This window comes from Streptomyces sp. col6, from assembly GCF_008042035.1.
Classification (GTDB): Bacteria; Actinomycetota; Actinomycetes; order Streptomycetales; family Streptomycetaceae; genus Streptomyces.
The window spans coordinates 78186-307467 of sequence record NZ_RDBL01000002.1; the positions used below are offsets into that span (position 1 = coordinate 78186).

Below are 229282 nucleotides of genomic sequence, written 5' to 3' on the forward strand. Positions count from 1 at the left end.
GCCGCCGAGGCGGTTGAGGTCGGTGAGGTAGATGGCGCGGTTGTCGTAGACCCAGTCGTGGATCAGGGTCTGGCCGTGGGCCGAGGCGGCGATGGCCGCGAAGAAGGGCACGTTGTCGATATTGAGGCCGGGGAACGGCATCGGGTGGATCTTGTCGATCGGCGCCTCCAGTTTGGAGGGGCGGACCGTCAGGTCGACCAGGCGGGTGCGGCCGTTGTCCGCCGCGTACTCCGCCGTGCGGTCGCAGTCGACGCCCATCTCCTCCAGGACCGCGAGCTCGATCTCCAGGAACTCGATGGGCACCCGGCGGATCGTCAGCTCGGACTCCGTGACGACGGCGGCGGCGAGCAGGCTCATCGCCTCGACCGGGTCCTCGGAGGGGGAGTAGTCGACGTCCACGTCGATGTCGGGCACGCCGTGGACGGTGAGCGTCGTCGTGCCGACGCCGTCCACGCGTACGCCCAGCGCCTCCAGGAAGAAGCACAGGTCCTGGACCATGTAGTTGGAGGAGGCGTTGCGGATGACCGTGGTGCCGTCGTGGCGGGCGGCGGCCAGCAGGGCGTTCTCGGTCACGGTGTCGCCGCGCTCGGTCAGCACGATGGGGCGGCCGGGCGTGACGGAGTGGTCGACGCGGGCGTGGTAGATGCCCTCGGTCGCGGCGATGTCCAGGCCGAAGCGGCGCAGCGCGATCATGTGCGGCTCGATCGTCCGCGTACCGAGGTCGCAGCCACCGGCGTACGGCAGCTTGAACGCGTCCATGCGGTGCAGCAGCGGGCCGAGGAACATGATGATGGAACGCGTGCGGCGGGCGGCGTCCGCGTCGATGGCGTCCATGTCCAGCCGGGCCGGCGGCACGATCTCCAGGTCGGTGCCGTCGTTGATCCAGCGGGCGCGCACACCGATGGAGTTGAGCACTTCGAGGAGGCGGTAGACCTCCTCGATACGGGCCACGCGGCGCAGCACCGTACGGCCCTTGTTGAGCAGCGACGCGCAGAGCAGCGCCACGCAGGCGTTCTTGCTCGTCTTGACGTCGATGGCGCCGGAGAGGCGGCGCCCGCCGACCACGCGCAGATGCATGGGACCGGCGTAGCCGAGGGAGACGATTTCGCTGTCGAGTGCTTCACCGATGCGGGCGATCATCTCAAGGCTGATGTTTTGATTGCCGCGCTCGATGCGGTTCACGGCGCTCTGGCTGGTGCCGAGCGCTTCGGCCAGCTGGCTCTGCGTCCAGCCCCGGTGCTGACGGGCGTCACGGATGAGCTTGCCGATACGTACGAGGTAGTCATCTGACATGCCGAAAGGCTATCTCAGATATGAGATGGCACTCGCTTGGGGGTGTGCCGTTCGGGTGAGAGTGGCGTGCCGGAAGGGGCGGGGCGGGTGAAGAGGGGCGGCCAAAACCCTTCGCGCCCGCACCGCGTGGCTCGTAGGGTCCCGCCCCATGGATTCCCACGGCATGAGCGTGCTCTCCGTCAACATCGGCCGTCCCCGCCCCAACCCGTGGAAGGGGCTGAGCGCGACCGGCATCGACAAGCGGCCCGTCGAGGGGCCGGTGGCGGTGACCGCACCCGGGCCCAAGGGCACGGGCGCCGTCGGCCTCGCCGGTGACCGCGTCTACGACGTCAAGCACCACGGCGGCACCGACCAGGCCGTGTACGCCTACGCGCGCGAGGATCTCGACGGCTGGGAGGGCGAACTGGGCCGGCCGCTCGCGGGCGGGGTGTTCGGCGAGAACCTGACCACCCTCGGCGTGGACGTCAACGGTGCCCTGATCGGGGAGCGGTGGCGGATCGGGCCGGACGTCGTCCTGGAGGTGTCGTGCGCGCGGATACCGTGCGGGACGTTTCAGGGCTGGCTGGAGCGGGACGGCTGGATCAAGCGGTTCACCCGGGCGGCCCTGCCCGGCGCGTATCTGCGCGTGATCGAGCCCGGCGAGATCCGCTCGGGCGACCCGCTGGAGATCGTGCACCGTCCCGCGCACGACGTGACCGTCGCGATGGAGTTCCGGGCCACCACCCTGGAGCCGGAACTGCTGCCGCGCCTCCTCGTCGCCGACGCGCTGCCCGACGAGACCAAGGACGCGGTCCGCCGCCGTACGGGCGCCACACACCCCGAACGGGGCGCCCGGACATGACCCGTCCGCGGTCATGTACTAGAGTTATCTCGACATCGAGATATATGCCGAAGGCGCACAGCGAGCCGCCCCGCGGTAAGGGTTACCTAACTAATCCTTACCTTAGCGGATGGCCCGGTGGTCCGAGGCGGCACCACGCGGCGCCCGCCGAAGTGAGGCGCGGCGCGGAGTTACGCGCACATTGATGAAGGAGACTGTCGTGTCGGCGAACAGCTTCGACGCCCGCAGCACGCTGCGCGTGGGCGACGAGTCGTACGAGATCTTCAAGCTGGACAAGGTCGAGGGCTCCGCGCGCCTCCCTTACAGCCTGAAGGTGCTGCTGGAGAACCTGCTCCGCACCGAGGACGGCGCGAACATCACCGCCGACCACATCCGGGCGCTCGGCGGCTGGGACTCCCAGGCGCAGCCCAGCCAGGAGATCCAGTTCACGCCGGCCCGTGTGATCATGCAGGACTTCACCGGTGTGCCCTGCGTCGTGGACCTCGCCACCATGCGTGAGGCCGTCAAGGAGCTCGGCGGCGACCCGGAGCGGATCAACCCGCTCGCCCCGGCCGAGCTGGTCATCGACCACTCCGTCATCGCCGACAAGTTCGGAACGAAGGACGCCTTCGGCCAGAACGTCGAGCTGGAGTACGGCCGCAACAAGGAGCGCTACCAGTTCCTGCGCTGGGGCCAGACCGCGTTCGACGAGTTCAAGGTCGTCCCGCCGGGCACCGGCATCGTCCACCAGGTCAACATCGAGCACCTGGCGCGTACGGTCATGGTCCGCAACGGCCAGGCGTACCCCGACACCCTCGTCGGCACCGACTCGCACACCACCATGGTCAACGGCCTCGGTGTGCTGGGCTGGGGCGTCGGCGGCATCGAGGCCGAGGCCGCGATGCTCGGCCAGCCGGTCTCCATGCTCATCCCGCGCGTCGTCGGCTTCAAGCTGACCGGCGAGCTGCCGGCCGGCACCACCGCCACCGACCTCGTGCTGACCATCACCGAGATGCTGCGCAAGCACGGCGTCGTCGGCAAGTTCGTCGAGTTCTACGGTGAGGGTGTCGCCGCCACCTCGCTCGCGAACCGCGCCACCATCGGCAACATGTCGCCCGAGTTCGGCTCCACCGCCGCGATCTTCCCGATCGACGACGAGACGCTGAACTACCTGCGCCTGACCGGCCGCGACGCCCAGCAGGTCGCCCTCGTCGAGGCGTACGCCAAGGAGCAGGGCCTCTGGCTCGACCCGGCCGCCGAGCCCGACTTCTCCGAGAAGCTGGAGCTCGACCTCTCCACGGTCGTCCCCTCCATCGCCGGCCCGAAGCGCCCGCAGGACCGCATCGTCCTCGCCAACGCCAAGGCGCAGTTCGCCCAGGACGTACGCAACTACGTCGACGACGACGAGGAGGCGGGCAAGGAGTCCTTCCCGGCCTCCGACTCCCCGGCCGCCACCAACGGCGTCCCGTCGAACCCGGTCACCGTGACCGCCCCCGACGGCACCACGTACGAGCTGGACCACGGCGCCGTCACCGTCGCCGCGATCACCTCCTGCACCAACACCTCGAACCCGTACGTCATGGTCGCCGCGGCGCTCGTGGCGAAGAAGGCCGTCGAGAAGGGCCTGACCCGCAAGCCGTGGGTCAAGACCACCCTCGCCCCGGGCTCGAAGGTTGTCACCGACTACTTCGACAAGGCGGGCCTGACCCCGTACCTCGACAAGGTCGGCTTCAACCTCGTCGGCTACGGCTGCACCACCTGCATCGGCAACTCCGGCCCCCTGCCGGAGGAGGTCTCCAAGGCGGTCAACGAGCACGACCTGGCCGTCACCTCGGTGCTCTCCGGCAACCGCAACTTCGAGGGCCGGATCAACCCCGACGTCAAGATGAACTACCTGGCGTCCCCGCCGCTGGTCGTCGCGTACGCCATCGCCGGTTCGATGAAGGTCGACATCACCAAGGACGCCCTCGGCGTCGACCAGGACGGCAAGCCGGTCCACCTCGAGGACATCTGGCCCTCCGAGGCCGAGGTCAACGACGTCGTGGCGAACGCCATCGGCGAGGACATGTTCAACAAGTCCTACCAGGACGTCTTCGCGGGCGACGCCCAGTGGCAGGCGCTGTCCATCCCGACCGGCAACACCTTCGAGTGGGACTCCGAGTCCACTTACGTGCGCAAGCCCCCGTACTTCGACGGCATGACCATGGAGACCTCGCCGGTCGAGGACATCACCGGCGCCCGTGTCCTGGCCAAGCTGGGCGACTCGGTCACCACCGACCACATCTCCCCGGCCGGTGCGATCAAGGCCGACACCCCGGCCGGCAAGTACCTCACGGAGCACGGCATCGAGCGCCGTGACTTCAACTCCTACGGCTCGCGCCGTGGCAACCACGAGGTCATGATCCGCGGCACGTTCGCCAACATCCGCCTGCGCAACCAGATCGCGCCGGGCACCGAGGGCGGCTTCACCCGCGACTTCACCCAGGACGGCGGTCCGGTGTCGTTCATCTACGACGCCTCGCAGAACTACCAGGCCGCCGGCACCCCGCTGGTCATCCTGGCCGGCAAGGAGTACGGCTCCGGCTCGTCCCGCGACTGGGCGGCCAAGGGCACCGCGCTCCTCGGCGTCAAGGCCGTCGTCGCCGAGTCCTACGAGCGCATCCACCGCTCGAACCTCATCGGCATGGGCGTCCTGCCGCTCCAGTTCCCCGAGGGCCAGACCGCCGAGTCCCTCGGTCTCACCGGTGAGGAGACCTTCTCCGTCACCGGCGTCACCGAGCTGAACGACGGCACGACCCCGCGCACGGTCAAGGTCACCACCGACACCGGTGTGGAGTTCGACGGCGTCGTCCGCATCGACACCCCCGGTGAGGCGGACTACTACCGCAACGGCGGCATCCTGCAGTACGTGCTCCGCAGCCTGATCCGCAAGTAAGGGCCACGGCGGTACGACGAGAGGGCCGCATCCCCGGCGACGGGGATGCGGCCCTCTCTCATGTCCCGGAAGGAACTACCCGGTCACGGCCGAGTGGCTCAGAACAGGAACTTGTAGCTGTTCCAGCCGCTGGTGCCGATCAGGGCCTTGGCCTTGTACGGGGCCGCGGCGTTGCCGGTGCCCTTGTACAGGTAGAGCTCGCCGCCCTTGCGGGCGATGAGGTCGGTCTTGCCGTCCAGGTCGACGTCACCGGTGGAGACCAGCAGGTTGTACTGGTTCCAGCCGCTGCCGATCTTGGTGCGCTTGGCGAACGGCGCGTTCTGGTTGCCGGTGCCCTTGTAGAGCCACAGGACGCCGGACTTGTCGCGGGCGACGACGTCGTTCTTGCCGTCACCGTTGAGGTCGCCGTTGCCGGCGATCTCGTTGTAGATGTCCCAGCCGTAGCCCACCTTGATGCGCTTGGTGACCTTGCCGTTGCCGTACCCGAGGTACACGTACAGGTCGCCGTTGGTGGCGCGGGCGAGCATGTCGCCGGCGGCGGCTCCGCCGATCTGGCCGGGGGAGATGATCTTGTTGTAGATGTTCCAGCCGGTGCCGATCTGAATGGCCGACGAGTCGAACTTCAGGTAGCCCATGTTGCCGTTGGTCTCGCGGAACCAGAGACCGTCGCTCTTGCCGTCGGCCTGGTGGCCGACCTGCATCATCGCGGAGACGCCGACCCAGCCCGAACCCGAGTTCTCGCGGGCGCTGAGGCCGCCCTTGCCGTTCGGGGCGTACGAGTAGGCGGTGCCCGCGGAGTTCACGCCGTACAGCGCGAACGACGGGGTGGCCGCGACGGCCGAGGTGGCCGCCGCCGGCTGGTCTGCCGCGGCACCGAGCGAGGGCTGCGGGGCGTCGGCGGCCACGGCGGAGGTGCCGGTGGCGACGAGGGCGGCGGTGAGCGCCGCGGCTGCCGCACGAGCGGCGATACGCATGTGCTGCCGGCCAGTGGTTTTGGCCACAAGTACTCCATGGATCGTGAAGTGGGACGTGGCCCGCCGCACAGGGCGACGGGCCACTGATTCAGCCGAATCGTGTCACGATTTCCGGCGCGAAACCTTCACGTTTCGTCATGAGTGTGTAACCACTGGGCCGGGATCAGAAGAACAGACGGTACGTGTTCCAGCCCGAGGTCCCGATGAGGGCCTTCGCCTTGTACGGGGCGGCCGCGTTGCCGGTGCCCGCGTACAGGTACAGCTCACCCTTCTCGTTGCGCGCGACCAGGTCGGTCCGGCCGTCCATGTTCAGGTCACCGGCGGCGAAGAGGTTGTTGTACTGGTTCCAGCCGCTGCCGATCTTGGAGCGCTTGGCATACGGGGCCTTCTGGTCGCCGGTGCCCTTGTAGAGCCACAGCACGCCGGACTTGTCGCGGGCGACGAGGTCGTTCCTGCCGTCGCCGTCCAGGTCGCCGTTGCCCGCGATCTGGGTGTAGATGTCCCAGCCGTAGCCGACCTTCAGGCGCTTGGTGACCGTACCGTCGCCGTAGCCCAGGTACAGGTAGACGTCGCCCTTGTCGTCACGGGTGAGCAGGTCACCGCCCTCGCCGCCGCCGAACTGGCCGACCGAGACGACGGTGTTGTAGGTGTCCCAGCCGTAGCCGATCTTCTTCGCGGGGGAGTTGCCCTCGTAGTAGTAGATGTTGCCCGCGGTGCCGAGCTGCCAGCGGCCGTCCGCGATGTTGTCCGCGTTGTTGTCGACCTGGCCGACGAACGCGAGGCCCGTCCAGCCGCTGTCGATCTTGACGCGCGCCGAGAGAGTGCCGTCACCCTGCGGCGCGTAGGTGTAGGCGTTGCCGGAGGCATCGACGCCCGAGAGGCCGAACAGAGGTGCGTCGCCCGGCTCGGCGGCGAAGGCTGCGGAAGCGCCGGTGGCGACCAGGGCCGCGGTTATCGCGGCGGCGGCGAGACGGGTGGCAGCCCGTCCGGGCCGACGGCCAGAGATCTTGGCCACGTGTGTTCTCCATGGATGGTGGGACGAGGCGTGACGCGCCGCGGGATACGGGGACACGCCACGGAATTGAGGGTGATCCTTTCACGAGTCCCTCACGCGTCCAAGGGTTTGGCGAAATGAGGCCAACACCGCGATTTCGCCCCGTTATGCGGACGTTGACGGGCCCCGGCGGCAGGCGTTCCGGAGGGCCATGCGTACACCGGCGTTTGCCGGGCAGGCGGAAGTCAGCTTCCCGAAACGGATCGGACAGCGGTAGAAGAGGAGTTGTCGTGTCATTTCTGTGGGCCATCATCGCGGGACTCGTCATCGGCCTGCTGGCCAAGCTGGTCGTTCCCGGCCGTCAGCCCATCCCCCTGTGGCTGACCGTCCTGCTCGGTATCGTGGGTGCCCTCGTCGGCAACGCCCTCGCCACCGCCTTCGGTGTGCGTGACACCGGGGGCATCGACTGGATCCGGCACATCTTCCAGATCGGTGTCGCCGCCGTGCTCATCGCCTTCATCAGCCCCATGTGGGCCCGACGACGCGCCTGACCCGTCGTTCGTCGTGTCCGGGCTCAGGCCCGGTGTGCCGCGATCAGGCCCTGATACCAGCGGTAGCTGTCCTTCGGTGTGCGCTCCAGGGTGTTGTAGTCGACCCGGATGACGCCGAACCGCTTCGCGTACCCGAGCGCCCACTCGAAGTTGTCGAGCAGCGACCACACGTAGTAGCCCCGCACATCGACCCCCGCGTCCATCGCCGCCCGGAGCGCCGTGAGGTGGGTACGCAGGTACTCCACCCGGTCCGCGTCCCGCACCGACCCTTCCGCCTCCACGGTGTCGTGCTCCGCCGAGCCGTTCTCCGTGATGTGTACCGGCGGCAGCGCGTCCCCGTAGGTCTCCTTCAGCGCGGTCAGCAGATCGGTGAAGGACTCCGGGACGACCGGCCAGCCCATCGCCGTCCTCCGCACACCCGGGTACTCCGTCTCGGCGTACCGGTTGTCGGTGGCCACCCGGAGCGCGGGATCCGGCTCGCGGTGCGGGGCGTCGGCCACCACGATCGGGCGGTAGTAGTTGATGCCCAGGAAGTCCAGGGGCTGGGAGATCAGTTCCAGGTCGCCGTCGCGGCGGAAGTCCTGGCCGGTGATCAGCTCGCCCCAGGTGTCCTCCTCGGTGGCCGGGTAGCGGCCCGCGAGGACCGGCTCCGTCCACACCAGGTTGTGCTGGGTGTCCGCGCGGACGACGGCGGCCCGGTCGGCGTCCGTCGGGGTGGCCGGCACATTGCGGTCCAGGTTCAGCGTGATGCCGGCCTCCCGCACCCCCGCCGCCCGCAGCGCCTTCATCGCCAGGCCGTGGCCGACGAGCAGGTGGTGCGCGGCGGCCAGGGCACCGCGCCCCTCCTTCGCGCCCGGCGCGTGCCGGCCCACGGAGTAGCCGAGGAAGGCGCTGCACCACGGCTCGTTGAGGGTGATCCAGCGCGGCACCCGGTCGGCCAGGTGCTCCGCCACGATCGCGGTGTACTCACCGAAGCGCTCGGCCGTCTCCCGTACCCGCCAGCCGCCCCGGTCCTCCAGGGCCTGCGGCAGGTCCCAGTGGTAGAGGGTGGCGGCGGGCTCGATGCCCGCCTCCAGGAGCTCGTCGACGAGCCGGGAGTAGAAGTCCAGGCCCTTCGGGTTCACCGCGCCGGAGCCCTCGGGCAGGATGCGCGACCAGGCGATCGAGAAGCGGTACGAACCGACGCCCAGCTCGCGCAGCAGCGCCACGTCCTCCCGGTAGCGGTGGTAGTGGTCGCAGGCCACGTCACCCGTGTCGCCGCCGTTGGTCTTCCCGGGCGTGTGGCTGTAGGTGTCCCAGATGGACGGACCTCGGCCGTCCTCCCGCGCGGCGCCCTCGATCTGGTACGAGGCCGTGGCCGCGCCGAAGACGAAGCCGGGCGGGAAGGTCGGGAACTCACTCATGCATACCCCTACTTGACGGAGCCGCCGGTGATCCCGGCGGCGATGTACTTCTGCGAGAGGACGAGCAGGACCGCCGCGGGGATCGCGGAGAGCACGGACGCGGCCATCACCGAGCCCCAGTCGCCGACATGGGCGCCGATGTACTGGTAGATCCCGAGCGTGATCGGCTTGACGTCGTCCGTGGTGTTCAGCGTCAGCGCGAACATGAAGTCGCTCCACGCGTACAGGAACGAGAACAGCCCGGCCGTGATCAGCGAGTTGCGGCTCATCGGCAGCACGACCCGCACGAACGTACGGAAGCGCCCGGCCCCGTCGACCTCGGCGGCCTCGATGACCTCGCGCGGGATGGCGACCATGAACGAGCGCATCAGGACGATCGCGAACGGGATACCGAGCGAGGCGTCGGCCAGCATCAGACCGGCGTACGAGTTGACCAGGCCGAGGTCCACGTACGCGCTGTACAGAGCGTTGGCGATGACGATGCCCGGCACCATCTGGGTGATCAGCGTGCCGAACACGATCGTCCGGGTGCCGCGCAGCTTGAACTGCGCCAGCCCGTACGCGGCGGGCGCCGAGATCGCCAGACAGATCGCGACCGCGCCGAGCGCCACGGCGAGCGAGGTCAGCAGATTGCCGCCCTGGTCCGTGAGCGCCGAGCGGAAGCCCGACAGGTCCAGGCCGTGCGGGACGGGGTCGACCTCCAGCAGCCCGGACTCGGGCTGGAGCGCGGTGTTCACCATCCAGTACAGCGGGAACAGCATCACGCACAGCACCAGGATGCCGAAGGCCATGGCGCCCCAGCGCCGCTTCGGCCGGCCGGTGGTGCGCGTGGGGGCGGCGGGGGTACGCACGGTGCTCGCCATGCCGGTCACTTCCCCTCGTTGCGGTTGGCCCGCAGGTAGAACACCGCGAAGACGGCGGAGATCAGGATCAGGATGTTGCCGACCACGGCACCCGCTCCGAAGTCCAGCTGGACGAAGGAGTTCTGGTAGGTGAGGGTGCCGAGGGTCTGGGTGGAGTCGGCGGGTCCGCCGTCGGTGAGCGCCAGGATCAGGTCGAGGATCTTGACCGTCGACATGAAGCCGAGCACCAGCACCACGGTGATCACCGGCCGCAGCATGGGCAGCGTGATCGAGCGGAACGTCCGCCAGGCGGAGGCGCCGTCCAGTGAGGCGGCCTCGTACAGCTCCTTCGGGACCTCCTGGAGGCCGCCGTAGAGGATCACCATGTTGAACGGGATGCCGATCCAGATGTTCACCAGGATCACCGAGATCAGCGCCATGCTCGTACTGGTCAGCCACGGGGTGTCGCCGCCGAGGCCGATCGTGCCGAGGAAGGAGTTGAGGACGCCTGTGTCCTGGTCGAGGATGCGCCGCCAGACGACACCCGAGACCACCATCGGCACCAGCCACGGCAGCAGGATCAGCGACCGCAGCACGCCGTTGAGCGGGAAGCGGCGGGTGAAGAAGACCGCCAGGCCCAGGCCGATGCAGAACTGTCCGATCAGGGAGCCGATCGTGAACAGGATGGTGTGCCACAGGGCCTTGCCGAAGAGCTCGTCGTTGAAGACGTTGCTCCAGTTGTCGGTCCCGTTGAACGGGGACTCGCCCGTGAAGAAGGTGGACGGAGAGTAGTCCTGGAAGCTCATCACGATGTTGCGGACGAGCGGGTAGCCGAAGAACAGTGCCATGAAGATCACGGCGGGGGCGATGAAGCCCCACTGGGCGAGCCGCCGGCGGCGCCGGATGCGGGCCGGGTTCGGTGGCTTCGCGGCCCTCTTCGTCACGGGCGAGGGGCCCGCGGTCGCGGCAGCGGTGGTGGTCGACATGGTTCGGATACCTCAGTTCCCGCTCGTCGCGCGCTTCTGGGCGCGGGTGAGGGCGGCCTCGCTCGACTCGCCGGTCAGGGCGGACTGGAACGCGCTCTGCAGCGCGAGGGACACGGACGACCACCGCGCGCCGAGCTTGGCGGTACGTGAACGGGCCGTGGCGACCTGGTCGGCCAGGGCGGCCAGCTCCGGTGCCTTCGTGCGCCAGATGGCCGCGGCCTTCTTGTTGGCCGGGACCATCCAGCTGTTGATGGCGTAGGTGATCTGCTCCTGCTCGCCGGACATGCAGCCGATGATCTTCGCGGACATCTTCTCCCGCTCCTCGTCACCGGTGTTGGGCACGGTCAGCACACCGCCGCCCAGCGGGCCCACGGAGTCGTCGCCGGCCTCCGGGACGGGGATCTGTGCGATGCCCCAGTTCAGCCCCTTCCTGGCGTTCAGGGTCTCCACCTGCCAGGGGCCGTTGATCATCATCGCGGCGTTGCCGGCCATGAACTGGTCGTTCACGTCGGCCTGGGTCCAGTTGACCGTCGACTTGGACAGCGAGCCGTCCTTGAGGAGGCTCTTCCAGTAGTCCAGCGCGCCGGCGACCTCGGGGCTGTCGAGCTTCGTCTCGTCGCCGCCGTTGGACCACATGAAGGGGGTGAACTGGAAGACGCCGTCCTCCGCGCCGCCCGCGCTGAGCGCCAGCCCGTACTGCCTGCCGTGGGTGAGCTTCTTCGCGGTCTCGCGCATCTCGGCCCAGGTGGTGGGGACCTTCAGCCCGGCCTTGGCGAGCGTGTCCTTGTTGTAGAAGAGCGCCAGTGTGTTCACCGTCCGCGCGGCCCCGTAGTAGGTGCCCTCGTACGAGCCGAAGTTCACAATCCCCTCGGGGATGTCCTTCGTGGTCAGCCCGAGGTCCTTCAGCGGGATCAGCCCGCCGGCCTCGGCGAACGTCGGCATCTCGGAGGCGTCCAGCTGGAGCACGTCCGGCAGCGACTTGGACGAGGCCATCCGCAGCGCCTTCGTCATCACCTGCGCGGCCGGGACGCTCTGCTGCTCGATGGTCACACCGAGCCGCTTGCCGCACCGGGCCAGCGTCTGGGCGTCCCAGCGGTGGTAGGACTCGTCGGTCGACGAGTTCAGGACGGTGTACACGTCCGGGTCCCGCTGCTGGCCGCAGCCCGACAGGACCGCACCGCCGATCAGCGCGGACACGACGGTGAGCGGGACGGCGACCCGTGGGGTGAAGCGGTTCGACATTCAGCTGCCTCTTGTCGGCAAGGGCCCGGATGGCTGCGCTGCCGTCCGACCGATTTGTTTGCTGTCAGTACTAATACGTCATGCGGCCTTCCGTTTCCAGACCCTCCTGGTGACGCGCACGTCACACAGGGGCAACATGCCCGCTCAGTGGGGGTTCCTGGGCCCCGGCTCTGCCGGATCCACAGGTTCCGGGCCGTAAATCGAAGCGCTTCGAAAACCATTTGTTTTGTGTACGATCAAATCAGGACCCACAGGAACGGACCCCCCATGAAGTTCACCGACGGCTTCTGGCAGATGCGAGACGGTGTCCACGCCTCGTACGCCACCGAGCTCCGCGACCTCCGCATCGACGAGGACCGCCTCACCGCGTACGCCGCCGTCCAGCGCGTGACGCGGCGCGGGGACACCCTGAACGCGCCCCTGATCACCGTGGAGGCGTACGCCCCCGCCGAGGGCGTCATCGGTGTCCGCGTCACCCACCTCGCGGGCAGGCGCCACCCGGGCCCGGACTTCGCCCTGCCCGGCGCCACCGGCGACGCCCGTGCCACCGCCCGCGAGGACGGCGCCGCCGCCGAGCTGACCAGCGGGCCGCTCACCCTCCGGCTCCCCACCGCCGGTGGCTTCGGCCTGGAGTTCCTCGACGCGGACGGCCGGCTCCTGACCGCCGCCGGACGCAAGGGGACCGCCTTCGCCACCACCGGCGACGGCGCCCACCACATGGTCGCGCAGCTCGCGCTCGGCGTCGGCGAGAACGTCTACGGCCTCGGCGAGCGCTTCACCCCGTACGTCAAGAACGGCCAGGCCGTCGACATGTGGCAGGCGGACGGCGGAACCAGCAGCGAGCAGGCGTACAAGAACGTCCCGTTCTACCTCTCCTCGCGCGGGTACGGCGTCTTCGTCAACCACCCCGGCAAGGTGTCCTTCGAGGTCGGCTCCGAGGCGGTCGGCCAGGTGCAGTTCAGCGTCGACGACCAGACGCTGGAGTACTTCGTCGTCGCCGGGCCCACCCCCAAGGACGTGCTGACCCGCTACACCGCGCTCACCGGCCGCCCGGCCCTGCCCCCGGCCTGGTCCTTCGGGCTCTGGCTCACCACCTCGTTCACCACCTCCTACGACGAGGCGACCGTCACCTCGTTCGTCGACGGCATGGCCGAGCGCGGCATCCCGCTCTCCGTCTTCCACTTCGACTGCTTCTGGATGCGCGAGTACCAGTGGTGCGACTTCGCGTGGGACCCGGCCGTCTTCCCCGACCCGGAGGGCATGCTCGCCCGGCTCAAGGACAAGGGCCTGCGGATCTGCGTCTGGATCAACCCGTACATCGCGCAGAAGAGCCCCCTGTACGCGGAGGGCGCGGCCAGGGGCTACTTCGTCCGCACCCCCGACGGCGATGTCTGGCAGTGGGACAAGTGGCAGGCCGGCATGGCCCTGGTGGACTTCACCAATCCCGAGGCCACCGCCTGGTTCCAGGGCAAGCTGCGCACGCTCCTCGGCCAGGGCGTCGACGGCTTCAAGACGGACTTCGGCGAGCGCATCCCCACCGACGTCGTCTGGCACGACGGCTCCGACCCGGAGCGCATGCACAACTACTACACGCACCTGTACAACAAGGCCGTCTTCGAGCTCCTGGAGAAGGAGCGCGGCCAGGGCGAGGCGGTCCTCTTCGCCCGGTCCGCCACGGCCGGCGGCCAGCAGTTCCCCGTGCACTGGGGCGGCGACTGCTGGTCCTCCTTCGAGGCGATGGCGGAGTCCCTGCGCGGCGGCCTGTCGCTGAGCCTGTCCGGGTTCGGCTTCTGGAGCCACGACATCGGCGGCTTCGAGGGCACCCCGGACCCGGCGGTCTTCAAGCGCTGGCTCGCCTTCGGCCTGCTCTCCTCGCACAGCCGGCTGCACGGCTCCTCGTCCTACCGCGTCCCGTGGGAGTTCGGCAACGAGGCCGTCGAGGTCGCCCGGCGCTTCACGGAGCTGAAGCACCGCCTGATGCCCTACCTGTACGGGGCGGCCGTCGAGGCCCACCGCACCGGCGTGCCCATGATGCGTCCGATGCTCCTGGAGTTCCCGGACGACCCGTCCGCCCGCACCGCCGACCGGCAGTACATGCTCGGCCCGGACCTCCTGGTCGCCCCGGTCTTCAGCGAGGACGGGCAGGCCGAGTACTACGTCCCCGAGGGCACCTGGACCCATCTCCTCACCGGTGAGACGGTCACCGGCCCCGCCTGGCACCGGGACACCTACGGCTTCGACAGCCTCCCGCTGCTGGTCCGCCCCGGCGCGGTCCTCCCGCTCGGCGCGGACACCTCCCGCCCCGACGCCGACTGGACGGAGAACCTCGAACTGCGCGTGTACGCCCCCGAGGGCACCGGCGACCTCACCCGCACGGTCACCGTCCCCGGCCTCACGGGTGAACCCGCCGCCACGTACGAGGTGGTCCACGAGGGCGGCACCCTCCGCGTCACCGCCGACACGGACCGGCCGTACGAGGCGGTGGTGGTGGCCGGCCCGTCCGTGTAGCCGCATCAGGCCACTCACGGGCGCGCCCGTCCGCACCGCCCCCGCCGGAATGCGATCGTGGACCGGCGGGTTGGCGCCTGTACAGAACGTGAACAGCACTGAGAGCGGATGGCCTTCACATGGGCGAGCTGATCCTGATCCGGCACGGCGAGACCGAGTGGTCCCGCAACGGGCGGCACACGAGCCACACCGATCTGCCCCTGACCCCCCTCGGCGAACGCCAGGCCCGCGCCCTGGCCCCCCTGCTCGCCGAACGCGCCGTCGCGCTCACCCTGGTCAGCCCCCTGGTCCGGGCCCGGCGCACCGCCGAACTCGCCGGGCTCGCCGCGCCCCGCATCACGCCTGAGCTGCGCGAGTGGGACTACGGCGGTTACGAGGGCATCACCACGGACGAGATCCGCCGCACCCGGCCCGACTGGAACCTGTGGACCGACGGCGTCGGCGCCGGACCGGCGGCCCACCCCGGCGAGACCCCGGCGGAGGTCGGCGAGCGGGCCGACCGGGTGCTGGCCGAGGTCGCGGAGGCGGCCGGGCGGGCCGGCGAGGAGGACATCGCCCTCGTCGCCCACTCGCACTTCCTGCGCGTCCTGACCGCCCGCTACCTCGGCCTGACCCCGGCCGAGGGCACGCTGTTCCAGCTGGCCACGGGCGCGGTGTCGCGGCTGGGCCGGGAACACGGGAACCCGGTCATCACCGCGTGGAACGTCACCCTGCCGGAGAGCCTGTTCCCGGCGGCGGTCCCTCAGACGCCCGGACGCACCTGAGAAACGCGGACGGCCGGCAGCCTCCGAAGGGGCTGCCGGCCGTCCGCGTACGCGGGGCGGGTCAGGCGATCAGTTCCACCTCCGCGAGCGAGGCCTCACCGTCGAACACCAGCCGGTAGTGCGCGTAGCTGCCGGGGGACTTCACCGAGAAGGCCCTCGTCTGCTTGTCCCAGGTGAAGGTCTGGCCGGACCGCTTGTCGAGGTCCTTCCAGCTCTTGCCGTCCGAGGAGCCCTGGAGCACCCATCCGGCCGGGGCCGTCGCCCTGGCCGCCGAGGTCAGCGTGTACTGGACGCCCTTCGTGGCGGACGGGACGGGCAGCTCGACCGTGGCGGCGGTGCCGGTGGTGGCCGAGGTGTCGTCGAACAGCGGACCCTCGCCCTTCAGCACGTCCCGCTTCGGCGACGGCACCTGGTCGTCCTGGGTGATGGAGACCGGGGCGTCGTTCTTTCCGGTGCCCCAGGCGGACGGCCTGGAGCCCATGTCGAAGTCCAGCGTCCCGCCCTTGGCCAGCAGGTCGTGCGGCAGCGAGGTGGAGGTCCACTTCTTGCCGTTGACCTTCAGGCCCTGGACGTAGATGTTCTTCGCGCTGTTCTTCGGTGCCTTTACGACCAGCGTGCGGCCGTTCTCCAGGTGCACCGTCGCCTTGGTGAACAGGGGCGAGCCGATGGCGTACTCGCCGCTGCCCATCACCAGCGGGTAGAAGCCGAGCGAGGAGAAGAGGAACCAGGCCGACTGCTCGCCGTTGTCCTCGTCGCCGTGGTAGCCCTGGCCGATCTCGCTGCCCGTGTACAGGCGGCCCAGGACCTCGCGGACCTTCTCCTGCGTCTTGTACGGCTGCGAGGCCGCGTCGTACATGTACGTCACGTGGTGGGCGACCTGGTTGCTGTGTCCGTACTGGCCCATCCGTACGTCACGGGCCTCCGTCATCTCGTGGATGACGCCGCCGTAGCTGCCCGCGAACTCCGGGGTGCCGGTCTCCGGGGTGGCGAAGTACGTGTCCAGCTTCTTGGCGAGCCCGTCCCGGCCGCCGTACAGGTTGGCCAGGCCCTTGCTGTCCTGCGGAGCGGTGAAGGCGTAGCCCCAGCCGTTGGTCTCCGTGTAGTCGTAGCCCCAGACCCGGGGGTCGTAGAGGTCCGACGGCAGGCGCCAGTCGCCCTTGGCGTCCTTGCCCTGGAAGAAGCCGGCCTTGTCGTCGAACAGCTCGACGTAGTCGCGGGCCCGGTTCATGAAGTACGCGGACTCGTCCTTGTAGCGCTGCTCGTGCGTCTTCTCGTACAGCGCCTCGCCCATCTTCGCGATGCCGTAGTCGTTGACGTAGCCCTCCATCGACCAGGACATGCCCTCGTGGGTCGTGGTGTCGGCGTACCCCTTGAACGGGGACGTCTCCATGCCCTTGCGGCCCACACCGGAGCTCGGCGGGACGACCGTGGCGTTCTTCACGGCCGCGTCGTACGCCGCCTTCGCGTCGAACTTCACGCCCTTGACGTACGCGTCGGCGAAGGCCACGTCCGAGGAGGTACCGGTCATCAGGTCCGCGTAGCCGGGGGAGGACCAGCGGGAGATCCAGCCGCCGTCCTTGTACTGCTGGACGAAGCCGTCGACCATCTCACCGGCCTTCTTGGGCGTCAGCAGCGAGTACGCCGGCCAGGTCGTCCGGTAGGTGTCCCAGAAACCGTTGTTGACGTACACCTTGCCGTCGACGATCTTCGCGCCGGTGTGCGTCGGGGTGTCCGAGCCGGTCTGCGGGGAGAACGGGGAGGCGTACTTGTCCTTCCCGTCGACCTTCTCGAAGCCCGAGTTCGGGTAGAGGTAGAGGCGGTACATGCTGGAGTACAGCGTGGTCAGCTGGTCGGCGGTGGCGCCCTCGACCTCCACCTTGCCCAGCAGGTCGTCCCAGGCGTCCTGCGCCCTGTCCTCGACCCGCGCGAAGGAGCGCGAGGCGGGGATCTCGGCGGCCAGGTTCTTCTTCGCCTGGTCGATGCTGATCAACGAGGTCGCCAGGCGCAGGTTCACCGTGCGGTCCTTGCCCGCGTCGAAGCGCAGGTAGCCGGTGACATCGGCACCGCCGCCGCCGGAGAGCTTGCCGCTCGCGGTGACCGGCGCGTCGAAGACGCCGTACACGAACAGGCGCGTCGCCCCGGTCGAGAGGCCGCTCTTGACGTCCGAGAAGCCGGTGAACGAGCTGGTCGCCGGGTCCAGGGTGAGCCCGCCGTCGTTGGAGACGGTGTCGAAGACGATGCTCGCGTCCTTGCCGGGATACGTGAACCGCATCCGCGCCGCGTGGTCGGTCGGCGTCATCTCGGCCTTGAGGCCGTTCTCGAACGTCACCCCGTAGTAGTGCGGCCGCGCGGTCTCGTTCTCGTGCTTGAACGGCAGCGCGCGGGCCGTGCGGGAGGCGTCCGGGGTGCCGGAGGCCACCGAGGGCATCATCTGGAAGGTCTGCCGGTCACCCATCCAGGGGCTCGGCTCATGGCTCGCGCTGAACGCCTGCAGGGTGGGCAGGTTGTCCTCGTTGTTGCCGCGCGCGTAGTCGTAGAGCCAGCTGGTCGAGCCGGCGTTGGTGACCGGGGTCCAGAAGTTGAACCCGTTGGGCACGGCGGTCGCGGGGAAGTTGTTGCCGCGCGAGAAGGAACCGCTTGAGTTGGTGCCGCGCACGGTCGACGCGTAGTCCGAGAGGTGCGCCCTGCGCTTCTCCGGCTTCTTCGGCGCGATCTTCAGGTCGTCGATCCAGCCCTGGAACTTCGCCGGGCCCTTGGGGGAGTCGTAGGCGACCAGGATGCGGTCCACGGTCTTGCCCGCCGCGACGGTGCCGATGCCGGCCTCGACCTTGTTCCACTGGTTGACGTAGAGCCGCTTGGCGTCGGCCTGGCCCTGCGGGGTGAGCAGCCCGCCGTTGGTGTCGGTGGCGCGCAGGTCGCTCAGGTAGGTGCCGTCCGTGAACGCCAGGTCCACCGCGACGTGCGTGGCCGGGTAGGACAGATCCGTCTCGCCCATCTGGGGATAGACCAGGTACGACAGCTCGGTGTCCCGGTCGATCCGCGTGTTGACGTCGAAGATCTTGTTGTACGAGTACGCGTGGCCGTCCGCCTTGTGGGTGCCCGCGTACCGCAGCGCCTTCTTGCCGGTGAAGCCCGCGCCTGCCTTGGCGGTGGGGGAGCCGCTGGGGCCGTTGCCGGTCTGGCTGCGCATGTCGTCGGGGGCGGGGGCCGAGGTGTCGCCGTCGGAGAACTGGACGTCGGCGAGCTGGGTGGCGTCGGTGGCGCCGTTGTTCTTGGTGATGTTCAGGCGGAAGTGCTGGTAGGCCTTGTCCGCCTCGAAGTCGTACGACTTGGTCTGGAAGCGCTCGCTGAAGGTCTGGCCGGTCCGGGTGTCCAGGTCCGTCCAGGTCTTGCCGTCCTCGGAGCCCTGGAGCGTCCAGTCCTTCGGGTCGCGCTCGTCGTGGTCGTCGGCCGAGGTCAGCGCGTACGTCACGACCTTCACCGGCTCGGTGAGGTCGAACTCCAGCCAGGCGGTGGACTCGAACGACAGCCACTTGGTGGCGGACTCGCCGTCGACGAGGTTCTCCTTCACCTCGCCGCCGCCGGTGTTCTCGTCACTGGCGCGGACCTCGGTGACCTTGTCGGTCACATTGCCCGGTATTCCGGAGGAGAATCCGCCATCGACACCCGATGACCGCTTCTTTCCGTCAGGGCCCTCTTCTACGGTATTGCGCCAGTCCGGTTGCTTTTCGTCCTCCTCGAAGGAGGTGCTGAATGTCCGGTCGCCCGAAGGCCCTTGACCTTTTCCACCTGACCCGGCCGATTGAGCGGCGGCCGCCGTGGGGGCTGTCACGACCAGGACCAGTGAGGCCGCGATCAGCGCTGCCGTGCTGCTTTTTCTCGTGCGAGAACGGTGTCGGGGGTGCATGCCGAGCGATTCCTCCCGGGGAAGTGTGCGCTTGGACAACGTTGTCAGAAGATGCGCAGGAACAAGTAGGGAGTGAAGTGCCGGGTGGTGTCAAGGGAGTTGGATCAGAGCCCGTCGGTGAATCGACCGGAATGCGGAAAACGTTACATCCGAAGGGGGGTCCGGAGTGTCGAGGTATCCGCGAGGTCTCAACTCGGGAAAGACTGCCGTGCAACCTTGCTTTCGATCTTGCTCACTTGGCGGCAAGTGGACTATACCTGTCGGCGTCTGCACAGCTGGTTCACCGGTTGTGCGGCTGGGGGACACGGGGGCAGGGCAGCGCGACGCCGCAGGTGCGTCGGCCGTTCGGTCCCCCGACGCCCCCCACGGCAATGGTTAGCCTGAAATCTGTACCACCCAAGCGCAACCGACCGCGGTGGCGGGGCCCTTCGCTGAGGCGAATTACGACGGGGCGACCGGTACACACCGCCTGAGTCCTGGAGAAGGCGAGGACTTGAGCATGGGATCCACCTCCGCCCACAAGAATGAGGGCCTTGGCCGTCGCGATGTGATCAAGCGTTCTGCCGCACTCGGTCTGATCGCCGTCCCGACGATGAGCTTCCTGTCGGCGTGTGCGAGCAGCGACAGCAGCAGCGACGACACGGTCAAGAAGGGCAAGACCAGCGCGAAGAACCCGCTGGGCGTCAACGAGACGGCCGCGCTCGACGTGGTCATCTTCAACGGCGGCTTCGGCGACCAGTACGCCAAGGACGCTGAGAAGAAGTACGGCGAGGCCTACCCCAAGGCCAAGGTCAAGCACACCTCGACGCAGAAGATCCAGTCGCAGCTGCAGCCGCGCTTCAACGGCGGCACCCCGCCGGACCTGATCGACAACTCCGGCGCCGAGCAGATGGACATGGGTGTCCTCGTCGGCAAGAAGCAGCTGCTCGACCTGACGCCGCTGATGGACGCCCCGTCCATCGACGACCCGAGCAAGAAGGTCCGCGACACCCTGCGTCCCGGCGTTCTGGAGATGGGCCAGTTCGACGGCGAGCAGGTCTGGATCATGAACTACGCCTACACCGTGTACGGCGTCTGGTACTCGCAGACGGCGCTGGACGGCCTGGACGCCCAGTACCCCGAGAACTGGGACGACATGCTCGCGCTCTGCGCGAAGGCGAAGAAGAAGGGCATCGCCGGCTGGACGTACGCCGGTAAGTACCCCTACTACCTGCCGTTCTCGCTCTACCCGTTCATCGGCAAGATCGGTGGCCGCGAGGTCCTCGACAAGATCGACAACCTGGAGCCGAACGCCTGGAAGGACCCGGCCGTCAAGTCGGCGTTCGAGGCGTACTACGAGCTGTACAAGAAGGGGTACATCCTCAAGGGCACCCCGGGCCTGACCCACATCCAGTCGCAGACCGAGTGGACGAAGGGCAAGGCGCTCTTCATCCCGAACGGCTCCTGGGTGGAGAACGAGGCGGCGCCGACCACGCCCAAGGACTTCAAGATGATGGTCGGGGCGCCGTCCAGCCTGGACTCGTCCGACAAGCTGCCGTTCGGCACCATCTGGGCCGCCGGCGGCGAGCCCTTCATCGTCCCGGCGAAGGCGAAGAACCCGCAGGGCGGCATGGAGCAGCTGCGCATCATGCTCTCCGAGGAGTCCTCGAAGAACTTCACCACGCAGGTCAAGTCCCTGAGCGCCTTCAACGGCGGCACCGACGGCCTGACCCTGTCCACGGCCCTGCAGTCCGGCGTCGACGCGCTGAAGAAGGCCGGCGACAACGTGGTGAACCCGCGGCTGCAGGACTGGTACGGCAAGCTCCAGAAGGAGCAGATCGGTACCGCCTGCCTCGGCGAGATGATGGCCGGGCGTCTGACGCCCGCCGAGGCCATCAAGAAGATCCAGGACTACGCGGACGCCGCGGCCAAGGATCAGTCCATCAAGCACTACAAGCACCAGTGAGCAACCGTCACCAGCGGCGGCACCCGCGGAAAGATCGGGGTCGGTAAACGATGCAGCACGGCAAGTACCGCTTCATTGTGGGGTTCTTGGTGGTCCCACTGGTGTTGTACGCGGTCTTCGTCATCTGGCCGTTCATCCAGGCCATCTACTATTCGTTCACGGACTGGACAGGTCTGAGCCCGGATTTCAAGATGGTCGGCTTCGACAACTACACGAGGATGCTGAAGGACGACATCTTCTGGAAGTCGTTGCAGCACAGCCTCCTGCTCGTGCTGGTGCTGCCGCTGGTGACGTTGGGCCTCGCACTCTTCTTCGCCTTCATGCTCAATGTCGGCGGCCGTCGGCGGAAGAACGCCACGGTCTCCGGGGTGCGGGGCTCGGGCTTCTACAAGATCGCCTACTTCTTCCCGCAGGTGCTCTCGATCGTCATCGTGGCCCTGCTGTTCCAGTTCGCGTTCAACCCGCGCAGCGGAATGGTGAACTCGGCGCTCAAGGGCGTCGGGCTCGACTCCTTCCAGCCGGACTGGCTCGGCGACCCCAGCCTGGCGCTCATCTGCGTCATGTCGGTGCTGGTCTGGTCGACGGTCGGATTCTTCGTCGTCCTCTTCTCCGCCGGTATGGCGTCCATCCCGAAGGACTTCTACGAGGCGGCGCTCCTGGACGGGGCCAGCCGCATCACGACGTTCTTCAAGATCACCGTGCCGCTGCTGTGGGACACCATCCAGTCGGGCTGGGTCTACATGGGCATCCTGGCGCTCGGCGTCGAGGCGTTCACGGCCGTCCAGGTCATGACCGTGGGCCCCGGCGGCCCCGACTACTCGACCACCGTCCTGCCGTTGTACGTCTACCAGACGGCCTTCCGCGACGGTCAGGCCGGATACGCGACGACGATCGGTGTGGGGCTGCTCATCATCACCATGGCGTTCGCCGCCGTCGTGATGCGACTGGGCCGGCGCGAGCGGCTGGAGTTCTGATGCCGCGCCTTCCGGGTCGCGGCGCCCGGACCTCCAGCAGGCAAGACAACCCGGCCCCGGCGGCCGGCTCGACAGCAGTACGAGGTGATCACACGTGAAGGCCACTGACACCCCTCCCGTGGTAGCGGTGACGGAACCGGCCCCCGTGTCCAAGTCGTCCGCACCGGGCGGCAAGCAGGAGAAGGGCAGCGAGGGCCAGGTCCTCAACGTCTTCTCGCACGGCGTGCTGATCATCTGGGCGATCCTGGTGGTCCTGCCGCTGCTCTGGGCCATCGTGGCCTCGTTCAAGACCGACGACTCGATCCTGTCGACGCCCTGGGCGCTGCCGGACAAGCTTCACTTCGAGAACTGGTCGCGCGCCTGGAGCCAGGCGCACATGAGCGACTACTTCTTCAACACGATCGTCGTGGTGGGCGGTTCGCTCATCGGCACGCTGCTGCTCGGCTCGATGGCGGCCTATGTGCTCGCCCGGTTCGACTTCCCGGGCAACCGCTTCATCTACTACCTGTTCATCGGCGGGATGAGCTTCCCGATCATCCTGGCGCTGGTCCCGCTGTTCTTCGTGATGAACAACATGGGGATGCTCAACACGCGGCACGGGCTGATCCTGGTCTACATCGCGTACTCGCTGCCCTTCACCGTCTTCTTCCTCACCTCGTTCTTCCGGACGCTACCGGGGTCCGTGGCGGAAGCGGCGATGATCGACGGGGCCTCGCACACACGGACCTTCTTCCAGGTCATGCTGCCGATGGCCAAGCCCGGCCTGATCAGCGTGGGCATCTTCAACTTCCTCGGCCAGTGGAACCAGTACCTGCTGCCGACGGTGCTGAACACCGATCCGAAATACCGGGTGCTCTCCCAGGGCCTGGTCGAACTGGCCAACGGCCAGGGGTACAAGGGCGACTGGTCCGGGCTCTTCGCCGGCCTGGTGATGGCGATGCTGCCGGTTCTCGCGGCCTACATCATCTTCCAGCGCCAGGTGGTGGCCGGGCTGACCGCGGGTGCGGTGAAGTAACGCCCCGTATCCCCTGAACTCACCTTACGAACGAAGCGAACCGCCCGCCGGCTTCCCAGCCGGCGGGCGGTTCGTCTGTGTACGGGGGAGTTCGCCGCGGTCGCGGGGTGTGGGCCCGGTGCTCATCGGTGGCTCGGACTGCTCAAGGTCTTGACGGGGAGGACCCCAAAACGGTCAGCTTAGAGTTCACATGTTGGAGAATATGGCAGGAGTGAGTGAGTCGATGGAGACTCCGGGGTCGCAGACGTCTCTGCATCGCGCCAACCTTGAGCGGGTCGTGCGCGCCGTACGTATGGCTGGTTCGCTCACCCAGGCGGAGATCGCCAGGAGCACGGGCCTGTCCGCGGCCACCGTCTCCAACATCGTTCGCGAACTGAAGGACAGCGGCACGGTCGAGGTGACCCCCACCTCGGCGGGCGGCCGCCGGGCCCGCAGCGTCTCGCTCAGCGGGGACGCGGGCATCGTGATCGGCGTCGACTTCGGCCATACCCATCTGCGCGTGGCCGTCGGCAACCTGGCCCACCAGGTGCTCGCCGAGGAGTCCGAGCCGCTGGACGTCGACGCCTCCTCCGCCGAGGGCTTCGGACGGGCCGAGCAGCTGGTCAACCGCCTGATCGAGACCACCGGGATCAGCCCCGGCAAGGTCATCGGGGTGGGGCTCGGTGTACCCGGCCCGATCGACGTCGAGTCCGGCACGCTGGGCTCGACGTCGATCCTGCCGGGCTGGACGGGCATCAACCCCAGCGAGGAGCTCGCCGCACGCCTCGGAGTGCCGGTCTACGTCGACAACGACGCCAACCTCGGCGCGCTCGGCGAGCTGGTGTGGGGGAGCGGCCGCGGGGTCAGGGACCTGGCATACATCAAGGTCGCGAGCGGTGTCGGCGCCGGTCTGGTGATCGACGGGCACATCTACCGGGGACCCGGCGGCACGGCCGGCGAGATCGGCCACATCACCCTCGACGAATCGGGCCCGGTCTGCCGCTGCGGCAACCGCGGCTGCCTGGAGACCTTCACGGCCGCGCGGTACGTCCTGCCCCTGCTCCAGCCCAGCCACGGCCCCGATCTCACCATGGAGCGGGTGGTCCAGCTGGCCCGCGAGGGCGATCCCGGGTGCCGGCGGGTGATCGGCGACGTCGGGCGGCACATCGGCAGCGGCGTGGCCAACCTCTGCAATCTGCTCAACCCGAGCCGCGTGGTGCTCGGCGGCTCGCTGGCGGAGGCCGGGGAGCTGGTCCTGGGGCCCATCAGGGACTCCGTGTCCCGTTACGCCATCCCCAGCGCCGCACGGCAGCTCTCCGTGCTCCCGGGGGCCCTGGGGGGCCGCGCCGAGGTGCTGGGCGCCCTGGCGCTCGTCCTCAGCGAGATGGGGGATTCAACCCTTTTGGAGAGCACCCTGCCCGCGGCCACTCCTGCCTTCACTTAGATAACGAATGGCACCGTTGTCATCTCGTTAAGGATTTACTCCTTGACGCCGCCCCTGCGGCCGAGTTGACTTCCAGCCACCTCGGCCGCGACGTTGCGGCCTCGTCAGGGAGGCAAACCCCCAATGAACGCAATGACGCGACGCATCGTCATAGGCACGGCCGCGGCCTCGATGGCCCTCTCCCTCGCCGCTTGCGGCAAGGCGGGCGACGACAAGAAGGACTCGGCGGACTCGGGCAGCAAGACCAAGATCGGTCTGCTCCTCCCGGAGAACAAGACCGCCCGCTACGAGACGCTCGACAAGCCGCTGTTCATCGAAGCCGTCAAGAAGGACTGCGCGGACTGCGAGGTCGTCTACAACAACGCGGCCGGTGACGTCGGCCAGCAGAAGCAGCAGTTCGAGCAGCAGATCGCCGACGGCATCAAGGTCATCGCGATCTCCTCGGTCGACGCCGAGAAGTCCGCCGCCTGGGTCGCCACCGCGCACAAGAAGGGCGTCAAGGTCGTCGCGTACGACCGCGCCATCGCCGGTGCCGACGCCTACGTCAGCCACGACAACGAGAAGATCGGCAAGCTCCAGGGCCAGGCCATCCTCGACGCCCTCGGCTCCAAGGCCGCCGGTGCCAACCTCGTCATGATCAACGGTGACGAGAAGGACCCGAACGCCGGTCTGTTCAAGAAGGGCGCCCACGCGTCCCTCGACGGCAAGATCAAGGTCGCCTACGAGGCGTCCGGCGAGTGGGACCCGAAGATCGCCGGCGAGAAGATGACCGCCGCCATCTCCTCGGTCGGCAAGGGCAAGATCGACGCCGTCTACTCCGCCAACGACGGCATGGCCGGCGGCATCATCACGTCGCTGGGCAACGCCGGCATCAAGGACATCCCGGTGGGCGGCCAGGACGCCGAGCTCCCCGGCATCCAGCGCATCATCGCCGGTACGCAGACCTTCACGATCTACAAGTCGCCGAAGCAGCTCGCCCCGGCGGCCGCCCAGTTCGCGGTCAACCTGCTCCAGGGCAAGGACATCGGCGCCCAGGGCGAGACGGACGGCGTTCCGTCCACGCTGCTGGAGCCGACCGTCGTGAACAAGGACAACATCGAGTCCACCGTGGTCAAGGACGGCATCTACCAGGCCTCCGCGATCTGCGTCAAGGACATCGCCGCCAAGTGCACCGCGCTGGGCATCAAGTAGTCCCTTCGCGCGCCGGGGCCGGTGAGCCCCGGCGCGTACGGGCGTGATCCGCTCCGCACGGCGGAGTCCGCCCACCCCATGACTGTCCGGCCCCGGCCGGCTCACACCCCGCTTCCGGCCGGGTGCCGGACACTCTTCCCCCCCAGTACTTCCGTACGTCGACGCTGCCCCCGTGGCGCGGCGTCTCCGCCGGTCAGGCGGCACATCCCCGCCGGTCAGGCGGCGAAGGAGATGGTTCACGTGTCACAGACGCCCGTGCTGGCGTTGCGTGGGGTCTTCAAGCGATTCGGAGCGGTCCAGGTCCTCTCCGGTGTCGATCTCGAAGTCCACGCCGGAGAAGTGGTCGCCCTGGTCGGCGACAACGGTGCAGGAAAGTCCACGCTCGTCAAGACGATCGCCGGCGTGCACCCCATCGATGAGGGCGTCATCGAGTGGGAGGGCGCGAAGGTGGACATCAACCGTCCGCACGACGCCCAGAACCTCGGCGTCGCGACCGTCTACCAGGACCTCGCGCTCTGCGACAACCTGGACGTTGTCGCCAACCTCTTCCTCGGTCGCGAGATCAAGAAGGGCGGCGTCCTCGACGAGGTCGCCATGGAGAAGCGGGCCCAGGACCTCCTGTCCACGCTCTCCATCCGCATCCCCAGCGTCCGTATCCCGGTCGCCGCGCTCTCCGGCGGCCAGCGCCAGGTCGTGGCCATCGCCCGTGCCCTGGTCGGCAACCCCAAGATCGTGATCCTGGACGAGCCCACCGCGGCCCTCGGCGTCGAGCAGACCGCCCAGGTGCTCGACCTGGTGGAGCGGCTGCGCGAGCAGAACCTCGGCGTCATCCTCATCAGCCACAACATGGCCGATGTGAAGGCCGTCGCCGACAAGGTCGCCGTGCTGCGGCTCGGCCACAACAACGGCATCTTCCCCGTGGCGACGACCAGCCACGAAGAAATCATCGCCGCGATCACGGGCGCCACCGACAACGCCGTGACCCGCCGCAAGTCCCGCAGCGCGGAGGCATCCAAGTGAGCAACATCAACGAGACCCCGGCCAAGGTCCCGGCCCAGGCGGACGCCACCACCGAGGCCCCCGAGGCCGCGGCCGGCGCGGTCCCGGTCGTCGACCCCCGTCTGCTCGTCCGCGAGCAGGGCTTCAAGGGCTACTGGACCGAGTTCAAGCGCAAGGTGCGCTCGGGCGAGATCGGCTCGCTGCCCGTCGTGGTGGGCCTGATCATCATCGGGATCGTCTTCCAGCTCGAGACCGGCAACTTCCTCACCTCGTACAACCTCGACCAGATCACGCTGTACGCGGCCGGCCCCGGCATCATGGCCGTCGGCATCGTCTTCGTCCTGCTGCTCGGCGAGATCGACCTCGCGGTCGGCTCCGTCGCCGGTCTCGCGGGTGCGGTGTGGGCCGTGGTCGGCACGGACATCCCCGACTCCCTCGCCATCGTGGTCGGCATCCTGTCCGGCACGGTCATCGGCGCCTTCCACGGCATCGTCTTCGCCAAGATCGGCGTGCCCGCGTTCGTCGTGACCCTGGCGGGCTTCCTGGGCTGGGCCGGCATGCAGACCTGGGTGATGGGCGAGAAGTCCACCATCACCACCCCGCTCGGCAGCTTCGTCCGCGACCTGACCAGCTACTACTTCGAGGACGTCGCGGCCGCCTACGGTCTCGCCGTGTTCGTGATCGTCGCCTTCTACCTCGCGCAACTGCGCGACTCGAAGCGCCGCAAGTCCGCGGAGCTGCCGCACCGCCCGCAGAGCGAGATCATCCTGCGCACCGCGCTGCTCGCGGTCCTGTGCCTTCTCGCCGCGTACGCGTTCAACCAGGAGCAGGGCCTCCCGCTCTCCCTGGTGATCTTCCTCGCGATCCTGGTCATCACCGACTTCGTGCTGCGCCGCACCACCTACGGCCGGCAGATCTTCGCGGTCGGCGGTGGCATCGAGGCCGCGCGCCGTGCCGGTATCAACGTGTCCTGGATCCGTATCTCGGTGTTCATGATCTCCGGCACGCTCGGTGCGGTCGGCGGTCTCTTCCTGGCCTCCGCGACCGGTGGCGCCGACCGCTCGCTCGGTGGCGGCAACCAGCTCATGATGTGCATCGCCGCGGCGGTCATCGGCGGTACGTCCCTGTTCGGCGGACGCGGCAAGGTCTGGTCCGCGCTGCTGGGCATCCTGGTCATCCAGTCGATCGTCCAGGGCCTCAACCAGATGAACCTGTCGTCGAACGCGATCCAGTACATGATCACCGGTGCGGTCCTCCTCATCGCCGTGATCATCGACTCGGTCTCGCGCAAGACGCAGAAGACCGCGGGCCGCGCCTGACCGCGGTTCCGCAGGATTGCCCGGCACCCGCCACGGGTGCCGGGCACCTGCGTGCCCGCGCTCGGGCATACTCGTGTTTTCGGCACCGGGGGTGGCTCGCGTCCACGCCCCAGGCGTACGCGGACGTTGCCGAACATTTAGACTCTGCGGATCGGCAAGAAGTTCGACCGGCTCAAATGCAAGGAGGCACGGGTGCCGTTGCTGACCCAGATCCAGGGACCGCGTGACCTTGACCGGCTCACTTCCGAGCAGCTGGTGCAGCTCGCCGAAGAGATCCGGACCTTCCTCGTCGACGCCGTCTCCAAGACCGGCGGCCACCTCGGACCCAACCTCGGCGTGGTCGAGCTCACCATCGCCCTGCACCGGGTCTTCGACTCGCCGAAGGACAAGGTCCTCTTCGACACCGGCCACCAGAGCTACGTGCACAAGCTCCTCACCGGCCGCCAGGACTTCAGCAGGCTCAAGAGCAAGGGCGGCCTCTCCGGCTACCCCTCGCGCGCCGAGTCCGACCACGACGTCATCGAGAACTCGCACGCCTCCACCGTCCTCGGCTGGGCCGACGGCCTCGCCAAGGCCAACGAGGTCCGCGGCAAGGACGACCACGTCGTCGCGGTCATCGGCGACGGCGCCCTCACCGGCGGCATGGCCTGGGAGGCGCTGAACAACATCGCCGCCGCCAAGGACCGCCCCCTGGTCATCGTCGTCAACGACAACGAGCGCTCCTACGCCCCCACCATCGGCGGCCTCGCCAACCACCTGGCCACCCTGCGCACCACCGACGGCTACGAACGCTTCCTGGCCCGCGGCAAGGACCTCCTTGAGCGCACCCCCGTCGTCGGCAAGCCGCTGTACGAGACGCTGCACGGCGCCAAGAAGGGCCTGAAGGACTTCATCGCCCCCCAGGGCATGTTCGAGGACCTCGGCCTGAAGTACGTCGGCCCCATCGACGGCCACGACATCGAGGCCCTGGAATCCGCGCTCCAGCGCGCCAAGCGCTTCGGCGGCCCCGTGATCGTGCACTGCCTCACCGAGAAGGGCCGCGGCTACACCCCCGCCCTGCTCGACGAGGCCGACCGCTTCCACGCCGTCGGCAAGATCCACCCCGACACGGGCCTGCCCGTCGCCACCTCCGGCCTCGACTGGACCTCGGTGTTCGGCGAGGAGATGGTCAAGCTCGGCCGCGAGCGCGAGGACATCGTCGCGATCACCGCCGCCATGCTCCAGCCGGTCGGCCTGACCCGGTTCGAGACGGAGTTCCCGGACCGGATCTACGACGTCGGCATCGCCGAGCAGCACGGCGCGGTCTCCGCGGCCGGCCTGGCCACCGGCGGCCTGCACCCCGTCTTCGCGGTCTACGCCACGTTCCTGAACCGGGCCTTCGACCAGGTCCTGATGGACGTCGCCCTGCACAAGTGCGGGGTCACCTTCGTCCTGGACCGCGCCGGGATCACCGGCACCGACGGCGCCTCGCACAACGGCATGTGGGACATGTCGATCCTCCAGGTCGTACCCGGCCTGCGGATCGCCGCCCCGCGCGACGCCGACCAGGTCCGCGCCCAGCTGCGCGAGGCCGTCGACGTCGACGACGCCCCCACGGTCGTCCGTTTCTCCAAGGGCGCGGTCGGCCCCTCGGTCCAGGCCGTCGGCACGGTGGGCGGCATGGACGTGCTGCGCGAGCCCGGCACCGACCGGCCCGACGTCCTGCTCGTCTCCGTCGGCGCGCTCGCCCCGATGTGCCTGGAGATCGCCGACCTGCTCGACGCCCAGGGCATCTCGACGACCGTCGTCGACCCCCGCTGGGTCAAGCCCGTCGACGAGGCCATGGCCCCGCTCGCCGCGCGGCACCGCGTCGTCGTCACCGTCGAGGACAACAGCAGGGCCGGCGGCGTCGGCTCCGCGGTCTCCCAGGCGCTGCGCGACGCGGACGTCGACGTCCCGCTGCGCGACTTCGGCATCCCGTCGGTCTTCCTCGACCACGCCTCCCGCAAGGAGGTCATGGCCGAGATCGGGCTGACCGCCCCGGACATCGCCCGCCAGGTCACCGGCCTGGTCGCCAAGCTCGACGGGCGCTACTCGACGGGCGCGGAGGACCGCGCCGCGGAGCGCGTCCGGGACTGACCCGTACCGCACATCGGCCGAACGGGCCGGTCGGACCACCCGTAACGAGTGGTCCGACCGGCCCGTTCGCGTGAAATCCCGCCGAGGCAGGCGTGCCGCCCACCGGTGGTCGCTCGGGGTCCGAATCATGGCGTGCACGACGAGTGCGTGGAGGTACGCCGGTGAGCACGCAGCAGGACCTGCCCCCCAGCGGAGACGGGCTGTTCAGGACCAAGACGGTCGAGCAGTCCATCCGCGACACCGAGGAGCCGGAGCACGCCCTCAGGAAGTCCCTCTCCGCCCTCGACCTCACGGTCTTCGGGGTCGGCGTCATCATCGGCACCGGCATCTTCGTCCTCACCGGGAAGGTCGCCAAGGAGACGGCGGGACCGGCCACCGCCATCGCCTTCGTGGTCGCCGGCGTCGTCTGCGGGCTGGCCGCCCTGTGCTACGCGGAGTTCGCCTCCACCGTGCCGGTGGCCGGCTCGGCGTACACCTTCTCGTACGCCTCGCTCGGCGAACTGGTCGCCTGGATCATCGGCTGGGACCTGGTGCTGGAGTTCGCGCTGGGCACGGCGGTGGTGGCGGTCGGCTGGTCGGGCTATGTCCGCTCGCTGCTGGACAACGCCGGCTGGCACCTGCCGGACGTGCTGTCCGGGCCGGACGTGGCGAGCGGCTTCGGCTTCGACATCCTCGCCTTCGCCCTGGTGCTGGTCCTGACCGTGATCCTGGTGCTGGGCATGAAGCTCTCCGCCCGGGTCACCACGGTGGTGGTCGCCGTGAAGATCGCCGTGGTGCTGATCGTCATCATCGCCGGCCTGTTCTTCATCGACACCGGCAACTACTCGCCGTTCGTCCCCGAGGCCCAGCCCCAGCCCTCCGGATCGGGGCTTGACGCCCCGCTGGTCCAGCTGATCTTCGGCTACGCCCCGACGAACTTCGGCGTCATGGGCATCTTCACCGCCGCCTCCATCGTCTTCTTCGCCTTCATCGGCTTCGACGTCGTCGCCACGGCGGCGGAGGAGACCAAGCTGCCGCAGCGCGACATGCCGCGCGGCATCCTGGCCTCCCTGTTCATCTGCACCGCGCTCTACGTCGCCGTCTCGATCGTCGTCACCGGCATGCAGCCCTACACGGAACTGTCGGTCAGTGCCCCCCTCGCCGACGCCTTCAAGGCCGTCGGGCACCCCTTCTACGCGGGCGTCATCAGCTTCGGCGCCGCCGTCGGCCTCACCACGGTCTGCATGATCCTGCTGCTCGGCCAGACCCGGGTGTTCTTCGCGATGAGCCGAGACGGGCTCCTGCCGAGGTTCTTCTCCAAGACGCACCCGCGCTTCCGCACCCCGTACCGCCCGACCATCCTGCTCGGTGTGATCATCGCCGTCGTCGCCGGGCTGACGAGCATCAACGAGCTCGCGACCCTGGTGAACATCGGCACGCTCTTCGCGTTCGTGGTCGTCGCGCTCGGCGTCATCGTGCTGCGCCGCACCCGCCCGGACCTGCACCGGGCCTTCCGCACCCCCTGGGTGCCGCTGATCCCGGTCCTGTCGGTGGCCGCCTCGGTCTGGCTGATGCTCAACCTGCCGGCCGAGACCTGGCTCCGCTTCGCGATCTGGATGGCGATCGGCGTGGTCATCTACTTCGCGTACGGCCGCTCGCACAGCCGGGTGCACCGCGCCCGGAAGTGACCGCCCCCGTTCACGCCCCGGGGCGCACCGTGCGCGGGCCCGTGCACCGCGCCCCGTGCGCCTCGACCCGGCGCCGCAGCTCCCGGTCCGCGGTGACGACGACACAGGGCCGCGGCGAGGGCTCCGCCGCCGCGCCCGCCGCCAGCTCCGCGATCAGGTCGTCACCGCTGTCCGGGGCCGCCTCCACGCGCACCCCCGGCACCGGAGCGACGTCCCGGGCCCGCCCCTCGACCACCAGGACCAGGTCGACGGGGCCCGGCAGACCGGGCAGGCCGTCAAAGGCGTAGGGCGCCAGTGAGTCCCGCAGCCGTTCGGCGGCGCCCCGCCGGTCCCGCCACCAGCCGTCCGGGACGGACCCGACGACATTGGCGGCGTCGACGATCACCAGGGGCAGCGGGCTCGGCATGGGGCCAGGGTGCCACGCCCCGGCGGCGTACGCGGTTCCCGGACCCCGCGGATGTGGGCCGGACGTGGTGATTCCATGGGTTCGAACGGTGATTCTATGATGGGTGCTCCCCGACTTCCGGGTGCCGGTGGTGACACAAAGCCGCAGATCGGGAGCGGACCATCACGGAAGGAAGACGCCACGACATGCGAGTCAGGTCGAGACGTGCCCAGGGGAGCGCCTCGGGCAAGGGCGACGATGCCCCGCGGGACGCCGTGAGCGCGCCGGGGACCGACGAGACCCCGGTCGACGGACGCTGGCTCGTGCGTGGCAAGGACGGCCGGCTCACCGCGTACGCCCGCAACGGGGACGGCATCCTGCGCTGGACCGAGGAGTGTCCGGGCGGACCCGGCTGGGAGGGCCCGGAGTTCTTCCCCGCCCCGGATCTGAACCACCTCGGCCTCGCCCAGGGCGCGGACGGTTACGTGCACTTCATCGGGCGCCGGACGGTCCGGGGCGACGAGGGCCCGCCGCAGGTCGACCTCGTGCACGCCATCCAGTACCAGACGGGCCGCCCGGTCACCGCGTGGCGGACCCTGGGCAACCCGTACAAGGACGGGGACGAGAGGGCCGCCCGTATCGGCCCGCCGGCCGCCGCCGTCGCCCCGTCCGGCACGGTCCACGTCTTCGTCCGCAACGCCAACGGCGGGATGATGCTGCGCCGCGAGGCGAAGAACGGCAAGTGGGAGGCGTGGAAGGACCTCAGGGGCACCCTGGGCAAGGAGACGATGGCCCTCGCGGTCGCCGAGTCGGGGCGCATCGAGCTCCTGGTCCCCGGCACCAACAAGGCCATGCGATGGGCCCAGAGCGAGCCCGGCGGCGCCTTCCAGAAGGGCGACAACCTGAACGTCAAGATCGCCGGTGGCGCCGTCAGCGCCCTGGAGACCGCCCCCGACCGCACCACCTACTACTGGACCGACGCCACCGCGGGCACCCTGGTCGCCCACCGCCCGGACACCCCGTCCATCACGATCGGGGACACCCCGGCCGAGGGCCCGGTGGCCGTGCTCCGTGCCGAACTGGACGACTACGACTGCACCGTGCTCGCCCACCGCGCCCGTGACGGCCGTGTGCTGCTCGCGGCCTGCGGTACGGAGAACGAGGCCGGCGGCCTGTGGTGGGCGGCGACGGGCGAACGCACCTCGGCGCCCCCGGCACTGGCGCTCGACGGGCAGGGACGCGTGGTGCTCGCGGTGATCGGCGAGCGCGGCGGGCTCTACGTGGCCCGGCAGAACGACGAACCGGGCCTCGCGCTGGGGCCCGCCCGGCGGGTGTGAAACCGGTACGGCCCCGGGGTGTTCCCGGGGCCGTGCGTGTGACGTTCCGTCAGCCCTGGCCGAGGGCCGGGGACTTCCGGGCCGACTCGGGGATGGGCGTGTCCTCGCGGATCGCCTTCCACAGGGCCTTGGCCCGCGACTCGACGGCGACGACGCGGTTGTGGTCGATCTTGTCGTACTCGACGGGGAGCATGATCGTCTCCATCGACTCCGGGTCGACCCCGTTCATCGACCGGCCGAACTTCGCGAGCGAGGTGAGCGAGGCCAGCTCGTCGTCGGTGGTCAGCGCCTCGGTCGCGGAGTTGGCGATCTTGTAGGCGCTGGTCGGACTGCCCAGCAGGTCCTGCTTCTTGACCTCGCTGAGCAGGGCGACGAGGAACTGCTGCTGGAGCCCGATGCGGCTCAGGTCGGTGCCGTCGCTGAGGCTGTAACGGGTACGGACGAACTTCAGGGACTCGGTGCCGTCGAACTTGTGCGGTCCGGCGTCGACGTTCAGCCCGGTCTTCTTGTCGTGGATGGGCTCCTTGACGTCGATGTTCACCCCGCCGATGGCGTCCACGAGCCCCTTGAACCCGGCGAAGTTGATCTCCAGGTAGTGGTCGATGCGCACGCCGGACATCTTCTCGACGGTCTTGACCACACAGGCCGGACCGACCTGGGAGTAGACGGAGTTGAACATCACACGGTCCTTGCCCGCCACCGTCGAACCGTCGGCCTTGGAGCACTCGGGCCGGGTCACCAGTGTGTCGCGGGGTATGGACACCGCGACAGCCTTGTCGCGGCCCTCCGGAATGTGCACGACCAGCGCCGTGTCGGACCGCGCCCCACTGACCCCGGCACCGCCGCCCAGCTTCTTGTTCTCCGAACCGGCCCGCGAGTCCGAGCCGAGGACCAGCAGGTTCTGCCCGCTGGTGGGGAGCTTCTCGGGCCGGTCGTCGCCGAGCGCCTTGTTGATGTCGACGCCCTTGATGTTGCCGTCGAGGCGGCTCCAGAGCCACCACGCGGTGCCGCCCGCGGCGACGACGAGCACGAGGGCCGATATCAGGATCACTCGCCGGATGCGCTGGCCCCGCGTCCGAACGCGCTTGCGCCCGCGGCGGGAGGTCTCCGGGGAGCTCCCCTGGCCGGGGGTGGTGGCGTCTTGGCTCATCCTGAGTGAGTCCTCACAGCTTATGGCCTGGTCAGGGCGCAGGTGATGGGGCTGGGACTCGGGTGGGGGGTGGAGCCGGTCCTCGTTTTCCCGGGATGAGCACTATAAACACTCGATCAGGTGTGCGTACGAAGGCTGTGGCGCAACTGTGACAGACCGGGCAGTCCGGGGCAGGTGTGGCGGTGACCGGTCGAGGGAGAAATTGATCATGTCTGTCCGAACCCACCGGACATCGCCGCGCTATGGGTGGATTTCCTGACCGAAGCGAGAGTGCATATCTTCTTCGGAGCCGGGATGTCCACCAACCCGGTTCCACACACGAGGGGGGCGGGGCGCATGGCACGCAGAGGGGAGCGCCGGTCCGAGCGCGGCAGGCCGGGGCGGGAACGCGTGCGTACGGCGCGGGAGGGCGACGCCGGCGGCGTGGCGATCGTGGTCGCGACGCCGGGGGACGCCCTGGAACCGCTGGCGTTGCAGGGGAGCGGTCCGTCGGTCGACATCGTCTGCGCCCAGCCCGGTACGCCGGACGAACGGGCCGCGCTCGGGCGTGCCGTGGCCGACGCGGCGGCCCGAGGCGTCCGGGTGGCGGACGAGCCCTGGGTCATCGACGCCGAGCCGGGGAAGACCACCGCCCGCGTGCTCGACGCCCTGCGCGAGCTGCGGCCGCTGCTGGTGACCACGCTCGACCCGGACCCCGAGCACACGTCCATCGACCTGGAGGCCAACCGCCCGGTCGTGACCGAGCCGCCGCTGCGCGGCAGTGTGGCGCGCGCCACGATCGCCGCCGCCCGCACCTATCAGCGGGAGTGCGGATCGCCGGTGTTCGTGCGGTGCCACCGCGCGGGGGCACCGGCGACGCTGGGCGACCGTGCGTGCGCCCGTCATCCGCTGCCGCTCCGCTGGCTCGTCAGGGGGGTGGACGGGCGGCTCTCCGCCTATCTGCCGTCGGCGGCCGGGGTGTTGCGCTGGACCGAGCGGCGCGTGGGCGGGGACGAGTGGAGCGGACCGGAGCTCCTCGAAGGGCCGGACCTGCTGCCCGGCCTGGAAGTGGTCCAGGACGCCCAGGGCTATGTGCACCTCTTCGGGCTGCGCCGCAGGAAGCGGCCGGACGGCGAGAAGTACGTCGATGTGGTCCACACGACCCAGTACCAGAGCGGGCGCCCGCCCGGCCCCTGGCACTCGGCGGGCAATCCGCACGGCAACGACCCGGCCAAGAGCCGCGAGGTCGGCTTCCCCGCCGCGGCCTTCGACGCCGGGGGCGGCCTCCATGTCTTCGCGCGCAACATCGGCCACGGCATCAGTACCCGCCGACAGGGGGCGGACGGACGGTGGAGCGCCTGGCAGCACCTGCGGGGCGTCATGGTCGCCGACGAGCTGACCGCGCAGTCCGGCGGCTCGGGCGATCCCGAGGTCTGGGCCAGGGCCCGGGACACGGCGGCCGCCATCCGCTGGCACCGGGGGACGCCGCCGGGCGAGTGGACGCTGGACGCCACCGGCTCGGTCGGCCCCGTCCCCGGCAGCCTGTCGGCGGCTCCCGATGCGGGGTCGGTGCGCTACCGGTACGCGGGGAGCAACGAGGTCTGTGTGCAGGTGCCCGGGGCCGGAGCGGTGAGCCTGGGAGGCCCGGACGGTACGGGGCCGGTGGCCGCGGTCGCCGGCGTCGGCATCCAGGGCTGGGGCTGCACGGTGCTGGTGCGGTCGGGGGAGTCCGGCGCGTGCCTCGTGGGCGCGCACGCGGACGGGCGGCCGGAGGGCGGTGTGTGGTGGTTCGACGCGGGGGAGGCCTCGGTGGTGCCTCCCGCCGTGGCGGTGGACGGCCTGGGCCGGGCGGTCGTGGCGCTGCTGGGCGCCGACGGCCGGCTGCGGGTCGCACGGCAGGAGCCGGGGGCGAGCGGCCTCGCCTTCGCTTCCTGGACCGTGGTGCGCCCCACGGTCTGACCTGGGGCCCGGCCGTGGTCGGGCGAGCGCGCGTGACCACCTTTGACAGTTTCGGGTTTGACCTTGGCCTTGATAAGGTTTGATTCTGTCTTTATGTGGATCACAGATGAAGCTCCTGTGTCCATTGTGTGAACGCCCCTTGATTGCGACTTCTTGCAGGCCGATGGGGCCGCGTTGACCGCGTGAGTCGTGTTGTCTGAGGGGTTATGGGGAAGCTGTCGCTGCGCGCCGTTCAGAAACTGACATGCAAGAAGCGCGATGCCTGGTGGACCGTGCTGCTGGTCGACCCCGTCGCCACGCGCATGCTCATCGGGATGGCGAAGTTCAGATTCATCACGCCGAACCGGGTCACCTGGTCCGCGCTCTTCGTCGGCCTCGGCTCCGCGTACTTCTTCCTCAAGGGTGACACCGGCTCCCTCGTGATCGGGGCCGCGCTCTACCACCTGAGCTTCATCCTCGACTGCATCGACGGCAAACTCGCCCGCCTCAAGGGCAACGGCACCGTCTTCGGCGGCTGGCTCGACTACGTCTTCGACCGCATCAGGGTCCTCTTCTGCGCGCTCGCCCTCATGGGCGGCCAGTACCTGCGCACCCACAACGAGCTCTACCTCCTCGCCGCCCTGGCCGTCGTCTTCCTCGACATGCTCCGGTACGTCGACGCCCTGCAGATCTACAAGATGCGCATGTCCATGCGTATGAAGATCGAGAAGGTCACGCTGGAGCGCAAGGCGCTGGAGGACGAGCAGGCCCGCCACGACGCCACCGACACGGCGGCCGACCAGCCCAAGGTCGTCTTCATCGAGGACCTGCTCCGGGAGAACCCCGGCGTCGAGGCCGAGGTGCTCAAGCAGCAGAGCGGCGACGTCGTCGACCTGCACGCCCAGTTCCGCAACCGCTTCCCCTGGTACACGCGCTTCCGCCAGGCCCTGCTGCGCAGCCGCATCCGGCCGCACCTGATCAGCGGCATCGAGTTCCAGATGTTCATCTTCATCGTGGCCCCGCTGATCGGCCAGATCTTGTGGACGACCGCGATATCCGCGGCGGCGCTCGGCCTCTTCGAGCTCGTGATCATGTACAAGTTCTGGCTGTCCACCCGTGACTTCACCCGGCTCATGGAGAAGCTCGCCACCGAGCCCTCGAAGGCCGGCGTGATCGCCGAACACCTCCACCGGGGACGCCACCGCCGCGCCGGTGACGCCGACGACCAGCCGCAGGCCCTGGCCGAGAAGTTCCCGCTTCCCGAGCAGGACGACGATCTCGGCTTCCAGCCGTACCCCCGGCCCTACACCCCCCACGCGGCCGACATCGAGACGCAGCAGCTCCGCGCGGTGCCCTACTGGGCCGAGAGCGAAGGGTCCGTACGATGACCCCGCCAGCCGACCCGTCGCTGTACACCGTGACGGTCGTGGTGCCGGCGTACAACGCGAGTGCCACGCTCGGCCGGGCCCTCCAGTCCGCGCTGGCCCAGACGCACCGCGCCGTCGAGGTGATCGTTGTGGACGACGCGTCGGCCGACGGGACGCTCCAGGTGGCACGCGAGTTCGCGGCCGGCGACCGGCGCGTCCGGATCGTCGAACGCCCGCAGAACAGCGGCGGCGTGGGCGCGCCGCGCAACAACGGCATCATGGCCGCCACCGGTCAGTACGTGATGTTCCTCGACGCCGACGACGAACTGCCGCTCAAGGCGTGCGAGACCCTCCTGCAGTCAGCGCTCACCACCGGGGCGGACATCACCGCGGGGCGCGCGCTGCGGGTGAACCTCGCCAAGGACGAGATCACCGTCTGGCAGTCCCAGCTCTACGGCACCGACCGCACCGTCGAGGGCGGCCTGCGCGCCATGCCCGAACTCCTCCAGGACCCGATCGCGGCGGCCAAGCTCTACCGGCTGGACTTTCTGCTCAACCACGGCATCCGCTTCCCCGAGGAACTCTTCTTCGAGGACACCTACTTCTCGACCGTCGCCTGGTACTCCGCGCGTTCGGTCACCCTGCTCGCCGCCCCCGTCTACCGGTGGATCTGGGAGCGGGAGACCGACACCCCCTCCATCACCAACCGGCGCGGCGAACTGCGCAGCATCCGCGACCGGGTCCTGGTGCACCAGTACGCGGACGCGTTCCTCGTCCAGCAGGGCGAGCAGGAACTCCTCGCCCACAAGGCGGCCAAGTTCCTCTCGCACGACCTGCGGCTCTACACGCCCGAACTGCGGGCGGGCGACCCGCAGTTCCGGGCCGGATTCGCCGGCTTCGTGGCGCCGTACCTCCGGTCCCTGCCGCCCGAGGTCTACGACCTGTGCGGCCCGCTGGAGCGCGTACGGGCCTTCAGCCTGATGCACGACCGGGTGGACCTCGCGCTCACCGTCTCCGACTACACCCAGCGCCGGAGCGTGCTCAGCTCCGACCTCGTGCGCCGTGACGACAAGGTCTACTGGTCCGCCTCGCTGCTCGGCCGGCCGGAGGCCGAACGGTTCCTGGACGTCACCGACCTCGATCTGACCGGCAACAGCCTCTCCGACGCGCGGCTGTTCAACCAGGCCACCCTGGTGGAGATCCGCAACGGCACGCTCCACGTCACCGGCTACATTCGCAACCAGTTCGGCAGGGTCGGGCCGAAGGACAAGCTGGAACTCACCGCGGTGCTCCGCCGCCGCAGCACCAAGGCCGACCACTCCTTCGACGTGACCGGTGTGGACGTCGACGAGGAGTTCATCCGGTACCACACCACGGTGGACCTGGCCTCCACCCTGGGCGCGGCCGACCGGGCCGGCAACTGGAACCTGTTCATACAGATACGGCACGGCGGGGAACGGGCCACCACCACCGTCGCGGTCTCGGGCCTCGACATCGGGCGCGAGCGCTACCAGGGCCCCCAGGACACGTACGAGATCTACGAGACGGTCAGCGGCAATCTCGCCCTGCGTCCGGAGACCACCGAGCAGCAGACCGTCGACCACCCGCGCGGCACCCCGTGGCTCTGGTGGCAGAACGACCCCGCCCGGGCCCCCGCGGCACCCCCGCCGGAGTCGTACGAGGCCGCGATCGTGGTGCACTGCCACAACGACGAGTACAACCTCTACGAGTTCCTGAGCTCCCTGCTCGCCCAGCGTGAATTCGCCGCGACCCAGGTGATCCTCGTCGACGACGGCTCCACCGACGCCACCTCCGCGCAGCTGGCCGACTTCGCCGCGTACCACGGCAACGTCGAGGTCGTCCCGCAGATCAGTCTCGGCGCACGCTCCAGCTACGACAACGGCCTGCGTTACGTGCACGCGCCCTACGTCATGTTCGCCCGCGCGCAGGACATCCTCGGCGAGAACTGCGTGGGCCGGCTCGTGGCCGCCGCCCGCCGGTGCGAGGCCGACGTGGTGGTCGGCGACCAGGACAACTTCCCCGGGCCGCGCAGCAGTGCCGACGCGCCCTGGAGGCGCTACTTCGGAACGGACGCCCCCCGTATCAGCCGGCTGGACAAGGCGCCCTACCTGATCTTCTCCGCGGAGCTGGGCACCAAGCTGTTCCGTACCGCCCTGCTGCGCCGGCACGGCCTGCGCACGGGCCACGGCCCCGGCTTCGAGGAGGCCTGGCTCACGGTGCCCGCCCTCCTGCACGCCCGTACGGTCACGACCGCGCCCACCGCCACCTCGTACACGCGGGACCCGGAACGACGGGACTCGCTGTTCGACCTCGCCTGGAACGACCCGGTCAAGACCCAGGAACTGATCCGCCTCTGCCGCCACATCATCCGGATGACGGAGCGGCTGAACGCCCGCGACGCCCGGCTGGCCATGCGCTTCGTGGTCCGCTCCATGCAGCCGCATCTGCGCAACATCCACCGGATCATGAGCCGGGCGGAGATCGCCGGCGTCTTCCCCGCCCTGGTCGACGTCTACCGGCCGATACCCGACGAACTGATCCTCCAGTACGCCGGCGTGCCGATGGCACGTCTCCAGCACCACGCCGTACGGACCGGCAACTACGAGCTGTTCTGCGACCCGTACGCCAAGCCCGCCTACCTGCCGCGGCTGCTCGTCGACGAGGAGGGGCTGCACCGCCGCCTCGAAGCGGACCGCACGGAGACCACGCTGCTGCGGGTGGACCGGCAGAAGGCCGTGCTGGAGACCTTCGTCCCCGACGGCGACCAGCTGCACTTCGAAGGACTGCTGGTGCTGTCCGGCGTCGACATCGCGCGGCTCTTCACCAACCGCCTCGAACTGGTCCTCAGCGACGGACGCCGGGAGGCCGGTCTCGCGATCGAGCAGGTCTACCGCCGCGACCGGTGGCGCACGCGCAAGGAACAGGACTGGTACGCGGGCTGGCGCGCCACCGCACGCCCCGGCGACCTCGCCGGGCTCTCCCACCGCGATCTGACCCTCCGCGTCCGCGTCCACGACGGCGAACGCAGCCACGACATCGCCGTCGAGGCCCGTCAGATGCTGCACCGCTTCAAGGGCGTGCACCGTTCGGGCCGGGCCCGGGTCCGGCTGACCGTCGCCGACGACGAGTCCGTGACCCTGCGCCGGATCAGCGGACCGGTCAACAGGGCGCGTCACAAGCTGCGCCGCCTGGCCGAGGAGATACGCAACTCGCTGCCCGGCCGGTCCGGCTGGCGCACCCGGCTCCTGTACTGGCTCACGTATCCGAGGCTGCACCGCAGGAACATCTGGATCATCGGCGAGCGCGAGGACACGGCCCAGGACAACTCGTACCACCTGTTCAAGTGGATCAGGGAGAACGAGCCGAAGCGCAAGGTCTTCTACGCGATCAACGGCGACGCCCAGGACCGCGCGAAGATCGACCACCTGGGCCAGGTCGTCGACCGGCTCTCCTGGAAGTACCGCGCCTACCTGCTGCACGCCACCCGGCTGATCAACGCCTACGATCTGGAGGCCTACCTCGGCTTCCCCGGCCTGTCCAAGCGGGCCTTCCTGCGGGGATACGGCGACCTGCTGCGCTACAAGCGCGTCTTCCTCCAGCACGGTGTCGTCTACAACGACGTCGTCGGGTCCATCCACGCACAGGTCACCAACGTCGACATGGTCCTCACCACGGGCCGCAGCGAACGCGCCTACTACGCCGAGCACTGCGGGTACGGATACGACAGGGTCGCCGCCACGGGGCTGCCGCGCTACGACGCGCTCAAGCCGCTCGACGGCCCGCGCAAGGTCCTGGTCATGCCCACCTGGCGACGCGACATCGTGGCCCCCTCGTACAACAGGGCGGCCAAGCCCGAGATCCCGTTCGCCGCCTCGGAGTACTACCGGTTCTTCTCCGCGCTGCTGCGCGACGAGAGGCTGCTCAAGGCGCTCCAGTACTACGGCGTGGAGCTGGAGTTCATGCCGCACTACGAGATCCGCCCGTACCTGAAGCACTTCCGGATCGATCACCCGTCCATCACCGTCTCCTCGACGGGCCGGGACGTGCAGCTGGCGATGCGCGAGTGCTCCATGCTGGTCACCGACTACTCCTCGGTGTTCTTCGACGTCGCGTACATGGGCAAGCCGATCGTCTACACGAACTTCGACGACGAGGCGTTCTACAGCAAGCACTACAAGCGGGGCTACTTCGACCTGGCACGCGACGGCTTCGGCCCCGCCTGCGGAACGGTCGACCGCGCGGTGGACGAGATCATCGCCTCCATCGCCCGCGGCTTCGAGGTCGAACCCGAGTACCGCCGCCGCGCCGAGGAGTTCTTCGTCCTGCGGGACACCAACAACTGCCGGCGCGCCTTCGACGTCATCGACACGATGGACGCCACGGCGGGTGGCGACCCGGGCCGGATGTCGGCACCGCTCGTGATGGGGCGGCCGGAGGAGCAGGAGAGCGAGCGGGCGTGAATGCGGGCGGGGGCTCCAGGGCTCTCCGCCCCGAATTCCCCCGCCCGTTCTCCCGGTCCCGCTGTCAGTCCAGCGTGATGCTTCCGGCGGCGGCCGAGAACAGCGACCCGCCGGTGCTCAGCGAGATATAGACCTCGTACACACCCGGTGCGGCCTTCTGCAGGTCGACCCCGTTGTATCCCGAAGTGGCGAAATAGGCGAAGTCGTAGTTCCCGAAATCGCCCCGCCGTACGTGCTTGCGGATCACCGCTGTTTTGCGTGACATTCCGAGCCGGAACGAGTGCGTGGTGCCCTGGCCCTGCAGCACCAGATAGTACTGACCGTGCCCCCGGTCGCCCGCCTCGATTCCATGGACGAACAGCGCACCCTCCACATGCAGGGTCCGTTCCTTCAGCCAGGACGATTCCAGGGAGAAGACCGTCTCCGCCGAGAACTGGCCGACAATGGGCCTGCGTATCAGCCGGACCCGCTTTCCGTCGCCGATCAGAACCGCTTCGTTCCCGCCGACGGGCCGCCTGATGTCGAAGGGGCGGCGAGCCACCAGAGCGGTACGCCTGTCTATTCCCTCGGCCGGGCTCGCCACGCGAACGGAGAGGTTGTACGTGCCGACCGGAAGGCCCTTCATGGAGATACCCGAGGGCGATTCGGGTTCGAATCCGCCGTGGGGATAGTCGCAGGAGAACCGGTCGAAGTACTGGCTGTAGAGGTACTTGGCGTCCGTCGTGGCCAAGGGGTATTCGAAGTGGCGGCTCCCGCTCTCCATGATCAGGCTCTTGGTCGTCATGGACTGCGCATAGGGGGATTCGCCGGGTATGAACGCGTCCCCGGACAGGATGATGCTCGCCCCGCGGATGTCCTGCTTCTTCACCACGGCCGTCAGGGCGTCCGACGCCCGCAGCTCGTACAGGTAGGACTGCCGCTCCGCCTCGTTGACCTGCTGCTTTCCGTTCTCCACGAAGCCGATCCGGGGGTCGGCCCCCTCGGTGAGCGCGGACAGCACACCGGCGATGAGCGGCATGTTGTACCCGGACACCTCGCCGTGCTGACGCACCATCGGGGAATCGGTGCGGATGAGGTTGAAGTTCTCGCAGGCCCAGAAGAGCTGGAGATGCGGGTTGATCTCCGTTTCGTACTGCTCGTCCGCCTCGGAGGTGAACAGGTAGATGTTGTGCCCCTGTCCGCCACGCGCCTTGAGCATGTCGGGCACCGCGCCGTCGAGCACATCCACATTCTGCTGCGGCATCGTCTCGCCCAGCATGTACTGACCGGTCACCGGCCTGTCGCGGACATAGCTGCCGATCAGGAACTGCGGCACCACGGTGACGATGTTCCGGTACCCGTACCGCAGGCCGTAATAGAGGGCCGCGCTGCCGCCCTTCGAGACACCGAGAAGGCTCACCCGGTCCCGGCCGAGACCGAGCCGGGCGAGCGTACGCTCGATGAGCCCGGACACCGACGCCTCGATACCGAAATCCATGTTCCGGCACATGTAATAGCTGTAATGGCCGTCGAAATCGTCCCGGATCCACAGGATATTGGCGCGCAGATCCATGAGGGATTTACCGGCGAAGTGATAACCGTTCGGCGCCCCGAGCCCGGAGAACACCACGATCAGATGCTGTGCGTCTCCGTCGGCGGGCCGAAAGCGGTACTCGACGGGGAAAGGGCCCGTGGTGTCCGTCTCGGTGACCACCCGGCGCCGGTCGGCGGCCGCGCGATTCGGCACGAGAGGAGGGAGTGCTGTGGTCATCGAGATACGCTGCCTGCTCTTGTGTGATTCCTGACACGGCCCCGGACGGAAGCCGTCCGAGTCTATCCGGCCCTCGCGCCGTCAGTCGAGCCCGAATTCGGCACGAATGATCCGACCGGGCACGGGCGCGTTGTTGATAGCATCCGAACCGTCATATGGCTGGTATCCGAGGCGAATCCCCGCGCGGTACCCGGACAGATCCTGTTCGTTGTCCGGGGGCAGGGGAGTGGGACATGAACGGACGACGGGCCGCGCGCACACCGGCGCTCCTGCTCGCCCTCCTGACCGCCGCGTGCACCGCACAGCCCGTCACGGGCCCGGACGACGGCGACGCGCCAGATCCCCGGCCTTCCACGGGCAGTTCACAGCCGGCGGAGGACCTTCCCCACGGCATCACGTTCCGGCAGTCCGTGCGCAGGCTGGCGGACGGCGGCCCGGTCCGGGTCAGCGTGCTGGCCGTGGCGCCGGACGCCCCGGCCGACATCCGGACCGGCCACGGCGGCACGGTGGCCAGGACCGACACCGTCCTCGACCTCGCCCGCGCGGCCGACGCGATCGCCGCGGTCAACGGCACCTACTTCGACTCGGACTCCGCGCGCTACAAGGGCGACCCCCTGGGCCTCTACGTCTCCGACGGCACTCTCCTCAGCGAGGCCACCAACGGGCGCACCGCGCTGATCCTGCCGGGGCGCGGCGAGCGGCCCCGGATCACCGAGCTGCGGTCCGCCACCTACGTCACCTCGTCCGACGGCGCCCGCGCGGTCGTGGACGGCACCGACCGGGTCCCGGGGCGGATCGTCGGCTGCGGGGGCGTCGGCGGGGACCGGCGCACCGACACCGGGGCACGGACCGGGGACCCGCTGCCGGGGCGCGTCTGCTTCGACCCGGACGAACTCGTCGACTTCCCCGACCAGTGGGGGGCGCCGACCCCGGGCGCCGACCGGCACAGCGTCGAGGCGGTGCTCGACGCGCACGGCACGGTGACGGCGGTGCGCACCCCCGCGGGCGGCCCGGTTCCGGCGGGCGGTCGCACCCTCGTGGGCATCGGCACCGCGGCCGGCTGGCTCCGTGCGCACGCGACGCCGGGCCGCACCCTCACCGTGGAGTCCCATGTCACGGACCCGGACGGCTCGGCGGTGGACACCGAGGGCGCCTCGATCGTCGGAGCCGGACCCGCGCTCGTGCGCCACGGCCGGGCCTGGATCAACGCGGCGGCCAACGGGGTCTCCCAGGCAGCCGTCAGCAGCCGCTCACCCCGCACGGTCGCCGGCATCCGGCCGGACGGCACCCTCCTGCTCGTCGTGTTCGACGGCCGCCGGCCGGGCGTCAGCGAGGGCGTCAGCCTGACCGAGGCGGCCGGCGTCCTGGTGTCCCTCGGCGCCGAGGACGCCATCAACCTCGACGGTGGCGGTTCGAGCACCATGGTGGTCCGGGACAAGGTCCGCAACAGCCCCTCGGACCCCGGGGACACGGACGAGGAACGCCAGCGCAAGGTCTCCAACGCGCTCCTCGTCGTCCCGCGACGCCTCGCACCCTGACGGCCCGGCCCCGAACAGCACGACGGGCCGCACGGGAAGAATCCCGTACGGCCCGTCCCACCGGACGAACGCCCTGCGCCGGAACGTTCGCCGGGCGGATCGCTACGCCGGAACGCTGGCCACGCCCTGCGCCAGGAACTTCTTTCCGTTCACACGCTCGGAGACGCCCTCGCGGTCCAGGTACGGCGTGATGCCGCCCAGGTGGAAGGGCCAGCCCGCGCCGGTGATCAGGCAGAGGTCGATGTCCTGGGCCTCGGCGACGACGCCCTCGTCCAGCATCAGGCCGATCTCCTGCGCCACCGCGTCCAGGACGCGGTCGCGGACCTGCTCCTCGGACAGGACGGTGTCGCCCTGCTTGAGGAGGGCGGCGACCTCCGGGTCCAGCTCCGGCTTGCCGGAGTCGTAGACGTAGAAGCCGCGCTTGCCGGCCTTGACCACGGCGGCCAGGTTCTCGGAGACCGTGAAGCGCTCCGGGAAGGCGCGGTTCAGGGTCTCGGAGACGTGCAGGCCGATCGCCGGGCCGACGAGCTCCAGCAGCACCAGCGGGGACATCGGCAGGCCGAGCGGCTCGATGGCCTTCTCCGCGACCTCGACCGGGGTGCCCTCGTCGATGACGTTCTGGATCTCGCCCATGAAGCGGGTGAGGATGCGGTTGACGACGAACGCCGGGGCGTCCTTCACCAGCACCGCGGTCTTCTTCAGCTTGCGGGCGACACCGAAGGCCGTCGCCAGCGAGGCGTCGTCCGTCTGCTCGCCGCGCACGATCTCCAGGAGCGGGAGGACCGCGACCGGGTTGAAGAAGTGGAAGCCGACCACGCGCTCGGGGTGCTTCAGCTTCGAGGCCATCTCGGTGACCGAGAGGGACGAGGTGTTGGTGGCGAGGATCGCGTGCGCCGGGGCGACCGCCTCGACCTCCGCGAACACCTGCTGCTTGACGCCGATCTCCTCGAAGACCGCCTCGATGATGAAGTCGGCGTCGGAGAAGCCCTCAGCCTTGTCCAGCACACCGGTGACCAGGGCCTTCAGGCGGTTGGCCTTGTCCTGGTTGATGCGGCCCTTGCCGAGCAGCTTCTCGATCTCGGCGTGGACGTAGCCCACACCCTTGTCGACGCGCTCCTGGTCGATGTCGGTCAGCACGACCGGCACCTCCAGGCGGCGCAGGAAGAGCAGGGCGAGCTGGCTGGCCATCAGGCCCGCGCCCACCACGCCGACCTTGGTGACCGGGCGGGCCAGGTTCTTGTCCGGGGCACCGGCCGGGCGCTTGGCGCGCTTCTGGACCAGGTTGAAGGAGTAGATCCCGGAGCGCAGCTCGCCGCCCATGATCAGGTCCGCGAGGGCCTGGTCCTCGGCGTCGAAGCCGGCGGACAGGTCGCCGTCCTTGGCCGCGGCGATGATCTCCAGCGCGCGGTACGCGGCCGGGGCGGCGCCGTGCACCTTGGAGTCGGCGATGGCGCGGCCGCGGGCGACGGCCTGGTCCCAGGCCTCACCGCGGTCGACCTCGGTGCGCTCCACCGCGACCGTGCCGTTGAGCACGTCGGCGGTCCACACCAGCGAGCGCTCCAGGAAGTCCGCGCCCTCGAAGATCGCGTCGGCGATGCCGAGCTCGAAGACCTGCTTGCCCTTGAGCTGGCGGTTCTGGTTCAGCGAGTTCTCGATGATCACCGAGACCGCGCGGTCGGCGCCGATCAGGTTCGGCAGCAGTGCGCAGCCGCCCCAGCCGGGGACCAGACCGAGGAAGACCTCGGGCAGCGAGAACGCGGGCAGCGCCTTGGAGACGGTGCGGTACGAGCAGTGCAGCCCGACCTCGACACCGCCGCCCATCGCCGCGCCGTTGTAGTACGCGAACGTCGGGACCGCGAGGCCGGAGAGGCGGCGGAAGACGTCGTGGCCGCCCTTGCCGATGGCCAGCGCGTCCTTGTGCTCCTTGAGCAGCTCGACGCCCTTGAGGTCGGCGCCTACCGCGAAGATGAACGGCTTGCCGGTGATGCCGATGCCGGTGATGGCGCCGTCGGCGGCCTCCTTCTCGACCTGGTCGATCGCGGCGTTCAGGTTCGCCAGCGACTGCGGTCCGAAGGTGGTCGGCTTGGTGTGGTCGAAGCCGTTGTCCAGTGTGATGAGGGCGAAGCGCCCCGCACCGGCCGGCAGGTCCAGGTGGCGTACGTGCGCCTGGGTGACGACCTCGTCCGGGAACAGCTCGGCCGCACCCTTCAGAAGCTCGGTGGTGGTGGTGCTCACTTGTCGCCTCCGGCGTTCTCGAAGTGCGGGTTCTCCCAGACGACCGTCGCGCCCATGCCGAAGCCGACGCACATGGTCGTGAGGCCGTAACGGACCTCGGGCTGCTCCTCGAACTGGCGGGCCAGCTGGGTCATCAGCCGGACGCCGGAGGAGGCCAGCGGGTGACCGTAGGCGATCGCGCCGCCGTACTGGTTGACGCGGGCGTCGTCGTCGGCGATGCCGTAGTGCTCCAGGAACGCCAGCACCTGTACGGCGAACGCCTCGTTGATCTCGAAGAGACCGATGTCCGAGATGGACAGGCCGGCCTGGGCGAGGGCCTTCTCCGTGGCCGGGATCGGGCCGTAGCCCATGACCTCGGGCTCGACGCCCGCGAAGGCGTAGGAGACCAGGCGCATCTTGACCGGGAGGCCCAGCTCGCGCGCGACGTCCTCGGCGGCGAGCAGGGAGGCGGTGGCGCCGTCGTTGAGCCCCGCGGCATTACCGGCCGTCACGCGGCCGTGGGCGCGGAAGGGGGTCTTCAGGTTGGCCAGGGACTCCATGGTGGTGCCCGGACGCATCGGCTCGTCGGCGGTGACCAGGCCCCAGCCCGTCTCACCGGCCTCCGCGTTGGTGCGGCGCACCGAGACCGGCACCAGGTCCTGCTGGATCTTGCCGTTGGCGTACGCCTTGGCGGCCTTCTCCTGCGAGCGGACCGCGTACTCGTCGGCGCGCTGCTTGGTGATCGTGGGGTACCGGTCGTGCAGGTTCTCCGCGGTCATGCCCATGAACAGGGCGGACTCGTCGACCAGCTTCTCCGACACGAACCGCGGGTTCGGGTCGACGCCCTCGCCCATCGGGTGGCGGCCCATGTGCTCGACGCCACCGGCGACGACGACGTCGTACGCGCCGAAGGCGATGGAGCCGGCCGTCGAGGTGACGGCGGTCAGGGCGCCCGCGCACATGCGGTCGATGGAGTAGCCCGGGACGGACTGCGGCAGACCGGCCAGGATGCCGGCGGTACGGCCGAGCGTGAGGCCCTGGTCCCCGATCTGCGTGGTCGCGGCGATGGCGACCTCGTCGATCTTCTTGGGGTCCAGGTCCGGGTTGCGGCGCAGCAGCTCCCGGATGGCCTTCACGACGAGATCGTCGGCGCGGGTCTCGTGGTAGATGCCCTTCGGGCCCGCCTTGCCGAACGGGGTGCGGACGCCGTCGACGAAGACGACGTCCCGGATGGTACGAGGCACGATGGCTCTCCTCCAGGGTGCGGGATGGCACTGCTGCGGGGCGCGCCCGGAGGCACGCCACTGCGCTCATGCTACTTGCGGGTAACCAGACTGCCCACCCCCTGTGGCCGGAGCGGCGAAGGTCACATGCGGAAATTGTCCGCGGAAGGGCGCCCCACACACCGCGAATGGCCCGGACGGACTCGAAAACGAGTCCGTCCGGGCCATTCGCGATACCTGCGCGGCCGCGTGGAAGCTGGCGTGAATACGCCCCTCCGATGCGCCTCTGTCCTATGCCCTACGCGGTCTGCGAGAGCGCGCGGAGCAGCAGCGGGGCCACCTGCTCGATCTGCCAGTGCCGCGCGCCGTACCCGGCGAGCGCGGACTCGACCGTCTCCGGCGTCGGGTTCTTCGGTGGTTCCCAGCAGATCCGGCGCACCGTGTCCGGCGTCATCAGGTTCTCCTGCGGCAGGTGCAGCCGCTCCGCGAGCGCGGACACGGCGGCGCGGGCGGCCGAGAGCCGGGCCGCGGCGGCCGGGTCCTTGTCCGCCCAGGCGCGCGGCGGGGGAGGGCCCGCGACGGCCTGGCCGGGCTGCGGCAGCTCCGTGTCGGGCAGCGCCTTGGCCCGGTCGACGGCGGCCTGCCACTGCTCCAGCTGGCGTCGCCCCATGCGCGGTCCGAAGCCGGGCAGGGCCGTCAGGGCCTGGGTGTTGGTCGGCAGTGCGAGCGCGGCCTCGATGATCGCCCCGTCGCCGAGCACCTTGCCGGGCGAGACGTCCCGCCGCCGGGCGATCTGGTCGCGGGTGTTCCACAGCTCGCGTACGACCGCCATCTGCCGGCGGCGGCGGACCTTGTGCATCCCGGAGGTGCGGCGCCACGGGTCCTGGCGCGGGGGAGCGGGCGGCGCCGAGGCGATGGCGGCGAACTCCTCCTGGGCCCATTCCAGCTTGTTCTGCCGGTCGAGCTCGTCCTCCAGCGCGTTGCGCAGGTCGATCAGGAGCTCGACGTCGAGCGCCGCGTAGCGCAGCCAGGGCTCGGGCAGCGGGCGGGTGGACCAGTCGACGGCGGAGTGGCCCTTCTCCAGCGAGTAGCCGAGGACGTTCTCGACCATGGCGCCGAGGCCGACGCGCGGGAAGCCCGCCAGCCGTCCGGCCAGCTCGGTGTCGAAGAGTCCGGTCGGTGTCATCCCTATCTCGCGCAGACAGGGCAGGTCCTGCGTCGCCGCGTGCAGGATCCATTCGGTGCCGTGCAGCGCCTCGCCGAGTCCGGACAGGTCGGGGCAGCCGACGGGGTCGACGAGCGCGCTGCCCGCCCCGTCACGCCGCAGCTGTACGAGGTAGGCGCGCTGGCCGTAGCGGTAGCCGGACGCCCGCTCGGCGTCGACGGCCACCGGGCCCGAGCCCGCGGCGAAGGCGGCGATCACCCCGGCCAGGGCGTCGTCGGACGCCACCACCGGCGGAATGCCCTCGCGCGGTTCCAGCAAGGGGATCGGCGCCGGGGCGACGTCGTCCGGGGGAGCGCCCCCGGTGGTTCGCAGTGATGTGTCTGCTGCGGTCTCTTGGGCGTCGGTCACGTGTCAAGGGTATCTGTGTGTGCGCGGCGGCGGCCGACGGAACGTTCCGTCGGCCGCCGCCCATGCGCGTAATCCAGCCGGTTCCGCGTTCCCGCGCACCGGCCGGGTGCGGAGGATCAGTGGATGATGCCCGTCCGCAGGGCCACGGCGACCATTCCTGCGCGGTCTCCGGTGCCGAGCTTGCGGGCGATGCGGGCGAGGTGACTCTTGACGGTCAGGGCGGACAGGCCCATGGAGACGCCGATGGCCTTGTTGGACTGGCCCTCGGCGACGAGCCGCAGAACCTCCACCTCGCGGCCGGAGAGTTCGCGGTAGCCGCCCGGGTGGCTCGGGGTGCCGGGGGGCCGGCGGTGCATACGGGCGGCGGTGGCGCCGATGGGGGCGACGCCGGGACGGGCCGGGTGGCCGATGTTGGTACGGGTGCCGGTGACGACGTAGCCCTTGACTCCGCCCGCGAGGGCGTTGCGCACGGCGCCGATGTCGTCGGCGGCGGACAGGGCGAGACCGTTGGGCCAGCCGGCGGCTCGGGTTTCGGACAGCAGGGTCAGCCCGGAACCGTCGGGCAGGTGGACGTCGGCTACGCAGATGTCGCGCGGGTTGCCGACGCGGGGACGGGCCTCCGCGATGGACGACGCCTCGATGACGTCACGTACTCCGAGTGCCCACAGATGGCGGGTGACGGTGGAACGGACGCGCGGGTCGGCCACGACGACCATGGCCGTCGGCTTGTTCGGGCGGTAGGCGACCAGGCTTGCGGGCTGCTCTAGGAGAACGGACACCAGGCCTCCTGGGGAGTGGCGGGACGGGCCGGCTCGGGGATGAAGCCGGGGCGAACCGTGCTTGAAGGGTCATTGACTCCTTCGGCAGCAGACCCCTGCTCCTTTAGGGGAAGATCACGATTTGTTGAGTAACAATTCGGGCAAATGGGGTGTTCGGTCGATTCAGGAGGGCGATTCGCGCTGGCTGAAAGTGATCGCATGACGTGGCGTCACGGAAAAAAAGGGGCGGCCCGGAGGCCGCCCCGCTCGTACCGGTCCAGCCAGGGGCTACGAGACCTGCGGGCCCCGTCGCTGGGGCAGCGTCACCACGGCCGCGTCGACCGGGCCCGAGGGCGGCAGGCCCGCGATCTGGCACAGCAGGTCCCCCCACGCGACCAGGTGCGCCGCCGTGTCCGGCACCCCGCCGCGGCCCTCGCGCGGCGTCCAGGACGCCCGGATCTCGATCTGGGTCGCGGGACGCCGGGTCTCCAGCGCACCGAAGTAGTGCGAGCCCGCCATGGTGACCGTGCCGCCGGCCTCCCCGTAGAACAGGCCGCGGGCCTCCAGCGCGCCGGTCAGCCAGGACCAGCAGACCTCGGGCAGCAGCGGATCGGCGGCCATCTCGGGCTCCAGCTCGGCGCGCACCAGGGTCACGAGCCGGAAATTGCCCTGCCAGGCCTCGTGCCCGGCCGGGTCGTGGAGCAGGACGAGCCGGCCGTCGGCGAGATCGTCGTCGCCGTCGACGACCGCGGCCTCCAGCGCGTACGCGTACGGGGCGAGCCGCTTCGGCGGCCGGGTCGGCTCCACCTCCAGCTCGGGACGCAGCCGCGCCGCGCGCAGCGCGTCCACCGCCGAACGGAACGCGGACGGGACGGCACCACCCTCCCCGCCGTCCTCGCCGTCAGCGCCATCGGATTGACCGGAGATGTGTCCCTGAGCCGCAGCCATGCGGGGAAGAGTAGGCGGAATGGAAGCTCCGCGCGCGGAAGGACACCCGTGCGGGGCCGGGCTCGTTGCCCGCGCGTGCGAAGATTCTGTGCGTGAGTGCCAACGACCGCCCCTCCGGGCAGCAGACGAAGACTTCCGCCACCTACGACTCGGCGTTCCTGAAGGCCTGCCGGCGCGAGCCGGTGCCGCACACGCCGGTCTGGTTCATGCGTCAGGCGGGGCGCTCGCTGCCCGAGTACCTGAAGGTGCGCGAAGGCATCCCGATGCTCGACTCCTGCACGATGCCGGAGCTGGTCGCCGAGATCACGATGCAGCCGGTCCGCCGCCACAAGGTCGACGCGGCCGTCTACTACAGCGACATCGTCGTGCCCCTCAAGGCGATCGGCATCGACCTCGACATCAAGCCCGGCGTCGGCCCGGTCATCGCCGAGCCGGTCCGCACCCGCGCCGACCTGGCCCGGCTGCGCGACCTCACGCCCGAGGACGTCCCGTACGTCACCGAGGCCATCGGCCTGCTCACCGCCGAGCTGGGGCAGACCCCGCTGATCGGCTTCGCGGGTGCGCCCTTCACGCTCGCGAGCTACCTCGTGGAGGGCGGGCCCTCCCGCAACCACGAGCACACCAAGGCCATGATGTACGGCGACCCGGAGCTGTGGGCCGACCTGCTCGACCGTCTCGCCGAGATCACCGGCGCCTTCCTCGAGGTCCAGATCGAGGCCGGCGCCTCGGCCGTCCAGCTCTTCGACTCCTGGGTCGGCGCCCTCGCCCCCGCCGATTACCGGCGCTCGGTGCTGCCGGCCTCCGCGAAGGTCTTCGACACCATCGCCCGGTACGACGTCCCGCGCATCCACTTCGGCGTCGGCACCGGCGAACTGCTCGGCCTCATGGGCGAGGCCGGCGCGGACGTCGTCGGCGTCGACTGGCGCGTCCCGCTGGACGAGGCCGCCCGCCGCGTCGGCCCCGGCAAGGCGCTCCAGGGCAACCTCGACCCGGCGGTGCTCTTCGCGCCGACCTCCGCGGTGGAGGCCAAGACCCAGGAGGTGCTGGACGCGGCCGCCGGCCTGGAGGGCCACATCTTCAACCTGGGCCACGGCGTGATGCCGAACATGGACCCCGACGCGCTCTCCCGGCTCGTCGAGTACGTCCACACCCGCACCGCCCGCTAGAAGCAGGCCCGGAGGCGGGCGCCGCTCAGTCGGCGCCCGCCTTCCGCAGTGCCGCGACCGTCTTGCGGGCCGCCACCAGGACGGGGTCCCAGACCGGCGAGAACGGCGGCGCGTACCCCAGGTCCAGCGCGGTCAGCTGCTCGACGGTCATCCGGGCGGTGAGCGCCACCGCCGCCACGTCGACGCGCTTGCCGGCGCCCTCGCGGCCCACGATCTGCACGCCGAGGAGCCGGCCCGTGCGGTACTCCGCGATCATCTTCACCGTCATGGGCCGTGCGTCCGGGTAGTAGCCCGCCCGGCTCGTCGACTCGATGGTCGCCGTGACGTACCGCAGGCCCACCGCGCGGGCGTCCTTCTCGCGCAGCCCGGTCCGGGCGATCTCCAGGTCGCAGACCTTGCTCACCGCCGTACCCACCACACCGGGGAACGTGCCGTAGCCGCCGCCGATGTTGGAGCCGATGACCTGGCCGTGCTTGTTGGCGTGGGTGCCGAGCGCGATGTGCCGGGTGTGGCCGGCCACCAGGTCCAGGACCTCCACGCAGTCGCCGCCGGCCCAGATGTTCCGGTGGCCCGCCACCCGCATCGCCAGATCGGTGAGCAGACCGCCGTGCGGGCCGAGCGGCAGCCCGGCCTCCCGGGCGAGCGTCGTCTCCGGCTCGACGCCGATGCCGAGCACCACGATGTCCGCCGGGTAGCCGGCGTCGTCCGTGACGACCTCCGTGACGCGGCCGTCCGGCCCGGTACGGATGGCGGTGACCGCAGCCCCGTTCACCGTGGTGATGCCGAGTCCGTCCATGGCGTCGTGGACCATGCGCCCCATGTCCGGGTCGAGTGTCGCCATCGGCTGCTCGCCGCGGTTGAGGACGGTCACCTCGAAGCCGCGCTTCAGCATCGCCTCGGCCATCTCGACGCCGATGTACCCCGCCCCGACGACGACCGCGCGCCTGCCCTCCGTACGGTCCAGGCTGTCCAGCAACGCCTGCCCGTCGTCCAGGGTCTGCACCCCGTGCACCCCCGGCGCGTCCATGCCGGGCAGCTCCGGGCGCACCGGCCGTGCCCCGGTGGCGATCACCAGTTTGTCGAACCCGGTCCAGTACGTCTCGCCGGACTCCCGGTCCAGGGCGCGCACCCGCTGCCCCGCCACGTCGATCTCCGTCACCTCGGTGCGGGTGCGCAGATCGATGTCCCGGGCCCGGTGCTCCTCGGGCGTACGGGCGATGAGCTCGTCCCGGTCCGCCACGTCGCCGCCGACCCAGTACGGGATGCCGCACGCGGAGTACGAGGTGAAGTGGCCCCGTTCGAAAGCGGTGATGCTCAGCTCGTCCGGGCCCTTGAGCCGCCGGGCCTGGGACGCGGCGGACATGCCCGCCGCGTCCCCGCCGATGACCACCAGTCGTTCCGCCGTCATGCCGGTCCCTCCGAAGCGCGTCGATACGCGCCCACGCTACGGGGCGGGCCGCGCCGCCGGCGTACTCACTCGCCCTTCGCGCCCCGGCGGCGGCGCAGCAGCCGCCACAGCAGGGCCAGGACGGCCGCCACGGCGAGGAACGGGGCCGCCGCGCCGACCGCCATCGCCAGCCACCGCAGCATCGTCACGAAGGCGTGCCAGCCCCCGGCGAGGGCGTCCGTGAAGCCCGGGTCGTCGTCGTCGGCCGCCGCGGCCGCCGTCTCCGGCTCCACCAGGTCGAGCGTGATGGTCGCCAGTGTCGTACGGTCCTTGAGCGAGGCCTGCTCGGCGAGCAGCGACTCCAGGTTCGCCTGACGGCTGCTCAGTTCCCCTTCCAGCGTGACCACATCGGCCAGCTTCTCGGCCCGCTCCATCAGCTTGCGCACCCGCGCCACGCTCGCCCGCTGGGTGGCGATCCGGCTGTCGGTGTCGACGACCTGGTCGGTGACGTCCTTGGCCGCCGACGTACGCGAGACCAGCTTCCCCGCGCCCGACAGGTCCCGCAGCACCTCGTCGTACGCGTCCTGCGGTACGCGCAGCACGAGGTGCGAGGTGTCCCGCGTGCCGTCGACCCGTTCGGTGGTCTCCTTCTCGACCAGCCCGCCCGCGTCCTGCGCCGTCGCACGGGCGTGCGCGGCCGCCTTCGACGCGTCCTTCACCTCCACCGAGAGCGAGGCGGTGCGGATGACATGGACCGCTGCCGGCTTCGGGGTCTTCTGCCGCTCCGTGCGGGCCGAACCGGCCGCCGGTTCCTCGGCCTTGCCGGCCGCCGCGTCCGCCTGTCGCTGGGGCGCGGCCGCGCTGCCCCGGTCGGCCTTGCTGTCCGACGCGTCGCTCGCCGCGCCGCAGCCGCTCAGCGCGAGCACGGCGGCCAGCAGCACGGCGGCCGGCACGGTGCGCCGGCCTCTGCCGGTACGGATGAAGGATGTTCCCTGCATAACTGTCCCCCCAGGACGGGTGATTGATGACGGCAGTGGGACGTACCGGGGCGCGCGGACGGACCCGCGAATCCGGTTGCGAACCGGTCACGGTCGGGACTCGGAACCGGTTTGAGAGAGTGGAGCCATGCAGTCATCCACACACCGCGCGGACCGGGCCCCCCGCCACGTCGTCGTCATCGGCGGCGGCATCGCCGGACTCGCGGCCGCCCACCGGCTCGTCGGCGCCGGGCTGAGGGTCACCCTCCTGGAGGGGACCGACCGGCTCGGCGGCAAGCTCATGACCGGCGAGATCGCGGGCGTCCGGGTCGACCTCGGCGCCGAGTCCATGCTCGCCCGCCGCCCGGAGGCCGTCGGCCTGGCACGCGCCGTGGGCCTCGGCGACCGCCTCCGGCCGCCCGCCACGGCCACCGCCGCCCTGTGGACGCGCGACGCGCTGCGCCCCATGCCCAAGGGCCATGTGATGGGCGTCCCGGGCGACCCGTCCGTCCTCGGCGAGGTGCTGTCGCCCGAGGGCCTGGCCCGTATCGCCCAGGACCGCGAACTGCCCCCGACCGCCGTCGGCGAGGACGTCTCCGTCGGCACGTACGTCGCGGACCGGCTGGGCCGCGAGGTCGTCGACCGGCTCGTGGAACCACTGCTCGGCGGGGTGTACGCGGGCGACGCCTACCGGATCTCGATGCGCGCCGCCGTCCCGCAGCTGTTCGAGGCCGCCCGGCAGGGCGGCTCGCTGCTCGACGGCGTCACCCGCCTCCAGGAGCGGGCGGCGTCCCGGCAGCAGACGGGGCCGGTCTTCCAGGGCATCGAGGGCGGCATCGGCACCCTGCCGGGGGCCGTCGCCGACGCCGTACGCGCCGGGGGCGGCGAGATCCTCATGGAGACCCCCGTGCTGGGCCTTGCCCGTACCGCCGACGGCTGGGACGTACGCACCGACACCCGGGTCGTCTCCGCCGACGGCATCGTCCTCGCCGTGCCCGCCTGGTCCGCCGCCACGCTGCTCGCGTCCGAGTCACCGGGCGCCTCGGCCGAACTGGGGGGCGTCGAGTACGCGTCGATGGCCCTGGTCACCCTGGCGTTCCGGCGTTCCGACGTGACCGGTACGGCCTTCGACGGGCGCTCCGGCTTCCTCGTACCGCCGGTCGACGGGCACACCATCAAGGCCGCCACCTTCTCCACCCACAAGTGGCAGTGGGTCGCCGACGCGGCCCCGGACCTCTTCGTGCTGCGGACCTCGGTGGGCCGGTACGGCGAGGAGGAGCACCTGCACCGCGAGGACGGCGAGCTGGTCGGCGTATCGCTGCGCGACCTCGCCGCCGCGACCGGGCTCAGCGCCTGGCCCGTGGCGACCGAGGTCACCCGGTGGATCGGCGGGCTGCCGCAGTACCCGGTGGGGCACCTCGCGCGGGTCGCCCGCATCCGCGACGCGGTCGCGAAGCTGCCCGCGCTGCGGGTGTGCGGCGCGGTCTACGACGGGGTCGGCATCCCCGCCTGCGTGGCGAGCGCACACCGGGCCGCGGACGAGATCGCCGGGGATCTCACCGGGGAGATCATCGCCACGCCGACCCTGGTTCAGGGCACTCGGAGCGAGGCGGGACAATAGCCGTATGAGTGCTCCTGAGACTGAGACATCAAGCAAGGCTCCGAACGCCGGCAAGAAGGCCAAGGACCTCAACGAGGTCATCCGCTACACGCTGTGGTCCGTCTTCAAGCTGCGCGACGTCCTGCCCGCCGACACGGACCGCGCGGCCGTCGCCGGCGAGGTCCAGGAACTGTTCGACCAGCTCGCCGCGAAGGACATCACCATCCGCGGCACGTACGACGTCTCGGGCCTGCGCGCCGACGCGGACCTCCTGATCTGGTGGCACGCGGAGACCGCGGACGAGCTCCAGGAGGCGTACAACCTCTTCCGCCGCACCCGGCTCGGCAGGCACCTGGAGCCGGTCTGGTCGAACATGGCGCTGCACCGCCCCGCCGAGTTCAACAAGTCGCACATCCCGGCGTTCCTCGCCGACGAGACGCCGCGCAACTACGTCAGCGTGTACCCCTTCGTGCGCTCGTACGACTGGTACCTGCTGCCCGACGAGGACCGCCGCCGCATGCTCGCGGACCACGGCAAGATGGCCCGCGGCTACCCCGACGTGCGCGCCAACACCGTCGCCTCGTTCTCGCTCGGCGACTACGAGTGGATGCTGGCGTTCGAGGCCGACGAGCTGTACCGCATCGTCGACCTCATGCGTCACCTCAGGGCCTCCGAGGCGCGGATGCACGTCCGCGAGGAGGTCCCCTTCTTCACCGGCCGGCGCAAGTCGGTCGCGGACCTGGTGGCCGGGCTCGCCTAGCGAACGGGCTTGTAACCACCCCAACCCGGAAGATCAGACGGCGGGCACACGGCACCTCGTGCCGCTCGCCGGTCCAGCGACACCGGGTTCGGCTCAGCGGTGCGGCGCGCTTCGGCGCGCCGCACCGTTCGTCATTCGCGGCCCAGCCGCATCCGGATGCCCGCCCGGCCGGTCAGCGCCGCCCGCAGCGCCGGATCGTCCACCGCGTCCACCCCGCGCACCGCGACCGTCACCAGCGTGTCGCCCGTCGCGCCGTCCCCCGGCACCGCGCACGTCTCCAGCAGCCGCTGCCCGGCCGGGGAGGCCCACGAACCGTAGGGGTGCGCCTCGACGCGCGCTATGGCCAGGCACCCCAGGGTCAGGGCGAGCGGCAGCGCGAACCACACCAGCAGCCGGCTGTCCGGGCCGTCCGGGGTGACGACCAGGACGGCGGTGCCCAGCGCGGCCACCAGCAGGGCCGCCCCGCGCACCGCCCGCACCGCCGGGGCGACGCCGGCCCCGTGCGGGAGCGCCAGGCCGGCGGCGACGAGCCGGTCGGACACGGCACGCACGGCGTCGGCCGCCGCTGCCGCCGCGCGCACCGGCGCTATCGGTGACTGGCCCTCCGGCCCGATGGCACGGATCACCGTGCGCTCCACCTCGTCGCGGCCCTCCGGGTCGACGACCGTCGCCCAGCCGGTGTGGGCCAGCAGCAGCCGCCGCCGCAGATGCATGGAGACGAGAGCCAGGTCGGCGACCCGGCGCGGACCGCCCGCCAGGAACGCCGCCTCGTACAGGGTGAGTTGCCGTCCGCGTCCGCCGGACGTGCCCTCCGGCCGACGGGCCGCGCGGGCTCCCGCGAGACAGAGCCGGGCGCAGGACAGCCCCGCCGCACCCCACGCGACCAGCAGCAACAGAAACGGCACCATGCCGGATTTCTATGCGAGCGCGGGCCGTGGCGCCATAGCTCGTCCAACAGGTGGACGCGGCGTCTCAGGAACTGCTGCCGCAGCTCGACCCGCCGCCACAGCTGGAGCCCCCTCCGCAGCTCGAACCGCCTCCGCAACTCGATCCGCCTCCGCAGCTGGAACCCCCGCCGCAACTGGAGCCGCCCCCGCAGCCGGAACCCGAGGAGCCTCCGCAGCTGCTTCCCGACGAGCTGCCGCAGCCACCCCCGGGGCTCGACCCGGCACACCACACCGTCGGCGCGAGCAGCAGCGCCGAGTCCGTGGAGCTGGACGGGGTGTAGGCAGGGCCGGCGGGCCGGGTCCGGGCCGCCGTGATCATGTGCGTCCGCAGCCCGGGGTCCGCGACGCCGCGCAACCCCCGGGTCGCCACCAGGAACGCGGGGTCGGTCCGGTAGGCGTGGGCGGCTCCGAACTCCGCCGCCGCCCTGCGCCCCGCCCGGGTGATCCGGGACCGGGCCACCGCCGCGCAGATCAGCCCGGTCATCGCCCCGCCGATCAGGGCCGGGAAGGCGAGCAGGAAGAACGGCAGGTCGGTACCGGTGCCGTCGTTGTCCGTCATGAAACGGCTGATGGCCAGGAACAGGGCCACCGGCAGCCCCAGCAGGCAGAGCACGCCCTGAAGCGTCCCCCACCGGCGCCACCGCGCGTCCACGTCGGGCGGCGCCAGCAGCCCGCGCGCGGCCAGACCGTCACCGGTCTCCTGCACCGCCGCGTGCCGCATCACCGCCACCCGCAGCGTGGCCAGCGCCCCGCTCGGCGCGGCGGCCAGCTCCTGGAGCACCGCACGCTCCACCGGATCGTGGGCGACCGGCCGCAGGACCGCGACGATGCCGGGGCCGCCGACGGCCAGTCGGCCGTCCGCGTGCATGGCGGCCAGCGCGGTGTCGACGACCCGGCCGGGCCCGCCGTTGAGGAACGCCACCTCGGACAGGTCGTGCACCGTGCCGGACCGCTCCCGGCGGCGGGCACGGGCGAGACCGCTGATGAGCAGGACGGACGAGCAGACCACGGCGAGGATCAGGAGTACGGGCAGCACGGTCATCCCCGTCACCGCCCCACCAGCACGGAGCGGGCCGCGCGGGCCAGCCGGATGGCGCGTCCGGGCGGTCGCGGCGCCGCCCGGTCCCGCCACCAGTACGTCAGCCGGCGCCGGGCCGCGTCGTCCTCGGGGCGGCCCGCGACGAGCAGGTGCTCGGCGAAGTCCAGAGCGTCGCGCCGGTACCCCGCCGTCATCGGCCGCGCTCCGGCGTACGCGAGGAACGCGGCCCGGTAGCCGTCGCCCAGGATCTCGGGCAGCTCGGGCGCCACCTTGCCCACGACGTCCGCGCGCTTGGCGGCGAGGGCGCGGCTCTGCACCCCGAGCCGGCGCCGGTCGAACCCCTTCGGCGCGGGCGTCCCGGCGACGAGGGCGGACAGCAGGGCGGTCTGGGCGACGGCGACACCGTCCCGTACGGACTCGGCGACGGGCGGGGCGGGCGGGACTTCCGGGGTCGCCCAGGCGGCCGAGGTGCCCGCGCCCTTCTCCAGCACCCCCCGGATCGCGTCCAGCTCGCCCGCCAGCTCACCGGCCGGCGGGAACGCCTCGTCGCGCTCCAGCAGCACACCCGGCGGGTCGACCCGGGAGCGCAGTTCGGCGAGGACATCGAGCACCGGGGCGGTCACCGGGTGGGCGTGCGTGTCGTGCCACACCCCGTCCTTCTCGACCCCGCCCGCCACATGCACGTACGCGATGGCCTCCACCGGCAGCTCGTCCAGAGCGGTCGCCGGGTCCTCGCCCCGGTTCACGTGGTTGGTGTGCAGATTGGCCACGTCGATCAGCAGCCGCACCCCGGTCCGCCCGACCAGCTCGGCCAGGAACTGCCCCTCGGTCAGCTCCTCGTCCGGCCAGGAGATCAGCGCCGCGATGTTCTCCAGCGCCAGCGGCACCGGCAGCGCCTCCTGCGCGATGCGCACGTTCTCGCACAGCACCTCCAGCGCCGCCCGGGTGCGCGGCACGGGCAGCAGGTGGCCCGCCTCCAGCACCGGCGACCCGGAGCGCGCCCCGCCCGCCCGGACGAACGCGATGTGCTCGGTCACCAGCGGCGCGCCCAGCAGCGTGGCGCGGGCGGCGAGGTCCGCGAGCCTGCCCGGGTCGGGGCGGTCGGCGCCGCCGAGGCCCAGCGAGACCCCATGCGGGATCACGGTGACCCCGCGCTCCCGCAGCCGTACCAGCGAGTCCGGGAGGTGGTCGGCACAGAGGTTCTCCGCGACCGCCTCCACCCAGTCGATCCCCGGCAGCGCCTCCACCTCGGCGGCGATCTCCGGCCGCCAGCCGATTCCGATACCCAGCTTCATACCGTCCCCCACGCTGTTCCCCCTCGGTTCGTGCAGGGGTGATGACCCCGGAGTGCGGCGATGAATCCGGGAGGGCCGACGTTCAGAGCTTCATTTGAGGTTGAACGGCGCCCGCCGCCCGGACCGTGGTCCTCAGCGGCGGCGCAGCGCCGGATGATCGGCCACCACCGTGCACGAGCCCGGTGCGATCTCGGTGAAGCCCGCGTCCTGCACGACCGGCAGTCCGCTCACCGTCAGCTCCTGCCAGCGGCCCGGCTCCGCCGTGGCGACGGAGAGCGGGAAGCCGGCCTCGCGCCATGCCTTGCGCTCGGTCTCCGACAGCTCCCACCAGGCGAGCTGCGCCCCGTGCCCGACCTGTGCCATCTCCTTGCCGGCCGACATGCCGAGGTCCGGGTTGAGCCAGAGCACCGGGTGGTCCGGGCCGGGCGCGGGCGGCGGCTCCGGATCGTCCAGGTCCGTCCCGGAGACCTGGAGCTTGGCCAGTTCCTTCGGCCAGCCGTCCAGCGGCACCGGCGGGAAGACCCGCACCTCGGCCTCCTCGCCCGTCACCGTGATCCCCGGCAGCGCGGACGCCTTGCGCCACTCAGCGCCCCGGGCCCGCCGGACCACCTTGCGGATACGGGCGTCCTGCCAGTCCCGCATCACCTCCGCCCACTCGCCCTCGCCCACCGACCGCTCGTCGGAGAGCATCACCAGGACCGCGCGGGCGGCCGTGCGCAGGGCATCGGTGCGGGCCGGCGGCGCGGTCTTCTCGATGTGCACCACCAATGGCAGTACGTATTGCGGGGCTTCGTCCCGGTTCGTCCGCTCCGACCGGAAGGGGCTGTCCACGGGCGCGGCCGGTTCGGAGGACGGGGGCGCGGGGATGTCGTCACTGCTCACCCGACCAGTCTGCCAGTCGCCCCGGACACCGTTCTTGGCGGAATGAACGGCTCCGGGCGAGGATGCCGCGTATGAAGAGCGATCTCTTTTCCACTGAGCACATGGTCGAGCAGGCAACCGCCCCCGGGATGACGTTGCAGAACGCCAAATCCATCAAGTACGCGGTCAACGGGGAGATGCACGCCCGCCAGGGATCGATGGTCGCCTTCCGCGGTGATCTCCAGTTCGAGCACAAGAGCCAGGGCATAGGCGGCCTGCTCAAGCGCGCGGTCACCGGCGAGGGGCTGCCGCTGATGGCCGTACGCGGCCTGGGCGAGGCGTGGTTCGCCCACGAGGCGGCCAACTGCTTCATCGTGGAGCTGGAGCAGGGCGACTCCCTCACCATCAACGGACGCAACGTCCTGTGCTTCGACCCCACACTCGCGTACGAGATCAAGACCGTGAAGGGCGCCGGGATGACCGGCGGCGGCCTCTTCAACAGCGTCTTCACGGGCTACGGCAAGCTGGGCCTGATGTGCGACGGCCATCCGATCGTCATCCCCGTCACGCCGCAGCAGCCGGTCTTCGTCGACACGGACGCCGTCGTCGGCTGGAGCGCCCAGCTGAACACCTCGCTGCACCGCTCGCAGAGCGTCGGCTCGATGATCCGGGGCGGCTCGGGGGAGGCCGTCCAACTGCGTCTGGACGGCGAGGGGTTCGTGATCGTACGGCCCAGCGAGCTGAAGCCCGAGAAGGCGTCCTCCCACTGAACCCCGGCACGGAGGCCCTGCGGCTGCGGGGGGTCGGCCGCAGGTACGGCCTCACGGGGTCCTGGGTCCTGCGCGGGGTCGACCTCGCGCTGCCCACGCGCGCCCTCGTTCGCGTCGAGGGGGCCAACGGCACCGGGAAGTCGACCCTGTTGCGGCTCCTGGCCGGGATCGACGCGCCCTCCGAGGGCCGGATCACGGGCCGCCGGCCGCGCACGGCGTACGTCCCCGAGCGGTTCCCGGCGGCCCTGCCCTTCACGGCCGCCGGGTACCTCGTCCACCTCGGCCGCATCCACGGACTGCGGGCGGCCGAGGCGGCGGACCGTGCGCACGTGTGGCTGACCCGGTTCGGCGCCGCCGCGCATGCCGGGACACCTCTCGCCGAACTCTCCAAGGGCACCAGCCAGAAGGTCGCCGTGGCCCAGGCGCTCCTCGCCGACCCGGAACTGCTGGTGCTCGACGAGGCGTGGACCGGCCTCGACACCGAGGCGCGCGGCGAACTGGACCGGGCCGTGGCCGAGCGCGTCGCGGCCGGGGCGACGGTCGTCTTCGTCGACCACGATCCGCGCCGGCTGGCGGACGCGGTCGACGCGGAGTACCGCGTCGAGGGGTCGGCCCTGACGGCCGTCCCGCTCGCCACGCCCGACCCCCGCGTACGCATCGAGGCGACGGCCCCGGCGGGCACTCCGCTGCCGGCCGGACTGCCCGGCGCTCCCGCGTACACCCGCACCGCCGGCGGAACGGCGCGCCTCACGGTCCCGGCGGCGCACTCCGACGCCGTGCTCGCCGCGCTGCTGGGGGCCCGGCCGCCGTGGCACATCGACCGCGTGGCGCCGGTGCGCGGGCACGGGAGCGGTACGCGACCGGAGCCCGCGCCGCACCGCCCGACCACCCGGGACGGGGATCACACACCATGACCGCGCTCATCCGCTACCAGACCGACCTGCTCGTACGGTCGCAGCGCTGGCTGGCCCCCGTGCTGCTGTACCTGGCCTTCCTCGGCGTGGGTGTCCGCTCCGGGCAGCCCGTGCTCGACTCGCTCGGCTACACCGCGGCCGGGATGCTGCCGGTCACCGCCTGGCTGGTGCGCGTCTGCGTCACCCAGGAGCCGGCCGCCGCCCGGACGGTCGTCGCGGCGGCGGCCGGCGGGCAGCCGAGGGCCCATCTGGCGGCACTGCTCACCGCGCTGGGGTGCGCCGGGCTGCTGGGCGGCGCCGCCACCGCCGTGGTGCTGGCGATCAGCGACCCGTCCAGCACCGACCACGCGGTGCGGGTGCCCCTGCCGCCCGCGGGGGCCGCCGGACTCCTCGCCACCGCGTGCTGCGTACTCCTGGGCGCGGCGGTGGGCGCGCTGTGCGGCCGGCCGCTGCTGCACGGACGCGGCTGGTCGATCGCGGCGACCGCGCTCGTGACGCTGCTGGCGCTGGTCACCACCGGCTCGCCCGCCAAGTACGCCGTGACGGGCCTGGTCACCGGCTCGCTGACCGGCACGGTCCACGTCCCCGTGTTCCCGCTGCTCGGGGCCGCCGCGCTCGCCACCGCCGCGCTCGCGCTCGCCTGCCGGCTCACTTCGGTACGCGGCTGAGTAGGCTCGTACGTATGAGTGAGGACGGGAACCAGCGGGCGGAGACCGAATCCGGGTCCTACTGCGAGACGGCCCCGCCCGGCGCCCCGGAACGGGCCGAGGGCCCGCCGTACGCCGAGTGCGTGCTGTGCCGGAAGCCGACCGAGTACGCCGAGTCCGTCAAGGGCATCACGCTGTGCCCGGTGTGCGAGTGGCAGGAGGCCCAGCGCACGGCCTGCTCGGGCTGAGGCGGGTCCGGCCGCTACCCGGCCATCAGCTCGGACACCTTGACGAAGCGGTAGCCGCGCTTCCGCAGCTCCGGCACGACCCGGCGGACCGCTTCGGCGGTCACCGGGGCCGCGCTGCGGGTGCAGTGCATGACGACGAGCGAACCGGACCGCACCCCGTCCAGCACCTGCTCGGCCACCGCGTCCGCGTCCGTCGCGAAGGCGTCGCCGCTGACGACGTCCCACTGCACGGCCGTCACCTTCTCCGGCCCGAGGGCGCGCAGCGTGTCGTCGTCGTAGCAGCCGCCGGGGAACCGGAAGTACGGCACCACATTGCGGGCACCGGTCCCGCGGATCGCCCCGAAGGCCCGCTGGACCTCCTTGCGCACGCCGCCCTCCTCCACCGTCGGCAGCCCGTAGCAGGGTGTCGTGAAGGCGTAGTGGCTGTAGGAGTGGTTGCCGATCTCGAAGAGCGGGTCGGTGCCGATGGAGCGGGCCTGGTCCGGGTACTCCTCGGCCCACCGCCCCGTCATGAACACCGTCGCGGGCACCTTCAGCCGGCGCAGCAGGGCGATCAGTTCCGGGTTGTCGAAGTGCTCACCGGCCGCCGCGCGCGGTCCCTCGTCGGCCGTCATGTCGGCGTCGAAGCTGAGCGCGACGACCTGGGCCGCGTGCTGCGACCCCCGCGTGAAGACGGGGGTCAGCCCGCCGGGGCCGGGCGCCATGACGGCGGGCCGCTCGATGGAGGCCGAAGGCGAGGGGGAGGCGGAGGCCGGGGGCCGTTCCGCGGCTGTACGAGGCCCGGCCCGGCCGCATCCGACGAGCACCGCACCCAGCACACCCAGAGCAGCCATTTTGTACGCATATCTGACCATTTCCGGAAGCTAGCCGATCGACCGGCGGTTTGCGCGGGGCGGGCCCGCCGACCGGGCTCCGCCCCACGCAGATGGCGCACGAGGTCTCAGCCCGTCAGCGCCATGGTCCCGTCACCGCGAACGTGGTGCCCGGCGTGTAGACGTTCACGTACATCGTCCCGTAGTCCGGTGCGAACGTGACGCCCGCGAACTCGCCCCACTCCGGCTCTTCCGGCGTCCCGGTGTTCTGCCGGCCGCGCGCCATCGGGTACACCTCGCCGCGCCGGGTCAGGCCGAACACGTGCTGGGCGCCGCCGCCGTCCTCGCAGACCATCAGGCCGCCGTCGGGGGCGAGGGTGATGTTGTCGGGGGACTCGCCGGGCAGCTGGAGGTCGGTGTCCGGACCGAAGACGATGACCAGGGTCAGCCGGCGCCGTGCGGGGTCGTAGCGCCAGACCTGGCCGTAGTGGTCCGCCGCCGAACCCTCGTCGCGGTGCGCGAAGCTGGAGACGAAGTAGACGCACGAGCCGCCCCAGTAGCAGCCCTCCAGCTTCTGGCCGTGGGTGATGCCCCGGGGGCCGAAGTCCTGGAACCTGATGGGCGTTTCGGCGGCCTGCGGATCCGGTACGGGGACCCACTCGACGCCCTCGAACACCGTCCCGGTCTCCTGGACGGCCGAGAGGTCCGCCAGCCCCGGCACCCGCATGGCCTCCAGCCGGCCGCCCGCCCGCAGCGAACCCGTACCGCCCAGCGGCTTCTTCGGCAGGAAACGGTAGAAGAGGCCGAACGGCTTCTCGAAGGCGTCCTCCGTCTCGTACACGGTCCCGTCGCGCGGATCGACCGCGATCGCCTCGTGCTGGAAGCGGCCCATCGCGGTCAGCGGCACGGCGCCGGTGCGGTGCGGGTCGGCGCCGTCCACCTCGAAGATGTAGCCGTGGTCCTTGGTGTACCCGTTGGTGCCGGCCTTGTCCTCCGTCTCCTCACAGGTCAGCCAGGTGTCCCAAGGGGTGCGCCCGCCCGCGCAGTTCACCGCCGTACCGGCGATGGCGACGCGCTCGGACAGCACCCGGTTGTGGCCGTCGAGCTCCAGGGCCGTACAGCCGCCCTTGCCCATCGGGTCGTACGTGAGCCCTTCGGCCGTGGGTACGGGGATCGCGGCGTCCACCCGGTTCTCGTGGTTGCGCACCAGTCGGACGTGCCCGCCCCGGCCCCGGAACGCGGCCATCCCGTCGCAGTGGCTGGGGACCTGGCCCTCGCCCGAGCGCAGGGGGTCGCCCTCCCGGGACAGCACCCGGTAGCGGAAGCCCTTCGGCAGGTCCAGCAGGCCGTCCGGGTCCGGCGCGAGCGGGCCGTAACCCTCGTGACCGCGGGCGGCGGAGCTGCCCGCGAAGAGTTCGGTGAACGCTCCGGTGAAGGCGAGGGAGACGGCGGCGGCGCCGCTCGCGGCCAGAACGTTCCGCCGGGTGGCGGTGGGGCGGGGTGCGACTGACATGAGCAACTCCCTGTGTGGGGGACAGGTGACATGGCTTCGTCAAGAGCAGGCCTGCCCGGTGGAGGCCGTCGCTGAACGTTGTCACGCCGGGCCGTGCGGACCGGCGCCGACGCTCCGGGGCAGCAGCAGACGGAAGACGCAGCCGTGGCCCGGCCGGGTGTCGAGTTCGAGCCGCCCGCCGTGCGCCTCGGCGATGGTGGCGGCGATCGACAGGCCGAGCCCCGACCCGGGTTCGACGTTCTCCCCGGCCGACGGCCCCCGGTAGAACCGTTCGAACACCTGCTGGGCCGCGTCCGGTGTCAGCCCGGGGCCGTCGTCGGCGACCTCGACCACGCAGGCCGGCACCCCGGCGGGCAGGGCGACCGTGGCGCTGCTGCGGCCGGGCCGGTCGGTCCCCCCGGTCTCCGCACCCGTGCGCACCGCGCCGACCCGGACCTCCACGCGGGCACCGGGCGGGGTGTGGCGGCAGGCGTTGGCCAGCAGATTCGCGATCACCTGGGACAGCTGATGCGCGTCGCCCAGCGCATCCACCACGTCCAGCGTGGCCCCCGGACCGTCGCCGCCCCCGCCGCCCAGCGGGGCCAGCCGCACCTCACGCCCCGGATGCGCGACGACGGCCGCGCCGACCCCGTCCGCCGCGAGCGACAGCAGGTCCACCGTCTCCCGGTGCGCCACGGGCGCGTACCCCAGCTTGGCGAGCAGGAAGAGGTCGTCGACGAGCCGGCTCATCCGCTCGGCGTTCCGGGCGATCAGCTCATGGGCCTCGCGGCGGCGCGCGGCGGGCAGGCGCGGCTGCTCCACGAGGAGTTCGGCGAAGCCCTGGATCGAGGTGAGCGGGGTGCGCAGTTCGTGGCCCGCGTCGGCCATGAAGCGCCGCAGCCGCCGCTCGGACGCGTCCTTGCGCAGCAGGGCGGCCCGGACCTGGCCGAGCATCGTGTTGAAGGCGATCCCGAGCCTCCCGGTCTCTGTACGCGGATCGGTGTCCGCCACGGTCAGGGCCGACTCGCCGCCGGTGATGCGCAGGGCCGTCCGCTCCATCCGGGCCAGCGGGCGCAGCCCCAGGCGCACGGCGGCGCTGCCCAGCAGCCCGACCCCGGCGGCGACCACGGCACCGATCGCGAGGCTGAACCACAACAGCTTGGACGTCGCCCCCTCCACGGTGTCGAGGGGCAGCGCGACGACGACGGGCCGTCCGTCCGGGCCCCGGTCCGCGACCACCCGCCAGCCCCCGCCCCCGCCGGCGTCCGGCACGGTGGCGGGCCGCCCGTCCTCCAGGGCGAGACGGGAGGCGGAGGCGGGCAGCCGGGGCCGGCCGGTGCCGCTGCCGAGCGAATCGGACCTGAGCCGGCCGTCGGGGGCGTAGAAGAAGACCCGGAAGTCGGAGGGCAGGACGTCCTCCGGCGCGAGGCCGTGGGGCGGCTTCCCGTACGCGGCCGGGGGCGGCGGGCGGAACTGGGTCAGCCGCTGGTCGATCTGGCCGGTCAGCCAGGATCGCATGACCGCGAGGCCGGCCGCCTGGGAGACCAGCACGGCCACGGTGGCCAGCACGGTGGAGATCAGCACCAGCCGGGTCCGCACCGAGCGGGGCCGGCGCGGCAGGAGCCTCACGGCGCGTCCTCGCGGGGCAGCCGCAGGCAGTAGCCCACGCCCCGCACGGTGTGGATCAGCGGCGGACCCACACGGTCGATCTTGCGGCGCAGGTTCTTGATGTACGTGTCGACGATGCGGGTGTCCCCGGCGAAGCCGTAACTCCACACGTCCAGCAGGATGTCCTGCTTCTCCAGCACCTTCTCCGGCCGGGACACCAGGCACACCAGCAGCCGGAACTCGGTGGGCGACAACTGCATGGGCTCTCCGGCCCGGTGCACGGTGTGCCGTTCGCGGTCGACGCTCAGATCCGCGTACCGCAGCGGAGGCCGCTCGGCGGCCGGGCGGGGAGCACCCCCGGTGCGGCGCAGGATCGCCCGTATCCGCAGCAGGATCTCCTGAATGTGGAACGGCTTGGTGACGTAGTCGTCGCCGCCCGAACTGAGCCCGATGATGCGGTCCTCGATATCGGTGCGCGCGGTCAGGAACAGCACCGGGGTGTAATCGCCCCGAGCCCGCAGCTCCCGCGTCACGGCGAAGCCGTCCGTGTCCGGGAGCATCACGTCCAGCACGACCAGGTCCGGCCGGCAGCGGTCCACCTCGCCGACCCCGTCCCGCCCGTTCGCCGCCGAGGCGACGCGGTACCCGGCCGCGGTCAGCGCGGAGGTGAGCAGGGTGCGGATGCTCGGGTCGTCCTCGACGACCAGGACGGTGTGCCGGGCCGGCCGGTCGCCCATCGGAAGGATCACCTCACGGCGTTGCGGACACGGGCCTGTCGGCACCGCGCCGCGCGATGCTAACGGCCGAACTTGTGCGCGATGCACAGGAACGGCGGCGCCCCGGGGAGCCCCCGGGACGCCGCGGGCCGTCAGCCCGTCACCTCCTTGTTCTTCGCCAGCGCGGCGGTCCGCTCGGTGACCGTGGTGCGCAGGGTGCCCACCGCGCTCTCGACGTCCTTCGCGGGGACGCCGGCCCGGGTGACCTGCGCCGCGAGGTCCTTGAGCGCCTTCGTGGCCTTGCCGGAGCCGTAGAACTTCTCGTACAGGTCCTGGTAGGCCTTCTTGTAGACGGCGTCGAAGGCGTCGAGCTCCAGGAAGCGCTCCTTGAGCGCGTGGCCGGACCGCATGCCGCCGCCTCCGCCGCCCTTGCCCGCGTCACCGTCCGGCGCCCCGGGCATGTCGCCGACGTCGGGCATCTGCGCGCCCTCGGGCAGCTCGGGCATCCCTTCCGGCATGCCTTCGGGCATCTGGCCGCCGGTGGCGCCGTCCTTGCCGCCGGTGCCGCCGGGACGGCCGCCCATGCCGCCGCCCATGCTCATCCGGTCGTCCGGCCCGGCCGTCGCGTCCCCGCTGAAGGTGAGGTTGTAGTCCCACCCCAGCACCGAGAACTTCTTGCTGTTCAGGTCGTATCCGAGGAGGTAGTTCTTCCCCGGGCCCGCCATGTCGTCGAAGTTCATCAGCAGATTCTGCGTGGCGACGTAGTGGGCGAACGAGTCGACGTCGACGTGCTTGTCGAGGTCGGCGGCGAACTCCTTGTCGGAGGCCTTCTCCACCCACTTGGCCAGCTTCATCACGGGTTCGAGGTCCTGGCTGCCGACCTTGTTGAGCTGCCGGAACGACGTCTCGTACTTCGAGGGGTCGTCGCCCTGGTAGTCGAACGTGCCGCCCGCTCTGGCCTTGTAGACCACCGACTCGCCCTCGACCGCCTCGGCGTACTCGGTGTCGGGGTTCTCGACCATCAGCCGTACGGCCGTCGGACGGTTGTTGACCTTCAGGGTCGTGAAGCCGAACCGCTCGGCCGGCTCCCCGGTCCCGTCGATCAGCGAGAGCGCCAGCGCCTCGTTGACGGGGACCTGGGGGTTGCTGCCCGGACGCAGTGAGATCTCCCGCTCGCCCTGGTAGGCGCGGCCCTCCACGTACTCGTCGATCTTGATGAGCCAGGGGAGTTCCTCGGGCTTGTCGGCGGACAGGTTGTACTGCGTCATCCCGCCGCCGCGTCCGCCACCGGCCCCGCCCGCTGCGGCACCGCCACCGTCGGCCGCCTTGTCGCCGCCGTCCTGGCCTCCACCGGCAGCCGTGTCACCGGCCGCCTGACCGCCGGCCGCCTGACCGCCACCCGTCGGCGGCTCCGGCATCTCGCCGTTTCCGCCCGATGCCTTCCCGCCGCGCTGATCCGCGCCGCCGGCGGGCATCTGGCCGCCGCCCGGCATCCCGCCCCGGTTCCCCCGCAGGGACATCAGGGTCGAGTTGCCCTTGAGCCGGATGCCGACGTCCGTCAGGTAGACCCCGTCGATCGTGAGGTCCGCCGGGATGGAGTCCTTCGTGCCGTCCTTCTTGAACTCCTTCATCATCTTGTCGAAGTCGGTCTGCTTGTACTCCAGTTGCACGGAGTGCTTCACCGACGTGTCGTACAGCCCGACCGTGCCCTTCACGTCCTCCGTGATCGTGTCGGCCTCCACCCGCGAGGCGGAGGTGACGTACGGGGAGATACGGGCGTCGCCGAACGCGTACAGCATCACCGCGAGCCCCGCGCACAGTGCCCCGGCGGGCTTCCAGTGGTGCCGCAGGCGTACGGGCACGCGGTCGCGCAGCCGTCGCCCGCGGGGCGTGCCGTCGACGGGGCTCACAGGTCGGTGGTGTCGTAACCGGTAAGAACAGTTACACGCTGGCCGGAGGTGCGCTCCTGGAGCGCGGTGACCAGGTCGCCGGGCTCGGTGCCCTTCTTCATGCGGACCGTGTAGAACACTTCGTTCAGCGCCCCGCCCCGGATCGTCTCCGTACTCACCAGCTCGAATTCGGTCGTGTACTTGATCAGGACGTCACGGATGCCCGGCGTGTAGTCCTCGCCCGCCGGGACCTGGACCTTGACCACCTGGCGCTGGACGTTCAGGGCGAACCAGTCGAACTTGTGCATGATGACGACGACCACGCAGATCACGACCGCGCCGACAGCGGCCAGCGTGTAGAAGCGGGCGCCGCAGGCCATGCCTATGGCCATCGCCAGGAAGATGAAGCCGACGTCCCGGGTCTCCTTGACCGCGTTCCGGAACCGGACCACGGACAACGCGCCGACCAGGGAGAACGCCCGTGCCAGGTTGGAGCCGACGACCAGCATGATCAGCGCGACGATCATGCCGACGATGACGAGGGTCTGCACGTAGGACTGGCTGTAGGACACGTTCCGGTGGGTGTACCGGTAGACGTAACCGATGACCGTGCTCAGGACGAAGGACAGCACCATCGCCGCGACGACGTCGGTGACGCTGAACGTCCCGCTGAGTTCCTGCAGATCGAAATTCACTGTGCTCCTGCTTTCACCGGCGACTCCTGCGCCGGCAGCCGCGTGTCGAGGGGGGAGGTGGCGGGCGGCGGACAGTCCGCCTCGTGGAGATGGAAGGCGGAGCGGGGTGCCAGCCCGAACGCCTCGATGGACTGGACGTACTTGGAGACCCGGATCAGGCTCAGGTTCCGGCGGGCCGCCAGGTCGGTGATCCAGTGCGGGGTGCGCTCGTTGACCTTGATCTCCATCACCGACATGTGCGGCGGGACGGTGAACCGGTTCTCCGGATCGGCCTGCCCGAAGTGGAAGTCGCGGTCGCGGCCCCGGATGCGCCGGTCGAAGGTGACCCGCAGCCCGGTGTCGGCGGCGCGCCCGACCAGCGCCTCGCGCTGGTAGCCGGTCATCGCGGTGGGCCTGAGGTTCAGCCGTACGACCAGGTCGAGCACCTCGTGGACGAACGCGCGCTCCTTAGGGGAGTGCTCCACCAGCTCGCGCCCGTCGCAGAGCCGGCGGGCCGTGCCGTACGGCAGGGTGATGCGGCGTTTCTGGGTGACCCGGTTGACGCGCTGTTTGATCTCGACGCAGACGGGGGAGTCGTCCGTGACCCCGACCGGTTCGCCGTAGTGCCTGATGCGCAGCTTGCGGCGGAACTTCAGGCCCTCGATCTTCTCCCAGTAGAACCGCAGTTCGGGGGAGTCGTAGTACAGGCTCCACACCCCGTACCCGCCGACCGGGCTGTTGAGGTCGCGGTCCATCCGCTCCCCGAGCTCGTCGCGCAGTTCGGCGGCCTGCTTTACCGGGACCAGGTACTTCAGCTCGTATCTGTTGAAGGCGTGCAGCCTGCTCGCCACATGCAGCGGTGGGGGGTCCTCGGTAGCCGTGTCGGGTTGCGACACCGTGCGCCTCCTTCGTCGTCCGTGCCGGACCGGCCGGCCCGCGACACGCAACCAACGACGGATGAGGAAGCGATGAGAAACCCGGGTGTATTGCAGGAGGATTCAAGATGGCCGGAAGGTGAACACGGCCGGTGGCAATACGACTGTGTCCCCGGGCCGACGGCCCGGGGACACAGCGGGGGAGCGATCAGGCGAGCGACGCGCTCAGAGTGATCGTGGTGCCGGAAAGCGCCTGGCTGACCGGGCAGTTGGCCTTGGCGTCCTCGGCGGCCTTGACGAAGTCGGCCTCGTCGAGACCCGGCACGGTACCCACCACGGTGAGGTGGATGCCCGTGATGCCGGTGCCGGGCTGGAAGGTGACATCGGCCTTCGTCTCCAGCCGGGCCGGCGGGGTGCCGGCGCCGCTGAGGCCGTGCGAGAGCGCCATCGAGAAGCAGCTGGAGTGGGCCGCTGCGATCAGCTCCTCCGGGCTGGTCTTCCCGTTCGCCGCCTCCGCACGGGACGGCCAGGAGACCGGGTACTCGCCGATCCCGGACGAGTCGAGGGTGACGACCCCCTTGCCCTCCAGGAGGTTGCCTTCCCACTCCGTGTGGGCGGTACGCGTGGTAGCCATGCTGGTCCCTTCGAACGGTGCGCGGTGGTACGGGCCGGCGGGGCACGTCGTCGTGTCCCGCCGCTGGTACGTCCTTACGCCCCCGAACCTACTGCGCCACCAGCCCCTTCGCGTCACGCGCCAGCGCCGTGAGCCGGGAGATCGCCCGGAAGTACTTCTTCCGGTACCCGCCGTTCAGCATCTCCTCACTGAACAGCTTGTCGAAGGGCAGCCCGGACGCGAGGACCGGCACCTCCCGGTCGTACAGCCGGTCCGCGAGCACCACGAGCCGCAGAGCGGTCGACTGGTCGGGCACCGGCCGCACCTCGGTGAGGCACACCGCCTTCATTCCGTCCGTCAGTGCCCCGTACCGGCTGGGGTGGACGCGGGCCAGGTGGTCGAGGAGCGAGGGGAAGTCGTCCAGGCTGGCACCCGGCGTGGCGTACGCGGCCTTGGTGACCTCTTCGTCCGAGTACGGCGGCGGGGCCTCGGGCAGACCCCGGTGACGGTAGTCCTCGCCGTCGATGCGCAGCGGGCGGAAGTGCGCCGAGAGCCCCTGGATCTCGCGCAGGAAGTCGGCGGCGGCGAACCGTCCCTCGCCGAGCTTGCCGGGCAGCGTGTTGGAGGTCGCGGCCAGCGCGACGCCCTCCTCGACCAGCCGGCTCAGCAGCGAGGACACCAGCACGGTGTCGCCCGGGTCGTCCAGCTCGAACTCGTCGATGCACAGCAGCCGGTGCCCGCTCAGCGTCCGTACGGTCTGCTGGAAGCCGAGCGCCCCCACCAGGTTCGTCAGCTCGACGAACGTGCCGAACGCCTTCAGCTCGGGCGCGGCCGGCGTGGCGTGCCAGAGGGAGGCGAGCAGGTGGGTCTTGCCGACCCCGTAGCCGCCGTCGAGGTAGACACCGCGCGGCCCGGACGGCTTGGCCTCCGCCTTCCGGCCGAACCACTTGCGCTTCCCGGACCCCGACGCGTGCGCCCCGCCGAGCCCGGCGGCGAAGTCGCTCAGGACCCGGACCGCCTCGGTCTGGCTCGGCTGGTTCGGGTCGGGTACGTACGTATCGAAACGCACCGAGTCGAAGCGCGGCGGCGGCACCATCTCGGCGACCAGACGGTCGGCGGGGACGTGCGGCTCGCGGGCGCACAGGGACAGCGGGGCCGTTTCGGCTATGGGGCTGGACCCCGGCACGGCGTGGGAGGACGACACAACCGTCAAGCTTACGACCCGTGCCAGACTGCCGGACATGCGACGCCTGTTCCCTGTGACCGACCTGACAGCGGCCGAAGCCCCGGGCGAATGGAGCCTGGACCGGCTCGCCGACGCCTACGCCTACCCCGAGACGGACGGGCCCTGGCTGCGCGCCAACATGGTCTCGACCCTCGACGGGGCCGCCCAGCACGACGGCCGCTCGCAGCCGATCTCCTGCGAGAGCGACATGCGGATCTTCGGCACCCTGCGCGGCCTGGCCGACGTGGTGATCGCCGGCGCCCAGACCGTACGCCAGGAGGGCTACCGGCCGGCCCGTGCGCGGGAAGCCTTCGCGGCGCGGCGGGCGGCGGCCGGCCAGACCGTCGCGCCGGCCGTCGCCGTGGTCAGCGGCAGCCTGGACCTGGACTTCTCGCTTCCGCTCTTCGTCTCGCCGCTGGTCCCGACGCTCGTCCTGACCGGGGCGGGCGCACCCCCGGACCGGATCGAGACGGCCCGCAAGGCGGGCGCCGAGGTGGTGATCGCGGGGGAGGGCTCGCGCGTCGACCCGGCCCGCGCGGTGCGGGAGCTGGCCGGCCGGGGGCACCGGCGGCTGCTGACGGAGGGCGGGCCCCGGCTGCTGGGCCAGTTCGTGGCCGGGGAGGTGCTGGACGAGCTGTGCCTGACCGTCGCGCCCATGCTCACGGCCGGGGACGCCCAGCGGATCGCCGGTGGGCCCGCGGTCGCCGTGCCGAAACGATTCGTCCTGGGCTCGCTGCTGGAGGAGGACGGATTCCTCTTCTCCCGGTACCGCCGGCCCTGAGCCCCGGCCGTTCCCGTACGCCCAGAGGTCTCCCGTACCGCCACCCCGGGCGACAAACAGCGGAATATCACGTTCCGCTTAGCGTTCCGTGGGCAGAATGGATCTCGCAGACCCCGTGCGAGCGCGGGGAAGGATGGTTTCAGCAGCGACCGGCGACGGCCGCTGAAGAGAAGGGCTCTGTGGTGTTCACCAGCGTTTTGATGATCGAGAAGGCCCTCACGGCGGGGGACGTCGAGTTCGTCACCACCCTGCACGGGGAGGAGCGGACCTCCTTCGTCGTCCTCATGCAGCCGCGCGGCGACCAGGCGGACGTCCTGCTGCGGGCCATCGACGACCTGGCGATGGGCGAACTGAAGGAAGCGGCCCGCGAGAACGAGGAGCCCGAGGGCAGGAGCGCCAGGGAGTCGGCCGGACTCGCCCTGGAGGTGTCCCTGGAGGCCCTGCGCCAGGCGGGCTCCGAGGCCGTCGGACAGGTGATCGAGGACCACCCCCTGGACAAGCTCACCTCGGTGGTCGAGGAGTCGGAGGCCGACGAGGTCATCGTGCTCACCGCGCCCCACTACGTCGAGGAGTTCTTCCACCGCGACTGGGCCTCCCGCGCCCGGCACAAGGTCGGCGTCCCGGTGCTCAAGCTCTTCGCGCACAGCGAATAGGCTGGGCCCGTGGCCCGGGAGTGGCACCCGGGGCCGCACCCGAACCCACTCGAAACCCGCAGGAGCACAGATGGCACCCGGCATTCCCGCCGCCATGGAACGACCGCACTTCATCGGCATCGGCGGCGCCGGAATGTCGGGCATCGCCAAGATCCTCGCCCAGCGCGGCGCAAAGGTCGCCGGCAGCGACGCCAAGGAGTCCCCGACGGCCGAGGCGCTCCGCGCGCTGGGGGCGACCGTCCACATCGGGCACGCCGCCGGGCACCTGGCGGACGACGCCAGCTGTGTGGTCGTCTCCAGCGCCATCCGCGCCGACAACCCGGAGCTGGTGCGCGCCGGGGAGCTGTCGATCCCCGTCGTGCACCGCTCCGACGCCCTGGCCTCGCTGATGGGCGGGCTGCGCTCCATCGCGGTGGCGGGCACCCACGGCAAGACCACCACCACCTCGATGCTGGCCGTCGCCCTGAGCGAGCTGGACCTCGACCCCTCGTACGCCATCGGCGGCGACCTGGCCGGGCCCGGCACCAACGCCACGCACGGCGAGGGCGAGATCTTCGTCGCCGAGGCCGACGAGAGCGACCGCAGCTTCCAGAAGTACGACCCCGACGTCGCGATCGTCCTCAACGTCGAACTGGACCACCACGCGAACTACGCGTCGATGGACGAGATCTACGAGTCCTTCGAGACCTTCGCCGGCAAGATCGTCCCCGGCGGCACCCTCGTCGTCTCCGCCGACCAGTCCGGCGCAGCCGAGCTGACCCGCCGGGTCCGCGAGGCGCTGCCCGCGCTCACCGTCGTCACCTACGGCGAGTCCGACACCGCCGACGTACGCGTCCACAAGATCACCCCGCGCGGCCTGACCAGCGAGGTCACGGTGATCCTGGGCGGGAAGTTCCTCACCTTCACCGTCTCCGTCCCCGGCCGCCACTACGCGCTCAACGCGGTGGCCGCCCTCGCCTCGGGCATCGCCCTCGGCATCCCCGCCCACAACCTCGCCTCGGCCCTCGGCAAGTACACCGGGGTCAAGCGCCGCCTCCAGCTCAAGGGCGAGGCGGCCGGCGTCCAGGTCATCGACAGCTACGCCCACCACCCCACCGAGATGACCGCCGACCTGGAGGCCATGCGCGGCGCCGCCACCGACGCCCGCCTCCTCGTCGTCTTCCAGCCCCACCTGTTCTCCCGCACCCAGGAGCTCGGCACCGAGATGGGCCAGGCCCTCGCGCTCGCCGACGCCTCCGTGGTCCTGGACATCTACCCGGCCCGCGAGGACCCGGTCCCCGGCGTCACCAGCGCCCTGATCATCGACGCCGCGACCGCCGCCGGCGCCGACGTCACGGCGGTCCACGACAAGGAGCGGGTCCCCGAGGTCATCGCGGGAATGGCGAAGCCCGGCGACCTCGTTCTCACCATGGGAGCGGGCGACGTCACCGACCTCGGCCCGCAGATCCTGGACCACCTGTCGAGCTGAAGGAGCCACCGTGCCGTACGACGTCGAGAAGCCGGACGAACAGTGGCGGGAGGAGCTCACCCCCGCCGAGTACGCGGTGCTGCGCAAGGCCGGCACCGAGCCCGCGTTCGTCGGTGAGTACACGGACACCAAGACCGAGGGCGTCTACTCCTGCCGGGCCTGCGGCGCGGAGCTGTTCCGCTCCGACACCAAGTTCGAGTCGCACTGCGGCTGGCCGTCCTTCTACGACCCGAAGGACACCGACGCGGTCGAACTGATCCAGGACCGCAGCCACGGCATGGTCCGCACCGAGGTCCGCTGCGCCCGCTGCGGCTCCCACCTGGGCCATGTCTTCGAGGGCGAGGGCTACCCGACCCCGACGGACCAGCGGTACTGCATCAACTCGATCTCGCTGCGGCTGAGCCCGGACGCCTGATCCCTCCGGCCCCCGGTACGAGGACCGGCGCCCAGCGTCAGTCCTCGGCCGGGTCCTCCTGGCGCAGCAGCGGGTGCGCCACCCCGGGGAACACCCGGGCCCGCACGACCTCCTCCGCCGCGCCGCCCCTGACCACCGTCTCCGCGACACCCCAGGGGCGGCCCGGCAGGGTCACGGTCAGGGTGTACGAGGCCGGGCAGCCCAGGCACTCGTAGCGGTCCACCCAGGTCTCCACCTCGGTGGTGCTGCCCGGGTAGCGCGCCACATGGCGGTGGAGCGCGTGGCAGCGCCCGCACCGCTCACCCGGCTCGCAGGTGCCGCCGCAGGGGCAGGGCACGTCGAGCGAGTCCGCCGGCTGCCAGCGCTGGGTGAGGACGGCCTCGCGAGTGGCGCCCATGTCCTTCATCGCCTTGAGGTTGCGGGCCGCCACGTTGTACGACTCGCCGGTCGCCGCCATCCGGTCGCGGATGACGTCCTTGCGGCCGCGGTTCGTCGTCATGTGCTGATCCTCCTGGGGTCCACGCAGCCCGCCAGGAGGGCGCACGAGATCGGTGCCCTCAACGGTACCCGCAGCCGGGAGCGGCCCGCGCCCCGCTCAGGCCCGCCGGACCCGCCCCGCGATACGGCGGCCCAGGCTGCCCAGGGTGCGGCGCTCCCGGCGGTTCCAGTCGCGGAAGGCCTCCGCCCGCCCGATGCTCCCCGAGCGCCCGACGGCCTCCTCGACGGCGGCGACCCGGTCGGCGGGAAGCCTGCGCACCACGGGGCGCAGCACCTCCTCCAGGAGCCCGGTGGCGGCCGCGCTCCAGGCGGGGCCGGCGTGCGGGTGGGCCGTCCAGACCGTGAAGCAGTCCGCGGCGTACGAGGGGTCCGCCGCCAGCCGGGCCCGGACGGCGTCACCGCGCGCCGTCCGCTCGTAGGCGGCGATCAGGTCCTCGTCCCCACTGTGCACGACGGCGTACAGCTCCGCATCGGGCCGCTCCGGCGCCAGCAGCCGGGCCGCCACCGCATCGCACGCCTGCCCGAGCACGCCGGGCTCCACGGGCTCGGCCTCCGCGCGCAGCGCCCGCACCCGTTCGGCCCACTCCGGCTCCGCAGCCCCCGAGCGCACCTCGCGGGCGAACCGGAGCAGCTGGAGCGCCGCGCGCACCCGGCCCCCGGTCTCCTGCGGGAACCCGCGCAGCAGGTCGTGGGCCAGCTCCGGGGCCTCGCCGTCGTCGCCGGGGGCCGAGAGCGCGGCGGCCACCAGGTGCGACCAGGTGCCGGCCGCCCGGTGCGCGTCGGAGGTCGCCGCCTCCAGCAGCAGCCGGGCCTCGGCGGCCGTGGGGGCCTCGTCGTCCCACACCAGGCCCACGGCCGTCCGCAGCACCAGCGGCTCCGCGAACGGGGACACCCCGCCGGCCCGCAGGATCCGCTGCAGCGCCGCCACCCGGTCGTCCCCGCAGCCGGCCTCGGCCTCCGGAGCCCCGGCGCACATCCGCAGATGCGGCAGCGCCTGTGTGCCGGTGAAGGGCAGCGGGACCCGGCTCAGCAGCAGTTCCACCCCGGCCGGGCTGTCCGGCGCGATCCGGTCGAGCGCGCCGAGCAGGGCGGTACGGACGTCGAACTGCTCGTCCATCAGCTCCAGCAGCGCCGGCGCCCAGCCCGGGGCGCCCGCCTCGCCGCCCGTCAGCAGCGCGGGGGCCAGCCGGTCCACGACCGAGGGCAGCAGCCCGGAGCAGTCCACCCCGAGCAGCCGGGCCACCCGCAGGAGCTGCACCGTACGGGCGACGTCCAGGCCGACGCCCGCACCGCCCAGCTCGGCCAGGATCTCCGGCGCCAGCACCTCGGCCACGGCGGCCCCCTCGGGGCCACTGAAGGCGGTACGGCCCGGGAGCTCCAGGGAGCCGTTGCCGCCGCGCACCGCCTCCGTCACCAGCATCGCGGCCAGCGGGGCGGTGGTGGCCGCGGGGGAGCGGCCGTCGAGCGCGGCGAACAGCCTTCCGGCGGCGTCGAATTCGGGACCGGAGCGGTCGTCGACCCCGGGTGCGGTCAGCGCCTCGACCAGCTGCCGGGTCCGCTTCCCGTCCAGCGCGTACGGCCGCTCGGCGGCCCAGCCGGCCGCCGCCGCGCGCTCCTCGGTGCCGAGGGGTATGCCGGCGCACAGGGCCGTCACCGCCAGCGGCCCCGCCGCGAACGGCTCCCCGGGCAGCGCGGCGGCCTCCCGGAACAGTTCCGGCGCCCGGCCGCGCCAGACGCGGGCCGCCGTCTCCGCCCAGGCGTCGCCCACCGGCCCCTCGGGGCGCGGCCCGCTGCACACATGCACGCTGAGTGCCGGGTCCGCCAGCTCCCCGGCGTCCTCGGGCAGCACCCCGACGACCCGCTGCGCGGCGTCGCGCGGGCGGCGGGTGTAGGTGGTGAAGGTCAGCCGCTCGGCGAGACCGTCAGGCAGTGTGAGCCCGGCCAGCGCGATCCAGCGGGCGACATCCGCGCTCTGCCGCTCGACGAGCACGATCCGCTCCGGGGCGTCCGGTCCGTGAAGGCGGCGCAGTCCGCGGAGCACTCCGGCCAGCCAGGGGCCGCGCGAGACGGCGAAGTCGTTGAGCGCCTCGCGCTCGCGCGCCTCGTGACCGGTCGCGGCGGGCAGTGCGGCGAGCGGGTCGGGCAGCGGGCGGTCCGGTGTGACGGCGGCCCAGCGGGCGGACCGGCAGGCGGTGAGCGGCAGCGTCCCCTCCGGCAGCCGGGTCCCGGTGGGCAGATGGACCGCGTGGGTGTGGAAGCGTACGGCGGAGGACCGGGCGGAACGGACCGCGACGGTCCGGGCCAGCAGCCGGCTGCCGTCGGACAGCAGACTGAAGTGGAGCGCTTCGGGCAGGGCCCGCAGGGCGGTGTCCGTGAGCCGCTCCGGCGTGTCGTGCGGCGCCTCGTACGTCAGGAGCGGCTCCGCCTCGGTCAGCACGGAGGCGGGTATCGAGGCGTCAACCATCGTGAAACGGGCGGCTGTCGGCCCGTCCTCGCCGGTCCCGTCCCCGTCCGCCGCGGAGGTGTAGTGCAACTGCGCGAGGCTCATGCGTCGGCTCTCTTCGTCCCTGCCGTGAAGATCCCCTGCCACCCGCACGCGCTCGCGCGGTGGCAGCGCCGGCCCGGCAGAGCGGCGACCCCGGCGGGGAGTGCTCCGCAGTCGCTGGGGCGACGCTATCAAGGAGGCGCGTCGGCTTGGCCCCACGGCGGAATATGCGGGCCGCACTCCGCGATGTAACGGGGGTCAGCACCGGAGGGACGGGCCCGGTCCGCGGTCCACCGGGGAGAGGAGCGGGAGCCGATGAGTCTCCGTCAGTTCGAGTACGCCCTGGCAGTCGCCGAGGAGGGCTCGGTGACGGCGGCGGCGGAGCGGCTGCGCGTCGCACAGCCGTCGGTGTCCCAGCAGATCCGCGGACTGGAGCGGGAGCTCGGTGTGGAACTGTTCGCCCGCACGCCGACCGGGCTTGTGCCCACCGTCGTCGGCCGGGCCTTCCTGCGGGAGGCGGAGGTCGCCGTGGGGGCGGCGCGCCGGGCCAGGGCGACGGCGCGGGCCGGTGCGGACGAGCTGGTGGGGGAGCTGGTGGTCGCGGCGCAGATGGGCTTCGGTACGCGGCAGATGCCGGGCGCGCTGGACGCGCTGCGGCGCCGCTTCCCCCGGCTGGCGGTGACCGTCTTCGAGGAGCCGAGCTCCGCGGAGCTGGAGCGACTGTGCCGTCGGGGGGTGCTCGACCTGGCGCTGATGGCCTCGTGCGAGCGGACCCCCGCCGACGCCCACCGGCTCGGTGACGAGGAGTTCGTCGTGGTGCTCGGCGCCGGGCATCCGCAACTCGCCCTGGACCGGGTCGATCTGCGTGAGCTGGCGGGGGAGGCGTGGATCAGGTTCGACCGGGACAGCGCGCTCGACGGCGTGCTGCTGAGCGTGCTGAAGGACAACGGTTGTGCCCCGGTCACGGCCGCCCGCGTCTCCCAGACCGCGACGGCCGTGCGCTGGGCCGCCCGCGGGCTGGGCGTGACACTGGTTCCGTCCTCCGCCGTTCCGCCCGGCCACGAGCACCTGGTCCGTCCCGTGTTCCCGGCCGTGACCCAGCCGGTCATCGCGGTGCTCAGGCAGGACGCGGGTCCGGGCGAGACGGCCCTGCTCGACCTCCTCGGGCGGGAGACATGGACCGATTCCACGTCTCTCAATGCCGGGGGAATTCACCGCCGTCCACGGTGAGGATGTTTCCCGTCACCCAGCTCGCCCGGTCGGATGCGAGGAACAGCACCGCCTCGGCGATGTCCTCGGGCCTGCCGACGCGTCCCAGCGGCACCCCGGAGTCGTCCGCACCCGAGCCCGGGACCAGGCGGCCCCACTCCTCCCGCGTCGCCTCGCCGCCGGGCGTCTCGGTCCGGCCGGGGCTGACGACGTTGACCCGGATCCCGAACGGGGCCAACTCCAGGGCCAGCCCCCGGCTGTAGTTCTCCAGTGCCGCCTTCGCCGCGGTGTAGTGCAGGAACGGCGGCGCCGTGAACGGGGTCGCGGCCGAGGAGACGTGCACGATCGCCCCCGAGCGCCGCTCCCGCATCCCCGGTGCCAGCAGGGCGTCCAGCCGGACCGACGCCAGGTAGTTCAGCTCCAGCTGGTCCTGCCACTCCTCGTCGGGGATGTCCCCGGTGTGCCGGAACGGCCGTGCCCCGCCCGCGTTGTTGACCAGGATGTCGATCCCGCCCAGCAGCTTCTGCGCAGCCGCCGCGACCGTCTCCGCGCCGGCCCGCGTCCGTACGTCGGCCGCCACGAAGGTGACGCCCTCCGGCGTCTCGTCCGGCTCCGACCTGGCGGTCGTCAGGACCTCGGCGCCGGCGTCGCGCAGCCGGCGCACCAGCGCCGCCCCGATTCCGCGGGAGCCGCCCGTAACCAGGGCCCGCTTTCCGGCGAGTTCCCGTGTGTGTGATGCGTCGTGTGTGGTGGTCATGTGCCTTGCCCTCCCGGAATCGGCGCACATCTCCGCTCGACGAAAAGAATGGTTTCGTCGAGCAGTTGCGACGCTACGTCCGGGAAAGAGGGCGCGGCAAAGACGAAATATCAGCAGGGGGTATAGGGAACTCCTATGGCAGGTCGACGGGGCGGGGCCGGACGCCCGGACACCGGTCGTCCGGCCGGCCGGGCCGCCTACTCGAACCGTGACGTGTCGCCGGCACCCCGGCGTACGATCTCCAGCTCGCCGTTGGAGAAGTCGATGACCGTCGTGGGCTCCGTGCCGCAGTCGCCCGAGTCGATCACGATGTCCACCTCGTGGTCGAGGCGCTCCTTGATCTCCCAGCCCTGGGTCAGGGGCTCGGCCTCGTCGGGCAGGAGCAGCGTGCTGGAGAGCAGCGGTTCGCCCAGTTCCGCCAGCAGGGCCTGGACGACCGGGTGGTCCGGGATGCGGACGCCGACGGTCTTCTTCTTCGGGTGCAGCAGCTGGCGCGGCACCTCCTTCGTCGCCGGCAGGATGAACGTGTACTGGCCGGGCGTCGACGCCTTGACCGTACGGAACACGTCGTTGTCGATGTGCACGAACTGCCCGAGCTGGGCGAAGTTCTGGCACATCAGCGTGAAGTGGTGGCGGTCGTCGAGGTCGCGGATCGCCCGGATGCGGGACAGGCCGTCCCGGTTGCCGAGCTGGCACCCGAGCGCGTAGCAGGAGTCCGTCGGATACGCGACGAGCGACCCGGAGCGGATGTTCTCGGCCACGTTGGTGATGGTGCGCTGCTGGGGATTTTCGGGGTGTACGTCGAAATACTTCGCCATCCGGCGAGTCTACGGCCGGGGGTGCGGACCGTTCCCGGCGCGGCGGATTCTCCGGCTCCCGGGGAGGCAGGACAACCGGTTCGAGTGGCGCTCGCCGCTCAAACCTCGCCCGCCGCCCGGTGCGGGGCCGCGTGCGGGTTGTGCACGATACACGTTACATGCATCATGCACGCATTCCGTGGTATATCTGTACAGAGAGGTCGCCGTCCCGGCGGGGCGGGCGCACAGTCGTCGTAGGGAGCCGCGCGTGGACATGCCTGTGGACCGGATCGAGTTCGAGACGATGCTGCTCGGCCGGCACATGAGTCTGATCACCTCGCGGGGCGACGGGCGGCTCGACCGGAGCGCGTACATCCTTCTCAGTCGTATCCGGGCCCAGGGGCCGATGTCCATCGGCCAGCTGCGCGACGCCTTCGGTCTGGACACCTCCACCCTGAACCGCCAGACCGCCGCGATGCTCCGGGCCGGTGTCGTCGACCGCATCCCGGACCCGGAGGGCGGGATCGCCCGGAAGTTCGCCATCACGGACGAGGGTGAACGCCGGCTCGACAAGGACCGGGCCGAGAACCGGGAGGGGCTCCGGCGGGTCCTGGCCGACTGGACCCCGGAGGAGGCCGCCCGCTTCGCGGACGGCCTCGCCCGGCTCAACCGGGACATCGAGCGCCTGGACGGGCGGCCCTGGCCGCGCGACTGAGTCGTACGGCGCACACCGCCCGCGGCGTGAAGCCAAGCTGCGGCCCCGTTTAAGAAAAGCTCGATGGACCTGGGGCGCGGGGTACGGCAGATTTCTCCGTGACGGCGGAGGATGGTGCGCGGCAGCCGGTGCGAGCGCGCTGCCATGCCGTCCCTCTCATCCTTCCCCGGGCCGCAGGCTTCCTCTGGCATGCCCCCGGCCCGGGGAGATCAACGCCGTACAGGGAGCCGCAGCCGTGAAGGCACTCGTGAAGCAGAAGGCCGAGCCCGGACTCTGGCTGATGGACGTCCCCGAGCCCGAGACGGGCCCCGGTGACGTACTGATCAAGGTCCTGCGCACCGGCATCTGCGGGACCGACCTGCACATCCGCAACTACGACGGCTGGGCGCAGCAGGCCATCAGCACCCCGCTCGTCCTCGGCCACGAGTTCGTCGGCGAGGTCGCCGCGATCGGCGCGGACGTCGTCGACATCGCCGTGGGCGACCTGGTCAGCGGCGAGGGCCACCTCGTGTGCGGCAAGTGCCGCAACTGTCTGGCCGGCCGCCGCCACCTCTGCCGCTCCACGCTGGGCCTCGGCGTCGGCCGCGACGGCGCGTTCGCCGAGTACGTCGCGCTGCCCGCCTCCAACGTGTGGGTGCACCGGGTCCCCGTCGACCTCGACGTCGCCGCGATCTTCGACCCGTTCGGCAACGCCGTGCACACCGCGCTGTCGTTCCCGCTGGTCGGCGAGGACGTCCTGATCACCGGCGCCGGCCCCATCGGCATCATGGCCGCCGCCGTCGCCAAGCACGCCGGCGCCCGCAACGTGGTCATCACCGACGTCAGCGAGGCCCGTCTCGACCTGGCCCGCAAGGTCGGCGTCAGCCTGGCGCTCAACGTCGCCGAGCAGACCATCGCCGACGGCCAGAAGGAACTGGGCCTGCGGGAGGGCTTCGACATCGGCCTGGAGATGTCCGGCCGTCCCGAGGCGATGCGCGACATGATCGCCAACATGACGCACGGCGGCCGGATCGCCATGCTCGGGCTGCCGGCCGAGGAGTTCGCCGTCGACTGGGCCCGGATCGTCACCTCGATGATCACGGTCAAGGGCATCTACGGCCGCGAGATGTACGAGACCTGGTACGCCATGTCCGTCCTGCTGGAGGGCGGCCTCGACCTCGCCCCCGTGATCACCGGCCGGTACGGCTACCGCGACTTCGAGGCGGCCTTCGACGACGCGGCGAGCGGACGCGGCGGCAAGGTCATCCTCGACTGGACCGTCTGACCTCCTCACCTCTTTAAGGAATCCGGCATGTTCGACTCCGTACGCGACGACCTGCGCACCACCCTCGAAGAGATCGAGGCCGCCGGGCTGCACAAGCCCGAACGCGTCATCGGCACCCCGCAGTCCGCGACCGTGGCCGTCACCGCCGGGGGCCGCCCCGGCGAGGTGCTCAACTTCTGCGCCAACAACTACCTGGGCCTCGCCGACCACCCCGAGGTGATCGCCGCCGCGCACGAGGCGCTGGACCGCTGGGGCTACGGCATGGCCTCGGTCCGCTTCATCTGCGGCACCCAGGAGGTCCACAAGGAGCTGGAGCAGCGGCTCTCCTCCTTCCTGGGCCAGGAGGACACGATCCTCTACTCCTCCTGCTTCGACGCCAACGGCGGCGTGTTCGAGACGATCCTCGGCGCCGAGGACGCGGTCATCTCCGACGCCCTCAACCACGCCTCGATCATCGACGGCATCCGCCTGTGCAAGGCCAAGCGCTTCCGCTACGCCAATCGCGAGATGGCCGACCTGGAGACCCAGCTCAAGGACGCGTCCGGGGCCCGGCGCCGCCTGATCGTCACCGACGGCGTCTTCTCCATGGACGGCTACGTCGCGCCGCTGCGCGAGATCTGCGACCTCGCCGAGCGCTACGACGCCATGGTCATGGTCGACGACTCGCACGCCGTCGGCTTCGTCGGCGCCGGCGGCCGCGGTACGCCCGAGCTGCACGGGGTCATGGACCGCGTCGACATCATCACCGGCACCCTCGGCAAGGCGCTCGGCGGTGCCTCCGGCGGTTACGTCGCCGCCCGCGCCGAGATCGTCGCCCTGCTGCGCCAGCGCTCGCGCCCGTATCTCTTCTCGAACTCGCTCGCCCCGGTCATCGCCGCCGCCTCCCTCAAGGTCATCGACCTGCTGGAGTCCGCCGGCGACCTGCGCGAGCGGCTCAACGCCAACACCGCGCTCTTCCGCACCCGGATGACCGAGGAGGGCTTCGACATCCTGCCCGGCGACCACGCCATCGCCCCCGTCATGATCGGGGACGCGGCGAAGGCAGGCCGGATGGCGGAGCTGCTCCTGGAGCGCGGTGTGTACGTGATCGGGTTCTCGTACCCGGTCGTCCCGCAGGGCGCGGCCCGCATCCGCGTCCAGCTCTCCGCGGCGCACTCCATGGACGACGTGAACCGCGCGGTGGACGCGTTCGTCGACGCGCGCGCCGTACTGGAGAGCTGAGCGGAGGTCCCGGAACGGTCGCGGGGACTGGTCAGCCACCCCCTGGGACAATGGGTCACATGATCGATGCACGGCGGCTGCGCGTCCTGCGTGCCGTGGCGGACCACGGCACGGTGACCGCCGCTGCCGCCGCCCTGTACCTGACCCCCTCCGCCGTCTCCCAGCAGCTCGCCGCCCTGGAGCAGGAGACCGGCCACCGGCTCGTCGAACGCGGCGCGCGCGGGGCCAGGCTCACCCCGGCCGGCGAGATCCTGCTCACCCACACCAACGTGGTGCTGGCCCAGCTGGAGCGGGCCGAGGCCGAGCTGGCCGCGTACGGCTCGGGCGAGGCCGGTACGGTCACGGTCGCCGCGTTCGCCACCGGCATCGGGCTCGTCCTCGCCCCCGCCATCGCCGCGCTGAGCCGGAGCGCGCCCGGCATCAAGGTCCGGGTGCAGGACGCCGAGGGCGACGCGAGCGTCCCGATGGTGCTGGACCGCCAGGTCGACGTCGCCGTCGCCGTCGAGTACCGGGGCGCACCGGGCGAGGACGACCGCCGCCTCACCCGCGTCCCCCTCTACTCGGAGCCGTTCGACGCGGTGCTCCCGGTCGGGCACCGGCTGGCCGGCCACGAGCAGGTGGCCGTCGCCGAACTGGCCAAGGACGCCTGGATCGGGCCCTACCCGGGCAACCCCTGCCACGACGTGGTGGTCCTGGCCTGCGAGTACGCCGGTTTCGCGCCGAACCTCGAACACTCCTCGGACGACTTCCACGCGGTGGTCGCCCTCGCCGGCGCGGACGCCGGCGTCGCCCTGGTGCCGCGCACCGCGCTCCGGGGCATGGCCCTGACCGGTGTGGTGGTCCGCCCGGTACGGGGGACCGCCCCGACCCGCCGCGTCTTCGCCGCCGTACGCCGGGGCGCCGAGGCCCACCCGCTGATCGCGCCGGTGCTGGACGCGCTGGCGGGCGCGGCGGGCGGCGACGTGCTCGCGGCGGGCTGAGCGGCGCGGGCCCCGGAAGGGCGTCGTCAGGACGCCGGCTGGAGCAGGTCCCAGCGGTTGCCGTACAGGTCCTCGAAGACCGCGACCGAGCCGTAGACCTCGTGGCGCGGCTCCTCCAGGAACCGCACCCCGGCCGCCGTCATCCGGGCGTGGTCGCCGGCGAAGTCCTCGGTGTGCAGGAAGAAGCCGACCCGGCCGCCGGTCTGCGCGCCGACACTCGCCGCCTGCGCCTCGTCCTTGGCGCGGGCCAGCAGGAGCCCGGTGCCCTGGGTTCCCCGGGGCCGCACCACCACCCAGCGCGAGCCGTCGCCCCGGTCGGTGTCCTCGACCAGCTCGAAGCCGAGGGCACCGGTGTAGAAGGACAGGGCCTCGTCGTAGTCGCGTACGACCAGGGTGACCAGGGCGATGTGGGGCATGGAACTCCTCGCGGCGGGGAAGGGAGGCGGGGGCAGCAACCCCTGGACGGGACACTATCCGGCATGGACATCAGCGACCTCACCGCCCGCGCGCGCCGCCTCGCACGGCCCGGCGAACGCCGCGTCCTCGGTATCGCCGGGCCGCCCGGCGCCGGCAAGTCCACGCTGGCCGGGCGGATCACCGACGCGCTCGGGCCGCTCGCCGTGCTGGTGCCCATGGACGGCTTCCACCTCGCGCAGGCCGAACTCGCACGCCTCGGCCGGGCCGGCCGCAAGGGCGCGCCCGACACCTTCGACGCCGCCGGATACGCCGCCCTGCTGCGGCGGCTGCGCGTCCCGGAGCCCGGGACCGTCGTGTACGCCCCCGCCTTCGACCGGTCCCTGGAGGAGCCGGTCGCGGGGGCGGTCCCGGTCCCGCCCGAGGTCCCGCTCGTCGTCACCGAGGGCAACTACCTGCTGCACGGGGAAGGGCCCTGGGCGCCGGTGCGCGGGCTGCTCGACGAGGCGTGGTACCTGGAGGCCGACGACGCGGCGCGCGTGACCGGGCTCGTCGAGCGGCATGTGCGGTACGGGAAGGCACGGGCCGACGCCGAGCGCTGGGTGGCCCGGTCCGACGAGGCCAACGCCCGGCTCGTCGCCCGGGGCCGAGACCGTGCCGATCTCGTCGTCCGGCGGGGCCCGGACCCCCGGCCCTGATCGCTCGCGCCCGCACCGCCGGAGGGGCAGGATGGGAGGGCCGTTCCGCGCCGTCAGGAGGACCCGCATGTCCAGCCCCGCCCAGCCCCTGCCGTTCACCGCCGAGGACTACCGGGCCCGGATGGCGCGGGCCGCCGAGAGCGCCGCCGCTGCCGGGCTCGCCGGGGTGCTGGTCGCGCCGGGGCCCGACATGGTCCACCTGACCGGCTACGCGCCGCCCGCCGACACCGAACGCCTCACCCTCCTCGTCCTCGCGGCGGGCCGGGACCCGGTGCTGGTCGTGCCGACGCTGGAGGCCCCGGACGCGGCGAAGGCCGTGGGCGCCCCCGCCATGACCCTGCGGGACTGGACGGACGGCAAGGACCCGTACGCCGTCACCGCCCCGCTGCTCGACGCGCGGGGCCGGTTCGCGATCAGCGACAACGCCTGGGCGATGCATCTGCTCGGCCTCCAGCAGCGGCTGCCCGACACCTCGTACGCCTCGCTCACCCAGGTGCTGCCGATGCTGCGCGCGGTGAAGGACGCCCACGAGCTGGAACGGCTCGCCGCCGCCGGGGCCGCCGCCGACGCCGCCTACGAGGAGATCCTCAAGGTCCGCTTCTCCGGCCGCAGGGAGACCGAGGTCGCCGCCGACCTCGCCCGGCTGCTCACCGAACACGGCCACTCCCAGGTGGACTTCACCGTCGTCGGCTCGGGCCCCAACGGAGCGAATCCGCATCACGAGGCGGGGGAACGCACCATCGGGCACGGCGACATGGTCGTCCTCGACTTCGGCGGCCTCAAGCACGGCTACGGCTCCGACACCTCCCGCACCGTCCATGTCGGTGAACCCACCGCCGAGGAGCGGCGGGTCCACGACATCGTGCGCGAGGCGCAGCAGGCGGGCTGTGCGGCGGTGCGCCCCGGCGTCGCCTGCCAGGAGATCGACCGCGCCGCACGCGCCGTCATCACGGAGTTCGGCTACGGCGAGCGCTTCATCCACCGCACCGGTCACGGCATCGGCGTCACCACCCATGAACCCCCGTACATGATCGAGGGCGAGGAACAGCCGCTGGTGCCCGGCATGTGCTTCTCGGTGGAGCCCGGCATCTATCTGCCGGGCCGGTTCGGCGTGCGCATCGAGGACATCGTGACCGTCACCGAGGACGGCGGGCGCCGGCTCAACGCCACCGCCCGCGAACTCGCGATCGTGGAGTAGGAGGGCCGGTCGTCAGTCGTCGGCCAGTACCACGCAGGACTCCGGCGGCAGGTGCAGCATCCCGTCCGGGCCCGGCGGGTCCACCGGCAGCCACGCGGCCAGCACCCGCCCGGGGCCGGCCCGGTGGCGCCCGTTGCCCAGCGGGATCGCGGCCGGCTTCGCGTCGAGGTTGACCGCGATCCGCAGATCGCCCCGGCGCACCGCGATCCAGCGCGCCCCGTCGTCGTACGCGGCCTTCACGCTCGCCAGGTCCGGGTCGCGCAGGTCCGGCAGGGTGCGGCGCAGCGCGATCAGCTCGCGGTACCAGGCGTACAGCCGGGCGTGCGGCTCGCGGTGGAGCTCGTCCCAGTCCAGGCAGGAGCGGGCCCGGGTGGCGGGGTCCTGCGGGTCCGGGATGTCCTCCTCCGCCCAGCCGTGCGCCCCGAACTCCCGCCGCCTGCCGGTGCGTACGGCCTCCGCCAGCTCGGGATCGGTGTGGTCGGTGAAGAACTGCCATGGGGTGCGGGCGCCCCATTCCTCGCCCATGAACAGCATCGGCGTGAAGGGTCCCGTCAGTACGAGCGCCGCCGCGCAGGCCAGCAGCCCGGGGGAGAGGGAGGCGGCGAGCCGGTCGCCCAGGGCCCGGTTGCCGATCTGGTCGTGGGTCTGGGCGTAGCCGACGAAGCGGTGCGCGGCGCTGCGGCTGACGTCGACGGGGCGGCCGTGCGTACGGCCCCGGAAGCTGGAGTACGTGCCGTTGTGGAAGAAGGCGCTCGTCATCGTCTTGGCGAGCCCGGCCAGCGGGGCGGCCGCGAAGTCCGCGTAGTAGCCCTGCGCCTCACCGGTGAGCGCGGTGTGCAGACAGTGGTGGAAGTCGTCGTTCCACTGGGCGTGCAGCCCGAGCCCGCCCTCCTCACGCGGCGTCGTCGTCCGCGGGTCGCACAGGTCGGACTCGGCGATCAGCGGCAGCGGGCGCCCCAGCTCCGCAGCGAGCGCGTCGGCCGAGGCCGACAGCTCCTCCAGGTACGTCAGCGCCCGGGTGTCGGCCAGCGCGTGCACCGCGTCGAGCCGCAGCCCGTCCAGCCGGTAGTCCCGCAGCCAGGCCAGCGCGCTGCCCAGCAGGTACGCCCGCACCTCGTCGGAGCCCGGCGCGTCCAGATTGACCGCCGCGCCCCACGGGGTGTGGTGCGTCTCGGTGAAGTACGGACCGAACGCGGGGAGGTAGTTGCCGGACGGGCCCAGGTGGTTGTGGACCACGTCCAGGAGGACGGCGAGCCCCAGCCCGTGCGCGATGTCGACAAAGCGCTTAAGTCCCTCGGGGCCGCCGTACGGCTCGTGCACGGCCCACAGCGACACCCCCTCGTACCCCCAGCCGTTGACGCCGGGGAAGGGGCAGACCGGCATCAGCGAGACATGGGTGATGCCCAGCTCCGCGAGGTGGCCGAGCCGGGCCGCCGCCGCGTCGAAGGTGCCCTCCTCGGTGAAGGTGCCGATGTGCAGCTCGTACAGGACCGCGCCCGGCAGCTCCCGCCCCGCCCACTCCGAGCGCCAGACGTACGCGTCGTGGTCGACGACCGCGGACTCGCCGTCGGGGCCGTCCGGCTGGCGGCGCGAGCGGGGGTCGGGGCGCACCGGACCGCCGTCGAGCGCGAAGCCGTACCGGTCGCCGTCCGCCGCCTCAGCCTCGGCGGTCCACCAGCCGGACCGGTCCGGATCGGGTTCCATCGGCAGCGACTCGTCCCTCAGCCGCAGGACGGCCGATCCCGCGTCCGGTGCCCATACCTCGAACAACATGCGGCGCTCCCTCGCTTCCGGGGCCGGGCGCCCCGGCCCATGGTCGGCACACGGTGCGATCTCCGGCCGATGACACTCTGGATCGAGTCCGACACCGGCCATTAAGGTCTGGAACTGATCACTGCCCTGTCGGGTTCTGTCCTACGCACTTCCTACGTACGGCTGTGGAGGCCGAGATGACCGTGCCGCCCTTCCCACCCGGATTCCTCTGGGGAGCCTCCTCCTCCGCCTTCCAGACCGAGGGCGCCGCCGACACCGACGGCAAGGGCCCCTCCGGCTGGGACGCCTTCGCCGCACAGCCCGGACGCATCAAGGACGGCACCGACACCAGCAGGGGCACCGGCTTCCACCGGCACTACCGCGAGGACGTCGCCCTGCTCGCCGGACTGGGCGCCGACGCCTTCCGCTTCTCGGTGAGCTGGCCGCGCGTCGTCCCCGGCGGCAGCGGACCGGTCAACCCGCAGGGGCTCGACTTCTACGACCGGCTCGTCGACGAACTCTGCGCCCACGGCATCACGCCCGCGCCCACCCTGTACCACTGGGACACCCCGCTCCCGCTGGACGAGGCCGGGGGCTGGCTCAACCGGGACACCGCCTACCGCTTCGCCGAGTACGCCGGCATCGTCGCCGAACGCCTCGCCGACCGCGTCCCCATGTGGATCACCGTCAACGAGCCCGCCGAGGTCACCCTGCTGGGCTACGCGCTCGGCGAGCACGCCCCCGGCCGCACCCTTCTCTTCGACGCGCTGCCCGCCGCCCACCACCAGCTCCTCGCCCACGGCCTGGCCGTACGGGCGCTGCGCGCGGCGGGCGCCGACAACATCGGCATCGCCGTATCGCACTCGCCGGTCTGGACGGCCGGCGAGTCCGACGAGGACCGCTTCGCCGCCGAGCTGTACGACGTCCTCACCAACCGGCTGTTCGCGGACCCGCTCCTGACCGGCCGCTACCCCGACGAGAACGTCGCCGCGCTGATGCCGGGCCCCGTCGAGGACGACCTGCGGACGATCTCCACCCGGCTCGACTGGTACGGCGTCAACTACTACAACCCGACCCTCGTCGGCGCCCCCACCCCCGACGCCCTCGACAGCTTCGCCGGCTTCGGCATGCCCGAGGGCCTGCCCTTCGGCATCCGCGAGATCGAGGGGTACGAGACGACCGACTTCGGCTGGCCCGTCGTCCCGGACGGCCTGCGCGAGACCCTCGTACAGCTGCGCGAGCGCTACGGCGAGCTGCTGCCGCCCGTCTACATCACGGAGAACGGCTGCGCGGTCGACGAGCCCGCCGAGGACACCCGCCGGATCGCCTTCCTCGACGGACACCTGGGGGCGCTGCGGGAGGCGATCGACGCGGGTGTCGACGTACGCGGCTACTTCACCTGGTCGCTCACCGACAACATCGAGTGGACCGAGGGGGCCAGCAAGCGCTTCGGTCTCGTCCACATCGACTACGAGACCCTGCGCCGCACCCCGAAGGACTCCTACGCCTGGTACCGGGACGTCATCAAGGCGCAGCGCACGAACGGTAACTGATGGACTGTCAGTCGTCCCACACCATGTCGAAGGAGCGCTCGAAGTTGATGTAGCCCAGCCGCGCGAACGCCTTCGCCATCGGTACGTTGCCGAGGTCCGTCGAGGCCCGGATGCGCGCCACGTCCTCCTGCACGGCCAGCACCCGGGTGCCCTCGGCGAGGATGTCGTCGATGTAGCCGTGGCCGCGGTGGGCGGGCAGCACACCGATGTACGCGACGATCGGGTTGTAGCTGTTGCGGGCCGGGACGACGAAGCCGACGGGCTCCCCGTCCGGGAGTTCGGCCACGCGCCACCACTCCCGGGGCGTCGAGTAGCCGGCCAGTTCCTCGTCGTAGTGCTTCTCGGCCGCCTCGCGCGGGGACAGCCCGGACGCCAGGTCCTGCTGCCCGTGGGCGTCGAGGGTGCCCTCCATCACCGGTGTCATCAGCGCGAGCAGGTCCTCGCGCCCGTCGGCCGGGCGGAACCGCAGCCGGCCGCTGTCGGCGGGCACGGGCGTGCCCGCGCGCCACTCCAGGCGCAGCCGCTCCACGAGCAGCCGGGCGCCGGTGCGCTCCATGACCCGGACGCGGGCCTCGACGGCCTCGCGGACGGCCGGGTCCTCGCGCCAGTCGGCCGGCACGTAGCGCCCGTACTCGGGGCGCGGCGCCCCGGCCGGTACGACGGCGGCGGTCGCCGTCTCGACGAGCCGCAGGCCCGCCTCCTCGCGCTCGGCGAGGGGCAGGGTGTCGTCGAGGTCGAAGAAGTCGAGCAGCAGCGGTGCCTCGCCGTCCCTGCTCCACCAGGCGATCCGCGCCACGACCCGGTCGCCGCGCAGTGCCACCCACATCCACTCGGGGCGCCGGCGGCCCGTGGCGAGGTCGTCCGCCAGTTCGTGGTCGAGGACGTAGGGAAGTTCGAGGAAGAGGTTCAGCTCCTCGGGGCCGCTGAGCGGACGGATGGACAGATCGAGCGGTGCGTCGGGCACTGAACTCCAAGGCCGTACGAGCACGCCACGGCGGTCACCGGGCGGCAGCGGCAGACCCTAGCAACGTTGCGGACGGACCGCTTCTGGTTATCCGGAGCGGTTCCGCGCAGGTCAGGAGGGGCGGAAAGCAGGGTTGTTCTGGACACTTCGGGGCGGTGGACCCGACAATTGGCGCGTGACGTCCCCGTTCGAGTTCCACACGCCCACCGCGCGCCTGTCCGACGCGCAGCGCGACCGTGTTCTCGGTGTGCTCAGGGAGGGCGCGGCCCAGGGCAAGCTCTCCCAGGACACCTTCATGCAGCGCATGGAAGTGGCGCTGACGACCAGCCGTCCCGAGGAGCTGGAAGCCCTCACCAGGGACCTGGAGCGCGAAGGCCGTTGGTCGCGGGGGCTGTTGCGCGTCGTGGGCGGTGTCTCCGGCTTCCCCGAGCGGGTCCGCCGGGCCTGGCGGGCGGAGCGGCTGCCGAAGCTGCTGCTGCCGGCCCCCAGCCCGAACCCCCTGCGCATCGGCCGTGACCCGGGCAACGGACTGCGGCTCAGCCACGAGACCGTCTCCCGGATGCACGCGGAGCTGACCGCGCACGGCGACCGCTGGCTGCTGCGCGACCTCGGCTCGACCAACGGCACCTGTGTCAACGGGCAGCGCGTCACCGGCACGGTCCCGGTGCGCGAGGGGGACCAGGTGAGCTTCGGCCGCATGATGTTCCGGCTGTCGGCGCCGGGCCCCGCGCTCCCGCCGCCGGCCTGACGTTCCGGTCACGCCTGCTGGTGGAGCCCTCGGCCCGCCAGCGTGAGGAAGGATTCGCCGACCGCCTCGGAGAGCGTCGGGTGCGGGTGGATGTGCTGGGCCACGTCGAAGGGTTCCGCGTCCCAGCCGACGATCAGCTGGGACTCGGCGATCATCTCCGAGACGTGCGGCCCGACCAGGTGCACCCCCAGCACGCGGCCGTCCCGTTCCGCGACCACCTTCACCATGCCGCCCTGCCCGTGCACCATCCCCTTGGCGACGGCGGTCAGCGGCATCGTGTTGACCACCACGTCGAACCCGGCGTCGCGCGCGGCGGCCTCCGAGAGCCCCACCGCCGCCGTCTGCGGCGCCGAGTACGTGACCCGGGGCACCGCGTCGTAGTCCACCGGCGCGGACCGCCGCCCCGCCAGGGTCTCCGCCACCAACAGCCCCTCCGCGAACGAGGCGTGGGCCAGCCCGAGGGACGGTGGCGGCAGCAGATCGCCCACCACGTGGATGCCGGGCACCGGCGTCTCCAGCCGCGACCAGTCGGCCGGTGCGACGAACCCCCGCTCGTCGGTGGCCAGTCCGGCGGCGGCCAGACCGAGCCCGTCCGTCACCGGGACCCGGCCCACGGCCACCAGCAGCCGCTGGGCCTCCACCGTCCGGGTCTCGCCGCGCGAGGTGCGGAGCGTCGCCCGGACCCCGTCGTCGAGCACCACCGCCTCCAGCAGCCGGGTCCCCGCCCGCACGTCGATGCCGCGCTTCTTCAGGCCCCGGGTCAGATGGCGCGACACGTCCGCGTCCTCCAGCGGCACCAGCCGGTCCGCCGCCTCCACCAAGGTCACCCGCGCCCCCATCGACCGATGCAGCGAGGCGTACTCCACCCCGATCGCCCCGCCGCCCAGCACCAGCACCGAATCCGGCAGACCGGGCGCGAACAGGGCGTCGTCACTGGTCACCACCCGCCGCCCGTCCGCCGTCAGGCCCGGCAGCATCCGGGGCCGCGACCCCGTCGCCAGCACGATCCCGCGCCGCGCGGTCACCTCCCCGTACCCCTCGACGCGCACGCCGCGCGGACCGGTCAACTCGGCGCTCCCCGCCACCACGTGCACGTTCGCATGCGCCAAGTGCGCCTCGACGCCACGGTGGTTGCGGGTGACGATGTCGTCGCGGGTGGCCACCAGCGCCGGCCAGTCCACCGACTCCAGGACCGCCTTCACGCCCCACCGCTCACGGGCCTCCGCGATGCCGTCGACGAGTTCGGCCGCGTGCAGCATCGCCTTGCTGGGGATGCAGCCCCGGTGCAGACAGGTCCCGCCGACCTTGTCGCGCTCCGCGAGGACCACGCTCAACCCCACCCCGGCCGCCCGCAGCGCCGTCGAGTAACCCCCGGTCCCGCCGCCGATGACGACGACATCCGCTTCCCCCACACGCTGTTCCTGTGTCATGGCTCCCACCCTCCGCCCCGTCCTTGCCATGAGTCCAAGGCAATGTTTGTGTGGGATCCATGCACGGAGCTCATGACAGGGGGATGCGATGAGCCTGCGGCAGATGGAGTACTTCCTCACGGTGGTCGAGGAGTCCTCCTTCACCCGGGCCGCCGAACACCTCCACGTCACCCAGCCCGCGCTCTCCCACCAGATCAAGGCCCTGGAACGAGCCGTCGGCGGCCCCCTGCTCGAACGGCTGCCGCGCGGCGTGCGGCTCACCGCCATGGGCCGCGCCTTCCTGCCCCACGCCGAACGCTCCGTACGCAGCGCCGCCCAGGCCCGCCGCGCCGCGCGCGCCGCCGCCGGAGCGCAGGGCGGCGAGCTGCACATCGCCACCGTCCACGCCATCGCCGTCGGCATCCTCCCCGAGGTCTTCGCCCGCTGGCGGACCGCCCACCCCGGCGTCGCCCTCGTCCTCCACGAGTACGCCACCACCGAGGCGCTGGAGGAACAGATCGAACGGGGCACCGCCGACCTCGCCGTCGGACCGCCGCCCGCCCACCGGCACGGCCCGGTCGTCCCCGTCGGCACGGAGGACATCGTCCTCGTCGTCCCCTTCGACGACCCCCTCGCGGGCCGGTCCTCGGTCCGGCTCCAGGAACTCGCCGACCGCTTCTGGGTCCGCTGCGCCATGGAACCGCTCGTGGACGGCGTCCCGTTCCTCGACCGCGCCTGCGCCCGCGCCGGCTTCGTGCCGCGTACGGCTGTACGCACCGAGCACACCTCGACGGCGGTACGGATGGCGGCGGCCGGGGTCGGCGTCGCCACCGCCCCCGCCCACGTCGTACGGGGAGCGGTCGGCGAGGACTGCGCCCTGCTCACGGTGGACCCGCCCTGGCGCCGCGAGCTCGCCGTCTTCTCCCGGGTCGCGCTGACCGGCGCCGCCGCCGCGTTCACGGAGCTGCTGGCCGACGTCCGGCGCACCGGCGGGACGCCCCCGGTGTCACCCGGACGGCCGCGCGCCGACTGCGACGAGTCCGTTCAGGTGATGCCCTGAGGGAGACCGCGCCGCGCACCGGCGCACCGACGCGACCCGGGGGAACGCCATGCAGTCCGACGCGCCCCGCGACATACCGGCCCCGACCACCTCGCCCGAACCCCGCGCCCTCGCCACCCGGTCCGCGCGCTCCCGCCGGACCGGCCCCAGCCTGCTGGCACGCGGCGCCGCCCGGGACCCGTACCGCTTCTACCGGATGCTGCGCGAGCAGTACCCGCTCAGCTACGACGCGCCCCTCGGCGCCTGGCTGATCAGCCGGTACGACGATGTGACCGCCGCCCTCGCCGACCCCCGGTTCACCGGCTTCCCGCACGACGGCGCGCCCCGGGGCGGGCCCGCGCCGCTCGGCCTCTGCCACGGCAGTCCGCGCTGCCTGCCCGCCGACCGGTACACCGTGGTGACCGGCACGGTCCCCGGCGGGCTCGCCGAGCGCGTGGAGCGCACCGCCTACGTGCTGGCCCGGCGCATCGCCCGCCGCCCCCGGGCCGACCTCGTCGAGGAGTTCTGCCGCTGGCTGCCCGCCGCGTCCGGCGCGGACCCGGACGACGGGGAGGGCGTGGGCGCCCCCGCCGTCACGGACAGCCCCTGCCTCCGGGACACCGCCCTGCGCCGGACCGCGCTCGCCTCGCTCCTCGCCAACCTGCTGGACGAACCCGACCTGCTGGCCGCCCTGCGCGTCGAACCCGCGCTCACCGGCCGGGCCTGGACGGAGTCGCTGCGCCGCGACCCGCCGGTCCAGGTCGTCCTGCGCCGCACGGTCGCCGAGGTCACCCTCAGCGGCGGCACCCTGCCCGCGCGGGCGCCCGTCGCGTGCCTCGTCGGGGCCGCCGCCCGCGACCCCGGGCGTTTCGCCGCCCCCGACGCGTTCGACCCATTCCGCCCCGACCAGGACCGCGCCCTCACCGGGCCGCCCGGCTGCCCCGCTGTGGCGCTCAGCCGCCTGGAGGCCGAACGAGGGCTGCGGGCCCTGCTCGACGCGATGCCCCGCCTCCGCTGGGACGAGGGCTTCCGCCCGGCCGCCACGGGCCTGCTGACGAGGGGCCCGCGCTCCCTCCTCGTCCGGCCGGGCTGAGCCCTCAGCCCCGTACCAGCAACGCCACCGGACGGTCCGCGAACAGGTCCGCCACTGCCGCCGTGCCGCCCGTGAACTCGCGGCCCGGCGTGAGGAGATCCCGCCACACCCCGTCGTCCGGCAGGGCCAGCCGGGTCCCGCGCCAGCCGCCCGACTCCGCGAGCCGCAGCGACAGCCGGGTCACCGCCGTGACGACCTCCCCGGACCGGCAGAACGCCACACAGTGCGCCGCCGCCGGGCCCGATGCGCGCAGCGGGGCGTACGTCCCCGACTCGCCGAACACCGCGGGCCGCTCCCGCCGCAGCCGCAGCGCCGCCGCCGTCAGCTCCGCCTTCTCGTCGGCGGGCGCGTCCGGCGACGGCTCCCGGAACGGCCGCCGGTTGTCCGGGTCGACCAGCGCCGGATACGCGCGCTCGGTGCCCTGGTAGAGGTCCGGCACCCCGGGCATCGTCAGGTGCACCAGCGCCGCACCCAGGGACTGCGCCCGCACATGGGTGGCGAGCGTGGCGGCGAACTCCTCGACGAGCGACCGGACGGGCCCGGTGTCCGCGGCCGGCCCGGCGGCGACGAAGTCCGACGCCACCCGCTCGTACACCGGGTCGGGCTCCGTCCAGCTCGTGAACAGGCCCGACTCGCGCACCGCCTTCAGCAGCGCGGGCTCCAGCCGCGCCGCTCGCTCCTCCGCCGGAATCCCGGCGCAGCCGACCGCCGTCTGCCATGCCTGCCAGGCCAGCTGCGGATCGGGCGCCGGCTGGGCGGACCGGGCGAGCCCCGCCACCAGACCCGCCCACCGGCCGGGGCACTGCGACAGCACCGCGATGCCCGCCCGCACATCGGCGCTGCGCTTGGTGTCATGCGTCGTCAGGGCGGTACCGGTGGCGGGCCAGTCCCGGGCGAGCCGGGTGCAGAAGGCGTGGAAGTCCTCCGGCTCGACCGCGGGGTGCCCCGGGTCGCCGCCCACCTCGTTGGCCGAGATCAGCGGCAGATAGCGGTAGTACGCGGTGTCCTCGACGGCCTTCGCCCGCAGCGCGGACGACGTCTGGGCGAACCGGGCGCAGAACGCCGCCCGGTCCGTGCCGCCACCGAGCCGCCCCAGCGCCAGGTCCCGCACCACGTCGACGGCCGCGGCCTCCTCCCGTACCGCGAAGACCGCCTTGGCGTCGCTCACCGTCGTCGCGTCGAGCGTCGCCTCGGCCGCCTCGGAGCAGGGGCCGCCCGCCGTCACGTACGGACGGTAGACGGGGACGCGGACCAGCAGCTCGCGCACGGCGGTGCGCAGCGCCCAGGGGGCGTGGTCGCGCAGGGCGGGGTCCCCGGCGCAGATCCGGGAGGCCAGCCGGGTCAGCAGCGCGGTCTCCGCCGCCAGTTCATGGGTGACGACGCGGTACGCGGCCCGGCGCACGGTCGCCGTCCAGTAGCCGCCCCGGTCGCCGGCCGGGGACGCGGCCTCGCGGTAGTGGCCCAGCAGCTCGGCTGCGCCCTGCGGGTCGGTGAAGAGGCCGTCGACGCGGTACAGCGCGTCGTACCCCGTGGTCCCGGCCACCGCCCAGCCGGCCGGCAGCTGCTCGGAGCCGGTGAGGATCTTCTCCACCACCGTCCACACCCCGCCGCTCTCCTCGGAGAGACGGGACAGATAGCCGGCCGGGTCCGCGAGCCCGTCCGGGTGGTCGATCCGCAGCCCGTCCACGACGCCGTCCCGGACCAGTTCGAGGATCTTGCCGTGGGTGGCGGCGAAGACCTCCGGGTCCTCCACCCGCACCCCGATCAGGTCCGAGATGGTGAAGAACCGCCGGTAGTTCAGCTCGGTGCGGGCCAGCCGCCACCAGCCGAGCCGGTAGTGCTGGGCGTCCAGCAGCTCCGGCAGCGGGAGGTGGGCGGTACCGGCCCGGAGCGGGAACTCCTGCTCGCCGTAGCGCAGCACCTCGCCATCGACCCGCATGTGTTCCGTCTCGTCGCCGATCCGGCCGCCCAGCACCGGCAGCAGTATCCGGCCGTCACCGGCGGCCCAGTCGATGTCGAACCAGCGGGCGTACGGGGACTCCGGGCCCTCGCGCAGCACCTCGCGCAGGGCGTGGTTGTGGCGGGGGTCGGCCGCCATGTGGTTGGGCACGATGTCCAGGACCAGGCCGAGCCCGTGCTCCCGCGCGGTGCGCGCCAGCCGCCGCAGCCCCTCCTCGCCGCCCAGCTCGGCCCGGACCCGGCCGTGGTCGGTGACGTCGTAGCCGTGCCGGGATCCCGGTACGGCTTCCAGGACGGGTGACAGGTGCAGATGGGAGACGCCGAGCGAGGCGAGGTACGGCACGGCGTCCTCGGCGGCCGAGAACGGGAACTCCGGCTGGAGCTGGAGCCGGTAGGTGGCGGTAGGCGTCATGGGAACCTTCGTACCCACATCCGGGCCGCCTGTGTCACCCCGCCGGGCACAAGGCCACGACGGGGTGACACGGGCGGCGCCGCCGACCCGGTCAGGCGGGCCGTTGCAGCACGACCATGCTGCGGCCCACCAGCGTCACCCGGTCGCCCGCCGCCACCTTGGGCCCCGCGCCGGTCAGGACCCCGGCCGGGCGGGCGGTGTCCACGACCGCGTGCCACTGCCGCCCGTGGTTGACGGGCACGGCGAACTCCAGGGTCTCGGCGCTCGCGTTGAACATCAGCAGGAACGAGTCGTCGGAGATCCGCTCCCCGCGCGGGCCCGGCTCCGAGATGGCGTGCCCGTTCAGGAACACCGTCAGGGCCTTGGCGTGGGCGGCCTGCCAGTCCCGCTGGGTCATCTCCTGGCCCTCGGGGGTGAACCAGGCGATGTCGGAGAGCTCGTCGTGCGTGCCCTCCACCGGGCGGCCGTGGAAGAACCTGCGGCGGCGGAAGACCGGGTGGTCGCGGCGCAGCCACACCATCGCCCGGGTGAACTCCAGCAGGCTCATGTCACCGGCCCCGTCGTCCGGCTCCTCCTCCTCGCCGTCGGCGCCGACCGCGGCGGCGGGCTCCGGCCAGTGGACCCAGGACAGTTCGTTGTCCTGGCAGTAGGCGTTGTTGTTGCCCTGCTGGGTGCGGCCGAACTCGTCGCCGTGGCTGAGCATCGGCACGCCCTGCGACAGCATCAGGGTGGCGATGAAGTTGCGCATCTGACGCTCGCGCAGCTCCAGCACCTCGGTCTCGTCCGTCTCGCCCTCGGCGCCGCAGTTCCAGGACCGGTTGTGGCTCTCGCCGTCCCGGTTGCCCTCGCCGTTGGCCTCGTTGTGCTTGTCGTTGTACGAGACGAGGTCGTGCAGGGTGAAGCCGTCGTGGCAGGTGGTGAAGTTGATCGAGGCGAGCGGGCGCCGCCCGTCGTCCTGGTACAGGTCCGACGAGCCGGTCAGCCGCCCGGCGAACTCGGCCAGCGTCCGCGGTTCGCCCCGCCACAGGTCGCGGACCGTGTCGCGGTACTTGCCGTTCCACTCGGTCCACAGCGGCGGGAAGTTCCCCACCTGGTAGCCGCCCTCGCCCACGTCCCACGGTTCGGCGATCAGCTTCACCTGGCTGACCACCGGGTCCTGCTGCACCAGGTCGAAGAACGACGACAACCGGTCCACCTCGTGGAACTGGCGGGCCAGCGTGGCCGCCAGGTCGAAGCGGAAGCCGTCCACATGCATCTCGGTCACCCAGTACCGCAGCGAGTCCATGATCATCTGGAGCACGTGCGGCGAGCGCATCAGCAGGGAGTTCCCCGTGCCCGTGGTGTCCATGTAGTAGCGCTGGTCGTCGGTCAGCCGGTAGTACGAGGCGTTGTCCAGCCCCCGGAAGGACAGCGTCGGCCCCAGGTGGTTGCCCTCGGCGGTGTGGTTGTAGACCACGTCGAGGATGACCTCGATGCCCGCCTGGTGCAGGGCGCGCACGGCCTGCTTGAACTCCAGCACCTGCTCGCCCCGGTCGCCCCAGGAGGCGTAGGCGTTGTGCGGGGCGAAGAAGCCGATGGTGTTGTAGCCCCAGTAGTTGGCGAGGCCCGCGTCCGCCAGCCGGTGGTCCTGGACGAACTGGTGCACCGGCATCAGCTCGATGGCCGTCACGCCCAGCTCCGTCAGATGGGCGATGATCTCCGGGTGCGCGAGCCCGGCGTACGTGCCGCGCAGCTCCTTGGGCAGCCCCGGATGGAGCATCGTCAGGCCCTTCACATGGGCCTCGTAGATCACCGTGCGGTGGTAGTCCGTACGCGGGCGCCGGTCGTCGCCCCAGTCGAAGTACGGGTTCACCACGACCGAGGACATCGTGTGCGGCGCGGAGTCGAGGTCGTTGCGCGCGTCCGGCTTCCCGAAGGGGTAGCCGTACACCTCCTCGCCCCAGCCGATCTGCCCGGACACCGCCCGCGCGTAGGGGTCCAGGAGCAGCTTGGCGGAGTTGCACCGGATGCCCCGCTGCGGTTCGTACGGGCCGTGCACCCGGAATCCGTAGCGCTGACCGGGCATCACCCCCGGCAGATACGCGTGCCGGACGAAGGCATCGGTCTCTCTCAGCTCCACCGCCGTCTCGGAACCGTCGTCGTGCAGCAGGCACAACTCGATTCGGTGGGCGGCCTCCGAGAAGACCGCGAAGTTGGTCCCGGCGCCGTCGTACGTGGCACCGAGCGGGTACGCCTGTCCCGGCCACACCTGCATGGATTCGACTCTTCCAGTTCTGCCGCGGTCGCCTGGGGAAAATGCGGACCCGCCTGGGCCCTGGGCCAGATCTTCCCCGAAAGTGAGCCCCTTACCTAGGACGTCGGCCGGTCGGTCAACCTCGTGCCTCTCCGTGTCGCCCGGAACCGGCCGCCCTCCGGCCCCTCGCCCCCTCTGTCCGGTTCGCGCCCCTTGCTGGGGTGTTTAATCCCTATGAATCAGCTCACTCCCGACGAACTCACCGACTGGAACAGGTTTGATTCCATGGGGAGTTGGTAAAGGAGCCTGCGCATCCGGCTGCACCGGCTCCCGCTCCCGGAGTACCCTTCCTTGATCGTTGGTGGGGGAGTGGAAGGCGGTGCGTGGGTGAGCTCGGGAGGGTTCGAGCTGCCCCCGGGTGACGCGGGTCACGAGGGGGACGTGGCCGAGGTCCCGCCCGGGGCGGTCTCGCTGGCGCAGCCCCTGGAGATCGGCGCGGAACTGGACTGGGACGCCGACGCCTGGAGCGAGGTGCGCACCCGCGCCCAGCGGGCCGGGCGCGCCTATATCTGGCTGAATCTCGTCGAACAGCGGCTGCGTGCCGTGGTCGCGGCGGTGCTCCGGCCGATCTACGAACCCGTGCACGGCGAGGACTGGGTGGTGGCCGCCGCAGGGCCCGCCGGCCAGGAGTGGGTGCAGCGCGCCGTCGCCGTGCGCGAGGTCTCCCGCCGCAAGGGCTATCTGCTCGACCCGGCCGACGACAACGTCCTCAGCTTCCTCACGCTGCCCCAGTTGCGCGAGCTGATGGTCCAGCACTGGCCCTGCTTCGAGCCGTACTTCGACGACCGCCGTGATGTCGAACTGGCGCTCGACGAGCTGGAGGTCGCGCGCAACGTCGTCTCCCGCAACCGCGCGCTCAACGAGGCGGTGCTCGCCCAGGCCGAGCGCGCCTCCGCCCGGCTCCTGGAGATGCTGGGCAGCGGGGCGGCGGTGCCCTCCTCCGACCGGCTCCCGGTCGACGCCGTGGAGGAGCTGGTCGGCGACCGGTACGCGGACGTGGTCTCCGTCCACTCCGACCGGGTACGCCTCCAGCGCCAGCTGCCCGCCGAGGACCTCTTCGGCGACGCGCGCCGGCTGGACGCGATCGGGATAGGGCTCAACCTGCTGGTGCAGAACTTCTCCGGACGCCGGCTCATCCGGCTCGCCGAGTCCGGCTGCCGCATCCGGCTGCTCTTCATCAACCCGGCCAGCAGCGCCGTGAAGCGCCGGGAGCGGGAGCTGGGCCTCAAGAAGGGCGAGCTGAGCCGGTCCGTGGAGATGAACATCCTGCACATGCGGCGGGTGCGCTCCAAGCTCCGCGACCCGGGCGCCTTCGAGATCCACGTCTTCGACGAGACCCCGCGCTTCACGGCCTACCTGGTGGACGGCGACGGGGCCGACGCGGTGGGCGTCGTGCAGACCTATCTGCGCCGGGCGCGCGGCATGGAGGCGCCGGTGCTGGTGCTGCGCGGCGGCGGGCGTGCGGTGGTCCGGGCCGGGCAGGGGTACGAGCACGGGCTGTTCGAGACCTACCGCGAGGAGTTCGAGTCCGTGTGGACGGACTCCCGGCCGGTCTCCTGACGGCGTTGTCAGTGGCCCGTGCGAGGGTGGTCGTCATCCGGGGGAGCACCACGAAGGAGGTACGGGATGAGCTGGCACCGGCACGCGCTGGTCGGCTTCGATCTGGAGACGACGGGGACGGATCCGCAGGAGGCCCGGATCGTGACGGCCGCGGTGATCGCCGTGGACGGCCGGGACGGCGAGCCGACGGCCCGGCACACCTGGCTGGCCGACCCGGGCATCCGCATCCCCGCCCAGGCCTCCGCGATCCACGGCATCAGCAGCGAGCGGGCGGCGGCCGAGGGCCGGCCGGCCCGTGAGGTGGCCGACGAGATCGCCGACACGCTGGCCGGCTACTGGCGCCGGGGCGTCCCGGTCGTCGCGTACAACGCGGCCTTCGACCTGACCCTGCTCACGGCCGAGTTGCGCCGCCACGGACTGCCCTCGCTCGATGACCGGCTCGACGGCGTGCCCCTCGGCCCCGTCATCGACCCGTACACCATCGACCGGGCCGTCGACCGCTACCGCAAGGGCAAGCGGAACCTGGAGGCGGTCTGCGTCGAGTACGGCGTGGTCCACGGCGGCGCGCACGACGCGGGGGCGGACGCGCTGGCCGCGGTCCGGGTGGCGTACGCGATAGCCGCCCGCCACCGCACGGTGGCCGAACTCCCGGCGCCTGCCCTGCACGAGCGCCAGATCGCCTGGTACGCGGAGTGGGCGGCGGACTTCCAGGCCTTCCTCCGCCGCAAGGGCACCCCGGACGCGGTGGTCGACGGCCAGTGGCCGGTGCGGGAGCCGGTGCGTACGACCGCCTGAAGCCGGGCGTCACGCCCGTCGGCGTGTGTCCTCAATCGCCGGACGGGCTTGATGGGGCCGTCCTCACAGCGAGGTCAGCCGCGCGTCGGCCAATCGCTGGATGAGCTTGGAACCCCGCTGCGGGAAGATCACGGGCGGCGGCAAAATCAAGCCCGTCCGGCGATTGAGGACAACACGTGGGACCGGTGCGCCGGACTCCCGAGCCGGCTCAGAACGGATACCACCGCACAGACGCGTCCCCGTCCCGCAACGACGCCACCCGGCGCCGGAACTCCGCAAGGGCCCGCCCGTTCACGGGCGCATGCTGCGCCACCCACGCACAGCTCGCCGTCTCCCGCGCCCCCCGCAGCACCCCGCAGCCGTCCCATGCGCGCACGTCCCACCCGTACGCCTCGGTGAACGCGTCATAGGCCTCGGGCGCCAGGCCGTACCGGTCGCGGGACAGGGCGAGGACCACCAGATCGTGCTCGCGCAGGTCCGAGGAGAAGGTCTCCAGGTCCACCAGGACCGGGCCGTCCGGCCCGACATGGACGTTGCGCGCCAGCGCGTCGCCGTGGATCGGTCCCGGCGGCAGATGCGGGACCAGCGCCGCTGCCGCCGCCGCGAAGCCGTCGCGCCGCTCACGCAGATACGCCGCGTCGGCCGGGTCGATCGCGTCGCCCGCCAGCCGCAGCCAGCGCTCCACGCCACCCAGCAGCTCCCGGCGCGGCAGCGCGAAGCCCTCCGGCGCGGGCAGCGCGTGCACGGCGCCGAGCAGCGGGGCGAGATCGCGCGGCTCGGCGGGCCGCACCGCCTCCGGCAGCCGGTGCCACACGGTCACCGGATGGCCCTCGACCAGCCGGGCCCCGTCCTCGGCCGCCCGTACGGCGGGGACCCCGGACGCCGCGAGCCACCGTGCGACGGCCACCTCGCGCTCGGCCCGCTCCAGCAGTTCCGGGTGGCGCACGGCGTCCCGGCCGACCTTGACGACGAGGTCCCCGACCGTGAACACCGCGTTCTCGCCGAGCGCGATCAGCTCCGCCCCGCCGGGGAACCCGGCGGCGCCCAGCACCTCGCGCGCTTCCATCTCGTTCATGGCCCGATTTTCGCATCCGTGCAGGTTGCCTTGACGAACCGGCGGTCCGTCAGCACGATGACGGAGGCCACCTGAGCGGCCAGAACGGCAACAAGCCGGTCGATTCACGCAAAGGGGGCATACGTATGACATTGGCGAGTGCGACCACGCGGTCCGGGCGGCACGGACCGCCCGGGAAGCGCACCGACGGGCGGCTGGACCGGGGCGCCGGCACCTGGTTCCTGGTCCTCCCCGCTCTCCTCCCCATCCTGGTCCTGAGCGTCGGCCCGCTGCTCTACGGCATCGCGCTGGCCTTCACCGACGCCCAGTCCGGCCGCACCCGCGCCACCCAGTGGACCGGCACGCTGAACTTCCAGGACCTGCTGCACGACGGGCTGTTCTGGGAGTCGTTCCGGATCGGCCTGGTGTGGGCGGTCGGCGTCACCGTCCCGCAGTTCGTGCTCGCCCTCGGCCTCGCGCTGCTGCTCAACGAGAACCTGCGGATGCGCTGGCTGACCCGCGCCCTGGCGATCATCCCGTGGGCGATGCCCGAGGTCGTCGTCGGCATCATGTGGCGCCTCGTCTACAACCCGGACGCCGGCATCCTCAACGAGACCATCCGCGACCTGGGGCTCGGGGACGGCCGGGACTGGCTGACCGGGCTCGCCACCGCGCTGCCGGCGGTGATCGTCGTCGGCGTCTGGTCCGGGATGCCGCAGACCACGGTCGCCCTGCTGGCCGGGCTCCAGAACACCCCGCACGAACTGCACGAGGCCGCCGCGCTGGACGGGGCGGGCGCCTGGCGCCGGTTCAGGACGGTGACCTGGCCCGCCATCAGACCGGTCGCCCTCTCCATCACCGCGCTCAACTTCATCTGGAACTTCAACTCCTTCGCCCTGGTCTACGTGCTGACCAACGGCGGTCCCGGCGGCCGCACCCGGCTGCCGATGCTCTTCGCGTACGAGGAGGCCTTCCGCTACGGACAGTTCGGCTACGCCGCCGCGATGGGCTGTGTGATGGTCGCGGTGATCTCCGTGATCCTCGCCGTGTATCTCGCCGGCCGGATCCGGGGAGGCGAGGACCGATGAGCATGCGTACCCGACGATCCGTGCGCGCGGGACAGTACGTGGCGCTGCTGTGCTACCTGGTCTTCCTGGCGTTCCCGTTCCTGTGGCTGATCTCCACCACCTTCAAGCCGGCGCCCGAGCTGGGTTCCCTGCACCCGACCTGGATCCCGCGGCACCCCACGCTGGACAACTTCCGGCAGGCGTTCGACGAGCAACCGCTGCTGCGGGCCGCGGCCAACTCGCTGATCGCCGCGCTCTCGGCAGGGCTGATCGCCGTCCTCATCGCGACCCCGATGGCCTATGTGATGGCCCGCCACCGCACCCGGCTCGCCACGGCGGCCACCGGCTGGGTCGTGGTCAGCCAGGCGTTCCCCTTCGTGCTGCTGATCATCCCGCTGTTCCTGGTCCTGAAGAACCTGCACCTGATCAACACCCTCTGGGGACTGATCATGGTCTACGTGGTGTGGGCCCTGCCCTTCGCGCTGTGGATGCTCGTCGGCTACGTACGGGCGGTTCCGGCCGAGCTGGAGGAGGCGGCGGCGGTCGACGGGGCGGGCCGGCTGCGGACGCTGGTCTCGGTCACCGCTCCGCTGCTGGCCCCCGGCGTCGTCGCCACGGCCCTGTTCGCCTTCATCACCGCGTGGAACGAGTTCTTCTTCGCCCTCGTCCTCCTCAAGACCCCGGAGAAGCAGACCTTGCCGGTCGTACTGACGCACTTCCTCGGCGCGGAGGGCGCCAGCGACCTCGGGCCGCTCGCCGCCGCCGCGTTCCTCGCCACCCTCCCCTCGCTCGTCCTGTTCGCCGTGATCCAGCGGCGGATCACCGGCGGCATGCTGGCCGGGGCGGTGAAGAACTGATGCGCGCGCTGGTACGTACGGCTGCCGCGGCGGCCACCGCCCTGGCCCTGCTGCTCACCGGCTGCGGCGGGGGCGACGGCGGTCCGGACGGGAGGATCACGCTCCGGTTCCAGTCGCTGGCCTGGCAGAAGGAGTCCGTCGACATCAACAAGCAGCTGGTGAAGGAGTGGAACGCGGCCCACCCCGACATCCGGGTCGAGTACGTCCAGGGCAGCTGGGACAGCGTCCACGACCAGCTGCTCACCTCCTTCGAGGGCGGCGAGGCGCCCGACATCATCCACGACGCCTCCGACGACCTCGCCGACTTCGCGTACGGGGGCTACCTCGCCGACCTGCGCCCGCTCCTGCCGAAGGGGCTGACCGACGGCATCCCCCGCACCAGCTGGGACACGGCCACCTTCGACGGCGGCGTCTACGGCGTGCCGTTCCTCCAGGAGCCCCGGGTCCTGATCGCCAACACCAGGATCCTGACGGCGTCGGGGGTCCGTATCCCGACCCCCGGGAAGCCGTGGAGCTGGGCGGAGTTCCGGCAGGTGACCAAGAAGCTGACGGGCAAGGGCCGCTACGGGGTCGCCTGGCCGCTCAAGGAGCCGGTCTCCGTCACCCTCAACCTCGGCCTCTCGGCGGGCGGGCAGCTCTTCCACCGGGGCGCCGACGGCAAGGTGACCGTCGCGATGGGGGAGGGCGACCAGGTGGCCCCCGGCACCATCCACGACCAGGTCAACACCGACCACAGCGCCGCCCGCACCTCGCTCGGCATGGGCGGCGGCGACACCCTGCCCGGCTTCTTCGGCGGCAAGTACGCGATGGTGCCGCTCGGGTTCTCGTACCGCCAGCAGGTCGTCGAGCAGGCGCCGAAGGGGTTCGAGTGGACGGTGCTGCCCGCGCCGGCGGGCCGGGACGGACTGGCCCAGGGGGTGAGCCCGCAGACCCTGTCCGTCGCCGAGGACAGCCCGCACAAGAAGGAGGCGGTCCGGTTCATCGACTTTCTGCTGCGGCCCGCCAACATGGTGCGGCTGGCCAAGGGGGACTGGATGCTGCCGACCGGCACCGAGGCGCTGGCCGACCCCTCGCTGCACACCGCGGACCGGGGCTGGGCGACCGGCGCCGCGCTCGCCGGGTCGCTGCGCCCCGCCCCGGCCCAGTCCGTGCGCGGCTACCCCGAGTGGAAGGACAAGGTGGCGACCCCCGCGCTCCAGGAGTACTACAGCGGCGCGATCGACGCCGCGGAGCTGAGGAAGCGGCTGGTGACCGACGGCAACCGGGTCCTGGCCCGCTACCAGCGCTGAACGCGCAGGCCCTCCTCCCGGCGTCCGGGAGGAGGGACTACGTACAGCAGGGGGATCAGACGCCGACCCGCTCCGGCTCCTCACCGCCGCGCGCCGGTGCGGTCACCGCCGGCTCGTCGTCGTACGACTCGTCGTGCGTCATGTCGGGCAGCCACCGCAGCCACGTCGGGAAGTACCAGTTGCGCTCTCCCAGCAGGGCCATGACGGCCGGCAGCAGCACCCCGCGGATGATCGTCGCGTCGATCAGCACGGCCGCCGCGAGGCCCACGCCCATCTGCTTCATGGACTGCATCGACAGCGTGCCGAAGATCGCGAACACGGCGACCATGATCACGGCCGCGCTGGTCACGACGCCGGCCGTGGTGACCACCCCGTGGGCGATGGCGTCCCGGGTGGTCCGGCCCTGGAGCCTGGCCTCACGGATACGGGAGACCACGAACACGTGGTAGTCCATCGAGAGCCCGAAGAGGATCACGAACAGGAACAGCGGCAGCCAGGAGATGATCGCGCCCACGCCCTCCGCGCCCACCAGCGAGGCACCCCAGCCGTGCTGGAAGACCGCGGTCAGGATGCCGTAGGCGGCGCCCACCGAGAGCAGGTTGAGGACGATCGAGGTGATCGCGACGGTCAGCGACCGGAAGCAGAGCAGCATCAGCAGGAAGGCGAAGACGACCACGAAGGCGAAGACCGGGACGACCGAGCCCACGATCTGGTCGTTGAAGTCCTTCGAACCGGCGACCTGCCCGGTGACCGGCGCCTCGACCCCCGCCACCTTGCCGAGCGTCGCCGGACGCACCGTGTCGCGCAGCAGGTCCAGGCTCTTCTCCGCCTTCGCCTGGTCCGATCCGCCGACCAGCGGTACGTCGATGACCGCGACGTTCTCCGCGTCGTGCGTGACGATGTCGACCGGGCCCTTCGAGGCCCCCGAGGAGACGGCCTGCCGGCGGAACTCCTCCAGCGCCCTGCGCACCGGGGCCGCGCCGATGTCGTCGGCCTTCACCACGACCTGCGCCGGGTCGGCGCCCCCGGGGAAGGCCTCGTTCAGCCGGTCGTAGGTGCGCACGATCGGCAGCGAGTCGCCGAACTCCTGGTCCAGGGTGAGGTTCTGGGTGTGCATGCCGAGCGCGGGCAGCGCGATGGCGGCGAGCGCGCCGGCGGCGACCACGAGCGCGGTCCACGGGCGGCGCAGCACGGCGGTGAGCACCGCGCGCCAGACCCGGCTCTCGCCGTCGGCGCCACCCCGCTCGGAGCGCTTCAGGCGGTTCACGAACGGCAGCCGGCCCTTCTCGACCCGCTCACCGAGCAGCGAGAGGAGCGCGGGCAGCACGGTGACCGAGCCGACCATGGCGACGGCGACGACCATCAGCGAGGCCAGGCCCATCGCCTCGAACTCCGCGATGCCGGTGAAGAGCATGCCCGCCATCGCCACGCAGACCGTCACACCGGAGACGACGATGGCGCGGCCACTGGTCGCGGCGGCGATCATCAGCGCGGTCCGGGCGTCCCGCCCCTTCGCCCGCTCCTCGCGCTCCCGGCGCAGGTAGAAGAGGCAGTAGTCGACGCCGACGGCCAGACCGACCAGCAGCATCACGGAGTTGGCGGTGTCGCTCATAGGCTGGAGGTGGCTCACCACACCCATCAGGCCCATGGTCGCGATGATCGCGGTCAGCGCCAGGGCGACCGGGAGGAGCGCGGCGACCAGCGCGCCGAAGGCGATGAGCAGGATGCCGAGCGCGACCGGCACGGCGGAGAACTCCGCGCGCTGGAAGTCGCTGCCGAACGCGTCGTCGAACGTCTTGCCCATGCTGGCGCCGCCGATCTCCTCGATCAGCAGCCCCTTGTGCGCGCCGTCCACCTTCGCGACGGCGTCCAGGACGGGGGCGACGCGTTCGCTCGCCGTCTCCGGGTCGCCCCGCATCTCGAACTGCACCAGCGCGCTGTGTCCGTCGGCCGAGACAGACTTGCTGGTGTACGGCGAGGTGACGGCGGTGACCTCACCGGTGGCCTGCACGGCCTCGATCACGTCCTTCACCGCCGCGCGGAACTCCGGCGAACCGGCCACCGCCGCGTCCTCGCCCTCCGCGTGGATGAGCACGGTCTCGCCGGCCGGGTCCTTGAGCCCCGCGTCCTCGATGATCCGCACGGCCCGGCCCACCTCGCCGGACATCTGGTCGCTCTCCTTGACGTCGACCCGGCCCGCTGCGGAGCCGAGGCCCATGGCCAGGGCGACGAACAGCACCCAGATCGTCACCGCCGCCCAGCGGTGACGGGCGCTCCAGCCACCCGCGCGGGCCGCGACGCCCCGTACCCGCGGCTCCCGCGTCCGCGCCGCATCCACTCTCCCCATGACGGGCCTGCCCCCTTGTGACCGGCACCGGCCCATCGCCGCCGCCTCCCGCATTCGAAAGTAGGCGCGGCGTAAAGCCATCTCGTCATGCTGTCCGCCGAGCCGGGCGGTGGGGCTCTCCGACCTGGGAACGGTGCTTGCCCCCGAGAAGGAGGAACGAAGCCCCTTACACGTAAAGGTGGTTGGCGTATCGGGGAGCAGGTGCGGGCGTCTTGTGACGAAAGATTGACGACTACGTCAGAGCCGTATGAAGGCCTTGAACTGCGCGCGTCAATCGGTCAGGGTTTCGAACCAACCCCCGGAGATCTTCCGGCCGGGGGCCAATCCCCCCACAAAGAATGACGAGGAGACCCCTCTTCATGGCCATTCACAAGCGTGCACGCCGGTTCAAGCTGACCGCCTCCATCACCGCGGTGGCGGCTGCCGCCGGCGTGACCCTGATGGGCAGCCCGTTCGCGGGAGCGACACCCGCCCCCGCGATGGGCAAGATCTACGGCGCCGACGCGGCGACCGCGGTCTCGGGCAGCTACATCGTCATGCTGGACCAGAAGGCGGACAAGGCGGAGCTCGCCAAGGAGTACGGCGGCAAGCTGAAGCGCAACTACAGCTCCGCCATCAACGGCTTCTCCGCCAGCGGCCTTTCGGAGACCGAGGCCAAGCGGCTCGCCGCCGACCCGGCCGTCTCCAAGGTCGTCCAGAACAAGAAGTTCCACATCGACGCCACCCAGGACAACCCGCCGTCCTGGGGTCTGGACCGCATCGACCAGACCGAGACCGCGGGCGACAACGCGTACACCTACCCCGACAGCGCGGGTGAGGGCGTCACCGCGTACGTCATCGACACCGGTGTCCGCACCACCCACGAGGAGTTCGGCGGCCGGGCCAGCTCCGGCTTCGACGCCGTGGACAACGACGACAGCGCCGACGACGGCAACGGCCACGGCACGCACGTCGCCGGCACCATAGCCGGGTCGACCTACGGCGTCGCCAAGAAGGCCAAGATCGTCGCCGTCCGCGTCCTGGACGACTCCGGCTCCGGCACCACCGAGCAGGTCGTCGCCGGCATCGACTGGGTCACCGAGAACCACCAGGGCCCGTCCGTCGCCAACATGAGCCTCGGCGGCGGCGCCGACGAGGCGCTCGACGCGGCCGTCCAGAAGGCCATCGCCTCCGGGGTCACCTTCGCGGTCGCCGCGGGCAACGAGTCGAGCGACGCCGGTGAGGGCTCGCCCTCCCGTGTCCCCGAGGCCATCACGGTCGCCTCGTCCACCGTGGACGACGAGCAGTCGTCGTTCTCCAACTACGGTCCGGTCGTGGACATCTACGCCCCGGGCTCCGACATCACCTCGTCCTGGAACGACAGCGACACCGGCTCCAACACCATCTCCGGTACGTCGATGGCGACCCCGCACGTCGTGGGCGCCGCCGCCGTCTACCTGGCCGGGCACCCGGACGCCACCCCGGCCGAGGTCGCCACGGCCCTGACCGACGGCGCCACCCCGGACGCCATCAGCAACGCCACCGAGGGAACGGCGAACAAGCTCCTCAAGATCGTCGAGTAGCAGCACACCCGGCCGGGCGGCCCCCGCGCTCTCCCCCACGGGGCGCGGCGGCCGCCCGGTACGCGCGTCCCGTCCTACGCTGGGCCCATGACGACCGACACGGGCGGGAGACGGGCATGACCGAGCCGGCGCCGGGTGTGGCCGCGGCCATCGAGGGCGAGCTACGGCTCCTGGACCCCCTCGTCCGGTCCTCCGCCGAACTCCTCGACCAGGTGCTCCACCCCGACTACCGCGAGGTGGACACCACCGGCCGCCACTGGGACCGGGCCACGATCATCGCCACACTCCTCTCGGACCTGGCCCCGCGGCCCGGCCAGCTCACCGCCTCCCGGATGAGCGGCGTCCACCTCGCCGACGAACTTGTCCACCTCACCTTCGACACCGAGGCCAGGGGCAGGCGGGCGCACCGCAGTTCGCTCTGGCGGCTCACCGCCGCGGGCTGGCTGCTCTACTACCACCAGGCCACGCCCTTCGACGCCGCGCCCGAGGGCTGAGCGCGCGTCAGCCGCGGGGCGCCCGCCGGGCCCGCGCCGTCCACCGGCCGTCCGTGCGGGTGATGTGCACCGGGTGCCCGAAGCACGCGCTGACCCGGTCCGTGGTCAGTACCTCGTCCGCCGTGCCCGATGCCAGGCACCGCCCGCCGCGCAGCAGCATCGCGTGCGTGGTCGACGCGGGCAGCTCCTCCAGATGATGGGTGACCAGCACGGTCGCCAGCTCCGGGTGCTCCTCGCGCAGCGCGTCCAGGCTGTCCAGCAGCTGTTCCCGGGCGGCCAGATCGAGCCCGGTCGCCGGCTCGTCGAGCAGCAGCAGCCGGGGCTGCGGCATCAGGGCACGGGCGATCAGCGTCCGGCCGCGCTCGCCCTGCGAGAGCGCCGGCCAGCGCGACTCCGTCTTGCCGCCCATCCCCAGCATCTTCAGCAGTCGCTCGGCCCGCTCCCGCTGTCCCGGGCCCGGCGACCAGCGCGGCACCGGCTCGACCGAGTTCGTCAGGCCCGTCAGCACCACCTCGCTCACCGTCAGCGGGGAGCGCAGCGGATGACGCGGATTGACATGGCCGAGCAGCGTCCGCAGCTCCCGCAGATCCACCCGCCCCAGCGTGCGGCCCAGCACCTCGACGGAACCCCGCGTGGGGTGCGTGACCGCACCGAGCAGCCCGAGCAGGGTGCTCTTGCCCGCCCCGTTGGCCCCGAGCAGCGCCCAGTGCTCCCCGCCCCGCACCGTGAGCGAGACCGCGTCGAGCAGGATGTTCCCGTCGCGTACGAGAGAGACCTCGTCGGCCCGGATGACCGGGACCGGGGCCGTGACGGCGGCAGGGGACAGGGGTGCGGTGGTGGTCACGTGCGGCTGCTCCTTCGTACGGGCGCGAGCGCCTTCTGCGCACCGGAAAGCCTATCCGTGTCCCGTACACCCTCCTCGTCCGGCACCTGTCGCCTTTCTTCAATACCGGCCGGGCGCGCGTGCCTAGGTTGGGGTGCATGAAGACCGAGCACGCCCACATGACCGAATGCGCCGCCGAGGCCGCCCGCGTGGCCCGGGGCGTCAGCGCCCGACAGCTGGAGGCGACCGCCACCCCCTGCGCGGACTGGGACGTCCGCACGCTCGTCAATCACTGGGTGCTCTACACCTCGCACGGCATGGAGCACCGCGCCCTGCGCACGGAACTGCCCGAGGAGCTGATCGCCCGCGACTTCACCGCGGACGCCGACTGGGCCGAGCGGTACGCCGCCCAGCTGGACCGGGCCGTGGCCGCCTGGTCCGACCCGGCCGTCTGGGAGGGCACCATCGGGGAGGGCGAGTCCGCGTCCCCGGCCGCCGACACCGCCGCCATGCTCATCGAGGAGATCGCGCTGCACGGCTGGGACGTGGCCCGCGCCACCGGCCAGGAGTTCCGGCTCTCCGCCGAGGCCGCCGCGTACGTGCTGGGGACCGTCGAGAAGACCGCTGCGCTCTACCGGCAGTACGAGGGGTTCACCGACGAGGTGGATGCCCCCGGCGCCACCGGGTTCACCCGCGCGCTGGCCCTCAGCGGACGCGACCCGCGGTGGACCGCCTCCTGAGAATGGCCCAGGCGGACGGGTGCCGAATGGCCCGGGGGAGTGCGCCACCGGCTGGCTAGGCTCGCCCCATGAGCACTCACCGAGCCCCGGAACAGGGCAGGCCCGTCGTCGACTTCTACTTCGACCCGGCCTGCCCGTTCGCCTGGATCACCTCCCGCTGGATGCTGGAGGTGGAGCAGCACCGCGACATCGAGCTCCGCTTCCACGTCATGAGCCTCTACCTGCACAACACCGGCAACGAACTCCCCGACTGGTACCGGGATCTCGTCGACCGGTCGATCGGTCCCGTCCGGGTCGCCGCCGCCGCGGCCGAGGAACGCGGCGAGGAGGTCCTGCGCGACCTGTACACGGCCCTCGGCAGCCGCATCCACCAGCAGAAGAACGAGGACTTCGACGAGGTCGTCGCCCAGTCTCTCGCCGAACTGGGCCTGCCCGCGCACCTCGCGGACGCCGCGCACGACACGGCGTACGACGAGGCCGTGCGGCGCAGCCACGAGGCGGGCCAGGACCCGGAGGCGGGCGGCTACGTCGGCACACCCACCCTCCACGTCGACGGGACGGTGTGGTTCGGGCCGGTGCTGCGGGCGATCCCGCGCGGCGAGGAGGCGGCCCGGCTGTTCGACAGCTTCCGGGTGCTCTCCGGCCACGCCGACTTCTTCGAGCTCAAGCGCACCCGCACGGGCGGCATCGACGCCGGCTGATGCCCGCCGGCGGTTTCAGGCGCTGACCGCTACCGGCCGCGACGCGGTCGCGCACGCCTCGTCGTAGCGGTCCAGCAGCAGCCGGGCCAGCTCCGGGGCCGGGCCCAGCACCCCGGCCAGCACGTCCGCGCCGGCCTCGGCCGCCCCCGCCGCGATGCGGTCCGGGAGGCGGCCGGGCGCGATCACGTACGGGGCGACCGCCACGCGGCGGGCCCCGTCGGCCCGCAGGGCCCGTACCGCGTCCTCGGTACGGGGAAGGGATGCGGAGGCGAACGCAGGCCGCACGGAACACCAACCGGTGTGCCGCAGCTCCCGCGCGATTTCAGCGATCACTGCGATCGCCTCCGGGTCTGATGAGCCCGCCGATGCCAGGACGAGCCCGGTCGAGCTTCGGTCGCCGGGGCGGACCCCGGCCTCGTACAGCCGCCGTTCCAGCGCGGCGTTCAGCAGCGGCGACGGGCCGAGGACCTCGGCCTGCCGGACCCGCAGCCGGGGCAGTGCCGCGCGGGCCTCGCGCAGCACCGCCGGGATGTCCGACTTGGCGTGGAACGCCCGGGTGAGCAGCAGCGGCAGCGCCACCACCTCGGGCGCGCCCTCCGCGGCCAGCCGCTCCAGGACCCGCGGCACGGAGGGCGCGTTGAAGTCCAGGAAGGCGGTCTCCACGCGCAGTCCCGGCCGCTGCGCCCGTACCCGTGCGGTCAGCGCGTGCACGGTCGCGGCGTGCCGCGGGTCACGGCTGCCGTGGGCGATGACGAGGAGGACCGGAGAGGACATGGGCGCTCAGTTCTTGACGAGGAGGCCGCGGCTGCGCAGCACCCACCGCTCCAGCGGACTGAAGATGAGCAGGTCGATGGCGATGCCGACGATCAGGATCAGGAAGATGGCGAGGAAGACCATGGACATGCTGCTGGTCTCCCGGCCCTGTTCGAGCAACTGCCCGAGACCCACGCCCAGATCGGGCGAGGAGGCGATGATCTCGGCGGCCATCAGGGAGCGCCAGGAGAACGCCCAGCCCTGCTTCAGCCCCGCCAGGTAGCCCGGCAGCGAGGCCGGGAGCACGATGTGCCAGGTGCCGCGCAGCCCCGTCGCGCCGAGCGTCTTGCCGGCCCGCAGGTACAGCGGCGGGATCTGGTCGACGCCGGCGACGAGACCGTTGGCGATCGAGGGCACGGCGCCCAGCAGGATCACCGCGTACATCATCCGGTCGTCCAGGCCCAGCCAGATGACCGCCGGCGGCACCCACGCCACCGAGGGCAGCGACTGGAGACCGGAGAGCACCGGACCGATCGCCGCGCGCACCACCTTCACGCGGGAGACCAGCAGCCCCAGCGGGGTGCCGATGACCAGCGCGAGCAGGAAGCCGAGCAGACCGCGCGAGACGCTGGTCCAGATGTAGCCGAGCAGGGTGCCCTGGGCCCAGGCGTTCGACACCTCGTCCCACACCAGGGCCGGTGAGGGCAGCTTGTAGTCGTCGGTGACCTTCGCCCAGATCAGGATCTGCCAGACGACGAGGACGAGGGCGACCGCGACGACCGGGGGGAGCACCTTCTGCACCAGCACCTGGCGGACCGGCGTGCGGCTCACCCGTACCGCGTCGAGCGCGTCGAGCCCCGCCTCCAGACCTGCCAGGTCGTGGGCGTCGTCCTTCGGCGCCCGGCCCCCGCCGGCGTCCTTGGCGGTGGTCTCAGTGCTGGCCATGTCGGCGGATCTCCCCACGCAGTTCTTCGGTGATCTCGACGGACAGTTCCGCGACGGCGGTGTCCTCGATACGGCGCGGCTGCTCGATGTCGACCGTCCACTCGCGGGCGATCCGGCCGGGCCGGGACGAGAGCAGCACCACGCGCTCCGCGAGGCGCACGGCCTCGCGGACGTTGTGCGTGACGAAGAGGACGGAGACGTTGGTCTCGCGCCAGATCCGGGTCAGTTCGTCGTGCAGCACATCGCGAGTGATGGCGTCGAGCGCGGCGAACGGCTCGTCCATCAGCAGCAGCCGGCTGTCCTGGGCGAGCGCACGGGCCATCGCCACACGCTGGCGCATACCGCCGGACAGCTCGTGGACGCGCTTGCCGTACGCCCCGCCCAGGCGGATGAGTTCGAGCAGCCGCTCGGCCTCGGGGCGGCGGTCCGCGCGGGGCACGCCGCGCAGCCGCAGCGCCAGTTCGATGTTCTTGCCCGCGGTCAGCCACGGGAAGAGGGCGTGCTCCTGGAACATCAGGGCCGGCCGCCCGCCCGGGGTCTCGATGGACCCCGAGGAGGGGCGGTCGAGCCCGGCCACCAGGTTGAGCAGAGTGGATTTGCCGCAGCCGGAAGCTCCCAGGAGGGTGACGAACTCGCCCGGAGCGACATCGAGTGTGATGTCGTCCAGGACGAGCTGCTGCCCCTGAGGCCCGCCGAAGGACTTCGAGACGTGGTCGATCCGGGCCGCGTGCCCGACCGCCGTACGGTCCTCGGCCTTGGTGAGCGTGGTCGTCGCCATGGTCGTCACCTCCTGGGAGATCCTGGAACGGTCGGTGTTACTTGACGCCGAGGCCGGCGTCGTCGACCGCGGGCTTGCCCGCGGCCTTCAGGACCTTGTTGAGCGGCTTCAGGTCGTAGATGCCGGTCAGGTCGGTCTCGTCCAGCAGGCCCGCCTTCACGGCGTGCTTGGCCTCCGTGTCGAGGGTGGCCGCCAGCGGGTCGTCGATGAACTCGATCGACTCCCATGCCGGGTCGATGACGTCGGCCGGAAGCTCCTTGCCGGACAGCGTCTTGAGCGCCGCGTTCGCGGACGCCTTCGCCTTGTCCGGGTTGGCCTTGATCCAGGCGTTGGTGTTGACCGAACCGCGCAGCACGGCCTCGACCACGTCCGGGTGCTCGGCGAGGAACTTCTGCGACACGATGATGTTCGTGATCACGAACTTGTCGTCCGGCCAGAGCTTCCGCTCGTCGAGGAGGACCTTGGCCCCCTGCGCGACCAGCTTGGACGCGGTCGGCTCGGGGGCCCACGCGCCGTCGATGGAGCCGGAACGGTAGGCGTCCGGGGTCACCTTGTTGTCGGTGCGGACGACGGAGACATCGCCCTTGCCGCTCTGCGCGTCGACCTTCCAGCCCTTCTCGGAGACCCAGTTGAGGAACGCCACGTCCTGGGTGTTGCCGAGCTGCGGGGTCGCGATCTTCTTGCCCTTGAGGTCGTCGAGGGTCTTGATCTTCTTCGGGTTGACGACCAGCTTCACCCCGCCGGAGGCCGCGCCGCCGATGATGCGCAGGCTCTTGCCCTTGGACTTGGCGAAGCCGTTGATGGAGGGCGAGGGGCCGATGAAGCCGATGTCGATCGAGCCCGCGTTGAGCGCCTCGATCTCGGAGGGGCCCGCGTTGAAGGTCGAGGGCTTGACCGTCGTCCCCCCGAGCTCCTTGGCGATGATGCCTTCCTGGATGCCGACCAGAGCGGTGGCGTGCGTGAGGTTCGGGAAGTACCCGATCTTCACGGTGTCCGCCGAGAGCTTCTTCCCGCCGGAGGACGTGTTCGCCGTCTTGGCGTCGTCGTCCTTCGCCTCGGAGCCGTAGCCGCAGGCGGTGAGCGCCACGGCGAGCAGCGGCAGGGCGGCGGCAGCGGTGAGGCTGCGGCGCAGGGTGGTACGGGTGGCAGGCACGGGAGGCTTTCCTCTCGTTGGCCCGGTGCTCACGACCCCGTCATCACGGGGAAGCGGCCGGGAAGTCGGCAGGTCTTCGTCTGAACAGGCGGTGCGTGCGGTGCTGGTGGTGCTGCCGGGCGCGCAGGCAGTGCGCGTACGTCATCGCGCACATCGCCCGACACCGCCCTGACCGCTGCCGAGGGCGCCGCTGCCGACACGGCCGCCCTCCTTCGCGAAGGTCGAGAAGAAGTCGATGCTCATCAGAAGTCCCACTCCGCGTCGTCGTCCGCGGCCGGCGCTTCCTCGGCGGCGGCGAACGAGGCGCCCGCCATGCCCGCCGACAGCGTGGTGCCGTCCGCCGGGTCGATCAGCAGGAAGGAACCGGTGCGGCGCGAGTCGGCGTAGGCGTCGAGCGCGAGCGGCTCGGCGGTACGGACCACGACCCGGCCGATGTCGTTGGCGACGAGCTTGCCCGGGGCCGGGTGCTGCGAGAGGTCGTCCAGCGTCAGCCGCGAGGGGATGTCCTTGACGATCGCCTTGACCGTGCGCGTGGTGTGCTTGAGCAGCACCCGCCGGCCCACGGTGAGCGGTTCGTCCGCCACGTGGCAGACGGTCGCCTCGACGTCCTGCGTGACCGCCGGGGCGTCGCCCGACGGGGCGATGAGGTCGCCGCGCGAGACGTCGATGTCGTCCGAGAGCCGCAGGGTCACCGACTGGGGCGCCCACGCGATGTCCACGCTGTCCCCGAGGAGGTCGATGCCCTCGATCGTGGAGGTACGGCCCGAGGGCAGTACGGTGACGGACTCGCCGACCCGGAACACACCGGCGGCGATCTGGCCCGCGTACCCCCGGTAGTCGGGGTGCTCGGCGGTCTGCGGCCGGATCACGTACTGAACCGGGAAGCGGGCGTGGCAGCCGGTCAGGTCGTGGCTGACCGGGACCGTCTCCAGGTGCTCCAGGACGGTCGGCCCGCCGTACCAGTCCATGTGCGCGGACGGCTCCACGACGTTGTCGCCGGCCAGCGCGGAGATCGGGATCGCGGTGATCTCGGGGACCCCGAGGGAGGCCGCGTACGCGGTGAACTCCTCGGCTATCGCGGCGAACACCGGCTCCGCGTAGTCCACCAGGTCCATCTTGTTGACGGCCAGCACCACGTGCGGGACGCGCAGCAGCGCGGCGACCGCGGCGTGCCGGCGGGTCTGCTCGACGACCCCGTTGCGGGCGTCGACCAGGACCACGGCCAGCTCGGCGGTGGAGGCGCCGGTGACCATGTTGCGGGTGTACTGCACATGGCCCGGGGTGTCGGCGAGGATGAACCGGCGCCGGGGCGTGGCGAAGTAGCGGTAGGCGACATCGATGGTGATGCCCTGCTCGCGCTCGGCGCGCAGCCCGTCGGTCAGCAGTGCCAGGTCCGGCGCCTCCTGGCCGCGGTTGCGCGAGGCGTGCTCGACGGCCTCCAGCTGGTCGGTGAGGACCGACTTGGAGTCGTGCAGCAGCCGTCCCACGAGGGTGGACTTGCCGTCGTCGACGGACCCGGCGGTGGCGAAGCGCAGCAGGGTGGTGGCGCTCAACTGCTCAGCTGTGGTGGTCATTTAGAAGTACCCCTCGCGCTTACGGTCTTCCATCGCGGCCTCGGACATCTTGTCGTCGGCGCGGGTCGCGCCCCGCTCGGTGAGCCGGGAGGCGGCGATCTCGGTGATCACGGCGTCCAGCGTGGTGGCGTCGGAGTCGACGGCGCCGGTGCAGGACATGTCACCGACCGTGCGGTAGCGCACCTGCCGGGTCTCCGTCTTCTCGTGCTCCTTCGGCCCGCCCCAGTCGCCCGCGGTCAGCCACATGCCGTTGCGGTTGAACACCTCGCGCTCGTGGGCGAAGTAGATCTCCGGCAGCGCGATGCCCTCGCGCTCGATGTACTGCCAGACGTCCAGCTCGGTCCAGTTGGAGATCGGGAAGACCCGGACGTGCTCACCGGGGGCGTGCCGGCCGTTGTACAGCTGCCACAGCTCGGGGCGCTGGCGGCGCGGGTCCCACTGGGAGAACTCGTCACGCAGCGAGAAGACCCGCTCCTTGGCGCGCGCCTTCTCCTCGTCGCGCCGGCCGCCGCCGAACACGGCGTCGAAGCGGTGCTGCTGGATGGCCTCGGTCAGCGGCACGGTCTGCAGCGGGTTGCGGGTGCCGTCCGGGCGCTCGCGGAGCTTGCCGGCGTCGATGTACTCCTGGACGGAGGCGACGTGCAGGCGCAGCCCGTGCTCGGCGACCACGCGGTCGCGGTACTCCAGGACCTCGGGGAAGTTGTGCCCGGTGTCCACGTGCAGCAGGGCGAACGGCACCGGCGCGGGCGCGAACGCCTTGAGCGCCAGGTGCAGCATCAGGATCGAGTCCTTGCCGCCGGAGAAGAGGATCACCGGCCGCTCGAACTCGCCCGCCACCTCGCGGAAGATGTGCACCGCCTCGGACTCCAGCGAGTCCAGGTGGCTCAGCGCGTACGGATTGTCGGTGCCTTCCGACACGGTCGCGACGGTCGTCATGCCGCACCCCTCTCGCTCAGCAGCGCGTACAGCTCCGCCGCGGACTCCTGGACGGTCTGGCGGTGCGACTCGATGCGCAGATCGGGCGACTCGGGAGCCTCGTAGGGGTCGTCCACCCCGGTGAGCCCGGATATCTCGCCCGCCGCCTGCTTGGCGTACAGACCCTTCACATCGCGCTCCGAGCACACCTCGACCGGAGTGGCGACGTGCACCTCCAGATACGCGGTGCCCTCGGCCTGGTGGCGCTTGCGGACGGCGTCCCGGCTGTCCGCGTACGGGGCGATGACCGGGACCAGGACTTTGACGCCGTTGGCCGCCAGCAGTTCGGCGACGAAGCCGATCCGCTGCACGTTGGTGTGCCGGTCCTCGCGGGAGAAGCCGAGGCCCGCGGAGAGGAACTCGCGGATCTCGTCGCCGTCGAGCACCTCCACCCGGTGGCCCTCGCCGCGCAGCCGCCCGGCCAGTTCGTAGGCGATGGTGGTCTTGCCGGCGCTCGGCAGACCGGTCAGCCAGACGGTGGCTCCCGTCTCCGTCACGCTCATCGAAGTCTCCTGATCAGTCGTCATCAGCCGTGCAGCCCGCACTCGGTCTTGCCTCGCCCGGCCCAGCGGCCGGCCCGTACGTCCTCGCCCTCCAGCACCCGGCGGGTGCAGGGCGCGCAGCCCACCGAAGGGTAACCGTCCATCAGAAGCGGGTTGGTGAGCACCCCGTGCTCCGCGACGTAGGCGTCCACGTCGTCCTGCGTCCAGCGGGCGATCGGCGAGATCTTCACCTTCCGTCGCTTCTCGTCCCAGCCGACCACCGGGGTGTTCGCGCGGGTCGGGGAATCGTCGCGGCGCAGCCCGGTCGCCCAGGCGGCGTACGCGGTCAGGCCCTCTTCCAGGGGCTCGACCTTGCGCAGCCTGCAGCAGAGGTCGGGGTCGCGGTCGTGCAGCTTCGGCCCGTACTCGGCGTCCTGCTCGGCGACCGTCTGACGCGGGGTCAGCGTGATGACGTGGACGTCCATCACAGCGTCCACCGCGTCCCGCGTCCCGATGGTCTCCTCGAAGTGGTAGCCGGTGTCCAGGAAAACCACGTCCACGCCGGGCATCGCCCGGGAGGCGAGGTGGGCGACGACCGCGTCCTCCATCGAGGAGGTGACGCAGAACCGGGGGCCGAAGGTCTCGGCCGCCCACGTGAGGATGTCGAGCGCGGAGGAGTCCTCCAGCTCGCGCCCGGCCCGCTCGGCGAGCTCCCGCAGCTCCTCGTCGGTGAGCGTCTCGATATTCTGAGTGGCCGTCATATCTCGTCCCCTCCAACGTCGTTGGGCTTCAGTCCCCGGCTCAGCAGGCCCAGGAACTTCAGCTGGAACGCACGATTGCAGGAGGCGCATTCCCACGCTCCGTGCCCGGCCTCGTGCGGGCGCAGGTCCTCTTCGCCGCAGTAGGGGCAGTGGAACGGCGCGGCGCGCCCGCTCATGACAGCGACTCCGCACTGGCGCGGGCCGCCCAGGTGGCGAAGCGCTCGCCGTCCTCGCGCTCCTCCTGGAACCGGCCGAGCACGCGCTCGACGTAGTCCGGCAGTTCGGCCGAGGTGACCTTCAGGCCGCGCACCTTGCGGCCGAAGCCGGCTTCCAGGCCGAGGGCGCCGCCCAGGTGGACCTGGTAGCCCTCCACCTGGTCGCCGTTCTCGTCCAGCATCAGCTGGCCCTTGAGGCCGATGTCGGCGGTCTGGATGCGGGCGCAGGCGTTGGGGCAGCCGTTGATGTTGATGGTGAGCGGTTCGTCGAAGTCGGGGAGCCTGCGCTCCAGTTCCTCGATGAGGGAGGCGCCGCGGGCCTTCGTCTCGACGATCGCCAGCTTGCAGTACTCGATGCCGGTGCACGCCATCGTGCCGCGCCGGAAGGTGGACGGCTTCACCTGGAAGCCGAGCGACTCCAGGCCCGCGGACAGCGAATCGACCTGGTCCTGCTCGACATCGAGGATGATCATCTTCTGCTCGACGGTGGTCCGGACCCGGCCGGAGCCGTGCTCCTCGGCCAGTTCGGCGATCTTGGCGAGGGTGGAGCCGTCGACGCGGCCGACGCGGGGGGCGAAGCCGACGTAGAAGCGGCCGTCCTGCTGCTGGTGCACCCCGACGTGGTCGCGCCAGCGGCTGCTGGGCTCCGCCGGCGCGGGGCCGTCCAGCAGCGGACGCTTGAGGTACTCGTCCTCCAGGATCTGGCGGAACTTCGCCGGACCCCAGTCGGCCATCAGGAACTTCAGCCGCGCCCGGTTGCGCAGCCGCCGGTAGCCGTAGTCGCGGAAGATGCCGACGACGCCCGCCCAGACGTCCGGTACCTCGTCCAACGGCACCCAGGTGCCGAGGCGTTCGGCCAGCCGGGGGTTGGTGGAGAGCCCGCCGCCGACCCAGAGGTCGAAGCCCGGCCCGTGCTCGGGGTGCTCGACGCCCACGAAGGCGATGTCGTTGATCTCGTGGACGACGTCCTGGACCGGGGACCCGGAGATCGCGGTCTTGAACTTGCGCGGCAGGTTGGAGAACTCGGGGCTGCCGATGTAGCGGGAGTGGATCTCGTCGACCGCCGGGCTGCCGTCGATGATCTCGTCGGCCGCGATGCCCGCCACGGGTGAGCCGATGATGACGCGGGGGCAGTCGCCGCAGGCCTCGGTGGTGGAGAGCCCGACGGCCTCCAGCTTCTCCCAGATCGCCGGGACGTCCTCGATGCGGATCCAGTGCATCTGGACGTTCTGCCGGTCGGTGATGTCCGCGCTGCCCCGGGCGTACTCCTGGGAGATCTCGCCGATGACGCGCAGCTGCTCGGTGGTGAGCTTCCCGCCGTCGATGCGGACCCGCATCATGAAGTACTTGTCCTCGAGCTCCTCGGGCTCCAGGACCGCCGTCTTGCCGCCGTCGATGCCGGCCTTGCGCTGGGTGTACAGCCCCCACCAGCGCATGCGTCCCCGCAGGTCGTTGGGGTCGATCGAGTCGAAGCCGCGCTTGGAGTAGATCGTCTCAATGCGCGTCCGCACGTTGAGACTGTCGTCGTCCTTCTTGAACTGCTCATTGCCGTTGAGCGGGGTGTAGTGCCCCAGGGCCCACTGTCCTTCGCCGCGGTGGCGGCCCACCTTGCGGCGGGGCGCTGCGGGCGCAGGGGATTCCGGGGTTGCGGCCATGACAGTACGTCCTTCGGGACTGCGGGAGGGCGGCTCTGAACTGCACACTCGCGTGAGGCGCGGCGGTGCGCAGGGGTGTTGCGGAGAAAGGGGGAGCGCGGCGGTGCTGGGACTCTCAGCTCGCCGGACAGATGGCGCTGGACATGCGGCCGAGGTCGACGTGACGTCGACTCACCAAGGCAATTCCAGTTCCGGACATGACGGAAGCGTGTCATGGGGATCTCGCGGCAGTCCACCACTATCCATGATGTGGACGAGACTGTCCCGACAGGTGAGACAATGTGGCGCCCGTCACGCGTGTGACGGGCGCCGGGCCGAGCGTAAAACCGGACAAGCGAGCGGATTTGCTACGGAAGCAGCTCCCGGCCGGAGTCCGGCCAGGGGCCGGGGGTCGCCACCGGCTCCTCCCGCTCCGTACGGGTGTCGAACAGCTGGAAGCCGCGCCGCAGGTAGTTGGCCCTCGCATGCGGGCCGTCCTTGGAGCAGGTGTGCAGCCACACCCGCTTCGTCGCCGGCCGCTCGGGCCACCGCTCGGCCAGGTCCCAGGCGCGGGCGGTGCCGTACGACAGCAGATGACCGCCGATCCCGCGCCCCCGGAAGGCGGGGATCAGCCCGAAGTACATGATCTCGACGACGCCGTCGTCCTGCGGGTCCAGCTCGACATAGCCGGCCGGGGTGCCGTTCGCGTACGCCACCCAGGTCTCCGCGCCCGGACGGTCCAGGGCCTCCTGCCACTGCGCGTACGTCATCCCCAGCCGGTCCGTCCACCGGACGTCGCCGCCGACCGCCGTGTACAGGAAGCGGCTGAACTCGGGCAGCGGCACCTCGGAGCGGACGATCCGGACGTCCGCGTCCGGCACGGCGGACGGCCGCAGATCATCGGGGGAGGTCTGCTCCAGGGACCAGATGGTCACCTCGTCGAGGGCCGGCTCTGCGGGACGTACGGGGTTGCTCATGGCTGTCAGACAACCACGAGCCGCCGCCCGTGCCCAAGCCGGGTCCCGGGCACCCGCATCCCCCGCTCAGGAGGCCCCGCGCGCCGCCACCACCACCGGAGCCTTCGAACGGGGCAGCAGGTCGGCCGGGTGCTCCGGCTGGACCACCTCCACCTCCACGTCCTCGCCGAAGCGGTACGGGCGGTGCGCCAGCACCTCGGCGAGATGGCGCCGCAGCCGCGACATCTCCGCCCGCACCGTCACCGTCCTGGTCGCGTCACCGAACAGGTCCTGCGCCAGCTCGGAGGCCGTACGCCCGTCCCGGTGCAGCGCCAGCGCGTACAACAGCTCGGCGTGGCGCGGGGAGAGCCGCTGGGTCCAGGTGCCCACCGGACTCACCACGTTCACCGCCAGGGAGCACGGCCGGCTCAGGTCGAGCACCACCCGGCGCGGCGGGCTGTCCATCGCCGCGTCCGCCACCTGCACCAGCCAGCCGCCCGGCAGCGGCTCCACCCGGCACATCCCCAGCGACGGCAGCCACACCCGGCCCGGCCCCAGCGACTTCGGCAGCGGCAGCCGGTCCACCGGGGGCATCCCCGTCACCGCCGCCGTCCAGCCGTGGCCGTCCACCGCCACCGCCCGGCCGCCGATCCGGCTCAGGACCGGGGCGGCCACCGCCCGCAGCCGGTCCACCGCCTCCAGGTGCCGCACCCGGATCTCGCTCTCCGCCAGCCGGGCCACCGACCGCACCAGTGCCAGCGTCGTCGGATGGAAGGTCGACGCGGGCCCGCTGATGTCGACGATCCCCATCAGCCGGCCGTCGCGGGGATCGCGCACCGGGGCCGCCGCGCAGGTCCAGCCGTGCAGACTGCGCACGAAGTGCTCCGCCGAGTGCACCTGCACCGGGGCGCGCGAGGCCAGCGCCGTACCGATCGCGTTGGTCCCGGTGATCTCCTCGGACCACGCGGCGCCCTCCGCGAGACAGATGTCGTCGGCCCGGCGCAGCACCCCCGTATTGCCCTCGCGCCACAGCACCCGGCCCTCGGTGTCGGTGACGACCATGATCTGCTGCGAGGCGTCCGCGATGCTCGTCAGACCGTCGCTGAGCAGCGGCATCACCTCGCCCAGCGCGGAACTGCGGCGCCGGTGCTCGATCTCGTCCGTCTCCAGCAGCCTGCTGTGCGTCGTCTGCTCGGGATCGATGCCGCTGCGCAGCACCCGGTCCCAGGAGGCACCGATCTCCGCCCGGGGCACGGCGGGCATGCGATCGCCCGCCATCCGCGCCTCACGCGCCCGGTGCACCTGGCGTCTGGCCTGCGCGGTCTCCCGGGAGGCCGGCCGCAACACGTCGACCGGAGTCGTCTCCATACCGGTTCCCCCTCACCCCTGTGCCCGGCCCGGTCCGCGGGCCGGGTCCCATCCTGCCGCCGCCCGGGGCCCGATACCGCAACTCCGCACAATGGTTGCAACCCTCTGCAACTCTGGCGAGGGCCCCGGGCCCGTACAAGAGTGGCGGTACACCGCACCGCGGGGCCCCGGCCCCCACGTCCGGTGGGTACAGCATGGGGGGTGGTGCCGTGTCGGCGCAGCACCACCCTCCTTCGCTGCCCCGGTCAGTCCTCCACCGGCCGGGCCCGGTCCACGACCGACGCCAGATCCAGGGTGTGCGGCAGGGTCCCGAACGCCGCGCCCCCGTCCCCGCCCAGGCGCGACGCGCAGAACGCGTCGGCCACCTCCGCCGGCGCCCAGCGCACCAGCAGCGAGCCCTGGAGCACCAGCGCGATCCGCTCCACGACCCGCCGGGCCCGCGCCTCGATCCCCGACAGGTCGGCCAGCTCCGTCAGCATGTCCTTGATCGCCGCGTCCAGCCGGTGGTCGGCGCCCCGGGCCCGCCCGACCTCCTGGAGGAACGCGTTCAGCGCGAGCGGTTCGCGCCGCAGGGCCCGCAGCACATCCAGCGCCTGTACGTTCCCGGAGCCCTCCCAGATCGAGTTGAGCGGCGCCTCGCGCAGCAGCCGGGGCATGCCGGACTCCTCCACGTAGCCGTTGCCGCCCAGGCACTCCAGCGCCTCGCCCACCACCGGCGTGCACCGCTTGGTCACCCAGTACTTCGCCGCCGGCACCGCGATCCGCAGGAACGCCGCCTCGCTCTCGCCCCCGTCGTCGTACGCCGCCGCGAGCCGCATCGCCAGCACGGTCGACGCCTCCGACTCCAGCGCCAGATCGGCCAGCACATTGCGCATCAGCGGCTTGTCCACGAGCGGGCCGCCGAACGCCGAGCGGTACGTCGTGTGGTGGACCGCCTGCGCCACCGCCTGCCGCATCAGCGCCGCCGAACCGGTCACGCAGTCCAGCCGGGTCGCCGCCACCATGCCGATGATCGTGCGGACGCCCTGCCCCTCCTCGCCGATCCGGCGCGCCCACGTCCCGTCGAACTCGACCTCGGCCGAGGCGTTCGACCGGTTGCCCAGCTTGTCCTTGAGCCGCTGGATCGCGAACGGGTTGCGGGTGCCGTCCGGCAGCACCCGGGGAAGCAGGAAGCAGGTGAGCCCGCCGGGGGCCTGCGCGAGGACCAGGAAGCCGTCGGACATCGGCGCCGAGCAGAACCACTTGTGCCCGGTCAGCAGGTACTCGCCCTCGCCGGACAGCGGCTCGGCGCGCGTGGTGTTCGCCCGCACGTCCGAGCCGCCCTGCTTCTCCGTCATGCCCATCCCCAGCAGCACCCCGGCCTTCCGCGTGGGCGGCCGCAGCCCCTCCTCGTACACCCACGAGGTCAGCAGCGGCTCCCACGCGGCGGCCACCTCCGGCTCGGCGCGCAGTGCCGGGACCGCCGCGTGCGTCATCGAGAGCGGGCAGCCGTGCCCCGCCTCGGCCTGCGTCCAGACCAGGAAGCCGGCGGCCCGGCGGACATGCCCGCCCGGCCGGTCCCAGGCATCGGTCAGTCCCGCGCCGACGGCGTGGCCGAGCAGCCGGTGCCAGGCCGGGTGGAACTCCACCTCGTCGATCCGGTGCCCGTAGCGGTCATGGGTGCGCAGCCGCGGCGGGTTCTCGTTGGCCTGCGTGCCCCAGGACGCCGCCTGCGCGGAGCCGGCGGACCGGCCGAGCGCGGTCAGCCCCGCTCGGGCCTCGTCCAGCACCTCGGGCGGAAGATGGCGTTCCACCGCCTCGCCGAGCACCCGGTCCGAGCCGAAGACGTCATGGCCGAGCAGGGGAGGGGGCTGGTTGGACACGGTGTGGGTGGTGGCTGCCATGCCGATACGGTAAGGACGTGCAGGCAGCAAATGAAACACCCGAGCGGCCACCGGGCCGGCTCCACCGGGCCCGAGTGCTCTACCGCAACGTCTCCAAGCGGCAGCTTGCCTGGCAACTGCTCAAGGACACGGTCAACTCGTGCATGGAGTACCGGATCCTGGGACTCGCCGCCGAGGCGGCGTTCTTCACCCTGCTGTCCCTGCCCCCGCTGCTGCTCGGCCTGATCGGCCTGCTCGGTTACGTCGACGAGTGGACGAGCACCGCCACGGTCGCCTCCATCGAGCGCAACATCCTCAGCGCCGCCCACACGGTGCTCTCCGAGCGCGGCGTCAACGAGTTCGCCAAGCCGCTGCTCGCCGACGTCACGACCGGCGCCCGGCCCGATGTGATCTCCCTCGGCTTCGCGATCGCCCTGTGGTCCGGCTCCCGCGCGGTCAACGTCTTCATCGACACGATCACCGTGATGTACGGGCTCGACGGCCAGCGCGGCATAGTCAAGACCCGGATGCTGGCCTTCCTGCTGTACGTGGTGGCGCTGCTGCTGGGCGCGGTCGTGCTGCCGCTGCTCGTGGTCGGGCCGGACCGGGTCGTGGAGTTCATACCGTGGGGGACCGAGGTCATAAGCGTCCTGTACTGGCCGCTCGTGATCGTGCTCTCCGTCGCCTTCCTGACCACCCTCTACCACGTGTCCGTGCCGGTCCGCTCGCCGTGGATCGAGGACATGCCGGGCGCCCTGGTGGCGCTGGGGATGTGGGTGCTGGGCAGCTTCCTGCTCCGGATCTACCTGACCAGTACGGTCGAGGGCCCCACGATCTACGGATCGCTGGCCGCCCCCATCGCGGTACTGCTGTGGATCGGCATCTCCGCCTTCGCGGTGCTCGTGGGCGCCGCCGTCAACGCGGCCATCGACCGCGTCTGGCCCTCCGTCGCCACGGCCGCCGCCCGCGCCGCCAACGACCGGGTACGCGCTGCCCAGGCCGCCGAGTTCGTGGCCCGCACCCAGGCGCAGAGCTGGCACGGCGGCCCGGTGGACGACGACGAGGACGAGGACGACGAGGACGAGGGCGACAGCCCGTACATGCCCTCCGAGTTCCCCGAGCGCTGGTCGCGGTTCCTGCCGCCGGACGACGTGAAGTCCAGGCTCCAGAAGCCCGGCCGCGAGAAGGACCCGGACCGGACGAACCCGTACGACGAGTGAGTCAGCCGGCGGCGGGCGCGGGCGGATCCGCGGGCGCCGGCGGGCCGGCCGGACCGGGAGTCCGCTCCTGAGACCCCGGGGACCAGGAGAGCTTCACCGTCAGATGGCCCTCCAGAGCGCTCTTCGCGATCACCGCCCCGGCCTCCGAGGTGATCTTCACGCCGAACTCCAGCTCCACCCCGTCCGGCTTCAGCCGCCCGTCCCGGAACACGGCGAGCGCCGACTCGGCCGCCGACCGGATGCCCTCCAGCGCGCTGTCGAAGGTGCGCCCGGCCCGCGCCAGGGCATGCTGCCCGTCCCGCGCCACCAGCTGCGCCCCGGGAGCGTGACGGTCGACCTCCACGGTCACCGTCGCCCCGCTGTCCGTGGTGAACTCCATCAGTGACGCCATGACCGCCCCCGTAGCCGCTTGCGCACGCTGCCGTGTCCGTCGACGAGACTAGTGCCATGGGCGACAGCTACGAAGAGCGCGCGTCGCGACTGGACGGCGCGAAGGTGTGGAGCCTGACGGTGGAGCCGGGCACGGTCCATCCGGTGCTGCCCGACGGCTGCATGGACCTGCTCTGGAGCGGTGAGCGCCTGCTCGTCGCCGGGCCGGACACCCGCACCGCGCCGGCCACCGGCACCGGGGGCAGCTGGGCCGGCGTCCGTTTCGCCCCCGGCGCCGCCCCCGCCCTGCTCGGCGTCCCCGCCGACGCGTTGCGCGACCTGCGGGTGCCGCTCGCCGCGTTGTGGCCCGGGGACGCCGTCCGCCGCCTCACCGAGCGCGTCGCCGAGGCGGCGGAACCGGCCGCGGCCCTGGAGGACATCGCCCTGGACCGGGCGGCCCGCACCGGGCCGCCGGACCCGGTGATGCGCGCGGTGGCCGCGCGGCTGGAGGCGGGCGGCAGCGTCGCGGACGCGGCCCACAGCGCCGGGCTCGGCACCCGTCAGCTGCACCGCCGCTCCCTGACCGCCTTCGGCTACGGGCCCAAGACCCTCGCCCGGGTGCTGCGCCTGCAGCGGGCTCTGGCTCTCGTACGCTCCGGGCTGCCGTACGCCGACGCGGCACTCGCGGCGGGCTGCGCCGACCAGGCCCATCTGGCACGGGACATGCGCGACCTGGCCGGCACCACCCTGACCGCGTACTTCGGCCGCCCCTAGTGACCTGAGTCGGACGGGGCGAACAGCGAGACCGCGCAGCCGTCCGGATCGAGGACGACGGCGTACCGCTGCCCCCACTCCGCGTCCCACGGCTTCAGATGGCCCCGGTGGCCGGCGCCGGTCAGCTCCCCGTACACCGCGTCCACCTCGGCGGGGCTGTCGCACAGGAAGGCCAGCCCCAGCCGGTCCTCGCCGGACGGCGGGACGAAGCCGGGGTCCAGGGAGCGCGCGATCTCCTCGGTGTCCCACATCAGGCGGCCGCCGCCCGGCAGGGTCACCTCCACATGGGGCACGGATTCCGCGCCGGCCGGGATGTCGAGTCCCAGCCGGCGGTAGAAGGCGAGGGATGCGGGCAGGTCGGCGGTGACGATGCCGATCGCGTCGAGTCGTGGAGTCATGGACCGACCGTAGGCGGGCCCGCGTCCCGCCGTCTTGTACGAATCGGTCACGGCGCCCCGAGCACATCCGCCGGTGACGTCCCCGGGTCCGTCAGCGCCAGCCCCAGCGCCGCGCGCTCCGTGACCCAGCGGGTCGGGCGGTGGCGCGGGTCGCCGGTCGTCGCGTGCAGCGCACGGTGCAGCTCCAGCATGCGGGCCGCGCCGATCCGGTCGCCCCAGGCCAGCGGGCCCACCGGGTAGCCGAGCCCGGTCGTGACGGCCACGTCGATGTCGGCCGGGGCGGCGAGAGAGCGTTCCGCGATCGACGCGGCGACCGACACGATCGAGGCGAGCAGCCGTTGAGCGACCGAGCCCGCCGTGTCCCGGACCACCGACACGGCGAACGGCTCCTCGCCGCCCGCCGCCCGCGCCAGCACCGCGCGGGCGTCCCGCCCCGCCGCCGCGTCCGCCGCCGGGGTCACCGCGAGGACCCGGCGGCGCCCGGCCGCCGGCAGCGGGTCCACGCCGAAGGTGCGCGCGGCGGGCAGCCCGTGCGCGGCCACCGCCGAGGCGACTGGGGTGCCCCACACCGGCACCAGGACCACCGCGTCGTCCGACGGCCGCCCCCCGCTCTCCACCGCGGCACCCGCCGCGGCCAGCGCCTCGCGGAGCGCGGCCGCGTCGGCCTCCCGCGCCGGGTCCGGCGCGACGACGTACACCGGGCGGTCCGCGTCCCCGGTGACCTCCGGCTCCGGCGCGGGCCCGGTGGCCTCGGGGCCGTACCCGTACCAGCCCTGGCCGGTCTTGCGGCCGTGCAGCCCGGCCGTCACCCGGTTCGGGGTGAGGAAGGAGGGGCGCAGCCGGTCCTCGTAGCGGAAGCCCTCCCAGATGGAGTCGATGACGGCGGCGGTCACATCGAGCCCGGTGAGGTCCATCAGCTCGAACGGGCCCATCCGCAGCCCCAGCACATCCCGCGCGATGCGGTCGATGTCCGCGGGCCCGCCGACGCCCTCCTCCAGCAGCGCGAGCGCCTCCGTCACCAGGCCGCGCCCGGCGTGGTTGACCAGGAAGCCGGGGGTGTCGGCGACCGTCACCGCGCGGTGGCCGCAGCCCTCCACGAGCGAGGTCAGCAGCGGCGGGATCTCCGGCCGGGTCGCCGCGCCGGGCACCACCTCCACGATCCGCATCAGCGGCACCGGGTTGAAGAAGTGCAGCCCGGCCAGCCGCGTCGGGTCCTTCAGCGCGGCGGCGATCCGGGTCACGGACAGCGAGGAGGTGTTGGTGGCGAACACGGCGGAGGCGGGCAGCGCCTGCTCCAGACGCCCGAACACCTCGGCCTTGGTCACCAGGTCCTCGCGCACCGCCTCGATCACCAGCTCCACGTCCGGGCCCGCCGCCCACGGGTCGTCCAGCGCGACCAGCCGCTCCACCGCCGACTCCGCGTCCGCCGCGTCCATCCGCCCCTTCGCCACGGCCCGCTCCAGCATGGAACGTACGAAGGCGACCGCGTCCGCCACCGCCTCGGCCCGGACGTCGCACAGTTCGACGGTGTGTCCGGCCGCGGCCGCCCACTGGGCGATGCCTCGGCCCATGGCTCCGGCGCCGACGATCCTGATACGCATGCGGGTCACGGTCCTCTCGATGGGGCGCGGGCCGGGTGCCCGCACCGCCGACGCTTCCAGCGGCCTTTGATCGCCGTCCAATACCGAATTAGGCTCAGACCCGGACGCCGGACGAATCAATGATGAGGGCGGACCCGGGGGAGGGGACGGCATGGAGCTGCGCCATCTCGCCGCGTTCCTCGCCGTGGCCGAGGAACTGCACTTCGGCCGCGCCGCAAGACGGCTCCAGATGGCGCAGCCGCCGCTGAGCCAGCAGATCCGCCGTCTGGAGAGGGAACTCGGCGTCCAGCTCTTCGAACGCAACACCCGCTCGGTGCGGCTCACCAGCGCGGGCGAGTCGTTCCTCCAGCCGGTGCGGACTGTGCTGGACGACCTGGACACGGCGGTACGGGCCGCGCGGGCGGCCGGACAGGGCGCGTACGGGCGGGTCCGCATCGGCTTCGCGGGAGCCTCCAGCCACGAGACCCTGCCGCTGCTCACCCGCGCGGTGCGCGCCGCCCACCCCGGGATCGAGCTGGTCATGACGGGGCAGACCTACGCCGACGTGGCCCTCGCCCGGGTCGCGGACGGCTCGCTCGACCTCGGGTTCGTCCGGCTGCCGGTGACGGCACCGGGCGTGAGCTGCCGGGTGATCGACGAGGAGGAGCTGGTCTGCGCGCTGCCCGTCGACCATCCGCTCGCCACGCGTCCGGAGATCCCGCTCGACGCGCTGGCCGGGGAGCCGTTCGTCGCCTTCCCCGCCAACACCGGCTCCACCGTGCGCGACGCGATGACCGCGGCCTGCGAGGCGGCCGGTTTCCACCCGCGCGTGGTGCAGGAGGCGCCGGACTCGTACACCATCCTGGCGCTGGTCGCGGCGGGCGTCGGGGTCACGCTCACCGTCACCTCCGTCCAGCACATCCAGCTCGGCGGCCTCGTCTACCGTCCGCTCGCCGGGCCGCCGATCAGACGGCAGGCGGCGCTCGCCTGGCGGACGGACAATCCCTCGGCCGCCCTGCGCGCCGTGCTCGCCGTCGCGGAGCGGGCGCTGCCCACGCCGGCCCGCTGAGTCAGCCGCCCCGGCCCGCGCCGAGGAAGGCGAGCAGGCTGACGGCCGCCGGGCGGGCGTCGCCGACCACGCGCCGGTGGAGGTCCCGCACGGTCCGTACGACGGCCCGGGTCACCACGTCGACACCGGCCCTGCGCTCGAACCACTGCCAGTCGCCGTGGGCGTTCATCTCCAGGAACACGGGCTCGTCCCCGGCCCGGAGGAAGTCGAACGCCCCGTAGACGGCGCCGGTCTCCCGGGCGACGGCGCGTGCGGCCGAGGCCACGGCGGCCGGGGGCCGGACCTGGCGGACCATCACCTCGTCCGGGCGGGTCCAGATGTCCTCCGGGTGCTCCTTGGCCACCTCGAAGGCGTGCAGTTCGTCGCCGGCGAGGTAGACCCGGTACTCGGCGTCGTGCTCCACGTACTCCTGGAGCATCACCGGTGTGCCACGGGGCAGGCCGGGCAGCCCGGCGAGCCGGACCCGGTCGACGATCCGCGGCAGGTGCCAGTCGAGCCGGCCCGGCTGCGGTTCCACGTAATGCCGGTCGAGCACCTTGAGCACGTACCGCTCGGCCGGGAGCAGCCCGGCCGCTTCCGCCGGGTCGGTGGTGACCAGTCCGCGCGGGACGCGCACCCCGAGCGCCCGTGCCCGGTCCCGCTGCGCCAGCTGCCCCGGATCGTGGGCGCCGATGGCGGCCGGGGAGGCGGCGGCCACCTGCCGGGCCAGCGCGGTCCACGCGTCCCGGAACACCATCCGCCCGCCCGCCGGGCCGGCCGGGAGCGCGGCCCGCGGCGAGAAGTGCCGCATCCAGGTCACCGTCGGGGCGAACCGGTGCCCGTCCAGGGCCAGTACACCGTCCGGCCCCTGCACCGCCCGGACGTCCGCCAGGTCGTCCGCGTCGAGCCGCCGCACGGGCACCCCGATCCGGCGCAGCAGGCCGGACACCTCGGTCGCCTCCCGGTCGCCCCGCCTGGTGAGCAGCAGGACGCACCGCTCAGCCATGGGTCGGGGCCAGCAGCGATTCCGCCATCTCCAGGAGCCGCAGCGCCTTGTCGGAACGGTTGTCCGGATCGGCGGCGCGCAGCCGGGTGAGCAGTTCCAGGCCGATGGCGGCCTGGTCGGCGAGCAGGCCGAGGAGTTCGACGTCCGCCATCTCCCGTACGCCGTCCGACCCCCGGTCCAGCACCTCCAGGACGCCGACGCACTCGTCGTCGCCGAACAGCGGGGCGGCCATGATGCTGTCGGGGACGTATCCGGTGGAGGCGGCGGCCTCGCCCGAGAAGTGCCGCGACTCGCGCAGGTCGTCGACGAGCATCGACTGACCGGAGGCGGCGACCCAGCCGGCGATGCCGGTGCCCGCCGGGAAGCGCGTACCGACCAGTTGGCCGTCGCCCTCACCGGCCACGGCCTCGAAGACCAGGTCGCCGGTCTCCGGATCGATGAGGAAGATCGAGGAGGCCGCCGCGCCGAAGACATGGCGCGCGACTTCCACGATGGACTGCAGCAGGCGGCGCTCCACGGGCGTCGCGGCGTCAACAGGTTTCGTCATGCGCACCTCCAAGTCGACCGGTGGTGTTCCCGGCGCAGAGGAACAGCACCGTCTTGAGCTGGAACGGTGTGAGCCAGGGGTGCTTGCCGAGGATCAGCGCGCACAGGCCCGAGATGTGCGGCGCGGCGAAGCTGTTGCCGGTCGAGCGGATGGTGCCGCCACCGGGCCACGCCACGGGCACGCGTACGCCGCGCGCGTGGAACTCCACGGGCGGCGCGGGGTTGTAGTAGTACGTCATCGGGTCGTCCTCGTCGTGGCTCGCGACGGAGATCACCGAGGAGAACGACCAGGGATAGCTGGGCACCGGCCGGTTGTGCGCGGAGACGACGAGCGCGCACCGGCGGAAGTAGGCCCGGTCCACGAGCTCGTGGAGCTGCGCGGTCAGGGCGGGCCGGGTCGTCGCCAGGCTCAGGTTGATGACGTCGAAGTTCTGCTCGATGGCCCAGGAGAGCCCGGCGATCAGGGCCGGGCCGCTGCCGGTCTTGCCGTCGGTCAGCACCTGGACGGACGAGACCGAGACCCCCGGCGCGACGGACCGGATCACCCCGGCGCAGGCGGTGCCGTGCCCGGCGCGGTCGGTGGGCTCGCACGGCACCATCTCCACCTCGCCGTCCTCGTCCTGGACGGCCGTCACCGACAGGTCGACCGGGCCGACCATCGGATGGCCGCCCTCGACCCCGCTGTCCACGACGCACACCCGGACCCCGGAACCGTCGGCGCCGCCCCAGGCCCACTCGGGCGAGACCGAGTCCATCGGGATGGACGAGAACCCCTCCCGCGCCTGTTCCCGGGTCGCGCCCCAGGCCGGAACGCCCGGCGTGTAGGCCCTCGGAGGCCGTCTCCAGGGCGGATCGCTCATCGCCTCTCCTCCAGCTCGGCCAGCCACGCCCGTACCGTCCGGGCGGGGAGCACGGCCTCCTTCGCCGTCAGCGCGGCCAGCGCACGTCCGGCCGCGCGCCGGGCACGCTCCGGTTCACCGGCGGCCTCCAGCACCAGGGCCGCCTCGGACCAGACCTCACCGATGAGGCACGGGTCGTCGGTGCCGTCCAAGACGGCGACGGCGCGCTCGGCGTCCCCGACCGCCTCCCGGTACGCCCCGGCCCGTGCCCGGACCCGCGCCCGCAGGGCCAGCCGGACGGCCCGGGTCCGCGTCTCCGCCGGCGGGTCCGCGGGCGGCTCGGTGAGTTCGGCCGCGTCGAGGAGGTCGTCGGCCCCGGCGCGGAACCGCTCGCGGGCCGCGTACAGCCGCAGGGTTGCCGCCGTCCGGGTCTGCCCCAGCGCGGCGAGCCCGTCGGCCGCCGCCGTGTAGTGGCCGGCGGCCGGCAGATGCGCACCGGCGAGGGATTCGACGAGCCCCGCCGTCTGGCCGGCCGCCAGGGTGCCGAGGGCCAGCGCGAGGTCGTCGCAGTGGACGCGGACCAGCGCGATGTCCTCGCGGGCCGCGTCCACCCGGTCCGACAGGGCCAGATGCCGCGCCCGGGTCAGCAGGACCGGCACGAGCAGGCTCCGGTCGCCGTCGAACCGCCGGACCAGGTCCTCGCAGAGCGCGATGGCCTGCCCGAGCGGGGTCGGCGACCACTGCGTCAGCTCGCAGATCGACGCCAGGATGCGGTTGCCCTCATAGGTGTCGCCGAGCCCGTGCGCCCGGGAGAGCGCGTCGCGCATGGCGCCCTCCGCAGCGCCGATCCGGCCCTCGGCGAAACTCCGCAGCGAGGACAGCTGGTGCAACCTGCACCAGCTCAGGTCGTCCGCCGCGCCGGGCGCGGCATATTCGGCACCCGGGGCGTACGGAGCGCCGACGGGCTCCGGTCCGCCCGAGCGCAGGGCGATCAGCTGCCGCAGGATGGCGCAGGTGTCCCGGGTCGGGATGTCGTCCGCGTTCCCGCGCTCCGCCTCGGCCACGGCCCGCCGGGCGCTGTCCCAACGGCCCAGCGCGGCATACGCGTCGGTGATGCGGGCGGCCAGCACCCGGTGCTGGGGGTCGCCGTCCGGGGTGAGGGCGCGTCCGCGTTCCATCAGCGAGACGGCGGCGGGCAGATCGCGGCGGTGCAGCGCCCGGTACCCGGTGGCCACCAGGGCGCGGGCCGCCCGGCCGGTCAGCGCGGGCAGCCCGGGATCGCCCGGGTCCGCCTCGGACAGCAGCCGGCACGCGGACTCCAAGTGGTGGGCGAGGTCGCCCTCGGCGGCCGGGTCCGGCGCCCCCGCGTCGAGCCGGTCGGCGAGCACGGTGTGCCAGTCCGCGCGCCGGGCCTTCGAGGTCATCTCGTACAAGGTGTCCCGGGCCAGCGCGCGGGTGAACCGGTAGGCGCCGGGCGGCCCGTACGGGTGGATCACCCGGGCGCGCAGCAGCCGGCCCAGGGCGTCGTCGAGGACCCCGCCCGCCAGCGCCGGCTCGTCGTCGGCGAGCGCGCGCACGTCCTCGGCGGTGAACGACCCGCCCACCCCCGCCGCCCGCTCCAGCACGGCCCGGTCGGTGGCGGGCAGCCGGTCCAGCCAGGCGGTCAGCAGGACCCGGATCGAGGTGGGGACGCCCCGGTCCACCGACCGGGGACCGGCCAGGTTCTCCAGCAGCAGCTCGGCGAACAGCGGATTGCCGTCGCACTCCCGGACGACCCGGGACAGCTCCTCGTCGGTGGCGACAGCCTCCTGCGCCACGACCTCCGCCCGGTCCGCGAGCAGGGCCACCAGCCGCTCGGTCTGCGCGGGCGCCAGCGCGTCGAGACGCAGCGCGAGGTCCCCGGCCGGCACCGCGCCACCCGTCTCGGCGCGCGCCACGCGGATGATCAGCAGCGGGGTGTCCCGGGCGCCCTCGGCGAGATCGGCGACCATGCCGGTGAGGGTCGGCTGCGCCCACTGGAAGTCCTCCAGGACCAGGACCACCGGGGCGTCGCGGCCCAGGGCCTCCAGAAGCCGCCGGAACGCCCACCCGATCTCGTCGACGCTCACCGGCAGTCCGTTCCCGGCGCGGATGCCGAGGGCGACGGCGAGCGCGGTGAGGGCGCGGTCCGCGCTCGGGCGCAGCGTCTCCAGCGCCCGCTGCGCCTGTTCCCAGCCGCCGGGCAGCGACCAGACCGCCTCGGCCAGCGGACGGTGGGCGAGCCCGGCCCCGTACGCCTGGCAGCCGGCGCGCAGGACGACGGCCTCGTCCCCGACGCGGCCCAGGAACTCCCGCACCAGGCGCGACTTCCCGATGCCCGGGGGACCGGCGACCGAGACCGGGCGGCTGCGCCGTTCGTCCCGGATCTCCGCGAACTCAGCCAGCAGCAAACGCAGTTCGCCGTCGCGGCCGACGAGCGGCACCAGGTCCTCGCGGCCCGTCGCGTCGAGGACGGACACCACCCGCCGGGCGGCGACCGGTTCGCGCTTGCCCTTCACCCGCAGCGGGGCGACGGGCTCCATGCGGACCCGGCCGCCGACCAGCCCGGCCGTCTCCTCGCCGATCAGGATCTCGTGCGGCCCGGCGTGCGACTGGAGGCGGGCGGCGGTGTGCACGACGTCCCCGACCACCCGGGCCGCGCCGCCGAGCACCCCCGCCACCACGGCCTCTCCCGAGGCGATCCCGCAGTGGATGTCCAGCCGCACCCCGGGAGCGCTCGCGACGGCCGCCACGGACTCGCGTACGGCGCACGCGGCGCGGACCGCGTGCAGCGCGTCGTCCTCATGGGTGACGAACGCGCCGAAGACGGCCATCACGGCGTCACCGATGAACTTCTCGACCACTCCGCCGTGTTCGGTGACCGCCGTGGTGCAGGCGCGGTAGTACCGGTCCATCGTGCGCCGCAGCGCCTCGGGGTCCAGGGTCTCGGCGAGCACGGTCGAGCCGACGAGGTCGATGAAGAGTGCCGTGACGATTCTGCGGCTGTCCGACGAAGGCGCCCCCGCGACCACCGGTGTGCCGCAGTCGGGGCAGAACCGGGCCCCGTCCGGCACCGCGGCACGACAGCCGCCGCATCGCACGGCACCGTTCACAGGAGCTTGATGTCCTGTCCCTCCACCTCACCGGACACCGCTTCCAGCCGCTCCTTGACGGAGTTGAGGACCTGGACCTCGTGCTCGCTGAGCCCCGAGAGGACCGAGCGCTGCTCGACCGCCAGCAGGTCCACCGGGTGGCCGGCCTCACGTAGTGCGTGCAGGGCGTCGAAGGTCATGGCTACCGGTACCTCGTTCCCGTAGTGCGGCCAGTCCAGCGTGACGCCGGCCGGTCCGATCGAACACTCCGCGACCGCCGCCGCGAGGGCGCCGATGGCCTCGGGAGTCTCCTGCCGCTTCCGCTCCCCGGCGGGCAGCGGCGGCCAGATCCCCTGGACCAGAACGCCCTGGGCGTACAGCCGCGCAATCATTTCCGTACGGTTCGACGCGCCCGTTCTTCGGAGCATGTTGCATAAATGGGCCGCCACCGTGTGCGGGCTGATGCAGAGAGCTTCGGCGATATCCCGGTTCGAGGAGCCGGCGGCCACGAGCGAAGCAATGAGAATCTCACGCCTGGTCAAACCCTTTACCCCCATTGTGGTGAGCGAAGCATGGGCCGGCAGAGGAAATACCTCACTCCCGGGGGTCAGAGTAGCTGCGGGTCATGTTCCGGACAAGAACGCCTTGAGCGGGATCACACGCCCACCGGATTCATAGTCGATCGGGGGATAGGAAGCCGGGTTGCGCCGGAGCAGCCTTGCCGTTGCACCAGCCCGTGACCGTCTCCATGAAGGAGTGACCCATGTCGCAAGCACCCCTCGACGCGCTGCGCAGTGCCGGCACCCCGGTCGACCTGCTGTCGGACTCCGAGCGCGAGATCTTCAACGGCCTCAGCCCGGACGAGGTCGCGGTCCTCGGCTCGATCCAGGCCCGGCTCAACGCGGTGTCGGCCGCGGTCGAGGGCCAGGTGAACGACAACCAGGTCAACGTCCTCTGCTGATACCGGCCCTGGCGGGCCCGGCGGCCACGGCCGCCGGGCCCGCCGGAGAGGACGCACCGGACCGCCGTGCGCCCGGACACCCAGTGGGAGCGTGATGATGGACCAAGTCAGCAGATACCTGGTGCTGAGCGACCGCGCGTACGCCGACACCACCGGCGTCCCGGTACGGCTCGCCTACAGCACCCGCACCGCGAGCACCGTGGCGGTGGACCTCCCCACCGCGCGGGCCCTGGAGGCCGGCGACGCCGCGGCGCTCTCCCCGGCCTGGACCGGCGCCCTGCGCGCGGCGCAGCTGCTCGTACCGGCCGGTGAGGACGAGCTGTCCGCCGTGCTCGACCGCAACCGGCAGGCGTCGGCGGACCGTTCGGCGGTGCACATCGCCCTGCTGCCGACCTCCTACTGCAACATGGGCTGCGCCTACTGCGGCCAGGAGCACACCCGGGGCGGCCTCTCCCGCACCCACCGCAGCCGGGTGAGCGACCGCGTGCTGCGCGCCGTGAACGCCCCGGAGACGCGCAGCGCCCGTATCGACTGGTTCGGGGCCGAACCGATGATGGGCTACGCGGTCATCCGCGACCTCGCCCCCCGGTTCGTCGAGGCCGCCGCCGAGCGCGGGGTCGCCTACTCCTCGGTGATCGTCACCAACGGATCCCTCCTGAACCCCACGAAAATCAACACGCTCATCCGTTCCTGCGGTGTCACCCATTTCGAGATCACGATCGACGGGCCGCCGGATATACACAATGAACACCGGCCGCTGAAAAGCGGACGCGGATCTTTCTGGAACATCGTGCGCGCCGTACGCGCGGTACTCGACGAACCGGATCTGGGTCCCACCCATTTCTCGTTCCGGACGAATGTCGACGTACACAACCAGGACTCCGTCCCCCGTTATGTCGAGCTGATGGCGGAGTTGGGTTTCAGCCACCCCCGCGTCTCCTTCTCGATCGCTCCCGTCCACTCCTGGGGGAACGACATATCGGCGATCGAGGTGTCCAAGCACGAGTTCGCCGAACGCGAGACGGGGTGGCTCAGGCTCCTCTCCGAGCACGGGCTGCACACCCAGCTGCTGCCGACCACCGCGCGGAAGGTCCTCTGCCCCGCCACGACCCGCTCCTCCGAGATCATCAGCAGCACCGGCAACATCTTCTCGTGCAGCGAGTACCCCCTCGTCCCCGAGGCCGAGAACACCCTCGCGCTGACGCACATCGACCGGGCGGGTACCGAACCGGTCCGGCCGCTGGGCCCCTTCGACGGCTGGAACGAGGAGATCGCCGCGGGCAGCACCTGGTGCAAGGGCTGTGTCTTCATGCCCACCTGCGGCGGCTCCTGTCCCAAGGCCTGGCAGGAGGGCCATCCGCCCTGCCCCGGCTACAAGTACAACGTCCAGGACCGGCTGGATCTCATCGCCGCCCAGTGCGGCCTGCGCGACGCGGCCGGTGAGCCCGCCGGAGCCCGCTGATGACGGCGGCGGCCGGCCCGGACACCCCGCGCCGGCTGCTCATCGGGGTGTGCGGCTCCGGCAACGTACTCGCCGTTCCGCAGTACCTCATGGCGCTGCGCACGGGCCTCGGACCCGGTGTCGAGATCCGTATGGCCATGACCCGCTCCGCCGCCGCGCTGATCCCGGCCGCGACCATGCGGCTGCTGTGCCGGGACGTCTACTGCGACGGGGAGGACGAACTGACGACCGGTCATGTCGCCCCCGCCGTCTGGGCGGACCGCTTCGTCGTCCTGCCCGCCACCGCCAACATGCTCGGCCAGGCCGCCAACGGACTCGCCTCGGGGCTCCTCAGTTCCGCGCTGCTCGCCCATGAACGCCCGGTGGTGTTCTTCCCGAGCATGAACAGCCTGATGTGGGAGCGCCCCGCGGTCCGCCGCAATGTGGACCGGCTGCGCGCGGACGGCCATGCTGTCGTGGACCCGGTGCCCGCCGCCGGCTGGCAGATCTCCGCGTGCGACGTACGCAAGAACCTGGGACTGCCGCCGCCCGCGACCGTGACGGCGGTGATCGGCGAGTTCCTGGACATGCCGGTCGGCCCGCTCGGCGGCTGAGCACCCCACCAGCACTAGGAGGAGACGTGGCAGCAGCCGGACACCGGATCCGTACGGCACTGACGGGCGGACCCATGTCCGTGAGCGGCTTCCGGCTGCTGCTCGCCGGACAGCTCTCCTCCACGGTCGGCGACTACTGCTACGCCGTCGCGCTGCCCTGGCTGATCCTCTCCGGCGACGGCGGCCCGGTCCTGCTCGGCACGGTCCTGGCCTGCTACGGCATCCCCCGCGTCGTCACCATTCCGCTCGGCGGGGTGGTGGCCGACCGGATCGGCGGCCGGCGAGTCATGCTCATGACCGACCTGGTGCGCGCGGTGGCCGTCGGCACCCTCGCGGTGCTCGCCTCGGCCGGGACGCCGACGCTGGGTCAGCTCGCCCCCATCGCCGTCGTCCTGGGCGCCTGCTCCGGCATGTTCATCCCCGCCTCGTACACCCTCCTGCCCGCCCTGCTGCGCAAGGAGGACCTGGGCCGGGGCAACGCCCTGTCGACCATGGTCAACCAGGTCGGCGGGCTCCTCGGACCCACCGCGGGCGGCGCCCTGGTGGCCGCCTTCGACGCGGGCCCGGCGCTCACGGTCGACGCCGCGTCCTTCCTTGTGTCGGCGCTGGTCCTCTCCCGGATACGCTCCGGCGCGGACGCGCCGCAGCACGACGGGTCCGACGCCACCGACGAGGCCCCGGCCCGCAAGGTGTCCTTCCCGGAACTCCTGCGCCACGGACGGCTGCTGCACGTCGTGCTGGTAGTGGCCCTCGTCTGCAACCTGGCCTTCAACGGCACGATCGAGGTGGCGCTGCCCGAACTGGCCCACCAGGGCATGGGCGCCACCGGCTACGGGATTCTGCTCACCTGTCTGAGCCTGGGCGGGCTGGCCGGTTCCCTGGTCGCCGCCCGCAGCCGTCCGGTGGAGTCGCCCGCCTATCTGTTCGCCGCGCTCGCGGTCGTCATGGGCATCGCGCTGGGCGCCGTTCCGTACGCCGGGGGCCTGGCCGGCGCCGCGGTGTGCGTCTGTGTCTACGCCCTGGCCAGCGGCTGGCAGAACATCGTCGTGGTGACGATGCTCCAGGTCTGGGCGCCGTCCGCGCTCATCGGCCGGGTCATGAGCCTGGTGATGCTGGCCGTCATGGGCACCTTCCCGATCTCCGTCGCGGTGGCCGGCTTCGGGGTCCGCCACCTCGGCGCGGCCCCCTTCTTCCCGGTGGCGGGCGGGGCCATCGCCCTCACCGTGCTGGCCGCGCTCACCCAGCGGGTGTTCCGCGACCACCGCGCCGACACCGAGTACGCCCCGCCGGTCCCCGTACCCGCCGGTGCCACCGCAGCCGGGCCCGCACCCGGTGTGCCGGCCGCCCGCTCCACGCATCCAGGGCAGGACAACAGTCAGGAGTCACAGCGATGAGCGTGCTCGTCCCGTTGGGCATGCCGCGGTTCGAGGGGGACCCCGACCACGGCCGGCGGCAGGGCCGGGGCACCGGCAACACCGCGTACCTGCTGGTCAATCCGCCGGTGACGGACCCGACGACCGCTTACCACTCGATCCCGTACCTGGTGGGCGCCGCCAGGGCGGCCGGCCACACCGAGTACGCCTGTGTGGACGCCAATCTCGACGCCTTCACCTATCTCGCCGACCCCGCACGCTTCGGCGCCGCCCTTACGGCCGCCCGCGCCCTGCGCGCCGAGATCGAGGCCAGGTCCGGCGCCCCCCGCCGCCACGACGAGATCCGCTACCGGCAGGCCCTGGCCGCCGAGGGCCTGACCGCCACTTCGGCGCGCGACGCGATCCGCGTGTTCCAGGACCCCGAGGACTTCTACCACCCGCCGACCTACGCCCAGGCGGTCGCGGTGACGAGCCGGTGGTGGGAGCTGATCGCGCTGGAGATGCCGCCCGGCACGGCGGACGGCTTCTCGATGCGGGTGAAGTCCGCCGTCAACCTGTGCAGCACGGCGGACCTGTCCGACCCCGAGGTCCCGGCGGCCGTGGCCCGCCCCTTCGAGGGGTACTTCGCCGACGAGTTCGTCCCGAAGCTGCGCGAACGCCCCTGGGCGGTGGTGGGACTCTCGGTCAACTACACCAGTCAGCTGCCCGTCGCCCTGCGGATGGCCCGCCTGATCCGGACCGTGCTGCCCGGCGCGGTGATCGTCTTCGGCGGCACCGAGGTCGGTGACGTGGTCAAGTACGCCGACGACCCGGCGGCGGTGTGGCGGGTCTTCCAGGACGCCGACCTGATCGTTCCGGGCGAGGGCGAGAGCGCCCTCATCGGCATCCTCGACGCGGTCGGGAACGGCGCGGTACGGGGCGGGGACGCCTTCGAGGGCATCGGCGGCGTGATGACCAGGCGCCGGCCGGACCCCGTCATCGCGTACGGCAGCGTGGCGACGCTCGACACCCCGGCGTACGACGTGTGGGACTGGGACCGGTACTGGTCGCCCGAACCGGTGATCCTCTACAGCCCGACCCGGGGGTGCTACTGGAACAAGTGCACCTTCTGCGACTACGGCCTCAACACCGACCGGCCGACCTCGCCCTCGCGCGAACGCCCCGTCGACGCCGTGCTCCAGGACCTGCGGGAGGTGAGCCGCTACGGCAGGACCCTCTACTTCGCGGTGGACGCGATGTCCCCGCGCTATCTGCGCACCCTGGCCGCCGCCCTCGCGGCATCCTCCCTGGACCTGCGGTGGTCCGCCGAACTGCGGCTGGAGCGGACGTTTCCCAAGCGCGCCGTCGGTGAACTTCTCGCGGCCTCCGGCTGTGTGGCGGTCTCCTTCGGCTACGAGTCGGGCAGCCAGCGGGTCCTCGACCTCATCGACAAGGGGGTGCGGATCGACGCCGTCCCGGACGTCCTGGCCGAGCTGGCGCGCAACGGCATCGCCGCGCAGATGATGGGCTTCACCGGCTTCCCCACCGAGACCCGGGACGAGGCGCTGGAGACGTACGAGTTCCTCCGGCACCACGAGAAGCTGTGGACGACCGCCGGTATCGGCCTGTTCGCGCTGACACCCGGCTCCATCGTCGCCAAGGACCCCGGCCGGTTCGGCATCGAACTCCTGCCGCTCTCCGCCTCCGACGACATCCGGCGCTATGTGCCCTGGCGCGACCGCCGGACCGGGGAGGTGCACTGGCCGGAGTCCGAGGATCCCCGCGTCCCGCGCGAACGCAGCGCCGGCTTCCGCAGGACCAGCTTCGACCGCCCCTTCGTCGGCGGCATCGACGCCGCGCACACCCTGCTGTACCACGCCCGCTTCGGCCGGGGGCTGCTGCCCGAGGCCCCCGAGGGCGCCGCCCGCGACGAGGAACCCCGCGTCCGCCTGGTCGAGGAACCGGTCGTGACCATCCCGTTCGCCTCCGTCGAGGGACTGACCGGCGTCGACGACCTGATGGCGCAGGTCAGCCGGCGCAGCCGGGCACACCTGGACACCACGTCCGGCGGATACGGGGAATGGCTCGACGGGACCGGCACGGCCCGCCCCGGTGCCTGCGGGGTCCTCGTCCTCGCCCACGGCGACCTCGTCGAGGTGCCCGCCGGGGTGGACTTCGGCACGGACAACGCCATGACCCGCGCCCTGCGCCTGATGCTCGCGACGCAGGCCCGCGCCTGAGGCCGTCCGGGGCTGCCGGGCCGGCCGATTGAGACGCGAGGCGTCTCGGTTCCGGGGAAACTGGGTATTGGACCGGCTCGGTCACCGGGTGCGAGGGTCGTGCCGGACCCCTGTCCACCGTCGCCCCGCCGCCCCCGGAAAGGCCACGCCGTGCCCGATCCTCTCGATGTCGTGATCTGCGAGCCCCTGCGTACCCCCATCGGCCGCTTCGGCGGGGTGTTCGCCGGGGAGAAGCCGGCTGCCCTCGCCGCTCGCGTCATCGCCGAGGTCGTCGCCCGGACCGGCATCGACCCGGACCGGGTCGACGAGGTGATCCTCGGTCACTCCTACCCCTCGGCCGAGGCCCCCGCGATCGGCCGGGTCGCCGCGCTGGACGCCGGGCTCCCGCAGTCGGTGACCGGTCTCCAGACCGACCGCCGCTGCGGCTCCGGGCTCCAGACGGTCCTGGACGCGGCCATGCAGATCAGCGCAGGGTTCAGCGAGGTCGTCATCGCGGGCGGCGTCGACGTGATGAGCGGCGCCCCCTACTACACGCACGACGGCCGCTGGGGCATCAAGGGCCCCGGCCTCCAGCTCCACGACGCGCTCGCCCGGGGCCGCGTCACGGCCGGCGGCGTCCACCACCCGGTGCCCGGCGGCATGATCGAGACCGCCGAGAACCTGCGCCGCACGTACGGGATCAGCCGGGAGGACCAGGACGCGCTGGCCCTGCGCTCGCAGCGGCGGGCCGGGCGCGCGGTGGCCGAGGGCCGGTACGAGAAGGAGATCGTCCCGGTCACGGTGCGGACCCGGAAGAGCGAGACGGTGGTCACCGCCGACGAGCACCCCCGCCCCGAGACCACCGCTGAACAGCTCGCCGCGCTGCGCCCGGTGATGCTGAAGTCCGACCCGGAGGCCACCGTCACCGCGGGCAACGCCAGCGGCCAGAACGACGCGGCGGCGGCCTGCCTGGTGACGAGCGCCGCCACCGCCGAACGGCTCGGCCTCACCCCGCTGGTCCGGCTGGTCTCCTTCGCCCGCGCCGGGGTGCCCGCCGCCACCATGGGCCTCGGGCCCGTCCCCGCGACCCGGGCCGCGCTCGGCCGCGCCGGGCTCACACTCGACGATCTCGACCTGATCGAGCTGAACGAGGCGTTCGCCGCCCAGGTCCTCGCCTGCACCCGGGAGATGGGCCTCGGCGAGAAGGACCACGAGGAGCGGATCAACGTGAACGGCTCCGGCGTCTCGCTCGGTCACCCGGTCGGCGCCACCGGTGCCCGTATCCTCGCCACCCTCACCCGGGAGCTGCACCGCCGCGAGGCCCGCTACGGCCTGGAGACCATGTGCATCGGCGGCGGCCAGGGCCTCGCCGCGGTCTTCGAGCGCATCGCGCCCTGACGGGGCCGGGCCATGGGGGCGGCCTACTCCGCCCCCGGACCGAAGTCCTCCGTGAAGTAGCTGTCGTGGCGGACGCGGAACCGCTTCAGCTCCTCGGGCCCGCGCTGCGACATCTCCGCGACCTGCTCGAAGTACTCCTCGCGCGGGGCACCCGGCGAGAACAGCATCAGCATCGACATCGGCTCGTCGGTCACGTTCTTGAAGGCGTGCAGCCCGCCGACGGGCACGTACAGGAAGTCGCCCGTCCGGCCGGTTACCCACTTCTCGCCGTTGTAGAGCTCGATCTCGCCGGAGAGCACGTAGAACGACTCCGACATCGCCTTGTGGAAGTGGGTCTTCGCCCCGGCGGACCGGGCGGCCAGATCCACCTTGTACAGCCCGAACTCGCCGCCGGTGGAGTCGTTGGTGGCCAGGTAGTGGGTGGCACCGCCGCCGGGCGAGGAGATGTCGGGCGGGGTGTCGGCCGGCCGGAAGAGGGCGTTCACCTCACCCGTGGCGCCGAGGTAGCGGGGCTCCGGGTACTCCAGGTGTTCCGGGTACGACATGATGCGCTCCTTCCGAAGAGGTGGACCCACCATCGCCCCCGCCCCGGCCGCGCGGCATCGGGCGCGCGGACGATCTTGAGCCGGCCGGGGACCAGGACTTCGGACCCGGCCCCGGGCCGACCAACGCCCTACCGCTTCACCGCCACCGGCTCGTCCGCCTCGGGCCCGGCCGCCAGGTGGTCGTCCTCGGCGTCCGGGTCCGTCAGCCGGTTCAGCCGGGCCGGCACGTCGAAGCCGACCAGCAGCACCACGATCACCGTGCCCGCGAAGGTCAGCACGGCGAGTGCCTGTCCCAGGCTCATCCCGGAGGCCAGATGGGCGCCGAGGACCGGGGCGACCGCCCCGCCGAGCGCGCCCACGTTGTACGTGAAGCCCAGCGCCGCGCCCCGGCTGCGGGTCGGGAAGTGGCCGCCGATGTAGCGGGGGAGCAGACCGGAGATGCCGAAGCTGGTCGCCTGGAGCAGGAAGAGCAGACCGCCGAGGAGCAGCAGGTTGTCCTCCACCGCGAAGACCGGGTAGACGAAGGCGAGCGAGGCCAGCAGCGTCAGCGCGTACGCCTTCTTGGTACCGATCCAGTCGCCGAGGAAGCCGGCCATCCAGCAGCCCACCATGGTGCCGAAGCCCGCGAAGTAGAGGACGTCGGTGACCTGGCTCGTCGAGTAGCCAAGCTCCGTCTTCAGATAGGTGGGCAGCAGGGCCTGGATGGGCCAGGAGTAGAGGAACGCGAAGAACAGCGTCACGATCATCGACAGGTACAGCACCCAGCCGCGCTTCCCGCCCAGCTGCACCGCGAGCGAGGCGAGCGAGAGCCCGGCGACCACCGAGAGCACCGGCACCATGCCGGCGCCGCCCGGGGTGAAGACCAGGAACAGCGAGAGCGTGGCGACGGCCACCAGGACCGTGTTGACGGTCGCCAGGCGCGCGGTCCGGAACAGCGGCCGGAACGGATTGGGCTTCGCGCCCTCGTCCGCGACGGACTCCGTCCACTCCTCGGCCTCCGGCAGCGCCCGCCGCATCCACAACGCGATGGCGATCGGGATCAGACCGAGGTAGAACATCCAGCGCCAGCCGAGCGAGGGCACCACCCAGTCGTAGACCTGGGCGGCCAGCACCGAGCCCACCGAGAAGCCGGAGATCAGGAAGCCGCTGGCCCGGTTGCGCAGCGCGGCCGGCCAGCTCTCCATGACGTACGTGGAGCTGGCGCTGTACTCGCCGGCCATGCCCATGCCGATGGCCAGCCGGGCGGCGAACAGGCTGGTGTAGTTCCACGCGAACCCGCAGGCGAAGGTGCCCAGCGAGTACAGCAGGATGCTCGCCACCATCGACAGCTTGCGGCCGTAGCGGTCGCCGAGGGCGCCGAGCACGGCGCCGCCGAGCCATCGGGTGATGAAGGCGCCGGAGATCAGGCTGGCCGCCTGCACCGTGCTCAGCCCGAAGTCGTCACTGATCTCGGTCAGGACGAGGGTGATCAGCACGAAGTCGAAGCCGTCGAGTACATAGCCGATCCAGGCGGCGAAGAACGACTTCCACTGGGTGCGGCTCACCTGGCGGTACCAGGGGAGCGTGGGGGGTGTGGTGGTGTGCACGGTGACTCCAGGATGCGGGACGGTGCTCGCCCTTGAACAGCCGTCCCGCGGAACGGGGGCAGGTCAGTGCTGGGCGATCGCCGCGACGAAGCGGGCGGTGAGGGCGGTGGGCGCGGTGATGGCGGTGCCGACGACGACGCTGTGCGCGCCGCGCGCCAGGGCCTCGGCCGCGTCCTCGGGGGTGTTGATACGGCCTTCGGCGACGACGGGTACGCCGATCGCGGCGGCGAGCCGCTCGACCAGGTCCAGATCGGGACCGGTCCGCTTCGGCTGTCCCGGCACGTAGCCGGACAGGGTCGTGGAGACGAAGTCCGCGCCGAGCCCGGCCGCGGTGACGCCCTCGGCGAGGGTGGAGACGTCGGCCATGACGAGGGCGCCGGCCGCGTGGACCGCCTCGACCAGCTCGGCGAACGTCGAGCCGTCGGGGCGCGGCCGGTCGGTGGCGTCCGCCGCGACGACGGCAGCGCCGGCCTCCGCGACCGCGAGGGCGTGGCGGACGGTCGGCGTGATGTACACGCCCACGTCGCCGTCCTTCCACAGCCCGATGACCGGCAGGTCCACGGCGGCCGTGATCGCGGCGACGACCTCGGGCTCGTTGGCCCGGATCGCCGCGCCGCCGCCGGCGACGGCCGACCGCGCGAGCCGTACCAGCGTGGCGGTCTCGCGCATCGGGTCGCCGGGCGGCGCCTGGCAGGACACGATCAGCTTGCCCCGGAGGGTGGTGGCGAGTTCCTGTGCGCTCATCGGAGGGCTCCCGGGTGGTGGAGGGGAAGGGTGGTGGTGAGGGCGGCCGCGCCGAGCACGGCGGCGTCGTGGCCGAACAGCGGGGCGCGCGGGACGAGCCCGCGCAGCGGCCCCATCAGCTCGGCGGCGAACGCGGCCCGCAGCGCGTCCTCGTACAGCGGGCCGATGCGCGGGACCCCGCCGCCGACGACGACCCGGTCGGGGCCGAGCGCGTTGGCGAGCCCGCCGAGTACATGGCCGGCGGCGGACGCGCCCGTGGTGATCGCGGCGACGGCGTCCGCGTCGCCCTCGGCGGCCCGCGCGGCGACGGTCTCCAGACGGTCCACGGGGGCGCCGGTCAGTCGCTCGTAGTGCGCGGCGATGCCCGGCCCGGAGGCGATGACCTCCAGATGGCCGGTGGCCCCGCAGGTGCAGGGCAGCCCGGCCGCCTCGGGGCTCGGCAGATGGCCCAGGTGCCCGGCGATCCCGGACGCGCCGTGCAGCATCCGCCCGTCGGCCGCGACCGCGCCGCCGACCCCGGTGCCGATGGCCGCGAACAGCAGCGAGGCGTGGCCGCCGTGCTCGGCGCGCAGGGCGTCCAGCTCCGGCCCCGCCGTGGCGCGCACGTCGTTGTCGCAGGCCACCGCGTATCCGGTGCGGTCCGCGAGCCCGGCCCCCAGTGGGGTGCCGGCCCAGCCCCGGATCGAGTCGGTGGCGCTGGTGACCCTGCCGGTACGGGGGTCGATGACACCCGCCGCCGCGATGCCGAGCGCGGTCGCGGTGCGGCCGGGATCGACCTCCGCCGCAGCCGCCGCGAGCGCGTCGAGCACCGCCGCCGCGCCGTCGCGGGCCGGGGTGGGCCGGGAGTGCCGGGCGAGCACCGTGCCGTCCGCGCCGAACAGCGCGGCGGCGATCTTCGTACCGCCGAGGTCCAGGCCGACGACCGGTCGCCGCAGGGGAGCCGTCATCGGACCGGCGGCAGACCCGCGCCGCGCAGCCGCCCGGAGACGAACGCGACGGACTCCGCGGACAGCTGGATCTGCGGGAAGACGGTGTCGCCGCACTCGATGATCCCGAGCAGCCTCAGCGCCGCCTTGAACGAGCCGAGCGCCGACGAGCTGCGGCCCATGTCCCCCTCCGGGCCCGCGTCGACCATCGCGAACAGCTCGACCAGCCGCTCCTGCTCCTTGGCGGCCAGCGTCCAGTCCCCGGCGCGCGCGGCCTCGTGGAGCCGTACGTAACCGGCCGGGTCCACATTGCCGATGCCGGGGACGACCCCGTCGGCGCCGGCGAGCAGGGCCGCGTCCACGGTCAGCTCGGACCCGGTGAGGATGCTGAAGTCCGGCACCGGGCCGTGCGTCCGGCCCTCGCGGCCACCCAGCTCGACGACGAGCCGGCGCAGCCCGCCCTCGTCGCCGCTGCTGTCCTTGAGGCCGGCCAGCGTGCCGTCCTCGGCCAGCTCGCGGACCAGGGCGGCGGAGAGCTTGCTGTGCACGGCGACCGGGATGTCGTACGCGAACAGCGGCAGGTCCACCTCGGCGCGCAGCCGGCGGAAGTGCGCGGCGATCTCCCGGGGGTGGGTGCGGGTGTAGAACGGCGCGGTCGCGACCAGGGCGTCCGCGCCGAGAGCGGCGGCGGTCCTGGCGTGCTCGGTGACCCGGGCCGTGGTGGTGTCGATGACCCCGGCGAGGACCGGGACACGGCCGTCGGTGGCATTGACGACGGTCTCCAGGACCGTGCCGCGCTGCTCGTCGGTGAGGTAGGCGACCTCGCTGGTGGACCCGAGTGCGAACAGCCCGTGCACGCCGCCGCCGATGAGGTGCTCGACGAGCCGGGCGAGGGAGGCGGTGTCGATCTCCCCGCGGGAGTCGAGCGGGGTGCAGACCGGCGGGACGACGCCGCGCAGCGGTGCGGTCAGAGACATGGTGGAGGCTCCAGCTGATCGGGATGCCGGTCCGGGGCCCGAACGGCTACCGAGACCGAGACATGAGACGTAAGATGTCCTATGTCTGCTTCACCTTAATCAGATGCTCCTGCGTACGGTCAAGGGGCAACGGCACCTCGGGAGGACGTTGTGGCGCGGCCCACCATGGCTCAGGACATCGAGCGCAGGATCAAGGAGCTGATCCTGGAGCGCCGCCTCGCGCCGGGCGACGCGCTGCCCACCGAGACCGAGCTGATGGACCTCTTCGAGGCCGGCCGGGTCTCCGTGCGGGAGGCCCTGAAATCGCTCCAGGCGGTCAACGTCGTGGAGATCCGCCGGGGCTACGGGACCTTCGTGGGCTCGCTGTCCCTGTCACCGTTCGCCGAGGGCCTGGCCTTCCGCGCGGCCGTCCGCCACCGCCTGGGCGAACCGGGACTGGCCGAGCTGATGAAGGTGCGCGAGGCGCTGGAGGCCGGCCTCGTCGGGGCCGTCGCGGCCGGCGTCCCGGAGGAGGACATCGGCGTACTGCGCGCGCTCGTCGCGAAGATGGAGGACGAGGCGGCGGGCGGCCGGGTCGCCCGCGCCACGGACCGGGCCTTCCACCTCGCCCTCTACGCCTCGCTCGACAACCACCTGCTCAGCGAGGTGCTCGACGCGTTCTGGGCGGCGATGGACCGGGTGCGGGAGGACTTCGACGACGGCCACCAGGACCCGTCGGTCACCTGCTGCCAGCACCGGGAGATCGTGGAGGCGGTCGCGGCGGCCGACGGCGAACGCGCCGTACGCGCCATGCGGACCCACTTCGACGGGATCCGCGACCGGCTCGCGGCCGGCTGACGGCCGTCCGGGGCCGGTCACCCGGCCCCGGACGGCTCGCCTCAGCTCTCGATCAGCCGGTGGAAGAGGACGGTGTCGAAGATGTCCTCCATGCGTACCGCCCGGCCGTCCCGCAGCGTCCAGGAGTGGACGAACGACATCGTCTCGGTACGGCCCCGCCGGGACGTCACCTCCCGGGTGCCGAACACCACCATGCGCTCGCCCGACCGGACGAACTCGTGGGGCCGCAGCCGCATCCCGCCCAGCACGGTGGGCACATGGGCCAGGAACTCCTTCACACCCGCGTGGCCGCGCCGGGTGCCGCCGAGGCCGTACACCGCCATGCCCTCGGGATGGACCCACTCCACGTCCGGATCGAGGGTGTCCAGCAGCGCCCCCACGTCCCGGGCGGCGAACGCCCGGTAGGCGCGGCCCACCAGCGCGTGGGCGGGGGACGGCTCGGCGCGACGGTCCAGGTAGTCCGTCATGACGAGGGTTTCCATACGCGTCTGCATCAGGGCTCTCCTCAGTTCCGGACGTGCTCGGGATACAGGCTCTCCAGGGTGCGGCGGATGCCGTCGCGCCAGCCGACCCGGCACGGACCGGTCAGCGACATCCGCAGCGCGGGGTCGAAGCGATAGGTCTCACGGGTCACGTCGCTGGGGACGAGCCGCGCCTCGATCCCGCTGAGCGCTTCCAGATGGCGTACGCAGTCGGTGATCCCGACCGCCTCGTCGCCGCCCCAGTTGACGACCCGGGCCGGCGTCGTGGCGGCCCGCCACAGGGCGGGCACCTGCGCCACCAGATCGTCCGTGTGCAGCAGCGAGCACCAGTTCTGCCCCTCGCGGGGTACGGGAATGGGCTCGCCGGCCAGCATGCGCTTGAAGTACAGCATCGGGACACCGCCGTAACCGCCGGGCCCGTACGCGATGTTCAGCCGCGCGATGGTGGTCGGCAGGCCGAGCACCCGGGCGAAGGCGCGCACCGCGCCCTCGGTGGCGATCTTGCCCACCGGGTAGGCGGGCAGCCAGTCGGCCACCCCGTCGACCGGGTCGCTCTCGGTGTACGGGTGGTCCAGCGTTTGGCGGGCGTAGAGGGCGCCCGTCGACACGTAGAGGAAGGACTCCGCCGTGCGGCAGTGCTCCATGAGCCGGCCGGCGGCCACCGCGTTCACCTCGGCCACCGCGTTGAAGTCGCCGTCCTCGCCCCGGCGTACGGCGGAGTGCAGGACATGGGTGAAGTCCTCGGGGAGCCCCTTGAGGGAGTCGCCCGAGAGGTCGTCCATGTCCCAGTGCCAGGTGGTGATGCCTTTCCCGGCCAGTTCCGCCTCGACGCCCTCGGCGCCGAAGCGGCCGAGGCACCAGACATCGTTGTGCTCGGCCAGGGCCTCGGCCACGGGCCGGGCGACCTGACCGGTGCCGCCGGTGATCAGGATGCGCTTGCCTGTCGGGAGTGTCGTCACCGTGTCTCTCCTCGCTCGTCGGCCGGCCGTTCCAGCGGTGCCCGGCCGGCCGCGATGCGGTCGGCGTCGGCCAGGGCCCGGTCCAGCTCCCCGCGCAGGATCGACTGGAAGGACGCCACATGCTGGGGGCTCATCAGGGTGTAGTGCTCGCCGGGTACCTCGATGTAGCGGTTCGGCCCGCTCGTGTACGCGTCCCAGCGCCGCAGCTCGTTGTTCAGCCAGTCCTCCTTCGTGCCGCGCAGCGGGGCGGCGTGGAAGACGTGCATCGACGGCACCGACCCGCTGGGTTCGTAGGAGCGGCCCAGGTCCGTCAGCCGGTTGGCCAGCTCCGCCCAGTTCCCGAACTTATCGACGTCCAGGTCGAGTTCGGCGAGGCGTTCCGGCGGGGCCAGCGACATGAGGTGCGTCAGCTGCTCCTCCACGGGCCGGCCGCGCAGGAGTGCGGGCAGTTCCAGCGACTGCTTCTTGTCGATCAGGGCGAGGAAGAACGCGAGATTGGCCGCGGTCTCCACGAAGTCCAGTTCCTCCATGCGGTACTTGATGTGCGGTGGCAGGTTGAAGCTGCCGGTGAAGTCCACCCGCTCCCCCTGGGCCCGGAGCGCCTTGGTGATCTCGAACGCGACCACCCCGCCGTAGGAGTAGCCGGCGACGGCGTACGGACCCTGCGGCTGGCGCTCGCGGATCGCCTCCACATAGGAGTCCACCATCTGCTCGAAGGTGGCGAACGGCTTCTCGCCCTCGTTGAACCCGCGCGCCCGCAGCGCGTAGAAGGGGCGGTCGCCCACGAAGTACTTGGCGAGGTTGACGAAGACCAGGACCTCACCGACGCCGGGGTGCACACAGAACAGGGGTGTCCCGGTACCGCCCGTCTGCATCGGCACGATCGGGTCGTACGCCGCCGCGCCCGTGTCGGCCGGGTCGTCGGCGCCGGCCCGCTCCCCGATCCGGGCGGCCAGGGCCCGGACGGTGGGCGCTGTCAGGACGGTGATGATCTGGAGCCCGGTGACACCGAGCCGCTGGGCGACCCGGCCCCGCAGACGCAGGATGTCCAGCGAGGTGCCGCCCAGTTCGAAGAAGTTGGCGGTGCTGCTGACGGCCGCCGCGTCCAGGTCGAACATCTCCGCGTAGATCTCCGTCAGGACCCGCTCGGTCCGGCCCCGGGGTGCCGTGTAGCCGCCGAGCATGTGCCGGGTCAGTTCCGTGACGCGGTGCCGCTCGGTGTCGTACGCGCCCTCCTCCAGCCGCCGCCGCATCAGCGCGCGCTGGATCTTGCCGAGGCTCGTCTTGGGGAAGGCGTCCTCGGGCAGCGGCAGGACGAGGGCGGGCCGGAACCCCCACTGCATCACCACGCTGCTGCGGACGGCGGTGAGCACCCGGTACAGCTCCGCCTCGTCGCCCTCCGGGACGTCGGGGTGGAAGGCGATCACCAGCTGCTCGGTGTCGCTGCCGGGCGGGCGGATCGGGAAGGCCGCGGTGTAGGAGCCCGCGACCCCGTCGAGCTGTTCGAGCGCCGCCTCTATCTCATGGCTGAAGTAGTTGACGCCGTTGACGATGACGCTGTCCTTGCTGCGGCCCACCAGCGTCAGCCGGCCCCCGTCGATCCGCCCCAGGTCGCCGCTGCGGAACCAGCCGTCGGCGGTGAAGGCCTCGGCGGTGGCGGCGGGGTTGTTGTGGTAACCGGGCGTGATCATGGGCCCGTTGAACTGGAGCTCGCCCACCTCGCCCTCGGGCAGCGCCCGGTCGTCGTCCCCGGCGGAGACCCGGATGCGCAGCCCGTCGACCGGCGTGCCGAGGCTGGCGAACTCCTCGCCCCGGTCCACGTCCGGGAACGCCGCGCGCGAGTAGACGCTGCCCGCGCAGGTCTCCGTCATCCCGAAGGCCGGCCACAGGGCGTCCGGGGCGAGCCCGTGGGCCGCGTACCGCTCCAGGAACGTCTCGCCGGTGGCGCGGACCACGGCCTCGCCGCCGCTGATGATGTGGCGCAGCCGGGACAGGTCGAGCACCTCGCCGGCCCCGGTCAGCCGCTCGGCCGACGCGTTGAGCAGCCCCAGCAGGAAGTTGGGGGTGAACGTCATGGTCACCTCGTGCCGGGAGGCGAGGCGCAGGAACTCCAGGGGTTCGCCGAGGACGACGGGCGTCTCGACGTGGACCTGGCGGCCACCGGTGTACAGGGGGAGGAGGTGGCACTCCAGCAGGGCCGCCACATGGTCGAACGAGACCCAGTTCAGCGTGGTGTCCGCGGGGCCGAGGCGGTGGGCGCTGTTCTTCCCGGCCATGGACGCCAGCAGGTTGCCGTGGCTGAGCTTCACCGCCTTGGAGGCACCGGTCGAACCGGACGTCAGGACGAGGACGGCGGTGTCTTCGGGGGAGGCCCGGTGCGGCACGGCGGGCTCCGCGCCGTACAGCCCGTCCAGCGGGGCGACGACGGCGCCCGGCACCGGGGGCAGTTCGGCGGCGAGCGACGCGCTGGTGACGATCAGGGGCCGGTCCAGCAGCGTGTGCACATGGCCGAGCTGAGCCGCCCAGCGCTCCGGGTCGGTGCGCAGCGGGGCCATGGGGCACGGCACGAAACCGCCGAGCACGCAGCCCCAGAACGCGGTGAGGAACTCCTGCGGGCGCTCCAGGACGAGGACCACGTTGTCCTTCGGGCGCAGGCCGCGGGCGCGGAGGCCGGCCGCCACCCGGCCGGCCTCGGCCAGGAGTTCCGGGTGGCTCCGTTCGGTGAAGCCCGTGTCGGCTCCCCCGGAGCAGTGGCGGATGCCCGTGCCGGGGTGGTGCCGGGCGGCGCGGATCAGGAGGTCGGCGATGCTCTGCGTGGGTGCGCGGTTCACGATGGTCTGTCTCCCGTTACCTCGGTGCGTGGCGGGCCTGGCGCTCCCGCGGGACTCGGAGTTGCCGCACGGCGATCGGTCGGCCGGTCCCGGCCGGGTACGCCACCGAGGCCGTCCAGCCCTCGGGTACGGACACCTCGGTGACCCACCAGTCGGTGGGGGGCGCGAGGGTGCCGGCGGTGACCCGGCCCGACCCCCGTACCGTCCGCAAGGAGCAGCGCATGACCGCCCGAACCCCCCGCTACACGGGAGTGATCCCGCCCGTCGTCACCCCGCTCACCGCGGACGGCGAGCTCGACCTCCCCTCCCTCGAGCGGGTCGTGGGCCATCTCATCGACGGCGGTGTCACCGGTCTCTTCGCCCTCGGCAGCTCCGGTGAGACCGCCTACCTCACCCCGGGACAGCAGGACCGGGTCATCGAGGCAGTCACCGCCGCGGCCGGCGGCCAGGTGCCGGTCCTCGTCGGCGCGATCGAGACCACCACCAACCGGGCGGTCGAGCGCGCCCGCCGCGCGGCCGAGCTGGGCGCCGACGCCGTCGTCGTGACCGCACCCTTCTACACCCGCACCGACGGAACGGAGATCGACCGCCACTTCAGGGACGTCGCGGCTGCCCTCGACCTGCCGGTCCTGGCGTACGACGTGCCGGTCTGCGTCCACAGCAAGCTCGACCCGGAGCTGCTGCTGCCGCTCGCCGCCGACGGTGTGCTGGCCGGGGTGAAGGACTCCAGCGGCGACGACGGCTCGTTCCGACGGCTGGTCATCGGGGCCCGGGAGCTGCCGGAGTTCTCCGTGCTCACCGGTCATGAGCTGGTCGTCGACGCGATGATGCTCGGCGGCGCCGACGGCTCGGTACCGGGGCTCGGCAATGTCGACCCGCACGGTTACGTACGTCTCCACGAGGCCGCGACGCGCGGCGACTGGGCCGCCGCACGGGCCGAACAGGACCGGCTGGTCGCGCTCTTCGACATCATCCGGGCGGCACGCCCCGGCACGGCGTCCGCCACGGCGGCCGGGCTCGGCGCGTTCAAGACCGCGCTGATGCTGCGCGGCGTCATCGCCACCAATGTGATGAGCCCGCCGATGCGCCGGCTGGACGCCGGGGAGACGGCCGCGGTCGCCGCCTGCCTGGAGCGCGCGGGGCTCGCCACGGTCTGACGCGTACGGAGCGCCGCAGACAAAAGGTCCGGCCGGGCAGCTCAGGGCTGCCGGGCCGGACCTCTTCGTGCTCGGGGGAGCGTCAGATCACTTCTTCGCGGCGCGGGCGCGGCGCATCAGCAGACCGCCACCGAGGACCATCGCGGCGCTGGCGCCACCGGCGATGCCCAGGTTCTCGTTGGCACCGGTGTGCGCCATCTGCGGCGGCTTGTGGTGCTTGGGCGGCGTGTGGTGCCAGCCGGTGTGGGTCGGCGGGTTGTGGGTCGGCGGGTTGGTGGTCGGCGGGTTGTGGTGGTGACTGGGCGGGCAGTCGTCGTCGTGGTGGTGCACCGGGGGCTTCGGGGGCTTCGGCGGGTGGTGCGGCTTCGGCGGGTTGTGCTCGTTGCCGCAGTTGCAGTCGTGGTCGTGGTGACCCTTCGGCGGCTTGTGGTGCGGGGGCTTGTGGTGCGTCGGCGGCTCCTCGGTGGGCGGGTTGCCCTCGTCGCCACCACCGTTCTCGCACTTGTTGCCGGCGGCCGGGTTCAGCAGGCCCACCACGTTGATGCTGTTGCCACAGACGTTGACCGGGATGTCGACCGGGGCCTGGACCACGTTGCCCGAGAGCACGCCGGGGGAGCCGGCGGCCACGCCCTGGGCGCTCGCGCCCTGCGAGCCGCCGTTCTCCGAGTCACCGCCCTTGTTCTCGCACTTGTTGCCGAAGGCGGGGTTGAGCGCGCCGACCACGTTGACCGTGTTGCCGCAGACGTTGACGGGCACGTGCACCGGGACCTGGACGACGTTGCCCGAAGCGACGCCGGGCGAGCCGACGGCCGCACCGTCGGCCGTGGCATCGGCGAAGGCATAGCCGCCGGAGGCGGTCAGGATGCCTGACGCCGCCGCCATGACGAGCATGCTTTTACTCAAGGCTTTTCGCATTGGTGCCCTTCCTTGGGACATTTCTCGCGGACGCGCGGCCCGCAGTTCGTTCATCAGGCGGTGCAGCAGCCGTCGGACCTGCCCATGTAGGGAACGGCCCACCCGGCGGAGCGGCTTGACGACACCCATAACGACGTCCGCGTGCGCGAGAAACGTGAATCCGGTGAATTTCCTGTGAGCACGCGGCGAGGCTACGAGTGAACGTTTCCTCTCTCGATTTCCGACAGTATGACTCGATCACTTTCGTACGGACGTCCGTGTCTTCCCGGCATTCGAGTGAATAGTGATAACCAAACGCCGGCCCGGCAGTTGTTCAGGGCGCTCCGGCTACGGGGTATCCAGTACGAGAAGGGTTCATCGTGATCAAGAAGGTCCTGGCTACGGGTGCCGTCGCCGCCTCCATCCTCGGGCTCGGCGCCACGCAGGCGATGGCCATCGGCAACGACGGCGGGACGACCTCGGTCAACGGCAACGGTGCCTCGCAGTCGTTCGGCAACGCCGTGACCAAGGGTGACGGCAGCCCCCAGTTCGACCTGGTCCAGGGCTCGCTGAACAAGCCCTGCGTCGGTCTGCCGCTCAAGGCGAACGTCGGTTCGCTCATCGGTCTCGTCCCGATCGCGGTCCAGGACGTCAACGTCCTGTCCAACCCGCAGAACCAGCAGTGCACCGAGAACTCCACCCAGGCCAAGGGCGACGAGCCGCTGTCGCACATCCTGGACGGCATCCCGGTCCTCTCGGGCAACGGCGCCGGCAACAGCTGATCCGGCCCTGTCACGGGCCCGGACCGCCGGCGTTCCTCCTCCCTGTGGTCCGGGCCCGTCGCTGCCCTCCGTGTCCACCCGCCCGGACCTCGCACGATCCGGGTGGAGACACGGGAGGGTGACCGAAACTGCGTCATTCGGGCGGTATTCGGGTCATCTGCTCGCTGAGCAGTTTCGCATATCGTCCTAAATCGTTACGAATGAAGGCGGCGGAGTCACGAGCGATCAGGTCCGCGCTCGTGCGGCACGAAAGCCGTGACCGCTCCGGACTCCGCCGAAGAAAGGGTTTCCAGTGAAGTACACCAAGATCGCCGCCGTCGCCGCCGGTACGCTCATGGCCGTGGGTGCCGCCACCCCCGCGTTCGCCGACTCGGGTGCCGAGGGTGCCGCCGTCGCGTCCCCGGGCGTCATCTCCGGCAACACCATCCAGGTTCCGGTTCACATCCCGGTCAACGTCTGCGGCAACACCATCGACGTCATCGGCCTGCTGAACCCGGCCTTCGGCAACGCCTGCGTCAACGACTGATTCAGGCACGCCGAATTCTCTCGGCTCGAAAGCCCCGGACCCCGCTCCACGCGGTCCGGGGCTTTCCCGTGCGTGCCCTCCATTCCCGGCCTGCGGGGAATCCGTAACGCCCGCGAGGAAAAAGGATCGGTTCCCCCAGTTGCCCCGTCCCGGCCGGGTCGTTAGGCAAGGGGAAAGCGGCGGAAGTCACGGACAAAGAAGGTTCGTGCGGCGCGGGGACGCGACCGAGTGAACCGCCGCCGGAGAAGGGAACCCGAAAGTGAAGTACGCGAAGTCCGCCGCACTCGTCGCCGGTTCCGTGGTCGCACTCGGCACGGCTGCCCCCGCCTTCGCCGTCACCACGCCCACGGCCCCCAGCTTCAGCCTCGACGGAGGCGTCAACCAGGTGACCGCGGCCGCCCCGCAGGTGGTCGACCCGGTCCTCGGCACCGTCAGCGACGCCGCCGACAACCTGCACGAGAACGGAACCGTCACCAAGGTCGCCGGTCAGGCCACCGGAGCGGTGAAGGACGCGGCTCCCCTCCTCGGCGGCCTGCCGCTCTCCCGCTGACCCCGCTGCGCTCGCACGTTCGACCGCGCCCGACTTCCGGTCGTATGCACACCTTTCGAGTGACGTGCCACAACCATTCCCGCGACGCCGAGTTGATCAGTGCGCTCGGCACCGGCGGGCAACCAGAGAAAAACCAGAAGGGCAGTTTCATGATCAAGAAGATGATGGCCTCGGCGGCCGTCGCCGCATCGATCGTCGGCGTCTCCGCCGCGGTCGCCCCGTCGGCCATGGCCATCGGCAACGACCAGGGCACCACCACCGTCAACGGCAACGGTGCCATGCAGGCGTACGGCAACTCCGCCACCCACGGTGACTGGAGCCCGCAGTTCGCGCTCATCCAGGGCTCGCTCAACAAGCCCTGCATCGCCCTGCCGGCCAAGGCCAACGTCGGTTCGCTGCTCGGCGTCGTGCCGATCTCGGTCCAGGACATCAACGTCCTGTCCTCGCCGCAGAACCAGCAGTGCACCGAGAACTCCACCCAGGCCAAGGGTGACGAGGCCCTGTCGCACATCCTGGACGACATCCCGATCCTCTCGGGCAACGGTGTCGCCAACGACTGACGGGCCCGACGCCCCGCGGGGCCGGTGCGTCCGCGGCAGCCGTACACCGGCCGTCGCGGACCCGCCGGCCCCTTGCGCGTACCCGGACCCGAGCGGCCCGGTGGTCGTCCGTACGGGCGGACCGCTGGGCCGCTTGCCGTAGCGGGGGAGGCCGGTTCCCGCCGCACCGGGTAGGGCCCCCTCATGGACCAGCACCACAGCCGGCACCCGCAGGGCTCCACCCCGATCTACGACCGCCTCGTCGCCGAGTGGCAGGCCGCGCGCGCCGCCCCGGCACCGGAGCCCTCCCGCGCGGGTGGCCTCGTGCCCGCGGCGCGGACCTCGGACGAGGTGAACGGCAGGGGCTGACACGGGACGGCCCGTCGAACTCATGCCGGATGCAACCCATATGAGTGGATCAGCGGAACCGAAACCTCCGCCCGGGGTTGATCAGTACGTTCCAGAACGGAACGCTCCGAAAGGTGAAGCGTGATGAAGAAGATGATGGCCGGCGCGGCAGTGGCCGTGTCCCTGGTCGGCCTGTCGGCCGCCGCGGCCCCCTCGGCCATGGCGATCGGCAACGACGGGGGAACCACCTCGGTCAACGGCAACGGTGCCGCCAGCTCGTACGGCAACGCCGAGACCCAGGGTGACGGCAGCCCGCAGGCCCAGCTCATCCAGGGCTCGCTCAACGACCTGTGCCTGGGCGTCCCGGTCAAGGCCAACGTCGGTTCGCTGGTGGGCCTGCTCGTGCCCGTGGCGGTCCAGGACGTCAACGTCCTGTCCAACCCGCAGAACCAGCAGTGCGCCGACAACTCCACCCAGGCCAAGGGCGACGAGCCCCTGTCGCACCTGGTGGACGACATCCCGGTCCTCTCCGGCAACGGCGTCGGCAACAACTGATTCCGTACTCCGCCCGCGGCGGGCGGCCCGGTTCCGGGCGGCCCGCCGCGCGTCGTCCGTCCTGTGCGACGTGTGCGCGTACGGCATGACGGAGGCCCATCACCCTCTCCGGGTGATGGGCCTCTTCCGTGCGGGGCGGGTCAGCCGAGGCTGCGCACCGGGAGCACACAGTGCGCCGAGGTCGCGATGACGTCCGGGTCACCGGCGAAGGCGCGCAGCTCCGCCTCGCCGACCGGGAGGCCCGGCGCGCCCTGCGGCCACGGGCGGGTGGCGAACATCGCGTGCACCTCGCCCTGGTCGCGCGACGCCGCCAGCCACTCGGGCGGCACCGGGTACTGCGCTTTGAAGTGAGGCATCGTCAGGACGGCCTGACCGGCTTGCACGAGGAGCTTCACGGGGAGCCCGGGGGTCTCGTCGGCACGCACCGGGGCGCCGCCGACGGTGAGCCCGCTGCGCTGCAACGCGAGCCGCATGGCGTGCTCGCCGGCCGCCGGGCCGTCCGAACCGTCGCCCAGCGAATAGGCGAGCAGGAAGGCGGCGTCGCGCCCGCTCTGCCGGTACTCGCCGCTCCAGCCGATGAGGATGAGGGTGCCCAACTGGGCCTGCGTGAACGTGCCGGTGGCTGTCTCGGGGGAGGTCATGTGCCGCACCCTAACCGTCCGCGACCGGTCCAACTCCATGCGTATCACCCGATCGGGGGACGACTGCCGACAACCCGGCCCGCGCGAAATAATCCGTTGAGCCGCCGGGGCGCAGGGGGCTATCGTGTGCGACGAGACGGACGGCGGATGGCCGCCGGTTCCGGACATGGACGAATGCGGAGGTGAGGACATTGACGACGGTCGTTGCGATGGGCGCTGCCCACAAGTCGAAGTTCCTCTGTGTCACCTCCGTGGCCACCGGCTGACCTCTTCAGACCTCCGCGCCGACGCGCGCACCGCCGGGGCCACCCTGTGAAGGGTTTCCCTTGTCTTTCCCGTCTTCCTCCCTCTCTTCCTTCTCTTCCTCCGCCGCCGCGCACCCGCTCGCCCCGTACGGTTGGGACGCCGACTGGGCGGCCGAGTTCGCCCCGTACGCCGCTCAGGGACTGGTGCCCGGACGTGTGGTGCGCGTGGACCGCGGGCGCTGCGACATCGTCACGCCCGAGGGCACGATCTGGGCCGACACCGCCTTCGTCGTGCCGCGCGACCCGATGCGGATCATCTGCACGGGCGACTGGGCCGCCGTCGACCCCGACGGCGACCCGCGGTTCGTCCGTACGCTGCTGCCGCGGCGCACCGCGTTCGTCCGCTCCACCTCGTCCAAGCGCTCCGAGGGCCAGGTGCTCGCCACCAACGTCGACCACATCGCCATCTGTGTCTCGCTGGCCGTGGAACTGGACCTCGGCCGGGTCGAGCGGTTCCTCGCCCTGGCCATGTCCAGCACGGACGGCGCCGCGCTGCTCGGCGACGCCGCCGGGGCGGGGGAGCGGACCGCCGAACCGATCGTCGTCCTCACCAAGGCCGACCTGGTTCCCGACGCGGTCACCCTCTCCCACCTCGTCGAGGACATCGAGCGCATCGCACCGGGTGTCCAGGTGCTCCCGGTCAGCTCCGCCACCGGCGAGGGCGTCGACGTGTTCTCGGCGATCGTCTCCGGCGGTACGAGCGTGCTCCTCGGGGCCTCCGGCGCCGGCAAGTCCACTCTCGCCAACACCCTGCTCGGCCAGGACGTGATGGAGGTCCAGGCCGCCCGCGACGTGGACGGCAAGGGCCGGCACACCACCACCACCCGCAACCTGCTCGTCCTGCCCTCGGGCGGAGTCCTCATCGACACCCCCGGACTGCGCGGGGTCGGGCTCTGGGACGCCGGGGTGGGCGTCGGCCAGGTCTTCTCCGAGATCGAGGAACTGGCCGAGGACTGCCGGTTCCACGACTGCGCCCACGAGGCGGAGCCCGGCTGCGCCGTGCGGGCCGCGATCGAGGACGGCACCCTGCCCGAACGCCGCTTCGACAGCTACCGCAAGCTCCTGCGCGAGAACCAGCGCATGGTCGCCAAGACCGACGCCCGCGTCCGGGCCGAGATCCGGCGCGACTGGAAGCGCAAGGGTGCCGAGGGCCGGGCCGCGATGGATGCCAAGCGCGGCCGGATCCGGTAGCCGGTACACCCCGGGTCGACGTCCGAAAACCGCGAGTGCGTGAGCCCGGCGGGGCGCACACTGGACGGTGTGATGGACGAAGAGACCAGGTACGAGGCGGTGAGCAGCCGCGACGCCCGTTTCGACGGCGAGTTCTTCTTCGCCGTCGAGACGACCGGCATCTACTGCCGGCCGAGCTGCCCCGCCGTCACCCCGAAGCGGAAGAACGTCCGCTTCTACCCGACCGCGGCGGCCGCCCAGGGCAACGGCTTCCGGGCCTGCCGCCGCTGCCGCCCGGACGCCGTCCCCGGCTCCGCCGAGTGGAACGTCCGGGCCGATGTGGTCGGGCGCGCCATGCGGATGATCGGCGACGGCGTGGTGGACCGGGAGGGCGTCCCCGGGCTCGCCGGACGGCTCGGTTACAGCGCCCGCCAGGTGCAGCGCCAGCTCAACGCCGAACTGGGTGCCGGACCCGTCGCCCTCGCCCGTGCCCAGCGCGCGCACACCGCCCGGATCCTGCTGCAGACCACCGCCCTGCCCGTCACCGAGATCGCCTTCGCGGCCGGGTTCGCGAGCGTGCGCCAGTTCAACGACACCGTCCGCCAGATCTACGCCCGCACCCCGAGCGCCCTGCGCGCCGAAGCCGGAACGGGGCTGGGCGCCGCCGTCCGCGAGGCGCGCACCACCGGCATCCCGCTGCGCCTCGCCCACCGGGGACCGTACGCGGCCCGGGACGTCTTCGACCTGCTCGCCGCCGGTACGGTCGCCCGGGTCGAGGAGGTCAGCGGGGAGCCCGGCGGCCGTACCTACCGGCGCACGCTGCGCCTCCCGTACGGCACCGCGGTCGCCGCCGTGGACGAGCGGTCCGCCGGCGGCTGGCTGGACGCCCGCATCCACCTCACCGATCTGCGTGACCTGACCACGGCGGTGCAGCGGCTGCGCCGGCTCTTCGACCTGGACGCCGATCCGTACGCCGTCGACGAGCTGCTGGCCGCCGACCCGCGGCTCGCCCCGGACGTCGCGGCCCGGCCGGGTGTGCGCTCGCCGGGGGCCGCCGACGCCGAGGAGTTCGCCGTACGGGCGCTGGTGGGCGACGCGGCGGCGGGGGAACTCGTCGCGGAGTACGGCAAGGCGCTCGACGTACCGTGCGGCGGGCTGACCCATGTCTTCCCGGACCCGGACGTGCTCGCCGATGCGCCCGGTGACCCGGCCCTGCGGGCACTCGCGAGCGCCCTCGCCGACGGCACCGTACGGCTGGACGCGGGCGCCGACCGGGACGAGGCGGAACAGGCGCTGCGCCGGCTGCCCGGCCTCGGCCCCGCCACCGCCGCGCTGATCCGGATGCGCGCCCTGGGCGACCCGGACACGGACCCGTACGGGACCCCCGGCGCGTCGCGCTGGCGGCCCTGGCGCTCGTACGGGGTGCGCCGGGCGCGGCGGGAGGGTCAGCCCCAGACCAGCGCGCCCAGCCAGGCGCCCGTCACCAGCAGGCACGCGAACAGTTCGACGAGCACCGAGTAGCCGGTCGCCCGCATCACGGAGCGGACCGACGCCCAGCCCGCGCCCCGGCTGCCGAGGCGCAGCCGTTCGGCCCCGTAGATCACCCCGACGTAGCCGGCGACCGCGCCGACGACGGGCACGACGAAGAAGCCGGCGATCGCGCCGATCCCGCCCAGCATCAGCGTGCGGCGCGGGGCCCCCGACTCGCGGGGCCGGCGCGGCGGCAGGAGGGGTTTGAGCGCCTGGTTCAGCAGGAGCAGCGCGGTGGCCCCGATCAGCACGACCCAGGCGGCCGGGGTCATGTCGGTGAGTGCCCACCACAGGACGGCGGCCCAGACGATCGCCTGCCCCGGTACGCCCGGCACCAGGACACCGATCAGCCCGAGCAGCATGACCAGGCCGACGGCGACGAGCTGCCACACACTCATCTGTCCAGCGTGCCGGAGTCCGGCGCGTCCCGCCCGTTCGCATGCCCGCCCCGGGCGGCCGTCGGCGCAGCTCAGGGGGTGTTACGGGAGGGAGCGGGCCCGGGGTTCGCGGGCCACCCAGCCCCGCTCGTAGGCGTGCCAGCCGAGCTGGAGCCGCGTCGAGACACCGGTGAGCTCCATCAGGCCCTTGACCCGGCGCTGCACGGTCCGCAGCCCCAGTTCCAGCTGCTTGGCCACGCTCGCGTCGGTCAGCCCGGCCAGCAGCAGCGAGAGGATCTCCAGATCCGTCGGGTCCGGCCCGCCGGGATCCTCCAGGACCGTGCCGCTCTCCCCGAGCCGCAACGGCATCGCCTCGCGCCACACCGCCTCGAAGAGCCCCATCAGTGACTCCAGCAGGCCCGAGGCGTGCACGACCAGCGCGGCGGGCTCCGCGCCCCGGCCGGTCAGCGGCACCATGGCCAGCGCCCCGTCGGCGATCACCAGCTTCGTCGGGACGCGGGGGACGACCCGGCACTGCTCGTCGCGGCTGAGCGCCGCCGACAGCTCCAGGATTCCGGACTCCAGGCCCAGCACCTCGCGCTCGATGACCACCCGGAACGAGACGCCGCGCGTGGCCGCCTCCTCCTCGGACTCGTTCTCCAGGCCGCTGACCGCGATCGGCTTCCCGGTGACCAGCGCGCACACCTCGCTCGTCGCCCCCAGCTGGAGCTGGTGGAAGCGGTGCGCGACCGCGCTCGCCCCGGTGACCACCTCGACCAGGTCGTGCACGGCCGGTTCGGCGGAGTCCGCGCGGTACTCCTCGGCCAGCAGCACCGCCGCCAGCTCCGCCTGCTCCAGCTGATGGCGCTGCTGGGTGAGCAGGGCCCCCAGCGCCACCCCGGGCGGCGCCGCGACCCACCGGCCCGTGCGGGCGGAGGACTGGGCGGCCAGGCCGTGCTGCTCCAGCCGGCGCAGCGCGCGTTCGGTGTCCTGTTCGGGAAGGGCCAGCCGGTGCGAGAGATCGGACAGTTCGGCGGCCCCCAGCGCCACGAGTGCGCGGTAGGCCGACTCCTGCCTCTCGTCGAGACCTATGGCTCCCAGCATCCCCGATCCCTCCCCGGAGCAGTGCGTACGCATGTCGGCGCATCCGCCGTGGCGAGAAGTCGCCACGGCGTAATCTCGCCACGGCACATCATCGCCGTACGGTGCGCCACTCTGCCAATGTGTCGGCACAGCCGATGCGAGGGCGCTGCCGCACAGGCCACCGGCCTGACGCCGGTTCAACGGACCGGTCCGCCGGGCTCCCTTCCCGTGGGGGGTGGGGGTGCCCGGCGGACCTTTTTCGGGATGCCCGTTTTCGTACGCCCCCGGCGGTCGACAATAAGGACATGAGTCAGCAGGGGGAGAGGCCGGCGGCCCACGAGGACGACTGGTGGCGCAGGCTGTACGACGAATCCGCCCCGGACGCCGGGGCGAGCCCGGCGGCCGACAGTCTCGACGACCGCTTCGACTCGGCGTCCGGCACGGTGGCGTCCGGGAACGGGGCGGGGTACGGGACCCGGGCGATACCGGAGGCGCGGGAGGCGGACACCGGGCCGGACGCCGTGGCTCCTGCCCCGGAGAAGGCCGTCACCCGCACGCCGGGGGAGGCTCCGGCCCGTGCCGTGGCGGGGGCTCCGTGGGGAAGCCCGCCCGGCGCGGTCGTCCCCGCTCCGTGGGAGGCGCCGGCCGGCGGGCCGGTTCAGCCACGTACGTTTCCGGGGCCGGTTCCCGAGCCTCCGCCGCCGGACCCCGAGCCGGCCGTCGTGGCCGATCCGCGCCTCGACGGGGAGGCACCGGACGTGCCCCCGCTGCCCAGGCGCCCCGTCGCCGACCGGCCGGCGGCGGACGGTCGGGGCGCCGGCGAACAGCCCACGGAGACCGCCGCCGCACCCCGGCCCCCGGTCGCGTACGTGGGCGCCCGGCCGCCCACCTACGACGCCGAGCCCACGGCGCTGCCCGCCACCGACCCGTACGAGCTGGACCGCCTCGTCCCGGACACAGTGCTGGACGGTGCCACCTACGGGACGTACACCCTGCGCGCCGCGTCGGTGCGCGGGGACTCCGCCCGGTTCCGGGGCGAACCGCGCCGCGACGCGCTGCTGACGGCACGTTTCGGCAGCGGGGAGAGCGCGCTCGTCCTTGTGGCCGTCTCGTGCGCGTCCCGGGGAGCGGAAGGGGCGCACACGGCATCGGCGGACGCCTGCCACTGGATCGGCGAGGCCGTCGGACGCAGCCACGCCCGGCTCTCCGACGACATAAGGGCGGGCCGGCGCGCCGACCTCAAGTCCGGACTGCACCGGCTCACCGACCGCGCCTTCGGCAAGCTGCGCGCCCGCGCCGCCCAGCTCGGCGTCGAACCGGACGCGTACACCGCGAGCCTGCGCTGCCTGCTGCTGTCCGCCGACCCCGACTGCCGTACCCGGGTCTTCTTCGGCATCGGCGGCGGCGGTCTCTTCCGGCTCCGCGACGGCAGCTGGCACGACCTCGAACCCGCGCTTCCCCCGCAGGCCGCGCTGAGCGGGGAGCCGGTGGTCGGCTTCGGCTCCTCCGCGCCCGAGAGCGGGCCCGACGGCGACCGGCTGACCATGGACCTGGACATCGTCACCGGACCCGCTCCGTACGTCGAGGACCCGCTCCCGCCGCCTGCGGAACCGTTCCGCTTCCGGGCCTCCGTCGCCCGGCCGGGGGACACGCTGCTGCTCTGCGGTGCGGGTCTCGCCGAGCCGCTGCGCGGGGAACCGGAGCTGGCCGGCGAGCTGGCCGAACGCTGGTCGCCGGTGGCGGCGCCGGGGCTCGGGGCGTTCCTCGCGGACACCCAGATCAGGGTGAAGGGGTACGCCGACGACCGGACGGCGGTCGGCGTCTGGGAGGCGTAACGGCGCACGCCATGGGTTGATGGACTCCGGACACCCGTCCGGGCCGGGGTTTGGCACTCCGCGTCCCGGACAGCCGAACGTGCACGGAGCCCAGGCAGAGGGAGTGCGTCACCCATGGCCAAGCAGAACGTGTCGGAGCAGTTCGTCGACATCCTCGCGCGGGCGGGCGTCAAGCGCCTGTACGGGGTCGTCGGTGACAGCCTCAACCCGGTCGTCGACGCCGTGCGGCGGCACGCGGACCTGGAGTGGATCCAGGTCAGGCACGAGGAGACGGCGGCGTTCGCGGCCGGCGCGGAGGCGCAGATCACCGGGGACCTGGCGGCCTGCGCCGGGTCGTGCGGTCCGGGCAACCTGCATCTCATCAACGGCCTGTACGACGCCCACCGCTCGATGGCGCCGGTGCTCGCGCTCGCCTCGCACATCCCGTCGAGCGAGATCGGCCTCAACTACTTCCAGGCGACCCACCCCGAGCTGCTCTTCCAGGAGTGCAGCCACTACAACGAGATGATCTCCAACCCGCAGCAGATGCCCCGGCTGCTCCAGACCGCCATCCAGCACGCGGTCGGCCAGGGCGGGGTCAGCGTCGTCACGATGCCGGGCGACGTCGCCGGTCAGCCCGCCCCGGAGCGGTCCGCCGAACACGCCCTGGTCACCTCGCGGCCCACCGTGCGGCCCGGCGACGGCGAGATCGAGAAGCTCTGCCGGATGGTCGACGAGGCCAAACGGGTGACGCTGTTCTGCGGCAGCGGCACGGCGGGCGCGCACGCCGAGGTCATGGAGTTCGCCGAGCGGGTCAAGGCTCCGGTCGGGCATGCCCTGCGCGGCAAGGAGTGGATCCAGTACGACAACCCGTTCGACGTCGGCATGAGCGGGCTGCTCGGCTACGGCGCCGCCTACGAGGCCACCCACGAGTGCGATCTGCTGATCCTGCTCGGCACGGACTTCCCGTACAACGCCTTCCTGCCCGACGACGTGAAGATCGTGCAGGTCGACGTGCGGCCCGAGCACCTGGGCCGGCGCACCAAGCTGGACCTGGCCGTCTGGGGCGACGTGCGCGAGACCCTGCGCTGTCTCACGCCCCGGGTGAAGGCGAAGAGCGACCGCAAGTTCCTCGACCGGATGCTCAAGAAGCACACCGACGCGCTGGAGGGCGTGGTCAGGGCGTACACCCGCAAGGTCGAGAAGCACGTGCCGATCCACCCCGAGTACGTGGCCTCGGTGCTGGACGAACTGGCCGACGAAGACGCCGTGTTCACCGTCGACACCGGCATGAACAACGTCTGGGCGGCGCGCTATCTGACGCCCAACGGGAAGCGGCGGGTGATCGGTTCGTTCAGCCACGGTTCGATGGCGAACGCGCTGCCGCAGGCCATCGGCGCGCAGTTCACCGACCGCAACCGGCAGGTCGTCTCCATGTCGGGCGACGGCGGATTCACCATGCTGATGGGTGACTTCCTGACCCTCGTCCAGTACAACCTGCCGGTCAAGGTCGTCCTGTTCAACAACTCCGCGCTGGGCATGGTCGAACTGGAGATGCTGGTCGGCGGGCTGCCGTCCTTCGGAACGACCAACAAGAACCCCGACTTCGCCGCCGTGGCGCGCGCGTCGGGGGCGTACGGCGTCCGCGTCGAGAAGCCCAAGGAGCTGACGAGCGCCCTGAAGGACGCGTTCAAGCACAAGGGGCCGGCCCTCGTCGACGTGGTCACCGACCCCAACGCGCTCTCCATCCCGCCGAAGATCAGCGCGGACATGGTGACCGGCTTCGCTCTCTCCGCCAGCAAGATCGTGCTCGACGGCGGAGTGGGCCGGATGCTGCAGATGGCCCGCTCCAACCTCCGTAACGTGCCGCGTCCCTAGGGCCTGTCTTCAAGCTCCCCTCTGCCGTGCGACGCCTGGCACGCACTCTCGCCGCACCGGCCGAGATCCCAAGTACGTCCAGTACGAGGGATCGCGGCCGGCACGCCGAGAGCACGCACCAGACGCCGCACGGCCGCCCTCCGGGCGACGAGGGGAGCTTGAAGACAGGCCCTAAGCCGCGGGCATGACCTCCACCCGCTGTCCGTCCAGCAGGTACCCGGGCAGGAACGGCCGTTTCGTGGTGACCGGGAAGCCCTGGTCGTAGGCGAGGCAGGCCAGGGCCAGCGGGCCGAGCGCCACCCGGGCGCGCGGCGCCGTCGAGTCGCCCCAGTAGGAGCCGTGATGGGCGACGGCCTCGTCGAGTGCCTCGGTGAAGGCATCGTGGTCGCGGGTGAACAGCCGGTGGAACAGGGCCGCCGGCTGGTAGTCGACGAGATTCACGAAGTCCTTGGGCGCCCGGGTCAGGGCCTCGGGCGCCGACGTCTGCATGGTGGCGACCAGCTTCTCCACGACCTCGTCACCCGGCCGCTCGCACCAGTAGCTCTGCAGCGTGTCGATCCAGTGGAGCACGTACGGGTCGACGCCCTCGTCCGCGCGCAGCACCTCCAGCGGGACCCGGCAGAGGCGGGCGGACCGCTGCCGGTCGCGGCAGACGAGGCTCAGATAGAAGGCGTCGAGCCAGGCGCGGGCGTCCGCAGGCGGCGCGGCGGGCATCGCGGGCAGCTCCCCCTCGGTCTCCTCGCCGAGGTAGTACTTCTGGGCCTGCGCACCGGTGAAGAGCGCGGTGCCCAGCTGGAGCGCGGTGGCCCAGGCGTTCCAGCCCTCGACGCGCGCCAGCTCCGGGTCGGTGGCGCAGTGGGCGTGGCTCAGCGCGACGGCCGGGGCGAAGGCCTCTTCGAGCCCGGCGGGCGCGTGGGCGAGGGCGCCGGCCGTGGCGCGCGTCAGCGCGTCGATGTCGGGGGCCGCCCCGCTGCCGGGAAGCCGCCCCGCCCGGTCCAGACCGGCCAGGCCCTTCATGAGCCCGAGCAGTTCGGACGGCGGCCGGAGGGAGAACGTACGACTGTCCTCGTCGATGACCGTGAGCGAGGTCAGTCCGCCCCCGTGCCACCAGTAGACCTGGGGGGAGAGCCGGCCGGGCCCGTCCTCGTAGGCGCCGAGCGCGTAGGCGGCGAGGTCGTTGACCGCGTCGACGACGGAACCGTCGGTGATCGGGTGGAACGCCAGCAGATGGCGGGTGGGCACGACGACCAGGGCGCCCGCCTCCGGCAGCGGCCGCCCGGTGACCCGGCGGGACAGCTCGGACAGGAACAGCGCGTTGCTCGCAACGAAGTGGGAGTCGCCGTACACCGAGTGCAGCGTCGCCCGGCCGTCGATGTCGACCAGCTCGTGCTCGACGGGCGTGCGCATCAGGTTCGCGTACGCCGCCTCGCCGAGCTTCTCCACGCCGACGCGTTCGACATCGGGGTCGGTGAGGATGCGCACGGACGTGGGGGCGTCCAGGGCGTAGCCGAAGACGAGGCCGTCGGCGACCACGCGGGCGTAGCGCATGGCCCCGGCGATCTCCGGCGTCAGCGAGCCGGTGGGCAGCAGCCGTGCGTGCGTGCCGCGCAGCAGTTCGTCGATGGTGGGGGTGTGGCCGGGGGCGCCAGCGTCGTCGTGGTTCACCCGTCGACCCTACAAACCGGCGCTGACAGAGAGTCATGAGGGGGCGTGCGACGACCTCTTGGCACCCTCAGAGCCATGTGACATATTACTGACGTGGTCACGAGACAGCCTCTGGATGTTGTCGTCGTCGGTGCCGGAGTCGTCGGCGCCGCCTGCGCGTACTACGCCACCCGGTCCGGGCTCTCGGTCGCGGTGGTGGACGGTGGACCGGTCGCCGGCGGCACCACGGGGGCGGGGGAGGGGAACCTCCTGGTCTCCGACAAGCCGCCCGGACCGGAACTCTCCCTCGCGCAACTCTCCGCCTCCCTCTGGCGCGAGCTGTCCGCGACGCTGCCCCGCGCGGTCGAGTACGAGCAGAAGGGCGGGCTCGTCGTCGCGGCGGACGAGGCGGCCCTGGCCGGCCTGACCGCGACCGCCGCCGGACAGGCCGGAGCCGGGGTACGCACCGTCGCCGTCGCCCCGCACGAACTGCCCGAACTGGAACCCCATCTGGCCCACGGCCCGGCGGGCGGCGTCCTCTACCCGGAGGACGCCCAGGTCCAACCCTCGCTCGCCGCAGCCCACTTGATCCGCGCGGCCCGCGACGCCGGGGCGGACCTGCACCTCGGCCGCCCGGTCACCGCCGTGCTCACCGGCCCGACGGGTGCGGTGCGTGGTGTCCGCACCCCGGCGGGCGACCTGCTCGCCCCGGCCGTGGTCAACGCGACGGGCGTCCGGGGCGGGGAGTTCGCCGCGCTGGCCGGGGTCGAGCTGCCCGTCCTGCCCCGGCGCGGCTTCGTCCTGGTCACCGAGCCGCTGCCGCCGCTGATCAGGCACAAGGTCTACGCCGCCGAGTACGTCGCGGACGTCGCCAGCGCCTCGGCCGCCCTCCAGACGTCCCCGGTCGTGGAGGGCACCCCCGCCGGGCCCGTCCTCATCGGCGCCAGCCGGGAACGGGTCGGCTTCGACCGCACCCTGTCCGTGCCGGTGATCAGCAGGCTGGCGGAGGCGGCCGCCGTACTGTTCCCGGTCCTCGGCACCGCCCGGGTGCTGCGCGCCTACCACGGCTTCCGCCCGTACCTGCCCGACCACCTCCCCGCCATCGGCCCCGATCACCGTGTGCCCGGCCTCTTCCACGCCTGCGGCCACGAGGGCGCGGGCATCGGCCTCGCCCCGGCGACGGCGGCCCTGGTGGTGGCAGCGGTCCGGGGCGAGGAACCACCGCTCGACCCCGCGCCGTTCAGCCCGGACCGTTTCGGGGCGGCGGCGCCCGGCCGGGGGGTCGGGTCCGCGTAGCCGCCCCGGCCGGGCAGGGGCGCCGCTCCTTCCCCGGCGGTCCGCGCACCCACGAGACAGGAGCCCCGGTGAGACGAGCACGCCGACGCGACGGCGACCCCGCCCGGACCCCCGCCGGCCTGGCCGGTGCCGCGCCCGGCCCCGGCTTCGAGATCACCTTCGACGGGCGCCCGGTGCGTGCCCTGCCCGGACAGAGCATCGCGGCCGCGCTGTGGGCCGCCTCCGTGCTCAGCTGGCGGACCACCCGGGTCAACGGGAGGCCCCGGGGCGCCTTCTGCGGCATCGGCTCCTGCTTCGAGTGCCTGGCCACGGTCAACGGCCGGCCCAACCTCCGCGCCTGCCTCCAGCCCGCCCGCCCCGGCGATGCCGTCACCACCCAGGAAGGGAACGGACATGCGGTCCTCCTCCCCTGACCTCGCCGAAGTCGCCGTGGTGGGCGCGGGGCCCGCCGGGCTCGCCGCCGCCGTCACCGCCGCCGACGCCGGACTCGACGTGCTGTTGCTCGACGCGGCCGACGCCCCCGGCGGCCAGTACTACCGCGCGCCCGCCCCCGGCCTCGGCGCCGCCCGGCCCGAGGCCCTGCACCACGGCTGGAAAACCTTCACCGCGCTCACCGCCCGCCTGGCCCGCCACCGCGACGCCGGACGCCTGCGCCACCTCACCGGCCACCAGGTCTGGGCGGTGACACGGACCGGCGAGGACCACACCCTGCACGCGCTCACCGGACCCGACGGCCGTGAAGGCGTCACCCTGCGCGCCCGCCGCCTCGTCCTCGCGACCGGTGCCGTCGAGCGCCAACTCCCCTTCCCCGGCTGGACCCTGCCCGGCGTGGTCGGCGCGGCCGGGGCGCAGGCGATGCTCAAATCGGGCCTCGTCCTGCCGGGCCGGCGCGTCGTCGTCGCCGGGAGCGGCCCGCTGCTCCAGGCCGTCGCCCTCTCCCTCGCCCGCGCCGGCGCCCGCGTGCCCGCACTGGTCGAGGCCGCCGGCTACGCGGCGTACGCCCGCGCGCCGCAGGTCCTGGCCGCGAACCCGGACCGGCTCGCCGAAGGCGTACGCCACCGGGCCGGACTGGCCCGGTACGGGGTGCGGATGCTCGCGCACCGCGCCGTCACCGCCGTCCACGGCACCGAGCGCGTGGAAGGGGTCACGGTCAGCCGGCTCGACCGCGCATGGCGGCCCGTGCCGGGGACCGGGCGGCGCATCGACTGCGACGCGCTCGCCGTCGGCCACGGCCTCGTCCCGCAACTGGACCTCGCCCTCGGACTCGGCTGCGCCACCCGCACCGACGCGGACGGCTCGGCCGTCCTGGAACGCGACGAGGACCTGCGCACCACCGTGCCCGGGGTCTGGGCCGCCGGGGAGACCGGCGGCATCGGCGGGGTCCGGATCGCCCTGGCCGAGGGGGAGTCGGCCGCCCTCTCGGTGATCGCCGAAGCGCGCGGCGGGTGGCCCCCGGCCCGCGCGGCGGGACTGCGCCGTCGCCGGCGCCGGATGCGTGGCTTCGCGGCGCTCATGGGGACCGTGCACCGGCCCGGACCCGGATGGACCGAGTGGCTCGCCCCCGACACCGAGGTCTGCCGGTGCGAGGAGGTCACCGCCGGCACGATCCGTACCGCCGTCGACGAACTGGGCGCCGGCGACAGCCGCACCGCCAAACTCCTCACCCGGGCCGGCATGGGCTGGTGCCAGGGCCGGACCTGCGGCTTCGCCGTCCGCGCCCTCGCCGGTCCGCCCGGCCCCGACGCGACCCCCGGCCGGCGCCCGCTCGTCTGCCCCGTCCCGCTCTCCACGCTCGCCCGGACCGCCCGGTCCGAGGATGCCTGACCACCCGTACCCGCACCCAGCATCGAGGAGCCCGTATGACTGCCGAGCCCAGCCGCGCCGACGCCCCCTGGCGGGGCGTCATGGTCGCCACCCCGCTCACCCTGCGCGAGGACCGGTCCATCGACTTCGACGCGTACGCCGCCCATGTCCGCGACCTCCTCGCCGCGGGGTGCGACGGTGTGGTGCCCAACGGCTCGCTGGGGGAGTACCAGACCCTCAGCGACCAGGAGCGCCGGGACGTCGTCCGGGTCGCCGTCGAGGCGGCCGGGGACGGGGCCAGGGTGATGCCCGGGGTCTCCTCGTACGACAGCGCCCAGTCCCGGCGCCGGGCCGAGGAGGCCGCCGACGCCGGGGCCGGCTCCGTCCTGCTGCTGCCGCCCAACGGCTACCTCTGCGAGGACGCGGCCGTCCGGGCGCACTACGCCGAGGTGGCGGCGGCCGGCCTGCCCGTCGTGGCGTACAACAACCCGTACGACACCAAGGTGGATCTGACGCCCCGGCTGCTGGGACAGCTCCACGCGGACGGTTCGGTCGTCGCCGTCAAGGAGTTCAGCGGCGATGTCCGCAGGGCGTACGAGATAGCCGAGGAGGCACCCGGCCTCGACCTGCTCGTGGGCGCCGACGACGTCCTGCTGGAGCTCGCCCTGGCCGGGGCCGTCGGCTGGATCGCCGGCTGTCCCAACATGCTCCCGGCCGGCTGCGTCGAGCTGTACCGAGCGGCCGTCACCGGGGGCCTGGAACGGGCCCTGCCGCTCTACCGGCGGCTGCACCCGCTGCTGCGCTGGGACTCCAAACCGGAGTTCGTCCAGGCGATCAAGGCGTCCATGGACATCGTCGGCCGGCACGGCGGCCCCACCCGGCCGCCCCGGCTGCCGCTCGACGCCGAGTCCCTGGCCGCCGTACGCGCCGCGACCGAGAAGGCACGCGCCGAGGGCCTGGGCTGAGAGGGAGGACACCGGATGCGCAGCCGCCACATCTTCCACGCCGTCGACTCACACACCGAGGGCATGCCGACCCGCGTCATCACCGGCGGGATCGGCACGCTCCCCGGGGCCACCATGGCCGAGCGCCGCGCCCACTTCGTCGCGCACCGGGACGCGGTGCGCACCTTGCTGATGTACGAGCCGCGCGGCCACGCCGCGATGAGCGGTGCCGTCCTCCAGCCGCCGACCCGGCCCGACGCCGACTTCGGGGTCCTGTTCATGGAGGTCTCCGGCTGCCTGCCGATGTGCGGGCACGGCACCATCGGAGTGGCCACCGTCCTGGTCGAGACCGGCATGGTCCCGGTCACCGAACCGGTCACCACCGTACGGCTGGACACCCCCGCCGGACTGGTCACCGTGGACGTCCGGGTCGAGGGCGGGGCCGCCACCTCCGTCACCCTCACCAACGTCCCGGCGTTCAGCGCCGGCCTCGGGCTCACCGCGAAGGTGCCCGGGTTCGGCTCCGTGCCGTACGACCTCGCCTACGGCGGCAACTTCTACGCGATGGTGCGCCTGGAGGACCTGGGCCTGCCGTTCGACCGGGAGCGGAAGGACGAACTGCTCGCGGCCGGACTGGCGTTGATGGAGACGGTCAACGCCACCGACCGGCCGGTCCACCCCCTGGACCCGGCCATCCACGGGCTCAAGCACGTGCAGCTGATCGCGCCCGGCTCGGACGCGGCGCACTCGCGGCACGCCATGGCCATCCACCCCGGCTGGTTCGACCGTTCGCCCTGCGGCACCGGCACCTCCGCGCGGATGGCCCAGCTGCACGCCCGGGGCGAACTCCCGCTGGACCAGGACTTCGTCAACGAGTCCTTCATCGGCACCCGGTTCACCGGCCGGCTGGTCGGCGCGACCACGGTCGGCGCGCTCCCCGCTGTCGTCCCCACGGTCACCGGGCGGGCCTGGATCACCGGGACCGCGCAGTATTTCCTCGACCCGGACGACCCCTTCCCCGAGGGATTCCTGCTGTGAATCCGCACCCGCGTCAGGGGCAACGTGACATTGTATTCTGGGTCCCCGCACGGTGCTGGAGGAACAGACATGGCCCGCCTGACGTCGCTCAACGCCCTCTCGGCGCAGGAGCACCTGCGTGACCAGGTGGCGCACGCGCTGCGGGCGGCGCTCATCTCCGGCGAACTGAGCCCCGGCACGGTCTACTCGGCGCCCGCGCTCGCCGCGCAGTTCGGCGTCTCCGCCACCCCGGTCCGTGAGGCGATGCTCGACCTGGCGCGCGAGGGCCAGGTCGAGGCCGTCCGCAACAAGGGCTTCCGGGTCACCGAGCTGACCGACCAGGACCTCGACGACTACACCGAACTGCGGGCGATGATCGAGGTCCCCACGGTCGGCCGGATCGCGCGGATGGGTCTGACGCACGAGCTGGAGGCGCTGCGGCCCGTCGCGCTGGAGATCGTCGCGGCCGCGCGCCGTCACGACATCCTGGGCTACCTGGAGGCGGACCGGCGCTTCCACCTCGCCCTGCTGGGTCTCGCCGGAAACCGCCGGCTGGTCGAGGAGGTCGGTGAGCTGCGCAAGCGCTCCCGCCTCTTCGGGCTCAACCGCCTCTCCGAGTCCGGGCAGTTGACGGCCTCCGCCGAGGAGCACGTCCAGCTCCTCGATCTCGTGGTCGCAGGTGACGCGGAGGCCGCCGAGGCCTGCATGCTCGCCCATATGTCCCACGTCCGCTCCCTGTGGGCCGGCGACGACCGCACCGGCGACGACCGGGCCGTACCGGCCCAGGCCGGTCAGGCCTAGCCTTCGAACTCCCCAGCCTCACCACAGTCGTTGACGCGCCGACGAATGTGGTCACGGCCGCTTCCCCAGGACATGTGACATGTGCCATTGTACTGACGGTCGCGCTTGAGGTCGTGTCCATGTCATTCCGTGACGGCTCCGGCCGTCCGCCATCCCCGTCCGGCCTCACCCCGCGCCATCCCCCACGGCCGCGCAGCGTCGCGCGGTCACCACACCGCTGGGAGGCGGCACGTGAAGAAACGAACGGTCCGACAGAGATTCACCGGGCTCTCCACCGCGGCCCTGGCGGCCTGTCTGGGCATAGGCCTGCTCACCACCCCGGCACCGGCCGCCGAGCCCCGGCCCGCCGCCCCGGCCGCGACCGCCGCCGCGCACCGATCGGGCGCCCAGGCGTCGCCCGAGCCCGGCGGCCCCGCCGCGCAGGCCCTCACTGCGCCCGCACAGGACCCCGCCCACCTGGGCGACACGGCCCGCGACCCCGCCGACCGGGCCCCGCTCAGTGCATCCGACGACGCACTGCGGCGCGACTACGACGACCCGCGTGCCGCCGAGCCGAGCCACCCGGCCCCCTCCATGAAGGCGAAGGCCCGCGCACGGGCGGCGGCCTGCTCCGTGAGCGACTTCACCAGCCGCACCGGCAGCGCCCTCGTCCAGCAGATCAAGTCGTCCACCACCGACTGCGTCAACACGCTCTTCTCGGTCAAGGGCAACGACGGCTACCTCGCCTTCCGCGAGGCGCAGATGGTCACTGTCGCCGACGCCCTGCGCGCGGGATCGGCCGCCTACCCCGGCGACAGCAGCACCGGCATGCCGCAGCTGGTGCTCTATCTGCGCGCCGGGTACTACGTGCAGTACTACGACCCCGGCACCGTCGGCTCGTACGGAAGCGCCCTGCGCACCGCCATCCAGGGCGGCCTGGACGCCTTCTTCGCCTCCGCGCACTCCCGTGACGTCACCGACGCCAACGGCGAGACGCTGGCCGAGGCCGTCACCCTCATCGACAGCGCCGAGCAGAACGCCCGCTATCTGTACGTGGTCAAGCGGCTGCTGGCGGGCTACAACTCCTCCTACAACAGCTCCTGGTACATGCTCAACGCGGTCAACAACGTGTACACCGTGACCTTCCGGGGCCACCAGCTGCCCGCGTTCGTCAGCGCCGTCGAGGCCGACCCGAGCCTGCTCGACGCGCTGGCCGGCTTCGCCCGCGACCACCTGGACCTGCTGGGCACCGACCAGTCGTACCTGGCCTCCAACGCGGGCCGCGAGCTGGCCCGCTTCCTCCAGGAGGACACCCTGCGCCCCAAGGCGAAGCCGCTGGTCATCGACCTCCTCGGCCGCAGCTCCCTCACCGGGCCGACCGCGCCGCTGTGGGTCGGCCTCGCCGAGATGGCCGACTACTACGACAACGCCAGCTGCTCCGCGTACGGCACCTGCGACCTGGCCGCGCGCCTGAAGAGCGCCGTCCTGCCGGTCTCGTACACCTGCAGCGACAGCATCCGCATCCTCGCCCAGCAGATGTCCTCCGCCGACCTGACGAAGGCCTGCACCAGCCTGCGCGGCCAGGACGCCTACTTCCACCAGGTGGCCCGGGACAACGGGCCCGTCGCCGGCGACCGCAACACCACCATCGAGGTGGTCGTCTTCGACTCCAGCACCGACTACCAGACGTATGCCGGAGCCATCTACGGCATCGACACCAACAACGGCGGGATGTACCTGGAAGGCGACCCGGCGGCGGCCGGCAACCAGCCCCGGTTCATCGCCTACGAGGCCGAATGGGTCCGGCCGGACTTCCAGATCTGGAACCTCAACCACGAGTACACCCACTACCTCGACGGCCGGTTCGACATGGCGGGCGACTTCGACGCCGGTGTCACCACCCCGACCGTCTGGTGGATCGAGGGCTTCGCGGAGTACGTCTCCTACTCCTACCGCGACGTCACCTACGACGACGCCCTCGCCCAGGCCGCCGCGCACACCTACACCCTGCGCACGCTGTTCGACACCACCTACGAGAACGCCGACCAGACCCGCGTATACAACTGGGGCTACCTGGCCGTCCGTTACATGCTCCAGTCGCACCGTGCCGACATGGACAAGCTGCTGGGCCTCTACCGCGCCGGTGACTGGAACGGCGCCCGCACCCTGCTCACCTCCACCATCGGCACCCGCTACGACGCCGACTGGAACACCTGGCTCACGGCGTGCGCGGCCGGCAGCTGCGGCAGCACGACCAACCCGCCCGAGCCCGCCACCCAGTGCACCGGCACCGACGCCCGCGAACTCGGCCAGGACTGCGCCCGCGACGGACAGCACGCCACCCGGGGCAACTACGCCTACCTGTACCTCTACATACCCGCGGGCACCGAGCGGCTGACCATCACCACCAGCGGCGGCACCGGTGACGCCGACCTCTACTACAGCGCCAACGGCTGGGCGACCACCGGTTCGTACACCGCCAAGGCCACCGGAAGCGGCAACGCGCACACCCTGACGGTCGACCGTCCGGCCGCCGGGGCGCACTACATCAGCCTGTACGGCGTGCAGGACTTCGGGCAGGTGAGCGTCGCCACCCGCTACTGACCCGGCCCGCCTCAGAGCAGCCTGAGCGTGTCCGGCCCCGACCGGTCCCGGACGATCTCCACCAGCCGGTCGAACAGGGTCGGGCCGAGCCCCGCGGCCGCCTGCGCACACTCCTCGCGCAGGCGGCCGCGGTTGCTCTCATGGGCGCGGGCGGCCATCCGCTCCAGGTAGCGGGCGGTCTCCGCGTGCCCCAACGCCCTTGCGGACAGGGTGTGGTCGCGCCACTCGAAGACGAAGTCACCGTCGTCCGGCGTGCCCATCCCGCCGCTCAGGCAGTCCGCGAAGGAGTCGAGATTCCGGCCGAAGTAGCCACCGGGCCCGTTCACCGCCTCGCCGACCACGGTCCAGAAGCTGTCCGGGCCGGTGATCCGGGAGCCCTCGATCACATAGGTCACGGTCATGGGGCGAGCGTACAAGCCGCCGGACGCGGTGATCCGCGCCGCAGGTGGGGGACTGCGGCGCGGACCGGGGGAGCGGTCAGCAGGCGTGGTCGACGAGGTCGAACGTCTCGTAGTGGTCGGCGGTGTAGTAGTCCTCCTGGCTCTCCTCACCCGTGACGATGCGCCGCGCGCCGCGCGTCGGGGAGCCGGGGGTGATCACGGTGTACTCGTGGTAGTAGCCCGTGCTCTGCGAGGGCAGCACGCCCTCGCGGTTCTGGAAGACCGTGCCGTCCTGGTCGTACGGGAACGGGCCGCCGGAGTCGATGAGATCCAGGGTGTCGTGGGCCTGGGACGGCAGGTCCGAGTAACAGATGCTGCCGACCGACGTGGTTGTCGCCGAGGCGGTCGCCGTGACGGGACCGCCGACGAGGAGAGCGGACAGGAGGGCGGCCGCGCCGCCGAGCGTGGTGATCCGTGGGGGGATTCGCATGCTCCATGATGACGCGCGTAGACAGCGCCGCGTCAACGCCAACTGGGGTGAATTCTTATGGAGTTAACCGTGGAGAGGGAACACATCCCGCCCGTGGGGGCGCCGGAGTGCCACGGGCGTGCGGCGCTCGAACGCCAGTCCGTGGCCCGCTCAGGGGCTGACGGAGCGCCAGATGTGATACGGGACCGTGCGGACGGCCTCCTCGATGTCGATGTCCCCCACGGCGAGCCAGCGGCGCGCGATGCTCGTCACCGGCCCCAGGAGCAGCGACTCCAGGACGGGCAACGGCAGCGCGGCCAGTTCGCCCGACTCCCGGTGGGCGTGCAGCCAGGCTGCGAGCGGGGCGAGCCGGGCCTCCTGGGCTCCCCGCAGCTGCCGGGCGTTGGTGATGGCCTCGCGGTCGGCGGTGACCGAGTGCATCAGCCGGGCCGCGTCCGGATGCTCCTGGACGAAGCGGAGGTACGCCTCCGTCAGCGCGTGCACCCCGTCGCGCGCGTCCGGCACCCCCTCCAGGGCCGCGCCCACTTCGCCGAGGAGGCGGCCCAGCCAGGACTGCGCGAGGGCGAGGGCGACGCCCTGGAGGCTGCCGAAGTGGTGGTAGATGCTGCCCGCGCTCACCCCGCTCGCCGAGGTGATCGCTGCCAGCGTCAGGCCGTCCTCGCCGTGTGCCGCGTACAGCTCCAGGGCGCAGTCGAGTACCTGGGCGGCCGTGGCCTCACCGCGCTGCTGCTTCGGACTCATCGGTGCCGCCCCCGCTTCCGGAATCAGTGGCTCCTCATGATGCCCGGGAGGGCACCGCAGGAGAAGGTTCCGGAAATGTTTCCAGAAGTTGTTCCAATGAGTGCCCACTTTGCTTCACACTGAACGTTCGTCGCGCCAAGTCGCGGCCGCACATGGGGATTTCAGGTGGCGGAGGCGGTCCCGGGGGCCGCTGTCCGGGACATACGGGGAGCACTCGAACATGACCGGCGTGAACAACGACGACCACGCGGACAACGAGGACTACCTCCACGGAGGCATCAAACCGCTGACGCCGGCGGACCCGGCGCGCATCGGGCCGTATCTGCTGCTGGGCAGGCTCGGCGCGGGCGGGATGGGCCGGGTCTACCTCGCCCGGTCCGAGGGGGGCCGCACGGTCGCGGTCAAGGTGGTGCACCCGGAGCACGTCGCGGACCCGCAGTTCAGGGGCCGCTTCCGGCGCGAGGTGGAGGCGGCACGGAGCGTCGGCGAACGCTGGACCGCGCCCGTCCTGGACGCGGCACCGGACGCCGAATTCCCCTGGGTGGCCACGGGTTACGTGCCTGGCCTCTCGCTGGAACAGGTCGTACGGGGACACGGCGCGCTGCCCGCCGCCTCCGTGCAGGCCCTCGCCACGGGGCTGCTGCACGCGCTGAAGGACATCCACGCGGCGGGCATCGTCCACCGCGACCTCAAGCCGTCCAACGTGATGCTCACGATGGAGGGTCCCAAGGTCATCGACTTCGGGATCGCCCGCGCCATCGGGACCGCCGTCGAGTCCCTGCTCACCAGCACCAACATGATGATCGGCACGCCCGGATTCATGGCCCCGGAGCAGGTGCACGGGGAGAGCGCGGTACCGAAGAGCGACGTCTTCACCCTCGGCTGTGTGCTGACGTACGCGGCGACCGGCGCGCTCCCCTTCGGCCACGGCGCGAGCAACCAGCACGCGATCATGTACCGGATCGCCGAGGCCGAGCCCGAGCTCGACCGGGTCCGGGACGCGGATCTCAAGGCGTTCATCGCCCGGCTGCTGGTCAAGCCGGTCGAGGACCGGCCCTCCGTGGACCAGCTGCTGGCCGAGCCGGGACGCGAGTTCGGTCCGGTCGCCTCCTCGTGGCTGCCCGCCGCCGTGGTGAGCCATCTGGCGCGCCAGTCCGCCCAGTTGCTCGACGCGGAGGCGGAACCGCTGCGGGAGGAGGGCGACCGCGCGACGATCGACCTCCGGGCGGCGCCGGAAGTGGCGGCTCTGGTGGCCGGTGAGGAGACGGCGGAGAAGGAGAAGCCGAAGCGCCGCCGCCCCTGGCTGGTCGCCGTACCGCTGGTGGTCGTCCTCGGCGGTGGGGGCGGCACGCTGGTCATGCTCCAGCCGTTCGGCCACGACGGCCCCGACGCGCATGCGGCGCCGCCCGTCGCCTCGGCGACGGACACGACCCCCGCCCCGGAGCCCTCGGCGGCCGGCAGCGCGTCCCCCGCCGGCGCCAAGAGCCCGAAGGCATCCCCGAGCAAGAAGAAGAAGGCGGGCGGCGGCAAGGACGGGAAGGACGGCAAGGACGGGGAGCCGGGCAGGGACGGCCAGGACGCCGGGGACGGGGGCGGCGGCTCGTCCGCCACCGGTGGCTCCTCCGGCGGCGGGTCGTCCACGGGCGGCGGCAGCACGGGCGGCGGGAGTTCGAGCGGCGGCGGCTCCTCCAGCACCAGTGGCGGGAGTTCGGGCGGCAGCAGCTCGGGCGGCTCCACGAGCACGTCCGGCGGCGGGGGTTCGACCAGCACGTCCGGTGGCGGCTCCACCGGCGGTTCGGGCGGCGGCAGCACGGTCCCGGCATCGTTCGTCGGTACCTGGAAGTTCGGGGAGGTCTACAACTCGACGAACCAGCCCGGCACCATCAAGATCACGAAATCCGGCGTCGTGACCATGACCGACTACATGTACAACAGCTGCCCGTACGAGGCCAGGGTGACCTCCAGCAGCAGCGGCCGCCTCAACATCGGCGCCTCCAAGCTTGTCGGCCCCAACCCCGGTTACTGCTACAGCGAGCTCAAGGCCTCCTTCTTCGTCACCAACGGCAGCGGCATTCAGCACGACGTGAACAGCTTCAAGTACTACTACAAGCGAGCCTGAACGCCGCACGATTCGCTCCTTCCCGCCGCTCTCCGCAAGCGTGACTGCCCGTAGGTGGGGCATGCATTGCGTGAGCACCTTCGAGACAGGGGGCGAATGACCGTGTGGGCGGGGGAAACGATGGAGCGTCACGAGGTGGCCCGGATGCATCGCAGAGTGGACCGGGCCGATCTGGCAGCCGTGGGCGAAGTGCGCGGAGCGGTCCGTGAGTTATTGCGGTACCGGTGGAAGGAGGAGCCGGCCCAGGTCGCCGAACTGCTGCTCAGCGAGCTGGTGACCAACGCCCTGGTGCACACGGACGACGGCGCGGTCGTCGCCGTGAGCGTCGCACCCCGCCGGCTGCGCGTGGAGGTGCGGGACTTCGTCACCGGCATGCCGCCCGAGTCGCACGTACCGCCCGCCGACGACGGTACGCACGGCCGGGGGCTGGTCCTGGTGGAGAGCCTTGCCGACTCCTGGGGGATCAGCCCCCGTTCGCTGGGCAAGGTGGTGTGGTTCGAACTGGACGGCGAACGGCCCTGACGGACCTTGCGGTCCGTCAGGGCCGTTCGTATGCGACTGCCGTCCCGCTTCTCAGCCGAACTGCTGCTCCAGGTCCTTCAGTTTCTGCTCCAGCGAATCGAGCCGGGGCAGGGCCTGGGTGTCGTCCTCGGTGAGGGGATCGGCCGGGGCCGATTCGCTCGCGCCCAGTTCAGGGACGCTCGCCGAGTTCGAGTGGTTCACGGCTTGCAGGGATGGCCGGGGTCGCAGGGGCAGCTGACCCGGCTCGGATATGGCGGGCTCCGCGACGGACTGCGCGGAGCCCGTCGCGGGGGCGAGCGCGGCCACATCGACCGGCGCGCCGCCCCGGCCGAGCCGTCCCCAGGCCCGGTTCTGCCGGTTCAGGGCCTTGATGTGCGCCCGGTCCAGCTTCTCCTGGTCTCTCCTGCGGAGACGGTTCTGCTCCTTCTCCCTGCGGTCCTCGCGTACCTCGTCGACCGCCTCGTCCAGCGTGCGTACGCCTTCGAGAAGCATCAGCGACCAGGCGCCGAAGGTCTCCCGGGGCGCGCGCAGCCAGCGCACGATCCGGATCTGCGGCAGCGGCCGGGGCACGAGGCCCTGCTCGCGCAGGGCGGCCCGGCGCGTCTGCTTCAGCGCCCGGTCGAACAGCACGGCGGCCGAGAGGGACATCCCCGCGAAGAAGTGCGGGGCGCCCGCGTGGTTGATGCCGCGCGGCGCGTGCACCCAGTTGAACCAGGCGGCGGCACCGGCGAAGGTCCACACCAGCAGCCGCGAGCCGAGCGCCGCGTCCCCGTGGCTGGCCTCCCGCACGGCCAGGACCGAGCAGAACATCGCCGCCCCGTCCAGACCGAAGGGCACCAGGTACTCCCAGCCGTCGGAGAGGCCGAGGTTCTGCTCGCCGAAGCCGACGAGCCCGTGGAAGGAGAGCGCGGCGGCGACCGCCGCGCAGCAGAACAGCAGCACGTACGAAGCGGTGGCGTACAGTGCTTCCTTGCGTCTGCGCCGCTCCTCGCTGCGTTCCCAGCTGTCGTCGGCCGCGGATGCGTCGGAGGCGCGCTTGCCGCGCGCGACGACCGCCACCGCCGCCATGACGCCCACGAGCAGCACGGCGCCCGGAAGCAGCCAGTCAAGCGATATGTCGGTCAGTCTCATGCGCGGTCCCTTGCGTCACGTAGGGGGTTTCGGACGCCATCGTGGCGGAAACTCCCTTACGTTCAGGCTGTTTCGAGGCAAGAGAACGCCAATGGGGTGCACGAGAGCGCCGATATCGACGATCTGGTCGAACACACCTCAGCGGGGCGCGCATGTTGTTCGAATGGGTGCCACTCGTTCGGGCGGTGTGGATCAGGGAGCGGGCGTCAGCCTGCTGATCCGCTCAGCGTCGCAGGTGCGCGGGCAGGTGACGCAGGTGTCCTCGGGGCGCAGCGTGTAGAAGAGGCAGCAGCTCGCACGGTCGCGGGTGGGCAGCGACTCCCCATTGGGGCCCGTCAGTTCGCGGAAGCCCGCGGTGCCGACGTACGGCTTCGTGGTGCCCGGCAGCAGCGCCTCCAGCTCCGCCATGGCGCGCTTCTCCTCGCCCAGCAGATGGGCGACGTACCAGAGACCTTCGACGATCTCGTCGGTCGCCATCCCCCACAGGGCCCGCTTGCCGCGCCGCATGCGCGGCCGGAAGCCCTCCAGCACCGGTTCCAGGTGGTCGGCCACCGCGTCCAGCACCTCGGCCCGCAGCGCGGCCTCGTCGGCCACCACGCGGGCTCCCGGCAGCACGGCCGCCGGGTCGTCGGGCAGGCAGGCGAACTCCCGCACCCGCAGCGTCAGGTGCCCCAGCGCCCGCTGGAACGAGACGTCCTCGACCGGGACGCGAGGAACCCGCCGGTGCAGGAACCACGGCACCGTCACCAGAAGGCAGGCCGGCCACGCGTAGCGGTGCAGTCCGAAGCTGGCGATCACATCGGGCCGGCCCTCCTGGCCGTAGTCCCGCCGCACCTGCTCGTCGTCGAAGGCGAGGAAGGTGTCCAGGGCCTCACCGCCCGCCGCCAGCTCGTGCGCGCCCACCCAGCCGGGGCCGCCGGGGGCGCTCTCGCCGTCGGCGAGGATCTCGGCGCGCAGCCCGGGGAAGACCTCGGTCAGGCGCGCGTACGCGTCGGCCACGGGCGAGGCCGTCACTGCGGGAAGCAGGGCGGGCATGGTCATGCGGGGACCACCGATTCACGATCGTCAGCAGGTAAGCCTTACCTTACCCTGCCGGATCGATGTTTGAACTGGGGCCCCTTGCGCCTATCGTGCACTGAGGGCGCCCGACGCGCGAGCCGCGCCCCGCGACCGGCCGAGGAGGTGCCCGTGGAGCAGGGCGGAGCGCGCGAGGAGGTGCGGCCCCCGTACGGGGCACCCGCAGGCGTGCCCGCATCGGCCGTACGGGTGCCCGAGCAGGCCCGCGGCGAACACACCCACGGCGAGCACCCTCACGGGGAGGCCCCCCGCGCCCAGGTGCGCCGGCACTCGGTGCGCGGCCAGATCCTGGACGCCCTGCGCGCCTCCCTCGTCGACGGTGAGCTGATCCCCGGGCAGGTCTACTCCGCGCCCGCCCTCGGCGCCCGCTTCGGCGTCTCCGCCACCCCCGTGCGCGAGGCGATGCAGCAGCTGGCCGTCGAGGGCGCCGTGGAGGTCGTGCCGAACCGGGGCTTCCGGGTCGCCGAGCGCGGACCGCGCGAGCTGGCCGAGCTGGCCGAGGTGCGGGCCCTGATCGAGGTCCCCGTCATGCTGCGGCTCGCCCGGACCGTCCCGCCCGCCCGCTGGTGCGCGCTGCGCCCGCTGGCCGACGCCACCGTGGCCGCGGCGGCCGTCGGCGACCGGGCGAGCTACGCGGAGGCGGACCGGGCCTTCCACGGCGCGGTCCTCGCCCTCGCGGGGAACGGCAGCCTGGTCGCGGTCGCCGACGACCTGCACCGCCGCTCCCAGTGGCCCCTGATGGACAACCCGGTCACCCGGCGCGCCGATCTGCTGGCCGACGCCTCCGAGCACACCGCGCTGCTCGACGCGCTGATCGCCCAGGACGTGGCGGTCGTCCAGTCGCTCGTACGCGAACACTTCGCGGGCGCCGACGGCTGACCCCGCAGGGCGTACGGGGTCAGCCGTCGGCGCGCGGACTCAGTTCGCCCCGACCGTCTCCGGCGGGGGCGGGTCCAGATGCGGGCCCAGCCACGTCGGGACGCCGCCCAGCAGGCGGAAGAGCCGGCCCGCCTCGGCGCGCAGCCGGGTCGCCTCCCCGGGCTCCGGCTCGGCGTCCGCCAGGGCGATGAGAGCCGGGGCCGTACCGACCAGGTAGCCCAGCTCCTCCCTTATCCGCAGGGACTCCGCGAAGCCGTGCCGGGCCTCCGCCAGCTCCCCCTCGCGCAGGGCGATCAGCGCGAGATGGCGCCAGGTCGAGGAGAGCAGCAGCGCGTCGCCCTGCGCGGTGGCGCCCGCGTGCGCCCTGCGGTAGGCGGCGCGGGCGGCCTGCGGGGAGTCCGCGATGTTCTGGGCGATCAGACCGCGCCGGAAGTCGAGCAGCGGCCGGCCCTGGGCGGCGGGGGAGAGCAGCGCGGCGGCCCGGCCCAGCGCCACCCGCGCCTCGTCGGCCCGGTCCCGCACTCCGAGGAGGGTCGAGGCGTACGCGAGGTAGCCCCGTTCGCAGGCGGCCGCGCCGCGCTCCTCGTCGTCGTGGGCCATGGCCTCGGCGGTGCGCAGGGCGTCCTCGGCCTCCGTCCAGCCCTGCCCCGTGTACAGGCATCGCTCGGTCAGCAGGGCCGTCCGCTGGAGGGCCGCGGCCGGGTCGGTGGCGGCGTCGTGCTCCAGCAGGGCCGCGGCATCCGTCCAGCAGCCGCGCGAGCGCAGCCGCCATACCGCGGTCTGGAGCGGAGGATCGTCATCTGCTGTCGTTCCGGAACCAGACATGGCGGTATGCGCCACATTGCCCTCCCCGAGCGCGCCTTCGAGCTGAGTATGGGCCGCATCACAGCACGGAATGGCACGCCGGGCCAAGAGGTCGAGGCAATGTCAGGTGAAACTTTTCACAATCGACGGCAGGTGCCGAAGCCCTTGCGGGGCCCGGGAACTCAGCTCATCCGCAGCGCGAGGAAGAAATCGAGCTTGTCCTCCAGGCGCGCCAGGTCACGCCCCGTCAACTGCTCGATTCGCCCGACCCGGTAGCGCAGCGTGTTGACGTGGAGGTGCAGCCGGGCCGCGCAGCGCGTCCAGGAACCGTCGCAGTCCAGGAAGGCTTCCAGGGTGGGGATCAGCTCCGCGCGGTGGCGCCGGTCGTAGTCGCGCAGCGGGTCGAGCAGCCGCGCCGTGAACGCCCGGCGCACGTCGTCCGGGACGAACGGCAGCAGCAGGACGTGCGAGGCCAGCTCGTGGTGGCCGGCCGCGCAGACCCGCCCCGGACGGGCCGCCGCCACCCGGCGCGCGTGCCGGGCCTCCTCCAGGGCGCCGCGCAGCCCCTCGGCCGAGTGCACCGAGGCGCTGACACCCAGTGTCAGGCGGCCGTCGTCGGCGAGGCCCGCGGAGAGCGGGGCCCGCACTGCGGCGAGCAGCGCGTCGGCGTGCAGGGCCGGTCCGTCGTCCGGCCCGTCGGCGTCCGCTTCCCCCTCCCGGGGTGCGTCGGCCACCTGGTCGGGTACGGCGGGCAGCGGCACCAGGGCGATCGCCTCGTCACCCGTGTGGGCGACGGCGATCCGGTCCGCCGAGTCGGGTCCGGTCACGGCCGGGTCGACCAGGATCTCTTCAAGGAGGGCCTGCGCGACCGGGCCGCCGGCGACTTCGGGCGCGCCGTCCTCGTCCCACTCGACCCGGGCCACCACCACCTGCCAGTGCGGCGCGGTGCCCAGGCCGGGGAGCAGGACCGGGGTGGCCACGCGCAGCCGGGCGGCGATCTCGGCGGGCGCGGCGCCTGCCTGGACCAGCTCCAGGACCTCCTGGGCGAGCCGGCGGCGCACCGTGCGGGCCGCGTCGCGCCGGTCGCGCTCGACGGCGATCAGCTGGGTGACGCCCTGGAGGAGGTCGAGCCGCGCGGCCGGCCAGTCGCTCGCGTCGGCCTCCACGGCCAGCAGCCAGTCGGAGAGCACGGACTCCCGCACGTCGCGGACGGCCGGAGCCGCCCCACCGCGGCCGTTGTTCCGGATGGGGAAGAGCGAATACGTCGTACCGCCGAGGGCGGCCCGGTGCGGGGCGCGGCGGCCGGAGCGGACGGCGGCCAGATGCAGCCCGGCCAGCTCGGCCCCGGCGGTGGCGGAGAGCGGGGCGCCCGCGCCCGCGATCTGGCGCCCGGTGGGGGAGAGCACCCAGGCGTGGAGGTCCAGGTCGGAGCCGAGGAGGTCGAGGACCACCTCCGGGCCGCCGCCCGCCGGGCCCGAGGTCATGAGCCTGCGGTGCCGGTCCACCACGGCCGCCAGGTCACCAGCCCGTTCCCCGGACACCTGGCGCACCACGTACTCGGTGATCGTTGCGAACGCGACCGTCTCGTGGACGGCGAACAGCGGCAGCCGGTTCCGGCGGCACGCCTCGACGAGATCGTCCGGGATGTCACCCAGCTCCGCCTCGCCCGCCGCGAGCCCGGCCACCCCGGCGCCCGCCAGGATGCGCACGAAGGGCTCCGAGTCCTCGGCGTCCCGGCGCCAGGCCAGTCCGGTCAGGACCAGCTCGCCGCCGGTGAGGTAGCGGCTCGGGTCGCGCAGATCGGTGGTCATCACCCCGCGGACCGACCGGTCCAGCTCCTCGTCGCCGCCGAGCAGCCGCAGGCCCAGCGCGTCGTTCTCCAGCAATGCGCGCAGCCGCATCGGGTCGCCGCCGATCTCTTTCGTTGGTACGGGTGAAGTCTGGGTGTTGCGGTGAGGCTGTTGAGCCCCGCCATTCGTTCGAATCTACAAGACATGAGCGGAGACCGGCCAACCGCTTCATGGGTTCGGTGACTGCACCAGGTGGAGCAGGGCTTGTGTACTGGGCCACACACCGCGTGAACAAGACATGAACAAGTTCGAGGGCCGGCCGTCACCCAGCCCAGCGTGAAGACCCGATTGAGAAGAAGAGAGCCACCATGGACTTCCTTCGCCCCGCAAGCTGGGAGGAGGCGCTCGCCGCCAAGGCCGAGCACCCGACGGCTGTGCCCATCGCCGGGGGCACCGATGTGATGGTCGAGATCAACTTCGACCACCGGCGCCCCGAGTACCTCCTGGACCTCAACCGCATCGGTGAGCTCACCGAGTGGGAGGTGGGCCAGGAGAACGTACGGCTCGGCGCCTCGGTCCCGTACAGCCAGATCATGGAGCACCTGCGGGCCGAGCTGCCCGGTCTCGCGCTCGCCTCGCACACCGTCGCCTCCCCGCAGATCCGCAACCGCGGCGGCGTCGGCGGCAACCTGGGCACCGCGTCCCCGGCCGGTGACGCCCACCCCGCCCTGCTCGCCGCGGGCGCCGAGGTGGAGGCCGAGTCCGTGCGCGGCACCCGGATGATCCCCATCGACGCCTTCTACACCGGCGTCAAGCGCAACGCCCTCGAACCGGACGAGCTGATCCGGGCCGTGCACATCAAGAAGGCCGACGGACCCCAGCAGTATTCCAAGGTCGGCACCCGCAACGCGATGGTCATCGCCGTCTGCGCCTTCGGCCTGGCCCTGCACCCCGAGACCCGCACGGTCCGCACCGGCATCGGATCGGCCGCCCCGACCCCCGTACGGGCGAAGGAGGCCGAGGAGTTCCTGAACGCCGCCCTGGAGGAGGGCGGGTTCTGGGACAGCCGGACGATCATCACCCCGTCCGTCGCCCAGCAGTTCGCCACGCTCGCCGCCGGCGCCTGCAACCCGATCGACGATGTGCGCGGCACCGCGAGCTACCGCCGGCACGCGGTCGGGATCATGGCCCGCCGGACGCTCGGCTGGGCCTGGGAGTCATACCGCGGCAACGGCCGCAGCACCGAAGGAGCCGCCTGATCATGCGCGTCAATTTCACGGTCAACGGCCGCCGTCACGAGGCCGACGACGTCTGGGAGGGCGAGTCCCTCCTCTACGTCCTGCGCGAGCGCATGGGCCTGCCCGGCTCGAAGAACGCCTGCGAGCAGGGCGAGTGCGGCTCCTGCACGGTCCGCCTCGACGGGGTGCCCGTCTGCTCCTGTCTGGTCGCCGCCGGCCAGGTCGAGGGCCGCGACGTCGTCACCGTCGAGGGTCTGGCCGACTTCGCCGCCCACCGCGCCGAGGCCCACCCCGGCACCGGCTGCGCCTCCGGCGCCTGCGGCACCTCCCTCGACCGGGCCAAGCGCTGGAAGGCAGAGCCCGCCGCCGGTGAGGAGACCCGCGACACCGGGGAGCTGTCCCCGATCCAGCAGGCGTTCATCGACGCCGGAGCCGTCCAGTGCGGCTTCTGCACCCCCGGCCTCCTGGTCGCGGCCGACGAGCTCCTGGAGCGCACCCCGCAGCCGTCCGACGCGGACATCCGCGAGGCGCTGTCCGGCAACCTCTGCCGCTGCACCGGCTACGAGAAGATCCTCGACGCGGTCCGCCTCGCGGCCGCCCGCGCGGAAGAAACGGTCTGAGCCATGGGCGTTACCGGTTCCCCCACCAACATCAACCAGGGCACCCGCACCAAGGGCGGCATCGGCGAGTCCACGCTGCGCCCCGACGGCATCCTGAAGGTCACCGGCGAGTTCGCGTACTCCTCGGACATGTGGCACGAGGACATGCTCTGGGGCCACACCCTGCGCTCCACCGTCGCGCACGCGGAGATCGTCTCCATCGACGTCTCCGAGGCGCTGGCCACCTCCGGCGTCTACGCGGTCCTCACCTATGACGACCTGCCGGCCGCGATGAAGAACTACGGCCTGGAGATCCAGGACACCCCCGTCCTCGCCCACGGCCGGGTCCGCCACCACGGCGAGCCCGTCGCGCTCGTCGCCGCCGACCACCCGGAGACGGCCCGCCGCGCCGCCGCGAAGATCCGGATCGACTACCGCGAGCTGCCCGTCGTCACCGACGAGGCGTCCGCGACCGCCCCCGGCGCCCCCCTCATCCACGAGGGCCGCGACGACCACCACATCGGCCATGTGCCGCACCCCAACATCGTCCACCGCCAGCCGATCGTCCGCGGCGACGCTGAGGCGGCCGAGGCACGGGCCGATGTGATCGTCAAGGGCGACTACTACTTCGGCATGCAGGACCAGGCGTTCCTGGGCCCCGAGTCCGGCCTCGCCGTACCCTCCGAGGACGGTGGCGTCGACCTCTACGTGGCCACCCAGTGGCTCCACTCCGACCTGCGCCAGATCGCGCCCGTGCTCGGCCTTCCCGAGGACAAGGTCCGCATGACGCTCTCCGGCGTCGGCGGTGCCTTCGGCGGGCGCGAGGACCTGTCGATGCAGATCCACGCCTGCCTGCTCGCGCTGCGCACCGGCAAGCCCGTGAAGATCGTCTACAACCGCTTCGAGTCCTTCTTCGGGCACGTCCACCGCCACCCGGCCCGGCTCCACTACGAGCACGGCGCCACCCGCGACGGCAAGCTCACGCACATGAAGTGCCGCATCGTGCTGGACGGCGGCGCCTACGCCTCCGCCTCCCCGGCCGTCGTCGGCAACGCCTCCTCGCTGGCCGTCGGCCCGTACGTCATCGAGGACGTCGACATCGAGGCCATCGCGCTCTACACCAACAACCCCCCGTGCGGCGCGATGCGCGGCTTCGGCGCCGTCCAGGCGTGCTTCGCCTACGAGGCGCAGATGGACAAGCTGGCCGCCGAGCTGGACATGGACCCGGTCGAGTTCCGGCAGCTCAACGCCATGGAGCAGGGCACCCTGCTGCCGACCGGACAGGTGGTCGACTCGCCCGCCCCGGTCGCCGAACTGCTGCGCCGCGTCAAGGCGATGCCGATGCCGCCCGAGCGCCAGTGGGAGAGCGCCGGCGAGCACGCCGACGTACGGGCCCTGCCCGGCGGCCTGTCCAACACCACCCACGGCGAGGGCGTCGTACGCGGCGTCGGCTACGCGGTCGGGCTGAAGAACGTCGGCTTCTCCGAGGGCTTCGACGACTACTCCACCGCCCGGGTCCGCATGGAGGTCATCGGCGGCGAACCCGTCGCGACCGTGCACACCGCCATGGCCGAGGTCGGGCAGGGCGGCGTCACCGTGCACGCCCAGATCGCCCGTACCGAACTCGGTGTCTCCCAGGTCACCATCCACCCCGCCGACACGCAGGTGGGCTCCGCCGGATCGACCTCCGCCTCCCGCCAGACGTACGTCACCGGCGGCGCGGTCAAGAACTCCTGCGAGGCCGTCCGCGAACAGGTCCTGGAGATGGGCCGCCGCAAGCTCGGCACCTACCACCCCGCCTGGGCCACCGCCGAACTCCTCCTGGAGGGCGGCAAGGTCGTCACCGACGGCGGCGAGGTGCTGGCGGACATCGCGGACGTCCTGGAGGACGAGGCGATCGATATCGAGCTGGAGTGGCGCCACCGGCCCACCGAGGCCTTCGACCTGCGCACCGGACAGGGCAACGGCCACGTCCAGTACTCCTTCGCCGCGCACCGCGCGGTCGTCGAGGTCGACACCGAGCTCGGCCTGGTCAAGGTCATCGAACTGGCCTGTGCCCAGGACGTCGGCAAGGCGCTCAACCCGCTGTCGGTCGTCGGCCAGATCCAGGGCGGCACCATCCAGGGGATGGGCATCGCCGTCATGGAGGAGATCATCGTCGACCCGGTGACCGCGAAGGTGCGCAACCCCTCCTTCACGGACTACCTCCTCCCCACCATCCTCGACACGCCGACCATCCCGGTCGACGTGCTCGAACTCGCCGACGACCACGCCCCGTACGGGCTGCGCGGCATCGGCGAGGCCCCGACCCTGTCGTCCACCCCGGCCGTCCTCGCGGCGATCCGGAACGCGACGGGTCTGGAGCTCGACCGCACGCCGGTGCGGCCCGAACACCTCACCGGCGTCTGACCGGGGCTCCACCCCAGCTCTCCGGGCGGTGCGTGCCACCGGCGAACGTCACAATTCCCCGGCCCGCACCGCCCGGAGGCCCGGGGCCGCACCGCTCGCGGCCCCGAGCCCCCCGCACCCGGAACAGCGGCAGCCGTTCCGATTCCTTCCTGCATGAACAGTTCGTCTCGGGCCGTCCCCCGGGTCGTGCCGCCAGCGCAGTCATCCCAAATCCCGCATTTCGATTCTTCATCGCGGGTGCCCCTGTGAACCTTGGGAGTCAGGCATCATGACCCAGCAGTCAGTGCAGCCGAAGACCGGTGCGGAGGACGCGGGCCCCGGCTCGCGCGTTCCCGCCGGCAGATCATGGCTCGACCGGTACTTCCACATATCCGAGCGCAACTCGACCGTTGCCCGGGAAGTGCGCGGCGGCGTCACGACCTTCATGGCCATGGCGTACATCCTTCTGCTCAACCCGCTGATCCTCGGCGGCAAGGACGTCGACCAGAACGTACTCAGCCAGCCGGCGCTGATCACCGCCACCGCGCTCGCGGCGGCGGCGACCACCCTGCTGATGGGCTTCGTCGGCAAGGTTCCGCTCGCGCTCGCCGCGGGCCTCAGCGTCTCCGGCGTCCTGTCCTCGCAGGTCGCCCCCGAAATGACCTGGCCGCAGGCCATGGGCATGTGTGTCATGTACGGCCTGGTGATCTGCCTCCTGGTGGTCACCGGTCTGCGTGAGCTGATCATGAACGCGATCCCGCTCCCGCTGAAGCACGGCATCACCATGGGCATCGGCCTGTTCATCGCCCTGATCGGGCTCTACAAGGCCGGCTTCGTCGGCAAGGGCACCGCGACCCCGGTGACCCTCGGCCCCACCGGTGAACTCGCCGGCTGGCCCGTCCTCGTCTTCGCGGTGACCCTGCTGCTCATCTTCATGCTCCAGGCCCGCAACATCCCCGGCGCGATCCTCATCGGCATCGTCGTCGGCACCGTGGTCGCCGTCGTGATCAACAAGGTCGCGGACGTCGACCCGAAGATCTGGAGCAGCGGCCCGCCGGAGCTGAAGGGCTCCGCGGTCTCCTCACCGGACTTCTCGCTCTTCGGTGACGTCGACTTCGGCGGCTGGGGCGACGTCGGCGCGATGACCGTCGGCTTCATCGTCTTCACGCTGGTGCTCGCCGGCTTCTTCGACGCGATGGCCACCATCATCGGCGTCGGTACGGAGGCCGGGCTCGCCGACGACAAGGGCCGCATGCCGGGCCTGTCCAAGGCGCTGTTCATCGACGGCGCGGGCGGCGCGATCGGCGGTGTCGCCGGCGGCTCCGGCCAGACGGTCTTCGTGGAGTCCGCGACCGGCGTCGGCGAGGGGGCCAGGACCGGCCTCGCCTCCGTCGTCACCGGCCTGTTCTTCGCCGCCTGCCTCTTCTTCACCCCGCTCACCGCGATCGTGCCCGCCGAGGTGGCGTCCGCCGCCCTCGTGGTCATCGGCGCCATGATGATGCAGAACGCCCGGCATGTGGACTGGAGCGACCGCTCCGTGGCCATCCCCGTGTTCCTCACGGTGGTCCTGATGCCGTTCACGTACACCATCACCACCGGTGTCGCGGCCGGCGTCATCTCCTACGTCGCCATCAAGGCCGCCCAGGGCCGGGCCCGCGAGGTCGGTGCCTTCATGTGGGGCCTGACGGTGATCTTCATCGTCTACTTCGCCCTGCACCCGATCGAGAGCTGGCTCGGCGTCAGCTGACCCGCCGCTCCCACACCCGCAAGGAGACCGAGATGCTCGACATCGCCGAAGAGCTCGACCGCTGGGCCGGGCAGGGACGCGATTTCGCCGTGGCCACCGTCGTCGCCGTCGGCGGCAGCGCGCCCCGCCAGCCGGGGGCCGCGCTGGCCGTCGACCGCGACGGTACGGCGATCGGCTCGGTCTCCGGCGGGTGCGTGGAGGGCGCGGTGTACGAACTGTGCCGACAGGCCCTCGACGACGGCACCACCGTGCTCGAACGCTTCGGCTACAGCGACGAGGACGCCTTCGCGGTCGGCCTGACCTGCGGCGGCGTCATCGACATCCTGGTGACCCCGGTCCGGGCGGACGACCCCGCCCGCCCGGTGTTCACCGCCGCGCTCGCCGCCGCCGCGCAGGGGGAGGCGGCGGCGGTCGCCCGGATCACCGAAGGGCCCGCCGAACTGCTCGGCCGCCCCCTCCTGGTGCGCTCCGACGGGACGTACGAGGGACGGCTCGGCGGACACCCCGAGCTCGACCGCACCGCCGTGGCCGAGACCCGCGCCATGCTGGACCAGGGCCGCACCGGCACCCTCACCATCGGCGCCGACGGCTCGCGCTGCGGGCAGCCCCTCACGCTGCTCGTGGAGTCCAGCGTCCCGCCGCCCCGGATGATCGTGTTCGGGGCCATCGACTTCGCCTCGGCCCTGGTCCGCGCCGGCAAGTTCCTCGGCTACCACGTCACGGTGTGCGACGCGCGGCCCGTCTTCGCGACGAAGGCCCGCTTCCCGGAGGCCGACGAGCTGGTCGTCGACTGGCCGCACCGCTATCTGGCCGGCACCGCCGTGGACAGCCGCACGGTCCTGTGCGTCCTCACACACGACGCCAAGTTCGACGTGCCCCTGCTGGAGGCGGCGCTCAAGCTGCCCGTCGCGTACGTCGGCGCCATGGGCTCCCGCCGCACCCACCTCCAGCGCAACGACCGGCTCCGCGAGGCCGGGGTCAGCGAACTGGAACTGGCCCGCCTGCACTCACCGATCGGCCTCGACCTCGGAGCCCGTACGCCCGAGGAGACGGCCCTGTCGATCGCCGCCGAGATCATCGCCGTCCGGCGCGGCGGCAGCGGCGCCCCGCTCACCGGCGCGCACACCCCGATCCACCACCCCGGAGGGCTGCCCCCGGTGGGCCGCATCGGCTCGGTGGCCTGAAGTGGCGCGAACTCGCCCCGGCCGCGCGGTGTCCGCGTCCGGCGGGTAGCCGCCACGGCATATTCGCGCCAGGCGCGGACCGCCCCACGGCGGCGCGTTTACCGGTAGATCATGAGCATGACTTTCACCCCCTCCACCGCGACCGGCAGGGCGAGACCCGCTCGCGCCGGGCGACGCACCCTCCTCATAGCCACCGCCGCGGCCCTGATGAGCGGCGCGCTGCTCCCCGTCACGGGAACCGCGTACGCCGCCCCCGCTTCCCCCACCACGGCAACGCCCCGCCCACCCCCGAACTCCTCGCCGCTCTCGCCCGCCTCCCGCTGCCCGCCGCCGACCCGAAGGTGCCCACCGAACAGGCCGTCGCCGCCGACGCGCACTTCGGGCTCGGCGTCCTGCTGCGGCCCTTCCGGCTGCCCCTGCTCCTCGGCCTGCTGCTCGTCGCGCTCGACGCGGGCGCCCAGATCACCGTGCCGGTCCTCGTCCGGTACGGCGTGGACCGGGGCGTCGCCCATCACGCCGGGCACGTCCTGCTCGCCGCGGCCGCTGCCGCCGCCGTGGTGGTGGCCGCCAACTGGCTGATCGGCGTGGCCCAGGTGCGCACCACCGGCCGCACCGGCGAACGCCTCCTCTACACCCTGCGGGTGAAGACGTTCGCCCAGCTCCAGCGTCTCGGCCTCGACTACTACGAGCGCGAACTCGGCGGCCGGATCATGACCCGGATGACCACCGACGTGGACGCCCTGTCGAACTTCCTGCAGACCGGCCTGATCACCGCCGTGGTCAGCCTGCTTACGGTCTCCGGAGTGCTGGTCGCCCTCCTGGTGATCGACGCGGAACTCGCCCTGGTGCTGCTCGCCGCGCTCCCGGTGCTGATCGTGGCCACCGCTGTCTTCCGCCACTACTCGGTCCCCGCCTACCGCGAGGCCCGGGAGCGGATCAGCGCCGTCAACGCCTGCCTCCAGGAGAACGTCACCGCGATCCGCGTCACCCAGGCATTCCGCCGCGAGCAGCGCAACGCCGCCGACTTCGCCGTACTGGCCATGGCGTTCCGGGACTCCCGGCTGCGCGCGCAGCGGTACATGGGCACCTTCTTCCCGTTCGTCGAATTCCTCGGCACGCTCTGCTCGGCGGCCGTGCTCACCGCAGGCGCGGCCCAGGTCCGCTCGGGCGAGCTGAGCGCGGGCACCCTCATCGCGTTCCTGCTGTACGTCGAGCTGTTCTTCTCGCCGATCCAGCAGCTCTCGCAGGTCTTCGACGGCTACCAGCAGGCGGTCGTCGGCCTCGGCCGCCTCCGCACCCTGATGAACACCCCGGCCGGCACCCCGCCCGCCGAGCACCCCCTCCCGGTGCCCGCCCTGCGCGGCGAGGTCGAGTTCGAGGCGGTGTCCTTCGGGTACGCGGGCGGCGGCCACCAGGTCCTGCACGGGGTGAACCTGCGCATCGAACCGGGCGAGACCGTCGCGCTCGTCGGCGCCACGGGCGCGGGCAAGTCCACGGTGGTCAAGCTCCTCGCCCGGTTCTACGACCCCTCGGCCGGCGCGGTCCGGGTCGACGGGCACGACCTGCGCGACCTGGACCTGGCCGCCTTCCGGCGCAGGCTCGGGGTCGTCCCGCAGGAGGCCCACCTGTTCAGCGGCACCGTCCGCGACGCCATCGCCTACGGGCGGCCCGACGCCACGGACGCCGAGGTGGAGCGGGCGGCCCGCGCGGTCGGCGCGCACGACATGGTCGCCGGGCTGCGGCTCGGCTACCTCACCCCGGTGGGGGAGCGGGGCCGCGGCCTCTCCGCCGGACAGCGCCAGCTCCTCGCCCTGGCGCGGGCCGAACTGGTCGACCCCGATGTGCTGCTCCTGGACGAGGCGACCGCCTCGCTGGACCTGGCCACCGAGCGCCGGGTCGCCGCGGCCACCGAGGCCCTGGGCCGCCGCCGTACCACCGTCGTCGTCGCCCACCGGCTGACCACGGCGGCACGGGCGGACCGGGTGGTGGTGCTCGACGCGGGAACCGTGGTCGAGACCGGCACCCACACCGAACTGCTCGCCGCCGGGGGCGCCTACCGGCGGCTGTGGGACGCCTTCCGGGAGACCGGCCCCGGCGCGGCCGTCGACCACCTGAATGTCAGTGAACTCGTCAAGGAGAACGCACGATGACGCAGTACCGCGATTTCGGCCGCACGGGCGTTAAGGTCAGCCCGTTGTGCCTGGGCACCATGATGTTCGGCGCCCGCGGCAACCCCGACCACGACGACAGCATCCGGATCATCCACCACGCCCTGGACGCCGGCATCAACTTCGTGGACACCGCCGACGTCTACTCGGCCGGTGAGTCCGAGACCATCGTCGGCAAGGCGCTCGCCGGCGGGCGCCGCGACAACGTCGTGCTCGCCACCAAGTTCCACGGCAGCCTGGGCACCGACCCCAACGAGCAGGGCAACTCCCGCCGTTGGATCACCCGCGAGGTGGAGAACAGCCTGCGTCGGCTGGGCACCGACTGGATCGACCTCTACCAGGTGCACCGCCCCGAGCCCGGCACCGACTTCGACGAGACCCTGGGCGCCCTCTCGGATCTGGTCCACCAGGGCAAGATCCGCTACATCGGCACCTCGACGTTCGAGCCGTCCGCGATCGTGGAGGGCCAGTGGACCGCCGAACGGCGTGGCCGTGAACGCGTCGTCGCCGAGCAGCCCCCGTACTCGATCCTCGCCCGGGGCATCGAGCGCGAGGTGCTGCCCACCGCCCGGCGGTACGGCCTCGGTGTGCTGTCCTGGAGCCCGCTCGCCGGCGGCTGGCTCTCCGGCCGCTACCGCAAGGGCGCGGGTCAGCCGGACTCCAGCCGGGCCGCACGGCAGGCCGAGCGGTTCGACATCGCGTCCCGGGAGAACGCCGCCAAGCTCGACGCCGCCGAGGCCCTCGCCCAGCTGGCCGAGGAGGCCGGGATCACCCTCGTCCAGGTCGCCCTGGCCTTCGTGCTGGAGCACCCCGCCGTCACCTCGGCGATCATCGGCCCGCGCACCCTGGAGCAGCTGACCAGCCAGCTCGGCGCGGACCGGGTGCGGCTGAGCCAGGACGTGCTGGACCGGATCGACAAGATCGTCCCGCCCGGCACCAACCTCTCGCCCCGGGACGCCGGTTACCACCCGGCGGACCTCACCGACCCGGCCCTGCGCCGCCGTTCGTACCCCGCCGCGTGATCAGACGGCCGGCACCCGGTCCAGGAAGCCGCTGACCGAGGTGATCCGGCCGTCCTCCGCGAGGGCGGCGACATCGAAACCGGCGACGGGCGCCGAGCCGTCGGGCGCCACCAGCTCCCAGCCGAAGCGGACCAGCGCGTGGTGCCCGTCCACCGCGCCGAGGAGACGGAAGACGAAGCCGGGGAACTGCTCCTGGGCTCCGGCGATCGCGGCCGTCAGCTGCTCGTGGCCCCGGACGTCCGCCAGCGGGTCGGTGTACGTGGCGTCCTCGGTGAACGCCGCGGCGACGGCCTTCTCCAGCTCCCCGGGGCCGGCGTTCCAGGCGGCGAAGTAGCGCTGTGCGGCGTCGTCGTACGTGGTCATCGTGGGGTCCCTCCCGTAGGGCTCCCGGCCGGTGGGCCGGAAGCGCTGTGCTCGTGAGGAACACGATGTCCGACGCCGCGCGGAGCGTCGATTACCTGCCGGGTAAGGGGAAAGGGCCCGGTTACGCCTCGTCCCGTCCGTCCGCGATGACGTGCACCGCGGCCTCCTCGGCCGAGGCCGCGGCGCCGTCGATCCCCACGTCCTCGCCCGTCGTGCTGTCCGGGTCGTCGATGTCCAGGTCCCGGGTGAGCCGCCCGGCGCGTACGGTGCCGACCTCGCGGTCCCACGGCTCGCCGTCCCCGTCCACGACATCGCCCACCCCGTCCCCGGGCGGTACGCCGTTCTCGGGCCGTTCGCGCGCGAGCCGGCTCTCCAGGCTCTCGCCCCGGTGCTGCTCGGCCGCCGTGGTGCCCACGTCGTCCACCGCGTACGGGCGCTCGGGCGGCGAGTAGCCCCGGTCCAGCTCGTCGTCGACATCCGGGTCGTCGAGGATGTCCTCCGTATCGAGCTGCTCGATCGGGTCGCAGGCCTGCGACTCTTCCTGGGGCTGATAGACGTCGTCGCCCCGGTCGGCATCATCCATGGCGCTTCCCTTTCCGCGGCGAGGCTCTTTCTCAGGATAGGCAGCGCATGCCCGCCCCCGCAGGGCGCACACATGCGCATCTGCGTCCCGGCCGGGTGTGCGCCACCATGGACAGTGCAGGCCGGGAACCGCCCCCGAGGGGCCGGCCCGGAGATGTCGTCTGGAGAGCCTCGCCATGGATTATCCGGAGAGCTACCAGCTCGTGTTCCAGTCGTCGGCCGTGGAGGACGACACCGTCACCGTCCACCGGACCGCACAGAGCGGAGCGGGCGGTCACCCCGTCTACGAGGACGAGACGGGCATCGTCCGCGCCGAGATCAGCGATCACGAAGAGGTGCGGATGCTCGCCAGCGGTGGCCATCAGCGCCTGGGAACGCCGGTCGCGGTACGCGAACAGGCCGCCTGAGAGCGGCCGGGAACCCACGCCCGGTCCGGGACGCGGAATCGCTCGACCCAGGAGCGCCGCGCCCCGGACCGGGCGTGCGCGTCCGGCTCTTATCACGGGGACACGTACACGTACATCGTGCCGAGGCAGGACAATCCGGCCGCACGCGTCCAACACTTGGTCGAAATTTTGCCCCTGGTGAGGAGTCACAGGAGGACACCAGGCAGACTCACCCTGTAGGAATCTCGCCACGAAGAGGATCACGCATGATCACGTTGAAGAAGGAAGACGGCCCGGCGGACCTGGACGGGGTGACCCACCTCTCCATCGGCGTCTCCTGGGACCCCACCGTCGGCAGCAGTGGCGGGCTGATGGGGAAGCTGAAGCAGAAGAAGGGCACCGACCTCGACCTGATCGCCATCGCGATGCAGGGCGCGGACCCGGTCCGGCTGGCCGGCCTGGACTCCCTGGACCCGCTGGGCAACGGCTCGCTGGCGCACAGCGGTGACAACCAGACCGGCAAGGGCGACGGCGACGACGAGACGGTCACCGTCGACTTCGCCAGGATCCCCTCGAACGTCACGTCGGTCGTCTTCATCGCCGCCGCGTACAAGAAGGGCAGCTCCTTCCAGAACGCGCGCAACGTCAGCATCAAGGTCTACGACGCGACGGGCGGCAGCAGCCAGCAGGTCGCCGACATCTGGCCGAGCCTGCTCACCAGCGACAACGGCTGCGCGGTGGCCAAGGCCATGCGCGTCGGCGCCGGCTGGAAGCTTCAGGTGATCAACGAGACCGGCAAGATCAAGCAGGGCGACGAGCACGCCCTGATGCGCTTCGCGATCAGCAAGTAGTACGGCGAGCGGCCCGGCCCCGGTCCGTGCGCGCCCGGTCAGTCGACCCGGCGCGCGCGGGCCGGGGCCGTCGGGTTCCCGGTCGCCAGCGGCGAACGCGCCAGTTCCACGCACCCCGCCGCGATCAGCCCCAGCGCCAGCAGCTCGGGCAGCACCCACCAGCCGGTGCGCAGCTCCTCGCCGAACAGCGTCACCCCGTACAGGACGCTGATCAGGGCGTCGCCCAGCGTCAGACACGGCTGCACGGCGACGAGCGTGCCGGCCTGAAGGGCGTTCTGCAGCAGGAACAGCGCGCCGACCCCCGCCGCCGCGGTGGCGTACAGCTGCCAGGAGCTGAACAGCGCGCCGGCCCCGCCCTCGTCGAGCCGCGCCATGGCGTCCTTCATCAACGCGGCGGTGAGCGCGTAACCGCAGGCGGCGGCCGTGGCCAGCAGGGCGGCCCGGACATTGCCCCGGGCGGCCAGCGCGCCCGCGATCAGCAGCGCCTCGAACACGCCCGTCAGGATCAGCGCCGGCACCCAGGCGGCCCCGTGCACCGTCTCGCTGCCGCCGCCGGGCGCGGCCGTCGCCATGCCGAGGGCGAGCCCGGCCGTCACCGCGACCACCCCCAGCCAGACGGACCGGGGCAGCCGCGCCCGCATCATGAATCCGGCCAGCAGCAGCGTCGCCGGCAGCTCGATCACGAAGATGGGCTGCACCACGGAGATCGGGCCGGTGGCCAGCGCGACGGCCTGGCAGACGGCGGCGACGATCACCAGGGCGATCCCCGCGAGCCACACCTTCTGGCGCAGCAGATGGCCGATCAGTGACAGCCGCATGGTTTCGGTCTGCGGGACGTCGAGGGCGGCGCGGCGCTGGAGGACGGAGGCGGAGCCGTTGCTGAGGGCGGTCAGGACGGCGAACAGGACGGCGATCACCGGACCATGATGCGGGCGGCCCCGCCGCGAATCCGGCTCCTGCCGGGCGACGGCATGGCGGGCCGGAACCACGTTGTCCCGACGGACCGCGGCCTGGCCCCGAGCGGGCTCCTGAATAGGACAGAATCCGGCCTCATGGCCGCGTAGCGTGCGGTCATGGCCGCGAAGAAGAAGACCTCCACCGCCCCCGCTCCCGTCCCCGTGCTCACGCCGAGGGCGCTGGGGCGGGCGACCCTGGAGCGCCAGCACCTGCTGCGCCGGACCGCGATGAGCGCCCGGGACGCCGTCACCCACCTCGTCGGCCTCCAGGCGCAGAACACCAAGCCGCCGTACTACCAGCTCCTCGCCCGGCTCCAGGGCTTCCGGCCCGCCGAACTGTCCGCGCTGATGGAGTCGCGCGAGGTCGTGCGCATCCCCAGCCTCCGCTCCACCATCCACACCCACACCGCCGAGGACGCCCTCACCCTGCGCCCCCTGATGCAGCCGGCCCTCGACCGGGAACTCACCATGTTCCGCAAGCGGCTCCAGGGCGTGGACCTGGAGCGGGTGCGCGAGCTGAGCCGGGCGTACGTCGAGGAGGCGCCCCGTGCCCCGAAGGAGATCCGCGCACTGCTGCTCACCGAGTGGCCCGAAGCGGACCCGCTGGCCCTGACCATCGCGGCCCGCTGCCTGCTGCCCCTGGTGCAGGTCACCCCGCGCGGCCTCTGGGGCGAGAGCGGCGGCGTCGCGCTCACCACGGTCGAGCGCTGGCTCGGCCGTACGGAGGAGGAGGCGCCCGACATCGAGGCCGCCGCGCTGCGCTACCTCGGCGCGTTCGGCCCCGCATCGGTCAAGGACATGCAGACCTGGGCCGGGCTGACCCGGCTGAAGGAGGTCTTCGAGCGGCTGCGGCCCCGGCTGGTCACCTTCCGCGACGAGCACGGCACCGAACTCTTCGACCTGCCCGAGTTCGACAACGTCCTCCTCGGCCACGCCGACCGCACCCGGGTCATCCCGGCCCACCTCAAGGGGCTCAACGGGGTGGGCAACCAGAACTACGGCAGCGTGCTGGTGGACGGCTTCTTCGCGGCGGTCTGGCGGCTGGACACCCCGCGCGACGCCCCGGCCGTCGTCACTGTGCAGGAGCTGCGCCCGCTCACCGCCGCCGAGCGCGAGGCCCTGTCGGAGGAGGCGGCGGGCCTGGTCGCGACGATGACCCGGGCCGCCGGCCACGACCTCCGGTTCGCCACGTTCGTCGACCTCGGCCGCTGAGGGGTCCCGGGGCCGGCCCGAACGACAGACCCTTTACGGCAGCAGCCCCGCACACAACAGACCCCTACGGCAGCAGCCCCGCACGCCGGGCCGCGACCACCGCCTCCAGCCGTGTGTGCGCCCCGAGCCGCCGCATCGCGGAGCGCAGATACCCCTTCACCGTCTCCGGGCGCAGCCCCAGCCGCTCCGCCGCCACCGCATTGGTGGCGCCCGAGGCGACACAGGCCAGCACATCGACCTCGCGCGGCGCGAGCCGGACCTCCCGCGCCCTGGGCTCCCGGGTGCCCGTCGCCGACGCCAGCCGCCCGCACACCGCGAGCAACTCGTCCCGCAGCGCCGGGTCCAGCACCTTCGGCATCAGGGCACGCAGCTCGCGGTGCGCCTCCCGGACGTCCTCCCAGGCCCCCGTCGCCACCCCGCCCCCGGCGTCCGGCTCCGGGCGGCTCCCGGCCAGCAGCTGCCGCACCTCGTCCCGGACCGCCAGCGCCTGCTCCACATCACGGGCGGCGGCCACCGCCGCGTCGAACGTCCGGTCCCCGAGCGCCAGCGGCTCGCGCAGCGCCCCGTACAGCACACCCCGCACCTTGCGCCGCACCACGACGGGGACGGCCACCACCGAGCGCAGGCCCTCCGCCGCGACGGCCGCGTCGTACTCGTGGCTGATGTGGCGCGAGATGCGGTAGTCGGTCACGGCGCACGGCCTCGACAGGGCCATGGACTTCCCGCCCAGACCGCTGCCCGAGGAGATCAGGAGACCGCGCAGCGCCCCCGTCCGCGCCCCGTTCACCTCGGCGATCCTGGCGTGGCGGGTGTCGGAGAGCAGACCGCCGAACGCCACCGGCAGCCCGCTCGTCCGGCGCAGCCGCAGCAGCGCCGCTTGCATCTCGACCGCCTCGACGGATTCCGGCACCCTGACGCCTCTCTGCCCGCCCCCGATGGAATGGCAGTCCCGCGACACCCCCGTCCGGGGGTGGTGAGACCTGGGTCACTGTTTACATCATGTGAGGACCCGAGGGACCGGGTGGGTCGGTAAAGAGGAGGGCACATGCCGGAAACGAGTGCGACGGAGACGTTCCGGGCGGCCCGGGACTTCCTGCTCCGGCACCGCGAGGACTACGCCGCCGCCCGCGCGGGCTTCCGCTGGCCCCGCGACGACCACTTCAACTGGGCGCTCGACTGGTTCGACGTCATCGCCCGGGACAACGACCGCACCGCCCTGCACATCGTGGAGGAGGACGGCACCCGCACCGAAGTGTCGTTCGCCGAGATGTCCGCCCGCTCCGACCGCGCCGCGAACTGGCTGCGCGCCCAGGGCGTACGCGAGGGCCACCGCGTCCTCGTCATGCTCGGCAACCAGGTCGAGCTGTGGGAGACCGCGCTCGCCGCGATGAAGCTCCGGGCCGTCGTCATCCCCGCGACCCCGCTCCTCGGCCCCGGCGACCTGCGCGACCGGGTCGAGCGCGGCCGGGTCCGGCACGTCCTGGTCCGGGACACCGACACCGCCAAGTTCGACGAGGTGCCCGGCCGCTACACCCGGATCAGCGTCGGCGCCCCGACCGAGGGCTGGCTCGACTACGCGGAGGCCGCCGGGGCACCGCGCCCGTTCACGCCGGACCGCGAGACCGACGCGGACGAGCCGCTGATGCTGTACTTCACCTCCGGCACCACCGCCAGCCCCAAGCTCGTCGAGCACACCCATGTCTCGTACCCCGTGGGCCACTTGGCGACGATGTACTGGATCGGGCTCAAGCCCGGCGACGTCCACCTCAACATCTCCTCGCCCGGCTGGGCCAAGCACGCCTGGTCGAACCTCTTCGCCCCGTGGAGCGCCGAAGCGACCGTCTTCATCTTCAACTACACCCGCTTCGACGCGGGCCGGCTGATGGCCGAGATGGACCGCTCCGGCATCACCAGCTTCTGCGCCCCGCCCACCGTGTGGCGCATGCTCATCCAGGCGGACCTGACCGAGCTGAAGACCCCGCCCCGCGAGGTGGTCGCGGCCGGTGAACCCCTGAACCCCGAGGTCATCGATGCCGTCCGGCGCGCCTGGGGCGTCACCATCCGCGACGGCTTCGGCCAGACGGAGACCGCCGTCCAGGTCGCCAACACCCCCGGCCAGGTCCTCAAGCCCGGCTCGATGGGCCGCCCCAGCCCCGGCTTCGACGTGGTCCTCCTCGACCCGGTGAGCGGGGAGCCCGGAGCCGCCGAGGGCGAGATCTCGCTCGACCTGTCCTCGCACCCGGTGGGCCTGATGACCGGCTACCACGGCGACCCCGAGCGCACGGCCGAGGCGATGGCCGGCGGCTACTACCGCACCGGTGACATCGGCTCCCGCGACGAGGACGGCTACATCACGTACGTCGGACGCGCCGACGACGTCTTCAAGTCCTCCGACTACAAGATCTCCCCGTTCGAGCTGGAGAGCGCGCTGCTGGAGCACGAGGCGGTCGTCGAGGCCGCCGTCGTCCCGGCACCCGACGAGGTCCGCCTCTCCGTCCCGAAGGCGTACGTGGTGCTCGCCGAGGGCTGGGAGCCCGGACCCGACACCGCCAAGGTGCTCTTCGCCCACTCCCGGTCCGTGCTCGCCCCGTACAAGCGGGTGCGCCGGCTGGAGTTCGCCGAACTGCCCAAGACCGTCTCCGGCAAGATCCGCCGGATCGAACTGCGTGAGCGCACCGCCCAGGGCGGCGGCACCGAGTACGCCGAGGGGGACCTGGCATGACCGAGCTGTCCTACGCGCACGGCACGGGCACCACCGCCCTGCTCGGCGACACCATCGGACGCAACCTCGACCGGACCGTGGCCGCCTGGCCCGACCGGGAGGCGCTGGTCGACGTACCGTCCGGCCGGCGCTGGACGTACGCCGAGTTCGCGGCGGACGTCGACGAGCTGGCCCGCGCCCTGATGGCCTCGGGTGTGGCCAAGGGGGACCGGGTCGGGATCTGGGCGGTCAACTGCCCCGAGTGGGTGCTCGTCCAGTACGCCACCGCCCGCATCGGTGCCGTCATGGTCAACATCAACCCCGCATACCGGGCGCACGAGCTGGCGTACGTGCTGAAGCAGGCGGGGATCTCCCTGCTGGCCGCCTCGCTCGCGCACCGCGCCAGCGACTACCGGGCCCTGGTCGACGAGGTCCGCGCCGACTGCCCCGACCTGCGCGCCGTGCACTACATCGGCGACGCCTCCTGGGGCGAACTGCTGTCCGCCGCAACTCAGGTGACGGCCGATCAGCTCGCTGGGCGCGAGGCGGAGCTGTCCTGCGACGACCCGATCAACATCCAGTACACCTCCGGCACCACCGGCTTCCCCAAGGGTGCGACGCTCTCGCACCACAACATCCTCAACAACGGCTACTTCGTGGGGGAGTTGGTCGCCTACACCGAGCAGGACCGGGTCTGCCTGCCGGTGCCCTTCTACCACTGCTTCGGCATGGTGATGGGCAATCTCGGCATCACCTCGCACGGCGCCTGCATCGTGATCCCGGGCCCCTCCTTCGAGCCCGCCGCCGTCCTGAGCGCCGTACAGCAGGAGCGCTGCACCTCGCTGTACGGGGTGCCCACGATGTTCATCGCCGAGCTGAACCTGCCGGACTTCGGCTCGTACGACCTCTCCTCGCTGCGCACCGGGATCATGGCCGGGTCGCCGTGCCCGGTCGAGGTGATGAAGCGGGTGGTGGCCGAGATGCACATGGAGGAGGTGTCCATCTGCTACGGCATGACGGAGACCTCCCCGGTGTCCACCCAGACCCGCCGCGACGACGACCTGGAGCGCCGCACCGGCACGGTCGGCCGCGTCATGCCGCACATCGAGGTCAAGGTGATCGATCCGGCGACCGGGGTGACCCTGGAGCGCGGGAAGTCCGGCGAGCTGTGCACCCGGGGCTACAGCGTGATGCTCGGCTACTGGGACCAGCCCGAGCGGACCGCCGAGGCGATCGACGCGGGCCGCTGGATGCACACCGGGGACCTCGCCGTCATGCGTGAGGACGGCTACGTACAGATCGTCGGCCGCATCAAGGACGTGATCATCCGGGGCGGAGAGAACATCTACCCGCGCGAGATCGAGGAGTTCCTGTACCGCCACCCCAAGATCGCCGATGTGCAGGTGGTCGGCGTGCCCGACGAGCGGAACGGCGAGGAGGTGCTGGCCTGCGTCATCCCCGCCGACCCGGCCGACCCGCCGGCCCTGGAAGACGTACGGGCCTTCTGCGAGGGGCAGTTGGCGCACTACAAGGTGCCGCGCCTGCTCCAGATCCTGGAGACCTTCCCGATGACGGTCAGCGGCAAGGTCCGCAAGATCGAACTCCGGGAGAACTTCGGGCGTTAGGGCGCACCGGGCGGGCGGGACCTCGCGGACGCGCCCCGACGGCTCAGGCCGCCTCGATCACGTCCCCCGCGTCGCCCCGCGTCGCCGCCGCCCACTGGAGGAGCAGCACCTCGTAGGCCGCGGACTCCACGGGGGACCAGTCCTGGCCCGCGCGGGCGTCCACAAGCGCGCGAATCGCCTCGTTGGCCTCCAGGGCGGAGCGCCTGGGGAGCGCGGGGGCGTGCGCGGGCGTGTCCGAGGGTGGTGAAGTCCGTGGAGTTAAGACCATGCGCTCCACTGTAGGGCCCGCCACTGACAACGAACCGCACATCGGGGGCCGTTGGCCAGAACGTGACGGATCACACGCAGTGTGGCCGGGCGGTTTCTGTGAGGCACGACACGCGGACCGGTCCCCGTGTCCGAAAATGTGGGTCCGTGCGCGATCAGGCGCCGGTGCTGACGAGTTCGTCCGCCGCGCCGTTCACCGGCTGCGGGGAGCCGGTGAGGTCCACGACGAACAGCGGGACGCGCAGCGCGTCCGCCCGCTCCCGGGCCTCCGGCACGTAGCCCGCGAGCGAGAACAGCACCCCGCGCACCGAGCCGTTGAGCGCGTTGAGCCAGAGGCACTCGACATCGCGCAGGGCGGTCGGCCGGGTGGTCGAGTCGACCTGCGCGATCAGCCCGGCCGCCCGCAGGTCGATCCGGGACGCGGGGCGATTCACCGGGTGCGTGACGTCGCGGAAGCCCAGCCACGACAGATAGAGCGCCGCAGCCGCGACCGCGTCGTCCGCGGTGCGGATCGTCAGCGGGTGGAACGCCGGCCGGGGAGCCGCGGCCGTGCGCGGCAGCGGTATGTGCGCGGGCCGGACCGCCCCGGCGGACGCCACCGGCCGCACCGGCACCCGCAGCACCGCCCCGCACGGGCAGCACAGCTCGGGCTGCGGCCACTGGTCGTGCCGCCCGCAGCCCCGGCAGCGCACGGTCACCCAGTCGTCGTTCCAGGTGCGGTGGGTGATCGGGGTGACGGGCGCGCCGCGCAGCAGCGGCGGGGCGGTCGGCTCCCCGCACGGGCAGGGGTAGACGGGGGTCACGTACGCGTGGTCGCGGCGGCAGTCCGGGCACCGTACCGGCACTGACTCCACCCGGGGCTCCTTCCGTACCGCTGCCGTAATCCACCCATGCTCCACCAAGAGTCCGCCGCCGGGTGGGGAATCGCGCCACTTGCCGCCCTTCTCCGCGCTCTGCTCCCGTCCCTTGACGGCGGTCCGGGCACGCCTTAGATTTGCTTCCACATAACAGAAGAAACTTTCCGCATTACGGAATAGGTGCTCTCAGGTGGCGCGAAGAGCCCGACTCCACCCAGGGACGAGCAGGAGCACTCAATGCCTCGTATGACCGCTGCCCGCGCGGCAGTCGAGATCCTCAAGCGCGAAGGCGTCAGCAACGCGTTCGGTGTGCCGGGCGCCGCGATCAACCCCTTCTACGCGGCCCTCAAGGCGGCCGGCGGTGTGCACCACACGCTCGCCCGCCACGTCGAGGGCGCCTCCCACATGGCGGAGGGCTACACCCGGGCCCGTCCGGGCAACATCGGCGTCTGCATCGGTACGTCGGGGCCCGCCGGCACCGACATGATCACCGGCCTGTACTCCGCCATCGCGGACTCGATCCCGATCCTGTGCATCACCGGCCAGGCCCCGACCGCCGTCCTGCACAAGGAGGACTTCCAGGCCGTCGACATCGCCTCGATCGCCGCCCCGGTCACCAAGGCCGCCACCACCGTCCTCGAGGCCGCGCAGGTCCCGGGCGTCTTCCAGCAGGCGTTCCACCTGATGCGTACGGGCCGCCCCGGCCCGGTCCTCATCGACCTGCCGATCGACGTGCAGCTCACCGAGATCGAGTTCGACCCCGACCTGTACGAGCCGCTGCCGGTGCACAAGCCCGCCGCGACCCGCAAGCAGATCGAGCGTGCTCTGGAGATGCTGAACGCCTCCAAGCGCCCGCTGCTCGTCGCCGGCGGCGGCATCATCAACGCCGACGCGTCGGAACTCCTCGTCGAATTCGCCGAGTTGACCGGTGTCCCGGTCGTCCCCACCCTCATGGGCTGGGGCATCATCGCCGACGACCACGAGCTGAACGCCGGCATGGTCGGCCTCCAGACCTCGCACCGCTACGGCAACGCGAACTTCCTGGAGTCCGACTTCGTGCTCGGCATCGGCAACCGCTGGGCCAACCGCCACACCGGCAAGCTCGACGTCTACACGGCGGGCCGCACGTTCGTCCACGTGGACATCGCGCCCACCCAGATCGGCAAGATCTTCGCCCCGGACCTCGGCATCGTCTCCGACGCGAAGGCGGCGCTGGAACTGTTCGTGGAGGTCGCCCGTGAACTGAAGGCGGCGGGGCGTCTGAAGGACCGCTCGGCGTGGGCGGCGTCCACGCAGGAGCGCCGCGCGACCCTGCAACGCCGTACGCACTTCGACAACGTGCCGCTGAAGCCGCAGCGGGTGTACGAGGAGATGAACCGCGCGTTCGGCCCGGAGACCCGGTACGTCACGACGATCGGCCTCTCCCAGATCGCGGGCGCCCAGATGCTCCACGTGTACCGCCCGCGCCACTGGATCAACTGCGGCCAGGCGGGCCCGCTGGGCTGGACGATCCCGGCCGCGCTGGGCGTCGCCACGGCCGACCCCGAGGGCTCGGTCGTCGCGCTCTCGGGCGACTACGACTTCCAGTTCATGCTGGAGGAGCTGGCGGTGGGCGCCCAGCACCGCATCCCGTACGTGCACGTGCTGGTCAACAACTCGTACCTGGGCCTGATCCGCCAGGCGCAGCGCAACTTCGACATCGACTTCCAGGTCAACCTGGAGTTCGAGAACATCAACTCCCCGGAGCTGGGCGTCTACGGCGTCGACCACGTCAAGGTCGTCGAGGGCCTGGGCTGCAAGGCCATCCGCGTCACCGAACCGGACGCCCTCCTCCCGGCCTTCGAGGAAGCCAAGAAGCTGGCCGCGGAACACCGCGTCCCGGTGGTGGTCGAAGCGATCCTGGAACGCGTCACGAACATCGCGATGAGCGGCACGGACATCGCGTCGGTCAACGAGTTCGAGGACGTGGCGACGGAGCCCGGCCACGCCCCGACGGCGATCAGGCCGTACGTGGGGGCGTGACGGCGTAGCGCCCGTAACCGGACGCGAAGAGCACCTGCGGAACTCCGCAGGTGCTCTTTCCGTTTGGCGCTCGTCACACGATCTTGTTCGGCTCTTCTTGCAGACCTTGACCGATGGCTAGATTCGGTGGATAGCAGCGTCGGCGGTCGAGCGCGTTGCAACGCAGGCGGCGACTCTGCCGCTGCTGTACCGGAGGCGGCTGCCGACGTGACCGTCAGGGCCACGATCGTGGCGGCGAGCCGGGAAACGAGCGGCCGGCGCCCGCAAAGCCCGGCAGGGCGAGCGCCTGACACCCCGATGTGTCACACCCCTCCGCCATGCTCTTCGACATGAACGAGAACGCCTTTTGGCAGCTCATCGAAGCGTGTAGCCCCGCTGTCCCCGACCCCGAAGGCGATGAGCTTGCCGCTGTCCTGACCGCCCGCCTGACGAACGGCCCTGTATCTGACGTGGTCGGCTTCGCCGAGCAGCTTTCCTGGGCCCTGTACAGGCTGGACCGCAAGGAATACGGCGATGGCCTGTCGAGCGATCAGTTCCTCTACACCCGGGCTGCGGTCGTCGCGGCCGGCCGAGAGGAATTCGAGCGCGTACTTCGAGCCCCAGAGCGGTTCATGCCGTACGTCAGCGACCTCGTCTGGGCCGAAGCCCTGCTCTACGTGCCCGACAACGCGTACAAGCACCTCACCGGTGACGAATGGGACCGCAGCACCCCCTACAGCTACGAGTCCTACTCCAACACAGCCGGGTGGACCGCCGCATAGGCGCCCGCAGTCGTTCCTGCCTTCAACCAGACGGGCTTAGTTACAATCCTCGGCATGGGAATGCTCGCTGCGGAATGGTACGAATCCGATACCTTCTGGACTGCGGCTGGCGTGATTGCGGCAGTCGTCGTCGGACTAGGGGCCATCTGGGCAACGCTCCGCGCAGCGCGCCCAAAGCTCCGCCTTCTCTTCTGGGTTTGCTCGGATACGCCGCTTCTCAACACCTCGGGCAACGACGTCGCCGACACCCTGACAGTGCTGCACAACTCTGTCGTGCTCACGGAACCCAGGGTCGTAGAGGTGCAATTGATCAACGCCGGCAGGCGAGACATCGCTGCTTCGATGTTCCACGACGGTGATCCGATTTGCCTGGACCTCGGAATCTGCATCGTGGCGCTACTGGAGGTATCTACCACTTCGGCGACTCACCGCCCCCCTGCCGTCGAGGTTGCGGGTAACACCTTGACGATTGCTCCGAGCCTCCTTGCTCGCCAGCAGGCCGTGACCTTTTCACTCTTGGTTGACGGCCCATCCCCGGCGCTCACCTGCCTCGCGTCGCTGACTGACGTCGATGTGCAACCGGTTCGGCAACAGCCGCGGCAGTCGGCGAGGGCGGCTGTCTTCGCGGCGAATGTGGCGCAAGGGCTTCTAGCACCCACCACCACCAACGCGCTGGGTGAGCTGCTGGGGGACTGGAGCGGCAGGCGTATGGGACGGCGAAGTTTTCCGCGGCGTTAGCCAGTGACTGCCGCACACTATGAGCTTGCAGCACGATCATGATTGGGCCTTCTCGAGGCGTCTCCAGCAGATGAGGCAGCAGGCGAGGGAGATGAAGGCGTCCCTTGCGACGGGCAGGATCCGTCGGTGACGGAGCTTGTTGTGGTGGGCGTTGGAGTCCCTGCAAGCGGAGCCGGCGCGACACCGGCTGCGGCCCCGGCGACCGATCCGGCCACGGAGGCAGCAACGGCTCGACCAGAGCCCATAACTCATCGTCCACGATCACGGTCGAGTACCCACACCCTCGCGAACGGCCGAATCGCCACACCGGTTACGCCCCACCAGCACACTTCAGCAAGATCGTGCTACAAGCTCTAGGCATAGGCGAATCGGTGTCCACTACTCGCCCGGTGAGTCGCGCGGGTATGAGTCACGTTCCCGTCCCCCTCGGCAGATCAGCGGCTTCGGATTGACTGGTCTCGATTACCGGCGCTGCAGGGGATGACGGCGACATGCAGTGAAGAGGACCGTACGGTCGGACTGTTGTCGTGGTTGGTATTCAGAGCAGGTGCTGATTGGAGGTCTGTGCGGATTTCGTGTACTCGGGCATCGTTACGACTGTTACGCCCGTGGCTTCTAGGGCCTTAGTTCCGTTTGCGTTGGAGACGAAGGTGTCTGGCTCGGTCCAGGCCGTTACTACGCGGCGCAGGCCAGAATCCGTGATGAGCTGGGCACACGGGTGGGGGCGAGAGGCCCGTTTGGCGCAGGGTTCCAGGGAGCTGTAGATCGTCGCTGTGGTGAGGCGGGGGTCCTGGGGTGGCAGCTTGGCCAGGGCCGCTTCTTCGGCGTGGTCGTGGGGGTCGGATTCACGGGAGTAGCCGTCGGAGAGTTCGGTCCCGTCTGCGGCGACGATTACCGCGCCCACGCTGAACGCGGTTTCCGAGGGCGGGCAGTGGGTGGCCAGTTCGCAGGCGCGGGCGAGCCATCTGCCGTCTGCGGCGTTCGCCTCACGGCCAGTGCCCGGCGCGTCGGGTGAGGGGGGCGTCGTACTCATCGTGGCTCCGTCGAGGTGTCCTTGGGGGCGTACCTCAGGAGTACCACGTCGTCGATCTGGCGCGTCTCCAGCAGCCGCAGGCGCGCGGCGGGGCCGCCCGGGTAGGCGGCCGGGCCGAGCATGCGTACCGCGTCCGGCTGGCCGACGAGCAGCGGGGCGACCACGAGGTGCAGTTCGTCGGCCAGGCCCGCCGAAAGGAGTTGGGTGTGGACGGTCCCGCCGCCCTCCACCATGAGCCGCTTGACGCCGTACACATCTCCCAGGGCATCGAGAGCAGCCGGCCACACGGACTCGGCGGGGACGGCGTGGACCGTCGCCAGGTCACCGAGGTTGGCGAGGGCCTTGCTGGTGGCCGCTTCGCCGGCGGCCAGGACGAGCTTGTCTCCGCCGTGGTGCCAGAACTTCCAGTCCGGGTCGAGGTCTCCCGTGGCGGTGACGGTGACTTTAAGGGGGTACTCCGACTGACCGGAAGCCAGCCTGTCCGCTCTGTGCTGTGCCGAGTTGACCAGCAGGCGGGGGTTGTCGGCGCGCAGTGTCCCGGCGCCGACGAGAATGGCATCGACGCCGGCGCGTACGGAGTCGACCCGGTCGAAGTCCGCCTTGTTGGACAACATGAGCCGGTCCTCGCCCGGACGGGTGTCGAGGTGACCGTCGATCGATACGGCTGCGGAGAGTAGGACGTACGGGCGTGCCATGGATTCTCCCGGATTCTGGCGCCGATGGGTCAGGCAGGGTGTAGGACGATTCGGTCGAGCGCGGCTCGGAACTCGTCGACGCCGTCCTCTTCGGCTACGGGGGCCAAGGCCACATCGAGCCGGTCGAGTTGCTTGTAGATGCGCGCGGAGCCGGTCTCGGCGGCGATCCCCACGGCCTGTACACCGATTCGAGCAGCCAGGGTTGTGTTGCCCGCTCCCGCGTGCGCACGAGCAGCACGGGCCAGGTAGACCCCACGGTCCCGTCGGTAGACGGCCGGAAGCCCTGCGATGGCGTTGTCGAAGCCGATAGCCGCCAGTTCGTAGTCACCCAGGGTGGCAAGGGAGCGGGCGCGGGCGGTATCGATGTAGGCCATGTCGAGCCAGGAGCCCCACACCGAGTCGGCCTCCGCGCGACCAAGCAGCGTGCACGCGGCGTCGTAGGCCCTCTTCGCTTCATTCCCTTCGCCCAGCACGGCATGAGCATGAGCTTCGTGAAGGACAGCGATGACTTCGAGACGGCTGCCGGAAGGAGCAGTGCGCCGGGCGGCGGCGGCGAGTCCGAGTGCGTCGGCTGCGTAGCCGGTGTCGACCGCGAGTTGGGCCTTGCGCCCCAGGATGTAAGCGGTCAGAGCGGTGTCGCCGGTGATGTGGGAGGCGTCGAGAGCCTTGGCGGTATAGCCGTGGGCAGCACGGTCGTCACCGATGTCCTGGGCGAACCAGCCTGCCAGTTCCTCGTACCGCGTCTCCAGAGCGAGGAGCCTGATGGCGTCAGTGCCACGAGCGGCTCGGCGTCGGGACGCGAGAGAGGCGAGATGCTGTTGCAGCGCGGGCAGCAAGTGCCGAGGCCCGATCAGGTTGTCCGTCTGGATCATGACTCGACGGAGCTGGGAGAAGTGCTCCAGGGGTGAGCCCATCTCGGCAAGTTCGTCAGCGGCTGCCGCTTTGGGAAGAGCCGCTGAGGCCAGGCCGGCAAGGCCGGAGGCAAGAACAACGCGGCGGGGCACGGGCACGAAGAGGATCCTTCCGTTGATACGAGCTGGTACGACGACCAGGTCCGTGTCGCCCTCGCCCAAGCCTGCCTGTTCGAAGGGACTCAGAGCCAGGGGCTCCGGGGGGATGGCCCCATGCCCCCTTGTCGTGGCCCCATGAACGGCCCCCTCGACTCTGGACACCGAAGCAGCCCCGTTCCTCCCGGCTTCGATTTCCGCCCTCTCCCAACCCCGCACCAGCGCGCCGGCGGCATCCAAGGCCTTGTCGAGGCGCACGGCGGCGGCGCGTGGAACTGGACGCTCGGCACGCTCGAAGCGCCCGATATGGGAGCGGTCGATCAACGCCCTTCGGGCGACGACTTGCTGAGCGAGTCCGCGGGCCTCGCGGAACTGACGTAACTCGCATCCCCAGCGGTGCCACGGACCGGCATCGGGCGTCAGTTCGTTCGGCCGTTGCCCCATATGTCCTCCTCCCTCGCTGTGCTGCATTGTCGAGCGTGGACCGAGCAATGGGGTCGGACCCGACTCAATGGGGCGCGTGGGGCCATCAAGTGGGGCCCCATGCAAGGCCTCCCGGTGGGACGGCCTATCGATTTCACTATTGGCACGAGTCGTTCACACGCTATCCGAACGACCCAAGCGGCGATCCCTCTTCTCATCACGATGAGTGATCGCGTAGTAGCTCATCGGTCACATTGTTCGACTCTGGAGGTCTGCCATGCCCCATGAACACGCCCGGAGGAGCCGGCTCGCCTTGGCGGATACACCCAATGCCGTCGCCCTGGCGCGGCTCCACACCGCTGACGTTCTCTCGGGCTGGGGCATCTCCTCCGACATCGTCGAGACGGCGAAGCTCCTGGTGTCCGAGCTGGCGACCAATGCCGTGCGGCACTCGGAGACGGGACGGGCGCCCGCCTTTTCGCTCGCGTCGCAGAGCAGCGTGCAGACCTTCGAGCTGCTACTGGAGGCCCTGCCGGGCGCCGTCAGGCTCTCGGTGTGGGACCGGGATGTGAGGCCGCCCGTTCTGAAGGAGGTCGGCGTCGACGCGACGGGTGGGCGCGGGATCTTCATCGTGGCGGCGATGAGCAGGGACTGGGGTCACTACCCGGCCCGTGGCCTGCCGGGCAAAGTGGTGTGGGCCGAGATCGCCCTCGCTTCCGTGAGCCCGGAGGATGACCGCGACGCTTCGGTGTCGTCCCCCGTCCGACGCGCAACGGGTGATCTCCGTGCGTCCGGGGATGAGCGGGCCGACCCGAACGTGATCGGTCGCGTACTCGTCGGCATCAAGGAACTCTGAGCGCCCGCCGACCGGATGCCTTCCGCCCGCGCAGATCGTCGCCCCGTGGCTCCGTACGGAAGTCGCCGCGTCAGGGCCTTGCGAGATGCGGCACGGGCGGGTGAACAACCAAGCACGTACTGGACCTACCTCTACGAGGACTACCCGATGACGAACTCGCTCACGACCGCGGCGGACGACCCCGATACGACGACCGTGGCAGCCACGACTCGCGCGCTGAAGCTTGTCCTGGAGTACGCCGGTCTCGGCTTCGAGCTGGGGGAGGGCGGCGCGGCAGGTGGCTGCCGTCTGCGGTTGACTCCCTCGGCCGCCCATCCCTGGACGCGCGGAGACGTGCGGGCCCACCTGCTCGCCGAAGGCATCGCCGTAGAGGTGGCACGTTGTGAACAGCCCCTGCCCGGCCCCGGCCACGAACTGCTTCTCCTCCTGCCTTCGGACGCGGAAGTCCGTTCTCTCGGGAGGCTGTTCGAAGCCCGTCTCACCGAGGCGCAGAACGCGGCACTCCAGCTGCATCGCGCACTGGCGCACATCGGCATCGAGCGGCATGTGGACATCCAGACCACGGGGGACCGGGCCCTCATCGACATCGGCATGTTCGACACGGACGCGGCCACGCAGCTGTACCGCGGTCTCGGTGGTGACGAGGCGATTCTCCGTGGTCTCGATCTTGCGGACTGGCACGACCACGAGCGGTTCGGCCGGGAACTGGAGCGGGTGATCTCCGCGACCGGGCAGGTGCCGCTCGTCGAGTCGGTGCCCACCTGCGGGCATTGCCAGGGCCGGTACGGCGGCAACCGCATCCGGCTCGACTACCTGGATCCCGACGACGCTCTGCTCCTCGCGGACGCGCTGCTCCGGGTTGCCCCACCGGCAGATCCGGCCCAGGTCCGCGGCCCCGAAAGGCGTGGGCGGCCGTAGCGGCGATGCGCGCAGGCGGCCGTCGATGTCAGGCGCGCTGGGGGGTGATGCTCACCGCGCGATAGTTGTAGCCGTCCTGCTTGAAGCCGGGTGCTTCCCAGGTGAGATCGACCTTCTGCCCCGGTGACAGCGTGCGGAAGCCGGGCGCCTGAATGTCGGAGTAGTGGCCGAAGCACCCGCCGGGTGTCTCGGGTGAGTCGAGGACACCCCAGCCCTCCTCATCCCTCCACTCACGCACCGTCGCCGTCACGACCGCCGTCTTCTTGCGGACCTCTTTACGGCGTCCCATCTGCCGCTCCTTTCACCTAGGGCGTTGTCGCCAGTTGACCGGGTGCCGGCAGGCGATGTCGAGCCATTTGTCCTTGGTGTGCCGTCCCCATCAGCACGCGGCCCGAGCCTGCCGGCGGCGCTACCTGGCGAGTTCGACCGGCTCGTCCAGTCGCGTCAGCTTCAGGGGATTCCGCACCAAGTAGACGCGGGTGATCCGTCCCTCCTCCACCACGAGGCTCACCGCCGTGGCCGGCTCGCCGTCGATCTCGATCCGGCCGCCGGACGCCCCGTTGAGCCACACGGGTGTCGTCGTGAGTGGGGCCACGTGCACCTGGTTGGTGCGCGCGAGCACGTTCGCCACGAGGTCGACCCCGTGGATCGGAGCCAGAGCGGCCGCGGCAAGTCCGCCACCATCGGCGATCAGGACCACGTCCGGCGCCATGACCTCCACAAGTTCCCGCAACTGCCCGGTACGCAAGGCGAGCAGGAACCGCTCCACCACTGCCCGCTGCTCCGACCGGCTCACCTTCACCCGGGGCTGCCGGGCCGCCACATGCTCGCGTGCTCGCCGTGCGATCTGCCGCACCGTGGCCGCGGGCTTCCCGACGGCCTCGGCGATCTCGTCGTACGGCAGCTCGAAAACCTCGCGGAGCACGAAGACCGCCCGCTCCGTCGGCCTGAGCGTTTCGAGGACGGTCAGCATCGCGATCGAGACGCTCTCCGCGAGCTCCATGTCCTCGGCGACGTCAGGGCTGGTCAGCAGTGGGTCGGGCAGCCACTCGCCGACATAGTCCTCGCGGCTGCGCGCCAACGTCCGCAGCCGGTTGAGCGCCTGCCGCGTGACGGTCCTGACGAGGTATGCCCGCGCGTCGCCCACCCGTGAGCGGTCGACCCCGGCCCACCGCAGCCAGGACTCCTGCAGCACGTCCTCCGCGTCGGCCGCGGAACCGAGCATCTCGTAGGCGACCGTGAACAGCAGGCTGCGATGGGCGACGAACGGGTCCTCGGTCATGGCGCCGACACCTCGTCGGCCGTCTCAGGACGCGCGGCCAGCGGGATCTCGCAGGCATCGGAGTATCCCTGTGAGGTGATCCCGTGCGCCGTGTTGCACCGGGCCGCCAGGTTGGCGAAGCCGATGTACACGGTGAGCTCGACCAGCGCCGCCGGGCCGAGACGGCCGAGCAGGCTCGCCGACAGCTCATCGGTGACGGTCGTCGGCGTGTTCGTCATGGCCTCGGCGTACTCCATCACCTCACGCTCCAACGGCGTGAACACCTCCGCCTCCCGCCAGCGCGGAACCTGGCTCGCCTTGGCCAGGTCCAGGCTCTGGTTCAGTGCCGCGAAGTAGTTGATGTCCAGGCACCAGCTGCATCCGACCTGCGCTGCGACGGTCATGTGTGCGAAGGTCTTGAGGCTCGCGTCGACCGCGTCCCAGGTGGCCACCTTGGCCGAGAACTCCTGGTTGGCCTCGGCGAGGGCGGGGTTGTTCCACAGCACCTCGTTGGGCTCGGGCACGGAACCGAGCTGCTTGATCAGATTCTCGCGGAGCCCGGCGGGGAGCTCTGCCTTCGGTATGCGTAGCGCCATCGTGTTCTCCCTGAACGTCTGCCTGTGTGACATGAAGACACCGCCGGGCCCACGAATGTGACAACCGCCGTCGCCACTGCGCAGAAAACGTCAGCACGCGGGTCGACCCTCGGCCGCGCTCAGGGGTGCGCTAGTAGTAGCCCTTCGTGCCGTCGAGCAGCTCCCGGACGATATCCGCGTGCCCCGCGTGCCGCCCCGTTTCCTCGACGAGGTGGATCAGTATCCAGCGGAGGTTGGCGCTGCCGTCGTGGAAGTCCGGGTGGCGGCCGATGTCGTCCAGGCCGGCCGCGGCGACGATCTCGTTGCTGCGGGCGCACTGGGCCTCGTACTCCGCGAGGAGCTCTGCGAGGGGGCGGCCGTCGGTGTGCCAGTCGGCGCTCTCGCGTGACTCGTCGAATGCGGGGTTCTGCTTCTTGTCGCCGCCGAGGAACACCACTTCCAGCCATATGTGCTCGGTCCAGCGCATGTGGGAGATCAGACCGGACATCGTCATGGCCGGTGAGGTCGGGATCACCGCGCGGTGCGCGTCCTCGTCGTTCAGCCCCTTGCATTTCCAGCGCAGGATCTGCCGTTGCAGGTCCAGCCAGCCGATGAGAGCGGTACGTTCGTCCGCTTGGCGCGGGGGGCGTTGCAGTTCCGATGACATGCCGGCGCACGCTACCAGGGAGGTCGGGAGGGGCACCCTGGATGACGGGCTCCTCCGCCGTTCACGACGTCGGCCCGGCGGCACGACGCCGGGCCGACGGCAAAGAGGCACGCGCTAGCCCGAGATCTGATCCAGCAGCCCGTACACGGCCGCGTAGGCCACCGGGGAAGCGATCACCGCCACGGCGAGGCTCAGGCCGCGCTCGCGCCAGGTGCGGGCCAGCGCCAGGGGCAGCGCGCAGGCGATCACGGCACAGGCGACGGCCTGGTCGGCGTACCCGAGCGTCAGCCAGTAGTGCAGGCACTCGCTCCCGAAGAGGCCGCCGACCGCGCCCAGGGAGCCGACGCGCCGCCACAGCCGGGGGCTGCGTCGCGACCAGGCGCCGGCCGTACCGAAGAGCGGACCGGCGACACACGCCATCACCAGCCAGACGAGGGGGAAGACGAGGCTTCCCATGCCCTCGCGGCCCAGTTCCGCGTATCCGTAGTAGCCGACGACGAGGCCGATCTCGGCGAGTGCACCGGCCACGGCGATGCGGCGGACATCGCCGACGCGCCGCGCGAGGACCGCGCCGGTGGCGAAGGCGAGCACCGACCACACCCCGCCGGAGTTCGCCAACTGGTTCCAGGACGAGGGCAGCCAGCCCTGGAGCAGGTTGGTCAGGACGCCCAGGGCGATACCGGTGGTGGCGCACACCGCTTGCGTGAGGGCCGCGTGGTCCCGACCGGCGGCGGGGCGCCCGAGGGCATGGGTCGAGGTCGCCACGGACGTGGAGGACGGGGAGGTCATGACGATGACTATACATTCAAGCTATACACGCGGTGTATAGGGGGGTGGGGCGGGAAGGGCGTGGGCGCGCGGCCGGCCCGAGGGTCCGCAAGGGCCCGCCGCCTCTCGCTCATGCGCAACCCACCTGCGGCCCTCGATGTCGGACGCGCTTGGGGGCGATGCTCACCGCGCGACAGTCGTACCCGTCCTGCTTGAAGCCGGGTGCTTCCCACTCCGAGATCCAGGCGCCCGGCTTCCGCATGCTGTCACCAGGGCCCCACTTCCTCGGCCCACCGTCGACTCCAGGCGTCCAGCGGGCTCAGCGCCTCGACGAGATCGCGGCCGAGCCGGGTGAGGTGGTAGCCGTCGCCGTGCAGGACGAGCAGGCGGGCTGCGGACAGTTCCTCGATCCGGGTGCTGAGCACGCTGGAGGACATGCGCTCGCACCGGCGCTGCAACTCGCGGAATCCGGAAGGAGCTTGGCTCAGTTCCCACAGGATCCGCATCGTCCACCGCCGTCCGAGCAGGTCGAGTGCGGCCATCACCGGGCGTCCCGATGAGGACCCCCGTACCGGCTTGCCCGGACGTGGCGCTCTGGCTTCCATGCTCACCCCTTGTGCTTCGGTTCTCGAAGCATCATAGTGATTCGAAAATCGAAGCAGGAGGTGCCGCGATGCCGCGCATCGAACCGCTCACCCCGCCCTACACCGCCGACATCGGCCGGGCGCTCCGCCGATGGATGCCGCCGGGTGTGCCGCACGAGCCGCTCGCACTGTTCCGGGTGCTGCACCGCAACCCGGAGCTGGCCTCGCGCATGTTCGTTCTCGGTGCCGGACTGCTGGGGCATGGGCTTCTCCCCGCCATGGACCGGGAGATCGTCATCGCCCGTGTGACCGCGCGATCCGGCTGCGCCTACGAGTGGGGTGTCCACGCCGCGACGCTGGCGCCGCAGACCGGGCTCACCCCGGAACTGCTCCGGGCGACTGCCCAACCCGATGCGGCAGGCAGTGGTCCATGGTCGCCACGCCACACGGCGCTGCTCCACGCGGTTGACGAACTCGACGGCACGACCCGGCTCGCACCGTCCGCCTGGGACGCCCTGCGGGCGTACTACGAAGACGATCAGGTGCTCGAACTGTTCGTACTGATCGGCTGGTACCGAACCATCAGCTGCCTGGCCAACGGGCTTCTTCTGGAGGAGGAGCCCTGGGGTACTCGTTTCCCGACGCGGTGACCGCGTTTCGCGTCAGCCCCCGAGCAGCCGGCTGCTGCGCGTCGCGAGCGGTGAGTCCGCCCCGCAGCCGACTCCCCGGGCAAGGTCGCGAACCGGCGCCGCGCTCCTTGGTGGAGGAGTGGAACGACGTACCGCTGGGGAGGAGTTGGGCACTGTCCGCAGCTTCGCACGGGGGACTTGCATGGATGCAGACATGATCACCGCTGTCGCTGCGGTAGTCGTGGCACTCGGCTCGCTCTGGGTCAGCTACACGCAGGCCCGGGACGGCAGGCGACATGGTCGGCAGTCGGTGAGGCCCTTACTTCAAATGCGTCGAGTGAAGGCGTACGAAGGTACGGAAGCGGGGCTCAACCTCATCAACGCCGGGCTCGGGCCGGCCATCGTGACGAGCTCGGTCGTACGGCTGGACGGCGAGGTCGTCGGGCCGTGGGATCACCACACACAGCAGCGCATTCTCGAACCGTTGCCGGTGCGCCCCAAGGCGTATTCCCTGCGTCCGGGCGCCGTGGTGCTGGCGGGGCAGTCCGCCTTCCTGCTGTCCCTGGACGAGTTCAGCGATGACCAGCACGCCTGGTTCTGGGATCTCGTCACTCGCCGACTGGTGATAGAGGTCGGTTACGAATCCCTGTACGGCGGCGAGAACTTCACGGTGACGCCGCCAGTCTTCTGAGCGCCCGCAGCGCGTGAAAAGGGCGCGGAGTACGGGACCGTATCCGTACTCCGCGCCCTGGTTCAGGGGGGAACAGGGGCCGCGGCGGTGGTGCGAAGGGGGGCTGCACGGGCCTTCAGGTCTGGTGACCGGGCCGCCCTCCCGCGTACCACCGCACTGGCATCGCGCCACCGCCGCGGCCTCGTCCTGCCTGCGCCGTGCAACTACCCCTCATCCGGGTGGACGCGTCGGCGCGGGCAGGGCTTGGGATGAGGTCAGTCCTCGCGGAGGGCGCGGACCGCCTCCTCCACGCGCTTGCCGTACTCGGGGTCGGCCGCGTGGAAGTGGGCGAGGTTCTTCTCGATGACGTCGTCGCGGGAGACCTGGGACAGGCCGCCGGCGATGTTGGCGATCAGGCGGGACTGCTCGTCGGCCGACATCAGCCGGTACAGCTCGCCGGCCTGGAAGAAGTCGTCGTCCTTGGTGTGGGCGGGCGCCTCGTGGGTGCCCGTCCAGCCCTGGACGGGGAGCGGGGCGGAGAGCGCCGTGTCCGTCTGGGCGGGGCCCGCGTACGAGTTGGGCTCGTAGTTCTTGTCGTGGCGCGAGCCGTACCGCGTGGCGTGGAGGCCGTCGCGGCCGTAGTTGTCCGCGGTCGTCGAGCGCGGCGCGTTCACCGGGAGCTGGGTGTGGTTGATGCCCAGGCGGTAGCGCTGCGCGTCGGCGTAGGCGAACAGGCGGCCCTGGAGCATCTTGTCCGGGGACGGGCCGATGCCGGGCACGAAGTTGTTCGGGGAGAACGCGGCCTGCTCGACCTCGGCGAAGACGTTGTCCGGGTTGCGGTCGAGGACCAGCCGGCCGACGCGCTGGAGCGGGTAGTCCGCGTGCGGCCACACCTTGGTGACGTCGAACGGGTTGAAGCGGTAGTCCGCGGCCTCGGCGGCCGGCATGAGCTGCACGTACAGCGTCCAGGACGGGTTCATGCCGCGCTCGATGGCCTGGAGCAGATCCGTCTGGTGCGAGCTGCCGTCCTTGCCGACGAGCTCGGCGGCCTGGTCGGCGGAGAGGGAACGCACGCCCTGGTTGGTCTTGAAGTGGTACTTCACGAAGTACGCGTCACCCGCGGCGTTCGTCCACTGGTAGGTGTGCGAGCCGTAGCCGTTCATGTGGCGGTACGAGGCGGGGATGCCCCGGTCGCCCATCAGCCAGGTCACCTGGTGCGTGGCCTCGGGGGCGTGCGCCCAGAAGTCCCAGACGTTGTCCGGCTCCTGACGGCCCGTGAACGGGTCGCGCTTCTGCGAGTGGATGAAGTCGGGGAACTTGATCGGGTCCTTGATGAAGAAGACCGGGGTGTTGTTGCCGACGAGGTCGTAGTTGCCGTCGTTCGTGTAGAACTTGAGCGCGAAGCCGCGCGGGTCGCGCACCGCGTCCGCGCCGCCCAGCGAGTCGGCGACGGTGGAGAAGCGCAGGAACGTCTCGGTGCGGCGGCCCACCTCGGAGAGGAAGTCGGCGCGGGTGAAGGCGGTGACGTCGTCGGTCACCTCGAAGTAGCCGTACGCGCCGGAGCCCCGGGCGTGCACCACGCGCTCCGGGATGCGCTCCCGGTTGAAGCGGGCGAGCTTCTCCAGGAGGTGCCCGTCCTGGAGGAGGATCGGGCCTCCGGCACCCGCGGTGGCGGAGTTCTGGTTGTCGGCGACCGGGGCGCCGGACTCGGTCGTAAGCACACGCTGCGTCATGGTGTCGGGGCGACCTTCCGTACGGGGAGCTGCTGAACTGCGACGGCCAGGGGGCAGAGTCCTGGGGGCGTGTCCGGAGCGTAAAGAGACCCGGGATGCGGCGTCAACAGTTTGTTGAAATTCGTGGTGGGAGGGTGTTCCGGACGATGCCGGCGCCTGGGCGCGACAGGACAGGTGTCAGCGACGGCACCGTCCGGAAGTCTGGGGGAGGGGGTGGAGCGGCCGGCGATCAGCCCTTGACGGGCTGACCCGACAGGCGCTCGACCGAGCGCAGCAGCGCCGAGTGGTCCAGGCCGCCGTCGCCCTGCGCGCGCAGCG

The 229282-nt window shown here is 71.8% G+C and carries 200 protein-coding genes and 4 pseudogenes (1 of these 204 running past the window's edge); 100 read left to right on the plus strand and 104 right to left on the minus strand.

Going from position 1 to position 229282, the window contains the following annotated elements:
* On the minus strand, nt 1–1293 hold a 1293-nt coding region (locus EAO73_RS00505; protein WP_147969954.1), incomplete at its 3' end, for a helix-turn-helix domain-containing protein.
* 148 nt (nt 1294–1441) lie between these two features.
* Here EAO73_RS00505 and EAO73_RS00510 point away from each other — a divergent pair.
* Nucleotides 1442–2134 carry an MOSC domain-containing protein gene (locus EAO73_RS00510; protein ID WP_147969464.1) on the plus strand — a complete coding sequence of 231 codons (693 nt, stop codon included), beginning with the start codon at nt 1442–1444 and terminating at the stop codon, nt 2132–2134.
* A 199-nt stretch (nt 2135–2333) separates the two neighbouring features.
* Nucleotides 2334–5048 (plus strand): aconitate hydratase AcnA, encoded by a 2715-nt coding sequence (acnA, locus tag EAO73_RS00515; RefSeq protein ID WP_147969465.1) that lies wholly within the window; start codon nt 2334–2336, stop codon nt 5046–5048.
* A 98-nt stretch (nt 5049–5146) separates the two neighbouring features.
* Here acnA and EAO73_RS00520 read toward each other — a convergent pair whose 3' ends face one another.
* Together EAO73_RS00520 and EAO73_RS00525 are read right to left on the minus strand one after the other, a co-directional pair.
* Nucleotides 5147–6049 carry an FG-GAP repeat domain-containing protein gene (locus EAO73_RS00520; RefSeq protein ID WP_412074555.1) on the minus strand — a complete coding sequence of 301 codons (903 nt, stop codon included), beginning with the start codon at nt 6047–6049 and terminating at the stop codon, nt 5147–5149.
* Between the two features lie 136 nt (nt 6050–6185).
* Entirely contained in the window at nt 6186–7037 is an 852-nt protein-coding gene (locus EAO73_RS00525) for an FG-GAP repeat domain-containing protein (RefSeq protein WP_147969466.1), read from the minus strand.
* A 269-nt stretch (nt 7038–7306) separates the two neighbouring features.
* On the opposite strand from EAO73_RS00525, the gene EAO73_RS00530 reads away from it, so the two are divergent.
* On the plus strand, nt 7307–7567 hold the full coding sequence (locus EAO73_RS00530) for a GlsB/YeaQ/YmgE family stress response membrane protein (protein WP_147969467.1): 261 nt from the start codon (nt 7307–7309) through the stop codon (nt 7565–7567).
* 23 nt (nt 7568–7590) lie between these two features.
* Here the strand turns inward: EAO73_RS00530 and EAO73_RS00535 are convergent, their stop codons facing one another.
* The 4 genes from EAO73_RS00535 to EAO73_RS00550 are packed head-to-tail and all read right to left on the minus strand — an operon-like array spanning nt 7591 to nt 12040.
* Nucleotides 7591–8970 (minus strand): GH1 family beta-glucosidase, encoded by a 1380-nt coding sequence (locus EAO73_RS00535; RefSeq protein WP_147969468.1) that lies wholly within the window; start codon nt 8968–8970, stop codon nt 7591–7593.
* Between the two features lie 8 nt (nt 8971–8978).
* Nucleotides 8979–9833, minus strand: a complete 855-nt coding sequence (locus EAO73_RS00540) for a carbohydrate ABC transporter permease (RefSeq protein ID WP_147969469.1) — start codon at nt 9831–9833, stop codon at nt 8979–8981.
* Between the two features lie 5 nt (nt 9834–9838).
* On the minus strand, nt 9839–10798 hold the full coding sequence (locus tag EAO73_RS00545) for a carbohydrate ABC transporter permease (protein WP_147969470.1): 960 nt from the start codon (nt 10796–10798) through the stop codon (nt 9839–9841).
* Between the two features lie 12 nt (nt 10799–10810).
* Nucleotides 10811–12040, minus strand: a complete 1230-nt coding sequence (locus EAO73_RS00550; protein ID WP_147969471.1) for an ABC transporter substrate-binding protein — start codon at nt 12038–12040, stop codon at nt 10811–10813.
* Between the two features lie 267 nt (nt 12041–12307).
* Here EAO73_RS00550 and yicI point away from each other — a divergent pair, with 267 nt between their 5' ends.
* Together yicI and EAO73_RS00560 are read left to right on the plus strand one after the other, a co-directional pair.
* Nucleotides 12308–14548 carry an alpha-xylosidase gene (yicI, locus tag EAO73_RS00555; protein ID WP_147969472.1) on the plus strand — a complete coding sequence of 747 codons (2241 nt, stop codon included), beginning with the start codon at nt 12308–12310 and terminating at the stop codon, nt 14546–14548.
* A gap of 119 nt (nt 14549–14667) precedes the next feature.
* The gene (locus EAO73_RS00560; RefSeq protein ID WP_147969473.1) at nt 14668–15312 is read left to right on the plus strand and encodes a histidine phosphatase family protein; all 645 of its coding nucleotides are present in this window, start codon (nt 14668–14670) and stop codon (nt 15310–15312) included.
* Between the two features lie 61 nt (nt 15313–15373).
* Here EAO73_RS00560 and EAO73_RS00565 read toward each other — a convergent pair whose 3' ends face one another.
* Nucleotides 15374–18940, minus strand: coding sequence for a GH92 family glycosyl hydrolase (locus EAO73_RS00565; RefSeq protein ID WP_147969474.1), 3567 nt, complete (start codon nt 18938–18940; stop codon nt 15374–15376).
* A gap of 778 nt (nt 18941–19718) precedes the next feature.
* Here EAO73_RS00565 and ngcE point away from each other — a divergent pair.
* The 9 genes from ngcE to EAO73_RS00610 all read left to right on the plus strand — a co-directional run bounded on the left by ngcE (nt 19719) and on the right by EAO73_RS00610 (nt 31870).
* A complete protein-coding gene (ngcE, locus tag EAO73_RS00570; protein WP_147969475.1) occupies nt 19719–21164 on the plus strand; it encodes an N-acetylglucosamine/diacetylchitobiose ABC transporter substrate-binding protein in 1446 nt (481 codons plus the stop codon).
* Between the two features lie 50 nt (nt 21165–21214).
* Nucleotides 21215–22138 carry a carbohydrate ABC transporter permease gene (locus EAO73_RS00575; RefSeq protein WP_147969476.1) on the plus strand — a complete coding sequence of 308 codons (924 nt, stop codon included), beginning with the start codon at nt 21215–21217 and terminating at the stop codon, nt 22136–22138.
* A gap of 94 nt (nt 22139–22232) precedes the next feature.
* Nucleotides 22233–23153 (plus strand): carbohydrate ABC transporter permease, encoded by a 921-nt coding sequence (locus tag EAO73_RS00580; RefSeq protein ID WP_387128875.1) that lies wholly within the window; start codon nt 22233–22235, stop codon nt 23151–23153.
* A gap of 223 nt (nt 23154–23376) precedes the next feature.
* Nucleotides 23377–24576 carry an ROK family transcriptional regulator gene (locus EAO73_RS00585; RefSeq protein WP_147969956.1) on the plus strand — a complete coding sequence of 400 codons (1200 nt, stop codon included), beginning with the start codon at nt 23377–23379 and terminating at the stop codon, nt 24574–24576.
* 123 nt (nt 24577–24699) lie between these two features.
* On the plus strand, nt 24700–25767 hold the full coding sequence (locus EAO73_RS00590; RefSeq protein ID WP_376559501.1) for a sugar ABC transporter substrate-binding protein: 1068 nt from the start codon (nt 24700–24702) through the stop codon (nt 25765–25767).
* A gap of 231 nt (nt 25768–25998) precedes the next feature.
* Nucleotides 25999–26787, plus strand: a complete 789-nt coding sequence (locus EAO73_RS00595; protein WP_030979331.1) for an ATP-binding cassette domain-containing protein — start codon at nt 25999–26001, stop codon at nt 26785–26787.
* Nucleotides 26784–28085 (plus strand): sugar ABC transporter permease, encoded by a 1302-nt coding sequence (locus EAO73_RS00600; protein WP_147969479.1) that lies wholly within the window; start codon nt 26784–26786, stop codon nt 28083–28085. The genes EAO73_RS00595 and EAO73_RS00600 overlap by 4 nt, the downstream gene beginning before the upstream one ends.
* Nucleotides 28086–28277: 192 nt before the next feature.
* Entirely contained in the window at nt 28278–30203 is a 1926-nt protein-coding gene (dxs, locus tag EAO73_RS00605; RefSeq protein ID WP_147969480.1) for a 1-deoxy-D-xylulose-5-phosphate synthase, read from the plus strand.
* Nucleotides 30204–30364: 161 nt separating this feature from the next.
* On the plus strand, nt 30365–31870 hold the full coding sequence (locus EAO73_RS00610; RefSeq protein ID WP_147969481.1) for an amino acid permease: 1506 nt from the start codon (nt 30365–30367) through the stop codon (nt 31868–31870).
* 10 nt (nt 31871–31880) lie between these two features.
* Here the strand turns inward: EAO73_RS00610 and EAO73_RS00615 are convergent, their stop codons facing one another.
* Nucleotides 31881–32276, minus strand: a complete 396-nt coding sequence (locus EAO73_RS00615; protein ID WP_147969482.1) for an NTP pyrophosphohydrolase — start codon at nt 32274–32276, stop codon at nt 31881–31883.
* A 185-nt stretch (nt 32277–32461) separates the two neighbouring features.
* Here EAO73_RS00615 and EAO73_RS00620 point away from each other — a divergent pair, with 185 nt between their 5' ends.
* A complete protein-coding gene (locus EAO73_RS00620; protein WP_147969483.1) occupies nt 32462–33592 on the plus strand; it encodes a hypothetical protein in 1131 nt (376 codons plus the stop codon).
* Nucleotides 33593–33641: 49 nt separating this feature from the next.
* Here EAO73_RS00620 and EAO73_RS00625 read toward each other — a convergent pair whose 3' ends face one another.
* Complete coding sequence (locus EAO73_RS00625; RefSeq protein WP_147969484.1) at nt 33642–34742, minus strand: LCP family protein; 1101 nt, start codon at nt 34740–34742, stop codon at nt 33642–33644.
* Between the two features lie 336 nt (nt 34743–35078).
* On the opposite strand from EAO73_RS00625, the gene EAO73_RS00630 reads away from it, so the two are divergent.
* The 3 genes from EAO73_RS00630 (at nt 35079) to EAO73_RS00640 (ending at nt 42507) form a co-directional block, all read left to right on the plus strand.
* Nucleotides 35079–36680, plus strand: a complete 1602-nt coding sequence (locus EAO73_RS00630) for a hypothetical protein (RefSeq protein WP_147969485.1) — start codon at nt 35079–35081, stop codon at nt 36678–36680.
* Between the two features lie 206 nt (nt 36681–36886).
* Complete coding sequence (locus tag EAO73_RS00635; protein WP_147969486.1) at nt 36887–38047, plus strand: CDP-alcohol phosphatidyltransferase family protein; 1161 nt, start codon at nt 36887–36889, stop codon at nt 38045–38047.
* Entirely contained in the window at nt 38044–42507 is a 4464-nt protein-coding gene (locus tag EAO73_RS00640) for a glycosyltransferase (protein ID WP_147969487.1), read from the plus strand. The genes EAO73_RS00635 and EAO73_RS00640 overlap by 4 nt, the downstream gene beginning before the upstream one ends.
* A 64-nt stretch (nt 42508–42571) precedes the next feature.
* Here EAO73_RS00640 and EAO73_RS00645 read toward each other — a convergent pair whose 3' ends face one another.
* Complete coding sequence (locus tag EAO73_RS00645) at nt 42572–44257, minus strand: hypothetical protein (protein ID WP_224756126.1); 1686 nt, start codon at nt 44255–44257, stop codon at nt 42572–42574.
* A 233-nt stretch (nt 44258–44490) separates the two neighbouring features.
* Here EAO73_RS00645 and EAO73_RS00650 point away from each other — a divergent pair, with 233 nt between their 5' ends.
* Nucleotides 44491–45795 (plus strand): phosphodiester glycosidase family protein, encoded by a 1305-nt coding sequence (locus tag EAO73_RS00650; RefSeq protein WP_147969488.1) that lies wholly within the window; start codon nt 44491–44493, stop codon nt 45793–45795.
* Between the two features lie 102 nt (nt 45796–45897).
* Here the strand turns inward: EAO73_RS00650 and EAO73_RS00655 are convergent, their stop codons facing one another.
* The 5 genes from EAO73_RS00655 to EAO73_RS00675 form a co-directional block, all read right to left on the minus strand.
* A complete protein-coding gene (locus EAO73_RS00655) occupies nt 45898–48030 on the minus strand; it encodes a 3-hydroxyacyl-CoA dehydrogenase NAD-binding domain-containing protein (protein WP_147969489.1) in 2133 nt (710 codons plus the stop codon).
* On the minus strand, nt 48027–49253 hold the full coding sequence (locus EAO73_RS00660; protein WP_093705129.1) for a thiolase family protein: 1227 nt from the start codon (nt 49251–49253) through the stop codon (nt 48027–48029). Before EAO73_RS00660 ends, EAO73_RS00655 begins: the two co-directional genes overlap by 4 nt.
* 277 nt (nt 49254–49530) lie before the next feature.
* Nucleotides 49531–50805 carry a ribonuclease D gene (locus tag EAO73_RS00665; protein WP_147969490.1) on the minus strand — a complete coding sequence of 425 codons (1275 nt, stop codon included), beginning with the start codon at nt 50803–50805 and terminating at the stop codon, nt 49531–49533.
* Between the two features lie 116 nt (nt 50806–50921).
* On the minus strand, nt 50922–51584 hold the full coding sequence (locus EAO73_RS00670) for a helix-turn-helix transcriptional regulator (protein WP_018100712.1): 663 nt from the start codon (nt 51582–51584) through the stop codon (nt 50922–50924).
* 267 nt (nt 51585–51851) lie between these two features.
* The gene (locus tag EAO73_RS00675) at nt 51852–52511 is read right to left on the minus strand and encodes a DUF3000 domain-containing protein (protein WP_147969491.1); all 660 of its coding nucleotides are present in this window, start codon (nt 52509–52511) and stop codon (nt 51852–51854) included.
* 92 nt (nt 52512–52603) lie between these two features.
* Between EAO73_RS00675 and hemE the strand changes: the two genes are divergently transcribed.
* A complete protein-coding gene (gene hemE, locus EAO73_RS00680; RefSeq protein WP_147969492.1) occupies nt 52604–53677 on the plus strand; it encodes a uroporphyrinogen decarboxylase in 1074 nt (357 codons plus the stop codon).
* A gap of 25 nt (nt 53678–53702) precedes the next feature.
* Here the strand turns inward: hemE and EAO73_RS00685 are convergent, their stop codons facing one another.
* The gene (locus tag EAO73_RS00685) at nt 53703–55085 is read right to left on the minus strand and encodes an FAD-dependent oxidoreductase (protein ID WP_147969493.1); all 1383 of its coding nucleotides are present in this window, start codon (nt 55083–55085) and stop codon (nt 53703–53705) included.
* Between the two features lie 65 nt (nt 55086–55150).
* A complete protein-coding gene (locus tag EAO73_RS00690) occupies nt 55151–56062 on the minus strand; it encodes a DUF4349 domain-containing protein (RefSeq protein ID WP_147969494.1) in 912 nt (303 codons plus the stop codon).
* 127 nt (nt 56063–56189) lie between these two features.
* On the opposite strand from EAO73_RS00690, the gene hemG reads away from it, so the two are divergent.
* The gene (gene hemG / locus EAO73_RS00695) at nt 56190–57662 is read left to right on the plus strand and encodes a protoporphyrinogen oxidase (protein WP_147969495.1); all 1473 of its coding nucleotides are present in this window, start codon (nt 56190–56192) and stop codon (nt 57660–57662) included.
* A gap of 4 nt (nt 57663–57666) precedes the next feature.
* On the plus strand, nt 57667–58401 hold the full coding sequence (gene hemQ / locus EAO73_RS00700) for a hydrogen peroxide-dependent heme synthase (RefSeq protein WP_132901126.1): 735 nt from the start codon (nt 57667–57669) through the stop codon (nt 58399–58401).
* Nucleotides 58402–58532: 131 nt separating this feature from the next.
* Here the strand turns inward: hemQ and EAO73_RS00705 are convergent, their stop codons facing one another.
* The 4 genes from EAO73_RS00705 to EAO73_RS00720 form a co-directional block, all read right to left on the minus strand.
* Nucleotides 58533–59309, minus strand: a complete 777-nt coding sequence (locus EAO73_RS00705) for a TIGR04222 domain-containing membrane protein (RefSeq protein ID WP_147969496.1) — start codon at nt 59307–59309, stop codon at nt 58533–58535.
* A 64-nt stretch (nt 59310–59373) separates the two neighbouring features.
* A complete protein-coding gene (locus EAO73_RS00710) occupies nt 59374–60480 on the minus strand; it encodes a TIGR04222 domain-containing membrane protein (protein ID WP_147969497.1) in 1107 nt (368 codons plus the stop codon).
* The gene (locus EAO73_RS00715) at nt 60396–61682 is read right to left on the minus strand and encodes a DUF692 domain-containing protein (RefSeq protein WP_147969498.1); all 1287 of its coding nucleotides are present in this window, start codon (nt 61680–61682) and stop codon (nt 60396–60398) included. The genes EAO73_RS00710 and EAO73_RS00715 overlap by 85 nt, the downstream gene beginning before the upstream one ends.
* Before the next feature lie 132 nt (nt 61683–61814).
* A complete protein-coding gene (locus EAO73_RS00720) occupies nt 61815–62564 on the minus strand; it encodes a peptidyl-tRNA hydrolase (RefSeq protein WP_147969499.1) in 750 nt (249 codons plus the stop codon).
* Nucleotides 62565–62635: 71 nt separating this feature from the next.
* On the opposite strand from EAO73_RS00720, the gene EAO73_RS00725 reads away from it, so the two are divergent.
* The 4 genes from EAO73_RS00725 to EAO73_RS00735 are packed head-to-tail and all read left to right on the plus strand — an operon-like array spanning nt 62636 to nt 65122.
* Nucleotides 62636–63313, plus strand: a complete 678-nt coding sequence (locus EAO73_RS00725) for an AIM24 family protein (RefSeq protein WP_147969500.1) — start codon at nt 62636–62638, stop codon at nt 63311–63313.
* 17 nt (nt 63314–63330) lie between these two features.
* Nucleotides 63331–64227 (plus strand): ATP-binding cassette domain-containing protein, encoded by an 897-nt coding sequence (locus tag EAO73_RS36285; protein WP_224756157.1) that lies wholly within the window; start codon nt 63331–63333, stop codon nt 64225–64227.
* Nucleotides 64224–64895: an ABC transporter gene (locus EAO73_RS36290; protein ID WP_224756127.1), complete on the plus strand. Its 672-nt coding sequence runs from the start codon at nt 64224–64226 to the stop codon at nt 64893–64895. Before EAO73_RS36285 ends, EAO73_RS36290 begins: the two co-directional genes overlap by 4 nt.
* 14 nt (nt 64896–64909) lie before the next feature.
* Nucleotides 64910–65122: a hypothetical protein gene (locus EAO73_RS00735; RefSeq protein ID WP_147969501.1), complete on the plus strand. Its 213-nt coding sequence runs from the start codon at nt 64910–64912 to the stop codon at nt 65120–65122.
* 14 nt (nt 65123–65136) lie between these two features.
* Here the strand turns inward: EAO73_RS00735 and EAO73_RS00740 are convergent, their stop codons facing one another.
* The 9 genes from EAO73_RS00740 to zapE form a co-directional block, all read right to left on the minus strand.
* Entirely contained in the window at nt 65137–65955 is an 819-nt protein-coding gene (locus EAO73_RS00740) for a polysaccharide deacetylase family protein (RefSeq protein ID WP_191133889.1), read from the minus strand.
* Nucleotides 65956–66070: 115 nt separating this feature from the next.
* The gene (locus EAO73_RS00745) at nt 66071–67447 is read right to left on the minus strand and encodes an alkaline phosphatase PhoX (protein WP_147969502.1); all 1377 of its coding nucleotides are present in this window, start codon (nt 67445–67447) and stop codon (nt 66071–66073) included.
* An 81-nt stretch (nt 67448–67528) separates the two neighbouring features.
* Nucleotides 67529–69055: a sensor histidine kinase gene (locus EAO73_RS00750; protein WP_147969503.1), complete on the minus strand. Its 1527-nt coding sequence runs from the start codon at nt 69053–69055 to the stop codon at nt 67529–67531.
* Nucleotides 69052–69771 (minus strand): response regulator transcription factor, encoded by a 720-nt coding sequence (locus tag EAO73_RS00755; protein ID WP_147969504.1) that lies wholly within the window; start codon nt 69769–69771, stop codon nt 69052–69054. The genes EAO73_RS00750 and EAO73_RS00755 overlap by 4 nt, the downstream gene beginning before the upstream one ends.
* A 131-nt stretch (nt 69772–69902) precedes the next feature.
* The gene (locus EAO73_RS00760) at nt 69903–71660 is read right to left on the minus strand and encodes a CotH kinase family protein (protein ID WP_147969505.1); all 1758 of its coding nucleotides are present in this window, start codon (nt 71658–71660) and stop codon (nt 69903–69905) included.
* On the minus strand, nt 71657–72334 hold the full coding sequence (locus EAO73_RS00765) for a DUF4956 domain-containing protein (RefSeq protein ID WP_147969506.1): 678 nt from the start codon (nt 72332–72334) through the stop codon (nt 71657–71659). The genes EAO73_RS00760 and EAO73_RS00765 overlap by 4 nt, the downstream gene beginning before the upstream one ends.
* Nucleotides 72331–73209 (minus strand): polyphosphate polymerase domain-containing protein, encoded by an 879-nt coding sequence (locus tag EAO73_RS00770; protein WP_147969507.1) that lies wholly within the window; start codon nt 73207–73209, stop codon nt 72331–72333. Before EAO73_RS00770 ends, EAO73_RS00765 begins: the two co-directional genes overlap by 4 nt.
* 187 nt (nt 73210–73396) lie before the next feature.
* On the minus strand, nt 73397–73822 hold the full coding sequence (locus EAO73_RS00775; RefSeq protein WP_147969508.1) for an OsmC family protein: 426 nt from the start codon (nt 73820–73822) through the stop codon (nt 73397–73399).
* Between the two features lie 88 nt (nt 73823–73910).
* Nucleotides 73911–75005, minus strand: coding sequence for a cell division protein ZapE (gene zapE, locus EAO73_RS00780; protein WP_147969509.1), 1095 nt, complete (start codon nt 75003–75005; stop codon nt 73911–73913).
* A 37-nt stretch (nt 75006–75042) separates the two neighbouring features.
* Here zapE and EAO73_RS00785 point away from each other — a divergent pair, with 37 nt between their 5' ends.
* The 4 genes from EAO73_RS00785 (at nt 75043) to msrB (ending at nt 78343) form a co-directional block, all read left to right on the plus strand.
* The gene (locus tag EAO73_RS00785; RefSeq protein WP_191133890.1) at nt 75043–75807 is read left to right on the plus strand and encodes a pyrimidine reductase family protein; all 765 of its coding nucleotides are present in this window, start codon (nt 75043–75045) and stop codon (nt 75805–75807) included.
* 200 nt (nt 75808–76007) lie between these two features.
* Nucleotides 76008–76460, plus strand: a complete 453-nt coding sequence (locus EAO73_RS00790) for an indole-3-glycerol phosphate synthase (protein WP_147969959.1) — start codon at nt 76008–76010, stop codon at nt 76458–76460.
* Between the two features lie 70 nt (nt 76461–76530).
* Nucleotides 76531–77928, plus strand: a complete 1398-nt coding sequence (gene murC, locus EAO73_RS00795) for a UDP-N-acetylmuramate--L-alanine ligase (protein WP_147969511.1) — start codon at nt 76531–76533, stop codon at nt 77926–77928.
* Nucleotides 77929–77938: 10 nt separating this feature from the next.
* Nucleotides 77939–78343 (plus strand): peptide-methionine (R)-S-oxide reductase MsrB, encoded by a 405-nt coding sequence (gene msrB / locus EAO73_RS00800; protein WP_132901111.1) that lies wholly within the window; start codon nt 77939–77941, stop codon nt 78341–78343.
* A 37-nt stretch (nt 78344–78380) separates the two neighbouring features.
* On the opposite strand, the gene EAO73_RS00805 is transcribed toward msrB, so the two are convergent.
* Together EAO73_RS00805 and EAO73_RS00810 are read right to left on the minus strand one after the other, a co-directional pair.
* Complete coding sequence (locus EAO73_RS00805) at nt 78381–78842, minus strand: hypothetical protein (RefSeq protein ID WP_147969512.1); 462 nt, start codon at nt 78840–78842, stop codon at nt 78381–78383.
* A 96-nt stretch (nt 78843–78938) separates the two neighbouring features.
* Nucleotides 78939–81389, minus strand: a complete 2451-nt coding sequence (locus EAO73_RS00810) for a GTPase-associated protein 1-related protein (protein ID WP_147969513.1) — start codon at nt 81387–81389, stop codon at nt 78939–78941.
* Nucleotides 81390–81641: 252 nt separating this feature from the next.
* Here EAO73_RS00810 and EAO73_RS00815 point away from each other — a divergent pair, with 252 nt between their 5' ends.
* On the plus strand, nt 81642–82556 hold the full coding sequence (locus EAO73_RS00815; protein ID WP_147969514.1) for a LysR family transcriptional regulator: 915 nt from the start codon (nt 81642–81644) through the stop codon (nt 82554–82556).
* Here EAO73_RS00815 and EAO73_RS00820 read toward each other — a convergent pair.
* Nucleotides 82522–83292 carry an SDR family oxidoreductase gene (locus EAO73_RS00820; RefSeq protein ID WP_147969515.1) on the minus strand — a complete coding sequence of 257 codons (771 nt, stop codon included), beginning with the start codon at nt 83290–83292 and terminating at the stop codon, nt 82522–82524. The genes EAO73_RS00815 and EAO73_RS00820 overlap by 35 nt on opposite strands.
* A 197-nt stretch (nt 83293–83489) precedes the next feature.
* Nucleotides 83490–84110 carry an L-threonylcarbamoyladenylate synthase gene (locus EAO73_RS00825; protein WP_147969516.1) on the minus strand — a complete coding sequence of 207 codons (621 nt, stop codon included), beginning with the start codon at nt 84108–84110 and terminating at the stop codon, nt 83490–83492.
* Between the two features lie 247 nt (nt 84111–84357).
* Here EAO73_RS00825 and EAO73_RS00830 point away from each other — a divergent pair, with 247 nt between their 5' ends.
* The 4 genes from EAO73_RS00830 to EAO73_RS00845 all read left to right on the plus strand — a co-directional run bounded on the left by EAO73_RS00830 (nt 84358) and on the right by EAO73_RS00845 (nt 88269).
* Nucleotides 84358–84804, plus strand: a complete 447-nt coding sequence (locus EAO73_RS00830) for a MarR family winged helix-turn-helix transcriptional regulator (protein WP_147969517.1) — start codon at nt 84358–84360, stop codon at nt 84802–84804.
* Nucleotides 84805–85039: 235 nt separating this feature from the next.
* A complete protein-coding gene (gene tdh, locus EAO73_RS00835) occupies nt 85040–86068 on the plus strand; it encodes an L-threonine 3-dehydrogenase (protein WP_147969518.1) in 1029 nt (342 codons plus the stop codon).
* 27 nt (nt 86069–86095) lie between these two features.
* On the plus strand, nt 86096–87289 hold the full coding sequence (locus EAO73_RS00840) for a glycine C-acetyltransferase (RefSeq protein WP_147969519.1): 1194 nt from the start codon (nt 86096–86098) through the stop codon (nt 87287–87289).
* 59 nt (nt 87290–87348) lie between these two features.
* A complete protein-coding gene (locus EAO73_RS00845) occupies nt 87349–88269 on the plus strand; it encodes a LysR family transcriptional regulator (RefSeq protein WP_147969520.1) in 921 nt (306 codons plus the stop codon).
* Between the two features lie 26 nt (nt 88270–88295).
* Here the strand turns inward: EAO73_RS00845 and EAO73_RS00850 are convergent, their stop codons facing one another.
* Nucleotides 88296–88685 carry a VOC family protein gene (locus tag EAO73_RS00850; RefSeq protein WP_147969521.1) on the minus strand — a complete coding sequence of 130 codons (390 nt, stop codon included), beginning with the start codon at nt 88683–88685 and terminating at the stop codon, nt 88296–88298.
* Between the two features lie 63 nt (nt 88686–88748).
* Between EAO73_RS00850 and EAO73_RS00855 the strand changes: the two genes are divergently transcribed.
* Nucleotides 88749–89381, plus strand: a complete 633-nt coding sequence (locus EAO73_RS00855) for a nucleoside/nucleotide kinase family protein (protein WP_147969522.1) — start codon at nt 88749–88751, stop codon at nt 89379–89381.
* Between the two features lie 67 nt (nt 89382–89448).
* Entirely contained in the window at nt 89449–90579 is a 1131-nt protein-coding gene (locus EAO73_RS00860) for an aminopeptidase P family protein (protein WP_147969523.1), read from the plus strand.
* 12 nt (nt 90580–90591) lie between these two features.
* Here EAO73_RS00860 and treZ read toward each other — a convergent pair whose 3' ends face one another.
* On the minus strand, nt 90592–92352 hold the full coding sequence (gene treZ, locus EAO73_RS00865; RefSeq protein WP_147969524.1) for a malto-oligosyltrehalose trehalohydrolase: 1761 nt from the start codon (nt 92350–92352) through the stop codon (nt 90592–90594).
* Between the two features lie 176 nt (nt 92353–92528).
* On the opposite strand from treZ, the gene EAO73_RS00870 reads away from it, so the two are divergent.
* Nucleotides 92529–93884, plus strand: coding sequence for a GH1 family beta-glucosidase (locus EAO73_RS00870; protein ID WP_147969525.1), 1356 nt, complete (start codon nt 92529–92531; stop codon nt 93882–93884).
* Between the two features lie 7 nt (nt 93885–93891).
* Here EAO73_RS00870 and EAO73_RS00875 read toward each other — a convergent pair whose 3' ends face one another.
* A complete protein-coding gene (locus tag EAO73_RS00875) occupies nt 93892–94848 on the minus strand; it encodes a GNAT family N-acetyltransferase (RefSeq protein WP_147969526.1) in 957 nt (318 codons plus the stop codon).
* A 175-nt stretch (nt 94849–95023) separates the two neighbouring features.
* Between EAO73_RS00875 and EAO73_RS00880 the strand changes: the two genes are divergently transcribed.
* Nucleotides 95024–95596 (plus strand): DUF1707 and FHA domain-containing protein, encoded by a 573-nt coding sequence (locus tag EAO73_RS00880; protein ID WP_147969527.1) that lies wholly within the window; start codon nt 95024–95026, stop codon nt 95594–95596.
* Between the two features lie 8 nt (nt 95597–95604).
* Here EAO73_RS00880 and lpdA read toward each other — a convergent pair whose 3' ends face one another.
* A complete protein-coding gene (gene lpdA / locus EAO73_RS00885) occupies nt 95605–97026 on the minus strand; it encodes a dihydrolipoyl dehydrogenase (protein WP_147969528.1) in 1422 nt (473 codons plus the stop codon).
* Nucleotides 97027–97114: 88 nt separating this feature from the next.
* Between lpdA and EAO73_RS00890 the strand changes: the two genes are divergently transcribed.
* Both EAO73_RS00890 and EAO73_RS00895 read left to right on the plus strand, forming a co-directional pair.
* A complete protein-coding gene (locus tag EAO73_RS00890) occupies nt 97115–98065 on the plus strand; it encodes a LysR family transcriptional regulator (RefSeq protein ID WP_147969529.1) in 951 nt (316 codons plus the stop codon).
* 49 nt (nt 98066–98114) lie between these two features.
* Nucleotides 98115–99137, plus strand: coding sequence for a cytochrome P450 (locus EAO73_RS00895; protein WP_147969530.1), 1023 nt, complete (start codon nt 98115–98117; stop codon nt 99135–99137).
* Between the two features lie 4 nt (nt 99138–99141).
* On the opposite strand, the gene treY is transcribed toward EAO73_RS00895, so the two are convergent.
* Both treY and glgX read right to left on the minus strand, forming a co-directional pair.
* Nucleotides 99142–101508, minus strand: a complete 2367-nt coding sequence (gene treY, locus EAO73_RS00900; RefSeq protein WP_147969531.1) for a malto-oligosyltrehalose synthase — start codon at nt 101506–101508, stop codon at nt 99142–99144.
* A 91-nt stretch (nt 101509–101599) separates the two neighbouring features.
* The gene (gene glgX, locus EAO73_RS00905; RefSeq protein WP_147969532.1) at nt 101600–103762 is read right to left on the minus strand and encodes a glycogen debranching protein GlgX; all 2163 of its coding nucleotides are present in this window, start codon (nt 103760–103762) and stop codon (nt 101600–101602) included.
* Between the two features lie 366 nt (nt 103763–104128).
* Between glgX and EAO73_RS00910 the strand changes: the two genes are divergently transcribed.
* Nucleotides 104129–105361, plus strand: coding sequence for an SAV2148 family HEPN domain-containing protein (locus tag EAO73_RS00910; protein ID WP_147969533.1), 1233 nt, complete (start codon nt 104129–104131; stop codon nt 105359–105361).
* A gap of 66 nt (nt 105362–105427) precedes the next feature.
* Nucleotides 105428–106156, plus strand: a complete 729-nt coding sequence (locus EAO73_RS00915; protein ID WP_147969534.1) for a 3'-5' exonuclease — start codon at nt 105428–105430, stop codon at nt 106154–106156.
* Between the two features lie 208 nt (nt 106157–106364).
* Here EAO73_RS00915 and EAO73_RS00920 read toward each other — a convergent pair whose 3' ends face one another.
* Nucleotides 106365–107231, minus strand: coding sequence for a phosphotransferase enzyme family protein (locus tag EAO73_RS00920; protein WP_147969535.1), 867 nt, complete (start codon nt 107229–107231; stop codon nt 106365–106367).
* A 125-nt stretch (nt 107232–107356) separates the two neighbouring features.
* Here EAO73_RS00920 and EAO73_RS00925 point away from each other — a divergent pair, with 125 nt between their 5' ends.
* Genes EAO73_RS00925 through EAO73_RS00935 form a run of 3 tightly spaced genes read left to right on the plus strand, consistent with a single transcriptional unit; the run spans nt 107357 to nt 110423 of the window.
* Nucleotides 107357–108298, plus strand: coding sequence for a carbohydrate ABC transporter permease (locus EAO73_RS00925; RefSeq protein WP_147969536.1), 942 nt, complete (start codon nt 107357–107359; stop codon nt 108296–108298).
* Nucleotides 108295–109134 (plus strand): carbohydrate ABC transporter permease, encoded by an 840-nt coding sequence (locus EAO73_RS00930; protein ID WP_147969537.1) that lies wholly within the window; start codon nt 108295–108297, stop codon nt 109132–109134. Before EAO73_RS00925 ends, EAO73_RS00930 begins: the two co-directional genes overlap by 4 nt.
* Complete coding sequence (locus tag EAO73_RS00935; protein WP_147969538.1) at nt 109134–110423, plus strand: ABC transporter substrate-binding protein; 1290 nt, start codon at nt 109134–109136, stop codon at nt 110421–110423. The genes EAO73_RS00930 and EAO73_RS00935 overlap by 1 nt, the downstream gene beginning before the upstream one ends.
* 55 nt (nt 110424–110478) lie before the next feature.
* Here the strand turns inward: EAO73_RS00935 and EAO73_RS00940 are convergent, their stop codons facing one another.
* On the minus strand, nt 110479–112770 hold the full coding sequence (locus EAO73_RS00940) for an MMPL family transporter (protein ID WP_147969539.1): 2292 nt from the start codon (nt 112768–112770) through the stop codon (nt 110479–110481).
* Between the two features lie 359 nt (nt 112771–113129).
* On the opposite strand from EAO73_RS00940, the gene EAO73_RS00945 reads away from it, so the two are divergent.
* Both EAO73_RS00945 and EAO73_RS00950 read left to right on the plus strand, forming a co-directional pair.
* Nucleotides 113130–114332 carry a S8 family peptidase gene (locus EAO73_RS00945; RefSeq protein ID WP_147969540.1) on the plus strand — a complete coding sequence of 401 codons (1203 nt, stop codon included), beginning with the start codon at nt 113130–113132 and terminating at the stop codon, nt 114330–114332.
* A 116-nt stretch (nt 114333–114448) separates the two neighbouring features.
* The gene (locus tag EAO73_RS00950) at nt 114449–114826 is read left to right on the plus strand and encodes a DUF4440 domain-containing protein (protein ID WP_147969541.1); all 378 of its coding nucleotides are present in this window, start codon (nt 114449–114451) and stop codon (nt 114824–114826) included.
* Between the two features lie 7 nt (nt 114827–114833).
* Here the strand turns inward: EAO73_RS00950 and EAO73_RS00955 are convergent, their stop codons facing one another.
* Nucleotides 114834–115670 (minus strand): ABC transporter ATP-binding protein, encoded by an 837-nt coding sequence (locus EAO73_RS00955; RefSeq protein WP_147969542.1) that lies wholly within the window; start codon nt 115668–115670, stop codon nt 114834–114836.
* Between the two features lie 137 nt (nt 115671–115807).
* Between EAO73_RS00955 and EAO73_RS00960 the strand changes: the two genes are divergently transcribed.
* Together EAO73_RS00960 and EAO73_RS00965 are read left to right on the plus strand one after the other, a co-directional pair.
* Nucleotides 115808–116389, plus strand: coding sequence for a TIGR03086 family metal-binding protein (locus tag EAO73_RS00960; protein ID WP_147969543.1), 582 nt, complete (start codon nt 115808–115810; stop codon nt 116387–116389).
* Nucleotides 116390–116457: 68 nt separating this feature from the next.
* Nucleotides 116458–117090, plus strand: a complete 633-nt coding sequence (locus EAO73_RS00965) for a DsbA family protein (protein ID WP_147969544.1) — start codon at nt 116458–116460, stop codon at nt 117088–117090.
* Nucleotides 117091–117105: 15 nt separating this feature from the next.
* Here the strand turns inward: EAO73_RS00965 and EAO73_RS00970 are convergent, their stop codons facing one another.
* The 14 genes from EAO73_RS00970 to EAO73_RS01035 form a co-directional block, all read right to left on the minus strand.
* A complete protein-coding gene (locus EAO73_RS00970; protein ID WP_147969545.1) occupies nt 117106–117864 on the minus strand; it encodes a sirohydrochlorin chelatase in 759 nt (252 codons plus the stop codon).
* A 6-nt stretch (nt 117865–117870) separates the two neighbouring features.
* Nucleotides 117871–118788 (minus strand): ABC transporter permease, encoded by a 918-nt coding sequence (locus tag EAO73_RS00975; protein ID WP_147969546.1) that lies wholly within the window; start codon nt 118786–118788, stop codon nt 117871–117873.
* Nucleotides 118775–119566, minus strand: coding sequence for an ABC transporter ATP-binding protein (locus EAO73_RS00980; protein WP_147969547.1), 792 nt, complete (start codon nt 119564–119566; stop codon nt 118775–118777). Before EAO73_RS00980 ends, EAO73_RS00975 begins: the two co-directional genes overlap by 14 nt.
* A gap of 37 nt (nt 119567–119603) precedes the next feature.
* Nucleotides 119604–120719: an aliphatic sulfonate ABC transporter substrate-binding protein gene (locus EAO73_RS00985; protein ID WP_147969548.1), complete on the minus strand. Its 1116-nt coding sequence runs from the start codon at nt 120717–120719 to the stop codon at nt 119604–119606.
* A gap of 242 nt (nt 120720–120961) precedes the next feature.
* On the minus strand, nt 120962–122293 hold the full coding sequence (locus EAO73_RS00995; RefSeq protein WP_147969550.1) for a sulfate adenylyltransferase subunit 1: 1332 nt from the start codon (nt 122291–122293) through the stop codon (nt 120962–120964).
* Nucleotides 122294–123229 (minus strand): sulfate adenylyltransferase subunit CysD, encoded by a 936-nt coding sequence (gene cysD, locus EAO73_RS01000; protein ID WP_147969551.1) that lies wholly within the window; start codon nt 123227–123229, stop codon nt 122294–122296. It lies immediately after the preceding gene.
* Nucleotides 123226–123771 (minus strand): adenylyl-sulfate kinase, encoded by a 546-nt coding sequence (gene cysC / locus EAO73_RS01005; RefSeq protein ID WP_018523698.1) that lies wholly within the window; start codon nt 123769–123771, stop codon nt 123226–123228. The genes cysD and cysC overlap by 4 nt, the downstream gene beginning before the upstream one ends.
* A 23-nt stretch (nt 123772–123794) precedes the next feature.
* Nucleotides 123795–124511, minus strand: a complete 717-nt coding sequence (locus tag EAO73_RS01010) for a phosphoadenylyl-sulfate reductase (RefSeq protein WP_147969552.1) — start codon at nt 124509–124511, stop codon at nt 123795–123797.
* Nucleotides 124508–124687, minus strand: coding sequence for an IS1 family transposase (locus EAO73_RS36295; RefSeq protein ID WP_147969553.1), 180 nt, complete (start codon nt 124685–124687; stop codon nt 124508–124510). Before EAO73_RS36295 ends, EAO73_RS01010 begins: the two co-directional genes overlap by 4 nt.
* Nucleotides 124684–126381 carry a nitrite/sulfite reductase gene (locus EAO73_RS01020; protein ID WP_147969554.1) on the minus strand — a complete coding sequence of 566 codons (1698 nt, stop codon included), beginning with the start codon at nt 126379–126381 and terminating at the stop codon, nt 124684–124686. Before EAO73_RS01020 ends, EAO73_RS36295 begins: the two co-directional genes overlap by 4 nt.
* Before the next feature lie 115 nt (nt 126382–126496).
* Nucleotides 126497–126580, minus strand: coding sequence for a putative leader peptide (locus EAO73_RS37190; protein ID WP_309486338.1), 84 nt, complete (start codon nt 126578–126580; stop codon nt 126497–126499).
* A 148-nt stretch (nt 126581–126728) separates the two neighbouring features.
* Nucleotides 126729–127337, minus strand: coding sequence for a GNAT family N-acetyltransferase (locus EAO73_RS01025; RefSeq protein ID WP_147969555.1), 609 nt, complete (start codon nt 127335–127337; stop codon nt 126729–126731).
* 66 nt (nt 127338–127403) lie between these two features.
* Nucleotides 127404–128684 (minus strand): helix-turn-helix domain-containing protein, encoded by a 1281-nt coding sequence (locus EAO73_RS01030; protein ID WP_147969556.1) that lies wholly within the window; start codon nt 128682–128684, stop codon nt 127404–127406.
* Nucleotides 128685–128929: 245 nt separating this feature from the next.
* Entirely contained in the window at nt 128930–130567 is a 1638-nt protein-coding gene (locus EAO73_RS01035; protein WP_147969557.1) for an acyl-CoA dehydrogenase family protein, read from the minus strand.
* A gap of 74 nt (nt 130568–130641) precedes the next feature.
* Here EAO73_RS01035 and EAO73_RS01040 point away from each other — a divergent pair, with 74 nt between their 5' ends.
* Nucleotides 130642–131766 (plus strand): YihY/virulence factor BrkB family protein, encoded by a 1125-nt coding sequence (locus EAO73_RS01040; RefSeq protein ID WP_147969960.1) that lies wholly within the window; start codon nt 130642–130644, stop codon nt 131764–131766.
* Between the two features lies 1 nt (nt 131767).
* Here EAO73_RS01040 and EAO73_RS01045 read toward each other — a convergent pair whose 3' ends face one another.
* Nucleotides 131768–132157, minus strand: coding sequence for a CU044_2847 family protein (locus tag EAO73_RS01045; RefSeq protein WP_147969558.1), 390 nt, complete (start codon nt 132155–132157; stop codon nt 131768–131770).
* A gap of 56 nt (nt 132158–132213) precedes the next feature.
* On the opposite strand from EAO73_RS01045, the gene EAO73_RS01050 reads away from it, so the two are divergent.
* Entirely contained in the window at nt 132214–132909 is a 696-nt protein-coding gene (locus EAO73_RS01050; protein ID WP_147969559.1) for a helix-turn-helix domain-containing protein, read from the plus strand.
* Here the strand turns inward: EAO73_RS01050 and EAO73_RS01055 are convergent.
* Together EAO73_RS01055 and EAO73_RS01060 are read right to left on the minus strand one after the other, a co-directional pair.
* Entirely contained in the window at nt 132906–133307 is a 402-nt protein-coding gene (locus EAO73_RS01055) for a VOC family protein (protein WP_224756128.1), read from the minus strand. The genes EAO73_RS01050 and EAO73_RS01055 overlap by 4 nt on opposite strands.
* A 47-nt stretch (nt 133308–133354) precedes the next feature.
* On the minus strand, nt 133355–134908 hold the full coding sequence (locus EAO73_RS01060; RefSeq protein WP_147969561.1) for a 3-hydroxyacyl-CoA dehydrogenase: 1554 nt from the start codon (nt 134906–134908) through the stop codon (nt 133355–133357).
* A gap of 151 nt (nt 134909–135059) precedes the next feature.
* Between EAO73_RS01060 and EAO73_RS01065 the strand changes: the two genes are divergently transcribed.
* Nucleotides 135060–135956: a LysR family transcriptional regulator gene (locus tag EAO73_RS01065; protein ID WP_147969562.1), complete on the plus strand. Its 897-nt coding sequence runs from the start codon at nt 135060–135062 to the stop codon at nt 135954–135956.
* Nucleotide 135957: 1 nt separating this feature from the next.
* On the opposite strand, the gene EAO73_RS01070 is transcribed toward EAO73_RS01065, so the two are convergent.
* The 6 genes and pseudogenes from EAO73_RS01070 to EAO73_RS37050 all read right to left on the minus strand — a co-directional run.
* Nucleotides 135958–136941: a hypothetical protein gene (locus EAO73_RS01070; RefSeq protein ID WP_147969563.1), complete on the minus strand. Its 984-nt coding sequence runs from the start codon at nt 136939–136941 to the stop codon at nt 135958–135960.
* On the minus strand, nt 136934–137458 hold the full coding sequence (locus EAO73_RS01075) for a GAF domain-containing protein (RefSeq protein ID WP_093704991.1): 525 nt from the start codon (nt 137456–137458) through the stop codon (nt 136934–136936). Before EAO73_RS01075 ends, EAO73_RS01070 begins: the two co-directional genes overlap by 8 nt.
* Nucleotides 137459–137471: 13 nt before the next feature.
* Nucleotides 137472–138347, minus strand: a complete 876-nt coding sequence (locus EAO73_RS01080; protein ID WP_147969564.1) for a S8 family serine peptidase — start codon at nt 138345–138347, stop codon at nt 137472–137474.
* Entirely contained in the window at nt 138344–141418 is a 3075-nt protein-coding gene (locus tag EAO73_RS01085) for an adenylate/guanylate cyclase domain-containing protein (protein ID WP_224756130.1), read from the minus strand. The genes EAO73_RS01080 and EAO73_RS01085 overlap by 4 nt, the downstream gene beginning before the upstream one ends.
* A gap of 35 nt (nt 141419–141453) precedes the next feature.
* Nucleotides 141454–141828, minus strand: coding sequence for an aroma-sacti cluster domain-containing protein (locus EAO73_RS01090; protein ID WP_263576288.1), 375 nt, complete (start codon nt 141826–141828; stop codon nt 141454–141456).
* Between the two features lie 6 nt (nt 141829–141834).
* A pseudogene (locus EAO73_RS37050) lies at nt 141835–141993 on the minus strand (helix-turn-helix domain-containing protein); the annotation flags it as partial.
* 206 nt (nt 141994–142199) lie between these two features.
* On the opposite strand from EAO73_RS37050, the gene EAO73_RS01095 reads away from it, so the two are divergent.
* The 6 genes from EAO73_RS01095 to EAO73_RS01120 all read left to right on the plus strand — a co-directional run bounded on the left by EAO73_RS01095 (nt 142200) and on the right by EAO73_RS01120 (nt 149421).
* Complete coding sequence (locus tag EAO73_RS01095) at nt 142200–142397, plus strand: aroma-sacti cluster domain-containing protein (protein ID WP_018100617.1); 198 nt, start codon at nt 142200–142202, stop codon at nt 142395–142397.
* Nucleotides 142398–142491: 94 nt separating this feature from the next.
* Entirely contained in the window at nt 142492–143859 is a 1368-nt protein-coding gene (locus tag EAO73_RS01100; RefSeq protein ID WP_224756131.1) for a radical SAM/SPASM domain-containing protein, read from the plus strand.
* Complete coding sequence (locus tag EAO73_RS01105) at nt 143859–144452, plus strand: flavoprotein (protein WP_147969566.1); 594 nt, start codon at nt 143859–143861, stop codon at nt 144450–144452. Before EAO73_RS01100 ends, EAO73_RS01105 begins: the two co-directional genes overlap by 1 nt.
* Nucleotides 144453–144478: 26 nt before the next feature.
* On the plus strand, nt 144479–145846 hold the full coding sequence (locus EAO73_RS01110) for an MFS transporter (protein ID WP_224756132.1): 1368 nt from the start codon (nt 144479–144481) through the stop codon (nt 145844–145846).
* The gene (locus EAO73_RS01115) at nt 145843–148044 is read left to right on the plus strand and encodes a B12-binding domain-containing radical SAM protein (RefSeq protein WP_147969567.1); all 2202 of its coding nucleotides are present in this window, start codon (nt 145843–145845) and stop codon (nt 148042–148044) included. Before EAO73_RS01110 ends, EAO73_RS01115 begins: the two co-directional genes overlap by 4 nt.
* Before the next feature lie 150 nt (nt 148045–148194).
* Nucleotides 148195–149421, plus strand: a complete 1227-nt coding sequence (locus EAO73_RS01120) for an acetyl-CoA C-acetyltransferase (protein WP_147969568.1) — start codon at nt 148195–148197, stop codon at nt 149419–149421.
* Nucleotides 149422–149444: 23 nt separating this feature from the next.
* On the opposite strand, the gene EAO73_RS01125 is transcribed toward EAO73_RS01120, so the two are convergent.
* The 5 genes from EAO73_RS01125 to EAO73_RS01145 form a co-directional block, all read right to left on the minus strand.
* On the minus strand, nt 149445–149966 hold the full coding sequence (locus EAO73_RS01125) for a cupin domain-containing protein (protein ID WP_147969569.1): 522 nt from the start codon (nt 149964–149966) through the stop codon (nt 149445–149447).
* A 128-nt stretch (nt 149967–150094) separates the two neighbouring features.
* Complete coding sequence (locus EAO73_RS01130; RefSeq protein WP_147969570.1) at nt 150095–151552, minus strand: sialate:H+ symport family MFS transporter; 1458 nt, start codon at nt 151550–151552, stop codon at nt 150095–150097.
* Between the two features lie 63 nt (nt 151553–151615).
* Nucleotides 151616–152296 (minus strand): N-acetylmannosamine-6-phosphate 2-epimerase, encoded by a 681-nt coding sequence (locus EAO73_RS01135; RefSeq protein WP_147969571.1) that lies wholly within the window; start codon nt 152294–152296, stop codon nt 151616–151618.
* Entirely contained in the window at nt 152293–153243 is a 951-nt protein-coding gene (locus EAO73_RS01140; RefSeq protein WP_147969572.1) for an ROK family protein, read from the minus strand. The genes EAO73_RS01135 and EAO73_RS01140 overlap by 4 nt, the downstream gene beginning before the upstream one ends.
* Entirely contained in the window at nt 153240–154199 is a 960-nt protein-coding gene (locus EAO73_RS01145; protein WP_147969573.1) for a dihydrodipicolinate synthase family protein, read from the minus strand. The genes EAO73_RS01140 and EAO73_RS01145 overlap by 4 nt, the downstream gene beginning before the upstream one ends.
* Nucleotides 154200–154349: 150 nt before the next feature.
* Between EAO73_RS01145 and EAO73_RS01150 the strand changes: the two genes are divergently transcribed.
* Nucleotides 154350–155036: a FadR/GntR family transcriptional regulator gene (locus tag EAO73_RS01150; protein WP_147969574.1), complete on the plus strand. Its 687-nt coding sequence runs from the start codon at nt 154350–154352 to the stop codon at nt 155034–155036.
* A gap of 41 nt (nt 155037–155077) precedes the next feature.
* On the opposite strand, the gene EAO73_RS01155 is transcribed toward EAO73_RS01150, so the two are convergent.
* From EAO73_RS01155 to EAO73_RS01165, 3 genes are read right to left on the minus strand one after another with little or no spacing between them, the layout of a single operon-like run.
* Complete coding sequence (locus EAO73_RS01155) at nt 155078–155530, minus strand: nuclear transport factor 2 family protein (RefSeq protein ID WP_224756133.1); 453 nt, start codon at nt 155528–155530, stop codon at nt 155078–155080.
* A gap of 11 nt (nt 155531–155541) precedes the next feature.
* A complete protein-coding gene (locus EAO73_RS01160) occupies nt 155542–156477 on the minus strand; it encodes an NAD-dependent epimerase/dehydratase family protein (protein WP_147969575.1) in 936 nt (311 codons plus the stop codon).
* Entirely contained in the window at nt 156474–159308 is a 2835-nt protein-coding gene (locus tag EAO73_RS01165) for a non-ribosomal peptide synthetase (protein WP_147969576.1), read from the minus strand. The genes EAO73_RS01160 and EAO73_RS01165 overlap by 4 nt, the downstream gene beginning before the upstream one ends.
* Nucleotides 159309–159529: 221 nt before the next feature.
* Here EAO73_RS01165 and EAO73_RS01170 point away from each other — a divergent pair, with 221 nt between their 5' ends.
* Nucleotides 159530–160465: a dihydrodipicolinate synthase family protein gene (locus tag EAO73_RS01170; RefSeq protein ID WP_147969577.1), complete on the plus strand. Its 936-nt coding sequence runs from the start codon at nt 159530–159532 to the stop codon at nt 160463–160465.
* Nucleotides 160466–160552: 87 nt separating this feature from the next.
* Here the strand turns inward: EAO73_RS01170 and EAO73_RS37195 are convergent, their stop codons facing one another.
* Nucleotides 160553–161356 (minus strand): chaplin, encoded by an 804-nt coding sequence (locus EAO73_RS37195; RefSeq protein WP_147969578.1) that lies wholly within the window; start codon nt 161354–161356, stop codon nt 160553–160555.
* 383 nt (nt 161357–161739) lie between these two features.
* Here EAO73_RS37195 and EAO73_RS01180 point away from each other — a divergent pair, with 383 nt between their 5' ends.
* From EAO73_RS01180 to EAO73_RS01200, 6 genes are all read left to right on the plus strand, one after another.
* Nucleotides 161740–162141, plus strand: coding sequence for a rodlin (locus EAO73_RS01180; RefSeq protein ID WP_147969579.1), 402 nt, complete (start codon nt 161740–161742; stop codon nt 162139–162141).
* A gap of 292 nt (nt 162142–162433) precedes the next feature.
* A complete protein-coding gene (locus EAO73_RS01185) occupies nt 162434–162667 on the plus strand; it encodes a chaplin (protein WP_132901047.1) in 234 nt (77 codons plus the stop codon).
* A 259-nt stretch (nt 162668–162926) separates the two neighbouring features.
* Nucleotides 162927–163217: a hypothetical protein gene (locus tag EAO73_RS01190; protein ID WP_147969580.1), complete on the plus strand. Its 291-nt coding sequence runs from the start codon at nt 162927–162929 to the stop codon at nt 163215–163217.
* A gap of 149 nt (nt 163218–163366) precedes the next feature.
* On the plus strand, nt 163367–163777 hold the full coding sequence (locus EAO73_RS01195; RefSeq protein WP_093704946.1) for a rodlin: 411 nt from the start codon (nt 163367–163369) through the stop codon (nt 163775–163777).
* Between the two features lie 183 nt (nt 163778–163960).
* On the plus strand, nt 163961–164125 hold the full coding sequence (locus EAO73_RS35815) for a hypothetical protein (RefSeq protein WP_191133891.1): 165 nt from the start codon (nt 163961–163963) through the stop codon (nt 164123–164125).
* A gap of 123 nt (nt 164126–164248) precedes the next feature.
* The gene (locus EAO73_RS01200) at nt 164249–164659 is read left to right on the plus strand and encodes a rodlin (protein ID WP_147969581.1); all 411 of its coding nucleotides are present in this window, start codon (nt 164249–164251) and stop codon (nt 164657–164659) included.
* 140 nt (nt 164660–164799) lie between these two features.
* Here the strand turns inward: EAO73_RS01200 and EAO73_RS01205 are convergent, their stop codons facing one another.
* A complete protein-coding gene (locus EAO73_RS01205) occupies nt 164800–165300 on the minus strand; it encodes a DUF5949 family protein (RefSeq protein WP_147969582.1) in 501 nt (166 codons plus the stop codon).
* A gap of 326 nt (nt 165301–165626) precedes the next feature.
* On the opposite strand from EAO73_RS01205, the gene rsgA reads away from it, so the two are divergent.
* Together rsgA and EAO73_RS01215 are read left to right on the plus strand one after the other, a co-directional pair.
* Entirely contained in the window at nt 165627–166796 is a 1170-nt protein-coding gene (gene rsgA, locus EAO73_RS01210) for a ribosome small subunit-dependent GTPase A (protein WP_147969583.1), read from the plus strand.
* A 72-nt stretch (nt 166797–166868) separates the two neighbouring features.
* Complete coding sequence (locus EAO73_RS01215) at nt 166869–168296, plus strand: DNA-3-methyladenine glycosylase 2 family protein (protein ID WP_147969966.1); 1428 nt, start codon at nt 166869–166871, stop codon at nt 168294–168296.
* On the opposite strand, the gene EAO73_RS01220 is transcribed toward EAO73_RS01215, so the two are convergent.
* Complete coding sequence (locus EAO73_RS01220; RefSeq protein ID WP_191133892.1) at nt 168221–168703, minus strand: DUF456 domain-containing protein; 483 nt, start codon at nt 168701–168703, stop codon at nt 168221–168223. The genes EAO73_RS01215 and EAO73_RS01220 overlap by 76 nt on opposite strands.
* Nucleotides 168704–168784: 81 nt before the next feature.
* On the minus strand, nt 168785–169786 hold the full coding sequence (locus EAO73_RS01225; RefSeq protein WP_147969584.1) for a helix-turn-helix transcriptional regulator: 1002 nt from the start codon (nt 169784–169786) through the stop codon (nt 168785–168787).
* A 284-nt stretch (nt 169787–170070) separates the two neighbouring features.
* Between EAO73_RS01225 and EAO73_RS01230 the strand changes: the two genes are divergently transcribed.
* Together EAO73_RS01230 and EAO73_RS01235 are read left to right on the plus strand one after the other, a co-directional pair.
* A complete protein-coding gene (locus EAO73_RS01230; protein WP_147969585.1) occupies nt 170071–171600 on the plus strand; it encodes a protein phosphatase 2C domain-containing protein in 1530 nt (509 codons plus the stop codon).
* Between the two features lie 114 nt (nt 171601–171714).
* Entirely contained in the window at nt 171715–173457 is a 1743-nt protein-coding gene (locus EAO73_RS01235; RefSeq protein WP_147969586.1) for a pyruvate dehydrogenase, read from the plus strand.
* A 171-nt stretch (nt 173458–173628) separates the two neighbouring features.
* On the opposite strand, the gene EAO73_RS01240 is transcribed toward EAO73_RS01235, so the two are convergent.
* On the minus strand, nt 173629–175122 hold the full coding sequence (locus EAO73_RS01240; RefSeq protein ID WP_224756134.1) for an immunity 49 family protein: 1494 nt from the start codon (nt 175120–175122) through the stop codon (nt 173629–173631).
* 93 nt (nt 175123–175215) lie between these two features.
* On the opposite strand from EAO73_RS01240, the gene EAO73_RS01245 reads away from it, so the two are divergent.
* The 7 genes from EAO73_RS01245 (at nt 175216) to EAO73_RS01275 (ending at nt 183545) form a co-directional block, all read left to right on the plus strand.
* Nucleotides 175216–176397, plus strand: a complete 1182-nt coding sequence (locus tag EAO73_RS01245; RefSeq protein WP_147969587.1) for an NAD(P)/FAD-dependent oxidoreductase — start codon at nt 175216–175218, stop codon at nt 176395–176397.
* Between the two features lie 68 nt (nt 176398–176465).
* On the plus strand, nt 176466–176810 hold the full coding sequence (locus tag EAO73_RS01250) for a (2Fe-2S)-binding protein (RefSeq protein WP_147969588.1): 345 nt from the start codon (nt 176466–176468) through the stop codon (nt 176808–176810).
* A complete protein-coding gene (locus EAO73_RS01255; RefSeq protein ID WP_147969589.1) occupies nt 176791–178221 on the plus strand; it encodes an NAD(P)/FAD-dependent oxidoreductase in 1431 nt (476 codons plus the stop codon). Before EAO73_RS01250 ends, EAO73_RS01255 begins: the two co-directional genes overlap by 20 nt.
* A gap of 35 nt (nt 178222–178256) precedes the next feature.
* The gene (locus EAO73_RS01260; RefSeq protein WP_147969590.1) at nt 178257–179165 is read left to right on the plus strand and encodes a dihydrodipicolinate synthase family protein; all 909 of its coding nucleotides are present in this window, start codon (nt 178257–178259) and stop codon (nt 179163–179165) included.
* Between the two features lie 15 nt (nt 179166–179180).
* Entirely contained in the window at nt 179181–180182 is a 1002-nt protein-coding gene (locus tag EAO73_RS01265; RefSeq protein ID WP_147969591.1) for a proline racemase family protein, read from the plus strand.
* Between the two features lie 69 nt (nt 180183–180251).
* Nucleotides 180252–180962, plus strand: a complete 711-nt coding sequence (locus EAO73_RS01270) for a GntR family transcriptional regulator (protein ID WP_147969592.1) — start codon at nt 180252–180254, stop codon at nt 180960–180962.
* A 231-nt stretch (nt 180963–181193) separates the two neighbouring features.
* Entirely contained in the window at nt 181194–183545 is a 2352-nt protein-coding gene (locus tag EAO73_RS01275; protein ID WP_147969593.1) for a M9 family metallopeptidase, read from the plus strand.
* Between the two features lie 11 nt (nt 183546–183556).
* Here the strand turns inward: EAO73_RS01275 and EAO73_RS01280 are convergent, their stop codons facing one another.
* The 3 genes from EAO73_RS01280 to EAO73_RS01290 all read right to left on the minus strand — a co-directional run bounded on the left by EAO73_RS01280 (nt 183557) and on the right by EAO73_RS01290 (nt 185156).
* Nucleotides 183557–183946, minus strand: coding sequence for a barstar family protein (locus tag EAO73_RS01280; RefSeq protein WP_147969594.1), 390 nt, complete (start codon nt 183944–183946; stop codon nt 183557–183559).
* Nucleotides 183947–184022: 76 nt separating this feature from the next.
* Complete coding sequence (locus tag EAO73_RS01285; protein WP_147969595.1) at nt 184023–184415, minus strand: ribonuclease domain-containing protein; 393 nt, start codon at nt 184413–184415, stop codon at nt 184023–184025.
* Nucleotides 184416–184565: 150 nt separating this feature from the next.
* Nucleotides 184566–185156 carry a TetR/AcrR family transcriptional regulator gene (locus EAO73_RS01290; RefSeq protein WP_147969596.1) on the minus strand — a complete coding sequence of 197 codons (591 nt, stop codon included), beginning with the start codon at nt 185154–185156 and terminating at the stop codon, nt 184566–184568.
* A gap of 220 nt (nt 185157–185376) precedes the next feature.
* Here EAO73_RS01290 and EAO73_RS01295 point away from each other — a divergent pair, with 220 nt between their 5' ends.
* Nucleotides 185377–187275, plus strand: coding sequence for a serine/threonine-protein kinase (locus tag EAO73_RS01295; protein WP_147969597.1), 1899 nt, complete (start codon nt 185377–185379; stop codon nt 187273–187275).
* 156 nt (nt 187276–187431) lie between these two features.
* Complete coding sequence (locus EAO73_RS01300) at nt 187432–187797, plus strand: ATP-binding protein (RefSeq protein WP_147969968.1); 366 nt, start codon at nt 187432–187434, stop codon at nt 187795–187797.
* A 51-nt stretch (nt 187798–187848) separates the two neighbouring features.
* On the opposite strand, the gene EAO73_RS01305 is transcribed toward EAO73_RS01300, so the two are convergent.
* Nucleotides 187849–188928 carry a DUF2637 domain-containing protein gene (locus EAO73_RS01305; RefSeq protein ID WP_147969598.1) on the minus strand — a complete coding sequence of 360 codons (1080 nt, stop codon included), beginning with the start codon at nt 188926–188928 and terminating at the stop codon, nt 187849–187851.
* 192 nt (nt 188929–189120) lie between these two features.
* Nucleotides 189121–189969, minus strand: a complete 849-nt coding sequence (locus EAO73_RS01310; protein WP_147969599.1) for a (2Fe-2S)-binding protein — start codon at nt 189967–189969, stop codon at nt 189121–189123.
* Nucleotides 189970–190116: 147 nt separating this feature from the next.
* Here EAO73_RS01310 and EAO73_RS01315 point away from each other — a divergent pair, with 147 nt between their 5' ends.
* Nucleotides 190117–190884, plus strand: a complete 768-nt coding sequence (locus tag EAO73_RS01315; protein WP_147969600.1) for a GntR family transcriptional regulator — start codon at nt 190117–190119, stop codon at nt 190882–190884.
* Between the two features lie 39 nt (nt 190885–190923).
* On the opposite strand, the gene EAO73_RS01320 is transcribed toward EAO73_RS01315, so the two are convergent.
* Nucleotides 190924–191709, minus strand: coding sequence for a hypothetical protein (locus tag EAO73_RS01320; protein WP_147969601.1), 786 nt, complete (start codon nt 191707–191709; stop codon nt 190924–190926).
* 161 nt (nt 191710–191870) lie between these two features.
* Nucleotides 191871–193589 (minus strand): PucR family transcriptional regulator ligand-binding domain-containing protein, encoded by a 1719-nt coding sequence (locus tag EAO73_RS01325; RefSeq protein WP_147969602.1) that lies wholly within the window; start codon nt 193587–193589, stop codon nt 191871–191873.
* A 257-nt stretch (nt 193590–193846) separates the two neighbouring features.
* On the opposite strand from EAO73_RS01325, the gene EAO73_RS01330 reads away from it, so the two are divergent.
* From EAO73_RS01330 to EAO73_RS01360, 7 genes and pseudogenes are all read left to right on the plus strand, one after another.
* Nucleotides 193847–194737, plus strand: a complete 891-nt coding sequence (locus tag EAO73_RS01330; RefSeq protein ID WP_093704895.1) for an FAD binding domain-containing protein — start codon at nt 193847–193849, stop codon at nt 194735–194737.
* A gap of 2 nt (nt 194738–194739) precedes the next feature.
* The gene (locus tag EAO73_RS01335; protein ID WP_147969603.1) at nt 194740–195336 is read left to right on the plus strand and encodes a (2Fe-2S)-binding protein; all 597 of its coding nucleotides are present in this window, start codon (nt 194740–194742) and stop codon (nt 195334–195336) included.
* A 3-nt stretch (nt 195337–195339) separates the two neighbouring features.
* Entirely contained in the window at nt 195340–197724 is a 2385-nt protein-coding gene (locus EAO73_RS01340; RefSeq protein WP_147969604.1) for a xanthine dehydrogenase family protein molybdopterin-binding subunit, read from the plus strand.
* Nucleotides 197725–197992: 268 nt separating this feature from the next.
* Entirely contained in the window at nt 197993–199450 is a 1458-nt protein-coding gene (locus EAO73_RS01345; protein WP_147969605.1) for an NCS2 family permease, read from the plus strand.
* Nucleotides 199451–199482: 32 nt separating this feature from the next.
* Nucleotides 199483–200634, plus strand: coding sequence for an XdhC family protein (locus EAO73_RS01350; protein WP_147969606.1), 1152 nt, complete (start codon nt 199483–199485; stop codon nt 200632–200634).
* 269 nt (nt 200635–200903) lie between these two features.
* Nucleotides 200904–202784: pseudogene (locus tag EAO73_RS01355) on the plus strand (ABC transporter ATP-binding protein); the annotation flags it as partial.
* Entirely contained in the window at nt 202781–203824 is a 1044-nt protein-coding gene (locus EAO73_RS01360) for an aldo/keto reductase (protein WP_147969607.1), read from the plus strand. The pseudogene EAO73_RS01355 and the gene EAO73_RS01360, both read left to right, overlap by 4 nt.
* Here EAO73_RS01360 and EAO73_RS01365 read toward each other — a convergent pair whose 3' ends face one another.
* Nucleotides 203825–204187 (minus strand): nuclear transport factor 2 family protein, encoded by a 363-nt coding sequence (locus EAO73_RS01365; RefSeq protein WP_147969608.1) that lies wholly within the window; start codon nt 204185–204187, stop codon nt 203825–203827. It lies immediately after the preceding gene.
* Nucleotides 204188–204308: 121 nt separating this feature from the next.
* Complete coding sequence (locus EAO73_RS01370) at nt 204309–204770, minus strand: DUF5709 domain-containing protein (RefSeq protein ID WP_147969609.1); 462 nt, start codon at nt 204768–204770, stop codon at nt 204309–204311.
* Nucleotides 204771–204945: 175 nt separating this feature from the next.
* Here EAO73_RS01370 and EAO73_RS01375 point away from each other — a divergent pair, with 175 nt between their 5' ends.
* Both EAO73_RS01375 and EAO73_RS01380 read left to right on the plus strand, forming a co-directional pair.
* The gene (locus tag EAO73_RS01375; protein ID WP_018523784.1) at nt 204946–205176 is read left to right on the plus strand and encodes a DUF6296 family protein; all 231 of its coding nucleotides are present in this window, start codon (nt 204946–204948) and stop codon (nt 205174–205176) included.
* 245 nt (nt 205177–205421) lie between these two features.
* On the plus strand, nt 205422–206006 hold the full coding sequence (locus tag EAO73_RS01380) for a TerD family protein (RefSeq protein ID WP_147969610.1): 585 nt from the start codon (nt 205422–205424) through the stop codon (nt 206004–206006).
* A gap of 38 nt (nt 206007–206044) precedes the next feature.
* Here the strand turns inward: EAO73_RS01380 and EAO73_RS01385 are convergent, their stop codons facing one another.
* Nucleotides 206045–206923, minus strand: a complete 879-nt coding sequence (locus tag EAO73_RS01385) for a DMT family transporter (RefSeq protein WP_147969611.1) — start codon at nt 206921–206923, stop codon at nt 206045–206047.
* 156 nt (nt 206924–207079) lie between these two features.
* Between EAO73_RS01385 and EAO73_RS01390 the strand changes: the two genes are divergently transcribed.
* A complete protein-coding gene (locus EAO73_RS01390) occupies nt 207080–208174 on the plus strand; it encodes a winged helix DNA-binding domain-containing protein (protein ID WP_147969612.1) in 1095 nt (364 codons plus the stop codon).
* A gap of 64 nt (nt 208175–208238) precedes the next feature.
* Here EAO73_RS01390 and EAO73_RS01395 read toward each other — a convergent pair whose 3' ends face one another.
* Nucleotides 208239–209084, minus strand: coding sequence for a response regulator transcription factor (locus EAO73_RS01395; protein ID WP_147969613.1), 846 nt, complete (start codon nt 209082–209084; stop codon nt 208239–208241).
* A gap of 135 nt (nt 209085–209219) precedes the next feature.
* Here EAO73_RS01395 and EAO73_RS01400 point away from each other — a divergent pair, with 135 nt between their 5' ends.
* Both EAO73_RS01400 and EAO73_RS01405 read left to right on the plus strand, forming a co-directional pair.
* Complete coding sequence (locus EAO73_RS01400; RefSeq protein ID WP_147969614.1) at nt 209220–210896, plus strand: AMP-binding protein; 1677 nt, start codon at nt 209220–209222, stop codon at nt 210894–210896.
* Entirely contained in the window at nt 210893–212500 is a 1608-nt protein-coding gene (locus tag EAO73_RS01405; protein ID WP_147969615.1) for an AMP-binding protein, read from the plus strand. The genes EAO73_RS01400 and EAO73_RS01405 overlap by 4 nt, the downstream gene beginning before the upstream one ends.
* 43 nt (nt 212501–212543) lie before the next feature.
* Here the strand turns inward: EAO73_RS01405 and EAO73_RS01410 are convergent, their stop codons facing one another.
* On the minus strand, nt 212544–212768 hold the full coding sequence (locus EAO73_RS01410; protein ID WP_018523791.1) for a hypothetical protein: 225 nt from the start codon (nt 212766–212768) through the stop codon (nt 212544–212546).
* Nucleotides 212769–212922: 154 nt separating this feature from the next.
* Nucleotides 212923–213621 (minus strand): hypothetical protein, encoded by a 699-nt coding sequence (locus EAO73_RS01415; protein ID WP_147969616.1) that lies wholly within the window; start codon nt 213619–213621, stop codon nt 212923–212925.
* 249 nt (nt 213622–213870) lie between these two features.
* On the opposite strand from EAO73_RS01415, the gene gcl reads away from it, so the two are divergent.
* The 3 genes from gcl (at nt 213871) to EAO73_RS01430 (ending at nt 217145) form a co-directional block, all read left to right on the plus strand.
* On the plus strand, nt 213871–215646 hold the full coding sequence (gene gcl, locus EAO73_RS01420) for a glyoxylate carboligase (protein ID WP_147969617.1): 1776 nt from the start codon (nt 213871–213873) through the stop codon (nt 215644–215646).
* Between the two features lie 329 nt (nt 215647–215975).
* Complete coding sequence (locus EAO73_RS01425; RefSeq protein WP_224756136.1) at nt 215976–216407, plus strand: DUF4240 domain-containing protein; 432 nt, start codon at nt 215976–215978, stop codon at nt 216405–216407.
* 54 nt (nt 216408–216461) lie between these two features.
* A complete protein-coding gene (locus EAO73_RS01430; protein ID WP_147969619.1) occupies nt 216462–217145 on the plus strand; it encodes a hypothetical protein in 684 nt (227 codons plus the stop codon).
* 154 nt (nt 217146–217299) lie between these two features.
* Here the strand turns inward: EAO73_RS01430 and EAO73_RS36300 are convergent.
* From EAO73_RS36300 to EAO73_RS01445, 3 genes and pseudogenes are all read right to left on the minus strand, one after another.
* Nucleotides 217300–217410 (minus strand): annotated as a pseudogene (locus tag EAO73_RS36300) (IS5/IS1182 family transposase); the annotation flags it as partial.
* Nucleotides 217411–217683: 273 nt separating this feature from the next.
* Nucleotides 217684–218873, minus strand: a pseudogene (locus EAO73_RS35820) (dihydrofolate reductase family protein).
* Between the two features lie 29 nt (nt 218874–218902).
* A complete protein-coding gene (locus EAO73_RS01445) occupies nt 218903–220324 on the minus strand; it encodes a helix-turn-helix domain-containing protein (RefSeq protein WP_191133893.1) in 1422 nt (473 codons plus the stop codon).
* A gap of 292 nt (nt 220325–220616) precedes the next feature.
* Here EAO73_RS01445 and EAO73_RS01450 point away from each other — a divergent pair, with 292 nt between their 5' ends.
* Both EAO73_RS01450 and EAO73_RS01455 read left to right on the plus strand, forming a co-directional pair.
* Nucleotides 220617–221159 (plus strand): ATP-binding protein, encoded by a 543-nt coding sequence (locus EAO73_RS01450; protein ID WP_224756137.1) that lies wholly within the window; start codon nt 220617–220619, stop codon nt 221157–221159.
* Between the two features lie 147 nt (nt 221160–221306).
* Nucleotides 221307–222077 carry a hypothetical protein gene (locus EAO73_RS01455; RefSeq protein ID WP_224756138.1) on the plus strand — a complete coding sequence of 257 codons (771 nt, stop codon included), beginning with the start codon at nt 221307–221309 and terminating at the stop codon, nt 222075–222077.
* Nucleotides 222078–222105: 28 nt separating this feature from the next.
* On the opposite strand, the gene EAO73_RS01460 is transcribed toward EAO73_RS01455, so the two are convergent.
* From EAO73_RS01460 to EAO73_RS01485, 6 genes are all read right to left on the minus strand, one after another.
* Nucleotides 222106–222366: a cold-shock protein gene (locus EAO73_RS01460; protein ID WP_147969624.1), complete on the minus strand. Its 261-nt coding sequence runs from the start codon at nt 222364–222366 to the stop codon at nt 222106–222108.
* 120 nt (nt 222367–222486) lie between these two features.
* The gene (locus EAO73_RS01465) at nt 222487–223359 is read right to left on the minus strand and encodes an RNA polymerase sigma-70 factor (protein ID WP_147969625.1); all 873 of its coding nucleotides are present in this window, start codon (nt 223357–223359) and stop codon (nt 222487–222489) included.
* Complete coding sequence (locus tag EAO73_RS01470) at nt 223356–223934, minus strand: carboxymuconolactone decarboxylase family protein (RefSeq protein WP_147969626.1); 579 nt, start codon at nt 223932–223934, stop codon at nt 223356–223358. The genes EAO73_RS01465 and EAO73_RS01470 overlap by 4 nt, the downstream gene beginning before the upstream one ends.
* Nucleotides 223935–224064: 130 nt before the next feature.
* The gene (locus tag EAO73_RS01475; RefSeq protein ID WP_147969627.1) at nt 224065–224580 is read right to left on the minus strand and encodes a DinB family protein; all 516 of its coding nucleotides are present in this window, start codon (nt 224578–224580) and stop codon (nt 224065–224067) included.
* 114 nt (nt 224581–224694) lie between these two features.
* Nucleotides 224695–225369, minus strand: coding sequence for a DUF6518 family protein (locus tag EAO73_RS36305; RefSeq protein ID WP_224756139.1), 675 nt, complete (start codon nt 225367–225369; stop codon nt 224695–224697).
* Between the two features lie 245 nt (nt 225370–225614).
* Nucleotides 225615–225953, minus strand: a complete 339-nt coding sequence (locus EAO73_RS01485) for a winged helix-turn-helix transcriptional regulator (protein ID WP_147969628.1) — start codon at nt 225951–225953, stop codon at nt 225615–225617.
* Nucleotides 225954–226021: 68 nt separating this feature from the next.
* Between EAO73_RS01485 and EAO73_RS01490 the strand changes: the two genes are divergently transcribed.
* Together EAO73_RS01490 and EAO73_RS01495 are read left to right on the plus strand one after the other, a co-directional pair.
* A complete protein-coding gene (locus EAO73_RS01490) occupies nt 226022–226582 on the plus strand; it encodes a carboxymuconolactone decarboxylase family protein (RefSeq protein WP_147969629.1) in 561 nt (186 codons plus the stop codon).
* Nucleotides 226583–226775: 193 nt separating this feature from the next.
* Nucleotides 226776–227252 (plus strand): hypothetical protein, encoded by a 477-nt coding sequence (locus EAO73_RS01495; protein WP_224756140.1) that lies wholly within the window; start codon nt 226776–226778, stop codon nt 227250–227252.
* Between the two features lie 254 nt (nt 227253–227506).
* Here the strand turns inward: EAO73_RS01495 and EAO73_RS01500 are convergent, their stop codons facing one another.
* Nucleotides 227507–228964 (minus strand): catalase, encoded by a 1458-nt coding sequence (locus tag EAO73_RS01500; protein WP_147969631.1) that lies wholly within the window; start codon nt 228962–228964, stop codon nt 227507–227509.
* A gap of 229 nt (nt 228965–229193) precedes the next feature.
* Nucleotides 229194–229282: the final stretch of a 2-hydroxy-3-oxopropionate reductase gene (locus EAO73_RS01505; protein ID WP_147969632.1), read on the minus strand. 811 nt of this gene lie beyond the right edge of the window; only the last 89 of its 900 coding nucleotides appear in the window; its start codon lies off the right edge, out of view; it ends in the stop codon at nt 229194–229196.

Coding starts and splice junctions, on each gene's coding strand:
- EAO73_RS00545 (WP_147969470.1), bottom strand. CDS start 10,798: ATGTCGACCACCACCGCTGCCGCGACCGCGGGCCCCTCGCCCGTGACG.
- EAO73_RS00640 (WP_147969487.1), top strand. CDS start 38,044: ATGACCCCGCCAGCCGACCCGTCGCTGTACACCGTGACGGTCGTGGTG.
- EAO73_RS01170 (WP_147969577.1), top strand. CDS start 159,530: ATGACCGCCCGAACCCCCCGCTACACGGGAGTGATCCCGCCCGTCGTC.
- EAO73_RS00980 (WP_147969547.1), bottom strand. CDS start 119,566: ATGGCGACGACCACGCTCACCAAGGCCGAGGACCGTACGGCGGTCGGG.
- EAO73_RS01495 (WP_224756140.1), top strand. CDS start 226,776: ATGATCACCGCTGTCGCTGCGGTAGTCGTGGCACTCGGCTCGCTCTGG.
- EAO73_RS00915 (WP_147969534.1), top strand. CDS start 105,428: ATGAGCTGGCACCGGCACGCGCTGGTCGGCTTCGATCTGGAGACGACG.
- hemG (WP_147969495.1), top strand. CDS start 56,190: ATGCAGTCATCCACACACCGCGCGGACCGGGCCCCCCGCCACGTCGTC.
- EAO73_RS37195 (WP_147969578.1), bottom strand. CDS start 161,356: ATGCTCGTCATGGCGGCGGCGTCAGGCATCCTGACCGCCTCCGGCGGC.
- EAO73_RS00965 (WP_147969544.1), top strand. CDS start 116,458: ATGAGCACTCACCGAGCCCCGGAACAGGGCAGGCCCGTCGTCGACTTC.
- EAO73_RS00790 (WP_147969959.1), top strand. CDS start 76,008: ATGATCGAGAAGGCCCTCACGGCGGGGGACGTCGAGTTCGTCACCACC.
- EAO73_RS01460 (WP_147969624.1), bottom strand. CDS start 222,366: ATGGGACGCCGTAAAGAGGTCCGCAAGAAGACGGCGGTCGTGACGGCG.
- EAO73_RS00970 (WP_147969545.1), bottom strand. CDS start 117,864: ATGTCCTCTCCGGTCCTCCTCGTCATCGCCCACGGCAGCCGTGACCCG.
- EAO73_RS01405 (WP_147969615.1), top strand. CDS start 210,893: ATGACCGAGCTGTCCTACGCGCACGGCACGGGCACCACCGCCCTGCTC.
- EAO73_RS01445 (WP_191133893.1), bottom strand. CDS start 220,324: ATGGGGCAACGGCCGAACGAACTGACGCCCGATGCCGGTCCGTGGCAC.
- EAO73_RS36290 (WP_224756127.1), top strand. CDS start 64,224: ATGACCGCGCTCATCCGCTACCAGACCGACCTGCTCGTACGGTCGCAG.
- EAO73_RS00620 (WP_147969483.1), top strand. CDS start 32,462: ATGCGAGTCAGGTCGAGACGTGCCCAGGGGAGCGCCTCGGGCAAGGGC.
- hemQ (WP_132901126.1), top strand. CDS start 57,667: ATGAGTGCTCCTGAGACTGAGACATCAAGCAAGGCTCCGAACGCCGGC.
- EAO73_RS37190 (WP_309486338.1), bottom strand. CDS start 126,580: ATGTCCGGAACTGGAATTGCCTTGGTGAGTCGACGTCACGTCGACCTC.
- EAO73_RS01105 (WP_147969566.1), top strand. CDS start 143,859: ATGACGGCGGCGGCCGGCCCGGACACCCCGCGCCGGCTGCTCATCGGG.
- EAO73_RS01030 (WP_147969556.1), bottom strand. CDS start 128,684: ATGGAGACGACTCCGGTCGACGTGTTGCGGCCGGCCTCCCGGGAGACC.
- EAO73_RS01060 (WP_147969561.1), bottom strand. CDS start 134,908: ATGCGTATCAGGATCGTCGGCGCCGGAGCCATGGGCCGAGGCATCGCC.
- EAO73_RS00685 (WP_147969493.1), bottom strand. CDS start 55,085: ATGACGGCGGAACGACTGGTGGTCATCGGCGGGGACGCGGCGGGCATG.
- EAO73_RS01090 (WP_263576288.1), bottom strand. CDS start 141,828: ATGATTGCGCGGCTGTACGCCCAGGGCGTTCTGGTCCAGGGGATCTGG.
- glgX (WP_147969532.1), bottom strand. CDS start 103,762: ATGCAGGTGTGGCCGGGACAGGCGTACCCGCTCGGTGCCACGTACGAC.
- EAO73_RS00540 (WP_147969469.1), bottom strand. CDS start 9,833: ATGGCGAGCACCGTGCGTACCCCCGCCGCCCCCACGCGCACCACCGGC.
- EAO73_RS01255 (WP_147969589.1), top strand. CDS start 176,791: ATGCGGTCCTCCTCCCCTGACCTCGCCGAAGTCGCCGTGGTGGGCGCG.
- EAO73_RS00995 (WP_147969550.1), bottom strand. CDS start 122,293: ATGACCACCACAGCTGAGCAGTTGAGCGCCACCACCCTGCTGCGCTTC.
- EAO73_RS35815 (WP_191133891.1), top strand. CDS start 163,961: ATGGACCAGCACCACAGCCGGCACCCGCAGGGCTCCACCCCGATCTAC.
- EAO73_RS01260 (WP_147969590.1), top strand. CDS start 178,257: ATGACTGCCGAGCCCAGCCGCGCCGACGCCCCCTGGCGGGGCGTCATG.
- EAO73_RS00745 (WP_147969502.1), bottom strand. CDS start 67,447: ATGTCAGTCGCACCCCGCCCCACCGCCACCCGGCGGAACGTTCTGGCC.
- EAO73_RS01325 (WP_147969602.1), bottom strand. CDS start 193,589: ATGCGGCTGCGCGCATTGCTGGAGAACGACGCGCTGGGCCTGCGGCTG.
- EAO73_RS01195 (WP_093704946.1), top strand. CDS start 163,367: ATGATCAAGAAGATGATGGCCTCGGCGGCCGTCGCCGCATCGATCGTC.
- EAO73_RS01380 (WP_147969610.1), top strand. CDS start 205,422: ATGATCACGTTGAAGAAGGAAGACGGCCCGGCGGACCTGGACGGGGTG.
- EAO73_RS01490 (WP_147969629.1), top strand. CDS start 226,022: ATGCCGCGCATCGAACCGCTCACCCCGCCCTACACCGCCGACATCGGC.
- EAO73_RS00775 (WP_147969508.1), bottom strand. CDS start 73,822: ATGGCTACCACGCGTACCGCCCACACGGAGTGGGAAGGCAACCTCCTG.
- ngcE (WP_147969475.1), top strand. CDS start 19,719: ATGGGATCCACCTCCGCCCACAAGAATGAGGGCCTTGGCCGTCGCGAT.
- EAO73_RS00635 (WP_147969486.1), top strand. CDS start 36,887: ATGGGGAAGCTGTCGCTGCGCGCCGTTCAGAAACTGACATGCAAGAAG.
- EAO73_RS00675 (WP_147969491.1), bottom strand. CDS start 52,511: ATGGCTGCGGCTCAGGGACACATCTCCGGTCAATCCGATGGCGCTGAC.
- EAO73_RS01125 (WP_147969569.1), bottom strand. CDS start 149,966: ATGTCGTACCCGGAACACCTGGAGTACCCGGAGCCCCGCTACCTCGGC.
- EAO73_RS01470 (WP_147969626.1), bottom strand. CDS start 223,934: ATGGCGCTACGCATACCGAAGGCAGAGCTCCCCGCCGGGCTCCGCGAG.
- EAO73_RS01360 (WP_147969607.1), top strand. CDS start 202,781: ATGACGCAGTACCGCGATTTCGGCCGCACGGGCGTTAAGGTCAGCCCG.
- EAO73_RS01365 (WP_147969608.1), bottom strand. CDS start 204,187: ATGACCACGTACGACGACGCCGCACAGCGCTACTTCGCCGCCTGGAAC.
- treZ (WP_147969524.1), bottom strand. CDS start 92,352: ATGTTGTTCGAGGTATGGGCACCGGACGCGGGATCGGCCGTCCTGCGG.
- EAO73_RS01305 (WP_147969598.1), bottom strand. CDS start 188,928: ATGAGACTGACCGACATATCGCTTGACTGGCTGCTTCCGGGCGCCGTG.
- EAO73_RS01340 (WP_147969604.1), top strand. CDS start 195,340: ATGGGCGTTACCGGTTCCCCCACCAACATCAACCAGGGCACCCGCACC.
- EAO73_RS01055 (WP_224756128.1), bottom strand. CDS start 133,307: ATGACTCCACGACTCGACGCGATCGGCATCGTCACCGCCGACCTGCCC.
- EAO73_RS01140 (WP_147969572.1), bottom strand. CDS start 153,243: ATGACGGCTCCCCTGCGGCGACCGGTCGTCGGCCTGGACCTCGGCGGT.
- EAO73_RS01295 (WP_147969597.1), top strand. CDS start 185,377: ATGACCGGCGTGAACAACGACGACCACGCGGACAACGAGGACTACCTC.
- EAO73_RS01345 (WP_147969605.1), top strand. CDS start 197,993: ATGACCCAGCAGTCAGTGCAGCCGAAGACCGGTGCGGAGGACGCGGGC.
- EAO73_RS01455 (WP_224756138.1), top strand. CDS start 221,307: ATGACGAACTCGCTCACGACCGCGGCGGACGACCCCGATACGACGACC.
- EAO73_RS01390 (WP_147969612.1), top strand. CDS start 207,080: ATGGCCGCGAAGAAGAAGACCTCCACCGCCCCCGCTCCCGTCCCCGTG.
- EAO73_RS01285 (WP_147969595.1), bottom strand. CDS start 184,415: ATGCGAATCCCCCCACGGATCACCACGCTCGGCGGCGCGGCCGCCCTC.
- EAO73_RS01155 (WP_224756133.1), bottom strand. CDS start 155,530: ATGCAGACGCGTATGGAAACCCTCGTCATGACGGACTACCTGGACCGT.
- EAO73_RS01235 (WP_147969586.1), top strand. CDS start 171,715: ATGGCCAAGCAGAACGTGTCGGAGCAGTTCGTCGACATCCTCGCGCGG.
- EAO73_RS00690 (WP_147969494.1), bottom strand. CDS start 56,062: ATGCAGGGAACATCCTTCATCCGTACCGGCAGAGGCCGGCGCACCGTG.
- EAO73_RS00960 (WP_147969543.1), top strand. CDS start 115,808: ATGAAGACCGAGCACGCCCACATGACCGAATGCGCCGCCGAGGCCGCC.
- EAO73_RS01375 (WP_018523784.1), top strand. CDS start 204,946: ATGGATTATCCGGAGAGCTACCAGCTCGTGTTCCAGTCGTCGGCCGTG.
- EAO73_RS00890 (WP_147969529.1), top strand. CDS start 97,115: ATGAGCCTGCGGCAGATGGAGTACTTCCTCACGGTGGTCGAGGAGTCC.
- EAO73_RS01220 (WP_191133892.1), bottom strand. CDS start 168,703: ATGAGTGTGTGGCAGCTCGTCGCCGTCGGCCTGGTCATGCTGCTCGGG.
- EAO73_RS00810 (WP_147969513.1), bottom strand. CDS start 81,389: ATGAGCCTCGCGCAGTTGCACTACACCTCCGCGGCGGACGGGGACGGG.
- EAO73_RS01280 (WP_147969594.1), bottom strand. CDS start 183,946: ATGACCGTGACCTATGTGATCGAGGGCTCCCGGATCACCGGCCCGGAC.
- gcl (WP_147969617.1), top strand. CDS start 213,871: ATGACCGCTGCCCGCGCGGCAGTCGAGATCCTCAAGCGCGAAGGCGTC.
- EAO73_RS01320 (WP_147969601.1), bottom strand. CDS start 191,709: ATGTCTGGTTCCGGAACGACAGCAGATGACGATCCTCCGCTCCAGACC.
- EAO73_RS01310 (WP_147969599.1), bottom strand. CDS start 189,969: ATGACCATGCCCGCCCTGCTTCCCGCAGTGACGGCCTCGCCCGTGGCC.
- EAO73_RS01135 (WP_147969571.1), bottom strand. CDS start 152,296: ATGAGCGCACAGGAACTCGCCACCACCCTCCGGGGCAAGCTGATCGTG.
- EAO73_RS00785 (WP_191133890.1), top strand. CDS start 75,043: ATGCGACGCCTGTTCCCTGTGACCGACCTGACAGCGGCCGAAGCCCCG.
- EAO73_RS01475 (WP_147969627.1), bottom strand. CDS start 224,580: ATGTCATCGGAACTGCAACGCCCCCCGCGCCAAGCGGACGAACGTACC.
- EAO73_RS36305 (WP_224756139.1), bottom strand. CDS start 225,369: ATGACCTCCCCGTCCTCCACGTCCGTGGCGACCTCGACCCATGCCCTC.
- EAO73_RS00550 (WP_147969471.1), bottom strand. CDS start 12,040: ATGTCGAACCGCTTCACCCCACGGGTCGCCGTCCCGCTCACCGTCGTG.
- EAO73_RS00975 (WP_147969546.1), bottom strand. CDS start 118,788: ATGGCCAGCACTGAGACCACCGCCAAGGACGCCGGCGGGGGCCGGGCG.
- EAO73_RS00940 (WP_147969539.1), bottom strand. CDS start 112,770: ATGGGGAGAGTGGATGCGGCGCGGACGCGGGAGCCGCGGGTACGGGGC.
- EAO73_RS01050 (WP_147969559.1), top strand. CDS start 132,214: ATGGGCGACAGCTACGAAGAGCGCGCGTCGCGACTGGACGGCGCGAAG.
- cysC (WP_018523698.1), bottom strand. CDS start 123,771: ATGAGCGTGACGGAGACGGGAGCCACCGTCTGGCTGACCGGTCTGCCG.
- EAO73_RS01215 (WP_147969966.1), top strand. CDS start 166,869: ATGGACGAAGAGACCAGGTACGAGGCGGTGAGCAGCCGCGACGCCCGT.
- EAO73_RS01205 (WP_147969582.1), bottom strand. CDS start 165,300: ATGACCTCCCCCGAGACAGCCACCGGCACGTTCACGCAGGCCCAGTTG.
- EAO73_RS01200 (WP_147969581.1), top strand. CDS start 164,249: ATGAAGAAGATGATGGCCGGCGCGGCAGTGGCCGTGTCCCTGGTCGGC.
- EAO73_RS01400 (WP_147969614.1), top strand. CDS start 209,220: ATGCCGGAAACGAGTGCGACGGAGACGTTCCGGGCGGCCCGGGACTTC.
- EAO73_RS00820 (WP_147969515.1), bottom strand. CDS start 83,292: ATGACCACCACACACGACGCATCACACACACGGGAACTCGCCGGAAAG.
- EAO73_RS00850 (WP_147969521.1), bottom strand. CDS start 88,685: ATGCCCCACATCGCCCTGGTCACCCTGGTCGTACGCGACTACGACGAG.
- EAO73_RS00725 (WP_147969500.1), top strand. CDS start 62,636: ATGAAGAGCGATCTCTTTTCCACTGAGCACATGGTCGAGCAGGCAACC.
- EAO73_RS00650 (WP_147969488.1), top strand. CDS start 44,491: ATGAACGGACGACGGGCCGCGCGCACACCGGCGCTCCTGCTCGCCCTC.
- EAO73_RS01500 (WP_147969631.1), bottom strand. CDS start 228,964: ATGACGCAGCGTGTGCTTACGACCGAGTCCGGCGCCCCGGTCGCCGAC.
- EAO73_RS00585 (WP_147969956.1), top strand. CDS start 23,377: ATGGAGACTCCGGGGTCGCAGACGTCTCTGCATCGCGCCAACCTTGAG.
- EAO73_RS01330 (WP_093704895.1), top strand. CDS start 193,847: ATGGACTTCCTTCGCCCCGCAAGCTGGGAGGAGGCGCTCGCCGCCAAG.
- EAO73_RS01070 (WP_147969563.1), bottom strand. CDS start 136,941: ATGGCTGAGCGGTGCGTCCTGCTGCTCACCAGGCGGGGCGACCGGGAG.
- EAO73_RS00615 (WP_147969482.1), bottom strand. CDS start 32,276: ATGCCGAGCCCGCTGCCCCTGGTGATCGTCGACGCCGCCAATGTCGTC.
- EAO73_RS00590 (WP_376559501.1), top strand. CDS start 24,700: ATGAACGCAATGACGCGACGCATCGTCATAGGCACGGCCGCGGCCTCG.
- EAO73_RS01115 (WP_147969567.1), top strand. CDS start 145,843: ATGAGCGTGCTCGTCCCGTTGGGCATGCCGCGGTTCGAGGGGGACCCC.
- EAO73_RS01145 (WP_147969573.1), bottom strand. CDS start 154,199: ATGTCTCTGACCGCACCGCTGCGCGGCGTCGTCCCGCCGGTCTGCACC.
- EAO73_RS00930 (WP_147969537.1), top strand. CDS start 108,295: ATGAGCATGCGTACCCGACGATCCGTGCGCGCGGGACAGTACGTGGCG.
- EAO73_RS00755 (WP_147969504.1), bottom strand. CDS start 69,771: ATGGGCGACCGGCCGGCCCGGCACACCGTCCTGGTCGTCGAGGACGAC.
- EAO73_RS00535 (WP_147969468.1), bottom strand. CDS start 8,970: ATGAGTGAGTTCCCGACCTTCCCGCCCGGCTTCGTCTTCGGCGCGGCC.
- EAO73_RS00920 (WP_147969535.1), bottom strand. CDS start 107,231: ATGAACGAGATGGAAGCGCGCGAGGTGCTGGGCGCCGCCGGGTTCCCC.
- EAO73_RS00560 (WP_147969473.1), top strand. CDS start 14,668: ATGGGCGAGCTGATCCTGATCCGGCACGGCGAGACCGAGTGGTCCCGC.
- EAO73_RS01485 (WP_147969628.1), bottom strand. CDS start 225,953: ATGGAAGCCAGAGCGCCACGTCCGGGCAAGCCGGTACGGGGGTCCTCA.
- EAO73_RS00925 (WP_147969536.1), top strand. CDS start 107,357: ATGACATTGGCGAGTGCGACCACGCGGTCCGGGCGGCACGGACCGCCC.
- EAO73_RS00510 (WP_147969464.1), top strand. CDS start 1,442: ATGGATTCCCACGGCATGAGCGTGCTCTCCGTCAACATCGGCCGTCCC.
- EAO73_RS01065 (WP_147969562.1), top strand. CDS start 135,060: ATGGAGCTGCGCCATCTCGCCGCGTTCCTCGCCGTGGCCGAGGAACTG.
- EAO73_RS01080 (WP_147969564.1), bottom strand. CDS start 138,347: ATGAGCGATCCGCCCTGGAGACGGCCTCCGAGGGCCTACACGCCGGGC.
- EAO73_RS01025 (WP_147969555.1), bottom strand. CDS start 127,337: ATGAGCAACCCCGTACGTCCCGCAGAGCCGGCCCTCGACGAGGTGACC.
- EAO73_RS01425 (WP_224756136.1), top strand. CDS start 215,976: ATGAACGAGAACGCCTTTTGGCAGCTCATCGAAGCGTGTAGCCCCGCT.
- EAO73_RS00860 (WP_147969523.1), top strand. CDS start 89,449: ATGTCCAGCCCCGCCCAGCCCCTGCCGTTCACCGCCGAGGACTACCGG.
- EAO73_RS00845 (WP_147969520.1), top strand. CDS start 87,349: ATGATCGATGCACGGCGGCTGCGCGTCCTGCGTGCCGTGGCGGACCAC.
- EAO73_RS00935 (WP_147969538.1), top strand. CDS start 109,134: ATGCGCGCGCTGGTACGTACGGCTGCCGCGGCGGCCACCGCCCTGGCC.
- EAO73_RS01225 (WP_147969584.1), bottom strand. CDS start 169,786: ATGCTGGGAGCCATAGGTCTCGACGAGAGGCAGGAGTCGGCCTACCGC.
- EAO73_RS01035 (WP_147969557.1), bottom strand. CDS start 130,567: ATGGCAGCCACCACCCACACCGTGTCCAACCAGCCCCCTCCCCTGCTC.
- EAO73_RS00945 (WP_147969540.1), top strand. CDS start 113,130: ATGGCCATTCACAAGCGTGCACGCCGGTTCAAGCTGACCGCCTCCATC.
- EAO73_RS00870 (WP_147969525.1), top strand. CDS start 92,529: ATGACCGTGCCGCCCTTCCCACCCGGATTCCTCTGGGGAGCCTCCTCC.
- EAO73_RS00815 (WP_147969514.1), top strand. CDS start 81,642: ATGAGTCTCCGTCAGTTCGAGTACGCCCTGGCAGTCGCCGAGGAGGGC.
- yicI (WP_147969472.1), top strand. CDS start 12,308: ATGAAGTTCACCGACGGCTTCTGGCAGATGCGAGACGGTGTCCACGCC.
- EAO73_RS01350 (WP_147969606.1), top strand. CDS start 199,483: ATGCTCGACATCGCCGAAGAGCTCGACCGCTGGGCCGGGCAGGGACGC.
- EAO73_RS00645 (WP_224756126.1), bottom strand. CDS start 44,257: ATGACCACAGCACTCCCTCCTCTCGTGCCGAATCGCGCGGCCGCCGAC.
- EAO73_RS00855 (WP_147969522.1), top strand. CDS start 88,749: ATGGACATCAGCGACCTCACCGCCCGCGCGCGCCGCCTCGCACGGCCC.
- EAO73_RS01230 (WP_147969585.1), top strand. CDS start 170,071: ATGAGTCAGCAGGGGGAGAGGCCGGCGGCCCACGAGGACGACTGGTGG.
- EAO73_RS00595 (WP_030979331.1), top strand. CDS start 25,999: ATGGTTCACGTGTCACAGACGCCCGTGCTGGCGTTGCGTGGGGTCTTC.
- EAO73_RS01465 (WP_147969625.1), bottom strand. CDS start 223,359: ATGACCGAGGACCCGTTCGTCGCCCATCGCAGCCTGCTGTTCACGGTC.
- EAO73_RS01045 (WP_147969558.1), bottom strand. CDS start 132,157: ATGGCGTCACTGATGGAGTTCACCACGGACAGCGGGGCGACGGTGACC.
- EAO73_RS01270 (WP_147969592.1), top strand. CDS start 180,252: ATGGCCCGCCTGACGTCGCTCAACGCCCTCTCGGCGCAGGAGCACCTG.
- lpdA (WP_147969528.1), bottom strand. CDS start 97,026: ATGACACAGGAACAGCGTGTGGGGGAAGCGGATGTCGTCGTCATCGGC.
- EAO73_RS00625 (WP_147969484.1), bottom strand. CDS start 34,742: ATGAGCCAAGACGCCACCACCCCCGGCCAGGGGAGCTCCCCGGAGACC.
- EAO73_RS01430 (WP_147969619.1), top strand. CDS start 216,462: ATGGGAATGCTCGCTGCGGAATGGTACGAATCCGATACCTTCTGGACT.
- EAO73_RS01265 (WP_147969591.1), top strand. CDS start 179,181: ATGCGCAGCCGCCACATCTTCCACGCCGTCGACTCACACACCGAGGGC.
- EAO73_RS01010 (WP_147969552.1), bottom strand. CDS start 124,511: ATGACGGCCACTCAGAATATCGAGACGCTCACCGACGAGGAGCTGCGG.
- EAO73_RS00575 (WP_147969476.1), top strand. CDS start 21,215: ATGCAGCACGGCAAGTACCGCTTCATTGTGGGGTTCTTGGTGGTCCCA.
- EAO73_RS01370 (WP_147969609.1), bottom strand. CDS start 204,770: ATGGATGATGCCGACCGGGGCGACGACGTCTATCAGCCCCAGGAAGAG.
- EAO73_RS36295 (WP_147969553.1), bottom strand. CDS start 124,687: ATGAGCGGGCGCGCCGCGCCGTTCCACTGCCCCTACTGCGGCGAAGAG.
- murC (WP_147969511.1), top strand. CDS start 76,531: ATGGCACCCGGCATTCCCGCCGCCATGGAACGACCGCACTTCATCGGC.
- EAO73_RS00630 (WP_147969485.1), top strand. CDS start 35,079: ATGGCACGCAGAGGGGAGCGCCGGTCCGAGCGCGGCAGGCCGGGGCGG.
- EAO73_RS01290 (WP_147969596.1), bottom strand. CDS start 185,156: ATGAGTCCGAAGCAGCAGCGCGGTGAGGCCACGGCCGCCCAGGTACTC.
- EAO73_RS01410 (WP_018523791.1), bottom strand. CDS start 212,768: ATGGTCTTAACTCCACGGACTTCACCACCCTCGGACACGCCCGCGCAC.
- EAO73_RS01100 (WP_224756131.1), top strand. CDS start 142,492: ATGATGGACCAAGTCAGCAGATACCTGGTGCTGAGCGACCGCGCGTAC.
- EAO73_RS00825 (WP_147969516.1), bottom strand. CDS start 84,110: ATGGCGAAGTATTTCGACGTACACCCCGAAAATCCCCAGCAGCGCACC.
- EAO73_RS01335 (WP_147969603.1), top strand. CDS start 194,740: ATGCGCGTCAATTTCACGGTCAACGGCCGCCGTCACGAGGCCGACGAC.
- EAO73_RS00950 (WP_147969541.1), top strand. CDS start 114,449: ATGACCGAGCCGGCGCCGGGTGTGGCCGCGGCCATCGAGGGCGAGCTA.
- EAO73_RS00805 (WP_147969512.1), bottom strand. CDS start 78,842: ATGACGACGAACCGCGGCCGCAAGGACGTCATCCGCGACCGGATGGCG.
- cysD (WP_147969551.1), bottom strand. CDS start 123,229: ATGACGACCGTCGCGACCGTGTCGGAAGGCACCGACAATCCGTACGCG.
- EAO73_RS00735 (WP_147969501.1), top strand. CDS start 64,910: ATGAGTGAGGACGGGAACCAGCGGGCGGAGACCGAATCCGGGTCCTAC.
- EAO73_RS00715 (WP_147969498.1), bottom strand. CDS start 61,682: ATGAAGCTGGGTATCGGAATCGGCTGGCGGCCGGAGATCGCCGCCGAG.
- EAO73_RS00740 (WP_191133889.1), bottom strand. CDS start 65,955: ATGGCTGCTCTGGGTGTGCTGGGTGCGGTGCTCGTCGGATGCGGCCGG.
- EAO73_RS00705 (WP_147969496.1), bottom strand. CDS start 59,309: ATGGTGCCGTTTCTGTTGCTGCTGGTCGCGTGGGGTGCGGCGGGGCTG.
- treY (WP_147969531.1), bottom strand. CDS start 101,508: ATGACGCCTACCGCCACCTACCGGCTCCAGCTCCAGCCGGAGTTCCCG.
- EAO73_RS00895 (WP_147969530.1), top strand. CDS start 98,115: ATGCAGTCCGACGCGCCCCGCGACATACCGGCCCCGACCACCTCGCCC.
- EAO73_RS00840 (WP_147969519.1), top strand. CDS start 86,096: ATGTTCGACTCCGTACGCGACGACCTGCGCACCACCCTCGAAGAGATC.
- EAO73_RS01020 (WP_147969554.1), bottom strand. CDS start 126,381: ATGGCCGCAACCCCGGAATCCCCTGCGCCCGCAGCGCCCCGCCGCAAG.
- EAO73_RS01095 (WP_018100617.1), top strand. CDS start 142,200: ATGTCGCAAGCACCCCTCGACGCGCTGCGCAGTGCCGGCACCCCGGTC.